At 74.9% G+C, this 230,686-nt stretch carries 187 protein-coding genes, 1 tRNA gene and 3 pseudogenes (1 of these 191 only partly in view); 104 read left to right on the forward strand and 87 right to left on the reverse strand.

Going from position 1 to position 230,686, the window contains the following annotated elements; genetic code table 11:
- Positions 1-87: 87 nt before the first annotated feature.
- Together ABT093_RS02700 and ABT093_RS02705 are read right to left on the reverse strand one after the other, a co-directional pair.
- The gene (locus tag ABT093_RS02700) at positions 88-1,095 is read right to left on the reverse strand and encodes a YdcF family protein (protein WP_350559382.1); all 1,008 of its coding nucleotides are present in this window, start codon (positions 1,093-1,095) and stop codon (positions 88-90) included.
- A complete protein-coding gene (locus ABT093_RS02705; RefSeq protein WP_350559385.1) occupies positions 1,092-2,393 on the reverse strand; it encodes an MFS transporter in 1,302 nt (433 codons plus the stop codon). Before ABT093_RS02705 ends, ABT093_RS02700 begins: the two co-directional genes overlap by 4 nt.
- A gap of 88 nt (positions 2,394-2,481) precedes the next feature.
- On the opposite strand from ABT093_RS02705, the gene ABT093_RS02710 reads away from it, so the two are divergent.
- Positions 2,482-3,054, forward strand: a complete 573-nt coding sequence (locus ABT093_RS02710; protein ID WP_350559388.1) for a MarR family winged helix-turn-helix transcriptional regulator — start codon at positions 2,482-2,484, stop codon at positions 3,052-3,054.
- Between the two features lie 3 nt (positions 3,055-3,057).
- Here ABT093_RS02710 and ABT093_RS02715 read toward each other — a convergent pair whose 3' ends face one another.
- The 3 genes from ABT093_RS02715 to ABT093_RS02725 form a co-directional block, all read right to left on the reverse strand.
- Entirely contained in the window at positions 3,058-4,605 is a 1,548-nt protein-coding gene (locus ABT093_RS02715) for an esterase/lipase family protein (protein WP_350559391.1), read from the reverse strand.
- A 146-nt stretch (positions 4,606-4,751) separates the two neighbouring features.
- Entirely contained in the window at positions 4,752-5,711 is a 960-nt protein-coding gene (gene pip, locus ABT093_RS02720) for a prolyl aminopeptidase (RefSeq protein WP_350559394.1), read from the reverse strand.
- Between the two features lie 95 nt (positions 5,712-5,806).
- Complete coding sequence (locus ABT093_RS02725; protein ID WP_350559397.1) at positions 5,807-6,490, reverse strand: TetR/AcrR family transcriptional regulator; 684 nt, start codon at positions 6,488-6,490, stop codon at positions 5,807-5,809.
- Between the two features lie 144 nt (positions 6,491-6,634).
- On the opposite strand from ABT093_RS02725, the gene ABT093_RS02730 reads away from it, so the two are divergent.
- Complete coding sequence (locus ABT093_RS02730) at positions 6,635-8,212, forward strand: MFS transporter (RefSeq protein WP_350559400.1); 1,578 nt, start codon at positions 6,635-6,637, stop codon at positions 8,210-8,212.
- A 27-nt stretch (positions 8,213-8,239) separates the two neighbouring features.
- Here the strand turns inward: ABT093_RS02730 and ABT093_RS02735 are convergent, their stop codons facing one another.
- Both ABT093_RS02735 and ABT093_RS02740 read right to left on the reverse strand, forming a co-directional pair.
- Positions 8,240-9,052, reverse strand: a complete 813-nt coding sequence (locus tag ABT093_RS02735; protein ID WP_350559403.1) for a lysophospholipid acyltransferase family protein — start codon at positions 9,050-9,052, stop codon at positions 8,240-8,242.
- A complete protein-coding gene (locus ABT093_RS02740) occupies positions 9,049-9,915 on the reverse strand; it encodes a GNAT family N-acetyltransferase (protein WP_350559406.1) in 867 nt (288 codons plus the stop codon). The genes ABT093_RS02735 and ABT093_RS02740 overlap by 4 nt, the downstream gene beginning before the upstream one ends.
- 293 nt (positions 9,916-10,208) lie before the next feature.
- On the opposite strand from ABT093_RS02740, the gene ABT093_RS02745 reads away from it, so the two are divergent.
- Positions 10,209-10,604 (forward strand): hypothetical protein, encoded by a 396-nt coding sequence (locus tag ABT093_RS02745; RefSeq protein ID WP_350559409.1) that lies wholly within the window; start codon positions 10,209-10,211, stop codon positions 10,602-10,604.
- 36 nt (positions 10,605-10,640) lie between these two features.
- Here the strand turns inward: ABT093_RS02745 and ABT093_RS02750 are convergent, their stop codons facing one another.
- On the reverse strand, positions 10,641-12,020 hold the full coding sequence (locus tag ABT093_RS02750) for a serine hydrolase domain-containing protein (protein WP_350559412.1): 1,380 nt from the start codon (positions 12,018-12,020) through the stop codon (positions 10,641-10,643).
- 246 nt (positions 12,021-12,266) lie between these two features.
- Between ABT093_RS02750 and ABT093_RS02755 the strand changes: the two genes are divergently transcribed.
- Together ABT093_RS02755 and ABT093_RS02760 are read left to right on the forward strand one after the other, a co-directional pair.
- The gene (locus ABT093_RS02755) at positions 12,267-13,940 is read left to right on the forward strand and encodes a carbohydrate binding domain-containing protein (RefSeq protein WP_502884108.1); all 1,674 of its coding nucleotides are present in this window, start codon (positions 12,267-12,269) and stop codon (positions 13,938-13,940) included.
- 154 nt (positions 13,941-14,094) lie between these two features.
- Positions 14,095-15,408, forward strand: a complete 1,314-nt coding sequence (locus ABT093_RS02760; protein WP_350559415.1) for a YhgE/Pip domain-containing protein — start codon at positions 14,095-14,097, stop codon at positions 15,406-15,408.
- Positions 15,409-15,443: 35 nt separating this feature from the next.
- Here the strand turns inward: ABT093_RS02760 and ABT093_RS02765 are convergent, their stop codons facing one another.
- The 5 genes from ABT093_RS02765 to ABT093_RS02785 form a co-directional block, all read right to left on the reverse strand.
- Positions 15,444-16,787: a M1 family metallopeptidase gene (locus tag ABT093_RS02765; protein WP_350559418.1), complete on the reverse strand. Its 1,344-nt coding sequence runs from the start codon at positions 16,785-16,787 to the stop codon at positions 15,444-15,446.
- 106 nt (positions 16,788-16,893) lie between these two features.
- A complete protein-coding gene (locus ABT093_RS02770) occupies positions 16,894-20,802 on the reverse strand; it encodes a Pls/PosA family non-ribosomal peptide synthetase (protein WP_350559421.1) in 3,909 nt (1,302 codons plus the stop codon).
- 370 nt (positions 20,803-21,172) lie between these two features.
- Positions 21,173-22,051: an NmrA family NAD(P)-binding protein gene (locus tag ABT093_RS02775; protein ID WP_350559424.1), complete on the reverse strand. Its 879-nt coding sequence runs from the start codon at positions 22,049-22,051 to the stop codon at positions 21,173-21,175.
- Between the two features lie 94 nt (positions 22,052-22,145).
- A complete protein-coding gene (locus tag ABT093_RS02780; protein WP_350559427.1) occupies positions 22,146-22,631 on the reverse strand; it encodes a hypothetical protein in 486 nt (161 codons plus the stop codon).
- A 128-nt stretch (positions 22,632-22,759) separates the two neighbouring features.
- A complete protein-coding gene (locus tag ABT093_RS02785) occupies positions 22,760-23,281 on the reverse strand; it encodes a MarR family winged helix-turn-helix transcriptional regulator (protein WP_350559430.1) in 522 nt (173 codons plus the stop codon).
- 368 nt (positions 23,282-23,649) lie between these two features.
- Between ABT093_RS02785 and ABT093_RS02790 the strand changes: the two genes are divergently transcribed.
- Genes ABT093_RS02790 through ABT093_RS02800 form a run of 3 tightly spaced genes read left to right on the forward strand, consistent with a single transcriptional unit; the run spans position 23,650 to position 26,226 of the window.
- Positions 23,650-24,312 (forward strand): DUF998 domain-containing protein, encoded by a 663-nt coding sequence (locus tag ABT093_RS02790; protein ID WP_350559433.1) that lies wholly within the window; start codon positions 23,650-23,652, stop codon positions 24,310-24,312.
- Positions 24,313-24,319: 7 nt separating this feature from the next.
- Positions 24,320-25,507 carry a sensor histidine kinase gene (locus ABT093_RS02795; protein WP_350559436.1) on the forward strand — a complete coding sequence of 396 codons (1,188 nt, stop codon included), beginning with the start codon at positions 24,320-24,322 and terminating at the stop codon, positions 25,505-25,507.
- Positions 25,504-26,226 carry a response regulator transcription factor gene (locus tag ABT093_RS02800; RefSeq protein WP_350559439.1) on the forward strand — a complete coding sequence of 241 codons (723 nt, stop codon included), beginning with the start codon at positions 25,504-25,506 and terminating at the stop codon, positions 26,224-26,226. Before ABT093_RS02795 ends, ABT093_RS02800 begins: the two co-directional genes overlap by 4 nt.
- 69 nt (positions 26,227-26,295) lie before the next feature.
- Here the strand turns inward: ABT093_RS02800 and ABT093_RS02805 are convergent, their stop codons facing one another.
- Together ABT093_RS02805 and vph are read right to left on the reverse strand one after the other, a co-directional pair.
- Positions 26,296-27,087 carry a hypothetical protein gene (locus ABT093_RS02805; protein ID WP_350559442.1) on the reverse strand — a complete coding sequence of 264 codons (792 nt, stop codon included), beginning with the start codon at positions 27,085-27,087 and terminating at the stop codon, positions 26,296-26,298.
- A 366-nt stretch (positions 27,088-27,453) separates the two neighbouring features.
- The gene (vph, locus tag ABT093_RS02810; protein WP_350559445.1) at positions 27,454-28,317 is read right to left on the reverse strand and encodes a viomycin phosphotransferase; all 864 of its coding nucleotides are present in this window, start codon (positions 28,315-28,317) and stop codon (positions 27,454-27,456) included.
- Positions 28,318-28,639: 322 nt separating this feature from the next.
- On the opposite strand from vph, the gene ABT093_RS02815 reads away from it, so the two are divergent.
- Positions 28,640-29,824, forward strand: a complete 1,185-nt coding sequence (locus tag ABT093_RS02815; protein ID WP_350559448.1) for a cytochrome P450 — start codon at positions 28,640-28,642, stop codon at positions 29,822-29,824.
- A 455-nt stretch (positions 29,825-30,279) separates the two neighbouring features.
- Positions 30,280-32,304: a transglycosylase domain-containing protein gene (locus ABT093_RS02820; RefSeq protein WP_350559451.1), complete on the forward strand. Its 2,025-nt coding sequence runs from the start codon at positions 30,280-30,282 to the stop codon at positions 32,302-32,304.
- Between the two features lie 41 nt (positions 32,305-32,345).
- Here the strand turns inward: ABT093_RS02820 and ABT093_RS02825 are convergent, their stop codons facing one another.
- Positions 32,346-33,590: a polysaccharide deacetylase family protein gene (locus ABT093_RS02825; RefSeq protein WP_502884111.1), complete on the reverse strand. Its 1,245-nt coding sequence runs from the start codon at positions 33,588-33,590 to the stop codon at positions 32,346-32,348.
- A 268-nt stretch (positions 33,591-33,858) separates the two neighbouring features.
- On the opposite strand from ABT093_RS02825, the gene ABT093_RS02830 reads away from it, so the two are divergent.
- Positions 33,859-35,103 carry a serine hydrolase domain-containing protein gene (locus tag ABT093_RS02830; protein ID WP_350559457.1) on the forward strand — a complete coding sequence of 415 codons (1,245 nt, stop codon included), beginning with the start codon at positions 33,859-33,861 and terminating at the stop codon, positions 35,101-35,103.
- Between the two features lie 232 nt (positions 35,104-35,335).
- Entirely contained in the window at positions 35,336-36,400 is a 1,065-nt protein-coding gene (locus ABT093_RS02835) for a prenyltransferase/squalene oxidase repeat-containing protein (RefSeq protein WP_350559460.1), read from the forward strand.
- A gap of 46 nt (positions 36,401-36,446) precedes the next feature.
- On the opposite strand, the gene ABT093_RS02840 is transcribed toward ABT093_RS02835, so the two are convergent.
- Entirely contained in the window at positions 36,447-37,301 is an 855-nt protein-coding gene (locus tag ABT093_RS02840; protein WP_350559463.1) for an alpha/beta fold hydrolase, read from the reverse strand.
- A gap of 78 nt (positions 37,302-37,379) precedes the next feature.
- On the opposite strand from ABT093_RS02840, the gene ABT093_RS02845 reads away from it, so the two are divergent.
- Together ABT093_RS02845 and ABT093_RS02850 are read left to right on the forward strand one after the other, a co-directional pair.
- The gene (locus ABT093_RS02845) at positions 37,380-38,345 is read left to right on the forward strand and encodes a DUF5937 family protein (RefSeq protein ID WP_350559466.1); all 966 of its coding nucleotides are present in this window, start codon (positions 37,380-37,382) and stop codon (positions 38,343-38,345) included.
- Positions 38,346-38,764: 419 nt separating this feature from the next.
- Positions 38,765-39,772, forward strand: coding sequence for a hypothetical protein (locus ABT093_RS02850; RefSeq protein WP_350559469.1), 1,008 nt, complete (start codon positions 38,765-38,767; stop codon positions 39,770-39,772).
- Positions 39,773-39,945: 173 nt separating this feature from the next.
- Here ABT093_RS02850 and ABT093_RS02855 read toward each other — a convergent pair whose 3' ends face one another.
- Entirely contained in the window at positions 39,946-42,006 is a 2,061-nt protein-coding gene (locus tag ABT093_RS02855) for a phosphocholine-specific phospholipase C (RefSeq protein WP_350559472.1), read from the reverse strand.
- A 191-nt stretch (positions 42,007-42,197) separates the two neighbouring features.
- Between ABT093_RS02855 and ABT093_RS02860 the strand changes: the two genes are divergently transcribed.
- Positions 42,198-43,181 carry an aldo/keto reductase gene (locus tag ABT093_RS02860; RefSeq protein WP_350559475.1) on the forward strand — a complete coding sequence of 328 codons (984 nt, stop codon included), beginning with the start codon at positions 42,198-42,200 and terminating at the stop codon, positions 43,179-43,181.
- 106 nt (positions 43,182-43,287) lie between these two features.
- Here the strand turns inward: ABT093_RS02860 and ABT093_RS02865 are convergent, their stop codons facing one another.
- On the reverse strand, positions 43,288-44,007 hold the full coding sequence (locus ABT093_RS02865) for a GntR family transcriptional regulator (RefSeq protein WP_350559478.1): 720 nt from the start codon (positions 44,005-44,007) through the stop codon (positions 43,288-43,290).
- Positions 44,008-44,234: 227 nt separating this feature from the next.
- On the opposite strand from ABT093_RS02865, the gene ABT093_RS02870 reads away from it, so the two are divergent.
- The 4 genes from ABT093_RS02870 to ABT093_RS02885 all read left to right on the forward strand — a co-directional run bounded on the left by ABT093_RS02870 (position 44,235) and on the right by ABT093_RS02885 (position 47,300).
- Positions 44,235-44,639, forward strand: a complete 405-nt coding sequence (locus ABT093_RS02870) for a hypothetical protein (protein ID WP_350559481.1) — start codon at positions 44,235-44,237, stop codon at positions 44,637-44,639.
- Positions 44,640-44,863: 224 nt separating this feature from the next.
- On the forward strand, positions 44,864-45,673 hold the full coding sequence (locus ABT093_RS02875; RefSeq protein WP_350559484.1) for a putative hydro-lyase: 810 nt from the start codon (positions 44,864-44,866) through the stop codon (positions 45,671-45,673).
- A 9-nt stretch (positions 45,674-45,682) separates the two neighbouring features.
- Complete coding sequence (locus ABT093_RS02880; protein WP_350559487.1) at positions 45,683-46,321, forward strand: 5-oxoprolinase subunit B family protein; 639 nt, start codon at positions 45,683-45,685, stop codon at positions 46,319-46,321.
- A gap of 100 nt (positions 46,322-46,421) precedes the next feature.
- Entirely contained in the window at positions 46,422-47,300 is an 879-nt protein-coding gene (locus ABT093_RS02885) for a 5-oxoprolinase subunit C family protein (RefSeq protein WP_350559490.1), read from the forward strand.
- A gap of 60 nt (positions 47,301-47,360) precedes the next feature.
- Here the strand turns inward: ABT093_RS02885 and ABT093_RS02890 are convergent, their stop codons facing one another.
- The 10 genes from ABT093_RS02890 to ABT093_RS02935 form a co-directional block, all read right to left on the reverse strand.
- Positions 47,361-49,805 carry a TOMM precursor leader peptide-binding protein gene (locus ABT093_RS02890; RefSeq protein WP_350559493.1) on the reverse strand — a complete coding sequence of 815 codons (2,445 nt, stop codon included), beginning with the start codon at positions 49,803-49,805 and terminating at the stop codon, positions 47,361-47,363.
- Positions 49,802-51,184, reverse strand: coding sequence for a radical SAM/SPASM domain-containing protein (locus ABT093_RS02895; RefSeq protein ID WP_350559496.1), 1,383 nt, complete (start codon positions 51,182-51,184; stop codon positions 49,802-49,804). Before ABT093_RS02895 ends, ABT093_RS02890 begins: the two co-directional genes overlap by 4 nt.
- Positions 51,185-51,279: 95 nt before the next feature.
- Positions 51,280-51,474 (reverse strand): hypothetical protein, encoded by a 195-nt coding sequence (locus ABT093_RS02900; protein WP_350559499.1) that lies wholly within the window; start codon positions 51,472-51,474, stop codon positions 51,280-51,282.
- Positions 51,475-51,546: 72 nt separating this feature from the next.
- A complete protein-coding gene (locus tag ABT093_RS02905) occupies positions 51,547-51,741 on the reverse strand; it encodes a hypothetical protein (RefSeq protein ID WP_350559502.1) in 195 nt (64 codons plus the stop codon).
- Positions 51,742-51,967: 226 nt separating this feature from the next.
- Positions 51,968-53,818: a hypothetical protein gene (locus ABT093_RS02910; protein WP_350559505.1), complete on the reverse strand. Its 1,851-nt coding sequence runs from the start codon at positions 53,816-53,818 to the stop codon at positions 51,968-51,970.
- The gene (locus tag ABT093_RS02915) at positions 53,811-59,066 is read right to left on the reverse strand and encodes a hypothetical protein (RefSeq protein ID WP_350559508.1); all 5,256 of its coding nucleotides are present in this window, start codon (positions 59,064-59,066) and stop codon (positions 53,811-53,813) included. Before ABT093_RS02915 ends, ABT093_RS02910 begins: the two co-directional genes overlap by 8 nt.
- On the reverse strand, positions 59,047-62,361 hold the full coding sequence (locus ABT093_RS02920) for a hypothetical protein (protein ID WP_350559511.1): 3,315 nt from the start codon (positions 62,359-62,361) through the stop codon (positions 59,047-59,049). The genes ABT093_RS02915 and ABT093_RS02920 overlap by 20 nt, the downstream gene beginning before the upstream one ends.
- Positions 62,358-63,578 (reverse strand): Kelch repeat-containing protein, encoded by a 1,221-nt coding sequence (locus ABT093_RS02925; protein ID WP_350559514.1) that lies wholly within the window; start codon positions 63,576-63,578, stop codon positions 62,358-62,360. The genes ABT093_RS02920 and ABT093_RS02925 overlap by 4 nt, the downstream gene beginning before the upstream one ends.
- Positions 63,579-63,608: 30 nt before the next feature.
- Positions 63,609-68,255 (reverse strand): DUF6603 domain-containing protein, encoded by a 4,647-nt coding sequence (locus ABT093_RS02930; protein ID WP_350559517.1) that lies wholly within the window; start codon positions 68,253-68,255, stop codon positions 63,609-63,611.
- A gap of 1 nt (position 68,256) precedes the next feature.
- On the reverse strand, positions 68,257-70,929 hold the full coding sequence (locus ABT093_RS02935) for a S8 family serine peptidase (RefSeq protein ID WP_350559520.1): 2,673 nt from the start codon (positions 70,927-70,929) through the stop codon (positions 68,257-68,259).
- A gap of 295 nt (positions 70,930-71,224) precedes the next feature.
- Here ABT093_RS02935 and ABT093_RS02940 point away from each other — a divergent pair, with 295 nt between their 5' ends.
- Positions 71,225-72,175: a DUF5996 family protein gene (locus ABT093_RS02940; protein ID WP_350559523.1), complete on the forward strand. Its 951-nt coding sequence runs from the start codon at positions 71,225-71,227 to the stop codon at positions 72,173-72,175.
- On the opposite strand, the gene ABT093_RS02945 is transcribed toward ABT093_RS02940, so the two are convergent.
- A complete protein-coding gene (locus ABT093_RS02945; protein WP_350559526.1) occupies positions 72,162-72,449 on the reverse strand; it encodes a hypothetical protein in 288 nt (95 codons plus the stop codon). The two genes, ABT093_RS02940 and ABT093_RS02945, sit on opposite strands and share 14 nt — an antisense overlap.
- Positions 72,450-72,690: 241 nt before the next feature.
- Positions 72,691-73,422 carry an ABC transporter ATP-binding protein gene (locus ABT093_RS02950; protein WP_350559529.1) on the reverse strand — a complete coding sequence of 244 codons (732 nt, stop codon included), beginning with the start codon at positions 73,420-73,422 and terminating at the stop codon, positions 72,691-72,693.
- Between the two features lie 291 nt (positions 73,423-73,713).
- Here ABT093_RS02950 and ABT093_RS02955 point away from each other — a divergent pair, with 291 nt between their 5' ends.
- From ABT093_RS02955 to ABT093_RS02970, 4 genes are all read left to right on the forward strand, one after another.
- Positions 73,714-77,106, forward strand: a complete 3,393-nt coding sequence (locus ABT093_RS02955) for an FtsX-like permease family protein (protein WP_350559532.1) — start codon at positions 73,714-73,716, stop codon at positions 77,104-77,106.
- Positions 77,103-79,919, forward strand: a complete 2,817-nt coding sequence (locus tag ABT093_RS02960; RefSeq protein ID WP_350559535.1) for an FtsX-like permease family protein — start codon at positions 77,103-77,105, stop codon at positions 79,917-79,919. The genes ABT093_RS02955 and ABT093_RS02960 overlap by 4 nt, the downstream gene beginning before the upstream one ends.
- 64 nt (positions 79,920-79,983) lie before the next feature.
- A complete protein-coding gene (locus tag ABT093_RS02965; RefSeq protein ID WP_350559538.1) occupies positions 79,984-80,979 on the forward strand; it encodes an ABC transporter ATP-binding protein in 996 nt (331 codons plus the stop codon).
- A gap of 72 nt (positions 80,980-81,051) precedes the next feature.
- A complete protein-coding gene (locus ABT093_RS02970; RefSeq protein WP_350559541.1) occupies positions 81,052-81,627 on the forward strand; it encodes a helix-turn-helix domain-containing protein in 576 nt (191 codons plus the stop codon).
- A gap of 50 nt (positions 81,628-81,677) precedes the next feature.
- Here the strand turns inward: ABT093_RS02970 and ABT093_RS02975 are convergent, their stop codons facing one another.
- The 4 genes from ABT093_RS02975 to ABT093_RS02990 form a co-directional block, all read right to left on the reverse strand.
- Entirely contained in the window at positions 81,678-82,622 is a 945-nt protein-coding gene (locus ABT093_RS02975) for a phytoene/squalene synthase family protein (protein ID WP_350559544.1), read from the reverse strand.
- Positions 82,623-82,684: 62 nt separating this feature from the next.
- A complete protein-coding gene (locus tag ABT093_RS02980; protein WP_350559547.1) occupies positions 82,685-83,575 on the reverse strand; it encodes a dihydrodipicolinate synthase family protein in 891 nt (296 codons plus the stop codon).
- A 1-nt stretch (position 83,576) separates the two neighbouring features.
- Positions 83,577-84,392 (reverse strand): aldolase, encoded by an 816-nt coding sequence (locus tag ABT093_RS02985; RefSeq protein ID WP_350559550.1) that lies wholly within the window; start codon positions 84,390-84,392, stop codon positions 83,577-83,579.
- 178 nt (positions 84,393-84,570) lie between these two features.
- Positions 84,571-84,756 (reverse strand): hypothetical protein, encoded by a 186-nt coding sequence (locus tag ABT093_RS02990; RefSeq protein WP_350559553.1) that lies wholly within the window; start codon positions 84,754-84,756, stop codon positions 84,571-84,573.
- 573 nt (positions 84,757-85,329) lie between these two features.
- Here ABT093_RS02990 and ABT093_RS02995 point away from each other — a divergent pair.
- Complete coding sequence (locus ABT093_RS02995) at positions 85,330-85,953, forward strand: AAA family ATPase (RefSeq protein ID WP_350559556.1); 624 nt, start codon at positions 85,330-85,332, stop codon at positions 85,951-85,953.
- A gap of 107 nt (positions 85,954-86,060) precedes the next feature.
- A complete protein-coding gene (locus ABT093_RS03000) occupies positions 86,061-86,816 on the forward strand; it encodes a thioesterase II family protein (RefSeq protein WP_350559559.1) in 756 nt (251 codons plus the stop codon).
- A 70-nt stretch (positions 86,817-86,886) separates the two neighbouring features.
- Here the strand turns inward: ABT093_RS03000 and ABT093_RS03005 are convergent, their stop codons facing one another.
- Complete coding sequence (locus ABT093_RS03005; RefSeq protein ID WP_350559562.1) at positions 86,887-87,411, reverse strand: MarR family winged helix-turn-helix transcriptional regulator; 525 nt, start codon at positions 87,409-87,411, stop codon at positions 86,887-86,889.
- A 195-nt stretch (positions 87,412-87,606) separates the two neighbouring features.
- Here ABT093_RS03005 and ABT093_RS03010 point away from each other — a divergent pair, with 195 nt between their 5' ends.
- The 3 genes from ABT093_RS03010 to ABT093_RS03020 all read left to right on the forward strand — a co-directional run bounded on the left by ABT093_RS03010 (position 87,607) and on the right by ABT093_RS03020 (position 92,766).
- Positions 87,607-89,430, forward strand: a complete 1,824-nt coding sequence (locus ABT093_RS03010; protein WP_502884112.1) for a S8 family peptidase — start codon at positions 87,607-87,609, stop codon at positions 89,428-89,430.
- Between the two features lie 193 nt (positions 89,431-89,623).
- Positions 89,624-91,612: a LodA/GoxA family CTQ-dependent oxidase gene (locus tag ABT093_RS03015; protein WP_350559565.1), complete on the forward strand. Its 1,989-nt coding sequence runs from the start codon at positions 89,624-89,626 to the stop codon at positions 91,610-91,612.
- Complete coding sequence (locus tag ABT093_RS03020) at positions 91,609-92,766, forward strand: tryptophan 7-halogenase (RefSeq protein WP_350559568.1); 1,158 nt, start codon at positions 91,609-91,611, stop codon at positions 92,764-92,766. Before ABT093_RS03015 ends, ABT093_RS03020 begins: the two co-directional genes overlap by 4 nt.
- Before the next feature lie 109 nt (positions 92,767-92,875).
- On the opposite strand, the gene ABT093_RS03025 is transcribed toward ABT093_RS03020, so the two are convergent.
- Positions 92,876-93,676, reverse strand: a complete 801-nt coding sequence (locus tag ABT093_RS03025; RefSeq protein ID WP_350559571.1) for a DUF4389 domain-containing protein — start codon at positions 93,674-93,676, stop codon at positions 92,876-92,878.
- A 445-nt stretch (positions 93,677-94,121) separates the two neighbouring features.
- Here ABT093_RS03025 and ABT093_RS03030 point away from each other — a divergent pair, with 445 nt between their 5' ends.
- The 9 genes from ABT093_RS03030 (at position 94,122) to ABT093_RS03070 (ending at position 104,110) form a co-directional block, all read left to right on the forward strand.
- The gene (locus tag ABT093_RS03030; RefSeq protein ID WP_350559574.1) at positions 94,122-94,502 is read left to right on the forward strand and encodes a hypothetical protein; all 381 of its coding nucleotides are present in this window, start codon (positions 94,122-94,124) and stop codon (positions 94,500-94,502) included.
- Positions 94,499-96,412 (forward strand): GMC family oxidoreductase, encoded by a 1,914-nt coding sequence (locus ABT093_RS03035; RefSeq protein ID WP_350559577.1) that lies wholly within the window; start codon positions 94,499-94,501, stop codon positions 96,410-96,412. The genes ABT093_RS03030 and ABT093_RS03035 overlap by 4 nt, the downstream gene beginning before the upstream one ends.
- Positions 96,409-97,284, forward strand: coding sequence for a hypothetical protein (locus ABT093_RS03040; RefSeq protein ID WP_350559580.1), 876 nt, complete (start codon positions 96,409-96,411; stop codon positions 97,282-97,284). Before ABT093_RS03035 ends, ABT093_RS03040 begins: the two co-directional genes overlap by 4 nt.
- A gap of 177 nt (positions 97,285-97,461) precedes the next feature.
- Complete coding sequence (locus ABT093_RS03045) at positions 97,462-97,995, forward strand: EF-hand domain-containing protein (protein WP_350559583.1); 534 nt, start codon at positions 97,462-97,464, stop codon at positions 97,993-97,995.
- Between the two features lie 60 nt (positions 97,996-98,055).
- Complete coding sequence (locus ABT093_RS03050) at positions 98,056-99,180, forward strand: isocitrate/isopropylmalate family dehydrogenase (protein WP_350559586.1); 1,125 nt, start codon at positions 98,056-98,058, stop codon at positions 99,178-99,180.
- A complete protein-coding gene (locus ABT093_RS03055) occupies positions 99,177-99,815 on the forward strand; it encodes a cysteine hydrolase family protein (RefSeq protein WP_350559589.1) in 639 nt (212 codons plus the stop codon). The genes ABT093_RS03050 and ABT093_RS03055 overlap by 4 nt, the downstream gene beginning before the upstream one ends.
- A complete protein-coding gene (locus ABT093_RS03060; protein WP_350559592.1) occupies positions 99,812-100,855 on the forward strand; it encodes an SAM-dependent methyltransferase in 1,044 nt (347 codons plus the stop codon). The genes ABT093_RS03055 and ABT093_RS03060 overlap by 4 nt, the downstream gene beginning before the upstream one ends.
- A gap of 294 nt (positions 100,856-101,149) precedes the next feature.
- Positions 101,150-101,851, forward strand: coding sequence for a type 1 glutamine amidotransferase domain-containing protein (locus tag ABT093_RS03065; protein WP_350559595.1), 702 nt, complete (start codon positions 101,150-101,152; stop codon positions 101,849-101,851).
- A gap of 300 nt (positions 101,852-102,151) precedes the next feature.
- The gene (locus tag ABT093_RS03070; RefSeq protein WP_350559598.1) at positions 102,152-104,110 is read left to right on the forward strand and encodes a glycerophosphodiester phosphodiesterase family protein; all 1,959 of its coding nucleotides are present in this window, start codon (positions 102,152-102,154) and stop codon (positions 104,108-104,110) included.
- Positions 104,111-104,267: 157 nt separating this feature from the next.
- Here ABT093_RS03070 and ABT093_RS03075 read toward each other — a convergent pair whose 3' ends face one another.
- Genes ABT093_RS03075 through ABT093_RS03085 form a run of 3 tightly spaced genes read right to left on the reverse strand, consistent with a single transcriptional unit; the run spans position 104,268 to position 106,593 of the window.
- A complete protein-coding gene (locus ABT093_RS03075; RefSeq protein ID WP_350559601.1) occupies positions 104,268-105,386 on the reverse strand; it encodes a bile acid:sodium symporter family protein in 1,119 nt (372 codons plus the stop codon).
- Entirely contained in the window at positions 105,383-105,712 is a 330-nt protein-coding gene (locus tag ABT093_RS03080; RefSeq protein ID WP_350559604.1) for a hypothetical protein, read from the reverse strand. The genes ABT093_RS03075 and ABT093_RS03080 overlap by 4 nt, the downstream gene beginning before the upstream one ends.
- Positions 105,709-106,593 (reverse strand): isocitrate lyase/PEP mutase family protein, encoded by an 885-nt coding sequence (locus ABT093_RS03085; RefSeq protein ID WP_350559607.1) that lies wholly within the window; start codon positions 106,591-106,593, stop codon positions 105,709-105,711. Before ABT093_RS03085 ends, ABT093_RS03080 begins: the two co-directional genes overlap by 4 nt.
- A gap of 426 nt (positions 106,594-107,019) precedes the next feature.
- On the opposite strand from ABT093_RS03085, the pseudogene ABT093_RS03090 reads away from it, so the two are divergent.
- Positions 107,020-107,106 (forward strand): annotated as a pseudogene (locus ABT093_RS03090) (hypothetical protein); the annotation flags it as partial.
- A 43-nt stretch (positions 107,107-107,149) separates the two neighbouring features.
- Positions 107,150-108,004, forward strand: a complete 855-nt coding sequence (locus ABT093_RS03095) for a hypothetical protein (RefSeq protein ID WP_350559610.1) — start codon at positions 107,150-107,152, stop codon at positions 108,002-108,004.
- 604 nt (positions 108,005-108,608) lie between these two features.
- On the opposite strand, the gene ABT093_RS03100 is transcribed toward ABT093_RS03095, so the two are convergent.
- Complete coding sequence (locus ABT093_RS03100) at positions 108,609-109,442, reverse strand: class I SAM-dependent methyltransferase (protein ID WP_502884113.1); 834 nt, start codon at positions 109,440-109,442, stop codon at positions 108,609-108,611.
- Between the two features lie 242 nt (positions 109,443-109,684).
- Positions 109,685-110,227, reverse strand: a complete 543-nt coding sequence (locus tag ABT093_RS03105) for a PadR family transcriptional regulator (protein WP_350559616.1) — start codon at positions 110,225-110,227, stop codon at positions 109,685-109,687.
- Positions 110,228-110,438: 211 nt separating this feature from the next.
- Between ABT093_RS03105 and ABT093_RS03110 the strand changes: the two genes are divergently transcribed.
- The 4 genes from ABT093_RS03110 to ABT093_RS03125 all read left to right on the forward strand — a co-directional run bounded on the left by ABT093_RS03110 (position 110,439) and on the right by ABT093_RS03125 (position 113,350).
- Positions 110,439-111,830 carry an MATE family efflux transporter gene (locus ABT093_RS03110; protein WP_350559619.1) on the forward strand — a complete coding sequence of 464 codons (1,392 nt, stop codon included), beginning with the start codon at positions 110,439-110,441 and terminating at the stop codon, positions 111,828-111,830.
- Positions 111,831-111,868: 38 nt separating this feature from the next.
- Positions 111,869-112,069, forward strand: coding sequence for a hypothetical protein (locus tag ABT093_RS03115; RefSeq protein ID WP_350559622.1), 201 nt, complete (start codon positions 111,869-111,871; stop codon positions 112,067-112,069).
- A 20-nt stretch (positions 112,070-112,089) separates the two neighbouring features.
- A complete protein-coding gene (locus tag ABT093_RS03120) occupies positions 112,090-112,887 on the forward strand; it encodes a class I SAM-dependent methyltransferase (protein WP_350559625.1) in 798 nt (265 codons plus the stop codon).
- A 142-nt stretch (positions 112,888-113,029) separates the two neighbouring features.
- A complete protein-coding gene (locus ABT093_RS03125; protein ID WP_350559628.1) occupies positions 113,030-113,350 on the forward strand; it encodes a hypothetical protein in 321 nt (106 codons plus the stop codon).
- A gap of 191 nt (positions 113,351-113,541) precedes the next feature.
- On the opposite strand, the gene ABT093_RS03130 is transcribed toward ABT093_RS03125, so the two are convergent.
- A complete protein-coding gene (locus tag ABT093_RS03130) occupies positions 113,542-114,210 on the reverse strand; it encodes a TetR/AcrR family transcriptional regulator (RefSeq protein WP_350559631.1) in 669 nt (222 codons plus the stop codon).
- Positions 114,211-114,298: 88 nt separating this feature from the next.
- Between ABT093_RS03130 and ABT093_RS03135 the strand changes: the two genes are divergently transcribed.
- Complete coding sequence (locus ABT093_RS03135) at positions 114,299-114,487, forward strand: hypothetical protein (RefSeq protein ID WP_350559634.1); 189 nt, start codon at positions 114,299-114,301, stop codon at positions 114,485-114,487.
- Positions 114,488-114,548: 61 nt separating this feature from the next.
- On the opposite strand, the gene ABT093_RS03140 is transcribed toward ABT093_RS03135, so the two are convergent.
- The 3 genes from ABT093_RS03140 to ABT093_RS03150 all read right to left on the reverse strand — a co-directional run bounded on the left by ABT093_RS03140 (position 114,549) and on the right by ABT093_RS03150 (position 116,796).
- A complete protein-coding gene (locus ABT093_RS03140; protein WP_350559637.1) occupies positions 114,549-115,886 on the reverse strand; it encodes a cation:proton antiporter in 1,338 nt (445 codons plus the stop codon).
- Between the two features lie 7 nt (positions 115,887-115,893).
- On the reverse strand, positions 115,894-116,379 hold the full coding sequence (locus tag ABT093_RS03145; protein WP_350559640.1) for a cation:proton antiporter regulatory subunit: 486 nt from the start codon (positions 116,377-116,379) through the stop codon (positions 115,894-115,896).
- Positions 116,380-116,616: 237 nt separating this feature from the next.
- Positions 116,617-116,796, reverse strand: coding sequence for an antitoxin (locus tag ABT093_RS03150; protein WP_350559643.1), 180 nt, complete (start codon positions 116,794-116,796; stop codon positions 116,617-116,619).
- A gap of 229 nt (positions 116,797-117,025) precedes the next feature.
- Between ABT093_RS03150 and ABT093_RS03155 the strand changes: the two genes are divergently transcribed.
- The 5 genes from ABT093_RS03155 to thrS all read left to right on the forward strand — a co-directional run bounded on the left by ABT093_RS03155 (position 117,026) and on the right by thrS (position 122,905).
- On the forward strand, positions 117,026-118,516 hold the full coding sequence (locus ABT093_RS03155; protein ID WP_502884114.1) for a M28 family metallopeptidase: 1,491 nt from the start codon (positions 117,026-117,028) through the stop codon (positions 118,514-118,516).
- A gap of 165 nt (positions 118,517-118,681) precedes the next feature.
- Positions 118,682-120,094 carry a dihydrolipoyl dehydrogenase gene (gene lpdA / locus ABT093_RS03160; protein ID WP_350559646.1) on the forward strand — a complete coding sequence of 471 codons (1,413 nt, stop codon included), beginning with the start codon at positions 118,682-118,684 and terminating at the stop codon, positions 120,092-120,094.
- A 240-nt stretch (positions 120,095-120,334) separates the two neighbouring features.
- On the forward strand, positions 120,335-120,541 hold the full coding sequence (locus ABT093_RS03165; protein ID WP_350559649.1) for a hypothetical protein: 207 nt from the start codon (positions 120,335-120,337) through the stop codon (positions 120,539-120,541).
- Positions 120,542-120,669: 128 nt separating this feature from the next.
- Complete coding sequence (locus ABT093_RS03170; RefSeq protein WP_350559652.1) at positions 120,670-121,401, forward strand: leucine-rich repeat domain-containing protein; 732 nt, start codon at positions 120,670-120,672, stop codon at positions 121,399-121,401.
- Positions 121,402-121,618: 217 nt separating this feature from the next.
- The gene (gene thrS, locus ABT093_RS03175) at positions 121,619-122,905 is read left to right on the forward strand and encodes a threonine--tRNA ligase (RefSeq protein ID WP_350559655.1); all 1,287 of its coding nucleotides are present in this window, start codon (positions 121,619-121,621) and stop codon (positions 122,903-122,905) included.
- A 36-nt stretch (positions 122,906-122,941) separates the two neighbouring features.
- Here the strand turns inward: thrS and ABT093_RS03180 are convergent, their stop codons facing one another.
- Positions 122,942-123,361, reverse strand: coding sequence for a VOC family protein (locus tag ABT093_RS03180; protein ID WP_502884109.1), 420 nt, complete (start codon positions 123,359-123,361; stop codon positions 122,942-122,944).
- 62 nt (positions 123,362-123,423) lie between these two features.
- Between ABT093_RS03180 and ABT093_RS03185 the strand changes: the two genes are divergently transcribed.
- On the forward strand, positions 123,424-123,930 hold the full coding sequence (locus tag ABT093_RS03185) for a MarR family winged helix-turn-helix transcriptional regulator (RefSeq protein WP_350559661.1): 507 nt from the start codon (positions 123,424-123,426) through the stop codon (positions 123,928-123,930).
- 22 nt (positions 123,931-123,952) lie between these two features.
- Here the strand turns inward: ABT093_RS03185 and ABT093_RS03190 are convergent, their stop codons facing one another.
- A complete protein-coding gene (locus ABT093_RS03190) occupies positions 123,953-124,558 on the reverse strand; it encodes a C40 family peptidase (RefSeq protein ID WP_350559664.1) in 606 nt (201 codons plus the stop codon).
- 193 nt (positions 124,559-124,751) lie between these two features.
- On the opposite strand from ABT093_RS03190, the gene ABT093_RS03195 reads away from it, so the two are divergent.
- Positions 124,752-125,156, forward strand: a complete 405-nt coding sequence (locus ABT093_RS03195) for a RidA family protein (RefSeq protein WP_350559667.1) — start codon at positions 124,752-124,754, stop codon at positions 125,154-125,156.
- A gap of 166 nt (positions 125,157-125,322) precedes the next feature.
- Positions 125,323-126,042 carry a ScbR family autoregulator-binding transcription factor gene (locus ABT093_RS03200; RefSeq protein WP_350559670.1) on the forward strand — a complete coding sequence of 240 codons (720 nt, stop codon included), beginning with the start codon at positions 125,323-125,325 and terminating at the stop codon, positions 126,040-126,042.
- Between the two features lie 111 nt (positions 126,043-126,153).
- Here ABT093_RS03200 and ABT093_RS03205 read toward each other — a convergent pair whose 3' ends face one another.
- The 3 genes from ABT093_RS03205 to ABT093_RS03215 form a co-directional block, all read right to left on the reverse strand.
- Positions 126,154-126,786 carry a maleylpyruvate isomerase N-terminal domain-containing protein gene (locus tag ABT093_RS03205; protein ID WP_350559673.1) on the reverse strand — a complete coding sequence of 211 codons (633 nt, stop codon included), beginning with the start codon at positions 126,784-126,786 and terminating at the stop codon, positions 126,154-126,156.
- A 76-nt stretch (positions 126,787-126,862) separates the two neighbouring features.
- Positions 126,863-127,930 carry a TIGR03617 family F420-dependent LLM class oxidoreductase gene (locus tag ABT093_RS03210; RefSeq protein WP_350559676.1) on the reverse strand — a complete coding sequence of 356 codons (1,068 nt, stop codon included), beginning with the start codon at positions 127,928-127,930 and terminating at the stop codon, positions 126,863-126,865.
- A 44-nt stretch (positions 127,931-127,974) separates the two neighbouring features.
- Complete coding sequence (locus ABT093_RS03215; RefSeq protein WP_350559679.1) at positions 127,975-128,430, reverse strand: MarR family winged helix-turn-helix transcriptional regulator; 456 nt, start codon at positions 128,428-128,430, stop codon at positions 127,975-127,977.
- A 157-nt stretch (positions 128,431-128,587) separates the two neighbouring features.
- Between ABT093_RS03215 and ABT093_RS03220 the strand changes: the two genes are divergently transcribed.
- Positions 128,588-130,054, forward strand: coding sequence for an MFS transporter (locus ABT093_RS03220; protein WP_350559682.1), 1,467 nt, complete (start codon positions 128,588-128,590; stop codon positions 130,052-130,054).
- Positions 130,055-130,220: 166 nt separating this feature from the next.
- The gene (locus ABT093_RS03225; RefSeq protein WP_350559685.1) at positions 130,221-131,879 is read left to right on the forward strand and encodes an AMP-binding protein; all 1,659 of its coding nucleotides are present in this window, start codon (positions 130,221-130,223) and stop codon (positions 131,877-131,879) included.
- A gap of 31 nt (positions 131,880-131,910) precedes the next feature.
- On the opposite strand, the gene ABT093_RS03230 is transcribed toward ABT093_RS03225, so the two are convergent.
- The 3 genes from ABT093_RS03230 to ABT093_RS03240 all read right to left on the reverse strand — a co-directional run bounded on the left by ABT093_RS03230 (position 131,911) and on the right by ABT093_RS03240 (position 137,362).
- On the reverse strand, positions 131,911-133,077 hold the full coding sequence (locus ABT093_RS03230; protein ID WP_350559688.1) for a peptidoglycan recognition protein family protein: 1,167 nt from the start codon (positions 133,075-133,077) through the stop codon (positions 131,911-131,913).
- A gap of 85 nt (positions 133,078-133,162) precedes the next feature.
- Positions 133,163-136,684, reverse strand: coding sequence for a tetratricopeptide repeat protein (locus ABT093_RS03235; protein ID WP_350559691.1), 3,522 nt, complete (start codon positions 136,682-136,684; stop codon positions 133,163-133,165).
- Between the two features lie 204 nt (positions 136,685-136,888).
- Positions 136,889-137,362, reverse strand: a complete 474-nt coding sequence (locus tag ABT093_RS03240; protein WP_350559694.1) for a hypothetical protein — start codon at positions 137,360-137,362, stop codon at positions 136,889-136,891.
- Positions 137,363-137,708: 346 nt separating this feature from the next.
- On the opposite strand from ABT093_RS03240, the gene ABT093_RS03245 reads away from it, so the two are divergent.
- Positions 137,709-137,918: a hypothetical protein gene (locus ABT093_RS03245; RefSeq protein WP_350559697.1), complete on the forward strand. Its 210-nt coding sequence runs from the start codon at positions 137,709-137,711 to the stop codon at positions 137,916-137,918.
- A gap of 103 nt (positions 137,919-138,021) precedes the next feature.
- Here the strand turns inward: ABT093_RS03245 and ABT093_RS03250 are convergent, their stop codons facing one another.
- Positions 138,022-140,244 (reverse strand): type 1 glutamine amidotransferase family protein, encoded by a 2,223-nt coding sequence (locus ABT093_RS03250; RefSeq protein ID WP_350559700.1) that lies wholly within the window; start codon positions 140,242-140,244, stop codon positions 138,022-138,024.
- A gap of 481 nt (positions 140,245-140,725) precedes the next feature.
- Between ABT093_RS03250 and ABT093_RS03255 the strand changes: the two genes are divergently transcribed.
- The gene (locus ABT093_RS03255; RefSeq protein ID WP_350559703.1) at positions 140,726-141,949 is read left to right on the forward strand and encodes a serine hydrolase domain-containing protein; all 1,224 of its coding nucleotides are present in this window, start codon (positions 140,726-140,728) and stop codon (positions 141,947-141,949) included.
- Between the two features lie 266 nt (positions 141,950-142,215).
- Here ABT093_RS03255 and ABT093_RS03260 read toward each other — a convergent pair whose 3' ends face one another.
- Positions 142,216-142,929 carry a 2OG-Fe(II) oxygenase gene (locus tag ABT093_RS03260; protein WP_350559706.1) on the reverse strand — a complete coding sequence of 238 codons (714 nt, stop codon included), beginning with the start codon at positions 142,927-142,929 and terminating at the stop codon, positions 142,216-142,218.
- 142 nt (positions 142,930-143,071) lie between these two features.
- On the opposite strand from ABT093_RS03260, the gene ABT093_RS03265 reads away from it, so the two are divergent.
- Together ABT093_RS03265 and ABT093_RS03270 are read left to right on the forward strand one after the other, a co-directional pair.
- Positions 143,072-143,455: a hypothetical protein gene (locus tag ABT093_RS03265; RefSeq protein WP_350559709.1), complete on the forward strand. Its 384-nt coding sequence runs from the start codon at positions 143,072-143,074 to the stop codon at positions 143,453-143,455.
- Positions 143,456-143,527: 72 nt separating this feature from the next.
- A complete protein-coding gene (locus ABT093_RS03270) occupies positions 143,528-143,881 on the forward strand; it encodes a VOC family protein (RefSeq protein ID WP_350559712.1) in 354 nt (117 codons plus the stop codon).
- Positions 143,882-143,936: 55 nt separating this feature from the next.
- Here the strand turns inward: ABT093_RS03270 and ABT093_RS03275 are convergent, their stop codons facing one another.
- The 5 genes from ABT093_RS03275 to ABT093_RS03295 all read right to left on the reverse strand — a co-directional run bounded on the left by ABT093_RS03275 (position 143,937) and on the right by ABT093_RS03295 (position 148,862).
- On the reverse strand, positions 143,937-144,584 hold the full coding sequence (locus tag ABT093_RS03275) for a 2'-5' RNA ligase family protein (protein ID WP_350559715.1): 648 nt from the start codon (positions 144,582-144,584) through the stop codon (positions 143,937-143,939).
- Positions 144,585-144,717: 133 nt separating this feature from the next.
- Positions 144,718-145,629: an ornithine cyclodeaminase family protein gene (locus ABT093_RS03280; protein ID WP_350559718.1), complete on the reverse strand. Its 912-nt coding sequence runs from the start codon at positions 145,627-145,629 to the stop codon at positions 144,718-144,720.
- Positions 145,630-145,724: 95 nt separating this feature from the next.
- Positions 145,725-145,793, reverse strand: a tRNA-Glu gene (locus ABT093_RS03285).
- 70 nt (positions 145,794-145,863) lie between these two features.
- Positions 145,864-148,536 carry a class IV lanthionine synthetase LanL gene (gene lanL / locus ABT093_RS03290; RefSeq protein ID WP_350559721.1) on the reverse strand — a complete coding sequence of 891 codons (2,673 nt, stop codon included), beginning with the start codon at positions 148,534-148,536 and terminating at the stop codon, positions 145,864-145,866.
- Positions 148,537-148,694: 158 nt separating this feature from the next.
- Positions 148,695-148,862, reverse strand: a complete 168-nt coding sequence (locus ABT093_RS03295) for an SflA family class IV lanthipeptide (RefSeq protein WP_350559724.1) — start codon at positions 148,860-148,862, stop codon at positions 148,695-148,697.
- 215 nt (positions 148,863-149,077) lie between these two features.
- Between ABT093_RS03295 and ABT093_RS03300 the strand changes: the two genes are divergently transcribed.
- The 3 genes from ABT093_RS03300 to ABT093_RS03310 all read left to right on the forward strand — a co-directional run bounded on the left by ABT093_RS03300 (position 149,078) and on the right by ABT093_RS03310 (position 150,486).
- Positions 149,078-149,476, forward strand: coding sequence for a nuclear transport factor 2 family protein (locus ABT093_RS03300; protein ID WP_350559727.1), 399 nt, complete (start codon positions 149,078-149,080; stop codon positions 149,474-149,476).
- Positions 149,477-149,540: 64 nt separating this feature from the next.
- Positions 149,541-150,014 carry a DUF3093 family protein gene (locus ABT093_RS03305; protein ID WP_350559730.1) on the forward strand — a complete coding sequence of 158 codons (474 nt, stop codon included), beginning with the start codon at positions 149,541-149,543 and terminating at the stop codon, positions 150,012-150,014.
- A gap of 115 nt (positions 150,015-150,129) precedes the next feature.
- Entirely contained in the window at positions 150,130-150,486 is a 357-nt protein-coding gene (locus ABT093_RS03310) for a hypothetical protein (RefSeq protein ID WP_350559733.1), read from the forward strand.
- Between the two features lie 78 nt (positions 150,487-150,564).
- Here the strand turns inward: ABT093_RS03310 and ABT093_RS03315 are convergent, their stop codons facing one another.
- Together ABT093_RS03315 and ABT093_RS03320 are read right to left on the reverse strand one after the other, a co-directional pair.
- Positions 150,565-150,687, reverse strand: coding sequence for a hypothetical protein (locus tag ABT093_RS03315; RefSeq protein ID WP_350560070.1), 123 nt, complete (start codon positions 150,685-150,687; stop codon positions 150,565-150,567).
- Positions 150,688-150,724: 37 nt separating this feature from the next.
- Positions 150,725-151,255: pseudogene (locus ABT093_RS03320) on the reverse strand (transposase); the annotation flags it as partial.
- A 110-nt stretch (positions 151,256-151,365) separates the two neighbouring features.
- On the opposite strand from ABT093_RS03320, the gene ABT093_RS03325 reads away from it, so the two are divergent.
- Positions 151,366-152,400 (forward strand): hypothetical protein, encoded by a 1,035-nt coding sequence (locus ABT093_RS03325; protein ID WP_350559736.1) that lies wholly within the window; start codon positions 151,366-151,368, stop codon positions 152,398-152,400.
- On the forward strand, positions 152,397-153,260 hold the full coding sequence (locus tag ABT093_RS03330; RefSeq protein WP_350559739.1) for an inositol monophosphatase family protein: 864 nt from the start codon (positions 152,397-152,399) through the stop codon (positions 153,258-153,260). Before ABT093_RS03325 ends, ABT093_RS03330 begins: the two co-directional genes overlap by 4 nt.
- 97 nt (positions 153,261-153,357) lie before the next feature.
- Here the strand turns inward: ABT093_RS03330 and ABT093_RS03335 are convergent, their stop codons facing one another.
- Positions 153,358-157,323: a tetratricopeptide repeat protein gene (locus tag ABT093_RS03335; protein ID WP_350559742.1), complete on the reverse strand. Its 3,966-nt coding sequence runs from the start codon at positions 157,321-157,323 to the stop codon at positions 153,358-153,360.
- A gap of 523 nt (positions 157,324-157,846) precedes the next feature.
- On the opposite strand from ABT093_RS03335, the gene ABT093_RS03340 reads away from it, so the two are divergent.
- The 4 genes from ABT093_RS03340 (at position 157,847) to ABT093_RS03355 (ending at position 161,378) form a co-directional block, all read left to right on the forward strand.
- Positions 157,847-157,924 (forward strand): tryptorubin family RiPP precursor, encoded by a 78-nt coding sequence (locus ABT093_RS03340; protein ID WP_350540985.1) that lies wholly within the window; start codon positions 157,847-157,849, stop codon positions 157,922-157,924.
- 117 nt (positions 157,925-158,041) lie between these two features.
- Positions 158,042-159,088: a cytochrome P450 gene (locus ABT093_RS03345; RefSeq protein ID WP_350559745.1), complete on the forward strand. Its 1,047-nt coding sequence runs from the start codon at positions 158,042-158,044 to the stop codon at positions 159,086-159,088.
- A gap of 139 nt (positions 159,089-159,227) precedes the next feature.
- The gene (locus ABT093_RS03350) at positions 159,228-160,124 is read left to right on the forward strand and encodes a glutaminase (RefSeq protein ID WP_350560058.1); all 897 of its coding nucleotides are present in this window, start codon (positions 159,228-159,230) and stop codon (positions 160,122-160,124) included.
- A 183-nt stretch (positions 160,125-160,307) separates the two neighbouring features.
- Positions 160,308-161,378 (forward strand): phosphatidylinositol-specific phospholipase C domain-containing protein, encoded by a 1,071-nt coding sequence (locus ABT093_RS03355; protein ID WP_350559748.1) that lies wholly within the window; start codon positions 160,308-160,310, stop codon positions 161,376-161,378.
- Positions 161,379-161,458: 80 nt separating this feature from the next.
- Here the strand turns inward: ABT093_RS03355 and ABT093_RS03360 are convergent, their stop codons facing one another.
- On the reverse strand, positions 161,459-162,022 hold the full coding sequence (locus ABT093_RS03360; protein ID WP_350559751.1) for a GNAT family N-acetyltransferase: 564 nt from the start codon (positions 162,020-162,022) through the stop codon (positions 161,459-161,461).
- A gap of 101 nt (positions 162,023-162,123) precedes the next feature.
- Here ABT093_RS03360 and ABT093_RS03365 point away from each other — a divergent pair, with 101 nt between their 5' ends.
- Positions 162,124-163,161 (forward strand): LLM class flavin-dependent oxidoreductase, encoded by a 1,038-nt coding sequence (locus tag ABT093_RS03365; RefSeq protein WP_502884115.1) that lies wholly within the window; start codon positions 162,124-162,126, stop codon positions 163,159-163,161.
- 43 nt (positions 163,162-163,204) lie between these two features.
- On the opposite strand, the pseudogene ABT093_RS03370 reads toward ABT093_RS03365, so the two are convergent.
- Positions 163,205-163,333: pseudogene (locus ABT093_RS03370) on the reverse strand (CGNR zinc finger domain-containing protein); the annotation flags it as partial.
- A gap of 80 nt (positions 163,334-163,413) precedes the next feature.
- Between ABT093_RS03370 and ABT093_RS03375 the strand changes: the two are divergent.
- Positions 163,414-163,743 carry an aromatic-ring hydroxylase C-terminal domain-containing protein gene (locus ABT093_RS03375; RefSeq protein WP_350559757.1) on the forward strand — a complete coding sequence of 110 codons (330 nt, stop codon included), beginning with the start codon at positions 163,414-163,416 and terminating at the stop codon, positions 163,741-163,743.
- 54 nt (positions 163,744-163,797) lie between these two features.
- Here ABT093_RS03375 and ABT093_RS03380 read toward each other — a convergent pair whose 3' ends face one another.
- Genes ABT093_RS03380 through ABT093_RS03395 form a run of 4 tightly spaced genes read right to left on the reverse strand, consistent with a single transcriptional unit; the run spans position 163,798 to position 167,231 of the window.
- Positions 163,798-164,769 (reverse strand): hypothetical protein, encoded by a 972-nt coding sequence (locus tag ABT093_RS03380; RefSeq protein WP_350559760.1) that lies wholly within the window; start codon positions 164,767-164,769, stop codon positions 163,798-163,800.
- The gene (locus ABT093_RS03385; RefSeq protein WP_350559763.1) at positions 164,766-165,614 is read right to left on the reverse strand and encodes a hypothetical protein; all 849 of its coding nucleotides are present in this window, start codon (positions 165,612-165,614) and stop codon (positions 164,766-164,768) included. The genes ABT093_RS03380 and ABT093_RS03385 overlap by 4 nt, the downstream gene beginning before the upstream one ends.
- Positions 165,611-166,393 (reverse strand): hypothetical protein, encoded by a 783-nt coding sequence (locus ABT093_RS03390; protein WP_350559766.1) that lies wholly within the window; start codon positions 166,391-166,393, stop codon positions 165,611-165,613. Before ABT093_RS03390 ends, ABT093_RS03385 begins: the two co-directional genes overlap by 4 nt.
- Positions 166,394-166,430: 37 nt before the next feature.
- A complete protein-coding gene (locus ABT093_RS03395) occupies positions 166,431-167,231 on the reverse strand; it encodes a hypothetical protein (RefSeq protein WP_350559769.1) in 801 nt (266 codons plus the stop codon).
- Positions 167,232-167,562: 331 nt separating this feature from the next.
- On the opposite strand from ABT093_RS03395, the gene ABT093_RS03400 reads away from it, so the two are divergent.
- Positions 167,563-167,730, forward strand: coding sequence for a DUF8730 family Cys-rich protein (locus tag ABT093_RS03400; protein WP_350559772.1), 168 nt, complete (start codon positions 167,563-167,565; stop codon positions 167,728-167,730).
- A 164-nt stretch (positions 167,731-167,894) separates the two neighbouring features.
- On the opposite strand, the gene ABT093_RS03405 is transcribed toward ABT093_RS03400, so the two are convergent.
- The 3 genes from ABT093_RS03405 to ABT093_RS03415 form a co-directional block, all read right to left on the reverse strand.
- A complete protein-coding gene (locus ABT093_RS03405; protein ID WP_350560060.1) occupies positions 167,895-170,087 on the reverse strand; it encodes an MMPL family transporter in 2,193 nt (730 codons plus the stop codon).
- A gap of 117 nt (positions 170,088-170,204) precedes the next feature.
- Entirely contained in the window at positions 170,205-170,603 is a 399-nt protein-coding gene (locus ABT093_RS03410) for a DUF302 domain-containing protein (protein WP_350559775.1), read from the reverse strand.
- A gap of 100 nt (positions 170,604-170,703) precedes the next feature.
- Entirely contained in the window at positions 170,704-172,089 is a 1,386-nt protein-coding gene (locus ABT093_RS03415) for an MBL fold metallo-hydrolase (protein WP_350559778.1), read from the reverse strand.
- A 289-nt stretch (positions 172,090-172,378) separates the two neighbouring features.
- Between ABT093_RS03415 and ABT093_RS03420 the strand changes: the two genes are divergently transcribed.
- From ABT093_RS03420 to ABT093_RS03430, 3 genes are read left to right on the forward strand one after another with little or no spacing between them, the layout of a single operon-like run.
- A complete protein-coding gene (locus ABT093_RS03420; protein WP_350559781.1) occupies positions 172,379-173,692 on the forward strand; it encodes a discoidin domain-containing protein in 1,314 nt (437 codons plus the stop codon).
- A gap of 2 nt (positions 173,693-173,694) precedes the next feature.
- Positions 173,695-174,927, forward strand: coding sequence for an MFS transporter (locus ABT093_RS03425; protein ID WP_350560062.1), 1,233 nt, complete (start codon positions 173,695-173,697; stop codon positions 174,925-174,927).
- Between the two features lie 38 nt (positions 174,928-174,965).
- Positions 174,966-175,934, forward strand: a complete 969-nt coding sequence (locus ABT093_RS03430; protein ID WP_350559784.1) for a TolB-like translocation protein — start codon at positions 174,966-174,968, stop codon at positions 175,932-175,934.
- 44 nt (positions 175,935-175,978) lie between these two features.
- On the opposite strand, the gene ABT093_RS03435 is transcribed toward ABT093_RS03430, so the two are convergent.
- The 4 genes from ABT093_RS03435 to ABT093_RS03450 all read right to left on the reverse strand — a co-directional run bounded on the left by ABT093_RS03435 (position 175,979) and on the right by ABT093_RS03450 (position 179,535).
- The gene (locus ABT093_RS03435) at positions 175,979-176,725 is read right to left on the reverse strand and encodes an SDR family oxidoreductase (RefSeq protein WP_350559787.1); all 747 of its coding nucleotides are present in this window, start codon (positions 176,723-176,725) and stop codon (positions 175,979-175,981) included.
- A gap of 144 nt (positions 176,726-176,869) precedes the next feature.
- Positions 176,870-177,766 carry an RNA polymerase sigma-70 factor gene (locus ABT093_RS03440; protein WP_350559790.1) on the reverse strand — a complete coding sequence of 299 codons (897 nt, stop codon included), beginning with the start codon at positions 177,764-177,766 and terminating at the stop codon, positions 176,870-176,872.
- 154 nt (positions 177,767-177,920) lie between these two features.
- The gene (locus tag ABT093_RS03445; protein ID WP_350559793.1) at positions 177,921-178,394 is read right to left on the reverse strand and encodes a carboxymuconolactone decarboxylase family protein; all 474 of its coding nucleotides are present in this window, start codon (positions 178,392-178,394) and stop codon (positions 177,921-177,923) included.
- 148 nt (positions 178,395-178,542) lie between these two features.
- Positions 178,543-179,535: a LacI family DNA-binding transcriptional regulator gene (locus ABT093_RS03450; RefSeq protein ID WP_350559796.1), complete on the reverse strand. Its 993-nt coding sequence runs from the start codon at positions 179,533-179,535 to the stop codon at positions 178,543-178,545.
- A 133-nt stretch (positions 179,536-179,668) separates the two neighbouring features.
- On the opposite strand from ABT093_RS03450, the gene ABT093_RS03455 reads away from it, so the two are divergent.
- The 5 genes from ABT093_RS03455 (at position 179,669) to ABT093_RS03475 (ending at position 183,880) form a co-directional block, all read left to right on the forward strand.
- Complete coding sequence (locus tag ABT093_RS03455; RefSeq protein WP_350559799.1) at positions 179,669-180,598, forward strand: ribokinase; 930 nt, start codon at positions 179,669-179,671, stop codon at positions 180,596-180,598.
- 64 nt (positions 180,599-180,662) lie between these two features.
- Complete coding sequence (locus tag ABT093_RS03460) at positions 180,663-182,009, forward strand: NtaA/DmoA family FMN-dependent monooxygenase (protein WP_350559802.1); 1,347 nt, start codon at positions 180,663-180,665, stop codon at positions 182,007-182,009.
- A 34-nt stretch (positions 182,010-182,043) separates the two neighbouring features.
- Entirely contained in the window at positions 182,044-182,568 is a 525-nt protein-coding gene (locus tag ABT093_RS03465; protein ID WP_350559805.1) for a flavin reductase family protein, read from the forward strand.
- Positions 182,561-183,022 carry a riboflavin kinase gene (locus tag ABT093_RS03470; protein WP_350559808.1) on the forward strand — a complete coding sequence of 154 codons (462 nt, stop codon included), beginning with the start codon at positions 182,561-182,563 and terminating at the stop codon, positions 183,020-183,022. The genes ABT093_RS03465 and ABT093_RS03470 overlap by 8 nt, the downstream gene beginning before the upstream one ends.
- 153 nt (positions 183,023-183,175) lie before the next feature.
- Positions 183,176-183,880: a nicotinamide mononucleotide transporter family protein gene (locus tag ABT093_RS03475; protein ID WP_350559811.1), complete on the forward strand. Its 705-nt coding sequence runs from the start codon at positions 183,176-183,178 to the stop codon at positions 183,878-183,880.
- Positions 183,881-184,154: 274 nt separating this feature from the next.
- Here ABT093_RS03475 and ABT093_RS03480 read toward each other — a convergent pair whose 3' ends face one another.
- A complete protein-coding gene (locus ABT093_RS03480) occupies positions 184,155-185,252 on the reverse strand; it encodes a PucR family transcriptional regulator (protein ID WP_350559814.1) in 1,098 nt (365 codons plus the stop codon).
- An 85-nt stretch (positions 185,253-185,337) separates the two neighbouring features.
- A complete protein-coding gene (locus ABT093_RS03485) occupies positions 185,338-186,306 on the reverse strand; it encodes an SMP-30/gluconolactonase/LRE family protein (RefSeq protein ID WP_350559817.1) in 969 nt (322 codons plus the stop codon).
- A gap of 226 nt (positions 186,307-186,532) precedes the next feature.
- On the opposite strand from ABT093_RS03485, the gene ABT093_RS03490 reads away from it, so the two are divergent.
- The 16 genes from ABT093_RS03490 (at position 186,533) to ABT093_RS03565 (ending at position 212,304) form a co-directional block, all read left to right on the forward strand.
- Positions 186,533-187,429, forward strand: coding sequence for an alpha/beta hydrolase (locus ABT093_RS03490; RefSeq protein WP_350559820.1), 897 nt, complete (start codon positions 186,533-186,535; stop codon positions 187,427-187,429).
- A gap of 304 nt (positions 187,430-187,733) precedes the next feature.
- The gene (locus ABT093_RS03495) at positions 187,734-188,513 is read left to right on the forward strand and encodes an AfsA-related hotdog domain-containing protein (RefSeq protein ID WP_350559823.1); all 780 of its coding nucleotides are present in this window, start codon (positions 187,734-187,736) and stop codon (positions 188,511-188,513) included.
- The gene (locus ABT093_RS03500) at positions 188,510-189,178 is read left to right on the forward strand and encodes a methyltransferase family protein (protein ID WP_350559826.1); all 669 of its coding nucleotides are present in this window, start codon (positions 188,510-188,512) and stop codon (positions 189,176-189,178) included. Before ABT093_RS03495 ends, ABT093_RS03500 begins: the two co-directional genes overlap by 4 nt.
- Positions 189,175-189,867 carry a nitroreductase family protein gene (locus tag ABT093_RS03505; RefSeq protein WP_350559829.1) on the forward strand — a complete coding sequence of 231 codons (693 nt, stop codon included), beginning with the start codon at positions 189,175-189,177 and terminating at the stop codon, positions 189,865-189,867. Before ABT093_RS03500 ends, ABT093_RS03505 begins: the two co-directional genes overlap by 4 nt.
- Positions 189,860-192,715, forward strand: a complete 2,856-nt coding sequence (locus tag ABT093_RS03510; protein WP_350559832.1) for a PEP/pyruvate-binding domain-containing protein — start codon at positions 189,860-189,862, stop codon at positions 192,713-192,715. Before ABT093_RS03505 ends, ABT093_RS03510 begins: the two co-directional genes overlap by 8 nt.
- A complete protein-coding gene (locus ABT093_RS03515) occupies positions 192,712-193,962 on the forward strand; it encodes a cytochrome P450 (RefSeq protein ID WP_350559835.1) in 1,251 nt (416 codons plus the stop codon). The genes ABT093_RS03510 and ABT093_RS03515 overlap by 4 nt, the downstream gene beginning before the upstream one ends.
- Entirely contained in the window at positions 193,959-194,930 is a 972-nt protein-coding gene (locus ABT093_RS03520) for a hypothetical protein (RefSeq protein ID WP_350559838.1), read from the forward strand. The genes ABT093_RS03515 and ABT093_RS03520 overlap by 4 nt, the downstream gene beginning before the upstream one ends.
- Positions 194,927-195,982, forward strand: coding sequence for a ketoacyl-ACP synthase III family protein (locus ABT093_RS03525; RefSeq protein WP_350559841.1), 1,056 nt, complete (start codon positions 194,927-194,929; stop codon positions 195,980-195,982). Before ABT093_RS03520 ends, ABT093_RS03525 begins: the two co-directional genes overlap by 4 nt.
- 342 nt (positions 195,983-196,324) lie before the next feature.
- Positions 196,325-202,378 carry a DNRLRE domain-containing protein gene (locus ABT093_RS03530; protein ID WP_350559844.1) on the forward strand — a complete coding sequence of 2,018 codons (6,054 nt, stop codon included), beginning with the start codon at positions 196,325-196,327 and terminating at the stop codon, positions 202,376-202,378.
- 191 nt (positions 202,379-202,569) lie between these two features.
- A complete protein-coding gene (locus tag ABT093_RS03535; RefSeq protein WP_350559847.1) occupies positions 202,570-203,757 on the forward strand; it encodes a 4-hydroxybenzoate 3-monooxygenase in 1,188 nt (395 codons plus the stop codon).
- Positions 203,758-203,799: 42 nt separating this feature from the next.
- The gene (locus tag ABT093_RS03540) at positions 203,800-205,605 is read left to right on the forward strand and encodes a methyltransferase (protein WP_350559850.1); all 1,806 of its coding nucleotides are present in this window, start codon (positions 203,800-203,802) and stop codon (positions 205,603-205,605) included.
- Positions 205,606-205,659: 54 nt separating this feature from the next.
- A complete protein-coding gene (locus ABT093_RS03545; RefSeq protein ID WP_350559853.1) occupies positions 205,660-207,078 on the forward strand; it encodes a uracil-xanthine permease family protein in 1,419 nt (472 codons plus the stop codon).
- Positions 207,079-207,245: 167 nt separating this feature from the next.
- Positions 207,246-207,974 carry a polysaccharide lyase family protein gene (locus ABT093_RS03550; protein WP_350559856.1) on the forward strand — a complete coding sequence of 243 codons (729 nt, stop codon included), beginning with the start codon at positions 207,246-207,248 and terminating at the stop codon, positions 207,972-207,974.
- A 28-nt stretch (positions 207,975-208,002) separates the two neighbouring features.
- Positions 208,003-208,563, forward strand: coding sequence for an OsmC family protein (locus ABT093_RS03555; protein ID WP_350559859.1), 561 nt, complete (start codon positions 208,003-208,005; stop codon positions 208,561-208,563).
- 95 nt (positions 208,564-208,658) lie between these two features.
- Positions 208,659-210,233 carry a phytoene desaturase family protein gene (locus ABT093_RS03560; RefSeq protein ID WP_350559862.1) on the forward strand — a complete coding sequence of 525 codons (1,575 nt, stop codon included), beginning with the start codon at positions 208,659-208,661 and terminating at the stop codon, positions 210,231-210,233.
- A gap of 109 nt (positions 210,234-210,342) precedes the next feature.
- Positions 210,343-212,304: an ATP-binding cassette domain-containing protein gene (locus ABT093_RS03565; protein WP_350559865.1), complete on the forward strand. Its 1,962-nt coding sequence runs from the start codon at positions 210,343-210,345 to the stop codon at positions 212,302-212,304.
- 67 nt (positions 212,305-212,371) lie between these two features.
- Here the strand turns inward: ABT093_RS03565 and ABT093_RS03570 are convergent, their stop codons facing one another.
- The 4 genes from ABT093_RS03570 to ABT093_RS03585 all read right to left on the reverse strand — a co-directional run bounded on the left by ABT093_RS03570 (position 212,372) and on the right by ABT093_RS03585 (position 217,872).
- Positions 212,372-213,076, reverse strand: coding sequence for a hypothetical protein (locus ABT093_RS03570; RefSeq protein ID WP_350559868.1), 705 nt, complete (start codon positions 213,074-213,076; stop codon positions 212,372-212,374).
- A gap of 142 nt (positions 213,077-213,218) precedes the next feature.
- The gene (locus ABT093_RS03575) at positions 213,219-213,551 is read right to left on the reverse strand and encodes a hypothetical protein (RefSeq protein ID WP_350559871.1); all 333 of its coding nucleotides are present in this window, start codon (positions 213,549-213,551) and stop codon (positions 213,219-213,221) included.
- Positions 213,552-213,759: 208 nt separating this feature from the next.
- Entirely contained in the window at positions 213,760-214,902 is a 1,143-nt protein-coding gene (locus ABT093_RS03580) for a hypothetical protein (protein WP_350559874.1), read from the reverse strand.
- A 498-nt stretch (positions 214,903-215,400) separates the two neighbouring features.
- The gene (locus ABT093_RS03585; RefSeq protein ID WP_350559877.1) at positions 215,401-217,872 is read right to left on the reverse strand and encodes an ATP-binding protein; all 2,472 of its coding nucleotides are present in this window, start codon (positions 217,870-217,872) and stop codon (positions 215,401-215,403) included.
- Positions 217,873-218,051: 179 nt separating this feature from the next.
- Here ABT093_RS03585 and ABT093_RS03590 point away from each other — a divergent pair, with 179 nt between their 5' ends.
- The 5 genes from ABT093_RS03590 (at position 218,052) to ABT093_RS03610 (ending at position 223,600) form a co-directional block, all read left to right on the forward strand.
- Positions 218,052-218,423 carry a peptidase inhibitor family I36 protein gene (locus ABT093_RS03590; protein WP_350559880.1) on the forward strand — a complete coding sequence of 124 codons (372 nt, stop codon included), beginning with the start codon at positions 218,052-218,054 and terminating at the stop codon, positions 218,421-218,423.
- Positions 218,424-218,836: 413 nt separating this feature from the next.
- Positions 218,837-220,396, forward strand: coding sequence for a hypothetical protein (locus ABT093_RS03595; RefSeq protein ID WP_350559883.1), 1,560 nt, complete (start codon positions 218,837-218,839; stop codon positions 220,394-220,396).
- Between the two features lie 325 nt (positions 220,397-220,721).
- On the forward strand, positions 220,722-221,927 hold the full coding sequence (locus ABT093_RS03600; protein WP_350559886.1) for a hypothetical protein: 1,206 nt from the start codon (positions 220,722-220,724) through the stop codon (positions 221,925-221,927).
- Positions 221,928-221,946: 19 nt separating this feature from the next.
- Complete coding sequence (locus tag ABT093_RS03605) at positions 221,947-222,132, forward strand: hypothetical protein (protein WP_350559889.1); 186 nt, start codon at positions 221,947-221,949, stop codon at positions 222,130-222,132.
- 103 nt (positions 222,133-222,235) lie between these two features.
- Entirely contained in the window at positions 222,236-223,600 is a 1,365-nt protein-coding gene (locus ABT093_RS03610; RefSeq protein ID WP_350559892.1) for a DUF6895 family protein, read from the forward strand.
- 231 nt (positions 223,601-223,831) lie between these two features.
- Here the strand turns inward: ABT093_RS03610 and ABT093_RS03615 are convergent, their stop codons facing one another.
- Entirely contained in the window at positions 223,832-224,341 is a 510-nt protein-coding gene (locus ABT093_RS03615; RefSeq protein ID WP_350559895.1) for an HAD domain-containing protein, read from the reverse strand.
- A gap of 40 nt (positions 224,342-224,381) precedes the next feature.
- Positions 224,382-225,272: a methyltransferase domain-containing protein gene (locus ABT093_RS03620; protein WP_350559898.1), complete on the reverse strand. Its 891-nt coding sequence runs from the start codon at positions 225,270-225,272 to the stop codon at positions 224,382-224,384.
- A gap of 367 nt (positions 225,273-225,639) precedes the next feature.
- Here ABT093_RS03620 and ABT093_RS03625 point away from each other — a divergent pair, with 367 nt between their 5' ends.
- Both ABT093_RS03625 and ABT093_RS03630 read left to right on the forward strand, forming a co-directional pair.
- Entirely contained in the window at positions 225,640-226,299 is a 660-nt protein-coding gene (locus tag ABT093_RS03625) for a hypothetical protein (protein WP_350559901.1), read from the forward strand.
- A gap of 150 nt (positions 226,300-226,449) precedes the next feature.
- Positions 226,450-226,977, forward strand: a complete 528-nt coding sequence (locus ABT093_RS03630; RefSeq protein ID WP_350559904.1) for a peptidylprolyl isomerase — start codon at positions 226,450-226,452, stop codon at positions 226,975-226,977.
- A gap of 126 nt (positions 226,978-227,103) precedes the next feature.
- Here the strand turns inward: ABT093_RS03630 and ABT093_RS03635 are convergent, their stop codons facing one another.
- Positions 227,104-228,054 (reverse strand): 5'-nucleotidase, encoded by a 951-nt coding sequence (locus ABT093_RS03635; RefSeq protein WP_350559907.1) that lies wholly within the window; start codon positions 228,052-228,054, stop codon positions 227,104-227,106.
- A gap of 574 nt (positions 228,055-228,628) precedes the next feature.
- On the opposite strand from ABT093_RS03635, the gene ABT093_RS03640 reads away from it, so the two are divergent.
- Complete coding sequence (locus tag ABT093_RS03640) at positions 228,629-229,045, forward strand: peptidoglycan-binding domain-containing protein (protein WP_350559910.1); 417 nt, start codon at positions 228,629-228,631, stop codon at positions 229,043-229,045.
- A gap of 456 nt (positions 229,046-229,501) precedes the next feature.
- A complete protein-coding gene (locus tag ABT093_RS03645) occupies positions 229,502-230,419 on the forward strand; it encodes a hypothetical protein (protein WP_350559913.1) in 918 nt (305 codons plus the stop codon).
- 65 nt (positions 230,420-230,484) lie between these two features.
- On the opposite strand, the gene ABT093_RS03650 is transcribed toward ABT093_RS03645, so the two are convergent.
- A protein-coding gene (locus tag ABT093_RS03650) for a response regulator (RefSeq protein ID WP_350560064.1) crosses the window boundary here: on the reverse strand, positions 230,485-230,686 show its 3' portion. Its footprint extends 986 nt past the window's final position; 202 of the gene's 1,188 nt are visible here — the last part of the coding sequence; the start codon falls outside the window, past its right edge; its stop codon occupies positions 230,485-230,487.

A 230,686-nucleotide genomic window follows, 5' to 3' on the forward strand; every position in this document is an offset into this window, starting at 1 on the left:
GCTGGCGCATACGCGCAGGCCCCGGTGGTCACGGCCGCGCGTCCGCGCGGGTGACCACCGGGGCCGTGGGCCGTACCGGCCTCCCGGTCAGCCGCCGGCCACCGCGGCGAACAGTCCGCAGGCGGCGAGGAAGCCGCAGATCCCGAGGTTGACCAGCTTGTGGGCGAGGAAGACGGCCGCGAATTCGCGGATCGTCGCGCTCGGCCAGTAGTAGCGGGCGGTGGGCGAGCCGAAGACCTGGCCGGTGACGCCGGTCTTCCGGGCCATCAGGGCGGCCCGGAAGGCGTGGAAGTTGTTGGTGACGATGACGCAGTGGTAGTCGGGCTTGGCCTGCTCCATGATCACCTTGCTGAACTGCAGGTTCTCCTCGGTGGTCCGCGAGCGGTCCTCGCGCACCAGGCGCTCGGCCGGGAAGCCGCGTTCGACCAGGTAGTCCGCCATCGCGTGGGACTCCGGGAGCTTCTCGTCCGGGCCCTGGCCGCCCGAGGTGATCAGCACCGGCGGGTTGCCGCGCGCGGCCTGCTTCTCGTAGACCTCGCGGCCGCGTTCCAGGCGGCTGGCGAGCAGCGGCGGCACCCGCTCGCCGCCGATCAGCCCGGAGCCCAGCACCACCACGAAGTCGACGTCGCCGCGCGGCCGGTGGCGCTGGTAGAGGAAGGCGTAGCCGACGAAGCAGACGAAGAGGAAGGAGACGTAGCCGACCACCAGCATCGCCGTCGCGGCGAGGATGCCGATGCGCCCGGAGCCGGTCACCACCGCCGCGGCGAACAGGGCGATCACCGCGAGGATGCCGAGACCGGCGAGCAGGGACAGCAGGTTCGCCGGCCGCATCCCCTCCTTGCGGATCATCGTCAGCCCGTTGGAGAGCAGGAACCAGACCAGGGCGACGGTGCCGACGGTCGGGAGCAGCGCGATCAGCGCCACCGCCAGCTCGGCCACCAGGGTCGGCGCCCGGCGCAGCTCGGCGAGCAGGGCGAGGGAGAGGAGCGAGACCGCGATGCCGAGCAGGACGGCATTGCTGAACCGGCGTCGGTCGCGAAGGACTCCGATCCCGCAGAGGAGGAGGAAGAAAGCCGCTGGGGCATAGGCGATCATGACCGTATCGTAGGGTTTCGCCCGACGGCCCCGGCGGGAGCCTCCCGGTCGGCGGGACGCCCCCCGGTGACCTCCGCGCTTGCCGTCGAGCCGGCCTCCGCCACCCGCCCGATCCGGCGGACGCCCGGCGCGGCCGCCGTGCCGGCGCAGGCGAGTGCGACCAGCACGGCGGTGACCAGCAGCGGCCCGGTGCTGCCCCAGGCGTCGGCGGCCAGCGGTGCCAGCGTGTACCCGAGCGGGGCGGCGGCCAGCGACAGCAGCCAGTCGTAGGACGTCACCCGGGCCAGCACCTGCGCCGGGAACTCCTGCTGCACCACCGTCTGCCACACCGGGTTGAGGAAGCCGAGCCCCGTCATCGCCAGCGCGTACGCGGCCACCGTGACCGGTGCCGGCGCCGTCACGGCGAGGGCGGCCAGCGGCAGGGCGTACAGCGCCAGGCCCAGGTTGGCCACCAGCACCGGCCGCCGCGGCCGGTAGCGTCCGGCGAGCAGCGAGCCGGCCAGCACGCCGCACGCGGCGGCCTGGGTCATGGCGATCCACACGCCGTCCCCGCCCAGCTGCCGGGTGGCGACCAGCGGGCCGAGGGTGAGCAGCACGGCGGCGGCGCCGTTCCAGACGCCGTGGCCGATCAGGCTCGTCCAGTACCAGTCGCGCGAGCGCACCTCGCTCCACCCGTGCAGCAGGTCGGTGCGCAGCGAGCGGCGCTCGCCGGGCGTGTGCTGGACCCGCAGCCGCGTCAGCAGTGCCGCGCTGACCAGGAAGGAGGCGCCGTCCAGCAGGAACGCCCAGCCGGGGCCGACCGTCCAGACCAGCAGCCCGGCGAGGGCCGGGCCGCCCAGCCGGGCGACGTTCGCGGCCGAGGCGAGCAGCGCGTTGGCCCGCATCCGCTGCGGCCCCGCCACGGTGGCGGCGACCAGCGGTGTCGCCGTCGGCATGGCGAACGCGGAGGCGATGCCGCCGACCGCCGAGGCGGCCGCTATCGGTGCCAGCCTGGGCTCGTCGGTGAGGAGTTCGAGGCCGACGGCCAGCTGGGCGGCGGCCCGGACGAGGTCGGTGACGAGCGCGACCAGCCGGGGGTCGACCCGGTCGCCGACGACGCCGCCCAGCGGGAGCAGCAGCAGCCGGGGGACCATCGCGCAGCCCAGGACGAGGGCGAGCGCGCCGGAGGAGCCGGTCGCCCGGGTGACGGCGATGGCGAGGGCGGCGGGGACGACGGCGTCGCCCAGGGTGGAGATCGAACGGCCGAGGAAGAGCAGGCGGAAGCCGCGCAGGCGCAGCGGGTGCTGGGTCGGTGTCACGGGCAGGACTGTATTTCGGTACCGAAATTTCGGCAACGAAATATCGGCGCCCGAATCCGCAGCTCACCGGGGCCCTAGACTCGGGGGCATGACACGCGCGACCCACCGGCCGGCCGCCGGCCGGCCCCGGGACTGGACCGACGGCCACGTCGAACGCTGGCAGCCGGTGCTGCCGCACCTCGACCCGGACGTCGAGGGCGCGGTCACCCGGATGAGCAAGCTCACCCGCCACCTCGGCCGGGTCCGCGAGCAGGGCGTGGCCGACTACGGCCTGCAGAAGCACGAGTTCGACACCCTGCACGGGCTGGCCGGCCGCGGCGGCCGGGCCACCCCCTCCGACCTGCGCGCCGACCTCAACCTGGCGCCGGCCTCGGTGACCGGCCGTCTGGAGGCGCTGGAACGGCGCGGGTTCGTCGTCCGCACCCCCTCCAGCGACGACCGCCGCCGGGTCGACGTCGAACTCACCGAGGCGGGCCGGCGGGCCTGGCGCCAGGCGCTGGACGTCGTCGGCCGCGAGGAGCAGCGCCTGCTCGGCGTCCTCACCCCGGTCGAGCGGCGCCAGCTCTCCGACCTGCTGCGCCGCGTCCTGCTGGCCGCCGAGCAGCCGGTGCCCGGGAGCGGGGCCGGTGGCGGCCACCCGGAGACCGGGTGGCACGCCTGAGGCTCAGCACCAGGGGTCGACCCTGAGCCGGATCCGGGCGTCGGGCCCGAGGATCGGGCGCGTGGTGGCCGGCAGCGGGATGGAGGACGCCCAGGAGCGCTCCGTCGGATCCTCGTCCCGCAGGGGCTCGCCCTCCGGGCTGAGGCCCCGGATCGCACCGGGCACCTCGGAGTTCCAGTTCGCCCAGGCGACCGGGGCCGACCCCGGCCCCGTCGGCCGCACGTCGATGATCAGGGTGTCCGTGAAGTCGGCGGTCTGCACGTGGTCGCGGAAGCGGAACAGCCCGTGCTGCTCGCGCAGCGAGAGCAGGTTGACGTCGAGGACGAACCGCAGCGGGTCGTCCTGCGCCGGGCGGGGGAGCCGCGTCGAGAGGAAGGTGGTCGCGAGCGGGACGGCGTCGTCCCCGGCCAGCGCGGCCCGGGTGCGCCGGCTCTCCGGGGTCGGGTCGGAGAGCTGGATCGGGCACCAGTGCTCGGCGACCCGTTCGTTCATCAGCACGGGCAGCCCGCGGACCGAGAGCCGGGCCTCCGCCTGCCAGACCACGCCGTCCTCCTCGGGCAGTGACACGCCGACGAGGTCGAGGCGGGCCCGCAGGTCGCCGAACAGGAAGCGGCGCAGGTTCTGGTACCCCTCCTCGGAGTTGACCAGCCCGTAGCGGCCGCTGTGGCTCCGGTAGGCGAAGGCCCGGTTCGCGCCGGTGACCTGGGCGTTCTCGATCTGCACCAGCCCGTCGCTGCGCGGGCCGACCGCTCCGGCCGAGATGCCGTGGGCGACGTCGTAGTCCTCGGCGTCGGTGCCGACCATGCAGAACACCCGGTCGAGGGGGAAGCCGCCGTCCGCCACCGGGGTGGCGCCGGCGCCGTCGTCGTCCGGCATGTCCACGGCCCGCCAGCCCTCCGGCGGCTCCGCGCCGGGGTTCGACGTCAGGTACTGGTACATCCGCCGGGGCCCGAAGATGTCGGCGCCGTTGAAGTTGAACAGGTCGCGCAGCGTCTCCGGGATCCCGAAGCCCACGGAGAAGGTGATGCCGCCGTGCGGCGTTCCGTACGTGAACAGCTTCGCCACGTAGTCGGAGGCGCGGACGCCGCGCTCCTCCGGGATGATCTTCTGGATCAGGCAGCGGCAGATCAGCCCGCCCATCGAGTGGGCGACCAGGTTGACCCTGGGCGCGCCGGTCCTCTCCCGGACCTGGTCGATCAGGGTCAGGAGGTCCCTGGCGGCCGTCTCCAGCTGGAACGGTTCGGCCGTGCCGCCGAAGGTGCCGGAGCAGACGTCGTAGAAGCGGTGGATCCAGATGCTCTCGGGGCGGGGCGCGTCCGGGAGCGGCTGACGCCCCTCCACGACGATGTCGTAGTCCTCGTCGAGGTGCAGGCGCAGTAAGGGGCTTTCGAACTGGTAGAAGACGGGGTTGTCCTCGCGGCCGACGCGGATGTGCGTCGAACCCTGGTTGAATCCGTAGAACGGATCCATCACGGCCTTCTCGATCCCGGGGCTGCCTCCGGCGTATCCCCGGACATAGACGATCGGGAGCCTGGCGGACGGCGTGCTCATGGCCGGCCTGCCCTCTCCGCGGCCGGTACCGGCCGGCACCGGCCGACCCGTTGACGTGGGAGCTTCTCCCCCCAGTGTCGGCGGCCGGCGCCGGCCTGTCACCCTCTGCTGCGGACCGTTGATGGCCCGTCACTGCGCGTGTGGGCCTATCGCTGCGCGAAGCGCTCCATCGCCGCCAGGACGGTCTCTCCGGTGGCGGGGGAGCCGGTGTGCCCGGCGCTCTGGATCACCGTCAGCTCGGCGTCCGGCCAGGCCTTGGCGAGCAGCCAGGCGGTGTCCAGCGGGCTGCCGAGGTCGAGCGCGCCGTGGATCAGCACACCGGGGATGCCGGCCAGCCGGTGCGCGTCGCGCAGCAGCCGGCCGGGCTCCAGGAAGGCCCGGCGGGAGAAGTAGTGCGCGGTGATCCGCACGAAGGCGGTCATCGCCTCGGCGGGCCGGGCGGTGTAGGCGTTCGGCGAGCCCTGCACCTCGTGGGCGATCACCGCGTCCTCCCAGGTCGCCCAGGCGAGGGTGGCGGCGTGGCGCACCTTCTCCTCCGGGTGGTTCAGCAGCCGGTCGTACGCGGCGAGCAGGTCGCCGTCGCGGTCCTCGGGCGGCAGCGCGTCGCGGAAGGCCTCCCAGGGGCCGGGCAGCAGCCGGCCGACCCCCCGGTAGAGCCAGTCGATCTCCTCCGGCCTGGTCGTCGTGACGGCGTTGAGCACGATCTCCGACACCCGCTCGGGGTGCTCCTGGGCGTAGGCGAGGATCAGCGTGGAGCCCCAGGAGCCGCCGAACATCAGCCACCGGTCTATGCCCAGGTGCTCGCGCAGCCGCTCCAGGTCGGCGACGAGGTGCGGGGTGGTGTTGTGCTCCAGGCTGGTCGCCGGGTCGGCGGCGTGCGGCTCGCTGCGGCCGCAGTTGCGCTGGGAGAAGAGCACGAGCCGGTAGCGCTCGGGGTCGAAGTACCTCCGGTTGCGGGGGCTGAGCCCGGAGCCCGGTCCGCCGTGCACCACGACGGCGGGCTTGCCGTCCGGGTTGCCGGACACCTCCCAGTGGATCCGCTGGCCGTCGCCGACGTCCAGCAGGCCTTCCGCGTAGGGCTCTCCGACGGGGTGGAACGCGGTCATGCGGGTGCCTCCTCGGTGCGCGGTTCATGCGGGCGCCCGTGAGACTAGCGGCCTGACGGACGGTGGTCGAACGATTTCGGCCGGTGCCCGGGCGGTCAGCGGCGTTCGGGCGGGAGCAGGGCCGCCAGCCCGTCGAGGATGCGTTCGAGGCCGAAGGCGAACCGGGTGTCGAGGTCCGGGCCGGTCAGGTCGTCGGCCATCGCGACCAGGTTGGGGAACTCGGCGGCGGGCAGCGCCCGGAACCGCTCGGCGGCGGCGTCGGCGAGCTCGCGCCGGCCGGTGCCGGTGGTCTCGGCCGCCGCCATCGGGGACTGCTCCTGGAGCACGAAGCCCTGGACGTAGGCGCCGAGCAGGTAGGAGACCATCGCCGCGTCGGCGGCGGAGAAGCCGGCCTCGCGCAGCCGGTCCAGCTGGTCCTCCATCAGGTGCAGCAGGTTCGGGCCGGGCGCGAGGCGGCCCGCCACCACCTTGGCCGCGTCCCGGCGGCCGAGCAGGTGGGCGCGGTAGCGCTCGCAGTAGCCGCGCAGCTGGACGCGCCAGTCGCCGGTCCGCGGCGGGGCCTCGACATCGGCCATCAGGGCGTCGTTGAGGAGGTCCAGCAGCTCCTCCTTGTCGCGCACGTGCCAGTACAGCGAGGCGGCCCTGACCCCGACCTCGGCGGCCACCTTGCGCATCGACAGGCCGGCCAGGCCGTCGCGCTCCAGCACCCGCAGCGCGGCCCGCGCGAGCGCCTCGCGGGTGAGCGCGGGCTGGACGGCGTCGTCCTCGTCGGCCGGCATGGGGGTCCTCGCTGTTCCTCGCGGTGCGTCGGGCGGGCTGCGGATCTCGCTTGCAATCTAACACCGTTAGGTGCACGCTGTCCTCCGTCGGAACGGCCCCTAACACTGTTAGGGGCTCGGAGGATCGAACCGGGAGGACCACCGATGGGGGAGACCGAGGGGACCGCGGCGCCGGGCGCCCGGCGCCGGCGGCTCGCGCTCGCGACGCTCTGTGTCACCATGTTCATGTCCATGCTGGACAACGTCATCGTCGGCAACGCCCTGCCCCGTATCGGCCGGGACCTCGACGCGGGCATCACCGGCCTCCAGTGGGTGGCCGAGGGCTACAGCCTGGTCTTCGCCGCCCTGCTGCTCACCGGCGGCGCGCTCGGCGACCGATACGGCCGCACCGCCGTCTTCCGGCTCGGGCTCGCGCTGTTCACGGCCGGCTCGGCCGCCGCCGCGCTCGCCGGGACCGTCGGCACGCTGGTCGCCGCGCGGATGCTCCAGGGCGTCGGCGCCGCGCTGCTGACCCCCGGCAGCCTCGCCATCCTGCGGCACGTGTTCACCGACGAGCGCGAGCGGACCAGGGCGATCGGGACGTGGTCCGGCGTCTCCGCGCTGGGCCTGTCGGTCGGCCCGGTGCTCGGCGGGCCCATGGTCGAGGCCTTCGGCTGGGCGAGCGTGTTCTGGATCAACGTGCCGATCGGCCTCGCCGCGCTCGTCCTCTCCGGCCGGGTGCTGCCCGCGATCCCGGCCCGCCCCCGCCGCGTCGACCTCGGCGGCCTCGTGCTCTCCGCGGCCGGCCTCGGCGCGGCCGTGCACACCCTGGTCGAGGGCCCCGGGCGCGGCTGGACGGACACCCGGGTGCTCGTCACGGCGGTGCTCGCGGTCCTGCTGCTGGCCGCCTTCCTCCTGCTCGAACTGCGGATCGCCGAGCCGATGCTGGACCTCGGGCTGTTCCGCGACGGTGTGCTCGGCGGCGCGCTGCTCGGCGGCTTCATGGTGAGCTTCGGGATGTTCGGCGCGCTGTTCTTCCTGCCGCTGCTGATGCAGGGCGTGCTGGACTGGTCGCCGACCGCCGCCGGTCTCGCCGGCCTGCCGATGACGGCGATGATCGTCGTGGCCGGCCCCCTCTCGGCCCGGCTGGCCGGCCGTCACGGGCCCCGGCCGCCCCTGGTGCTGGGCATCACCCTGTGCGCGCTCGGCCTCGCGGGCCTGTCCCTGTACGGCGAGCACGCCCGCTACCCGGAGTACCTGTGGACGCTGTTCGTGCTCGGCCTGGGCATGGGGATGACCTTCACCCCGGTCTCGGTCGCCGTCCTCCAGCGGGTCGCCCCCGAGCGGATGGGCACCGCCTCGGCCACCGTCAACACCCTGCGCGAACTCGGCGGCGTCCTCGGCATCGCCGTCCTCGGCGCCGTCCTGACCCACCGCCTGACGAGCACCCTGAGCGCCTCCCTGACCCGCCTCGGCCTGCCGTCCGACGCCCTCGGCCGCGCCGCCGACCCGCTGGCCGGCGCCACCGGCACCGCGGCGGACCCGCTCCCCGACCCGCTGCGGCAGGCCGTCGAGCACGCCTTCACCGACGGCATCCACCTCGCCCTGCGCTGCGGCTCGGCGGCCCTGGCGGTGGCCGCCGTCCTGGTCGCCCTCCTCCTGCGCCGCCCGGGCCGGGGCACTCCGACGGCCCCGGCCCCGGACCCCGCGGGGCAGTCACTCCCCGCCGGGGCCGGGGCGTAGGCCGGTGGCTGTTGGTCCGGCGGCCCCTCAGCGGATGCCCTCCACCACCGCCTGCGCCGTGCGGGCCAGGGCCCTGCGGGCCTCCCAGGGATGGGCCGGGTCGGTCGGCGGGGGCGGGATCGCCGGGCGGAAGGCCAGCTCGGCGACCAGGCCCCGGACGGCGACGACCCGGGCCAGCGAGGTGAGCAGGCCGTCCTCGCCGACGAAGGCGGGGGCGCTGGTGGGCCGGCCGTCGTCCAGCCGGTAGCGGATCGCGACCGGCTGGACGGGGGCTCCGGAGCGGACGGCGGCCTCGAAGAAGGCCGGCCGGAACCGGCCGCTCTCCCGTCCGCACCAGGTGGAGCCCTCGGGGAAGACGATCATCGGTCGGCCGGCCCGCAGCCCCGAGGCCACCTCGGCGACGGTCCTCGGCAGGGTGCGCAGCCGGTCGCGGTCGACGAAGACGGTGCCGCCCCAGGCGACCAGCCGGCCGAGCACCGGCCAGCGGCGGACCTCGGTCTTGGCCAGCGAGCGGCCCGGGCGGGCGGCGGCGATCAGCGGGATGTCCAGCCAGGAGACGTGGTTGGCCACCAGCAGCACCCCGCCCCCGGAGTCCGGACCCGGCCCGATCCGGACCGTGACGCCCAGCGAGCCGAGCAGGCCGCGCGCCCAGAACCGGGCGAGCCGGTCGCGCGCCCCTCGCGGCAGTGCCCGCGCCGGCAGGGTGAACGCGATCCCCGCCGCGAGCACGGCCAGGCAGGCGGCCAGCCGCAGCACCCGGCGGGGGAGGGCGACGGTGGGCGCCGGATCGGTCAGGCAGGCCTCCGGTGTGCAGGAGGCCGTCGGCAGCCAGACGCTCATGAGGCCTGTTCCTCGGCCGGTGCCGCCGCCGTGCCGACGCCGCCCACGCCGGAGAGGAAGTGCCGCAGGTAGCGCGGGTCGGTGCGCTCCAGCGACAGCAGCACGTACAGGTCGGCGCACTCGAAGTCCGGGTCGTACGCGGGCGCGCCGCAGACCCAGGCGCCGAGGCGCAGGTAGCCGCGGAGCAGGGCCGGCAGCGGCGCCTTCCCGGCGCGGGCCACGCCGGTGGCGCCCCACGGGCGGTGCGGGGTGACCCGGTACTGCTCGGGAGCGAGGTGCTTGGCGGCGACGGTGTCCCAGACCCGGGCGGCGACGGCGCCGCCGTCCTCCAGCGAGATCGAGCAGCAGCCGCCCACCCAGGTGTTGCCGGTGTCGGCGAGGTAGCGGGCGATGCCGCCCCACATCAGGTTGATGACGGCGCCGCTGCCGCGGTGCTCGGCGGCGATGCAGGAGCGGCCGAGCTCGACCAGCCCGTCGCGCAGCGGGGCGAGGCGGGCCAGGTCGAACTCGCCGTCGGAGTAGAGCCGGCCGGCCCGGCGGGCGGCCTCCGGGCGCAGCAGGCGGTAGGTGCCGACCACCGCGCCGTCCTCGCCCTCGCGGACGAGCAGGTGGTCGCAGAACTCGTCGAACGGGTCGGCGTCCAGCCCGGGGACGGTGCTGTGCAGGGTGGCGCCGAGCTCGTCGGCGAAGACCTGGTGGCGCAGCCGCTGGGCGGCGCGGACGTCGTCCTCGTCGCGGGCGAGCGCGACGGTGTAGACGGCCGAGGCGGAGCCGGACGCGCCGTCCTGGCGTGCCGCGGGCACCGCGGTGGCGGCCCGGCCGGGGGTGACCGCGGACGGAGTGTACGAGGGGACGGTGGTCATGGCGGACCCTCCAGGGCAGCACGGACGACGGCGGCCACGGGGTTTCCGTGGCACCGGCCCCGCCAGGCCCGTACGATCGACGGGGCTGTGAACCGGCACCCGCATGTCTCTCCAAGCCGGCTGGCGTCCACGTTGCCGTTCGGCGGAGCGCAGATGTGCACCTGCTGAATGCGGCCACCCGACGTGTGCGGGACACCTGTTGGGCACCGGGGCGCCGCCCTATCCTCCGCTGCATGGGGTGGATTCCGGGGGCGGGACTCTGGCGGACCTTCGCCAGGGACATGGCAGGGGTCATGGCGTGTCAGGCGACGGCGACGGCGGGGCTGGCCGTCGTGTACCTGCTGGCCAGAGCGGTCGGGCTGGCGCCCTCGCCGTGGTGGTGCCTGGTGGTGGCGATGGCGCTCGCCCTGCAGCTGGTCGGCGAGCGCTGCTGGGAGGACGACCGGCGCCCGAGGGCGGCGCTGGTGGCGCTGGCCGTGGCGCTGCCGGTCGCGATGGCGCCGTACCTGCTGCTCGGCGCGGCGGCCGGCTGGGCCGAGGCGCAGGCGGCGGACACCTACGCCTCGGGCGCGATGGCGGGCGGGCTGCTGCTCGCCGGGTACGTGGTGCGCGCCGTGCACGCGCTGCGCAGCGGCGCCTACCCGGCGCGGCCCGCCGCCGCCCCGGCACCGGAGCGGCGGCGGGCCTGAGTGACGGGCCCGGGCGGCGGCGGGCCCGAGGGGCGCTCAGTACGCCCGCCACCCCTGCGGGTCGACGCCGCCCGGGACGACCTCGGCCGGGCCGTAGGGCTCGCGGGTGAACACGAACGAGCCGATGTCCAGGTGGCTGACCGTGCCGTCGGCGGCCCGCACCACGCGCAGCGTCTCGCCCGCGTAGTAGTCGTCCAGGCCGGTCCAGGTGCCGTCGGCCTCGGCCCGGAACCGGGAGGCGCGGCCGCCGTGGCCGAGCATCGAGAGCTCCAGCGACCGCCCGGCCGCCAGCCGCAGGGTGTGCGGGGCGGCGCCCCAGTACCAGGGGCCGGTGAGGGCGAGGAGCTGCTGGTCGACCTCGGGCAGCGGGCGCCACGGCTCGGGGATCCGGGGCTCGTGCCGCGCGGTGATCGCGATCAGCTCGGCGGTGAGCTGTCCGGTGCGCGGGCCGTGGGTGGCGTTGGAGAAGGCGACCGCGGCCAGGCCGTCGGCCTCGCCGACCCACAGCCCGGCGGTGAAGCCGGGCATCGAGCCCGTGTGCCCGAACAGGGTGCGGCCGTCGTGCCGGATCAGCTGGAGGCCGAGGCCGTACGTCTCGGTCCACTCGTCGTCGTCCGGGGCGACGGCCGGGCGGCGCATCTCGGCCAGGGTGTCGGCGGACAGCACCTTCCCGTCGCCGCCGGCCAGGAAGGCGGCCCACCGGGCGAGGTCGGCGACGGTGGACCAGAGCTGGCCGGCCGGGGCCATCAGGCCGGTGTCGGTGAGCGGCTCGGGCAGCATCACGTCGGCCCAGGGGTGGACGGCGAAGCCGCCGGCGTGCGGCTGCTCGGGGAGCAGGGTGGTGCGGGTCATCCCGAGCGGTTCTAGGACCTCGCGGCGCAGCACCTCGCCCCAGGGCTCGCCGCGCAGCCGCTCGACCAGCGCGCCGAGCAGCGCGTAGGTGGGGTTGGAGTAGTGGTGCAGCCGCCCGGCGGGGTGGCGGCGGGGGCGCTCGTCCTCCAGGAGGTCGGCGAGGGCGGGGCGCAGCGCGCCGTCGGAGCGCTCCCACCACGGGCCCGGGGGCTCCGAGGTGAGGCCCGCGGAGTGCGAGAGCAACTGGGCGACGGTGGCACCGTCGGCGGCGGTGCCGGGCAGGTGGCGCTCGACGGGATCGCCGAGGTCGAGCAGGCCCTCGTCGCGCAGCCGCAGCACGAGCACGGCGACGAAGGTCTTGGTGATCGAGCCGATCCGGTACTGCACGTCCGTGGTGGGGGCGTGGTCGGCGACCATGCTGCGGGCGCCGCTCCACACCAGCCGCCCGTCGCGGACCACGGCGGCGACCATCGAGGGGGTGCGGCCCTCGGCCTGGGCGACGGCCAGGCGGTGCAGCAGCGCGCGGCGGGTGGCGGGGAGCAGTTCGTCGGACAGGTCGGTCATCTGGTCCTCTGGGGTGGTGCGGAGACGGTCGGTGCGCGGTGCCGGGGCACGGCGGCCACCAACCTAGTTCGTCCCCGTCAGGCCTTTCCACCCAATTTCGGCCCGTTCGTCGCCTCCGGCCCCGCGCGCCCGACACACCCTCAGCGTCCGTCCGGCGGACATCACTTGACATGACCAATTGGTCCAGTCCATTTTGGGGCCCTCCCCGCACCTCCACCCCCCCACATCCCCCACCGGAGGTCAACGGTGCACAAGCGCACCCGACTGCCCGCCGCCGGCGCCGCCGCGCTGCTCGCGGCCGCCGCGGCGTTCACCGCGCCCACCGCCGCCCACGCGGCCGACCAGCTCACCAACGGAGGCTTCGAGACCGGCACCCTGTCCGGCTGGAGCTGCTCCGGCGGCCTCGGCTCGGTCGTCAGCACCCCCGCGCACGGCGGCGGCAAGGCGCTGGCCGGCGCCGTCAGTGCGAGCGACACCGCCAAGTGCGTGCAGAGCGTCGCGGTCAAGCCCAACACCACCTACACGCTCTCCGGCTGGGTCCGCGGCAGCTACGTGTACCTCGGCGTCACCGGCGGCGGCTCCGCCTGGACCTCCGCCGCCGACTACAGCAGGCTGAGCGTCTCGTTCACCACCGGCGCCACCCAGACCACCGCCGAGGTCTACGTCAACGGCTGGTACGGCCAGGGCACCTACTACGCCGACGACATCGTGTTCGACGGCCCCGGCGGGGGCGGCACCCCGGCCGACACCCAGGCCCCCACCGTGCCCGGCAACCCGCGCGCCACCGGCAAGTCCGCGAACAGCGTCACCCTCGCCTGGGACGCCGCCACCGACAACGTCGGCGTCACCGGCTACGACGTCTACCAGGGCAGCGCCAAGGTCGCGACCGCCACCGGCACCACCGCCACCGTCCCCGGCCTGAGCGCGTCCACCGCCTACAGCTTCACCGTCAAGGCCCGCGACGCGGCCGGGAACACCTCGGCCGCCTCCGCCGCGGTGACCGTGACCACCGACGCCGGCGGCCCCGCCCCGAGCGGCTTCAAGCAGGGCGCCCCCTACCTCTACAACGGCTGGGGCAACCCGCCGGCCGCCACCACCGTCATGAACGCCACCGGCATCAAGTGGTTCACCCTGGCGTTCGTCCTGGCCCAGAACGGCTGCAACCCCACCTGGGACAGCCAGCGCCCGCTGCTGAACGGCGTCGACCAGGCCACCATCAACGCGGTGCGCGCGGCCGGCGGCGACGTCGTCCCGTCGATCGGCGGCTGGAGCGGCAACAAGCTCGGCCCCAACTGCGCCACCACCGCCGACCTCGCCGCCGCCTACCAGAAGGTGATCGACGCGTACGGCCTCAAGGCGATCGACGTCGACATCGAGAACACCGACGAGTTCGAGAACACCGCCGTCCAGGACCGCATCCTCGGCGCGCTCAAGATCGTCAAGCAGAACAACCCGGGCCTGCGCACCATCGTGACCTTCGGCACCGCCACCACCGGCCCGACCTACTACGGCAACCGGCTGATCGAGCAGGCCAAGGCGCTCGGCGCGGACATCGACGTCTTCACCATCATGCCGTTCGACTTCGGCAACGCGTCCACCGACATGTACGCCGCCACCGTCAGCGCCTCCGAGGGCCTGAAGAACAAGCTGAAGTCCGTGTTCGGCTGGGACGACGCCACCGCCTACGCGCACATGGGCATCTCCGGCATGAACGGCCTCAGCGACACCGGCGAGGTCACCTCCGTCCAGAACTGGACGGCGATCCGCGACTGGGCCAACAGCCACCACCTGGCCCGGATGGCCTTCTGGTCGGTCAACCGCGACCGGGGCTGCCCGGGCGGCGGCCAGCAGGAGACCTGCTCCGGCATCGCCCAGAACGACTGGCAGTTCACCTCCATCACGGCCGGCTTCACCGGCTGACGCACCCCGCACCACCGCGGCCCGGCCCCTCGGCGGAGGGGCCGGGCCGCACCACGGGTGCCGTACGGGCGGGTGACCCCGGCGGCGTGGCGCCGCCCCGGCCATCCGCCGCGCTCCTAGGGTCGTGCGATCACCGACCACCCTACGGAGCGTCATGCCCTCCCACCGCGAGCCGACCCTTCCCGAGCCGCGCCGGCCGGAGCCGCCCGCCGCCGTCCGGGCCGGCCGGGTGCTGCGCAACCCCCGGGTCTGGGCGGTCCCGGCGCTGCTGGTCGGCCTGCTCAGCCTGCTGATGTCGCTGCTCTACCTCGGCGGCATCCTCGACCCCCGCGGCGACCTGCACCACCTGCCGATCGCGCTGGTGAACACCGACCGCGGCGCCGACGTCGGCGGGCAGCGGCAGAACCTCGGCGAGCAGCTCGTCACCGGCATCGCCACCGCGCCCGGCCAGGGGGACGCCGTCTCCTGGCGGCTGCTCGACGAGGCGCAGGCGCAGGCACAGCTCTCCTCCGGCAAGCTCGCCGGCGCGCTCCAGGTACCGCCGGACTTCACCGCCACCGTCGCCGCCCTCGGCGGCGCGAGCGTCAAGCCCGCACGCCCCACCGTGCTCCAGTACACCAACCCGGGCGTCGGCAGCCTCGGCTCCTCGCTCGCCGCCCAGATCGGCCAGCAGGCCGTCCACCAGGCCTCGCTGACCCTCGGCGCCCGGCTCTCCGCCCTCCCGCAGTCCCAGGGCCTCGACGACGCGGCCCGGCTGCTGATCGCCGACCCGGTCGCCGTCAGCACCACCGTCGGCCATCCGATCGGCGACCGCAGCGGCCTCGGGCTCTCCGCCTTCTACTACACCCTGCTGCTCGTCCTGGCCGGCTTCTTCGGCGCCAACATCATCGGCAACGGCGTCGACGTCGCGCTCGGCTACGCCGACAACGAGATCGGCCCCTGGCGGGCCCGCCACCCGGCGGTGCCGATCGACCGCACCAGCACCCTCGCCGTCAAGTGCGTGATGTCGGTGGGCCTGTCGCTGCTCACCTCCTCGCTGATCATGCTCGCCGGAGCGGTGATCCTCGACATGGACGCCGCCCACCTGCCGCTGCTGTGGGTCTTCTCGGTCTGCGCCAGCAGCGCGGTCGGCCTCGGCGTCCAGGCGATCAACGCGGCCTTCGGCGGTCTCGGCCTGCTGGTCAGCATGTTCGTGTTCATCGTGCTCGGCCTGCCGTCCTCCGGCGCGACCGTGCCGCTGGACGCCCTGCCGTCGTTCTACCGGTTCCTCGCGCTGTTCGAGCCGATGCGCCAGCTCACCGACGGCGTGCGCGCCATCCTCTTCTTCGACGCGCGGGCCGACGCCGGCCTCGCCCGGGCCTGGCTCTGGATCGGCATCGGCACCGTCGCGGCCCTGATCTTCGGCTTCGCGATGACCCGCTACTACGACCGCAAGGGCCTGCACCGCGCCGTCCCCGAGCTCGCCTGAGCCGGGGGACGGCGCTCCGTCCGGGGGACGGCGGGTCAGCCGGCCGGCAGCGGCGGCAGCTCCGGCCGCCACAGCCAGGCCTCGAACAGCTCGTCCAGCGGCGCCCGCGCGTACCCGGCGGCGTGGGCGCGGAAGTCCGCGGTGGTCACCACCCCGTGCCGGTGGAACGCCGCCCAGTCCCGCAGCATCCGGAAGAAGGCGGTGTCCCCGAGCGCCAGCCGCAGGGCGTGCACCACCAGGCCCCCGCGCTGGTACAGCCGGTCGTCGAACATCAGCTTGCGACCCGGGTCGGCCAGCCGCAGGTCCTGCGGCAGCCCGGCCAGCAGCCGGTGCGCGTACGCGGCCCGGGCGCCCGCCGCCGGCCCGCCGGAGCGCTCCGACCAGAGCCACTCCGCGTACTTCGCCAGCCCCTCGTTCAGCCAGATCTGGCTCCAGTCGCCGACCGACACGCTGTTGCCGAACCACTGGTGCGCCAGCTCGTGGGCGATCAGCCGCTCCCGCTCCCAGCCGCCGGCCAGGTGGTTGGTGCCGAAGGTCGCCACCCCCTGCGCCTCCACCGGGACGTCCAGCTCCTCGTCGGCGACCACCACCGTGTACTCGCCGAACGGGTACGGGCCGAACACCTCCCCGAAGTAGGCCATCATCTTCGGCTGCCGCCCGAAGTCCGCGGCGAACGCGCCCGTCAGCCGCTCCGGCACGAACCCGGTCTGCGGCACCTGCGGGTGCTCGGCCAGCACCACCGGCCGGTACTGGCCGATCGAGACCGTCACCAGGTACGTGGAGGTCGGCGCGGACTGCTCGTACACCCAGGTGGTGCTGGACGAACCGGTGGTGCGGGTCAGCAGCCGCCCGCCCACCACCACCGTGTACGGGGAGGGCGTGGTGACCGCTATCTGGTACGTCGCCTTGTCCGCCGGCCGGTCGTTGCACGGGAACCAGGACGGCGCCCCGATGGGCTGGCTGGCCACCAGCGCGCCGTCGGTCAGCTCCTCCCAGCCCAGGCCGCCCCACGGGCTGCGCACCGGCCGGGGGTTGCCGGTGTAGTGCACGTCGACGGTGAACGCCGCGCCCGCCGCGAGCGCCTTCGGCGGGCGGATCCGCAGCTTGCCCGCCCGGTGGGTGTAGCGGGCCGGCTTGCCGTCCACCAGGACCCGGCCGATCCGGAACTCGGCGAGGTCCAGCGCGAACTCCGTCAGCGCGGTCACGGCGACGGCGCTCAGCCGCGCGGTGCCGCCCAGCCGGTTCGGACCGGGCCGGTAGTCCAGCGCCAGCTCGTACCGGTGGACCCGGTAGCGCGGATCACCGCTGTTCGGGAAGTAGGGGTCCGGCGGGGCGACGGGCTGCGGGGGCTGCGGGGACTGCGCCGGGCGGGGGTTCACCGGGTCGTACGCTCCTGGAAACACGGGACTGGGCAGGGGGACGGGGACGGGGGACGCCCGGAGGGCCGGACGGGGCGGACCCCGGCCGGCCCCCCGGGGACGGCGGTCAGGAGGTGGGCTGCCACACCTCGATCGGGTTGCCGAGCCACCGGCTGTCGGCGGGCACGGACTCGGCGCGCATCACCAGCGAGGCCGGGCCCAGCGTGCTGCGCGCACCCACCGTGCTGCCGGGCAGCACGATGCCGCCGGGCCCCAGGGTGGCGCCCTCGCGGAGGACGACAGTATCCATCCGCATGATCCGGTCGTGGAAGAGGTGGGTCTGCACCACGCAGCCGCGGTTGACCGTCACCCCGTCCCCGAGCGTCACCAGGTCCGCCTCCGGCAGCCAGTAGCTCTCGCACCACACGCCGCGGCCGACCCGCGCGCCGAGCGCGCGCAGCCACAGGTTCAGCACCGGCGTACCCGGCACCGCGCCCACCAGCCACGGCACCGCCAGCACCTCCACGAAGGTGTCGGCGAGCTCGTTGCGCCACACGAAGCCGCTCCACAGCGGGTGCTCCACCGCCCGGAACCGGCCGACCAGCAGCCACTTCGCGGCCACCGCCACCGCGCACGCCACCGTGCCGGCCGCCAGCAGCACCGCGCCGGACAGCGCCGCCGCCGCGAGCGGCGACCACGCGGACGACAGCCAGGACAGCGCCGCCAGCGTCAGCGCGCCCAGCGCCCCCGAGGCCAGCACCGGCAGCAGCCGGGCCACCTCGACCAGGCCGCGCGCCCACAGCAGCCGGGCCGGCGGCTCGTAGGTCAGGCTCTGGTCCGCCCGGTCGGCCGAGCGCGGCAGCCGCACCGGCGGCATGCCCAGGTACGAGCCGCCCTTCTTCGCCTTCTCCGGCGTCGCCGACAGCACGCCCACCAGGCCGCGCTTGGGCACCGCACGGCCCGGCGCGGTCATCCCCGAGTTGCCGAGGAACGCCCGCTCGCCGACCTTCGCCTCACCCAGGCGCACCCAGCCGCCGCCCAGCTCGTACGGCGCCATCAGGGTGTCGTCGGCCAGGAACGCGCCGTCGCCGACCGTGGTCAGGCTCGGCAGTGCCAGCACCGTCGACACCTCCGCGTGCCGTCCGACCCGCATGCCCAGCGCCCGCAGCCACAGCGGGGTCACCAGACCCGCGTACAGCGGGAAGAGGATCTCCCGGGCCTGGTCCATCAGCTGCATCACCGTCCAGGCCTGCCAGCCGACCCGGCCGTGCAGGGGATGCACCCCGGGCTCCAGACCGATCGACAGCAGCCGCACCGCCGCGACCAGCTGCCCCGCGTAGACCACGCCGAACGCCAGGGTGGCCGGCAGCAGGCCGAGCAGGGCGCCGCCGAGCGCGCCGCCCAGACCGTCCGCCGGGGCGACGAACGGGGCGAGCACCGCCAGGCCGGCCACCGCCGGCAGCACCGGCAGCAGGGTCAGCGCCGTGCCGCTCAGCCCGTACAGCGCGGACCAGCGGGCCCGGCGGGCCGGGCGCTCCTTGGGCCAGGTCCGCTCGGCGCGGCCCAGCTTGACGGCGGGCGCGCCGCCCCAGCGCTGGCCGGTCGGCACGTGGCCGGTGACGCTGGAGCCGGCCACCACCTGGGCCCGCTTGCCGACCCGGGCGCCCGGCAGCAGGATCGAGCGGGTGCCGACCACGGCGCCCGAACCGACCTTGAGCTGCCCCACCTCCAGCCGGTCGCCGTCCAGCCAGTAGCCGCTGAGGTCCACCTCGGCCTCCACCGCGCAGCCCCGGCCCAGCTTGAGCAGGCCGGTCACCGGCGGCAGCGAGTGCAGGTCCACCTCCTCGCCGACCTTGGCGCCCAGCGCCCGCGCGTAGCGGACCAGCCAGGCCCCGGAGAGCGAGGTCGCGCCGCTCACCTCGGCCAGCCGCTCGGCGGCCCACAGCCGCAGGTGCACGCCGCCGCCGCGCGGGTAGCTGCCCGGCCGCAGGCCGCGCAGCAGCAGCCGGGCGCCGCCGGCCGCCAGCGCCAGCCGGCCCGCCGGGGTGAACAGCACCGCCGCGCCGGCGCCGAGCGCCCACCAGGAGGCGGTCGGTGCCCAGGCGTAGCCGTCCAGGTGGGAGAGCAGGTTGCCGAGCGCCAGCAGGGCCACCGTCCAGCGCAGGCCGACCACGGTGAACAGCGGGATCAGCAGGAGCAGCTGCAGCAGCTTGGCGCGGGTCGGCACCGGCTCGATCGTCCGGGCCTCGCCGGTGTCCACCGCCGTGCGCTCCAGGTGGCGGGCGAGCTTGCGCAGCGTCGGCTGCTGGTAGACGTCCACCACCGCCGCGTTCGGGTAGCGGGTGCGCAGCAGGGTGGTCAGCCGGGCGGCGGCCAGGCTGCCGCCGCCGATCGCGAAGAAGTCCTCCCGGGGGCCGCTCACCGGCACACCGAGGATCTCGGTCCACTGCTCGGCCAGCCAGGCCTCGGTGCCGTAGAGCTGCTCGGTCGGCCCGGCCGACTCCAGGCCCTCCAGCGGCCAGGGCAGCGCGTTGCGGTCCACCTTGCCGGAGGTGCGGGTGGGCAGTGTGTCGACCGGCGCGAGCAGCGGCACGAGGGCGGCCGGCAGCTCGGCGCGCAGCCGGGCCACCGCCTGCTCGCGGTCCCAGCCCTCGCTGGTCACCAGGTAGCCGACCAGCAGCTGGTTGCCGCCGCGTGCGGTGCGCACGGCCGCGGCCGCGCCGGCGACGCCGGGCAGCGCCTGCAGCGCCGCGTCGACCTCGCCGAGCTCGATCCGCCGGCCGCCGAGCTTGATCTGCTCGTCGGCGCGGCCCAGGAAGAGCAGGCCCGCCGGGTCGGCCTGGACGAGGTCGCCGCTGCGGTAGGCGCGCTCCCAGCCCATCGAGGGCAGCGGCGCGTACTTCTCGGCGTCCTTCTCCGGGTCCAGGTAGCGGGCCAGGCCGACGCCGCCGATCACCAGCTGGCCGGTGCCGCCGGGGGCGACCGGCTCGCCGGCCTCGTCGACGACCACGAGGTCCCAGCCGTCCAGCGGCAGGCCGATCCGCACCGGGCCGTCGCCGGTCAGCAGCGCCGCGCAGGCGACCACGGTGGCCTCGGTGGGTCCGTAGGTGTTCCACACCTCGCGGCCCTCGGTGACCACGCGCTGCACCAGCTCGGGCGGGCAGGCCTCGCCGCCGAAGATCAGCAGCCGGACCTCGTTCAGCGCCTCGGCCGGCCAGAGCGCGGCCAGCGTCGGCACGGTGGAGACCACGGTGATCTCCTGCTCGGCCAGCCAGGGGCCGAGGTCGGCGCCGGAGCGCACCTGGGAGCGGGGGACCGGCACCAGGCAGGCGCCGTGCCGCCAGGCCAGCCACATCTCCTCGCAGGAGGCGTCGAAGGCCACCGACAGGCCGGCCATCACCCGGTCGCCGGGGCCGATCGGCTCGTCCTGGAGGAAGAGCGCGGCCTCGGCGTCGACGAAGGCGGCGGCGTTGCGGTGGGTGACGGCGACGCCCTTGGGGCGGCCGGTCGAGCCGGAGGTGAAGATGATCCAGGCGTCGTCCGCCGGGATGGGGCGCTGGGCGGCGGGGGTCTGGTCGGCCAGCGGCTCGCGGGGCGCGCCGACCGGGGTGAGCGCGCGCTCGGCGCCGAGGACGGCGGCGACGGCGGCCTCCTCGAAGACCAGCTGGGCGCGCTCGTCCGGGTCCTCGGCGTCCACCGGGACGTAGGCGGCGCCGGCGGCGAGCACGGCGAGGACGCTGACGTAGAGGTCGTTGGTGCCGGAGGGGACGCGCACGCCGACCCGGTCGCCGCGGCCGATGCCGGCGGCGGCGAGGCGGCGGCGCAGCTGCTCGACCTCGGCGGCCAGCGCCCGGTAGGTGAGCACGGTGCGGCCGTCGTCGAGGGCGGGCTCGGCGGGGTACCGGCGGGCGGTCTCGTCGAGGAGGTCGACCAGGGTGCGCGGGGCGGCGGCGGGGCGGCCCGGGTAGCGGGCCTGCTTCTCGGCCTGCCCGGTGGCGGGGGTCGGGCCCGGATCCCGGCTGGGTTCGGCTGTCATGGCTGCCGTGCGCTCCTTGTCCTCGCCCCGTCCCGATCGATGTCCGACCCTTGGGGGCGGTGGGAGCACTCGCCTGTCCGGGTGACCCCACTCCGGGGCCGGAGCGGACAACCCGACCGATGGTAGCCCCGGGCGGTGAACGGCGATCGGCCGACACTCCGCCCAACTGGCCCGACAGTGGCCGAATCTGACGGAGCATCAGCTCGCAACTGAGGCTCCGTGGGTCGTATGTGACGACCTGTCAGTCGTTTTGACGGATCGTCAGGTCGATTTTCCGATCGTGACCCATGCCACACCGATTGCTGCTCCCTCGGGGTGACGGGCCCGCCGCACGGGGGTGCGGCGGGCCCTCGGGGGCTGTGCGGGGGGATCAGCGGGAGGGGTGGCGGAAGGCGTCGAGGTGCTCCTGGAGGAATGCCTCCAGCGTACGCGGGGGCCGTCCGGTCAGCCGGGTGGCGGCGACGTCCGGGGCCTCCGGGCGCTCGACGGCGAGCCGCTGGATCTCCACCACGTGGGCGGCCAGCCAGTCCGGCATCCCGGCCCGGGCGACCAGGTGGGCGTGCATCTGCGCGGGCGGCAGGTCGACGTACCGCACCGGCCGGCCCAGCAGTGTGCTCAGCAGTCCGGCGAGCTCCGGGTGGCTGTAGGCGCGCCCGCCGGTCAGGGCGATGCTGCCGCCCGCGGCGCCCGGGCGGACGAGCGCGGCGGCCGCGACGTCGCCGATGTCGCGGCAGTCGACGTAGTTGCAGCGGGCCGAGCCCATCGCGCCGTGGATCAGCCCGGCCGCCGCGATGCCCGGTGCGAGCAGCAGCAGCTTCTGCATGAACGCGTACGGACGCAGCACGGTGGTGGGGATGCCCGAGGCGCGCAGGCGCTCCTCGATGACGTGGTGGCCCCGGGAGACCGCCACCGGGGAGTCCGGCTCGGCGGCCGGCGCGGAGACCTTGACGATGTGCTCCACGCTCTCCAGGGCGGCGAGGTCGACGGTGCGCAGCTCGTACTCGACCTGGCGGGGGCCGTTCTCCATGGTGAGGAAGAGCTGTCGGGTGCCGCGGAGGGCGGCGCGCATCGAGTCGGGGTCGGCGGCGTCGGCGGCGACGGCCTGGACCATCCGGCGGACGGGCGCGTCGAGGCCGTCCAGCAGGCGCTCGGGGTCGCGGCTCAGTGCGCGGACCGGGATGCCGAGCGCGGTCAGGCTGCGCAGCGTGGCGCCGCCGGTGGCGCCGGACGCGCCCATGACGGTGATCATGCGGGGTTCTCTCCTGGGTTCGGTCGTGTTCGGTCGGTGGTCGGTGGGTGGTCGGTCGGTGTTCGCGGGTGCCCGGTGGGCGGGCGCCGGCGGGTCAGTGCGCCCGGTGCCGGCGGGGGAGGGAGGCGCGCCAGCGCCAGGTGGTCATGGTCGCCGCGATCGCGGCGGACACGGGCAGGTCGAAGCGCAGCCGGCCCGGCCACGGACTGTCGGCGAGCGCCGGCAGGTGCGGCAGCCACGCGGCCCCGGCCGAGCCGACGGCGAAGGCGAGGGCGGCGGAGCCGAGGCCGAACCCGAGCGCGAGGAGCGGGACGGGCCCGCGGGCGGCCCAGGAGTCGGCCGGGCGCCGCCGGTGCCGGGCGCCGACCAGGGCGGCGACCAGGGCCGAGGTGCCGGCGATGGTGGTGAGAGCGGCGATCCTGAGCTCGGACTGGCCGGTCGCGAAGCCGCCGATTCCGGCCATGAGGGCGGGTGCCGCGTAGGCGACCAGCACCTCGCGCCACAGCACGAAGCGCGGCGGGGCGGCGGTGTCGGGGGTGGTGTCGGGAGCGGTCGGCCGCTGCTGGGTTCGGCTGGGCATGGGCGGTCCTAGTGATTAGGGGGCTAACTATAAATGATCAGGTGGCTAACTACACGGGCGTGAAGGAGTCGGCGGGCCGGCCCGGTGGCCCGGGGTGGCGGTGGCCGCGGTGGTGGTGGCGCGTCGGGTCAGTCGTCGGTCAGGGCGGACATGCCCTCGACCAGTCGGGCCAGCAGGTCGAGGAAGAGCGTGCGCTCCTCGACCGAGAGCCCGCCGACCATCGCCTGCATCCGCGCGAAGTGCTCGGGCGCCATCTCGCGCAGGCGCTGGGCGCCGCGCGCGGTCAGCACCACGACGTTGCCGCGCCCGTCCTCGGTGGACGGGCGGCGGGCGACCAGGCCGTCCCGCTCCAGTCCGTCGACCAGTCCGGTCACGGTGGCGCGGGAGACTCCGAGCGCGCTCGCCAGCTGCGAGGGCGACTTCTCGCCGCCGTGGTCCTCCAGTTCGGCCAGCAGCCGGTAGCGGCCGGTGGACAGCCCGAAGCGCGCGAAGTGCGCCTCGCCGGCCTGGCCGAGCCTGGATCCGGCGGCCATCAGCCGCGCCGCGACCAGGACCGCCTGCGGGTCGGCCGACAGGCCGTACCGGGAAAGCTGCCGCCGGGCCTGGTCGAGCGTGGGTGCGCCGGTGCCGGCGTCGTGCTGCTGAGCCATGGAAGTAATATGGCGGCTAACCAGATCCCGGGTCAAGTGGGCCCGGGGCGCGTGTCCGCCGGCCCCGTCGCCTCGTGCCCGGGCGTGGGGGCGTACGGCCTGTGCTGCGCGGACGGCGTTCACAGCCTCACCAGGGCGTACCCGGCGGCGGAGGTCACGGAGCCACGGCCGATCTCCATGGTGGTCCTGGTCTCGTGTCGGTGGTGCTGGCGGAGGCCCGGCCGCACCGGCACGTACACCGAACGGTGCAGCCGGGCCGGGCGACGACACCGGCCGGTGTACAACGGGCTGTCCGCATCGGGACGACGCGACCGCCCCCGCCCCCTCCGTAGGTTCTGGATCACAAGAACGACACCGAGGAGGACGGCATGACGGCGACGAACACGGCTCCGGCCGCGGGGGTGCGGGCTCCGCTCACCCTGATCGGCAGCGGGGCCCTGGCGATGGCCGCGGTGGAGACGCTCAACCCGGAGTACGACCTGGTGAGCGAGACCCTCAGCCGGTACGTACACGGCACGGCCGGCTGGCTGGTCCCGGCGGCGCTGCTGGCCGTCGCCGCCGCCTCCGCCGTCCTCGTGGTACGGCTGGGGGCCGGGACCCGGCGGGCGGGTCGGGCCGCGCTCGCGGTGTGGACGGCGGGCATCCTGGTCGCGGCTCTCTTCCCGGCGGACCCGCCCGGCGACTGGAGCCGCCCCTCCCCCTCCGAACTTGTCCACGGCAACGCCGCCTTCCTGGCCTTCGCGGCCCTGCCGACCGCCGCCGTGCTGCTCCGCGGGACGCTCGTGGCCCGGCGGCCCGGCCTGCGAACGGCCCTGAACACCCTGACCGTGGCCTCGGCCACGGCCACGGCGGCGCTCGCGGTCTTCCTGGTCGACGTGATGGACGGTGGCCCGTCGCTCGGGCTGGGGGGTGCCCCCACGCTCGTCGGCCTCGCCGAACGCCTGGTGATCGCCGTGGACTTCGGGTGGGTCGCGCTCGCGCTGGCGGTGACGGGCACCCGCCGTGAGCGGGGGCGGGACCGTCGTGCATGATCGGCGCATGGAACGACCCGCCGTCCGTGCTCCTGCCGCCCCCCGCACGGCCCGGTTCGTCGACGGGCTCCTCGCGGCCGGCACCGTCGTCGCCGTCCTGGCCGTCACCGTCCGGCTCGGCGGCCGGCTGGACGCCGCGGGAACCCTGCCGCTCGCCCTGTGGCTGGGCGCGCTGCTCCTGACGCGCCGCCGGTGGCCGCTCGCCGTGCTGCTGCTCGGCGTGCAGGCCGTCGTCGTGTTCCGCACCGCCGGACTCACCGACGTGGGCTGGGTGTGGCCGGTGTCCGCCGCGTACGCCACTCTGGCCTCGGACGACCGGCCCGGCCGGCCCGGCCTGCCGTGGGCGGCCGGCGTGGGCCTGGCCGAACTGGCCTTCGCCGGAGCCTGGGAGACGAGCGCCGGTGGCGCCACGGCGCGCGAGGCCCTCGGCTCCCTGGGGGCCGAGGCCCTCTGGCTCGCGGTGCTCCTCGCCTCCGCCGCCGCCTACCGCAACCGGCTCCGCTGGCGCGCCGAACTCGACGAGCGCCTTCTGCGGGCCGCACGGGAACGGGACCTGGAGGCCGGCCGGCGGATCGCGGAGGCCCGCCTGGACATCGCCCGAGAACTGCACGATGTCGTCGGGCACACCCTCACCGTCGTCGGGCTCCAGCTCCGGGTCGCGGCCGAGGCCCTGGACGACTCCCCGGAAGAGGCGCGCAACGCCCTCGCCACCGCGCAGCGGGTCCGCACGGTGGCCCTGCGGGACCTCCGCGCGCTCGTCCACGTGCTGCGCGCGCCGGGGGAGGCCCCGGAGGACCCCGCGGCCGGGGTCCTTGAGATCGCGGCGCTCGTCGACCGGATGCGGTCGACGGAGTTGGACATCCGGCTGGAGGCGGCAGGCGACCTCGCCGCCCTCCCCGCACCGGTCTCCCTCGCCGTCCACCGGATCGTCCAGGAGGCCCTCACCAATACGGTCCGTCATGCAGAGGCGTCACGGGCCGAGGTCGGCATCCGGTGCGGCGACGGACGGGTGGAGGTGAGCGTCACCGACGACGGCCGGACCTCGGCACAGCCACCGTGGACGGCCGGGCACGGGATGCGCGGGATGGATGAACGGGTCCGGGCGCTCGGCGGAGACTTCTCCGCCGGACCGCACGGAAAGGGCGGCGGATGGCTCGTGCGAGCCGCCATACCTGTGCCAGGCTTCCGCCCATGACGATCAAGGTGCTCCTCGCCGACGACCAGGCCCTGGTACGGGCGGGATTCAGCAGCCTCCTCGCCCGCGCCGAGGACATCCGGGTCGTCGGCGAGGCGGGCACGGGCGACGAGGCAGTCCGTACGGCCCGCGCCGTCCGGCCCGACGTCGTCCTCATGGACATCCGCATGCCCGGCACGGACGGCCTCACCGCCACCCGGACGATCGTCGAGAATCCCGAACTGGCGGACTGCCGCGTCATCGTCCTCACCACCTTCGAGACCGACGAGTACGTCTTCGCGGCCCTGCGCGCGGGCGCGAGCGGATTCCTCACCAAGGAGACCGAACCGGACGACCTGCGCCAGGCCGTCCGGGCCGTGGCGGCAGGCGACGCGCTGCTCTCACCGGGCGCGACCCGACGGGTGATCGAGCAGTTCGCGCACCGCCCGGCAGTCCCCACCGACACCGCCGATCAGCTCGCCGTGCTCACCGCGCGGGAACGCGAGGTGACCCGTTTGATCGCGACCGGCCTGTCCAACGACCAGATCGCCTCACAGCTCTTCATCAGCCCGCTCACCGCCAAGACCCACGTCACCCGCGCGATCGCCAAGCTCGGTGTCCGCGACCGAGCCCAACTGGTCATCCTCGCCTACGAGACGGGCCTGGTCCTCGCCGGCGGCCTGCGCCGCCCGGAGCAGGGACCATCGAACGGGACCGGACCGAGGCGCGTCCCGAAGTGAGGTTCTGGCTCGACTTCTGTGATTCAGCTACGCTCAGTAATCAGCCGGGATGGGGCCTGCCGCCTTGAGTCAGAACGGCGGTTCTTCGGCGTATCCACCCGCCCAGGAAGCGCGTTCGGCTATGCGACGGGCGCGCAGTTCGCGGGCGCTCAGGTCGTCCGCGTTCTCCAGGCCGCTCGTGTCATGTCCCCACGCCTTCAGGGCGTCGAAGACACGGTCGCGCTTGTAGCGGTCCGCGCTGGTGGACAGCAGATCGCGCGCTCGGTCGGCCAACTCTCCTCGGTGCGGGACGAGAGCAGGGTGCTCCACCAACGGGATGGCGGCAACGACGGCTGCGGCACGTACCTCCGCGTCGTCGTTGCCGAGGAGAGGCTGGACGGCGGAGTAGAACACTGGACGCAGGTCGCGAAACGCGCGCATCTCCTGATAGTCGTCGAGGAACTCTTTCCCGCAGTGGCGTTCGCCGGCGGCCACGTTCTCGTCGTCGGCGTCGTAGGCGGTGCTGCTGAGCCAGTCCAGGAGTGCCGCGCGGGTGGGACGATGCGGCGCCCGATCCGCATCCCGGCCGCGGTTGCCCATGGCGGTGGCCGGATGATTGAGAATGGCTGCCACATACAGGGCTACCGGAACGGTGGCTTCGTAGATGCTGTTCTGGTGGGTCACCGCCCCGAGGGCGTCGAAGACGGCCGCAGCTCTGGTGCCCGGATCGGGATCGAGGAGGCGTGCCAGCGCCGCCGGAAGGATTTCGCCTGTCCCGCACGGGGTGGCCAGTGACGCCCAGTCCGTCTCGTCCAGGAGCGTCCGGTAATGCGGGAGCACGTTCGGCAGGGCAGCGTCGGTTTGGCTGGGCGCGTCGGTCACAGGCTGAAGCTATAGCGTTTCCGAGCGAGCGGTGTACTTCTGCTGTCGCAGCCCGCGCCGGATGCCGGACCCCACTCGGGTCCGCGTGCGACTGTGGTCACGCCAACAGCACACGCTTGCGTAGAAGTTGGAACCCTGCGCGGCCGAGCATCTGGCGTTTGAGCATCTTGATCCGGTTCACATGACGAATTCCGGGGCAGGGTGAGGCCGGCGATGACCGCGTCCCGGTCGCGGTCGATGCCGGCGGCGAGGGTGTGGAGGCTGGGCAGGTCGTCCTGGCGGACGGCGTTGAGCCATTGCGGTGAACGGAGCCGGCAGCCCGCCGACACGGTCTCACGCGGACGAAGCCGAGGTCACGTGCTTCAGTCAGCGGTAGTCCGCCAGGCCGTCCGCGAGTTCGTCTTCGTCTCCGTCGCGGATGGCGTAGAGGGCTTGTTGCAGAGCGAACGTGCCGCGGATCGCTGCCACGCGGGTGGTGAGTCCGTGGTCTGACAAGCCGCCCAGGGCACGCACCCGTTCCAGGAGTTCGACACCGTAGCCGGCGACGACGGCCGGGAGGTCCTCGGCCTGATCGCCGAGTTCGACATCGTCCCAGTCGAGTACTCCGGCAAGGTGGGGCAGGCCGTGCGTCCACTCCCACAGGACGTTCTCGGCACCGAGGTCGCCATGGACCACTGCGCGGGTGAGGTGGGGGAGGCTGTCGAGTGCCGCGAGCTCCTGCTCGGCCCGTAGGCGCCCGCTGTCGGACATGAGGCGGAACAGCTCCGCGCGCACGCTCTCCGCGAAGCGGCTCCACCGGTCGGCCGGCGCCTGGGGCAGCACTGCTCGTACCGCCCCGTCGATGCCGGCACGGGCCAGACCGCCCAGCAGCGTTGCGTACTGCGCCGCCACGGTGTCGGCCACCCGGGGATCGTTGAGCGCGTCGGCTCGGAGGGGTTCACCGGGGATGCGGGTGAGGACCAGGAACGGGACCTCACCGGCGCCGTGGGCCCCGCCCTGGAACAGCGGTCCGGGTGTGCGGAAGCCGAGGTCGAGTCCGGCGAGTACGCGGAGTGCGGCAGCGCGCTCGGGCAGCCGGGCGGCCGCCGCCCGGGTGCGGGGCAGGCACACAACGCGGTCCGAACCGATGACCACGTTGTGGAACTGTCCCTGTCGCACCGTGAGCTTGCCTGGTTCGTCGTCAGGCAGCAGTCGGCTCAGCAGAGCGCCATGCGTCGTGAGGATGTTCACCCGGGTGACCTCTGGATCCTTCGATGGGGCGGAGCCGAGGTGAATCTACCGTCGGGCCGCGTCGGGGAGCGGACGTCCGCCCCGGCGGACGCACGACGTGGTTCCGGTGGCTCGCGTTCGCGATCGTGCACGGCCGCAGCGGGCCGAGATGCGCTTCCACCGGGTTGGCCCAGGAGGCGCTGGGGGCGGCTCCGGCGCGGGGGAGGGGGTGCGGGCGGGGGTTCCGCACCCCCGTGCGCTGCGGAGGATCGGGACCGGAGTGCGCAGCGGCGTGAGCGCCTGGGTATCGGGAGATCGGTACCGGGTGGTCAGGGGAGGGCCCATGAGCGAGCAGGAAGCACCGCCGATCTCGATCTTCTACCGCCGCGACGGGCTCGGCCCGGGGGCGGCGCTGGGGGAGGCCCAGCGGGGGGATCCGGTGCGGCGGGTGCGGGACTTCTGGCTGCACCGGGTCGGTGAGTACTGGCTCGTCACCCGGCACACCGATGTGCGGCGGGTGCTGGCCGACCAGGAGACCTTCGCGATGTACGACGCGGAGCGCGCCCCGGTCCTGCCGAACGAGCTCCTCAACATGGACCCGCCGGAGCACACCCGGCTGCGCCGCGTCCTGACGCCGGAGTTCACCGGGAAGCGGATCCGCGCGCTGGAGCCGATGATCCGCGCCCGGGCCGGCGAGCTGATCGACGCCATGGAGTCGCGCGGTCCCGCGGCGGACCTGATGGCGGATTTCGCCCTGCCGCTGCCGCTCGGGGTGATCTGCGCGCTGCTCGGCGTTCCCGATCCCGATCAGGGGGAGTTCCACCGCTGGTCGCGGACCACGCTGGATCTCGGGCTGCCGATGGAGGAGCGGCTCGCGGCCGGCCGGGAGTCGCGCGCGTACACGGCCTCGCTGGTGGCGGCGAAGCGGCGCAGCCCGGACGACGGGATGATCGGCATGCTCGTCCGGGAGCACGGCGACGCGGTGTCGGACGCCGAACTGGTCGGCGTCTGCGAGCTGTTGCTGCTCGCCGGCCACGTCACGGTGTCCAACACGATCGGCCTGGGGGTGCTCGCCCTGCTGGCGCACCCGGAACAGGCCGGCCGGTTGCGCGCCGCCGCGGAGAGCGACCCCGTGATCGACACCGCCGTGGAGGAGTTGCTGCGGTTCCTGTCGGTGTCCAGCACCGCGCTGGCCCGGACCGCGCGGTACGACACGGAGCTCGGCGGCGTGCCGATCACGGCCGGTGACCAGGTCGTCTGCCAGCTGCCGGTGGCCAACCGCGACCCGGCGCTCGGCGCCGGGATGGACCGCCTCGACATCGGGCGCAGGCCCGTGTCGCACCTGGCCTTCGGGCACGGTCCGCACCACTGCCTCGGCGCGCCGCTGGCCCGCGCCGAGCTGCGGATCGCGCTGCCCGCGCTGCTGCGGCGGCTGCCCGGTCTCGCACTCGCGTGTCCTGCCGAGGAGGTGTCCTACCGGGTGAACAACGAGGTCTACGGTGTGCACGCACTGCCGGTCACCTGGTGACCGGCGACGTCGACCCCCACTCCTTCTGCCGGACCAGCTCGGGGCCGTCGCGACTGCCCCCACGGCGGTGGCCACCCCGGTAACCGGGCCGGTGGCCGTCAGGACGGTGCCCAGGCCCGGATGACTGGTGCTGGGCGAGGTGGACGCCTACCGCTTCCTCGGCTTCTGCCTGGGCGAGACCGGCGCCGACTTCGACCACTTCGGCATCGACGACTGACACCCCGCCCGGCCCTCCGGCATCCCGGGGGCCGGGCCGTCGTCAAGCGCCATCGCCGCCGGCGATCACCCCCGGGACCCGACGGGACGTCAGATCCACTGTGCTCCAGGCCCGGTGATCGTCAGGGGCATGCGATATGACCATGATCACACCGACCGTCCGCTGTCGTGCTCCGACCCTCACGGCGTCTATCCGTTCGACGGGGTGCTGCACCCACGAGCGAAGCGGAGATCGGACTGTGCGTGCACAACGAGGTGGCGGGGTCGAGGAGGAGAAGCCCGGACGCCGACGGTGGCGGTGGCCGCGGTGGCGGCCCCTGCGGTGGATCGACTACCCGCGCAGGGGGCGGCGCGGAGTCCGGCGCTGGCTCCCCTCCTGGCGGCAGCTGCTCCTGGTGGCGTTACTGGGCGTCCTCGGACCGACCGGGTGGCTGGCCTGGTTCTACACCGTCACGCAGGTGCCCGAGGACCTCAACGCCTTCGCCACCCAGCAGAACAACGTCTACTACTGGGCGGACGGCACCGAGATGGCCCGCATCGGCGAGACCAACCGGCAGGAGGTGCCGCTCGACGGCGTCCCCGAACCGGTGCGGTGGGCCGTGCTCGTCGCCGAGAACGAGACCTTCTACTCGGACCCCGGGATCTCGGCCAAGGGCATCGGCCGTGCGCTCTGGAAGCTGGTCTCCGGCGGCGAGACCCAGGGCGGCTCCACCATCACCCAGCAGTACGTCAAGAACATCTACCTCAACCAGCGGCAGGACTTCTCGCGCAAGCTCAGCGAGGCCGTCATCGCCCTCAAGCTCGACGACCGGATGAGCAAGGACGACATCCTCGCGGGCTACCTCAACAGCAGCTGGTTCGGCCGCGGCAGCTACGGCATCCAGCGCGCCGCCGCGGCCTACTACGGCAAGGACGTCTCCCAGCTCGACGTCAGCGAGGGCGCCTTCCTCGCCGCCCTGCTCAAGGGAGCCGGGCGGTACGATCCGGCGCTGGGCGCGGCCAACCACGATCGGGCCGAGGAGCGGTGGTCCTGGATCCTGGACCGGATGGTCGACACCGGAAGGCTCTCCCGCGCGGACCGCGCCCGGTACACCGTGTTCCCCGAACCCGAGCCGCGGCCGAAGTCCGCCGGCCTCGGCGGCCAGGTCGGCTACCTGGTCGACATCGCCAAGTCCTACATGGAGAGCCACACCGACATCACCCCCGCCGAGTTCGACCTCGGCGGCTACCAGATCCACACCACTTTCGAAAAGTCCAGGGTCACCGCCCTGGCCGTCGCCGTCCAGGAAGCCACGAAGGGCATCGACCCCGGCGCCCGGGACGCCGACAAGTTCCTCAAGGTCGGCGCGGCTTCCGTCGCCCCCGACGGCCGGATCGTCGCCCTCTACGGCGGCCCCGACTACCTCAAACAGGGATTCAACAACGCCAACACCTCCACCGTGCCGGTCGGTTCGGCCTTCGCCCCGCTGGTGTACGCCGCCGGACTCGACCAGGGCGTGCAACGCACGCGGGGCGCCACCCGTACCCCGGTCACCCCCGGCACCACCTACAACGGGGACAACGGGGTGAACGTGATGACCCCGGAAGGCCCGTACTGGGGGCGCGACGGCAAGATCGCCAAGACCGCCAACGACGGCAAGCGCGACTGGGGCCAGGTCACCCTGCGCGCAGCCGTCGAGCAGTCCGTCAACGGGCCGATCATGCAGCTCGGACTGGACATCGGCCTCGAACGGGTACAGAAGACCGCCGCCGCCCTCGGCCTCCTTCCCAGCGTCATGGGCGAACTCAGCCCCGGCTTCGCCGTCGGCAACTCCACCCCCAGCGCCATCCGCACCGCCGACGCCTACACCGCCTTCGCCGCCGGCGGCAGCCGCACCGACCCGTACTCCGTCCTGCGCATCACCCGCAACGGCGAGCCGCTCACGCTGCGCCTGCCCGCCGCCGTCCAGGCACTGTCACCGGCCGTCGCCGCCGAGGTCGACGCGGCCCTCAAGGGCGCCGTCCGCGGCGGCAGCGCCGGCTGGGCGGCCGAAGCGGGGCCCGACCTGGCGGCGAAGCCCGGCACCACCGCGGACCGCACGGCGGGGTGGGCGGTCGGCTACAGCGGACAGCTCGCCACGGCGGTCACGGTCTTCCGCGCCGACCTGCGGGACATGAAGCCGCTGTCCCTCGAAGGGGTGGGCGGGGCCGGCCCGGACACCCCGGACTCGGCGCTGCCCGGCCGGATCTGGAGCACGTACATGAAGGCGGTGGGCGGGCGGTAGGAGGACCGGGCGGCTGCGGTCCCGCAGCCGCCCGGCGGTCGTCATTTCACCAGCCGCGACCAGTCCGCCGGCTGTGCCGGGTCCAGCCGGCGCAGCTGGTCCAGCACCTTCGGGTCCTGGGCGTCCAGCCAGTCGGCGACCTGGCGGAACGAGGCGCAGCGAACGTTCTCACGCTTGCAGACGCTCTTCATCACGTCCTCGATCGCCTGCATGTAGATGCCGCCGTTCCAGTCCTCGAAGTGGTTGCCGATGAAGAGCGGGGCCCGGCTGCCGTTGTAGACCCGCTCGAAGCCGGCCAGGTAGCTGTCCCGGGTCGCCTTCTCCCAGGCGTCGAACTTCTTCGGGTCGCCGTTCGTGGTGGTGCCGGACTGGCCGGCCAGGTAGTTGAAGTCCATCGAGAGGTTCTGGGAGGACGTGCCGGGGTTCGGCAGCAACTGCAGCGGGAAGTTCCAGACGCCTTCCTTCTTCACCGGCCACACCTGGAACTCGCCGGGCGAACTGGCGTCGTAGCGGAAGCCCTTGGCCTTCGCGACGGGCAGCAGGTTCTTCTGGCCCTCCAAGCAGGGGGCGCGGCCGCCCACCAGCTCCTTGGTGTAGTCGAAGGGGAGCGGCGGGAGGTCCTTGTAGCCGGTGTTGGTGCGCCAGTTGGTGACGAAGGATATCGCCTGGTCGAGCTCGGACGCCCACTCCTCGCCGGACCAGTCACCGCCCCCGCCGGGCTGCGGGCCGCAGAAGTGGCCGTTGAAGTGGGTGCCGATCTCGTTGCCGTCCAGCCAGGCCAGGCGGAGCTGCTCCAGGGTGTCCTTGATGTGGGCGTTGGTGGCGAAGTCGATCGATGCCGAGCCCGGGTCGTGCTTCGGGGGGCGGTAGAGCGTGCGTTTCGATTTGGGAAGGAGGTAGAGGCCGGAGAGGAAGAACGTCATCTGGGCGTTGTTCTCCACGCCCAGCTTCCGGAAGCGGGAGAAGAGGCGGTCGTCGCCTTCCAGGGCGCCGTCCCAGGAGAAGACCACGAACTGCGGCGGCTGCTCCCCGGGCTTCAGCCGCTCGGGCTTGGGCTGCCTGGGCTGCGGGCCGGTGTCGGAGGTGGAGCCGTCGCCGAGCAGCTTGACCTGGCCGTCCCTGGTCGGCGTCGGCGTGGGCGTGGGGGGCGGGGTGGGGACCGGGGTCTCGGCGGAGGCCGAGGGCGTGGGACTCGCGGGCATGGTGCCGGTGGAGGCGGGTCTGCTCCTGGGGGCGGAACCTCCCGTGTTCAGGACAAGCGCCGACACGACCCCCACCGCCAGCATCCCGGTCACTCCGCGAGCAGTCCGCACCGTACCTCCGTCAAATCGTCCGACAGTTCGATCACTGCACGGTTTGACGTGATGGACCATCACGGAGGTTGTACGGACTGTGGATTGAGAGGCAGCGGGGCGGAACCGTCGAGCTTCTGCGCGTCAAGGAGTCGCCGGGACGCCGCACCGTGGGAACTGACGCATAGTCAGGTCATAGAGTGTCAGTTCATCGCATTTTTCGGGTGTTACGAGAGCCGTCGGCACGGACACAGGAGGACGCATGAGTGTGGCGGAGCAGCGGAACGGGGCGCGGACGGCGCCGGGCGTGCAGGCCCGTGCCGGACGGCGCGGAACGGCCGTGCGGGTCCTCGCGCTGGCACTGGCGGGCGCGGGCCTGGTGGGTGTGACCGCCCCGACGGCCGGCGCCCTCGGCACAGGCCCGCACCGGGGCGCGGTGGACGCCCGGGCGCTGGACGAGGCGCTGGAGGGCGTGGTCGGGATCGGCGGGGCCTCCAGCTCCCTCGCCCGGCTGACCGAGTACGGGCGCACGGTGTGGAAGGGCGCGGAGGGCGTGGGCGACTTCTCGACCGGCGCCGAGCCCGCGGCGAACGGCCGGTTCCGGATCGCCAGCGTGACCAAGACCTTCGTGGCGACGGTCGTCCTCCAGCTGGTCGGCGAGGGGCGGTTCGGGCTGGACGACAGTGTGGAGAGCCTGCTGCCGGGTGCCGTCCCGAACGGCGGCTCCATCACCGTGCGCCAGCTGCTCGACCACACCAGCGGGCTGTTCGACTACACCGAGGACCCGGCCATCGGTGTCGACCACGAGACCTGGCTCCGCGACGGGCGCTGGCGGAGCTGGACGCCGCAGCAGCTCCTCGCGGTGGCCAACAGCCACCCGCCGTACTCCGCGCCCGGCACGGACTGGCGCTACGCGAACACCAACTACCTGCTGGCCGGCCTGATCGTCGAGCGGGTCACCGGACACGACTGGCGCCGGGAGGTGGAGCGCCGGATCATCGACCGGCTGGGGCTGACCGGGACCTCGATGCCGGCCCACGCGACGGGGATCCGCGGCCCGCACGCGCACACCTACCTCGATCTGCCCGGCGGCCCGGTGGACGTCACCGAGATGGAGCCGAGCGAGATGGACGCGGCGGGCGTCGGCATCTCGACCACCGCGGACCTCGGCACCTTCCTGCGGGCCCTGCTCGGCGGGCGGCTGCTCCCCGCGCCGCTGCTCGCCGAGATGCTGACGGTCGCCCCGGCGAGCGGCGACGCCCAGTACGGCCTGGGGATCAGCCGGCTGGCCACGCCCTGCGGCGAGGTCTGGGGCAACAACGGCAGCACCGGCCGCGGGCACAACAGCGCCCTCTACGCCACCCTGGACGGCCGCCGGCTGGTGGCGATCTCGACCAACGGCTACCGCGACACCGGCCAGGGCTGGAAGGCCTCGCAGAAGCTGCTGGCGACCGCCTTCTGCGGCCGTCAGCCGGCCACCGCGGCCACCGCCGCCCCGACCGGCTGACCGCACTCCCGCCGCCCGGCCGGACGCCGGACCACCGGACCGGCCGGGCGGCGTTCGTCGCGCCCGACGCGGTGGTGGCCGGTGCCGGCCCGGGCCGGGGAGTCTTGACCCCCTTGCCGCGACATGAACATGATGGATCGTCACATGACGATTCCGCCGACGGGGGAGTCCGGTCCGAACCGGGCCGTCTCGCCCGGCGGACCTCCCGTGCCCGGGCCCGGAAAGGCACCCCATGCCCCTGCGCCACCGGCTCGTCCGCCTGCTCGCGATACCGGCGCTGGCCGCCGCCGTCCTGCCTCTCCCGACCGCCCCCGCAACCGCCGCGGTCAGGGGTTCGGTGGCCCCGGTCACGACCCTCCTGCCGCGGGAGGCCTCGGCCGGCTGGCTGGCCCGGCAACTCGTGGACGGCGACCACTTCGAGAAGGTCGTCGACGGCACCGTCCGCCCCGACCAGGACCTCACCGTCGACGCCGTGCTCGCCTTCGCGGCCGCGGCCACCGCGGACGAGGCCGGCGCCCGGGCCACCGCCTGGCTGGCCCGCCCCGACATCCTCGCCGACTACCTCGGCGACGGCACCACCGAGGCCTACGCGGGCCCCACCGCGAAGCTGCTGCTGCTCGCCCAGGTCCGCGGGCTGGACCCGACGGACTTCGGCGGCGTCGACCTCGTCGCCCGGCTCCTCTCGCTGCTGGGCACGAACGGCCGCTTCGCCGACCGTTCCCCGTCGGGCGACCGCAGCGACATCGCCGGCCAGTCGTTCGCCCTGATCGCCCTCTCGCGCACCGCGGCGGGTGTCCCGCAGAAGGCCCGCAGCTTCCTGAGCGCGAGCCAGTGCCCGACCGGCGGCTACCCCGTCGCCTTCGGCCCGACCACCTGCACCGGCGACCCCGACGCCACCGCGCTCGGCATCCAGGGCTACAACGCCGGCAACCCCGCCGGCTCCTCCGGGCACGCCATGGGCTGGCTGGTCAACCAGCAGCGCCCGGACGGCGGTTTCGTGTCCCCCGGCGCCACCGATCCCAACGCCGTGACCACCGGCCGGGCCGCCCACACCCTCTTCACCGTCGGCTCCAGCGGCGGCTACCGGGCCCACAAGTGGCTGGAGCCGCGCCAGCTGCGCTGCGCCGCCGCTCCGGAGCGGCGCGGCGCCGTCCCGTACGACTCGGCCGGCTTCGACCGGACCACCGCCCTGCGGGCCACCGTCCAGGCCACCCTGGCGTTCTCCCCCAGCCTGAAGGGCTTCGCCGGGCTGAGCGCGGCCGGCGCGAAGCCGGAGTCGCCCGTCCTGTCCTGCTGAGGCCTGTCCGAGGCGGGGGTCGGCGGCGCTTGCTCGGCTCCGGGGGTCAGCCGACCCTGGAGAGGAAGCCTTCCACCCTCGCCGTGAACGCCTGCGGGTCGTCCAGCCACGGATAGTGGCCGGCACCCGGCTGGACGGCGAGCGTCACCTCGGGGAAGAGCGCCGCGGCACCGGCGGCGGACTCGGCGGTGGGCCACAGGTCCACCTCGCCCGCGAGGAGCAGCACCGGGCAGGGCAGGGCGCCCAGGCGGCCCCGGAGTTCCCGGGTGTCGGGCGTGTAGCCCCGGTAGTAGTGCTCGCTCACGGGGAGCGCGCGCTGGGCGGGGTCGGCGGCGGCGTGGGCGCGGGCGGCCTCGTCCCAGCGGCCGTACATCAGCGGTTCGAAGGCGAACCGGTACGGCGCGGCCTCGGCGAAGGTCTTCGCGGCCGTCACGTGCCGGTGCGCCGTGACGGCCTCGGTGTGCCAGGGCTCGGCCGCGCGGGCGGCGATCACCGCCTCCACGCCGCTGTCGGAGGGCAGTCCGACGGCGGCGAGCGAGGGGGTGACCAGGGTCAGGCTGTCGAGTCGGTCGGGGTGGGCGGCGGCGTAGAGCATGGCCAGGCTGCCGCCGGCGGAGTGGCCGAGCAGGTCGACGCGGTCCAGACCGAGGTGGCGCCGCAGCGCCTCGACGTCGGCCACCAGGCGGTCGACCCGGCAGGTGGCCAGGTCGGCGGGCATCGCGGAGGCCCCGGTGCCGCGTGTGTCGGGCAGGATCAGGGTGCGGTGGGCGGACAGGCCGCCCAGGTCGCCCAGGTATGCGGCGGCGCGCCCGGGGCCGCCGGGGAGGCAGAGCAGCGGCGGGCCGTCGCCGAGCGTGCGGAAGGCGAGCGCGGTTCCGTCGTACGAGGTGAAGAACTCCATGTCGGACAGCCTGTGGGGTGGTGGCCGGGTCCGGCTATCGTTCAGCCTCGGCTAAACGATCGGACGGTGGGGCGGGACATGGCGGTGGAGATCCGGCTCTCGGCGGCCGAGGTGGCACGGGTGCGGCTCGCGGTGTCGCCGCTGGCCGAGACGGTGCTCGGGGTGCGGGCGGCGCTCGGTGTCGGCGGGCACGAGGTGCACCGGCCGTGGGCGCGCGAGGCGCGGCCGGTGCTGGCGGAGGAGCCGGAGCTGCCGTTGCTGCGGATGCTGGTCGAAGGCTGCCTGCCGTCGTTCCTGTTCCCGGTGCCACAGGAGCGCCTGCCGGCGTTCGGGGCCGAGCTGGCGGACCTGCGGGCGACGGACCCGGCGTACGTCACGGCGGAGTGCGTCGCCGCGCTCGGTGCCCGGGCCGGGAAGCTGCCGGGGCCGGCGGTGCTGCTGGAACGGGCCGCCGATGCGCTGACGCGCTGCCACGCCCGGCTGGTGGCCCCGCACTGGGGGCGGATGCGGACGGTGCTGGAGGCGGACCTGGGCCGGCGCGCGCTGGCGCTGGTGGACGGCGGAGTGGCGGGGCTCCTCGCGCAGCTGCACGACGACGTGGTGTGGCGGGAGGGCGAGTTGGTGGTGCACGGGCGCCGCCGCCCGGGGGCGGTGTGGACGGTCGACGCGGGCGGACACGGGCTGGTGCTGATGCCGTCCGTCTTCGGCTGGCCGGAGGTGATCGTCGACCACTCCCCGCGTGCCGCCGCCTCCATCCGCTACCCGGTGTCCGGCGTCGGGCTGCTCTGGGAACAGCCCCGCCCGACGTCCGCCGGGCTCACCGCCGTCCTCGGCCGGACCCGCGCCGCACTGCTCGCCGAGCTCGGCGAACCGCTGAGCACCCCCGAACTCGCCGCCCGCCTGGGCGTCACCGCCGGCGCCGTCTCCCAGCACCTCGGCGCTCTGCGTGCCGCGGGGCTGGTGACGACCTGCCGCACGGGCCGCACGGCCGTGCACCTGCGCACCCGGACAGGCACGGCGCTCACGGCCCAGCCGTTGCGCTGACCCGGGCGGGGCAGCCCGCGGCGGGAGTCGCCGACCGGAGGTCGAACCGGCCGAGCAGAGAGTCCGGCTGAGGATCCGTCAGATCCCGCGTGCAGGAGCCCGGCGGGGGCGGCGCGCGCCGGGCATTCACTCGTCCGGCCTATTGGGCAAGGTGGTTCGGACCCGATACATTTCTGTACGGAACGCTCCCCGCGAACCCGCAGCGTGCGGGGTTCTGCATGCGTCACCTCATCGCGGCATTCGAAACGGGCCTTCGCGCCGCCCCGACGACCACCGGACCGTCCGCCCCCGGCGCGGACGCCGACACACGTCCCCCTGCGAGGCCTTCCGCGACCCTCGTACCTCCGCCGAGGAAGCACGCACCTCCGAGGCCGGGCCCGTCGTGCCCGCCGGCACCCACCATCCACTCGGGAGGAACCATGAACGCCGCCACCTGGAACGACATCCTGGTCCGCGACAACTTCCCGGACACGGGGCAGACCCCGACGGCCGACCCCGTCTGGGAGTCCCCGGACATCATCCCCTTCGGCAGCGACGTCCTCGACTTCGGTCTGCTGGAGTCCAGCTACAACGGCCCCGACCTCGGACTGAGTCACCCCATCGTGCAAGGGCAGCTCAACCGCATCTACGTCCGGGGAAGGAACCTGAGGAGCGGTTGCCCCGCCTCCGGCGACGTCAGGCTCTACTACGCTCCGGGAGGGCTGCTCCTGGACCCGCGGGCCTGGACCCCGCTCACCGCCGAGGGCGGCGGCACCAGCGTGCCGTTCACCGTCCGCGGCGGCGGCAGGGAGATCCCTCCCGGACAGATCTGTGTCAGCAGGTCCGCCTTCCTCTGGCCGAGCCAGAACCCGCCGGGCCACTACTGCACGATCGCCACCGTGGACACGCCCGCCCACCCCATGCCCGCCGCGCTGCCCGCGTTCGGATCGCTCGTCGACTACCTGAACTGGGTCAGGTACAGCCCCAACGTCGGCTGGCGCAACATCGACGTCATCCCCTGCCGGCGGACGCGGTACGTCCTCTCCAGCCTGGCCGTCTGCAACCTGAACGACACCCCGACCCGATTCGTCTTCGGGATCTCCGGCACCGACCTGCCCGCCGGCACCGCGACCTTCTCCAACACCGACCAGCAGGCCCCGTTCAGCCTGACGGCGCAGATCTACGAGCCCGGCACCGACGAGGGGTACACGCGCTCCGTCGTCCTGCCCGCCCACTACTCCGGCACGGTCACGGTCGTGGTCCAGCTGGAGCGTCCCCTCCCGTGCGATGCCCGGATCGTGCTGCGGGCCTACAACCCGGTGACCGCCAGGGCCGGAGAACGCGAACGGCGACTCGCCGTCCCCCTCGTCGGCGTCCCGGGGCTCCAGGACGCCCTGTTCCTCGAACTCGGCGCCTACACCTTCGTCGCCGCACCGGACAGCCCGTGACCCGGCGGCGGCCGGTGGAGGGCCGCGTGCCACCCGGACCGGCACGCGCTCCCACCGCCCCCGATGTCGATCATCCGGCCGGGATCGGCTCACGCGGGGGTGTCGTCCCCGGTGGACGGGCGGGGGCTCCGTTCCCCGGTGGCGGGGAACGGAGCCCTGGACGCCGGCGCCGGTCAGTAGGTGGTGATGCCCGGGTCGGAGAGACCGGGGGCGCCGGTCTCGACGTGGCCGGCCAGGCGGCGGACGAAGTCGGCCGTCGCGGTGGAGGTGACGGTCACGTCGTACCAGTGGCGGCAGCCACTCAGGTCGACCGTGTGCCCGACGGTCGCGCCCTTGCGGACGGTGACGCTCCGCGGGGCGCCGCCGTAGGCGTTGGTGACGGTGAGGACGGCGTCCGCGGTGCCCGCGTTGGTGAGGGTGAGGTCGAGGTTGCCGGTGGCCGCGTCGTGGCGGGCGGTGACCTCGGGGCCGGCGGTCCTGCCGGGGTTGCGGAAGCGGCGCAGGAAGCCGTTGGGGCCGTGCACCGTCAGGTCGGTGACGCCCTTGGAGTAGGTGGTGTTCCAGGCGTCCGCGACGCTCTTGCCCGCCTCCGCCGTGTACGTCCACGGGCCGTCGGTGCGGTTCGGCGAGGTCACCAGGAACTGCGCGCCGGCCGCCGCGCCGCCGCTGAACGAGAGGCGGTACCTGCCGGTCGCGATGTCGGCCGAACCGTCCACGTACGGCGCGTACGTGAGCGGCCGGGTGGGCTTGGCGCCGGCCTCCTGGCGCGGCATGGTGCCGGTGGCGGGCGGGGCGGGCACGTAGTCCGGATGCCGGTTGCCGTCCTGCGGGCGGTAGGCGGTGGTGGACGGGAGCGCCACCGGCGCCGGGTCGGCGGACGCGAAGTCGAAGGCGGCGGTCAGATCGCCGCAGACGGCGCGCCGCCAGGGCGAGATGTTGGGCTCCAGCACCCCGAACCGGCGCTCCATGAACCGGATGATCGAGGTGTGGTCGAAGGTCTCCGAACAGGTGTAGCCGCCGGTGCTCCAGGGCGAGACGACCAGCATCGGCACCCGCTGGCCGAGGCCGTAGGCGCCGGCCGCGTAGCCGATGCCGCCGCCGTAGTAGTCCGCGCCGGTGGCGACGGTCGACAGCCCCTGGGAGGCGGAGGACGGCGGGAACGGCGGCACGACGTGGTCGAAGAAGCCGTCGTTCTCGTCGTAGGTGATGAACAGCGCCGTCCGCGCCCACACCGCGGGGTTGGAGGTGAGCGCGTCCAGCACCTGGGAGATGTACCAGGCACCGTAGTTCGCGGGCCAGTTGGGGTGCTCGGTGAAGGCCTCGGGCGCGGCGATCCAGGAGATCTGCGGGAGGGCGCCGGCCTGCACGTCGCGCCGCAGGATGTCGAAGAGGCCGTCGCCCGCCTTGGCGTCGGTGCCGGTGCGGGCCTTGTCGTACAGCGGGCTGCCCGGCTTGGCGTTGCGGTAGTTGTTGAAGTAGAGCAGCGAGTTGTCGCCGTAGTTGCCGCGGTAGGGGTCGTTGATCCAGCCCCACGAGCCGGCCGCGTCCAGGCCGTCGCCGATGTCCTGGTAGACCTTCCAGGAGACGCCGGCCTTCTCCAGCCGCTCGGGGTAGGTGGTCCAGCCGTACCCGGCCTCCTGGTTGCCCAGCACCGGTCCGCCGCCGGTGCCGTCGTTGCCGGTGAAGCCCGTCCACATGTAGTAGCGGTTCGGGTCGGTGGAGCCGATGAACGAGCAGTGGTAGGCGTCGCAGATGGTGAACGCGTCGGCGAGCGCGTAGTGGAAGGGGATGTCCTCGCGGGTCAGGTACGCCATCGTGGTGGCCGTCTTGGCCGGGACCCACTGGTCGTACTTGCCGTTGTTGAAGGCCCGGTGGCCGCCGGCCCAGTCGTGGTTGAGGTCCTGGACGAACTGCATGCCCAGGTTGTTCACCTGGGGGCGGAACGGCAGCACCTCCTTCTTGCCGGAGTCCGTCTGGTACCAGACCGGCTTGCCGCTCGGGAGCGTCACCGGCCGGGGGTCGCCGAAGCCGCGGACGCCCTTCAACGCGCCGAAGTAGTGGTCGAAAGAACGGTTCTCCTGCATCAGCACGACGATGTGGCCGACGTCCTGGACGGTCCCGGTGGTGCCCGCCGGGGCGATCGCGGCGGCTCGCGCGATGCTCTGCGAAAGCGATGAGAACGCGGCAGTGGCGCCCGCGAGTTGGAGGAAACGACGCCGGTTCAGCTCTGCCATGGGTGGGAGACCTCTGCCTGTCGTGGGGGAGTGGTGGACGGTGCTCCAAGAGGACAGCGGCCACGGGGTACCGGCGGGCCGACCGCCGGTGTCCGGTTGCTGTACGTAGGACGAACGCCTTGAGTTGTACGAACATGCGGCGGGCGGCGGGCCCTCGTCCGGCCCGGCGGGTGCTGTGAGAGGGTCGACGCATGGAACAGCGCGTTGTGGGCCGCACCGGCCGGCCCGTCTCGGTGGTAGGACTCGGCACCTGGCAGCTCGGTGCGGACTGGGGCGACGTCCGGGAGGAGGACGCCCTGGCGGTCCTGGACGCCTCCGTCGAGGCGGGCGTCACCCTCTTCGACACCGCCGACGTCTACGGCGACGGTCGCAGCGAGCAGCTCATCGGCCGCTACCTGAAGGGCCGGCCGGACGCGGAGGTGTTCGTCGCCACCAAGTTCGGCCGCCGGGTCGAGCAGCGTCCGGAGCACTACACGCTCGCGAACTTCCGGGCCTGGGCGGACCGTTCGTGTGCCAATCTGGGGGTGGACCGGCTCGACCTGGTGCAGCTGCACTGCCCGCCCACCCCGGTGTACTCCGACGACGAGGTGTACGACGCGCTCGACACCCTGGTCGCGGAGCAGCGGATCGCCGCGTACGGCGTCAGCGTGGAGACCTGCGCCGAGGCGCTGACCGCGATCGCCCGGCCCGGGGTGGCCTCCGTCCAGATCATCCTGAACGCGTTCCGGCTGAAGCCGCTGGAGCGGGTGCTGCCGGCGGCGGCCGCGGCCGGGGTCGGCATCCTGGCCCGGGTGCCGCTGGCCTCCGGCCTGCTCTCGGGCCGGTACACCGCCCGGACCCGGTTCGCCGCGGACGACCACCGCACCTACAACCGCCACGGCGAGGCGTTCGACCAGGGCGAGACGTTCTCCGGGGTCGACTTCGCGACCGGCGTCGAGGCGGCGGCCGCGTTCGCCGCGCTCGTTCCCGGCGGTGCGACGGCCGCGCAGACGGCCCTGCGCTGGATCGTCCAGCAGCCGGGCGTCACCACCGTCATCCCGGGCGCCCGCAATCCCGGCCAGGCCGTCGCCAACGCCGCCGCCGCCGACCTCCCCCCGCTCCCGGAGCGCACGCTGGCCGCGATCCGCGAGCTCTACGACGAGCGCATCCGGCCGTCGGTCCACGACCGCTGGTGACGCCCTGACGCCCTGAGGCCCCGACACCCTGAGGCCCCGACACCCTGACGCCCCGGGCCGGGACCGTGTGACGATCGGCGGGAGCGTCCTCCCGGTGGGCCGGCCGTCACCGGGCCGCGGCGTACCGCTCGACCAGATCGCGCTCCGCATCCCGCAGATAGGCGCTCATCTCGTTGGCCGCCTTGGCGAGCGCCCCCGCGTCGATCAGTTCGAGGATCCTCCTGTTGCGCGTGCCGTACGCGACGTGGAACTCGCGCAGGTCGGACACCGCGTGGAAGACGAGGCGCAGCTCGGCCAGGACCCGGCTCATCAGCGCGTCCAGGCGGCGGCTGCCGGCCAGCGCCGTGAGCGCCAGATGGAAGCGGAGGTTGGCGGTGCCCAGGACCCGCCAGTCGGCCTCCGTCCCGGCCGCCTCGAACTCCTCGACGGCCGCCCGGACCTGAGCGAGGTCGACGGCCCGGCTCTTGAGGTCCCTGATGACCGCCGGCTGCACCACCCGGCGCAGCCGGTACAGGTCGACCACGTCGGCCACGCTCAGCCGGCGGACGAACACGCCCTGGCCGTGCCGGTGTTCGACGACCCCTTCGTGGGCCAGCAAGCGGAACGCCTCGCGCAGGGTGTTGCGGGAGACCTTCAGTCCCTTGCTGATCGTGTCCTCGGGCAGCCTGACGTCGGGCAGGTGCTTGCCCTCGGCGATCCGTCGGCGCAGGATCGCCGCGATGTGCTCCGCCTTGCTGCTCCAGCCCGCCTGAGCGAGTTCCTCGGCCCAGTCCTCGGCCCCGCCGCCCGTTCCGTTGCCCGCTCCACTGCCCGCTCGGCTGTCCACGGCGCCCCTCCCGGCTCGTCACTCGTTCCGCACCTTCGTACCACCCGTCGCGGCGTCCCGTCAGGTGGTCGGCGGCACAATGCGATTGTTCAACAATCCTCCTGGTGAGTTGTCCACTTTCCGACGAAAGTGGATCGGGTGCCGACGGTGCCTTGCGGGCCGGTTCGGGGGGCTGCCACTGTCGATGGCGAAAGGGCTTTCACCGCAACGCAGTTGGGGGAACGACCATGCCACGACCGTCTCAGGGCTTCCGGGGCCGCAGCCGCGTCCGCCGCCCCGCGCGCACCACCGGCGGCGACCGCTCGCCGGTCGCGGCCGCGCTGTCCACCGTACTGATCGACGCGGGGCTGGACCTCCACCCCCTCCTGCGACTGGCCGTCGCCGCCGGTGTTCTGGGGCTCGCCCTGGGCGGCCGGCTGATCCTGACGGGCCCGCTCTCGCTGTTCGCCGGGCGCTACCGCACCGCCGGCGCCCGCGGTCTGAGCCTGTCGGTCAGCCGCGGGGAGGGGCCGGCCCGCCACCTGGCGGTGGGAGTGCGGTTCGGTGTCCACGGCTTCGGCCTGGCCGCGGCTCTCGGCCCGCTGTCGCCGATGACCACACTGGCCGCCCTGCTGGACTCCTCTCCCCGCTAGGGCCCGTCCGGCCGGTCCCGCCGACCACGCCCGCCGGGCGATGCCCGTACCCACGGGGGCGCCGCCCGGCCACCGGACCGGGGAGCCGCCCGGTGATCCGACGCCAATCGCCGGACGCGCCCTCACTCTCACGCTCCCGTCCCGCCCCCTCCCCACCGGTCCGCCCCGCGCCGGCATCCCCCTGCCGCGAGACCCCGACCCGCCGACGAAGGAGATCCCTCCCGATGACCGAGACCCACGCCGCCCTCGCGCCCTCCCGTGCCCGGGAGCTGTTCCGGGCCGGCACCGCGGCGCCCACCGCCGGATGGTGCCTGGGCCGCACCCAGGCCAACATGATCAGCGTGCCGGCGGACTGGGCCGCCGACGTCGCCCGCTTCGCCGAACTCAACCCCGCGCCCTGCCCCGTCCTCGAACAGACCGCTCCCGGCGCCCGCACCAGCGTCCTGGCCCCCGGCGCGGACCTCGCCACCGATCTGCCGCGCTACCGGGTCTGGCACGACGGCCGGTGGCAGGAACACTCCGACGTCACCGCCCACTGGCGCGAGGACCTCGTCACCTTCCTCATCGGTTGCTCCTTCACGTTCGAGTCCGCGCTGCTGGAGGCCGGCATCCCGCTGCGCCACGTCGCCGAAGGCCGCAACGTCGCGATATACCGCACGGCCCGGCCCTGCGTTCCCGCCGGACGGCTGCACGGCCCGATGGTGGTCTCGATGCGCCCGATCCCCCGGCACCTGGTCGCCGCCGCGCGGGCGATCACCGCCCGGATGCCGGCCGTGCACGGCGCCCCGGTGGCCGTCGGCGAGCCCGGGGAGCGCTCCAGCGCCGAGCTCGGCATAGCGGACCTGGGGCGGCCCGACTTCGGCGACCCGGCCGTGATCGGCCCCGACGACGTCCCGGTGTTCTGGGCCTGCGGCGTCACCCCGCAGTCGGCCCTGATGGCCTCCCGTCCGCCCTTCGCGATCACGCACTCGCCGGGGCACATGTTCGTGACCGACAGGTTCGACCGTGACTACCTCGTCGCCGAGAAGGGCTGACCGGCCGCCATGGAGATTCTCCGGTACGGCAGCCGGGCGCTGCTGGTCGAGGTCGAGGACCTCGACCAGGCGGCCCGGCTGCACACCGCGCTGCTGGGCGACCCGCTGCCCGGCACGCTGGAACTCGTTCCCGCCGCCCGCACCGTCCTGGTGCGCTACGACCCCGGGGCCACCGGCCCCGACCGCCTCGCCGCCGCCCTGCGCGCCATCGACCTTCCGGCCGCCGCCACCGGAGCCGCCGCCACCACCGGGGCCGGGACCGTCGAGATCCCGGTCCGCTACGACGGTGCGGACCTCGCGGAAGTGGCCCGTCTGTGCGGCCTGACGGTCCCCGATGTCATCGCCCGTCACTGCGCCGCCACCTACCGGGTGGCGTTCTGCGGGTTCGCTCCCGGATTCGCCTACCTGACCGGGGCCGACCCCACGCTACGGGTACCGCGCCGCGCCGTCCCGCGCACCCGCGTGCCCGCGGGCGCCGTCGCCCTCGCCGACGAGTTCACCGGCGTCTACCCCCGCGAGTCGCCCGGCGGCTGGCACCTGCTCGGCACCACCGGCATGTCCCTGTGGAACCCCGAGGCCGACCCGCCGACACCGCTCGTACCCGGCACGGCCGTCCGCTTCACTCCGGCCGGCCCGCCGCGCCCCTGAGGCAAGCCCGCCGCGGCACCCCGGCCGGGCCGCCCGCCCGGGCCCGGCCCCACCCACCGTCGACGACGCCGCACCCGACCACCACCCCACGGAGATCCCGATGACCGGCGACCCCGCGCCCCCGACCCGCCGCGTACGAGTGATCCACCCCGGCTTCGGCGCCACCGTCCAGGACCTGGGCCGCCCCGGCCGCGCCGCGCTCGGTGTCGGCCGCTCCGGCGCGGCCGACCGCCGCAGCCTGCGCCTGGCCAACCGGCTCGTCGGCAACCGGGAGGAGGCCGCGGCCATCGAGGCGCCCCTGGGCGGGCTCGTCCTGGAGGTCGGCCACCACGCCACCATCGCCCTGACCGGTGCGCCCTGCCACGCCCACGCCGACGGTCGCGCCGTGGATCTGAACGCCCCCGTCAGGCTGGCCCCCGGCAGCCGTCTGACCATCGGCGTCCCGTCCGAGGGCCTGCGGGTCTACCTCGCCGTTCGCGGCGGCGTGGACCTTCCGCCCGTCCTCGGCTCCCGATCGACCGACACGCTCTCCGGGATCGGTCCCGCCCGGCTCGCGGCCGGCGACCTCCTGCCGGTCGGCGACCTCACCGCCGGCTGGCCCGCGGCGGACTTCGCCCCCCAGCGCGCGCTGCCCGCCGAGCCCGTCCTGCGGATCCTGCCCGGCCCCCGGGACGCCTGGTTCACCCCCGAGTCCCTCGGCGCGCTGTGTTCCGGGCCCTACCGCGTCACCGACCACAGCGACCGCGTCGGCATGCGGCTGACCGGGCCGGGGCTGCACCGTGCCCGCACCGGCGAACTGCCCTCCGAGGCCGCGGTCCCCGGCGCCCTGCAGGTACCGCCGGACGGGCAGCCGATCCTCTTCCTCGCCGACCACCCGGTCACCGGCGGCTACCCCGTCATCGCGACGGTCCACGAGGACGACCTCCCGCTCGCCGCCCAGACCCGCCCCGGCCAGGCCCTGCGCTTCCGCCCCGGGTGACCGGCCGTGCGGCCACGCCGAGCCGGTCACCCCGCCGTCCCGACCGGCTCCGCCGGGCACTCAGCACATCGGGTGCGGGGCGGTGTGCGGGGCCCGGGCGCCGTAGCGCCGGCGGGCGTCGGCCAGGCGTTCCAGCCCGGCGCCGCAGTGCAGGGGCTGGAGGCCCGGGGCCAGGGCCCGGGCCACCCGCAGGCCGGTGGCGGTGAGGTCGGCGGAGGTCACGTCGGCGATGGCCACGGGCGTGCCGAGGCGGGCGGCCAGCCGGGCGGTCGTCTGTTCCGCCGGCGGTGGGTCGGGGAGGTTCCGCAGGTCGACCACATCGGTGCCGGCCGTGAGGAAGGAGAGGCGGCGACGGGCGCCGGGCCGGGCGTAGCGCAGGGCGTGGTCGACGAAGGTCACCACCTCCGCGTCGCGGGTCGGCGGCCGGCGGCCGGCTTCGAGTTCGGCGCGCAGGGCGAGGACGGTCTGCGCCTGCTCCAGCGCCGCCTTCACGACGGCCGTGCGGCCACTGGGATGCGCCGCGGACGTGACGGTCACGGCGGGCCAGCGGCGGCCGTCGCCGAGTCCGACGCAGAGCACCACGGGCACGCCGCCCGCGGCGGGCAGCAGATGGAAGCGGACGTTGAGCCCATGGGCTCCGAGGTCCTGGACGAGCCGGGCGACCTGGCCGCCCGCCCCCTGCGAACCGGGGCCGAGGTCGAGGGCGGGCGGCGGGGTGCGGGTGAACCACGCCCTCAGCAGCGCGTCGCGTTCGACGAGTTCCAGCGTGGCCCGGTGTGCGGCGTCCGCGTGGCCGCGTCCGGCGGCGAGTCCGTTGGTCGTCACCTGGGCGAGCACACCGCCCCCGGCCAGGTAGTGGGTCTGGTCGGCGGGCAGCCACACCTCGCCGGTGCCGTCCAGCCAGGCGCCCCGCACCCAGGTGTACGGCGTCCGCGGGTCGTAGGGGCGGTAGGGGAAGCCGGGCGAGGCGTACTGCCGGGGCGAGTACAGGCCCAGGCGGCGCGGGTCGAGCACCTCGCCGTCCAGCTCGCCGGCCCGGGCCGTGCGGGCGGCGGCGGGCGGCACGGCCGCGCAGTAGCGTTCGACGGCCTCGCCGAGCGCGCCGGTCAGCGCCTCGTCCTCGGTGAACGCCCGGCCGCCGCACCACTCGTTCGCGCCGGGGCTGGTGACCTGCCCGTCCCGGAGGTCCGCGTCCTCCGTGTAGCAGCCGAGGACGGCGTACGCGCGGACCAGCGTGGGGCAGACGTCGCTGCGCAGCGTGCCCGCTCGGCGCACCACGCCCACGCGCGGATCCACCAGGTGCTCGCGCAACTCGTGCACCGTCATCGGGGCGGTCCGGCGGGTGAGGGTGCGGGCGTGGGTGCGGGGGCGGGTCGTCGCCGGGGCCGCGGCGCGGGGCGGGGTGCCGCACACCTCGCAGCGTGGCATCCGGAGCACCCGGTGCTCGCGCGTCCCGCCCGTCAGGCTGTTGTGCACCCGCAGCACCCCGGCGGGCGCGGTGTCCGGTGCCGTCAGGAACCGCAGGGCCACGAGCGCGAGTTCGGCGCCGAGGGCGGCGGACCGGGGGTCGGTGTCGGCCGCGACGGCCGAGGGCAGCACGCGGCCGGCGCGGGCCGCCTGGACCGTCCGTTCGGCCCAGGGGACGGCCGAACAGGCCGTCTCGCGGAGCCGGCAGCAGTTCCAGCAGGCCGAGGCATCCGGCACGACCAGCGGACCGACGATCCGCTCCGGGCCCTTGAGCGTCGCGTACAGCTGCGGCGTCGCGGTCGCCCCGGCGAGGCGCGCGATGCCGAGGTGGCGCCGGACGTCCGAGCTCCGCAGAGCGATCAGCAGCAGGCCCGGGGTCGGCGGGACACCGGCGAGCTGTGATCCCAGCCGGTCCACCGGGATCGAACGGACCTCGCAGTGCGGCGCCTCGGCCGTCAGGAGCCGCTGGAGTTCGGCGCGTTCGCGCGGCTGGTGGTCGCGGTGGGCCGGGTCGACGGGGCGTGCGCGCTGGTTCCCGCCCTCCCCGCCCCCGTCCTCCTCCCCGTGCCCGTCCTCGCCCCCGTCCTCGTCCGTGTCCTCCTCGTCGGCCAGGACGATCCGTCCCGCGCCCGCCCGCGCGAGGTGGCGCACGGCCTCGGAGCCCCACGGCCCGCGGCCGTACAGCGTGACGGTGGCCGCCGCCAGACGGCGCTCGGCGTCCGGAGCCGCGCCCGGGAGGAACGGCGGCCGCGGCCCGGCCGACCCGGTGGGGCCCTGCGGGGCACCCTCGTGGAGCAGGCCCCGGGCGTCGAGCAGCTCCAGGAACTGCGTGGCGTGCGCCGCGAGTCCGCCGCCGGCCGACCTGGCGATCTCGTCCCGCCGGCGGGTGCCGTCGAGGAGGGGCAGCAGCCCGGCCGCGAACCTCCCCAGGTCGCGGTCGCCGAGCAGGTGGGTGCCCAGGTCGTCGCCGATGACGAGCCCGCGGTCCGTGCCCCGGACGATCGCGTCCTCGGCCAGCCGCACCCCGCCCCGGGTCAAGACGCCGTCGTGGTCGTGGCCGTGGTCGTGCCCGCGCCCGTCGGCGTCGTCCGTTCCGCGTTGATCCGGTGGGACGCCAGGACCAGGAGGAGCCGCTCCGGCATGTTGAGAAGTGTGCTGGGACACGGGGGGATTCCCTCCTTCCAGAGCTTCGGGCACGCCCCTCCGCACACCGGGAGCAGCGCGCAGGAGGAGCAGTTGTAGGCGCCCGCCCGGACCTCGTCGTTGAACAGCGAGAGCGCGGTGCGGCGCTCCGGGTCCTCGCCCGCGTCGACGGTGCCGATGGCCATCGCGTCGGGCTCGCCGTAGCCGGGCACGTAGGGCGCCTCCGTGCAGTGGAACAGCGTGCCGTTCGCATCGACGAGGACGCCGTCCTTCTGCACCGCCAGACACACGATCCGTCGGCGCCCCGGCACCAGTCGGCCGGGGAAGCCGGCGAGGACGAGTTCCGCGTGCCACTGCACTTCGAGGTCCGCGAACTGCCGGGCCGACAGGGCCTTCTTGTGGGCGTCGTTGCCCCAGGAGTGGATCGGGGCGAAGTAGCAGGCGACCCGGTGCTGGAGCCCGGCCCGGGCCAGCATGTCGATCAGGGGGGAGACCCCCTGCCAGTTGGACTCGTCCACGTTGATCCGGAGGTTGATCCGGACCGCGAGGTCCGACTCGGCCAGCGCCACCAGGTTGGCGAAGATCCGCCGGAAGGTGGGGCTGCCGCTCTTCGTCCCCCGGCGGGCGTCGTGGTACTCGGGCGTCCCGTCGAGCGTGATGTCGATGGAGGCCACACCGTGCCGTTCCACCAGCTCACGTGCGATCCGCTTGCCGAGGGCGAGGCCGTTGGTGATGATCCGGGCCCCGAAGGAGCACCCCCGCTCCTCCGCGAGCGCCCGCAGACGTGGCGTCAGCTCGCGGATCACCGTCATGCCGACCAGCGGTTCGGCGCCGAACCAGCACAGGTCCACCTCCCGGTAGGGGGAGGCGTCCAGCTTCCGGGCCACCTGGCGGACGAAGGCGTCCTGGTGGTGCGGCGAGAGCCAGCGCGCCGAGTGTTCCTGGCCGCAGTACCCACAGCCGAGCTGGCACTGGGCGGTCGGGGTGACGACCAGGGACAGGCAGTCCAGGGCGTCGATGGCATCCCGGTTCTCGTCCACCACGCTGCGGAGTTCGTCCTCGCCGTCGTCCACGAGGAGGTGGATCCCGGTCAGGTCCTCGACGACGTCACCGGGCAGTCGCTCGGGCTCGGCGGTGAGCAGTTGCCAGGCCGCCTCGTCCAGCACCCGCAGTTCGGCACTGCGGGTGGCGAACACCACGCGCCGGGTGCGGCCGCTCAGCTCGTCGAAGACCGGAGGGCTGGCGAAGTGGTACCGGGAGAGTTTCCTGGCCATGAAGAGGCTCCCATTTCCGCTAGGAGGTGCGGACCGCAGACGCTCTGCGGCCCGCACCGGCACGGCGCTGTTCACCTGTCAGCGGCGGGCGGAGGCTACTGCTCCTCGAGAGCCTTGCCGCATCCGGTGTTGATGTGACATCCGGTGTTGCCGCCGCCCTTGGCTTCGAGCGCGTCCACCGGCTCGTTGCCGAGGGCGCCGGAGTTCTGCAGGTCGGTGAGTGCCGAGTCGACGCTCAGGCGGGCCTTGTTGAGGGTGTCCGCGAGCTTCTTCGGGTCGAAATCTGCCATGGTGTGCTCCTGGCTTCTCTGCCGGTCACCCGTGTCACGGGGGCGTGCCTCCGCAGGGTGACCCGGCTCTTCCTACTGTTCCTCGGCGGCCTTGCCGCACCCCGTGTTGATGGTGCAGGACGAGTTGCCGCCGCCCTTGGCTTCGAGCGGCTCCACCGGCTCGTTGCCGAGGGCGCCGGAGTCCCGCAGGTTGGTGAGCGCGGAGTCGACGCTCAGGCGGGCCTTGTTGAGGGTGTCCGCGAGTTTCCTGGGGTCGAAATCTGCCATGGTGTGCTCCTGGCTTCTCTGCCGGTCACCCGTGTCACGGGTGAGTGGCCCCGCAGGAGCCGTGGATGACCCTGGCGAAGGCCGAGACCGCCACCGAATCCTCCGTCGTGGCGCAGGTCCATGCGACCACGGGGCCGGTGGCACCGCCAGCGGGGCCGTGGATCCGTACCCGAACGGAGCCTGCGGGGGCGGGCCCCGGGCCTGACCGGCCCGCCCCCGTGCGGTCTCAGCCGGCGGTGCCCGGCGGGGGCGCGGTGTCCTCCAGGAAGTCGAAGGCCAGCCCGCTGGACGCCTCGCCCCGGCCGGTGCGGCGGTGGGTGGCGAGCCAGAGGGAGACCCGGCCGTCGCTCCAGCGGGTGCGGTTGAAGGAGGAGGTGATCCCGGTTCCGGTCTGCGGCACCTCCTCCTCGTGGACGAAGTAGGCGCGGCCCTGGTCGAAGCCTTCGCGCAGCAGGGCCGTGCGGGCCGGCACCGGCTCGCCGTCGACGACGCCGAGCATGGCCGCACGCTGCAGGCGGATCTGGCGGTTCTGCCCGGGGACGTGCACCGGGATGAACGGGATCCAGTTCTCCGGGACGGTGTTCATCGCCTCGTAGCGGACCGCCGCAGCGGCCGGCGGGGGCACCGCCGGCGGGTGCAGGGCCAGCCGGTGGGCGAGGATCTCGGCGGCCACCTCGCTGCCGCGCCGGGGCTCGCCGGTGGCCAGCCGGACGGTCTGCTCGACGCCCCACACCATGTTGGCGCTCTCGTCGCGCACCAGCGTGACCTCCTCCAGGACCGGCCCCTCGGCGACCTTGGGCACGCTCGCCGGCAGCAGCAGGTCGGTGTCCGCCGGGACGGACGCGTCGCCGATGGTGTCGAGGGTGAACATCGACCAGCGCTGCCAGGCGGCGTCGTCACCCGCGCCGGCGGGCGTGATCCAGAGCTTGCGGCCGAAGACGTCGGTCACCGCCAGCCCGCGGATCGAGGCCACCGTCCCGGCGGGCAGGTCACAGGGCACCTGGAACCAGTCGTTGCTGTAGACCAGCGCGAACTCCAGGAAGACCAGCCGCGCCAGGTCGGTGCTGTCCGGCCGTACGGCGGCGAAGTTGGTGCGCCCGTCCTCGACCGCCCACCAGCGCGGCAGCGGCATGCCGGAGAACCGGACCGGCGCCGGGAACACGGTGCGGTTCAGCGGCGCGGGGGGCGGGGCGGCCCCGCCGAGCGGACCGGCCGGGTCGACGGAGAACGCGTGCCACTCCAGCGTGCCGCCCGGGTACTCCTGCGCGGTGAGGACCTTCTCCGCCCCGCCGCCCGCACCGGCCGCGACCGAGAAGCGGTGCTCCAGGCGCGCCGGATCCCAGGCGGTGTTCCCGGTGTGGGTGGCCGGGTCCTCGGCCGGCTGGTCGATCAGCGCGTCGAACCAGGCGGTCAGCCGCCGGGCCAGCTTGGCCAGCTCCTCGCGCTGCAGGCCCAGCAGCCCGGTGATCCCGTCGTGCGCGGGCCGTCCCTGTGCGAGGGCGAGGTAGAACTCGTAGCCGTCCATCCGGCGGCCGGCCACCGTCTGCAGGGCGGACCAGACCTCGGGGTGCGCCACCCTCGGGGAGTCCGTGTCCGCCCGGGGATCGGGCAGCGCGATGGGATAGCGGTCGACGTACTTCTGGCGGATGCCCAGGCCGAGCAGGATCGGGGTGCTGCCGACCAGCTTCATCCACCGGCGCCCGATCGCCAGCCGCAGGTCGAAGGAGATCCGGTCGGCGGCGAAGGCGAACGGCAGCGGACGCCGCTCCGCCACCGCCTCCAGCGGCCGGTCGGCGGGCAGCGCCTCCACCGCGCCGTCGGCGGGCCGGAACCTGCTCGGCGGGGTGGCGACCACCGAATAGGTCGCGGTGACCGGCGAACCGCCGTCCGTGCCGCGGAACTCGCCCATCTGCCACTGCCGGGTGAGCATCCACAGCGGATCGCGCACCTCGGCGCGCAGCGCCCGCGCGAAGTCGGTGGTGCGCGGCCTGCCCTCGACGCGGTTCCACAGGCCGACGGTGGGCGCGCGGCGGTTGTCCAGCGCCTCGCGGAGGTTCTCGATTCGGGGCTCAGCCACGGGCCTTCCCTCGCAGGTTGGCGATCGCGAGATCGGTGCTGATGGTGATCGGCTGCCGGGTGGCCGACAGGACGGTGGCCGGCAGGAACTGGGCGTAGGCGGTGCCGTCGAGGTGGCCGGGTTCCACGGCCCGGACCCCGGCCAGGTCGAAGGTCTCCTGGACGGCGGCGACCAGGTCGTCCCAGACCCAGGCGCCGGTGCGGGCCGGCGGGACGACCAGCAGCATGGCCTGCGGGGGTTCGGAGTCCGGGCCGTCGTAGTGCACCGCGATCCCGGTGGTCTCCTGTTCGGCCGGCACCACCTCGGTCCACTCGTCGAACAGCACCCCGCACCGCCGGGCCGGGCCGAGCAGCGGCTCGGAGGCGTAGTGGGCGGTGAACAGCAGCCGGTCCTCCTCGATCCGGGTGCCCGCCCGGAACTCCATCGCCAGCCAGTGGTCACCCTCCCGGTGGGGGAACTGGACCGGGGTCAGCTGCGGCTCCTGCCAGCCGGGGATGTTGCCCAGCAGCCCGCCGGGCCCGCGCAGCGCGTCGCCCAGGGCGACGGCCTTCTCCCACAGCCGCGGCTTCTCCCGGATCCGGGCCATGCCGTGGACCCAGTCGTCCACCGGGAAGTCCCGGCCGAAGTCGTCCGTCAGGTGCTTCACCAGCCCGGGGCTGTCGGCGCGGGCCCGTTTCCACTCCTGGGCCAGCTGGTCGGAGGGCGCGAACTCGGGCACCACCAGGACGTCCTCGCCGAGCATCGCCACCAGCGCCGCGGTGGCGGCCCGGACCCGGTCGGGGTCGGTGGCCGCCGCGTCGTGCTCGGCGAGCGCCGTGTCGGCGGCGGCGAGCCGGCCGGTGACGTCCGCCCGCAGCGCCTGCGCCCGGGCGAGCAGGTCGCGGCCCAGCTCGACGACCCGGTCCTCGTACGGCGTCAGATCCAGGCCGACCGGGTCGAAGGCGGTCAGCGGCAGCTGCGCCCGCACGTCGGCGAGCAGGGCGGCGAGCGTCGTGCGGGTGGTCCGGGCGAGCCTCCGCAGCCCCTGCAACCGGGAGTCGAACGCGGACCTCCGGCCGGCGACGACGACGCGCAGTTTGGCCGGGGCCGACGGGCGCGGGCTGGTCGGCGTGGTGGTGAGCAGCCGTTCGGCCTGCTCCAGCAGCCGGTACCGCTCCTCGGCCGGGGTGGACGCCGGCAGCGCGTCGTACCGGGCGATGAGCGCGTCCGCCTCGGCGAGCGAGCGCGCCATCCGCGCGGCCGCCACGGCGACCGCCGCCAGGACGTCGGCGAACACCGCCCGGCGCCACTCGACCAGCTCGGCCCAGCCGCTCCGCAGCAGACCGAACAGCCCGGCCGTGCCGGCGAGCTGGCTGTGGGTGGCGATCAGCGTGTCGATCCGTTCGAGCACCTCGTCGCGCCGCACGGGAGCCGGTGCGGGCGGACAGAGCCGCGTCAGCACGGTGAGGTGGTCGGCCACCCGGGCGCGCAGGGCGTCCAGGCCCGCGCGGACGGCCGCGGGCCGCTCGCGGGGCACCGTGACCGCCTCGTCGGCCGAGCGGTCGACCCCGGCCGGCCCCGAGGCCGGGACCAGGTCCGTGGGCCGCAGCGGCCGGGAGGTGGTCAGCAGCGAACGCAGCGCCTCGACCAGCGGCGACACCTCGAACAGGGTGACCTTGCGGTCCACCCGGGTGGTGTACTCGATGGTCAGCGGGACGTCCGGGCGCGGCTTGTCGCGCGCGACGACGACGCCGAGGATCCGGTCGTCCAGATCGGTCATCGCCGTCTCGCGCGCCGGCCGCAGGGTCCACAGCAGGTCGAGGGGTTGCAGTTCGAGGTCGAACTGGGTGACGTCGCTGTGGCGCGGCTGCCCGTCCAGCGGATCGGTCCAGGTGACCCGGACCGCCACGTCGTGCTGCGCCGGCAGCAGGCCGGGCAGCCAGTCGTTGACGGCGGGTTCGGCCTTGGCCCGCGGGCCGTCGCCGCGGAACCGGGCGGCCCCGGCGTTCGGATTGAGCCCCGCGGTGAGCTGGACGGCGAACCGGTGGGTCAGGGTGACGCCGCTGCGCGGGGTCCGCACGACGGCGGGGTCCGGCGGGAAGCCCTCCTTGGCGTAGGCGTCCAGCGTCGCGGTGGCGCGCTCGGCGTTGCCGAGCAGCACCTGGTGGGTGCTCTCGGCGACGGCGAGGTCGGCCAGCGCGTCGTGGATGTCGAGCAGCCGCCGCAGCTCGGCGTCGATCGCGTCCTGCTCGCGGGGGGAGGCCTCCGGCATGTCCGGGGCGCCGAAGGGGTAGGTGGGGGCGGCCGGCGGGCGGGTGGCGCGGCGGACGAGTTCGAGCCCGTCGACGACGTTGCGGGCCTCGATCAGGTCGATGTCCGCCCGGCCCTGCGGCGTCACCTCGGAGAGCTTGCCCGCGCGCAGCGGGAACGCGCGCCGCAGCGCCGGGAGGAAGCGGTCCAGCTCGACGCCGGGGTGCTGGTCGTGCAGCCCGCGCTCGAACCGCCGCCCGAGCAGCGCCCCGAGCGAGTGGCCCGCGCGCAGCCCGTCGAGCAGTTCCAGGGCGATCCGGACCCGCCCGGAGCTCAGGTTCACCGCGAACGAGCCGGGGTCGGCCTCCGTCCCGTTGGCGAGGTAGCCGGCGCGCAGGACGGCGGCCGTGGTGGCGTGGCTCGGCGACGGGGCGTGGACGTAGCCGCCGTTGGCCGGGTCGTACGGGATCTCGGCCGCCCCGAACACCGTCGCGAGCTGCGCGTCCAGCGTGACCGACCCGAGCGGGTACTCGCGCGGGCGGACGTCCTCCAGCAGCCCGTAGCAGCCGAGGTGCACGCCCGGGCGCGGCGCGGCGGTGCCGTCGGGCCCGAAGCGCAGCTCGGCCAGCCGCTCGTTGGCCAGCCCGAGCAGCCAGGCGTCGAGCCGGTAGGTCGCGCAGTCGAGGTGCTCGGCGAGCACCCGCTCCAGCCGGGCGGTGGGCAGGTCGGCGAGCAGTTCGACGGCGCGCAGCTGGCCGGCGAGCGCCGCGGTCGCCGGGCTCGATTCGAGTACGCCGGGGACGAACCGGTGCACCAGGAGGTCCGGGTCCTCGCTGTGGGTGATCGCGGGGTCGGGGGCGTACAGCTGCCGGTACCGGCTCTCGCTCGCCGGCGCCGCCGGCTCCCCGGGCCGCTGGGTGCGGACGTGCACGAAGAGCGGGTCGGCGAGGGAGGGGGCCGGGCGTCCGGCGGCGACCGCGAGGCGCCGCCCGGCGTCCTCCCAGCCGAGCAGGACGGCGTGCCGCAGCAGCAGGTACAGCAGCGCGGCCGGCGGGCGGTTCCCGGCGAAGCCGTTCTCCAGCCGCACCGTGTCCAGGTCGGTGCGTCCGTACCGGACCAGCCAGTGCAGGTAGTTCACGGGGTCGGGACCGGCCGTGGAGGCGTGCACCGGGTCGGTCTCGGAGAGCGGGAGGTCGTCCACCAGCGGGGCGAGCAGCGGGTGCTGCGTCCCGGCGAACAGCCGGCGGATCAGCGCCGGGTCGGGGCGCTCCGGCGGGTTCACCTGGTAGCCGAGCCGGGCGAGGAGCGCGCGGATCGGCTGCGGCATGTGCAGCCGGTCCGCCAGCGCGGGCAGCACGGTGTCCCCGAGGCCGCCGAGGTTCTCCCGGTTGAAGACGTCCTCGACGCTCTGTGCGTAGCGCTGGTGGTACTCGGCCGAGGTGGGGTGCAGCGCCAGGATGTCCAGCAGCCGCTGGTGCGGGTCGGGGTCGCCGCCGTCGAGGCGCGCGACCTTCCCGGCCGCGGTCCGCCAGTCGGCCAGTGCAGCGCTCAGCAGCCGGTGCAGGGCGGTGCGGTGGGCCGACGCCGCCGGCCAGGCCAGCTTGCTGAAGGCGGTGGTCGGCAGGATGCCGTAGGGCTGCCGGCCGACCCGGACGGCCGGGACGGGGCCGCGTCCGCTGACGTGGCGGAGGAAGAAGTCGCGGGTGGCGGCCACCGCCTGCGGCGGCACGATCGGGTGCAGGGTGGTCTGCAGGAAGGTGCCCCAGGTCGCCGGCCACAGGGCGGTGTTGGCGGCGCGGGCGTCGCGCTGGTCGGTCCGGTCGGCGTTCGGCACCCCGGCCAGGACGGCGGGGTCGATGCCGAGCAGTTCGGCGAGGCACTGGCCGTCGGTCCTGGTGGTCCAGTCGCCGGGCGCGGCCGCCGCGGTGAACCCGGCCGCCGTGCGCAGACCGGCGTCCGCCTCCTCGCGGGTGTCCTGGCCGGCCGGTGCCTGCTCGGAGTTGTTGGTGGGGGTGCCCTGCGGCAGCAGCGCGTACCCGGCCGGACTGCGCAGCTGGCGGGTGACCAGCCGGCCCAGTTCGAGGGCGGACTGCTGCGGGTCGGCGCGTTCGCGCAGACCCAGCACGACCAGCCGGTCCACGCCCTCGCGGTTCAGGGCGTCGAGCGGGACGCGGATGCCCATGCCGACCTCGACGGCCTCCTCGAAGTCGGTCAGCCAGCGCAGCGGCGCGGGCACCCGGAGGGCGCCGGTCCGCTCGTCCACCTTGAGCTGCTCGTCGCGCGGGGTGCTGGGATCGGGGCCGACCGCCAGCTCGTCGGGCACCGGCTTGCCGGGGACGGCGAAGACCTGGGCGCCGCCGACGTACCCGAGCGCCGTGAACCTGTCGGGCAGCAGCGCGGCCTTGGGGGCCCTGGTCCAGGAGTCCCGGGCCACCTGGGCCGGGCGCGGCAGCACCAGGAAGGCGACCAGGACGCCGTCGCGCGGGTCGGTGGGCGCGGCGTCGATCCCGGCCGGCCGCCGGCCGCGGACGACCCGGGCCCGCTGGGGGCCGACGGCGGCCAGCAGCGCCGCGTCGGCGGCGCGCAGCCGGGCGCGGTCGCCGTGCGCCCGCCAGACCGCCGTCCAGTAGGCGGTGATCGGCTGCCGGTCGGCGGCGGCGGGCGCGGTGGGGCCGGTGAGGACCAGCACGACGGTGTCCCGCGGCAGGTTCGCCGGCTGCTCGGACGGGTTGGCGGGCGGATGTTCCGCGCGCAGCCAGGCCGCCCGGCCGACCGGGACCCGGCCGGTGAACTCGTGCCACGCCACCTGTTCGGCGGCGCCGTCACCGGCCGCCCGCCACACCGCCGTCCAGTAGGCGCCGAGCGCGGTGAACTCGGCCTCGCCGGGCAGGGGCTCGAACTTGTCGACCGCCCACTCGTCCGGGAAGATCCGGATCAGCAGCTCGGTCTCGGTGAAGCAGGTCTCCAGCCGGACGGGGCCGAGCAGGACCGGCAGGTCGTCACTGAGCGGGGCGGGCATCGGGCAACATCTCCTGTGCGTGGACGGCGATCAGTACCGGTGCCTGGAAGAGCATGTAGGCGATGTCCGCGGAGCTGAGCCGGGAGTGCCAGAGCGGAAGCGCGGCGTCCTCGCGGCGCTGCTCGCGCTTCTCCTGGTCGTCCTCGGAGCCGTCGAACCGGACGAGCGGGACCTGCACCCCCGGGTCGAGGCTGATGAAGCGCCGGTCGAGCGGGTCGATGTCCCGCCAGGACAGGTCGTTCCACACCTCGATGGCGGTGCCCGCGCCGTCGTCGGCCCCGAACCGGGGGTCGCCCGGGCGCTCCTTGATCACGAAGAACCAGCCGGGGTCCAGCGGCGGCTGCCCCCGTGCCTGGTCCGCCGTCAGGTCGAAGCCGAGCAGGGTGATGTCCGGCTCCACCCCGGCCTCGTAGACCGGCAGCTTGACCAGGTCCGGGGACGGGTGCTCGCCGTCCGGCACGTCGGCGAGGACCCGCTCCAGGCTCGGGTCCACCACGCCGTCCTCGTTCGTCGCCCAGGCGGCGCGGTGCGCGTAGACGGCGGCCGTCGGGTACTTCTTGAGCAGCTCGCCGCGGATCACCAGGACGAGTTCCTCCTCCTGGACGAGGTCGCGGTTGTCGTGCGCGCCGAGCGCGGTGTCCGTGGTCCAGCCGTCCATCCGGGTGATGTCGTACAGCCGCTCCCGGCGCTCCGCGGCCGTCTCGCCGGGCTGGGGCGGCTCCACCCGGGGATCCCAGAACTGGCGGAACGAGGTGCCGCGCTGATCGGTCGGGAACTCCCGCCACAGCAGCTCGCGGGCGAGCTCGTGGTTGAGCCCGGCCATGAACGCCTCGATGAACTCCTGGTCGGTCGCCAGGAGCGTGATCGTGTTCGGCGGAACCAGTCCGAGGTTGGGCACGAAGGTGTCCACCGACATGTCCAGCAGCGACCGGTACATCGGCAGGTCGATGACCGGGTACGCCATCGCCTCCAGGAACCGCTCGGCGAAGGGCTGGAGCCGTTCCGGGAGCCGCACCCCGCTCAGCAGCTGCCGGGGCACGGTCTCGTCGGCGCTCAGCCCGGCGAGCATGGTGCCGGTGACCGGCGTGATGCCGAGCGGGAGGCGTTCCGGCGTCCGCCCGCCGACCACGGCGGTGTCCAGGCCGTCGTGGAGGTCGCGCAGCGCCAGCTTGAACAGCCGCGCCTCGGCGGAGTCCTCGCCGCCCGGATGGGGCACGACCCCGTCCCCGGGCAGGCTGAGCACGAAGTCCGAGCTGTTCGGCAGCCCGCCCACCGGATCGGACGGCCCGGCCGCCCGCGCTCCGGCCGCCGGCGGCCCGGACGGGTGCAGGACGTCGGCGAGCTGGTCCGGGGTGACGATCGCCGCCGGCGCGGTCTTGGGCGGAGCGGCGGCGATCCCGGTGGCCGGGTCGTCCATCCGGGGCAGCAGCGCGTCCGGCGGCTGGTTCGCCGCGGCGAACGGCAGTCCGCGCATGAGCCGCGAGCGCGGCCGGGTGATCCGCCGCATCGGGGGCGACACCGGCGCGGCCGCGATCCGGCTGCGGGCCACCTCGAAGCCGACGGCCACCAGTTCGGCCGGCTCCGTACCGGCGAGGCCGGCGGCCCGGGCGGCCGGCGACGATCCGGTCGTCACCCGGGAGCCGGCCGGCGCCGTCAGCCGCAGGGACCGGCCGGACGGCGGCGGGGGAGCGGCGGCGGCCGGCGCGCCTCCCGCCGCGGGCACCGGCGGCACCGGCGGCGGGACCGGCGACGCCAGGTGCTTGCCGTGCAGCACATGCCCGACCTCGCGGGCGAGCTGCGCGGCGCGGATCCGGTCGTTGGCCGCGAGCACCTCGCCGACCTGCTCCCAGGCGGCGGCCATGAACTCCTCCTGCCGCGCCCGGATCACCTGGGTACCGAAGTTGGCCGCGATCCGGAAGCGCGGGTCGAGGTTGAGCCGGTGCACCCAGTTGCGGTTCTCGGGCGCCGGGACGGGCGAGCCGTCCCGGCGCGACAGCAGCCGGGAGGTGCGGGCGTGCCAGCGTCCGTACAGCGGCGGGGTGATCACCGGATCGGCCGCACCGGGCCCCGGCGGCGCGGCCGGGCCCGCCGGACCGAGCGACTCGGCCAGCCGGGCGTGCGCGACCGGGGGCGGGTGTTCGAGGTAGTCGTCGGCCAGGTTGATCCGCCCGGCGAGGGCCTCCTGGAAGGGGTGCGGGTACGGCAGCGGAACGGGCGGCGGCGGGGCCGGCGGTGGCGGTGGCGGAGGCGTGGGGAAGCGGCCGTCCCAGTTGTCCCACAGGTCCTGCTCGCGGTCGGGCACCCGCAGCGCCCCGCCGAGCTTGAGCACCCCGCCGAGCGCGGCGGGCTCGGTGATCCCGGGCAGGCCCGGTCCGGGCGAGCGCTGGACGTCGACATCGCGCCGGCCCACCCGGGAGTCGGGCCGAGCGGGCCGCAGCAGCCGGACCAGGTACTCGAAGTCGCCCGCGGTGCCGGTGCCGAAGAACCAGCGGTGGTAGTAGGGGAGCTGACCGGGGGCCTGCCGGTTGGGGTAGTTCGGCCCCCAGGCGGAGTGCGCGGCGCTCGGCGCGGCGCCCGGGTCGAAGCCGAGGCCGGCCAGCCGCCCGGTCTCGAAGGCGGGCACCAGGAAGGCGTGGTAGCCGGTGTTCGGCCGCAGGTGCCGCGGGCAGATCAGCCGGGAGCAGGCCCGGTCGGGGTTGGCGCGCAGCACCTGACGCAGCGCGGCCAGCGCGGCGGGCATGTTCTCCGAGACGATCGGGGCGTCGAGTTCCCCGTCGACGTGCACGTGCGCCCAGGCGCCGAGCTGCTCCGGCGGCGGCAGCGTGCCGGCCGGGTCGGTGACGGTGATGAACGGCAGCGGCCGCCCGGGCGCCGCGCCCTCGGTGAACTCGCCGGGCTCGCCGGTCTGCTTCGGCCCCTCCAGCACGATCAGGGCCAGCCACGGCCGCAGCCGTCCGGTGTCCGCCTCGGGTGCCAGCGGGCTGTACTGCCAGGGGAGGTCCTCGTCGTAGAACTCGATGTGCGCCAGGTAGTTGGGCTCGGCGTTGGTGACCCAGGCCCGCGGCTCGGTCCGCGAGACCACCCGCGGATCGATGCCGACGATGTCGCCGGGGCCGTAGAGCTGGACCTTCTGCTCGACGTACTGCTCCGGCGGCGGGCCGGTGACGGCCTCGCCGGTCAGGTGCAGGCGGACCGGGATCTCGGCGCGGGTGACCGGGCCGGCCGGATCGGCGGCGATCTTGGTGGCGATGCCGCCGCGCAGCCACGGCAGGAAGGAGTAGGCGTTGGACGTCACGAGGCGGCCCCGAACACCTCGGTGGTGGCGGTGAGTTCGTGAACCGCCGGATCGGCGGCGGCGAGCCCGGCGCGGACCGTCCCGCCGGTGATCAGCACCCGGCCGTCCGCCAGCGCGGTGGCGGCGAACGCCCAGCGGCCGACGGTCGTACCGGGCGCGGCCGTCCACGCCCTCGTGGTGTCGTCGAAGACCAGCGCGCTCCGGTAGCCGACGCCGTCGCGCGGCTCGGCCGTGCCGCCGGCCAGCAGGAACCTCCCGCCGCCCAGGGGGACCACCCGGTGGAGGCCGCGGCCCCCGGGCGAGGCCGGCATCGCCGTCCAGGCCCCGGTGGCCAGGTCGTAGCGCTCGGCGGTCAGCTCGGCGAAGGGGTCGAACGTGCCGTCGCCCGGGGCACCCGGGGTGGCACCGCCGAACACCAGCGCGGCGGTGTCGGAGGCGGCCACCGCCTGGTGTCGGCTCCTGGGCCGCAGGAGGCTGCCGGTCGGGGTCCAGGCCTTGGTGGCGGGGTTGTACAGCTCGCAGAACGCGAGCGAGGCGTCGTCGTGCCCGGAGATCGGCGCGGTACCGCCGCACACCAGCACCTGACCGCCCTTGAACAGGACGGCACAGTGCCCGGTCCGGGCGTCGGTCATCGTCCCGGCGTCGCTCCAGGTGTCGGTGGCCGGATCGTAGATCTCCGCCGACCGCAGGGCCCTGACGGAGTCGCCGGAGCGCACCGCGACGCCGCCCGCCACCAGCACCCGCTTGTCCGCCAGGAGCACCGCACTGTGCCCCCAGCGCGCCTCGCGCATGTCGGCGGCGGTCTTCCAGCTGCCGTCGGCCGGGTCGTAGAGCTCGGCGCCGGCGAGGCCGGGCGACAACGGCGACGCGCCGCTCGTCCCCCCGGCGATCAGCACCCGGCCGTCGTCGAGCCGGGTCACGGTGTGCAGCCGGCGCGGGAAGCGCAGCGGGACGCCCGCCGTCCAGGTCGCGGCGGCCGGGTCGTAGACGGCGGTGCGGGTCAGGACCGCCGAGGCGGCGTCGGAGCCGCCGACCAGCAGCACCTTGCCGCTCTTCAGCAGGACGGCGCCGTCGTACTGCCCGTACCAGGAGGCCGGTGACGGCAGGTCACCGGACTTCGTCCAGGCGCCGCCGGCCGCGACCGCCGTACTCGTGGTGGCAGCGGTCATGGCGCCGGTCATGGCGCCGGTCGCGGTGTCGGTCATGGCGTCGGTCATGGCTCGTCGAACCCTTCGGGCTGGCCGTGGTCACGGCGTGAGGATCTCGGTGCCGGCGGTGATGACGGCGGCCTCCCCGGGTGCCGCCGGGCCGGAGAGCGTGACGCCCCCCGCGACCAGCACCCGGCCGTCGGCCAGCTCGGTGGCGGCGAAGTCGGTACGGCCGTCGGCCAGACCGCCGGTGGTGGTCCAGCCGTGGTCGGCCGGGTCGTAGCGCGTCGCGTTGCGAAAGCCCCCGGCGAAGGCGGGTCCGGCGGTGCCCCCGATCACCAGGACCCGGCCCGAGCGCAGCGGCAGCGCCCGGTGCCCGCTGCGGCCACCGGGCATGTCCGGCAGCCGGCTCCAGGTGTTGGTGCCCGGGTCGTAGCGTTCCGCCGACGCCAGGGGCGCGAGGGTGAACCGCCCGCCGGCCGGGATTCCGGTCGCCTCGCCGCCGGTGACCAGGACCGAGCCGTCGGCCAGCACGGTCGCCTGGTGGCCCCGGCGCGGGGTGGTGAGGCTCCCGGCGGCGGACCAGGTGCCCGCGGCCGGGTCGTACAGCTCGCAGAAGGCGAGCGGGGCCGGGCGGCCACCGGTGGCCAGTGCCCCGCCGACGACCAGGACCCGGCCGCCGGGCAGCACGGCCGCGCGGTGCCCGGACCGGGCGTCGGTCATCGGCTTCGCGGGGGACCAGCCTCCGGTGCGCGGGTCGAACAGCTCGGCCGAGTCCAGCGTGCCCTCGCCGCCGCCCCGTGCCCCGGTGCCGCCGGCCACCAGGACCGCGCCGGTGCTCAGCAGCGTCGCCGAGTGCCCGGCCCGGGGCGTCCTCAGCGCGGCCGCCCGGCTCCAGGTGGCGGCGACCGGGTCGAAGACCTCGCTGGAGCCGAGCGGCTTCCCGTCCGCGCCGTAGCCCCCGGTCACCAGGACCCGCCCGTCGTCGAGCACCGTGGTGGAGTGCCCGCGGCGCGCGGTGGCGAGGCCCGGGACGGCCGACCAGGTGTTGGCCGCCGGATCGAACCGGGCCGCGGAGCCGATCGCCCGGCCGGTGCCGTCGGCGCCGCCGGCGACGAGCACGGTGCCGCCGACCAGCCGGACCGCCTCCAGCCCGGCGGCCGCCACCGGCAGCGGAGCGGCGGCGGACCACGCCCCGGGCACGGAGAGCGGGGCGGCGACCTCCGAGAGCGGGATGACGTGCAGCGCGTCGGCCAGGCCCGGGTCCGCGGCGACCCAGTCGGCCAGCGCGTCGGCCGCCGTGGCGTAGCTGCGGAAGGTGGTCGCGCCCCGGTCGACGTCCGAGGTCGGCGGGAAAGCCTGCAGGTTGTTGCGCCGGTAGGCGACGGCGAACCGCTGTCCGGTGAGCTGCACGGTGTCCCCGCCCGTGAACGGCCGGCGGCGCTCGGCGTCCCGCCGCGACAGGGTGGAGCGGCTGGTACTGCTGCCCTCCAGCAACTGCTCGTAGACGGCGGCGGGGACGTCGTGGAACCGGGCGCGGCGGGTCCCCGCCGGGGCGGTGACAGCTCGGGTCGCCTTCGTCACCCCCGCCGCCCGGGCCGGCCGCACGGCAGCGCCCGCGGGGGTACCGGCACTGCGGCGGGAGTCGATGATGTGCAGCTCGTAGCGGGTGCTGCGGCGGACCACCCGCGCGGAGGCGAGCGCCTCCCGTTCCGCGCTCAGCTCCAGCCCGGCGTCCTGGTCCTGGTAGGGCGCGGCGGACAGCTTGGCCGCGTCGTCCATGTCCTGGAACTGGGCCATCGCGAACTTGTCGTCCGGGGTGGAGAGCTGGACCAGGCCGCTGTCCGAGGCCGGAGCCACGCCGAAGCGCCGGCCGTCGCTCGGCCGCTGCGCGCCCACGCGGTCGATCCGGACGTTGAGCGGGATCGCCCGCTGCTGCACGTACAGGGTGCCGAGCGGATGCAGCACGAGCTTGTCGGTCTCCGGCAGCGCGCGCAGCGTCACCCGGGGGTCGCCGCCGCCGGGGGGCAGCTTGGTGCGCCAGCCCTCGACCTTGCTGATCTCGCCCGCGAGCAGCGGCAGCACCGCGATCGGCGGCAGTGTGGTGTCGTGCTCCTCGCCCCAGCTGATGTCGAAGTCGGCGGAGATCTCCAGGAAGAGCAGCGAGATGGAGCCGCGCCCGCGCGCCCGCCACGGCGACACGCCCTCCAGCCGGAACCGCAGGTCGATGGAGAACAGCCCCACCCCGAACGCCTTGAGCGAGATGTCGGCGGCGATCTCGATGACGAAGGAGAACGGGGAGAAGCGGAACAGCGCGTCGAAGGAGAGATGGCCCTCGACCCCGAAGTCCTCGAAGCCCAGCCGGAGTTCCGCCGCCGCCCCGAACTGCACGGTGTTGCTGGTGAGGGCGAAGTACCCGGACACCCGGATCAGCGCCCCGGGCCGGTTCAGGATGTCGACGGCCAGCCGGTCGGGCACCGGGAACGGCAGCGGCGGGGGCCGGAACGACGGATGGAACCCGCCGACCGAGAGCACTAGGTTGGGGTTGTCACCCCAGTCCACGAGCAGACCCATGCCGCCGTCGATGGTCATGGTGAGGACCCGCGACTCGAAGAGCTGGGCGAAGAACCACAGCCGCGACTTGTCGAACTCGACCGCGCCGATGAAGGCGACCTTCAGGACCAGCAGCGCGAGCTCCTCGGTGGGCAGCGCGCACGTCAGCACCCCGAGGATCGCCAGGTTGCCCGGGATCTCGATCACGACGCCCAGCGAGACGCTCACCAGCGTCGGCGTGCCCCAGCCGATCCTGGCCATCGGCCCGATCAGGAACTTCCCCTGCTCGGGCGGGAAGAAGGCCCGCAGATCGCTGAGGATCCGCGGGGCGTTGGCGACGACGTCCTGCGGGAACATCACCGACTCGATCCGGCCGGTGCGCACCCCCTCGACGAGCGCCCGCAGGTTCATCCCGCGGTTGAGGCCGATCAGGCCGCCGACGGCGAGCAGGGTGAAGCCGTATCCCAGCTGCAGGCCGAGGCCGCCGAACTCGGTGGTGATCACGATCAGCATTGAGAAGCCGTCGGTGCCGTCCGGCATCCGGGTGCTGATCAGGCCGATCGCCTTGAGATCGACGAAACCGGCGAACTTCAGCTCCAGCGCGCCGGAGTACTCGCCGCGCGCCGGGTCGGCCGACAGGAAGCCCCCGCCGGAGATCACCCCGGTGTCGACCGAGAGCCCGACGCCGGTGGGCGGCTTGAACTCGAAGCCGATGTCCAGCGGGCCGAGGTTGCCGCCCTCGCGGAACCGTGACCTGACGATCACTCCGACCCGGTCGACCGCCGCCTTGACCGGACCCAGCTCGGCGTCGAAGGCGGCGGAGAGCTCCAGCGGCACGGAGCCGTCCGCGCCGACCCCCACGCTCAGGTAGAGCGTGGTGACCTCGACCGGGCCCAGCTCCAGGTGGGTCGGGATCGCCAGGTCGAGCGAGCCGCTGCCCTCCAGGCGCAGCCCGCCCGACGGCGACCAGAGGGCCCGCAGCTCGAAGTCGGACTCGATCCGCCCGCCGCCGGTGATCCTGCTGATGAAGCCGTCGCCCTGGGAGAGGTCGATCAGGACGTGGCCGCCCGCGAGGTCGAGGCGGGCGGTGGGCTCGGCCGTGGCGCTGCCGCCCGGCCCGGCCTGCGCCGTCAGCCCGAGGGCCGCGGTGAAGCGGTGGATCTCCACCCGGGATCCGCCGGCCTTGCCCAGCAGCACGATCGGTGTGCCGTCGGCCTTCTCGGCGGTCAGCCCGAGTGCGGCGCCGAGCTGCAGGGAGCCGGTGGTGGGGTGGAGTTCGATGCTCAGCGGCGGCTGGACCCGGGCCTCCAGCCCCGGGGCGAACCTGCTCCGCGCCTCGAAGGAGATCTTCCAGAGCGGACCGGGACGGTACTCGCGGACCAGGTCCGCGGCGGCCACCACGTCGGCCCGGGCGAGCAGCGAGGGCAGCGGGCCGGCCGGGTCGACGGTCAGCCGCAGGAGGAAGGCGTCGAGCACGCGCGGGCCGCCGGCGGGTGCCTCGAGGTCGAAGTACCGGCCGTGCGCGTGGAGGTGCTCGGCGAGCCGCCGGAACAGCTCGGCGCCGTCGAACCCGGGCGTGCCGAAGCCGAAGGCGTCGCGGAACAGGTCGCCGGGTGCGGTGAACAGGGTGGGCAGCCGGTCGAGGTGGAGCGTACGGCGCCGGCCCGGCACCACCGTCTGGTCCGCCGGGTCGGAGGCGCGCCCGGCATCGGTGAGGATCCCGAGCAGCGACAGCACGCCGAGCGCGTTGCGGCTCCGGCCCTCGATGTGGGTGAGCAGCGCCCAGTCGAGGATCCGCCGGGGCAGCTCCCTGGCCTCGGCCCGGATCCTGGCCCGCTGGGCGTCGGTCAGACCGGGCGCGCCGCTCACCGCGGTGTCCAGGGCGGGACCCAGGGCGTCGAGTGCGCCGAACACCTGCCCCAGGGCGCCCACCAGGGACACCCCCTCCAGGGTGATGCGCTCGGCGACGTCGTCCCCGATCGCCGCGTCCAGCCGCAGCACGATCGGGCCCAGGCCTCCGGCCTGCGTGGCGATCGTGCCGAGCGGGCCGTCGGCGGCGCCGAGCCCGCCCGGCAGCCACAGGCCCAGCTCCGTGAGGAACGACTGCCGCTGCTCGGCGCTCAGCAGCTGCTCCAGCGGCCGCAGGGCGTTGGCGAGCTCCCGGGCGAGCAGTTCCAGGGTTCCGGCGGCCATCTCAGCTCAACTCCGCTCGGTCGTCGAGGTCGGACAGTCGCGCACCGGGCAGTCGGAGCAGGAAGTCGCGGTGCGTGGTGACGGCCTCGCGCAGTGCCGGGCTCCCGGCGGCGGCGAGTTCGTCGAGCAGACGGGCCAGCCCGTCGGCCACCGGGCGGCCGCCGAGCGTGCGCGGGACGGGTTCGTCGTGGGCGAGCTCGCTGAGCAGCAGCCGCCGGACGATCAGCGGGCCGTGCATCCGGTGCCAGGCGACGGTGACACGCCGTTCGGTGTCCACCAGGCGCCGTACCTCGTCGAGGTGCGCGGTGCAGAGCTCGGCGGCCCGGCGTCCGGTCGTGCTCCCGGCGAGGCGGTCGAGGACCTGGCGGGTCCGGACGGTCGGCGGGACGTGCGCGGCGGGGTAGGCGGCGGTCGGCAGGATCAGCGGCTCCCCGCCGGCGGCGAAGGACTCCGCGAGCGGGGCCGGCATCGAGGCGAGGACGGCGGGTTCGGGGTTCACCCGGCCGAAGCCCCAGCCGCTGTCCAGCTGGGTCGGCGGGACCGGCGGGACCGGGGGCAGGCAGGTGGAGGTGAGGTGGCCGACGATCGTGGTGTGGTCGAGGTCGTTGTTCGCCTGGAACATCAGGGCGATGACCCCGGCGACGTACGGCGCGGCCTGGCTGGTCCCGCTCATCGCGACCAGCAGGTCCGGGTGGAGGCCGCCGGACTTCGCCGAGTAGATCCGCCTGCCGGGTGCGCAGACTTCGGGCTTGAGCCGGAAGTCCGCGGTGGGGCCGCGGCCGGAGAAGGGGGCGAGCTTCCCGCTGGCCGGGTCGTAGGCACCCACCGTGAGGGGGAGACGGGCGGTGCCGGGGGAGCCGACGGTCCGGGTCGGCTCCTGGTCCGCGAGGACGAAGCGGGCGGGCTGCTCCGTCAGGCTGGGGTTGGTCCAGCAGTCGAACGGTGTGGCGGTGCCCTGGGTCTCGGTGAGTGTGACGGTCCACACCCCGGGGGCGATCTGGGGCGTGAGGGGGGCGACGGCCCTGGCCGGGTTGAGCTGGGCGACGATCCGGTTCTTGCGGTTCGGCTCGACCCCGACGTGCGAGGTGACGAACAGGACGTGCTCGGTCGGTCCCTGACCGACGGTCCGTCGCACGGACGGCGCGTTCGGGTTCGTGCTGGGGGTGACCGGGGCCATGGCCGGCCCGCCGACCGGTTGCGGTGGGGTGAGGGTGAAGTTCAGCCGCCCGGGCCCCGGGTACCAGAGGACCAGGAAGTCGGCCGCGGTGTCGCCGGACAGGATGTCCACCCCCCGAGTGACGCTGCCGCGCGCGGGAACGGTGCCGGACGTGTGCTGGCCCTCGGAGAACTGCGCGAGCTGGTTGGGCGGGGCCAGCCCGCCGGTGTTTCCCGCGATGAGCACGATCGACCGGCGGGTCGCCCCGATCAGCAGGTCGTCCAGCCCCTGCTCCTCGGGGGCCGTGCCGTCGTGCGCCGTTCCGGTCCCGAAGAGGCTCATGTTCAGCACGACGGGGGGCTTCGGAGTACCGGCCGGAACCCAGGGCTGTTCGAGGACGTACTTGGCCGCCCGGAGATCCTCGACGGTGTCGAACAGCGAGCGGACGATGGCGAGATCCGCCTCGTGGGCGATGCCGGTGATCCGGTCGGGGGAGCAGCAGCCCGGCAGGCCGATTCCCGCGGCGACCCCCGCGACGTGGCTGCCGTGGCCGTCCGGGTCGCGCGAGATGAAGGCCTGGGGCGGCGTGGGCGGCGGCGGTGCCGCGGCCAGGGCGGCGTTGATCTCGTTCGGGGTGATGACCCGCCCGCGGATGACGCTGACGGTGGCTCCGGTGCCCCCGGTGAGGGTGACGTCGGTCAGCCGGATCGGGTTGATCTGCGCGGTGTCGAACGGCGCCTTGATGAACTGCCCCTCGAAGTCGATCACCAGCGGCTGCGCCGGCAGCGGGCCGCCGGTGACGACCACGTCGCCCGGTCTCATTCCGCCGAGCGCGCTCAGCACCGACTGCGCGGTGGCGGCGGTCAGCGGGAGCGCCAGGGGGCCGGTCGCCTGGTCGGGCACCTGGCCCGGGGGCTTCCAGCGCAGGGTGATCGAGCCCCCGGTCGGATTGCCGGTGGGCGTGATCGTCTGGCGCAGCGTCATGTCGAGGAGCGACACGATCCGGGTGGTCCCGTCGAGCTTGCGGAACGCCGGGTGGAAGATGTCGATTCCGGTGTCGATCACGCCGACCACCACGCCGCGCCCCGTGAATCCGGGGGGAACGGTGGGGTCGTCCGAGGCGAACGGCGCACCGGGCGCACCGCCCCCGGCGCCGGTTGCCTCGGCGCCCGTGGCCTCGGCGCCCGTGGCCTCGGCGCCCGTGGGTTCGGGAGGCGGTGCCGCCGGTCCTCCGGGCCGGGTCGGTCGGCTGCCGTGGACGGTGATCACGTTGTCGAGCGCGCAGACCCGTTCGAGGTCCTCGGCGGCGACGGTGCCGGCCGCGACCCGGGCGGTGCGGAACTCGGTCCAGAAACCGGCCTCCTCCACCACCGCGAGGTCGCCGGTGAACTGGAGCAGGACCTTGATCCGTTCGGTCCGGTCCATCCTCGCACCGTCGTCCTCGTCCTCGCGGAGGGCGGCCTGCTTCAGTGCGTGCACGCGCGCGATCAGCGATTCGTCGAGCTTCGTGTACGTCATCCGCCACCTCGCAGCCGATCGTCGGACGGCGTTTATCATGAGCCCGGGAAAATCCACTGTCAATCAGTATTCTGCCCTGTTCATCTTGCTCGAAGGCGCGGTTCACCTGCGGCAATCGGCTCCGTATGCGAATCGATGGCAAAGATTCCGCTATTGAGTTCACTCGTTCGAGTCAATGGAATGATCGTCGATTCGAATAATCGAATGAATTATCAGGTGGTCGGTTTCCGCGGATTGCGCCCCGTCCGGTCCGGGCGCGGATGCGGGAGCGCGCCCGCGGGCCTAGCGTGGCCCCATGGAGCTGTTCCCCCCGATCCCGCTGTCGTCCTGGCAGGACTCCAAGGCGACGGTGCACCGGTTCGCCCAGGTCGTCGGCAAGGTCCGCCTGGCGTACAGCGTTCGGCGCAACCACTGGTGGAACGTCCCCTACTACCTCACCGGGCGCGGCATCACCACGCGCCCGATGGCCACGGCCGACGGGAGCGGGACCTTCTGCGTCGACTTCGACTTCGTCGACCACCGGCTGCTGGTCTGCTCGTCGGACGGCCGCCGGGTCTCGTTCCCGCTCGCCGGGCAGTCCGTGGCGTCGTTCTACCGCCAGACGCTCGACGCCCTCGCCACGGTCGGCGTGCCGGCGTCCCTCCCGAACCCGCACCCGTTCGACCTGCCCGACGCCGGCCGGCCCTTCACCGAGGACACCGAGCACGCCGCCTACGACCCGTTCTGGGTCAACCGGTACTGGCAGGTGCTCGGCCAGGTCAACCTGGTCCTGGAGGAGTTCGCCGCCCGCTTCTGCGGGAAGACCAGCCCGGTGCACCACTTCTGGCACACCTTCGACATCGCCGTCACCCGCTTCTCCGGCCGCCAGACCGACCAGCCCGAGAGCGTCGACCCGGTGACCCGCGAGGCCTACTCCCGCGAGGTCATCAGCTCCGGGTTCTGGTTCGGCGACGACGCCTTCCCCCGGCCGGCCTTCTACTCCTACGCGGCGCCCGAACCCGCCGCTCTGGCCGACCGCCCGCTGCGTCCCGACACCGCCCGCTGGGTCGAGCGCGGCGGCAGCCACCTGGCCGTCCTGGAGTACGACGACGTCCGCGGCGGCGGTGACCCGCGGGCCGCGGTCCTCGACTTCTACGAGTCCGTGTACCAGTCCGCGGCCCACCTCGCCGACTGGAACATCGGCGGCGAGGCCTCGCCCGGAGGCATCACCGACCCGCTGCTCGCCCCGGGGCCTACCGCGCGGTGAGGCGCCGGCCGAGATCCTCCAGGTAGGGCGTGCCGTAGGCGTCCGCGAGGTCGTCGAGGTCGATCATCGGGGGGATGTCGATCACGGGCTGGCGTTCGACGAGGAAGGCCACCGTCTCGTGGACGATCCTGGTCTCGTCGGCGCCGGTGATCTGCGGCTGGTCGAGGACGCCGTCGGTGACCCGGATCCGGGTCTCGGCCTCGGCCGCGCCCTCGCGGACCCGGACCAGGTGCTTGTGGTCGCCCAGGGGTTCGACCTGGATCTCGACTGCCATGGCGGTCTCCGCCTCTCCACGTGTCCGGGGCCGTGCGGCCCCGACTGCAGGGATGCCAACGCCCGATCGGCGCTGCGCCGGTGCCGGCTGCACGCACGCCCGGTCGGCGCGTCGGCGGCGGCGGTGCGCGCGGGCGGGGCGTCCACGCGCTGCCGACCGGTTGCCGACACCCTGCTGGTCTCCTGCTCGCGCTCGCCGGGCCGGCTGGGCGGGGGCGCGGGCGAGGGCCCCGACGGCGCCGTCACCCGGCGGCGGCCTCCTCGGCGGCGGCCTCCTCGACGATCCGCCCGTCGCGCAGCTCGACCACCCGGTCCGCGAGCTCCATGAGGTTCGGGTCGTGCGTGGCGACCAGCACGGTGACGCCCTCGCTGCGCACCACCGCGCGCAGCAGCTCCATGATCGACCGGCCGGTCTCCGAGTCCAGCTGGCCGGTCGGCTCGTCGGCGATGATCAGGTCCGGCTCGTTGGCCAGCGCCCGGGCGATGGCCACCCGCTGCTGCTGGCCGCCGGACAGCTCGCCGGGGCGCTGGTTGGCGTGGTCGGCCAGTCCGACCAGCGCCAGCAGCGTCCGGGCGCGCTCCTCGCGCTGGGCGGCCGGCACCTTGCGCAGCCGCATCGGGACACCGACGTTCTCGGCGGCGGTGAGCACCGGGAGCAGACCGAAGGACTGGAAGACGAAGCCCAGCCGGTCCCGGCGCAGGGCCAGCCGGCCGTCCTCGTCCAGGCCGCCGAGGTCGGTGCCGTCCAGGGTGATGGTGCCGCCGGTCGGGCTGTCCAGGCCGCCGACCAGGTTGAGCAGGGTGGTCTTGCCGGAGCCGGACCGGCCCTTGAGGGCGGTGAGCTCGCCCCGGCCGATGGTGAAGGAGACGCCGCGCAGGGCGTGCACGGCCCGTTCGCCGGTCCCGAAGCTGCGGTGGACGTCGGTGACGGCCACCATGGGAGCGGTCACGGTGGCGGCCGGGTGCTGCGTCATTCGGCGTCCCCCCTGGGTATTCCATTGAAGTGTTCATGGCTTGGCGCGACCACGTCTGACGTGCCGTCAGGCATGGTCCGGCAGTGGTTCGGAGCATTTGTTCACTACTTTCATCCTTCGCGCAAGTCCCTTCCTTTCCTTGACCGGATCTGACAGCATCGTCCGCTATCCGGTGATCAAGCGCCGGTGATCATCATGCGGCGCCACCACGGGCGCCCAGCCGCGCAGGGAGGCGTGCGCCCGGTACGGGCGACGCGGCGCGGACACCAGGAGGACCGGGGGAGGAACGGGATGCTCGGCTTCGTCGTGCGCCGTCTGCGCGGGCGACTGCCCCTGGCCGCCGCAGCGCTGCTCACCGTACTGATCACGACGGCGGTGCTCACGGCGCTGGTCGCCTTCCAGCGCACCGTCGGCGAGGTCGGACAGCGCCAGGCCCTCCAGGGCCGGGGCCACCCGAGGACCACCGTGGTGGTCAACTCGGAGCACGGGCTGGGCCAGCGGGCCAAGGACGACGCGGCGGTGGGCGACTACGCCCGCGCCCTCTTCGGCGACCTGCCGACCGAGACCCGCGGCCTGTCCCGCAGCCGCTCCTACGGCCTGCCGGGCGCCCCGGGGGCTGCCCCGACGGGCAAGCCGGCGGGCACACCCGCTGCCCCCCAGTCCGCCGCCGCCCCCGCGAGCCCCGCCCCGGCGGCCGGCAACCAGCCCGGAGCCCAGCCCGGAGCCCAGCCCGGCACTCAGCCCGGCCCGGCCAAGGACGACGACCTCACCCTCCTCGCCGCCCTCGACCGCCAGTACACCCAGCTGCTCGCCGGCAACTGGCCCGTCCCCGCCGCCTCCGGCACCCCCGGCCCCGTCCAGGCCGCCGCCCCGCAGGCCGCGCTCACCCGCCTCGGCCTCACCGCCGACGCCCTCCCCGCCGAGGTCCGGCTCACCGACCGCTACGGCGGCGCCCCGCTCACCGTCCGGATCACCGGCGTCTACCGCGCCACCGACCCCGCCGACCTCTACTGGCGGCTCGACCCGCTGCAGGGCCGCGAGGTCCTGGTCGGCGGATTCACCACCTACGGCCCGCTGCTCGTCGACGACACCGCCTTCACCGCCGCCGGCATCCCGCAGAACGGCCGCAGCTGGCTGCTCGACGCCGACTTCACCGGCGCCGGCGCCTCCGCCGTGGACGCCCTGCGCGGCCGGATCACCCCGGCCGGCGACGACCTCAACAAGAACGGCGGGCTGATCGCCCGCACCGACCTCGCCGACCTGCTGCGCGAGCTGGACTCCAGCGCCATGGTCGCCCGCTCCACCCTGCTCATCGGCGCCCTCCAGCTGATCGTGCTGGCCGCCGCCGCCCTGCTGCTCGTCGTCCACCTCATCGCCACCCGCCAGCAGGCCGAGAACGCCCTGCTCGCCGCCCGCGGCGCCTCCGGCCTGCGCCTCGGCGCCTTCAGCGCCACCGAGGCCCTGCTGCTCGCGCTGCCCGCCGCCCTGCTCGCCCCGCTGCTCACCCCGCCGCTGCTGAGCGTCCTCGGCGGCTTCGGCCCGCTGCGCCACGTGCCGCTGGACACCTCGCTGCGCTGGACCCTGTGGCCGGTCGCCGTCGCCTGCGCCCTCGGCTGCGTCCTGCTCGCCGCCGTGCCCGCCCTGCTGCGCGGCGCCGGCGCCGCCGTGCTGCGCCGGGCCGGCAACCGCCAGGCCCTGGCCGCGGGCGCCGCCCGTTCCGGCGCCGACCTCGCCCTGCTCGCCCTGGCCGTCCTCGCCTACCAGCAGCTCTCCCAGTACAGCGGCGGGCTGTCGCCGGACGCCGACGGCCGCCTCGGACTGGACCCGGTCCTGGTCGCCACCCCCACCCTCGCCCTCGGCGCCGGCACCCTGCTCGCGCTGCGCCTGCTGCCGCTCGCCGCGCGCCTCGGCGCCCGGATCGCCGCCCGGGGCCGCGGTCTCGGGCCCGCCCTGGTCGGCTGGCAGCTCGCCCGCCGCCCCGGCCAGGCGGGCGGACCGGTCCTGCTGCTGGTGCTCGGCGTCTCCACCGGCGTCCTCGCCCTCGGCCAGCACGACACCTGGAACACCTCCCAGCAGGACCAGGCCTCCTTCGCCACCGCCGGCGGCCTGCGCATCCACAGCATCCACACCGACCCGCTCGGCCAGGGCAGCCGGTTCGCCGCCCTGCCCGGCGGCGACCGGATCGTCCCCGTCAGCCGCCAGGAGCAGTCACTGCCCGACAACGGCCACGGACAGATCCTCGCCCTGGACGCCGCCGCCTTCGCCGAGCGCGTCCCGGTCCGCTCCGACCTGCTCGACGGACAGGACCCGAAGCGGCTGTTCGCCCCGCTCGCCGAGAACGCGCCCACCGGCGCCGCGGCCGGAATCCCGCTGCCCGGCCGTCCGCAGCGCATCGAGGCCGAGGTCACCTTCACGCCGGACGCGCGGCGGCCGTCCCCCGGCGAGGCCCTGCCGCCGCCGGTCAGGGCCCCGGACGTCTGGCTGCTGCTGCGCGACCGCCACGACATCTCCTTCGTCGTCCCGCTCAACGGCATCCCCGCCTCCGGCGAGGGCCGGGCCACCGCGAACCTCGCCGGGCTCACCGACGGCGGACGCAGCTCGGTGTCCGCGCCGCTGACCGTCGTCGGCGTGACCCTCTCCTTCGGCCCCACCGACGGCGGCACGCTGACCGTCCGCCGGCTCGCCGCCGCCGACGACGCGACGTCCCCCGCCGTGCCGGCCACCGTCCCCGCCGGCTTCGACTGGGCCACCACCGGCGACGGCACCGACCACGACGCCCACGTGGAGATCCTCCCCGGCGGGGCCGGCGACCGGCCGCTGCTGGGCGCGCGCTACTGGTCCGTCACCGGCAACCGCGGCACGCAGCGCGCCGCCATCACCCCGGCCGGCGCCAAGCCGCCGACCGAGATCACCGGCGTCGCCACCCGCGGCTACCTGGCCGCCACCGGCTCCGGCGTCGGCTCGACCCTGCGGGTGCCGTTCGGCCTCGCCACCGTGCAGGTGCGGATCACCGGCGAGGTCGAGTCGCTGCCCGTCGCGGGCGGCACCGCCCTGCTGGTCGACCTGGGCACCGTCGGCCGGGCGCTCGCCGCCACCGGCCGGGAGACCCCCATCCCCACCGAGTGGTGGCTGCCCGCCGCCGGCCCGGACGACCAGGCCCCCGCCCAGGCGGCCGCCGCCCTGCGCGCGGCCCCCAGCGCACCCGGGCTCCAGCTCCGCGACGAGGTCGCCGCCGATCTGCTCGGCGACCCGCTGAGCGCGGCCCCGCAGAACGCGCTCGCCGCCATCGCCCTCGTCACCACGGTGCTCGCCGCGATCGGCTTCGGCGCCGCCTCGGCGGCCGCCGCGGGCGAGCGCTCCCGCGACTCCGCGCTGCTGCTGGCCCTCGGCGCCCCCAGGCGCCGCCTGATCCGCACGGCCACCGCCGAGCAGGCCGTCCTGGTCGGCCTCGGCACGGTCGTCGGCCTCGCCCTCGGCGCTCTGATCGTGCGGCTGATCGTGCCGCTCGTGGTGCTCACCCCGACGGCCCGCCGCCCCGTCCCGGACGCCGTTGTCGACCTGCCGCTCGGCACCGCCGTGCTGCTGGCCGCCGCGATCGCCGCCGTCCCCCTGCTCTCGGCCCTGCTCGGCGGACGCCGCCGGCGCGACGTGGCCCAACGCCTGCGGCACCTGGAGGAGATGTGACCAGCCCGGCCGGATCCGAGGCCCCCCGGCCCGCCGACGCCGGACCGGAGAGCGCCCACCGCCCCGCGGCGTGGGTGCGCACCCGGCTGCGCGCGACCCCGCTCGCCGCGCTGCTCACCGCCGTGCTCGCGTTCGGCACCGTCTTCCTCGCGGCGGCCTTCCCGCGCCTGCTGGACCGCACCGCCGACCAGGGCCTGCGCGAGTTCCTCCGCGACCGGGGTCCGGCGGCCACCAGCATCTTCGCCACCGCCGACCTGCGCGGGGACGCCAAGGGCCTCGACGAGGCCGCCGCCCTGCTCACCGCGCACACCGGCGACACCTTCCGCGTCGCGCCCGGCGGACCGGTCTACGGCAGCCGCACCGGCAAGCCGCGCTCCCTCACCAACCCGGGCCTGGCCAGGCCCGAAAAGGCCGACCCGGTGATGGACCTGTTCTACCTGCAGGGCCTGCGTGACCACGTGACGCTCGCCGAGGGCAGCTGGCCGGGCGCCCCCTCGCCGGACCAGCCGGTCCAGATCGCGATCAGCCGCGACGTCGCCGAGACCGTCCGCATCCACCTCGGCGACATCCTGGAGACCTCCTCGGCCACCAGCGACGACGAGGCGCCCCGGGCCCTGGTGGTCGGCATCGTCGACGTCGCCGACCAGAGCGACCCCTACTGGAGCGACCTGTCCTGCCTCAGCCGGGCCTGCCTCAACTACACCACCGGCAAGGAGCCCGCCGCCTACTGGCGCACCGCCGGACTCGTCGACGGCTCCGCCCTCGAACGGGTGCGGACCTGGCAGACCGGCGCGCAGGACTTCTGGCGGCTGCCCGTCGACATCGACGCCCTGCGGGCCGACCGGCTCGCCGAGACCGACCGGGAGGTCGCCTCCTACCTCACCGGACACACCGCCAACGCGCTGGCGAACGCCACCCAGCGCCCCGGCCTGCACATCACCTCCCCGCTGCCCACGCTGTTCCGCCAGGCCGGCGAGCGGCAGGAGGCCGCCGCGCCGCTCGCCGCGATCGGCCCGGCCGGCCTCGCCGGCGTCGGGGTGGTCGTGCTCTGTCTGGCCGCCGCGCTCACCGGCGACCGGCGCGCCGCCGAACTGCGGCTGCTCCAGGCCCGCGGCGGCTCGCGCTCCGGCGTCCTGCTGCGGCTGCTCGGCGAGGGCGCGGTGACCGTCCTGCCGGCCTCCGCCCTCGCGACCGCGCTCGCCCTGTGGCTGCTGCCCACCCCGCGCTGGGGCAGCGCCCTGCTCGCCGCCACGGCCGTCACCCTGTTCACCCTGCTCGCCGTCCCGCTGCGCGCCGCCCGGCTCTGGTCCCGCCCCCGGCCCGGCGTGGGCCGGCGCCGTCTGGTCGGCGAACTCGCCGTCCTGGCCCTGACCGTCGCCGCCGTGGCGGAGGTCCGCCGGCGCGGCGTCGCCACCGGCGGCGAGGGCGCCGACCCGCTGCTGGTCGTCGCCCCGCTGCTGCTCGCCCTCACCGGGGGACTCCTGCTCGCCCGCCTCCAGCCGCTGCTGGTCGGCGCGCTCACCCGGGTCGCCGCCCGGCGCCCGGGCGCCGTCGGGTTCCTCGGCCTGACCCGCGCCGCCCGCGGCACCGGCGAACGCAGGGGGTCCTCCGTGCTGCCGCTGCTCGCGCTGCTGCTCGCCGTCACCACCGCCGGCTTCGGCGCCACCGTCCTGGGCGCCGTCGACACCGGGCGCACCCGCGCGGCCCGGCTGAGCGTCGGCGGCGACGCCTCCGTGGTCGTCCCGGTCGGCGTCACCATCCCGCCCGCCTTCGCCGAGGCCGCCGCCGCGCTGCCCGGTATCCGGGCCTCCGCCCCGGTCTGGGCCGACACCGAGGTGTTCGTGCTCGGCGCCAACGGCACCACCCGGGTGTTCGCCGTCGTCGCCGACCCCGCCTCCTACGCCGAGATCTCCCGCTCGCTCGGCCGCGGCGCCTTCGACCCCGCGTTGCTGGCCGGCGGCACCGGCGGACCGGACACCCCCGTGCCCGTCCTGGTCTCCGCCGCGCTCGCCAAGCAGCTCGGCAATGGAGACACCCACCGCCTGCGCCTGCCGAACGGCGGCGAACTGCTCACCGCCACCGCCGGCACCGTCGACGCCACCCCCGCCCTCCAGGGCGAGGACCGCCTGTTCGTCGTCCTGCCGGCCGCCCCGGCCGTCGCCGTCGCCCCCGAACTCGGCCGCGCCAACCTCTGGCTGGCCACCGGCTCCGTCGACCAGGACGCCCTGCGGAGCCTGGTGCGCGAACGCATCGCCAGCGACGCCGAACGCGCCACCCGCGCCACGATCGCCGGGTCCGGGGCCCAGGGGGACGCCCTGCCGACCGGCTACACCGTGCGCACCAGCGCGGCCGTCGTCACCGAACTCGCCGACGACCCCCTCCAGGACTCCGCCGCCCGGCTGTTCTGGGCCGCCGTCCTCGGCTCCGGCGCGCTCGCCCTGCTCGCCGTCCTGCTCACCCTGGTCCGCGCCGCCCCCGAACGCACCGCCCTGCTCGCCCGGCTGCGCACCATGGGCCTGCGCCCCCGGCAGGGCCTGGCCCTCATCCTGGTCGAGACCCTGCCGCAGACCCTGGTCGCGGCGGTCGGCGGCGGCCTCGTCGCGCTCGCCGCGGTCGCCCTGCTCGGCCCGTCCTTCGACCTGTCGATCCTGGTCGGCGCGCAGATCGCGCGCGGCCTGCCGGTCGACGTGCCACCGGTCGCGCTGCAGACCGCCGGCCTCGCCGCCCTGGTCGCGGCCGGCGTCGTCGCCGAGGCGCTGATCGCCGGCCGGCGCCAGATCGCCACCGAACTACGGGCGGGGGACCAGCGATGACGCCCCCGCGCCCGGCCGAATCCGACACCACCACCACACCAGCTCCGACGAGAGGAGAGCCGCGGTGAACGGCAGCGCCCAGGACCAGCAGACCGCCCCGGTCCCCACCTTCCAGGAACTCCAGGAGCGGGCGCGCGCCGCCGCGGCCGGGCCCAGGAGCGCCCACGGCGCGGACGCCGCCATCGTCTGCGACCGGCTGGTGCGCATCTTCAGCGCCCAGGGCGTCGAGGTGCAGGCCCTGCAGGGCCTCGAACTGACCATCCGCCAGGGTGACCTGGTGGCCCTGGTCGGCGCCTCCGGCAGCGGCAAGTCCACCCTGCTGACCATCCTCGCCGGACTGGACGTGCCGACCGCCGGCACCGCGACCGTGGCCGGCTGCGACCTGCTGGAGATGTCGCCCCGCGAGCGGCTGCGCTACCGCCGTGAGGTGGTGGGCTTCATCTGGCAGCAGACCGCCCGCAACCTGCTGCCCTTCCTCACCGCCGCCGAGAACGTCGCGCTGCCGATGCAGCTGCGCGGCGGCCGGCGGACCAGCGGCGGCGGGCGCCGGCAGGCCGCCCGGGTCGCCGAGCTGCTGGAGGCCCTGGAGATCGGCGAACTCGCCCGCCGCCGGCCGAGCGAGATGTCCGGCGGCCAGCAGCAGCGGGTCGCGATCGCGGTCGCCATGGCCAACAACCCGCCGGTGCTGCTCGCCGACGAGCCCACCGGCGAGCTGGACTCGGAGACCGGGGCGAGCATCTTCGAGGCCTTCCGCACCGTCAACCGCGACCTCGGCGCCACCGTCGTCATCGTCACCCACGACCCGATGGTGGCCGGCGAGGTCCGCCGCACCGTGGCCATCCGCGACGGCCGCACCAGCAGCGAGGTGCTCCGCCGCACCCTCACCGACGAGCACGGCGAGGAGTCGGTGAACGAGACCGAGTACGTGATGCTGGACCGCACCGGCCGCGTCCAGCTGCCGGCCAAGTTCCTGGAGGCCCTCGGCATGGAGCACCGCGTCGCCGTCGAACTCGCCCCCGACCACATCGCGGTGCGCCCCGACGACCTCGAAGGGCACTGACGGCGGCCCGCTCCGGTGCTGGAATACTGGACCGCAACGTTCCGCGGTGGCGACAGGTGGTGAGGGCGGCCGATGAGCAGCCGGGTGAGGGTGCTGAGGAAGCAGAACCGGCTCAGCCTGGAGGCGTTGGCGGCGCAGGTCGGCGTCACCAAGAGCTACCTCTCCAAGGTGGAGCGCGGCCTGAGCGACCCGTCGATCTCCACCGCGCTCAAGCTCGCCCACGCCCTGAACGTGGACGTGGGGCGGCTCTTCTCGGACGAGGTCGAGCCCGAGCTGGTCACCGTGGTGCGGGCCGGTGAGCGGACCCCGATGGCCGCGGGGACCGGCCCGGGGAGCACGCGCTACGAGGGCATCGCCACCGGGCTGGCCGGCAAGCAGATGGTGCCCTTCATGATGCACCCGCCCCTGGAGCCCGCCGGGGCGCCGTTCAAGTCCCACGCGGGCGAGGAGTTCCTCTTCGTCCACGAGGGCACCGCCGAACTGGAGTTCCCGGAGCGGACCGTCGCGCTCGCGCCGGGCGACAGCGTCTACTTCAACGCCGCCCTGCCGCACCGCTGCCGCTCCACCGGGGAGCGGCCGGCCGCGATCCTCGTGGTGATCCACGACGACCCGGCCGGCCCCGGCGAGCGCGTCCCGACCCTGCCCTGACGCCGCCCGCCCTCGACCGCCGCCCCCGCCCTCGACCGCCGCCCCCGTCCTCAGCGGCGGTGGCGGCGGGCCCGCAGGTACTCGCGGGCCAGCAGCCGCAGCGCGGCGGGCTTGGCGGGGCCCGCGGAGCGGTGCAGGAGCGCGCCGAGGTCGGCGCGCGCGGCGGCACTGGTGAGCGTCTCCACCTCGACGACGCAGCGGACCATCGGCCGGTGCGCGGCCGGGGCCAGCCCGATGACCGCGCGGCCCTCGGCCAGGGTGCGCTCGGCGGTGTCGAGCAGTTCGCCGAGCAGGGCCCGGACGGCGGGCCGGTCACGGGCCTGCTCCAGATCGGCCCGGGTCACGCCGTGCCGCTCCAGGGTCCGCGCGGGGATCGTCAGCCGGCCCTCCGCGAGGTCCTCGGCGAGGTCGTTGACGAAGTCGAGCCGCTGGCTGCCGTCGATGAAGGTCCGGCAGGCGGCCCGGTAGGCGCGCTGGTCGCCGGGCGGGCCGAGCAGCGCGGCGACGACCATGAAGCCCGGCAGCGAGTAGCCGTCCACGTAGCGCTGGTAGTCCTCCTCGGTGTCGAACCCGGTGAAGTCGAGGTCGGCGTCCGCCGCCGCGAGGTACTCCAGGACCCGCTCGCGCAGTACGGGGTGGGCCGCCGCGCTGTGCAGCAGGGGCCGCAGCCCGGGGTCGTCGGTGCGGCCGTCGGCGAGGCCGTCGGTGACCTCCCGCCGCCACCGGGCGGCCGCCTCCCGGCGGCCGGCCTCCGGCCCGCTGTCGAGCAGGGTGTCCGTGCGGTGCATGAAGGCGGCCGCGGCGATCACGTGCGGGACGGTGCGCTCGGGCAGCAGCAGTCCGGCCGCCACCGCGACCTCCCGGCGGTACCGGGTCACCTGCTCGCGCTGCCGCCCGTACTCCGCCCGCAACCCGGGCTCCCGGACCCCCGCCGCGTCCAGCGCCCGCTCCCACCTGCCCACCTGGCCCACCGTTCCCTTCGTGTCGGAAGGCACGAGCCTAGACAGTGCGCCGCCCGGACACCCATTCGGAGTCCGGGCGGCGCGCGGGGCGGGGCTCAGGCCGTGGTGGCGAGCAGTTCGGCGAGGCGGGCGGTGCCGGGCTCGTCGAGGGGCAGCAGCGGGCGGCGCGGGGCGCCCGCGTCGAGGCCGAGCAGGGCCAGGCCGGCCTTGACGGTGGTGGGCAGGCCGCCGCGGAGGATGAACTCCAGGACGGGCAGCTGGCGGTAGAAGACGTCCCGGGCGGTGTCCAGGTCGCCGGCGCGGACCGCGCGGTGGAGCGCGAGCACCGGACCGGGGATCAGGCACGGGGCGGCGGTGCACCAGCCGGCCGCGCCGGCGGCGAAGGCCTCCAGCGCGAGCGGGTTGCTGCCGTTGTAGAACGGCAGCTCGCCGTCGGTGAGCTGGGCGAGCCGGTGCATCCGCTGCACGTCGCCGCTGCTCTCCTTCACCATGGTGATGTTCTCCACCCGCCGGACCAGCGAGACCATCAGCTCGGGGGAGAGGTCGATGCCGCTGGTGGCCGGGTTGTTGTAGATCATCACCGGGACGGAGACGGCGTCGGCGACCTCGGTGAAGTGCCGGACCACCTCGCGTTCGTCGAGCTTCCAGTAGGACTGCGGCAGCACCATCACCGCGTCCGCGCCCGCCTGTTCGGCGAACCGGGCGCGCCGCACGGCGTTGCGCGTGGTGAGGTCGGCGACGCCGACCACGGCGGGCACCCGGCCGGCGACCGCGGCGAGCGCGGTCTCGGCGGTGGTGTACCACTCCTGATCGTCCAGGTAGGCGCTCTCGCCGGTGGAGCCGAGCGGGGCGACGGCGTGGCAGCCGGCGTCGATCAGCCGCTCGACGAGGGCGGTGAGGGCGGCGGTGTCGACCCCGCCCGCCTCACCGGGGGCGAACGGGGTCACCGGGTAGGCGATGATCCCCTCCAGGACGCGTCCGGCCATCTCAGGCACCTCCCTCGGTGCGGGCGCCGGTGGCGGTGAGCGCGTCGCCGTGGCCGGCCCGCAGGGCCCGGCGGGCGTAGTAGGCGAAGTTGGCCTGGCTGCGCTTGGGGGTGGAGGTCCAGTCGTGGGCCTCGCGGGCGAGCGCCGCGGGTATCTCCTGGATCCGGCCGGCCGCCGAGGCGAGCAGCTGGAGCCGGGCGGCCCGCTCGAAGAGCACGGCGAGGGTGCAGGACTCCTCGACGCCGCCGGTGGCCACCAGCATCCCGTGGTGGGCGAGCAGCAGGGCGCGCTTGTCGCCGAGCGCGGCGGAGATCAGTTCGCCCTCCTCGTTGCCGACCGGGATGCCGGGCCAGCTGTCCAGGAAGGCGCAGTCGTCGTACAGCGGGGTGAGGTCCATGTGCGAGACGACCAGGGGCGTCTCCAGCATGGAGAGCGCCGAGATGTGCGGCGGGTGGGTGTGGATGATGCACGAGACGTCGGGCCGGGCCCGGTAGACCCAGCTGTGGAAGCGGTTGGCGGGGTTCGCCATCCCCTCGCCCTCCAGCACCTCCAGGTCCTCGTCGACCAGCAGCAGGTTGTCCTCGGTGATCTCGTCGAAGCCGAGTCCGAGCCGCTGGGTGTAGTAGGTGCCGGGGCGTTCGGCGCGGGCGGTGATCTGCCCGGCCAGTCCGGAGTCGTGGCCGGCGTCGAACAGGATCCGGCAGGTGAGGGCGAGTTTCTGGCGGATGGTCCAGCCGTTGTCGGGGATGGCGGTGCGCATCCTGCGGTGCGCGAGGTCGACCAGGTCCGCCTTGGCGGTGGCCATGGTGTCGGCCATGACGGGTTCTCCTTCGTCCGGGTGGACGGCGTGCCGCGAGGCCCGGGGGCGGGCGGCACACCGGTGTCCGGCGGCCGGGGGACCGGTCGACGAACACGTTGTTCACCATAGGACACCTTGTGTCCTGCTGTCGACGGCGGAGCCCCGGCCGGGTGCCCCCGGGCGGCGTGGGGGCCCGTCAGCTCCCGCCGCCCGTGCGGCGGATCAGCCCGGAGCGCTCGGCGTCCGAGCGCAGGTCGCCGCCGGGGGCGTCCTGGTCGCCGCGGTCGCCGCGGGCCGCGGCCGTGCAGAGGGCGAAGACGAGCAGGGCGCTCGCCGCCGCGGCGAGGATGCCCAGGGCGGTCAGGACGCGGAGCCAGGTCACGGAAGGTGCCTCCAGGGGGACGGCGCGAGGAAGTTCCGCCGGTGATATCGGCAGACCGGCCCGGTGGGTCGAGTGCCCACGGGCGGTTCCGGCGGGCGGCCGCCGCGCGGACGGTCGCGTGCGCGGGCGGTCGAAGCGCGAACGGCGTGCGCTAGAGCGGGGCGCGCGCCGGCCCCGCCGGCACCAGCCCGGTGTGCGTCGCCGCCCCGGCCCCCGCCGCCTCCGTCACGCCCAGCCCTCCACCCGCCGCGCCGCACCCGGTCCACCCGATCCGCGCGGGTCCACCGGGAACTGACGGCCTCTCCCTCTCACGAACCGGCGACCACCCTAGGGCGCCGGGACCGGCGGGGGGATTCGGAGGGTCTCGTTCGGGTGAGGTCCGGGAGGGCGGCACGGGGCACGCGGGTCCGCGCGGCGTCCGGTGCCGGGGAACCGCGCGGGGGCCGGGCGGCGTGGGTTGTTATCGTTCCGGGTCGGACACGGACGGGACGAGAGGGCAGCATGGACAGGTCGGCCGTCGCGGACGGGGCGGGGGCGGCCCCACCGGGTGCGGGCCCGACGGCGGGAGCGGGGATGGAACCGCGGGGCCTGGTGGACCTGCGCGGCGAGCACGGCGCGCCGTTCGCCGTCCACTACCCGGCCGACGCGGTCGTGGTGGTCTCCGGACTGCCCGGCAGCGGCAAGAGCACCCTGCTGCACCGCTGGTCCGCCCGCGCCCCGCACGCCGCCACCGTCGACCCGCGGGCGGTGCACGAGGCCTGCGCCGCCGTGATGCCGGACCGCCTGCCCTACGCGGTCTACCGGCCCTGGGCGCGGCTGGAGCACTTCCGGCTGCTGCGCCGCTCGGTGCACCGGGGCGGCCCGCTGCTGGTGCACGACTGCGGCAGCCGGGCGTGGATGCGCCGCTGGCTCGCCCGCGAGGCGGGCCTGCGGGGGCGGGAGCTGCACCTCGTCCTGCTCGACGTGGGCGAGGCCACCGCCCTGGCCGGTCAGCGGGCGCGCGGCCGCTGGGCCTCGCGGCGGGCCTTCGCCCGGCACCGGCGGGGCCTCGGCCGGCTGCTCACCGCGCTCACCGCGCACGCGCGCGGCGCCGCCGCGACGCCGGTTCCGGAGGCGGTGTCCGTCCTGCTGCTGGACGGCGCCTCCCGTTCGCGGGCGGCCGAGGCGAGGTTCGGCGCCGGCGCGGCGGGCGGCTGAGCGGGCAGGCCGGACGGCGCGCGGTTGACGCGGATGCGGGTCGGCCGGGGAGACTGGGCCCGGAAACGACCCTGCCGACCCGTCAGCCACGAGGGAGTACCCCCGTTATGTCCGGCCGCACCGCCGTCACCGACAGTCTCTGGTTCCGCCGATTCCACCCCTTCGACGCGGCGCCGGCCCGGGTCGTGATGTTCCCGCACGCCGGTGGCTCGGCCGGGTTCTTCCGGGACTGGTCGGCCGCGCTCTCGCCGTACGCGGACGTGCTCGCCGTCCAGTACCCCGGCCGGCTGGACCGGATCGGCGAGCCGGCCGTCGACGTGCTGCCCGAACTCGCCGAGCGCGTCTACGCGGCGCTGCGGGCGTGGGCCGACCGGCCGCTGGTCCTGTTCGGGCACAGCATGGGCGCCTCGGTCGCCTTCGAGGTGGCGCGGCGCTTCGAGCGCGACGGCGTGAGCGGCCCGGTGCGGCTGTGCGTCTCGGGCAGCCGGGCGCCGTCCGAGCCCCGCGACTCCGCGGTCCACCTGCTGCCCGACGAGGGGCTGCTCGCCGAACTGGCCCGGCTCGGCGGCACCGACGCGCGGCTGCTGGCCGACCCGGAGCTGCGGGCGCTGATCCTGCCGTCGCTGCGCGGGGACTACACGGCGATCGAGACCTACCTCGCCGGGCGGGGGGAGACCGTCGCGGTACCGGTCACCGCGCTGACCGGCGACGCCGACCCGCGGGTGACGGTGGAGCAGGCGCGCGACTGGGCCGGGCACACCACCGCCGCCTTCGACCTGCACGTCTTCCCGGGCGGCCACTTCTACCTGACCCACGAGCGCGCGGGCGTCCTGGAGGTCGTGACGTCCCACCTGCGCGCCTGACGGCGCCGGACCCCGGCGGTCGGCCGCCGGGGTCCGGCCGCGACGGCCCGGCGTGATCCGAAACGAGGAGTCAGGGCGCGTCCGGCGTCGCGTCCCCGGCCTCGGGCCGGCAGTCGGGCGGGGGCCAGGAGAGGCCGGGATCCATGGCCTGCAGCATCCGGAGGCAGATGCGGCGGAGCTGGTCGAGCTGCTCCGGGTCCAGGGGGTCGACGACGAGTGAGCGCACCTGCTCCACGTGGCCGGGGGCGCTGCTCACGAGCTTGTGGAAGCCGTCCTCGGTGAGGAAGGCGTTGGTGGCGCGGCCGTCGCCCGGGCAGCGCTCGCGGCGCACGTAGCCCTGCGCTTCGAGCCGCTTGACCACGTGGGACAGGCGGGAGAGCGAGCCGTTGGCGAGGACGGCGAGATCGCTCATGCGCAGCATGCGGCCGGGGGCGTCGGAGAGGCCGGCCAGGACGAGGTATTCGAACTGGTTCAGGCCGGAGTCGACCCGCAGTTGGGCGTCCAAGGCGGCGGGCAGCTTGATGATCATCGCACTGAACGCCTTCCAGGCCTCCAGTTCGGGCGCGGTGAGCCAGCGCGGTTCGTCCCTGTCCATGGCGACCACTCTAGAACCCGATCATTCACACGATCGAATCGGTAGAAAGCGATCTAAAGAAGCCAAATATTGGCACGTTTGTGACAACGGGTCATGCGTAAAGCCTTCCCCAAGCGCTCGCCGTTCTGGCATGTTGCGTTCAATCCCGTGTGATCCCCTCCCGCACGGGTCGATCGGAGGACGCACGTGTCACCCCTGATATCCCGGCGAGTCGGCCGCCCCACCGCCGCGCTCGCCCTCCTCGCCGCCGCGGCCCTGGCCGCTCCCGCGACCCTGGCCACCGCGGCGCCCGCCGCCCCGGCCGGTACCGCCCCGGTCGCGGCCGCCCCCGCCGCGCAGGCCCCGGCCGCGGCGAGCGCCCCGCAGGCCCCGGCCGCCTGGGCCGCCGGGACCCGCGCCTACCTGGTGATCAGCGCCCCCGCCGACGTCGCCGCCGCCAAGGCCGCGGTGACCGCCAACGGCGGTACGGTCTTCGCGAGTTACGACGCGATCGGCGTCGTCGTCGCCCACGCGACCGCCGGCACCTTCGCCGCCGCGGTGCGCGCCGTGCCCGGCGTCCAGCAGGTCGGTGCCACCCGCACCTCGGACGTCCCGGCCGACGCCTATAACCCGGCGCTGCCGGCCAATCCCGCGCAGTCGGCCACCACCCTCACCGAGACCAACCGCTGGGACATGACCCAGATCAAGGCCGACCAGGCCTGGGCGGTCTCCACCGGCTCGTCCACCGTCAAGGTCGGCGTGCTGGACACCGGCGTCGACGACCAGCACCAGGACCTCGCGCCCAACTTCGACGCCGCCGACTCGGTCTCCTGCGCCTACGGCAAGCCCGACACCCGCGCCGGCGCCTGGCGCGACGTCGACACCCACGGCACCCACGTCGCCGGCACCATCGCCGCGGCGAAGAACGGCAAGGGCGTCGTCGGCGTGGCCCCCGGCGTCCGGATCGCCTCGGTCCGGATCGCCGAGCCGAGCAGCACGCTGTTCTTCGCCGAGAACACCGTCTGCGGCTTCGTCTGGGCGGGCGACCACGGCTTCAAGGTGACCAACAACAGCTACTACACCGATCCCTGGCAGTTCAACTGCCCGGACAACCTGGACCAGGCGGCCATCATCGAGGGCGTCCGCCGCGCCCAGGAGTACGCCGAGGGCAAGGGCTCGCTGCAGGTCGCCGCGGCCGGCAACTCCACCTACGACCTCGCCAACAAGACCACCGACAGCGACAGCCCCAACGACTCGACCAAGGTCACCCGGACCATCACCAACGCCTGCCTGGACATCCCGACCGAGCTGCCGGGCGTGGTGACCGTCTCCGCGATGGCCAGCGGCTCCGCCAAGGCCTCCTACTCCAACTACGGCCGGGGCGTCATCGACGTCGCCGCGCCCGGCGGGGACGGTGCCACCGGCGTCTACTCCACGCTGCCCGGCGGCAGGTACGGCACCAAGAGCGGCACGTCGATGGCCTCCCCGCACGTGACCGGCGTCGCGGCGCTGCTCGCGAGCGCCAACCCCTCGGCCACCCCGGCCGACCTGCGGGCCAAGCTCGCCGCCCAGGCCAACGACGTGGCCTGCCCCGCGTCCGACAGCCGCTGCACCGGCACCACCGCCGTCAACGGCTTCTTCGGCGAGGGCCAGGTCGACGCGCTCAAGGCGGTGGGCGGCGGCACCCCGCCGACCGGCAAGTACTTCGAGAACCAGACCGACGTGGCGATCACCGACAACGCCACCGTGGAGAGCCCGATCGCCGTCACCGGCGTCGGCGGCAACGCCCCCACCGCCCTCAAGGTCGGCGTCGCCGTCAAGCACACCTACCGCGGCGACCTGGTCCTCTCCCTGGTCGCCCCGAACGGCACCGTGTACCTGCTGGAGGACTTCGCGAACAGCGACAGCGCCGACGACGTCAGCAAGACGTACACGGTGAACGCCTCGGCGAGCCCGGCCGACGGCACCTGGAAGCTGCGGGTCAAGGACGGCGCCTCCGGCGACACCGGCACCGTCGACGCCTGGAACCTCACCTTCTGATCCCCTTCTGATCCCCGGACGGCCGCCCCTGCGACGGGCAGTGCGGAGGGGCGGCGCGGACGGCCCCGGCGCGGCGCGCGCTTCACCCGAGTGCGCCCTCCACTGCCCTGGTTCGTCTACCGATGAACCAGGGCAGTGGGGCGTTCCGGCGGTGCCGACCCTCGCGCCCCCCGGCCGCAGAGAGGACCGTCCGTTGACCGACGACATCGCCTACGCCAGGATCCACCCCGCCATCGGCATCGCCCGGGTCGGCAACAGCACCCGCGACGACGGCTGGTTCTACGGGCCGGAGGTCCCGGACCCGCCCGCCGGGCAGCCCGGCTTCTACAAGGACGAGCAGGGCGCGATCAAGCGGCAGGCCGCCCGCTTCCGGATCTACGGCTACACCGCGGACGGCCGGGCCGTGCGCGAGCTCACCCTCGCCGACCCGAAGGTGACGATCGAGTGGTCGGTCCACGTGGCCAACAAGAAGGCCGCCTGGTACGAGTTCAGCCTTCCGCTGGACATCCCCGACATGAAGGACAAGCCCGAGCCCCGCCGCAACGCCACGATCAAGGACGCCGACCGGGCGACCCTGGTCATCGACCCCGGCCCCAAGACGCTGGTGGCGGGAAGCAAGACGGTCGTGGAGTTCACCGGCGGCTCCTTCCTCGGCACGCCCGTCCCGCTCGGCCGGATGCACACCGACGAGGCCGGCCGCCTGGTCGTCCTCGGCGGCGTCGGGAAGTCCCGCAACCCCAGGGGCGGGGGACTCCACAACTACGGCAACAACGACGGCTGGTGCGACGACACCTCCGACGGCCCGGTCGGCGCCACCGTCACCGTCGACGGCAAGGCGCTGCGCGTGGACCCGGCCTGGGTGGTGGTCGCCCCGCCCAACTACGCGCCCGACGTCAAGACCGTGCGGACGCTGTACGACGTGCTGTACGACCTCTTCGTCGCCGGGGGCCAGCTGGAGCCGCCCAAGACCGTCAACTTCGACCGGGACGTCAAGCCGATCCTGCACCGGTTCTGCGAGCTCCAGTGGGTGAACAAGGGCTTCGCCACCCACTTCGGCTTCGGCGGACCGGAGCACTTCCTCGCCCCCGACCACCTCGCCAGGCTCGGCAACCCCTCCGAGGCCTACCAGGAGCTGCGCCGCCAGGTCTACACCTCGCTGCGCGACCCGAAGCGCGACGGCATCTCCCCGGTGCCCTGGCCCTGGATCTACGGCGACGGCATGCGGAGCACGCCCGCCCCCACCGCACTGCTCCAGTACCTGACGCTGTCCCCGACCCAGGACAAGATCCTGCTCTCCTGGATGCAGGGCACGTTCGAGACCACGCCCTGGCCGGGCTTCCCGCAGCACCTGCCGGACGCGCCGGTCGCCGACCAGCCCGGCCTGCTGGACCGCGCCGCCCTCGACTTCTGCCTCGGCGACGCCTTCCATCCCGGCTGCGAGGTCACCTGGCCGATCCGCTACCGCTCGATGTACAGCGAGCCGCTGCGCATCCGGGTGCGCCCCGCCGGGACCCTCGAACCGGACTACGGCGACCACCTCACCCAGGCGCGGGCGCTCGGCGCCGACGGCCCCCTGCACCAGTCCGGCCCCGGCGACCTGACCCGCTGGATGGCCGTGCCCTGGCAGACCGACACCGCCAGCTGCCGCTCCGGCTACGAGTCCGTCCACAACCTCGGCCCGCGCTACGACCCGTACCTGCCGACCTTCTGGCCCGCGCGGGTGCCCAACCACGTCCTCAAGGAGAGCGACTTCCGGATCGTCAACAAGGAGATCACCCAGACCGACGAGGACGGCCGCGAGGCGGCGTTCGCGCGACGGGCCTCCTGGCTGCGCGGGCTGAAGGGCACCCCCGACGAGCAGCTGGCGCAGGCCGCCGCCGAGTGGGACAGGTTCGGCGTCGTCGAGGTCCGCAAGTACACCGTGGGCGACGGCCGCTTCCCGGAGCGGATCCAGGTCGAGTCCGTCCCCGGGTTCCCGCTCGAAGGCGTCTCCGACAACCGCAACCTGGTCGCCATCCACGTGCCCGCCGCGACCGCCGCCGAGGAGGTCCTGGTCGCCCAGACGGCGAGCGCGGTCCTGGAGCACACCGGCCTGTCGGGCGAGGACGTCCTCATCGGCTACTTCGACAAGATCGACCCCTTCGGCCACGACGCCGGGGAGCCGGCCGAGGGCGGCTCGTGACACCGGCGTACGACGTGGTCGTGGTGGGCGGCGGTCCGGCCGGTGCGGCCGCCGCCCTCGCGCTGGCCGGCCGGGGGCGCGGCGTCCTGCTCGCCGACGCCCCCGGCGGGCCGCCGGCCGTCGGCGAGGCGCTGCCCGCCGCCGCCCGGATGCTGCTGCGCGACCTCGGCGCCGCCGGCAGCGTCCCCGGCGACGGGCACCTGCCCTGCTACGGCAACCGCTCGGTGTGGGGGTCGGCGGAGCCCGCCTCGGTCGACGGCATCCTCGACCCCCACGGGACCGGCTGGCACCTCGACCGGCCGCTGTTCGACCGGCGGCTGCGCGAGGCCGCCGAGGCCGCCGGGGCGCACCTCCGCCCGGTGACGGCGCGCCCCGCCGGGCGGCACGCCGACGGCGGCTGGACGCTCGCCCTGCACGGCGCGGACCCCGCCACCGAGGTCCGCTGCCGCTGGGTCGTCGACGCCACCGGCCGCCGGGCCGCCGTCGCCACCCCCCACGGCGCCCGCCGGATCCTCAGCGACCGGCTGGTCGCGCTGCACCTCGTGCTCGCCCCGGGGGACGGCCCCGCGGACACCACCACGCTCGTCGAGGCCGTTCCGGACGGCTGGTGGTACACCGCGCCGCTGCCGGGCGGGCGGCTGCTGCTCGCCGCCTTCACCGACGCCGACCTGCCGGGCGCCCGCCCCGACCCGGCCCTGTTCCGGCGCCGGCTCGCCGCGACCGGACCGACCGCGGCCCGCGCCGCCGCCCACCCGTTCCCGCCGCACGCCTCGCCCGTCCGCGCGCCGGCCCACACCGCCCGCCTCGACCGTGTCCACGGTGACGGCTGGACGGCCGCCGGGGACGCCGCGGCCGCCTTCGACCCGCTGTCCTCCCAGGGCATCCTCACCGCCCTGTGGAGCGGCCGCGCCGCCGGCCTCGCGGTGGACGCCCACCTCGCCGGCGACCCGCACGCCCTCGGCCGCTACACCGCCGGCGTCACCGGAGTCGTCGCCGCCTACCGGCGCAACCGCACTACCTACTACGGCCTCGAACAACGCTGGCCCGCCCACCCCTTCTGGCACCGCCGCCGGTCGCCCGGGCCCCGTCCGCCGCGCACGCCGGTCCCCGTCCGGGAGCGGGCGGAACGGGGAGGCAACCCGTCCGGCGGATGAGGCGTCCCGTCGGCCGGACGGCCCGCGCACCGCCGCGCCCCTCGGCCGGTGCCCGACCGAGGGGGCCTCGTCCTCGTCCGCACCGGCCGGCCCCGGCTCCGCGGGGCGCTCAGTCCCGTGACGGCCCCGGCAGCAGCGGGCCGGTGACGTGCTCGGCCTCGTCGTCGTCCGAGGTGACGCTCGCGGTGATCGAGCTGGTCGCCCCCGACAGCAGGCCGAGCAGCAGGAAGGCCACCAGCAGGCCGCGGCCCGCGCCGCCGAGGACCAGCGGGCGGGTCGCCGACACCGGGCCGCCCGGCTCGGAGCCCGGCTCGTCGCCGAACAGCCGCTTCGGGTAGGCCGAGGTCAGCATCATCAGGTACGCCATGTACCGCATGCGGTAGCGCAGGACCGCCGCGGTCGCCTCGAACAGCGGCTGCGGCATCCGTCCGAGGATCAGCACCACCAGCCAGCTGATCCAGCCGACCACCCACCAGCCGGCGAAGAGCAGCCCCTGGACGACGGCCGCCGGGATGACCAGGATCAGCCGGAACAGCACCGCGAGGCGGTTGAGGCCGTCCGGCCGCAGCCCCACCTGGAGCGGGTGGTCGGGGGCGCGGAACGCGAACGGCGGATAGCGGTCGTGCGTCAGCAGGAGGTAGCCGCTCACCCGGGTCTCGTAGGGCACGTACGCCGAGAGGTAGTCGGCGGCGAAGCCGGGCAGGCGGCCCAGGGCCAGCGCGCCGAACCAGCCGACGACCGTGACGAAGAAGGCCACCACCGACAGCACCCAGACCACGACGAACTGCGGGATCAGCAGGAGGATCCGCAGCAGCACGGTCCACCGGTTCTGCGGTCCGGGGGCGGGCAGGTCGAGCGCGGGCAGCCACTCGTCCGGGTGGGGGGTGGCTGCGGGGGGAGCCTGCCACATCGGGGGCCTCCAGGTCTCGGCACCGGGCGGACGGCGCGACGAAGCCGCGTGTGCTCCGAACATGGCAGCCCCGCCGGGCGCCCGCGCGCTGCGCTGCGCCGTTCGGGCGAGGGGGTCCGGGCGGTCCGGAAGTCCATAGGGCCCGGACGGTATGGCCCGGACGGTATGGCCCGGACGGTATGGCCCGGACGGTCCGGAGCGATCATTTCGACATCCGATCTGACGAATGCCCGGTTGTCTTTCGGCGCCACCTCGGGCAAGGGACGGGCAGCTTCGAACGATTGCGGTCGAAACACCTCCGGCGGCGGCCGGCGGGGCAGCATCGCTCCCAGCCGATCGGGCCCCGCCCGACCGGCTGTCATGTTCGGGGCGCACACACCATGGGGGTGCCGGTTTGCCGGGGATCGACGACCACGACCAGCTGCCCGTGGGGTCCGTGGGGTCCGTGGGGGCTGCCGGCGGGGACGGCCCGCCCGCCCCGGCCGGCCCCACGGACCCCGCCGACCTCGCGGACCTCGCGGACCTCACCGACTTCGACGCCTTCCTGCGGATCTCCGCCGAACTCACCGGCTTCGACGAGACGGAACTGCGCGACACCGGCATGGCCCACGAGCACCACCGCACCCTCCTCGCCCACCGCGTCCGCGACGAACACGCCCTCCTCCACCTCTGGTACGTCGGCGCCTGGCCGGACGAACCGCCCGCCTCCCCCCGGGCCCACGACCGGGGCCTGATGTGGCGCACCTTCCACGGCGCCGCCCCCGGCAGCACCGCCCCCGGACACGGCAGCTGGGCCGAGGCCCCGCGCGGCGGAGGCGAGCGGTGAGCCGCCCGCCGCACCACCGGGACGCGGACGGCGACCGGCCCTGGGACGTGATCGTGGTCGGCGCGGGCTTCGCTGGCTCCCTGGTAGCCCACCGCCTCGGCGCGCACGGCCACCGCGTCCTCGTCCTGGAAGCCGGCCACGCCGTCCCCGGCGCCACCGCGACCGGCGCCGCGTACCGGGGAGCCGGCGGCGGCACCCCCACCTCGCCGTACCCCCGCAGCGCCGACGCGCCCTCCCCGGACGTCGACGACCTGAGCGGCCTACCGGGCGGCGGCTTCACCGCCACCGGGTACCTCGTCCAGCACGGCCCGCTGCCCTACGCCAGCGGCTACCTGCGGGCCAACGGCGGCACCGGACTGCTCTGGACCGGCCTCACCCCCCGCATGCACCCCGAGGACTTCCGCACCGCCGACCTCGGCCACGGCCGCAACTGGCCGATCGGCTACCACGACCTCGAACCGTACTACCGCCAGGCCGAACAGGAACTCGGCGTCGCCGCCGACGCCGCGCAGCAGCGCCGCGACGTCGGCCTGCCCATCCCCGACGACTACGCCTTCCCGATGCTCGCCGTCCCGGGCAGCCACCTCGACCGGACGCTCGCCCGCGCCCTCGACGGCCGCACCGTCCGCGACCCGGCCGCCGACGAGGACGCCCACCTCACCGTCAGCACCACCCCGCACGCCCGCAACGCCCCGCCCACCCCGGCCGCACAAGGCGCCCGCGCCGCCGCCCCCGGCAGCCCGGCCCTCCCCGCCCACCCGGTCGGCCCGCTCTGCCAGGGCGCCGCCGCCTGCGTCCCGGTCTGTCCCACCGGCGCCAAGTACACCCCGCTGCGCACCCAGGCCCGCTGGGCGCCCGGCGTACGGCTGCGCACCGACGCCGTGGTGAGCCGGGTCCTCGTCGACGCCACCGGGCGCGCCACCGGCGTCGAGTACCACGCCGCGGGCACCACCCGCCGGGCCCGCGCCGACCTGGTCGTGCTCGCCGCCCACGCGATCGAGAACGCCCGGCTGCTGCTCCTCTCCGGCCTCGCCGACCGCAGCGACCAGGTCGGCCGCAACCTGATGGACCACCCGGCGCTGCTCACCTGGGGTCTGCTGCCGCAGCCGACCGGCCCTTACCGGGGGCCCGGCTCCACCAGTGGCCTGGAGGCCTTCCGGTTCGGCGCCGTCCGGACCCGCCGGGCACCCTTCCGGATCGAGATCGGCAACTGGGGCTGGTCCTGGGCCGGCCGGCCGCCGCAGGCCGAGACCGCGGACCTGCTGCGCGCCGGACCGCGCGGCAAGGAGCTCCGCGAACGCCTCGGCGACCGGCTCGGCCGCCAGTTCTCGCTCCAGTTCGAGCTGGAGCAGCCCGCCGACCCGGCCAACCGGGTCACCCTCGACCACACCCGCCGCGACCGGCTCGGACTGCCGCGCCCCGCCCTCCACTACGACCTCTCCGGCTACGTCCGGCACGGCATGGCCTCCGCCCGGACCGTCTCCGACCAGCTGTTCGCCCTGCTCGGCGCCGAGGACCACACCCGCTACGACGCCGGCCCCGGCTGGCCCGGGCACCTCGAACACGAGGGCCGCGCCTACGGCTACCGGGGCGCCGGCCACGCCGGCGGCACCCACGTCATGGGCGACGCACCCGGCACCTCCGTGGTGGACCAGTGGCAGCGGTGCTGGGACCATCCCAACCTCTACGCCGTCGGCTGCGGTTCGATGCCCTCGCTCGGCACCTCCAACCCCTCGCTCACCATGGCCGCGCTCGCGCTGCGCAGCGCCGACCGGATCCACCGGGACCTCACGGCGCTGCGCCGCCCGGTCCCGCTCACCGCCACCGCCCCGTCCTCGTCCCCGGATCCGTCCCCGGATCCGTCCCCGAGGCCGTCCTCGACCCCGACCCCGCCCAGGGAGCCCTCATGACCGGCCTGCCGCTGCCGCCCGTACCGGAGCCGTACTACCTGCCCTTCCACTACGGCGCGCTGCACAACATCGGCGTGGACTTCCTGGTCGCCCCCGGACCGGTGCGCGAGCTGCTCGCCGAACACCACCCCGCGCTGGCCGCCGCCGACTTCGACGGCCGGGCCTGCGTCTCGCTCAACTACCAGCTGTACTTCGCCCAGTACCCGACCGGCGGCGGGATCACCGAGGAGGTGGAGATCAACGTCATCGCCCACCCGAGGTCCGCCGCCGACCGGCTCCCGGCGGTGGACTACGGCCAGTACGCCCGAGGGCACGACCAGACCAGGCTGCTCGGCATCGCCCGTCTCCACGTGCTCTGCGACAACCCGCTCGCCATCGACGCGGGCAGCCGCCTGTACGCCGAGCCCAAGCACCCGGGCTGGTTCACCGCCGTGCTGCCCTCCCTGAACGCGGCCGCCGTGCACGACCGCTGGTCCTTCGTCTGCCACCGCGCGGGCCTCGGGCCGGACGGCCTGCGGCGGTACGAGGAGGCGCTCTTCGCCGTCGAGGCGGACCTCGCCGGCCTCGACGGCGAGCCGGTCGTCAACACCCCGGTCACCGGCTACGGCACCGACGCCGACGGCCGGCTGCTGGCCGGCCCGCTGACCGTCCACCAGCCGTACCGCTTCCACCCGCTGGACACCCGCACCGCCGACCGGATCCGGCTCACCCTCGGGCGGCCGGGCCCGGAGCGGGAACCGGCACCGCAGGACCGCACCCGGCAGGCCGCGGCCGACCTCGCGCGGCTGGTCGGCGACGCGCCCGCCGCCGGTGTGTGGACGTACCAGTCCGCCCCGGTCGCGGCCCACCACCGCCCCTATTACGTCCGCTGATCCGGCGGAGGTTCCCCAACTGCCGCACGAGTCCCAGAACTTCACTCCATCAGGTGAAGCAGGTGGCGGTGGCTCGTCGGCCCCGCCGCCACTCGCCGATAGTGGGAGACCGATCGGGGCGGAGCGGCCCCGGCGCCGCCGGGACCGGCGCGCGCGTACGGAGAGAAGGAGCAGCACATGCGGACCGAGGCCACCCAGCGGGTCGAGCTCGTCTTCGGCCTGTTCGACGCCAACGGCAACGGCGTCATCGACATCGGTGACTTCGACCTGATGTCCAAGCGGGTGGTGGCGGCCGCGGCAGACTCGGACGAGGCCGCCAAGGAGGCCATTCGCGCGGCCTTCCGGCGCTACTGGGTGACCCTGGAGACGGAGCTGGACACCAACGGGGACGGCGTGGTCACCCGGGAGGAGTTCCGCGGCTTCGTGCTGTCGCCCGAGCGCTTCGGGCCGACGATCGGGCAGTTCGCCGACGCCCTCGCCGCGCTCGGCGACCCGGACGGCGACGGCCTGGTCGAACGCAAGCGGTTCGTCGCACTGATGATCGCGATCGGCTTCGGGCACGCCAACGTCGACGCCCTGTTCGACGCCTTCGGGCCTACCACCGACGACCGGATCCCGGTCGCCACCTGGGCGGAGGGCATCCGCGACTACTACGCGCCGGACAAGGCCGGCATCCCGGGAGACCACCTGGTGGGCGACCCGACCACCTGATCCGTCCGGCCACGGCACCCCGCCCGTACCGGACCAGTCGACGACCAGCCGAGGAGCAGTGTGAAACCAGCAGTCGGACTCGCCGTGGGCCGCGGTACGGGCGCGGAGCTCGCGGCCGTCTTCGAACGGGCTCTGCACCGGATAGCGGCCGTGCACGGCGCCGGGGTGGAGATCGTCAGGTCCCCCCGGACCTACCACTCGTACGTCTCGCTCCGCGAGGAGGTGGGCGGCACCGAGCGGATCCGCCGGCTCACCGAGGAGGACGCCCGCCACTACGAGCGGTTCTGCCGCGAGCGGGCGCGGCTCGGCACGACGGCCGTCTTCCGCACGGCCGTCAACGCCCAGTCGCTCTACCTGGTCCGTCAGCGTCTGCAGGCCGTGAAGGTCGAGCCGATCACCGCGGGCGGCGCCTCGCTGCTGCTGGTCCGCGACGAGGCCCAGGGTTTCTACACCGGTGAGAACCGGCACACCCCCGGCGTGGTCACCCGCACCATGGAGTTCAGCCGGGAGATCACCGGCAAGGTGCTGGAGTTCGCCGTGCGGCGCGCCCGGCGGCAGTGGCCGGACGACGGACCCGCCCAGGTGGTGATGGCCTACAAGTTCCACCTGCTGGACGGCGCTCTGGACGACTGGGTGGGCGAGCTCGGCCGTGATCTCGGGGTCGAGGTGCGGCTGTTCCAGCCCGACACGGTCAACCGCAACCTGATCGCGCACGGCCTCGCCGACCGCACGGTCCTCGTGGCGGGCAACGAGTGGGCCGACATCATGCACGTCGTTCTGCTCGACCGCTTCGGCGGTGAGCGGCAGGAGAGCCGCTGCACGGAGAACGTGCACCTCCACCCGGAACTGGCGGAGCTGGTCGAGTACCAGACGGTGCACGGCTCCGCCGACGACCTCGCGGGCAAGGACACCGTCAACCCCGTCGCCACCCTGCGCGCCGCGGCGGCGATCGCCGAACGGCACGCGGGCTGTCCGGACGCCGTGGCCGCCGTCGAGGCCGCCCTGGCCGTCTCCGAGGAGTACGGCGTGCGGACGCCCGACGTCGGCGGACGGCACTCCACCACCGACGTGGTCGACGCCGTGCTCGGCGCCCTGACGGCGGGGGCGGCGGCCGGGCCGCCGCGGGTCGCCGGCCCCCGCGCCGGTGACGCGCTGCCCGCCGGCACCCCCGCGGAGCGGCCGTGAGCTCCGGGGCGGCCGTGACCCCCGGGGCCGACCGGAGCGCGCTGGTCGTGGTCGATCTGCAGAACGACTTCTGTGCCGGCCCCGTCGCCGCGGCCCGCTACCCCGGGGACCCGGAGCGGCTGGCCACGGTGGCGGCCAACTCCGCGCTGGCCGTCGCGGCCGCGCGCGAGCACGGCACCGAGGTGCTCTTCGTCCGGTTCCTGGGCGACCGGGCGCACCAGAACACCGCCTGGCGCCACCGGGACGCCACGCAGGGCAAGCGCCCCAAGTGCCTCGACGGGAGCTGGGGCGCCGAGTTCCACGCCGTGGCGCCGGAACCGGGCGAGGCGGTGTTCACCAAGTACGCGTACTTCGACGCCTTCCTCGGCGAGGACTTCGGCTCCTACCTCACCGGGCGGGGGATCGGGCACCTGGTGTTCGCGGGCGTGTTCGCCGACGTCTGCGTGGACAGCACCGCGCGCACCGCCTTCCAGAAGGGCTTCCACGTGACGGTGCTCCGCGACTGCACGGCCGCGCTGCACTACCCGGACGAGGACGTGCTGCGCTTCATGAGCCGCGTGTACGGCGCCCGGGTCACCACCCATGACCGATCCGCCGTCTGGACACGGCTTCCCGACCACCTGGAGGGCGCATGACCACCACAGCGGCCCGGCGCGGCGGCGCCCACGTCACGACCGGTGCCTCGGCGGGTGCCGGCGCCCGCGGCGCCGCCTGCACCACCGCGGGCGCCGCGTCGGGCACCGTCCCGGCCGTCCCCGCCTCCGGAGCCACCGCGGGCGTCGACGAGGGCGTCGGGCGGACCGCCCTGCTGGTCGCCGCCGCCCGCGCCATCGAGAGCCGGCGCCCCGACGCCCTGGCCCGCGACCCCTTCGCCGAGCACTTCGTGCGCGCCGCCCGCGCGTCCGCGCACTGGCCGATCCACCCCGGGGACGTCCCGGAGGGCGAGGGCGGCGCGGACGACCCGTTGTGGGGGCGGCTCGGCGGCTACTTCGCGCTGCGGACCAGGGCCCTGGACGACCACCTGCTGCGGGCCGCCCAGCTCGGCGCCCGCCAGGTGGTGCTGCTCGGTGCCGGGCTGGACACGCGGGCCCACCGGCTGGACTGGCCGTCCGGCACGACCGTTTACGAACTCGACCGGGCCCAGGTGCTGGCGTTCAAGCAGCAGGTCCTGGACGGGATCGGCGCGCGGCCCACGGCGCGGCGGGTGCCGCTGGCCTGCGATCTGCGCCTCGACTGGGCCGCCGCCCTGGCCGCCGCCGGATTCCGTTCCGGGGAACCGACCGCCTGGCTCGCCGAGGGCCTGCTGCTCTACCTGCCGGCCGCCGCGGAGCGGCGCCTGGTCGCCACTGTGGACCGGTCGAGCGCGCCGGGGAGCAGCCTGGCCTACGAGGTGAAGCTGGGGCTGGAGCCCGCGGCCGTGCGCCGCAACCCCGTGTACCTCGCGGCCCGCGACCGGCTCGGCATCGACCTGCTCGCGCTGTTCGACGACGAGCCGCGGCCCGACACCGCCGCCGACCTGGCGGAGCGGGGCTGGTCCACCGTCAGCCACACGCCCTTCGAGTTCACCCGCCACTACGGCCGCGGGCCGCTCCCGGAACCCGACGACGCGCTCGCGGCCAACCGCTGGGCCTTCGCCTCGCGCGGTCCGCTGCCCGCCGCCCGCCGGGAGGAGTGAGCGCGGCGGTGGTCCCCCGGGCGGTCGAGGGGCTCGGCCGACCGGGCGGCGAGCTCCTCCGCGCGGGGGAGCGGGACGGCGCCCCGGGTGCGGCGTTCGCGCAGCTCCCGGCCGGGTGCTCCTCCGGGGGCCGGTGCGTCCGGTGTCGGCGTTCCGATTGGTGCGCACCGGCGGGCGGCCATAACGTCGAGGTCACCGGCCGCGTCGACGGTCGGGACGAGTGGCCGAGCGGCCGACCAGCTGGTCGGACGGCGGTCCGAGGAGCCGACGACCCGGAGACCCGGAGACCCCACCATGTCGAAGAAGATCCTTTTTGTGATGACCGGAGCCGACCACTGGACGCTCGCCGACGGCACCGAGCACCCGACCGGCTTCTGGGCCGAGGAGGCGGCCGCGCCGTACGAGGCGTTCAAGGCCGCGGGCTACGCCGTGACCGTGGCCACCCCGGGCGGCGTGGTGCCGACCGTCGACGCGGGCAGCCTCGCCCCCGAGTTCAACGGCGGGGAGGAGGGCGCGCGGAGGGTCGCCGAGGTGCTGGCCGCCGCCGAGGAGCTCAAGTCCCCGATCGGGCTGGAGGACGTGCGGCTGGACGACTACGACGCCGTCTTCTACCCCGGCGGCCACGGCCCGATGGAGGATCTGGCGGTCGACGCCGACTCCGGCCGCCTGCTGGTCCGCGCCCTGAAGTCCGGCAAGCCGCTCGGCGTCGTCTGCCACGGGCCGGCCGCGCTGCTGGCCGCGGTGGGGGAGGACGGCGGCAACGCCTTCGCGGGCTACCGGGTCGCCGCTTTCACCAACGACGAGGAGGCCCAGGCCGGCTTCGCGGAGAAGGCCAAGTGGCTGCTGGAGACCCGTCTCGTCGAGGCCGGTGTCGACGTGCGGGTCGGCGAGTCCTGGGCGCCGCACGTGGTGGTCGACCGCAACCTGGTCACCGGTCAGAATCCGGCCTCCGCCGCTCCGCTCGCCGCCGAGCTGCTCAGGAAGCTGTCCGCCTGAGTCTTCCCGTCTCTCCGTCGCTCCGTCCTTCCGTCCTTCCGTCCTTCCGCCGTTCCGCCGTTCCGCCGTTCGGTCAGGGGCCGTCCCGCCGGCCACCGTGTTGCACGGAGCGCAACGTCACAGGTCGGTGGGGCGCTCCGGCTTCGGGCCTTCCAGGAGGGCATCCGGGGTGCGGTGCGGAAGCGAACCGGCCATTCAGCGCAAGGAATCCGCCACCGCCACGAACCGCACGCGCAATGGTCACGAGCGGTTTTCGGAGTGGTGGCTTCCGGTTCGGCCGCCGTCCCTAGCGTGCCGCCCATGACACAGAGTCACCGCCCCCACCGGGCACGTCGGACCGGTCTGCTGGCCGCCGCCGTCGCCTCCGCACTGAGCCTCACCACCGTCGCGCTGACCTCCCCGAGCGCGGCCTCAGCCGAGCCCGCCGCCCCCGCCGAGGCCGCCCCCGTTGCGGCGCCCGGCGGCCCGGCCGCCGGCGAGATCGTCGTCGACGAGCGCTTCGCGGGGTCCTCGCTGCCCGTCGGCTGGAGCGCCATCGAGGGCGACTGGAAGGTCGAGAACGGCCGACTGGTCGGCACCTCCGCCAACTCCGGACAGCAGAGCCGGATCACCTTCGGCCGCCACCTCAATGACTTCCGCATCGAGGCCACCGCCCGCTTCGAGAGCGTCCAGGACGCCGCCCGCTGGACGGCCCTCGGCCTGGACGTCCCGGCGAGCGGCGCCACCCCGTGGTCGATCGCCACCATGCGCTCGGGCACCACCGCCGCCAACGGCCTGGAGTTCGCCCAGCGCACCCCCGCCAACAGCTGGAACGTCACCAACACGGCCGCCGCCCCGACCGCCGCCGGCACCGGCCGCGACGTCCGCGTCGCCGTCGAGGTGCACGGCACCACCGCCCGCTGGATCTTCGACGGCAAGGAGGTGACGCGCACCACCCAGGTCGCCCGCAGCGCCGACGGCGGACAGGCCCTGCTGGTCAACGGCTCCAAGGTCTCCTTCGACGACCTCAAGGTGACCGCGCTCGCCCCCGGCGGGTGGCTGCGCCCCACCGGCTCGCCGCTCACCGTGTTCGCCCACCGCGGCGCCTCCTCCGCCGCCCCGGAGAACACCCTGGACGCGGACGAGGTCGCCCGCCGCGGCGGCGCCGAGTGGATCGAGAACGACGTCCAGCCCAGCAAGGACGGCGTCCCCTATGTGCTGCACGACGACACCGTCGACCGCACCACCAACGGCAAGGGGCGCATCCGCGACCTGACGGCCGCCCAGCTGGACGCGCTGGACGCCGGCTCCTGGTTCGGCCCGACGTACGCGGGTGCCCGGGTGCCGAGCCTGGCCGCCCAGCTGGAGGACCTGCGCACCCGCGGCGGCAGCCTGCTGCTGGAGATCAAGGGCGCGCACAGCCGCGACGAGGTCGCCCGGATCGTCAAGGAGATCCGCGACCACGGCATGACCGGTCGGGTCTTCGTGCAGAGCTTCGAGGTCGACGCCCTGCGCCACACCCGTGAGCTGGCCCCCGAACTCCCGCTCGGCCTGCTGCGCGGCAGCCTCGACGCCGACCCGGTGGCCATCTCCAAGGAGCTCGGCCTTTCCGCCTACAACCCGGCCGACGGCGCCCTCGCGGCCCGCCTCGGCGTGGTGAAGGACCTGCACGCGGCCGGTGTCGCGGTCAACGTCTGGACCGTCGACTCGGCCACCCGCTGGAAGGCCCTGGAGGCCGCCGGCGTCGACGGCATCATCACCAACCGTCCGGCCGAGCTGTCCGGCTGGAACGCCGCGTGGCTGCAGGGCGGCACCGTCACCACTCCGCCGGCCGTACCCACCGTGGCGATCACCTCGCCGGCCTCCGGCGCGACCCTGGACCGTGCCCAGCAGCCGGTGACCGCCGTACAGGCGAGCGGCGCCGACACCGTCCGGCTCACCCTGGACGGCAAGGAGTTGCCGGCCGGCTCGGCCCTCGACACCACCGCGCTCGCGCTCGGCACGCACACCCTGCGCGCCGAGGCCACCGGCCCCGGCGGCCGGGCCGAGACGACCACCGAGTTCACCGTCACGGCCACCCCGACCGGCCTGGCCTCGCTGGTGCTCACCTCGGGCGCCGACCGCAACGCCGTCGCCACCCTGACCGTGATGCTCGGCCAGGGCCAGTACCAGCCGCTCGCCCACTGGGCCGAGAACCAGGCCGGCCGCAGCGTCCCGGCCGACCGCGCCCGCCTGATCGCCGGTGACGCCCGCGCCCTCGACGCCGCCCCGCGGAGCTGACCCCAAACCCGCTCCTCCTCCCCGGGGACCTCGCGCCGCCCTCCGCGGTGCGAGGTCCCCGCCGTCCCTGAGGCCCCGACCTCCTCAGGCACACCACCGGATGCTGTGGCCTCCACGGCCGGGAGGGCATGAACCGCCGCTTCCCCCGCGGCGCCGGTCACCGATGGAGTCCCCGGCCCGTGACCTCCCGGTCGGCAGCGGCAGGACCACAGGCGGTATCGCCCCCTCTCCCACGGTCGGTGCCGCCCGGTGCACTGCCCGCCGCCCGGGCCCAGCGGCCGGCGAGCACGGCTCCCGCGACCAGCTGGAGCTGGTGGTAGACCATCAGCGGCAGGACCACGAGCCCGGCCTGCGGTCCGAAGAGAACGGCGGCCATCGGCAGACCGCCGGCCAGGCTCTTCTGCGAGCCGCAGAGCACGGCCGCGATCCCGGACGCCCGGTCGAGGCGCAGCAGGCGCGCGCCGAGCCGGGCGGCGAGCAGGGTGGCCGTCAGCAGGAGCAGGAGGACCGCCCCCAGGGCGAGCAGGGCCGCCGGGGTGACGGCGGACCAGATGCCCTGCGCCACCGCGCCGCTGAACGCGGTGTAGACGACCAGCAGGATCGACGCCCGGTCGACCGGGGCGAGCACCCGGCGGTGCCGGCCGAGGAAGCCGCCGATCCACGGCCGCAGCAGCTGCCCGAGCACGAACGGTGCCAGCAGCTGGGCACAGATCCGCAGCAGGCCGTCGGCCGACAGCGCCGTCCGGGCCCCGAGCAGCCAGGCCGCGAGCAGCGGCGTCAGCACCAGGCCCACCAGGCTGGAGTAGGTGCCGGCACAGATCGCGGCCGGGACGTTCCCCCGCGCGGCCCCGGTGAGCGCCACGGAGGACTGCACCGTGGACGGAACCAGACACAGGAACAGCACGCCCGTCCGCAGCTGCTCGGTGAGCGGTCCGGGGGCGAGCGCCGTCACGGCCGACCCGAGCACCGGGAACAGCACGAAGGTGCAGACCAGGACGAGCCCGTGCAGCCGCGGGTGGCGCAGCCCGGCGAGCGTCTCACGGGTGGAGAGCCGGGCGCCGTACAGAAAGAAGAGCAGCCCCACCGCGAGATCGCAGGCCAGTTCCGCGCCGCGCGCCGCCCGCCCGCTGGCGGGCAGCACCGCGGCCAGCGCCACCGCCCCGGCCAGTGCCGCCACATACGGGTCGAGCACGCGCCACCACGGCCGTCGCTCGCCGTCGCCCGCCGGGCGGCCTCGCGCTGCCGGCGGTGCCCGGTGCTGACGAGCCGTGCTCATTCCCCGCCCCCCTCCTCCGGCCCCGGGAGCGTGGGCCCGGGGCCCAGCAGGCCGCTCACCAGGGCGGTGGCCCCGTCGTGGTCGCTGCCGGCCGAGCCGCGCCCGATCTGCAGGTCGGCCGTCCGGTCGACCTCGACGATCGAATCCGCCTGGGAGTTGTCGATCACCGTGATCAGGCTGCGCTCGGCGGAGGCCGCCGCCGGCGCGGTGGCGCAGCCCAGCACCGCCCAGGCCCCCGCCAGCCCGGCCACCGCGGCCCGGTGGCCCCGCCGGCCCGGGCGCTGCGCGGCGGTCGGTGGCGGAGCTCCCGGCAGGCGGAGCGTCACACGCCCACCTCCTCACGGGCCTGCGGGCGCGGGATGTTGCGCTCCAGCAGCTCGGTGGACTCGCGCACGCCGATCTCCTGCCGCTCCCCGGCGGCGGCCGGCAGCCGTCCGTCCGCCACCTTGAGCCCGGCCAGCGCCTCGTCCATCGCCTGGTGGGCGGCGAACAGACAGGGCGTGCTGTAGATGGCGACGTCCACCCCGAGCGAGCCGAGCTCGGAGAGCGACAGCCGGGGCGACTTGCCGCCGGCGATCTGGTTGAACAGCAGCGGCTTGTCGCCCACCACCCGGCGGATCCGGCGGATCCACTCCTCGCTGCGCACCCCGTCGACCAGCACCACGTCCGCGTCGGTGGCGGCGAGGGCCTCGGCCCGGCGCAGGATGTCGGCCTCCTCGGTGGCGTCCGTGCGGGCCACCACGACGAGGTCGCTGCGGGCGGCGAGGACCTGGTCCAGCTTCTCCAGGTACTCGTCCAGGGGCAGGACCTGCTTGCCGTCGGCATGGCCGCAGCGGCGCGGCCGCTTCTGGTCCTCGAGGATGATGCCCGAGGCGCCGATCCGTTCCAGCCGCCGCACCACGTGGCAGGCCACCTCGGGATCGACGTAGCCGTCGTCGATGTCGACCAGCAGGTGGTGCCGGGGGAAGGCGCCGCGCAGTCGCTCGACGAAGGCGACCATGTCCGGCCAGGCGATGAAGCCGATGTCGGGCAGGCCGTAGTAGGAGGCCGCGAAGCCGAAGCCGGAGACGAACATGCCGTCGTAGTGCGCGGCCGCGATGGAGGCGGAGTACATGTCGTAGACACCGATGAGCGGGGTCGTTCCCGGGGCGGCGATCCGCTCGCGCAGCCGCTGCCCGTAGCCGTCGTGAAGGTTCCCGTGACGCAACGCCATCTCCTCGTCTGCCAGGGACCCGTGCGGGACATGCACGGTCCTTTGCCATAAGTTGGCCATTCCCAGGGCCAACTGAGACGCCATCACTATGCGCTCTTTAACGTTCCGTGGGCAAATCTTTAAAGGAAGTTCCCTCGCCAGGGTGAATGCGGTCATATGGTTCTGATTAATCAGATGAATTCTTGACCGCGCCGAGAGGCCTCAGTGCCCCGGGGCGTCGCCCGTGGTCCTGGGCGGTGTCCTGGCGGTCCCGTGATGGGCATGGGCATGAAGGATGATGGGACTGCTCCTGCCGGTGGGCGGGAGGGCCGTGAGCTGCACCGTCGGCGGCGTCGAGAGGAGCGGGTGTGATGTCCGGAGAGGTGGGGACCCCCGTGCCGAGGGGGGTGGGCGCTGGTCGGGCGTTCCTCGGAACTGGCGGTGCTGCGGGCCTGCGCCGAGCAGAGCCGTGCCGGGGAGGCGCGCTGTGTGGTGGTGCGCGGGAGCGCCGGGACCGGGAAGACGGCGCTGCTCGACGGATTCCGGCGCGGGCGGCCCGGACGGCGCCACCGTGCTGTCCGCGGCCGGCTCTTCGGAAACCTGCGGGAGGGCGTGCCGCCTCGCCGGGAGCGGCTGGTCCCGGCGGCTCCGTCGGCGGGACCCCTGGTGCTCGTCGTCGACGGCGCCCAGTGGTGCGACCAGCGTCCCCTGCGCCGGCCCCGGTGCCGTCGACAAGGTCGACGAGGTCGACGAGGTCGACGCCGCACGGCGCCGGATCCACGCCGCCGCGGGCCCGGAGGCCCTGCACGTGGCGGTCCTGGAGGCCACCCCGGCCGCGGAACTGGTCCGGCTGCGCACCGGCGCGGCCCGGCTGCTCAACGACGAGGGCTTCCCGGCCATGGAGGTGGCGGCCCACCTGCTGTCGTTGCCCCGGCTCGACGAGGGGTGGATGCGCGGCGTGCTGCGCGACGCGGCCGGGCGGGCACGGCGGCACGACGACCGGTCCGAAGCGGCCCCGTACCTGCGACGGCTGCTGACGGACGAGAGCGACGAGCGCGGTCGCGTGCGCACCGGGCTGGAACTGGCCGGCGCACTGGCCGCCACCGACCCCGAGGCCGCGCTGGACACCTTACGGAGCCTGCTGGACCGCACCGCGGACGCCCGGCCGCGGGCCTCGGTCGCGCTGCAGTTCGGGATGACCGCGCAGGCCGTCGGCCGCCCGGCGCTCACCGTGCTCTCGCGCGCCCGCGACACGCTGCGCGCCGCCCTGGGCCCCGACGGCGACGAGGCCGGATGTGACCTGTACCGGCGGATCGAGTCGGCCGTCCTGTCCGCCGACTGCACGAGAAGCCCGCGTCCGCCGCCGTGGCGCGGGAGCCCGCCGGGACCGCCGAGGGCGGCAGCCTGCTCGTGCGGGCCCGGCTGAGCGCCGTGGAGGGCGCGTCCGCCCGCGAGGTCGTCGACCTCGCGGCCCGGGCCATGGGCGCCGCGGGCCCCGGTGTCCCGGACTGGACGCGGGTCCAGGCGGCCGTGCTGTTCCACCTGGCCGACGAGCCCGGCCGGGCGCTGGAGACGCTGGAAGCGGCGATGGCGGACGGCAGCGGATGCCTGCCCCGGTGGTGGCCACTGGCGGAGCGGTCGACGGTGCGTCACCGGCTCCGCGACATCCCCGCGTCAGCGTGCCGTGCCGCACCCCGGGTGCGACGGCACCGAGCGGCACCACCCCGCAGAACAGCGCTGCCAGAAGCCCCCGGCCGCCCCCGGCCCGGCCGCCCGCGGAGTGCGCGCCGACGACCAGCGGCAGGGCGGTCACCGGGGGACGGGCGCCGGCGCCTCGCTGATGACGCGCGTCGCCCGTCTCGCGTGGCGAGGGGGCGGCGGAGGGCGGGGCCCGGGCGGAACGGAGGCGCTCACCGGAGGCCGCGGAACGGCCGGTGCCCGAGAGCGGTGGCGGGTCGGTGCACGGCCGACCGACGACCGGGCGCCGACCGCCCGCCCCGTCCGAGCCGGGCCGGGCGCGAAGCCCCAGGTCAGCGCGGTGCGGTGGCCCCGTCCGACCGGGCGCCCCGCCGTTCCCGGACCGCCCGCAGCCCCCGGCGCACGGCCCGGGTGGCCGCCGGGGGCAGCAGGTCCAGCAGCACACGGCGCGGACCCGAGCGCGGCGGCGCCGGCCGCACGGCGTTGTTCAGCCGCAGTACCCGGTACCCCGCGATCGCGTCCTCGTCGACCGTGAACCCCTCGGCCCGCCAGTCCCGGGCCAGCAGGGCCTCGCGGACCGGCTCCGGATCGCCCCACGTCCCGTAGAACTTCATCGGCGTCAGCAGCACCGGCCGCAGTCCGCCGGTGAACACCGCCTGCCAGACCGCCGCCGACACGCCCGGGGTGTGCTCCGAGCGGTAGTCGTCCAGCACCACCAGCCCGTCCTCGGCCAGGGCCTGCCGCGCGACCTCGATGTCCCCGGTCACGTGCTCGTAGAGGTGGGAGGCGTCGACGTGGACGAAGCGGCAGCTGCCGGCCGGGATCCGGCCGTCGGCCAGCACGGAGGTCGGCGCCTGCACGATGGTCGGCAGCTCCGGGTGGAACGCCAGGTAGTTGGCCTCGAACCCGCGTCTGGTCAGCGTCGACCGGTAGGACATCGTCATCTCGGCGTCGTTGTCGGCGTCGCCCGCCTCGGAGTCGAACAGGTCGCAGACCGTCAGGCGCTCGTCCGGCCGCAGGTGGTCGCCGAGCAGGACGGCGCTGCGCCCCAGGTAGCTGCCGAGTTCGAGGATGTCGCCGCTGAGCCCGGCCGCGCTCTGGGCGGTGAGCAGGTGGCGGAACGCCTCCTGGTCGAGCTCGAAGAACCAGCCGGGAATGTCCGTCACACGGGTGACGGGAACGGGCGCGTCGGCGGCGGGCCGGGTGGATGCGGGCCGGTCGGCGGCGGCGGTCTCGGCACTGGGCACGGCGGTCTCCCTCGGGACGGGACGGAGTTCGCGGGTGGGCCCGCGACCTGGTCACGCGCGGCGGTGCCGTGGTACCGGACGGATCGGCCGTGGTGTGTGGCGGCTCATCATAGCCACGCCGCACCGGTTCGGAACCCCGGCGGAGCAGGGGTTTTCCCCGCTCAGGCGTTCGGTGCCGCGCGCTCCAGTTCGGCGATGGTCTCCGTCAGCCACGCCCGCTCGGCCGCCCCGGAGGCGCGGGCGACCAGCAGCATGCCCCGCCGGAACGGGTTGGGCTCGCGCTCGGCGGTGACCGGCCGGCCCTCGGCGTCGTAGAAGAAGCTGCTCGGTGCCTCCAGGAAGGCGAGCCGGCGCCGCAGCACCGCGGCCTGCCGGGCCGGGTCGGCCAGTCGGTCCAGGAAGGCCGCGACGGTGAAGAAACGAATCTGGTCGGAGATCTCGACCTCCTCCGGATCGGTCAGCCGGCGTTCCAGCTCGGCCCGCCCCTCGGCGGTCGGCTCCAGGACCTGGCGGGGGACGGCCCCGCTGCCCGGCTCGCTGCGCCGCCGCAGCAGGCCGGCCTTCTCCAGGCGGGCGATGGCGGGGTAGAGGGCGCCGTCGCTGACCGGCCGGACGTGGCCGGTCAGGCCGGTGATCCGGGACTTCAGCTGATAGCCGTGCAGCGGTTCGTCGTACAGGAATCCGAGGATCGCGAGCGTCAGCACCGTCGAGGCCCTCCCGTCGTCGTGGCGTTTCCGTCCGATCCGGCGAGCGCGCCCCGTGCACCGCGCGCCCTCGTGCGGAGGAATCCTACCTCTTGTCGAGGTGCATCGATTCGAGGTATCTCTATTCGAGGCGCAGCGCCGGATCCGGCGCTGCGCGGGGACCGCGGCGCCAGCGGGCGGGACCACGGGGACGGACAACGGGGGAGGAACCATGCGGGGGCATCTGCCACGGCTCGTCGCACTGGCGGGACCGGTCTACGGCGAGCTGCTGTCGGGGGTGGTCGCGTCGGTCGTCGGCACCTTCTGGGTGGCCGGGCTGGGCGGACCGGCGGTCGCGGCCGTCACCCTGGCCGGCACCGTGGAGAACGTCCTGCTCGGCCTGGTCCTGGTGGTCTCCTCGGGGGTGACCGTGCGACTCGCGCGGGCCCACGGCGCCGGGGACCGGGACGGGGCCGGGCGCGTCGCCCGCGCCGCCTGGCGGCTCTGCGCCCTGGGCGGCCTCGCCCTCGCCGTCCCCGGCTTCCTGCTCCGTCAGCGGCTCGCCGAAGCCTTCCTGGACGGCGAGGCCGCCGCGCTCGCCGCCGACTGGTTCTCCGTGGCCTTCCCGGCCTTCGTGCTGTTCTTCGGCCAGCGCGTCGCCGACGAGCTGTTCAAGGGCGTCGGCGACACCCGGACCCCGATGCGGGCCGCGCTGCTCTCCAACGCCCTGCTGCTCGTCCTGGACCCGCTGTTGATCCTCGGACCCGGTCCGTTCCCCGCGCTCGGCGTCACCGGCGCCGCGCTCGCACTGGCCGCCTCCCGGGCGGCCGCCCTCGCGGTCACCCTGCTGCTCCGGCGACGCCGCCGGCTGCCTGCTCCGGCGGGCGGGCTGTGGTCCGAGGCGCGGGCGATCACCGCCACCGGAGCGCCGTTCGGCCTGGACTTCACCGCGCGGATGGGCGTCGGGGCGGCGCAGCTCGCGCTGGTCTCCTCCTTCGGCGTGTCCGCCGTGGCCGGGTACGGGGTCGGCTACCGCGTCCTGCTGGTCGTCACCATGGCCTTCTACGCCGTGCGGCAGGCCGCCGCGATCGAGGCCGCCCGGCTGACCGGGGCCGCCCGCCCGGCGGGGACCGGCTCCGCCGAGGCCGTGCGCTCCCTCGGGCGTGACGTCGCCCGGCTGGCCGCCGCCCTCGGCACGGGCGCCGCGGTGCTCTGCGCGACGGCCGCGGTGCCGGTCGCCGCCCTGTTCACCGACGACCCGGCGGTGGCCGGCCAGGCGGTCGGCTTCCTGCGGATGGCCGGCCTCTACCTGCTGCCCTACGCGCTGGTGGTCGCCCTCGGGGGCGTCCACCAGGCGACCGGCGCCGGCCGGCCGCTGGTGCTCGCGGTGCTGTTCGGCCTCGCCGCCCAGCTCGGCTGCGGCGCCGCGCTGTCGGCTCCGCTCGGCGTCCACGGCCTCTGGGCCGGAATGGCGCTCGGGGCCGTTGTCCAGCTCGCCCTGCTCCGTCTCCTGCTGCCCCGCCCCCGACCGGCGGCCGCGACCGCCGTGGCCGCCGGAGCCGCCCACGGCCTTCCTGAACGGGCGTCAGAAATTCGCTTGAGCGATCGAAAGGCACCCGCCTGACCTGCACACGATCGATCTCCGAAACCGAAGGTGGAGCCATGGAGCTGGGCAGTCGTCACACCGCCCTGATCGGTGCCGCCACCGCCGCGCTCGCGGCCGCCGCGGTGGTGAGCGGCATCAGCGCGGTCCAGGAGTCCGCCACCGCGCCCGGCATCGTCGTCGAGGCGGACATGGCCATGCTCGGCCAGGCCGGCGACGGCCCGGACGGGCTCGCCGTCCAGGACCACATGGCGCTCTGACCCGCCACCGGACACCGCCCGTGACCGAGACGAGGGTGCGGCCCGAACGTCCCGGCGACCCCACCGCCCTGATGGTCGCCGGAACGGCCGAGCGGCTGATCCGCCTCTGGGCGGGCCGCACCGAGCTGTACCACCCCGGCTGGGGCCGGCCCGTCCGGCAACTCGGCGACCTGCTGCCCGCGCAGGACGTCGAGTTCGCCGCGCACAACCCGCAGATGGTGCCGTTGCTGTGGTATCCCGCGCTGCGCCACGGCAGCCGGGCGCGGCCGGTGGTCGAGGTGTTCGACCACCTCCCCGCCGAACGCGGCCCGCCGCTGCCCCGGCGCCAGGAGCTGTCCCGGGTCTACAGTTGGGCCCTGGCCTCCCGCACCGCCGTGGAATGGATCGCCGACCGCCTCGACGGCCGCGGCCTGCTGGAGGTCGGCGCGGGCAGCGGCTACTGGGCCTGGCTGCTGCGGGCCCGTGGCCTCGACGTGCTGGCCACCGACGTCGAGGCCCGTACCGAGCGCAACGGGTTCACCGACAGTTTCCGGTACACCGAGGTCCGCCCCGGCCGGGCCGCCGAGGACGCCGCCGCCCACCCCGGCCGGGTGCTCGCCCTGCTCTGGCCTCCGCACCGCGACCCGATGGCCGCCGAGACCCTGCGCGCCGACCGGGGCCCGGGCCTGCTCTACCTCGGCGACCGCCCCGGCGGCATGTGCGCCGATCCGGCGTTCTTCGCCGAAATCGCCGCCCACTGGCGGCCCGTGTCCCACTGCCCCCTCACCCTCCGCTGGCTCGGCAACCGCGACACCGCCACCTTCTGCACCCGCCGCTGAACCACCGCGCGGGCGCACGGCGCGGGTCCTCCGGAGGGTGGTGGAGGTCCTGGCCTGACGTGTTCCTGCGAATGGCCGGTTACCGGGGTGGATCGTACGGGAACCGTTGGCGGAGTCCCAACCCCATCGAGGAGGTCCTCCCATGAGACGACTGCTGTGCGTGGCCGGTGCCGTTGCCACGGTCCTGTGCCTGACCGGCGTCGGTGCCGCCGCCGCTCTCGACACGGATGCGAACTGGCCCGCCGCCGCTGCGGACGCCACCTGGCCCACCGCCGGAACGGACGGCAAATGGCCGGCCCCCGCCACGGATTCGAACTGGTCCGCCGCCGCCCCGAATCCGAACTGGTCCGCCGCCGCGGATCCGAGCTGGCTCGCCTTCGGCAAGGGCGCGGGCTGGCCCGTTGTCGGCACGGACGCTCAAGGGCCGGCGGCCGACGCGCCCGACGGCGGATCGGCGGGGTGATCCGGGGCGACGAGCCGGACGGGGACGCGTCGAACGTGCTCGCCCGTTCCTGCGACGGCGCCACCCGGGGCCGCTGACCGGCGTGGCCCCCGCTCGGCCCGGCTGCGCAACCGCGGCCGGGCCGGGCCGTTCCGCGGCCGACGGGGCCCGGCCGCCGGCGGCGGCACCTGGCGGCTCCGGGTCGGCCCGGCTCAGCGGGGCGCCGGGCCGAGGTGGGCGTCGAGGGTGGCCCGCAGGACGGGTTCGAGGTCGTCGCTCCCGGTCGCGAGACCGAGGCTGCCCCAGGCGCGGAGCTGGGCGAGGCCGTGCAGGTTGGCCCAGAGGGCGGCCGCGACCGCCGTCGGCGAAGGGGCGTCGCCGTCGGTGGGCGGGTGGACGGCGGCGACCAGTCGGGTGAGCGCCTCGAACAGGGGGAGCGAGGTGCTCCGCAGCTCGGTGCCGCTGCCCTCCAGGACGTCGTGGCGGAACATCAGCTCGAACATCCCCGGCCGGTCGGCCGCGAAGGCGAGGTAGCCGCGGGCGAGCCGTTCGAGCCGGTCGCGCGCCTCGGCGGGCCCGTGGACGGCGAGCGCCTCCCGTGCACCGCGTTCCCGTGCACCGCCCTCCCGTGTGCCGTTGTCCCGCGCGCCGCCGCCCCGGAGGCCGAGGGCCTCGGCCAGTTCGCCGAAGCCGTGCCCGGCGATGGCCGCGAGCAACTCGGCGTGGCTGGCGAAGTGGCGGCGCGGCGCGCCGTGCGAGACGCCGGCCTGGCGGGCGATCTCGCGCAGGGTGAGCGCGTGCACGCCCTCCCGGGCGAGCAGCTCGACCCCGGCCGCGACCAGGCGGGCGCGCAGGCCGGTGGTGGTGTCCCGTGAGGTCATGGAACGTGTCTATCAAGATCGAGTAGACACTGTCTACTCGTGTCCGCGCCTCTCGCGCCGGTGGCCGTCCGGCGGGCACAATCGCGGCATGGACGAGGGCGGCGAACCGGCCTGCTGGCTGGACCGGGTCTGCGACGAGTGCGGGCGGCTGCGCGAGCGGTCCGGCCCCGGCCCCTGCGAGCACTGCGGCAGCGGCGCGCCCGCCGTCGGGGTGCCGGCGGCGGACGGCGGGCGGGCCGAGGACGGACGAAGCCCCCAGGGGGACCACCCGAGGTGACCCGCCCGGGGGCAGGGTGTCCGGCCGGCGCGCGGGCGCGCCGTTCAGGAACCGCTCGGCATCAGCGCGACAGGCCGTCGACCGGCTGGCCGGACTCGTCGTCCAGCGGGTCCTCCACCGGCTCCGCGCCGTCCGCGCTCGCGCCGTCGGCCCCGGCGTCCGTGCCGGTGCCCACGTCCGTGCCCGCGCCCGTGCTCTGCGCGGGAATGCGCGCTTCGGGCGTCCAGGGACGGCGGCGCCGGGCGAGGACGGCGCCCAGGCGCTCCACCGCCGGCTGGGTGTAGCGGGCGGCCAGCGGGCCGGTGACCACCAGGATCAGCACGTACGCCGTGGCCAGCGGGCCGAGGCCGGGCTCGATCCCGGCGGTGACGGCGAGCCCGGCGATGACGATGGAGAATTCGCCGCGTGACACCAGCGCCCCGCCGGCCCGCCACCGGCCGCGGGTGGCGATCCCGGCGCGGCGGGCCGCCCAGTAGCCGGTCGCGACCTTGGTGAGCGCGGTGACCACGGCGAGCAGCAGGGCCGGGAGCAGCACCGGCGGGATGCTGGTCGGGTCGGTGCTGAGGCCGAAGAAGACGAAGAACACCGCGGCGAAGAGGTCCCGCAGCGGGCTGAGCAGGGTGTGCGCTCCCTCGGCGGCCTCGCCGGAGAGCGCGATGCCCACCAGGAACGCGCCGACCGCCGCCGACACCTGGAGCTGCTGCGCGATGCCCGCGACTAGCAGGGTCAGCCCGAGCACCACCAGCAGCAGCTTCTCCGGGTCGTCGTGGGAGACGAACCGCGAGATCAGCCGGCCGTAGCGGAGCGCGACGAAGAGCACCGCGCCGGCGGTGGCGAGCGCGATGGCCAGGGTGACGGAACCCGCGACCAGGCCGGCCCCGGCCAGCAGGGCGGTGAGGATCGGCAGGTAGACGGCCATCGCGAGGTCCTCCAGCACCAGGATGCTGAGGATCACCGGGGTCTCCCGGTTGCCGAGCCGGCCGAGGTCGCCGAGCACCTTGGCGATCACGCCGGACGAGGAGATCCAGGTGACGCCGGCCAGCACCACGGCGGCCACCGGGCCCCAGCCGAGCAGCAGCGCGGCGACCGCGCCGGGTATCGCGTTCAGCAGGAAGTCGACCGCGCCGGCCGGGTACTGGGCCTTGAGGTTGGTGACCAGGTCGGCGGCGGTGTACTCCAGACCCAGCATCAGCAGCAGCAGGACGACGCCGATCTCGGCGCCGGTGGCCACGAACTCCTCGCTGGCGCTCAGCGGCAGCAGGCCGCCGGTGCCGAAGGCGAGGCCGCCGAGCAGGTAGAGCGGGATCGGTGAGAAGCCGTAGCGGCCGGCGATCCGGCCGAGCAGGCCGAGGACGAGGATGACCGAGCCGAGCTCGATGAAGACGGTGGCGGTGTGCACCCCCCGATCACCCCCGCTCCAGGATCGCCGCCGCCGCGTCCACACCCTCGCGGGTGCCGATCACGATGAGCGTGTCGCCGCCCGCCAGCCGGAAGTCCGGGGCGGGGGAGGGGACGGCGCCGGTGCGCCGCAGCACGGCGACGATCGAGGCGCCGGTCTCGGTGCGCATCCGGGTCTCGCCGAGCAGCCGCCCGTTCCAGTACGAGGCGCCGTCCACCGGGAGCCGCTCGGCGACCAGGCCGAGGTCGGTGGTGTGCAGCATGGCCGGGTTGTGGTGGGCCGGGGTCAGGGCGTCGACCAGGGCGGCGGACTCCTCGGCGGTGAGCCGGAAGGCCTGCGAGCAGGCGTCCGGGTCGTCCGAGCGGTAGACGTTGAGACTGCGTGAGCCGTCCCGGTGGGCGATCACGGACAGGTGCCGCTGTTCTCGGGTGGTGAGGTCGTACTGGACGCCGACACCGGGAAGCGGGGTGGTCCGGACACGGGCGATCGACACGGCGGCTGTCCTCTCGTCAGGGGGCTCCCAGGAGGCTGCGCGCGACGCGGGCGCGCAGGAGCACGGGGACGCCGGCGCCTGACCGCGTGTGAGACGCGAACGCGCAACCGGACTAATAGTAATGAGTGTGTAAAGTCTGAAAATAGAGCCCCGGCCCGTGGGCGCACGGGAAGCGCGCACACGAACCGGGGCGGCGGGCCGGACTGCGTGACGGCCCGCGTGAGGGAAGGGGGCGGGCTACTGCGGCGGGCGGTCGTCGCGCAGCTGGTCCTTGAGCTTCTCCTGGCCCGTGTCGACCTGGCCGCTGTACTTGCCCTGCGTACGTTCGTCGACCATGTCGCCGGTCTTGTCGACGCCCTTCTCGGCCTGGTCCTCATGGCCCTTGAGCATGTTCTTGAGCTTATCCAGCATGGACATGTGGTCACACTCCCGGATGAGACGGCCCCACCTCTCCCAGCATCGCCGCACCGGGGGGTGTCCGCATCCGGTCAGCTTGGGCACCGGGGTTGGCAAGGGATCGGGGAGCATGTCAAATCGGGAGTCCCACGGACCGTCGGAAGGACAAGCCTTGAACGCTCGGACCGGTCGCCCGGCCGCCATCCTCCGCCCCCACGCCGCCCCCACCCGCCGCACCGCGGGCGCCGCGCTGGCGGTGGCGGCGCTGGTGACCCCGCTGCTGCTGGTCGGCACCGGCAGCGCCGCCGCCGACCCGGACCCGGCCCGCAAGGGCGCCAGGCTGGCCACCCGTTTGGCGCAGGAGAGCAGCGCGGAGGACGCCCACGAGACCCTCCAGGCGCTCCAGCGGATCGCCCGCCGCAACGGCGGCAACCGGGTGGCCGGCTCGGCCGGCCACGACCAGTCCGCGCGCTACGTGTACGAGCAGGCCCGCCGGGCCGGGCTCAAGGTCTCCAAGCAGGAGTTCGAGTACACGTTCTTCCAGGAGCTGTCCGAGCGGCTCTCGGTGGTCTCCCCGCAGGCCGAGGACATCGCGATCAAGGCGATGACCTACTCGGCCGGCGGACCGGAGGGCGGCCTGACCGCCGCCCTCGCGGTCGTCCCGGTCGACGCCACCACCGGCTGCGAGGCCGCCGACTACGCCCCCGGCGCGTTCACCGGCCGGATCGCGCTGATCCGGCGCGGCGGCTGCGGCTTCGCGGTCAAGCAGGCCGCGGCGGCGGACGCGGGCGCCCTCGGCGCGGTGATCTACAACAATGTCGAGGGCGACCTCAACGGCACCCTCGGCGAGCCCGGACTCGGGCGGATCCCGACCGGCGGCGTCTCCCAGGCCGCCGGGCAGGCGCTCGCGGCGAAGGCGGCGGCCGGCCCGGTCACCGTCGCCCTGGACATCCGCACCTTCATGGAGAAGCGCACGACCTGGAACGTCATCGCCGAGACCCGCGGCGGCGACCCCGCCAACACCGTCCTGATCGGCTCGCACCTCGACTCGGTGCTGGCCGGCCCCGGCATCAACGACAACGGCTCCGGCTCGGCCGGCATCCTGGAGGTCGCCAGGAACCTCGCCGACCACCCGGTGAAGAACAAGGTCCGGTTCGCCTGGTGGTCCGCCGAGGAGTTCGGCCTGCGCGGATCCGCGGCCTACGTGAAGTCGCTCTCCGAGGCCGACCGGAAGAAGATCAAGCTCTACCTGAACTTCGACATGATCGCCTCGCCCAACTCCGCGCAGTTCGTCTACGACGGCGACGACTCCGACCACGTGGGATCCGGCCCCGGCCCGGACGGCTCCGCGCAGCTGGAGCGGCACATCACCGACTACCTCGACCGGCGCGGCCTGCCGCACGAGGGCACCGACTTCACCGGCCGCTCCGACTACGGTCCGTTCATCGACGCGGGCATCCCGGCCGGCGGCACCGACACCGGCGCCGAGGTGATCAAGACCCCCGCCCAGGCCGCGAAGTACGGCGGGACGGCCGGCCAGGCCTTCGACCCCTGCTACCACAAAGCCTGCGACGACCTGAGGAACCTGGACATGACCGCCTTCGACGTCAACATCGACGTCATCGCGGACTCGGTGGGCACCTACGCCTGGGACCTCTCCTCGCTGCGCGCCCCCGTCACCCCGCAACGCACCGAGGGCGGCGGCCTCCAGGAGGGCCACGCGCACGAGGTCGACGCCTGACCCGGCCCGGCCCGGCCCCCCGCCCCCGCACGGTGGGCGCGGGGGGCCGGGCCGGCAACCCGGTCGGACCTGCGACGGCGGGGGTCCGATGGGTGCGCGGGGCAGTGGCCTGACACCATGGCACCGAGATCACGACACCGTGACACCCTCGGAGGAGTCAGCACCATGAGCAGCACGCACTACGACGTCGTCGTCCTCGGCGCCGGCCCCGGAGGCTACACCGCGGCCGTCCGCTCCGCCCAGCTCGGCCTGAAGGTCGCCGTCGTCGAGTCGAAGTACTGGGGCGGGGTCTGCCTGAACGTCGGTTGCATCCCCTCCAAGGCTCTGTTGCGCAACGCGGAACTCGCGCACATCGTCACCAAGGAGGCCAAGACCTTCGGCATCAAGGTCGAGGGCCAGGTGACCTTCGACTACAGCGAGGCCTTCAAGCGCAGCCGCACCGTCGCCGACGGCCGCGTCAAGGGCGTCCACTACCTGATGAAGAAGAACGGCATCACCGAGTACGACGGCCGCGGCACCTTCGTCGACGATCACACCCTGCAGGTCGCCCTCAACGGCGGCGGCTTCGAGGTCGTCACCTTCGATCACTGCGTCATCGCCGCCGGTGCCACCACCCGGCTGCTGCCCGGCACCAGTCTGAGCGAGCGCGTGGTCACCTACGAGGAGCAGATCCTCACCGAGGACCTGCCCGGCAGCATCATCATCGCCGGCGCCGGCGCGATCGGCGTCGAGTTCGCCTACGTGCTGCACAACTACGGCGTGCAGGTCACCATCGTCGAGTTCCTCGACCGGATGGTCCCGCTGGAGGACGCCGAGGTCTCCGCCGAGCTGGCCAAGCAGTACCGCAAGCTCGGCATCCAGGTGCTCACCTCGACCCGGGTCGACTCCATCGACGACAAGGACCCGGCCGCCAAGGTCAAGGTCACCGTCACCGCCAAGGACGGCCAGCAGCAGGTGCTGGAGGCCGACAAGGTGCTCCAGGCGATCGGCTTCGCCCCGCGCGTGCACGGCTACGGCCTGGAGAACACCGGGGTCAAGCTGACCGAGCGCGGCGCGATCGCGGTCGACGGCCGCGGCCGGACCAACGTCCCGCACATCTTCGCCATCGGCGACGTCACCGCCAAGCTGATGCTGGCGCACGCCGCCGAGGCGATGGCCGTGATCGCCGCCGAGACCATCGGCGACGCGCAGACCATGGAGGTGGACTTCGCCATGATCCCGCGCGCCACCTACTGCCAGCCGCAGATCGCGAGCTTCGGCTACACCGAGGCGCAGGCCCGTGACCTGGGCCACGACGTCAAGGTCGCCAAGTTCCCGTTCACCGCCAACGGCAAGGCGCACGGCCTCGGCCACCCGACCGGCTTCGTCAAGGTCATCTGCGACAACACCCACGGCGAGCTGCTCGGCGCCCACCTGATCGGGCCCGAGGTCACCGAGCTGCTGCCGGAGCTGACGCTGGCCCAGCAGTGGGACCTCACCGTGCACGAGGTCGCCCGCAACGTGCACGCCCACCCGACCCTCGGCGAGGCGGTCAAGGAGGCCATCCACGGACTGGCCGGCCACATGATCAACATGTGATCGCACCTTCCGGTGCCGGGCCCGTCCGGCGGGGGACCACCCCCGCCGGACGGGCCCCTCGCGTTTCCCCTCCCGCTCCCACCCGCCCGGTGACACGGTTCGTCAAGGTGCCGTCAAAGCGGGCCGGATCCGCGTAGCCCGTGCGTCAAGAGCCGGTGCCTTCGGCCGTCGGCGGGGATGGACTGGAGCAGCGGGCGGGACCGTCCGAGGCCCCCGCCGCGACCGGAAGGACACCACACCATGCCCGAGGACCGGACGCTCACCGACGACACCCGCCACGACCGGCCGTCCGACGCCGCGCGGGAGACCGTGCTCCGCCGCCCGCCGGGCGTCACCCTCCTCGCCCCCCGGCCCTGCGCCGGTACAACGGCGGGCCCGGAGCCCGTGGCCCAGGAGCGCCGCCCGGCCCCCGCGCACTGCCGCTACGCCGTGTCCTACGAGGACTGACCGCCCGCCGGCCCGCCCCCGCGCACCCCCTCCCGCCCTGTTCCGACCAGGAGCACCGTGTGACGACCACCCTGACCCCCCCCGCCGGTGCCGGCCGGCGGGACGGAGCCGTGCGGCAGGATGACCGGGTGACCGACACCATCCTCAACCTCTGGCGCCAGCACCTCGGGACCGTGCCCGACGGGGTCTGGGACCGCACCGACCTCACGGTGCTGGTCCTCGCGGACACCGGCATCACCGAAGTCCCGCCCGCGGTCGGCCGGTTGCACCGGCTGCGCACCCTCGACCTCGGGCACAACCGGATCACCGCCGTCCCGGAGGAGATCGGCGACCTCGGCGGCCTCACCGACTTCCTCTACCTGCACGACAACGCGCTCACCGCGCTCCCGGCGGCCCTCGGCCGGCTCGCCGCGCTGCGCTACCTCAACATCGGCGAGAACCGCCTCGCCGAACTCCCCGACGCCCTCGGCGCGATGGCCGGCCTGGTGGAACTCCGCGCCCAGCACAACCGGCTGACCGCGCTGCCCGGATCGCTCGGGGGCCTGCGCGCGCTGCACGAACTCTGGCTGCGCGGCAACGCGCTGACGGCCCTGCCGGACTCCTTCGCCGGCCTCGCCGAACTGCGCGAGCTCGAACTGCGCGAGAACGCGTTCACCGAGGTGCCGCCGGTGCTGGCCGGCCTTCCGCTGCTGCGCCGGCTCGACCTGCGCGGCAACCGGATCTCCGCCCTGCCGGACTGGCTCGCGGACCCGGTGGCGCTGCCCGCGCTGGAGAAGCTGGACCTGCGCTGGAATCCGGTCGAGCCGCCCCCCGCGCTGCTCGCGGCCCTGGTGGCGCGCGGCGTCCGGGTCCTGCACTGAGGGCGCCCGGGGCGGCCCGCGGGGAAAGCCGCTCGCCCGCGCGGGCGCCGGGCTGCTAACGTCGTTCCCATGAAGCGCGCCGCAGCCGTCCTCACGACGACGCCGGAGAGAGTCCCGGCGCGCTGACTGCTGATCTAGTCCGAAGCCCCGGGGCGAGTGCCCCGGGGCTTCGCCGTACCGGTCCACTCGCCCGCCGACCCGAGTGGAGACCACCGCCATGAGCAGCAACCCCGTCGCGGCCGGGGCCGCGCCCGCACCGGCCCCCGACCACCGCCGGCTCGGCCGGGAACTCGAACTCTTCGACACCGACCCGCTGATCGGATCCGGCCTCCCGTACTGGCTGCCCGACGGCGCGGCGATCCGGCACGCCCTGGAGGAGTTCATCCGCGGCCGCGAGCGCCGCGCCGGCTACCGCCACGTCTACTCGCCGGTCCTCGGCAAACGCGAGCTGTACGAGATCTCCGGCCACTGGCAGCACTACCGCGACGACATGTTCCCGCCGATGGACCTGGGCGCCGAGCAGGTCGTGCTGCGCCCCAGCCTCTGCCCGCACCACGCCCTGATCTACCGCTCGCGCGCCCGCAGCCACCGCGAACTCCCGCTGCGGATCGCCGAGCTGGGCGGCATGTACCGCTCCGAGCTGTCCGGCGTGCTCGGCGGGCTGACCCGGGTGCGGGCCATCCAGCTGAACGACGCACACGTCTTCTGCACCCCCGAGCAGGCCGCCGACGAGGCGGTGGCCGCCCTGGAGCTGATCGGCGAGGCGCACCGCGCCCTGGGCATCCGGCCGGTGCGCCACCGGCTCTCGCTGCCGGGCGCGGGCGGCAAGTACGTGGCCGACCCGGCGCTCTGGGAGCGGGCCACCGCGCTGCTGACCGAGGTGCTGCGGCGCTCCGGGGTGCCGTTCGAGGCGGTGGAGGGGGAGGCGGCCTTCTACGGCCCGAAGATCGACGTCCAGATCGCCGACGCGGCCGGACGCGAGTCCACCCTCTCCACCGTGCAGATCGACTTCCACCAGCCGGAGCGGTTCGGCCTGCGCTACACCGGGCCGGACGGTGCCAAGCACCGGCCGGTGATGGTCCACCGCAGCGTCATCGGCAGCGTCGAACGGGTGGTCGCCCACCTGATCGAGCTGTACCGCGGAGCCTTCCCGGCCTGGCTGGCGCCGACCCAGCTGGTGCTGCTGCCGCTGTCCGAGGGGGAGCGGGAGCAGGCCGAGCGGGTGCGCGGGCACTGCCTGGACCTCGGGCTGCGGGTCGAGGTCGCCGGACCCGAGCGGGGCAGCCTCGGCGCCCGGATCCGGGAGTCGCGGCTGGTCCCGTACCAGGCGGTCATCGGGCCCCGGGAGGCCGTCGGCGGCCTGCTCGCGCTGCGCCTGCGCGACGGCCGCCGGCTCGACCCGCTGCCGGTGGGGGAGGCCCTGGCCCGGATCGGCGCGCTGGTCGGCGCCTGCGCGCCGGACCTGTGGGACGGGCCGGAGGCCGCCGGCGGCGAGCGGGGGTGACGGCGGCCGGGGTCCGCGCGGGCGGCCGGCCGGGCATCAGTACGACTGGAGCTCGACCAGCCGGCCCTCCGGGTCGCGCAGATGGGCGGTGCGCAGGCCCGGGCCCCACTGCGGGCGGTCGGCGGGGCCGGTGACCGGCGCGCCGCCGTGCCGCAGGCAGCGGGCGAAGGCCCGGTCGACGTCGTCGACGCGCAGGACCAGTACCGTGTCGTCCTGCGCGCCGGCGCCCGGCCCCGAGGGCGGCGCGGCGGTGCCGACGGCGGCGGCCAGCCGCCCGCGGTCGAACAGCGAGAGCAGGGCCTGGCCGCCGAGGTCCCAGGTGGCGTACGGGCCCTCGGGGGAGCCCTTGACCAGGGCCGCGCCGGTCAGCGGTGGCAGGACGGCGTCGTAGAAGCCGAAGCAGGCGGGGAAGTCGGCGACGAGCAGGCGGGGGTACAGGGCGTCCAAGGCGGGCATCCTCGACTCGACGACAATAGTGGGTCGGCACCCACTATAGGGGCAGACCCTAGACTCGTCCCATGCCCTCCGAGGAATCCACCGTCACCGCCCCGGCGCCGGACGGCGCACCGCCCGCCCCGTCGGCCCTGGCGACCCCACCGACCCTGCTGGAGTTCAGCACCTACCTGCTCTCCCGCACCGGCAAGGCGGTCCGCGGCCGGCTGGCCGAGCGGCTCGCCCGCCGGGGGCTGCGGCTGTGGGACATGGCGGTGCTCGCCGTGCTGGCCGACTTCGGTCCGCACGCGCAGCGCGAACTGGTCCGCCGGCTGCGGGTGGACCCCAGCGACATGGCCAAGGTCGCCGACCGACTGGCCGCCGACGGCTACGTCGAACGGGCCCGCGACACCGCGGACCGCCGCCGCGTCGTGGTCACCGTCACCGACGCCGGCCGGGCGCTGCTCGCCGAGCTGTGCGCCGAGGCACGGGACGTGCAGGACGAGGTGCTGGCCCCGCTGAGCGCGGCCGAACGGCAGGTCCTGCACGACCTGCTCGGCCGCGTCCACGCGCACCTGCCGGGAGCCCCCTGAGAGCGCGGCGCCGCCCGGCCGCTCAGTCGAGCGGCAGCGGGCGCCGGGCGCCGGCGAACTCGCGGGACCAGCGGGGGACGTCGAACACGCCCTCCAGGCGGGCGACCAGGGTGCCGGTGTGCTCGGCGTGGATCATCGCGCCGTCGCCGGCCCACAGGCCCACGTGGTGCAGCGGCGCGTCGGGGCGGGAGAAGAACAGCAGGTCCCCGGGGAGCAGCGCGGACCGCTCCACCGGGGCCGAGCGGTGGTACTGGGCGACGGTGTAGTGCGCGAGCTCGACGGCGCCGGCGCTCGCCCGGTACCAGCAGTACAGCGACAGCCCGCTGCAGTCGTAGCCGACCGTGCTCTCGCCCAGGCACTGGCCGTCCAGGTAGCCGTTCTCCTCGTCGCAGAAGCCGAGGCTCGCGCCGAGGCGGTCCCCGCCGCCCCAGGCGTACGGCACCCCGATCTGCGCGGCGGCCACGGCGGCCACCCGGCGGCCGAGCGCGAGGTGCTGCTCCGGGCCCCCGGCGGCGTCCGCGGCCGAGGCGGCGGGCCCGGCGCCCAGGGCGGGGGCGAGTCCCGCGCCCAGCGCGAGCCCCAGCAACCGGCGGCGGCCCCAGGTCCTGGTGAGGTGCGGGAACGGCACGTGAGCCCCCTCGGTCGTCGGCGAACCACCAGGATCCCGGCCGGGGCGGGCACCCGCCATCACCCGCACCGGTGAATTCGGCGGCGGCGGGCCCCGGGCCGCCGGGGCCGGCGCCCGGAAATGGATTGACGGTCCGGCGGGCGATCCCAACGATGGGGCGCGGTACGACCGAACGACCATCCGGGAGGGACCCATGAGCACTGCCGTCCGACTGATCCGCAACCACCGGCTCACCCAGGCCGTCGACTACGCCTACGCGGCCTCCGTCGAGGCGCCGGTCCGCTCGCTCTGGCTGGCCGGAGCCTGCCCGCTGGACGCCGAGGGGCGCACCGTGGCGGTGGGCGACTACGCCGGCCAGGCCCACCAGGTGATGCGGAACCTGATCGCCGTCCTGGAGGACGAGGGCGCCGCGCTCACCGACCTGGTGCGCACCACGGTGTACGTCGCCTCCTCCCGGCAGGCGGACCTGGTGGCCGTCTGGGACGTCTACCGCGCGTACCTCGGCGAGCACGACGTGCCGAGCACCCTGCTCGGCGTCTCCGTGCTCGGGTACACCGACCAGCTCGTCGAGGTCGAGGCGGTCGCCGTGCTGGGCTGACGCCCGGGGCCGGGGCGCCGGTCCGCTCCCCGGACGGCACGATCGGTATTCTGTGACGCCTCGTGTGCGGGCTGGGCCGGGGAGCGCCCCCGGCCGGACCGGCCGCCCCGGGTAAGATACGGGCTGTTTGGTTTTGTTTCGGTGTGTGTGGGTGGGGGTGGTCGTGGTGGCGCGACAGGAGCGGGCGCTGCGGACGCGGCGGCTGATTCTGGAGGCCGCGGCCTCGGTGTTCGACGAGTGCGGATACGAGCGGGCGACCATCGGCGAGGTGGTCGCCCGGGCCGGCGTCACCCGGGGCGCCGTCTACTTCCACTTCGCGTCCAAGCGGGACCTGGCCCAGGGCGTCATCGAGGAGCAGTTCGAGGCCGAGGCCGTGCCGGAGCGCCCCTGCAAGCTGCAGGAGTTCGTGGACACCGGGATGGTGGTCACCCACCTGGCGCCGATCGACCCGCTGGTCAGCGCCGGGGTGCGGCTCTCGGTCGACCAGGCCGCGGAGGGCCACCTGGGCTTCGACGCCGCGCCGGGGTGGATCGCCCGGCTGGAGCGGCTGCTGATCGCCGCGGGCGAGCGGGGCGAGCTCCTGCCGCACGTGGTCCCGGCCGACACGGCCGGGCTGATGACGGCGTCGTGGGTGGGCGTGCAGCTCCAGTCCCAGCGCTTCACCGGCCGCGCCGACCTCGCCGAGCGGGTCGCCACGCTCTACCGGCACCTGATGCCGAGCATCGCCGTCCCCGGGGTGCTCGCCTGCCTCGACCTCGCCCCGGACCGCGGCGCGCGGGTCCACGCCGAGATGACGGCCGCGCGCCGCGAGGCCGAGGCGCAGGAGACGGACGAGGCGGACGGGACGGCCGCCCCCGACGGCGGGGCCGGAGCGAGCGCCGAATGATGCGGCGCGTCCGGTTTCCCCGGACACCCGGCCCGTCGCGCCGCGACTACGCGGCGTAGTCGCCGCCGTCCGGTCCGTCGGAAAGACGGTTCCCCGGCCCCCGGCGGACCGTCAGCGGATCACCGGCAGCACGGCATTGCCGGTCCTCCCGGCCGCCGCCTCGATGAACTCCACCGGATCGGCCACCTCCGCCAGCAGGGCGCGGGTGGCGTCCAGCGCCGCCGGCGGGGGCGGCGGACCACCGACCGCCGCCGTCAGGTCGAGCAGGTGGACGGTCGCCTCCATCACCGCCACCTCGGTCAGCGCGCCGAGCGTCACGGTGTCCAGCAGGGGGTGGGCGATCACCGTCTCCGGCGACCGGTCGGCGATCCAGGCCAGTACCTGCGAACCGTCCTCGGCGAACCGGGCGACCAGGGCTCGCGGACCGAGCGCCGCCGCCACCTCCCGGGCGCCGTCCGCGATCGTCCCGGCCGCCGTGTGCGCGACCCCGCCGGGCCGGTTGTAGGCGCGCAGCACGGCGGAGCCGCGGTCCACCGCCGCCGGGCGGTCGTCGACCACGGCCCCGTTCAGCTGGGCGAACAGGTCCGGCGTGGCGGCCACGTGCGCGTACAGGTCGCGCACCGCCCAGCCGGGCAGCCGGGTGCTCCGCCCCCACTGCTCGGCGTCGAAGGCCGCACCGCGCTCCGCCCAGCTCGTCCACAGGTCGGCCAACACCCGGTGCGGCTCGGTCTCCTGTCGTCCCATCAGCAGGCTCCTCCCTCAACGGTGTACGGATGTCCGTCCACGGTAGGACACGGCCGCCGGGAACCCGTGGCCAGGGTCAGCGGGACGCGGGCCGGTCCAGCGCGCGCAGCGCGTCCAGCACGTCCAGCCCGAGGTCCGGCGCGGCGTCCTCCGGCAGGCTGACCGAGACCCGGGTGGCCAGACCCGCGTACCGGCGGTGGATCTCCCGGGCGGCCTCCTCGACCGTGCCCGTGACGGCGAAGGTGTCGAGCACCCGGTCGTCGATCAGTGCCGCCATCTCGGGCCAGCGGCCGCGCACCGACAGGCGGTGCAGCTCCTCGTGCAGTTCCTCCCAGCCGTGCAGGGCCAGCACCGGACGGTAGGCGGGCGTGGAGGCGTAGAAGGCGAGCCGTTCGCGGACGGCCGCCAGAGCGGCGCGCAGCTCCTCCTCGGTGCGCCCGGTGGCGGTGAGCACGCTGCCGACGACCTCGAACGGCCGCCCGGTCCAGGCCGCGCCCCCGGCCTCGGCCCGCCCGCGCTCCTCGGCGAGCGCCGGCAGCACCTGCCGGGTCAGGTAGTCGACCGAGGTGAACGGGTGGCTGAGGAAGCCGTCCGCCACCGCGCCCGCGGTGCGCACCATCAGCGGGCCGACGCCCGCCAGCAGGATCCGCGGCACTCCGGCGGGGACCGGGTCGGGGGAGAAGACCGGCGTCATCACCGTGTGGGTGTAGAAGTCGCCCCGGAAGCGCAGCCGTTCACCGGTCTGCCAGCTGTGCCAGATCGCCCGGACCGCGTGCACGTACTCGCGCATCCGGGCGGCGGGCCGGTCCCAGGGCATCCCGAAGCGCTTCTCGATGTGCGGCTTGACCTGCGAGCCGAGTCCGATCACGGCCCGCCCGCCGGAGGCCGCGTGCAGTCCCCAGGCCTGGTAGGCGAGGGTCATCGGGGTCCGGGCGAGGGCCACCGCGACCCCGGTGGCCAGTTCGATGGAGCTGGTGCGGTCGGCGGCGCGGGCCAGCTGCAGGAACGGGTCGTAGGCGGTCTCGGAGACCACCAGCCGGTCCGCGCCGCGCCGTTCGGCCCGTTCGGCGGCGTCCAGGATGCGAGCCGGGTGGGCGGGGGCGAGCGCGTCGAGGAGGAGGGCGGGGGCCTGGGGGCGGTCCATGGGGCGGGCTCCTGGTGGGCGGCGGGTCCGACGGGGGCGTGGTGTCAGGGGCGGGGCCAGGGCCGCCCGTCGAGCCGCTCGATCCCGGTGTTGAAGCGCCGCAGGTACGCGGCGAAGGCCTGGACGTCCTCGGCGGGCCAGTCGTCCATCACCTGGCCGAGGGCGTGGGCGTGCGCCGCGCGGTCCTCGTCGAGCCGCCGGTCGCCCTCCTCGGTGATCCGGAACTTGCGGGCCAGCCCGCCCTCCGGGTCGGGGATCCGCTCGACCAGCCCGGCCCGGGTCATCGCGGCGGTCTGCCGGTTGAGGGTGGACGCGTCGAGCCCGAAGGCGTCGCTGAGCTCGCCGATCGACATCGGGCCCTGCACCCGGATCCGGCTGAGCAGGATGTACGCGCTGCGGTCGAGCCGGCTGCCGTGCGGCCGGGCGCCGGCCGGACTCAGATAGTGGTGCCGGCTGAGCACCATGTACTCGAACGCCACCTCGTCCGTGGGTCCGCTCATGACGTCGTCCTTCCCGTCCCTGGCTCCGGCGCCCTGACCTGCGGTGTTTGCGCACAGTATGGCAGGGGTGCGCGCACCGGAGCCTATGTGCATCGTACATATCGTGTGTACTATGCATATCTGTTGCCCGCCGCACGGACCCGAGGAGCCCCCGCTTATGGCCGCCCCCCAGACCACCGCCCCCGACCGGACCAGGGGTGTCGTCGCCACGCTCGCCCTCACCGGTACGGTGGCCGCGATCATGCAGACCCTGGTCACCCCGCTGATCGGCGAGCTGCCGAAGATCCTGAACACCTCCGCTTCCAACGCCTCCTGGGTGATCACCGCGACCCTGCTGTCGGCCGCCGTGTTTGTGCCGATCAGCGGCCGGCTCGGCGACCTCCTCGGCAAGCGCCGGATGCTGCTGGCCTGCTGCGCCCCGCTCCTGGTCGGCTCGGTGATCTGCGCGCTGACCTCCTCCGTCCTGCCGATGATCGTCGGGCGCGGGCTGCAGGGCATGGGCATGGGCGTGGTCCCGCTCGGCATCAGCCTGCTCCGCGAGGTGCTGCCGCCCGAACGGCTCGGCTCGGCGATCGCGCTGGTCAGCGCCTCGATGGGGATCGGCGGCGGCCTCGGCCTGCCCATCTCGGCGGCGGTCGCCCAGTACACCAGCTGGCGCGCGCTGTTCTGGGGCGCGGCCGTCCTCACCGTGGCGATCGCCGCGATGATCCGCTTCCTGGTGCCCGCCCCCGCGGCTCCGCCGGCCGGCGGACGCTTCGACGCCGTCGGCGCGCTCGGCCTGGGCGCGGGCCTGGTCTGCCTGCTGCTGCCGGTCTCCAAGGGCGGCGACTGGGGCTGGACCGACGGGACGACGCTCGGCCTGTTCGCGGCCGCCGTCGTGCTGCTGCTGGCCTGGGGCGCCTGGGAGCTGCGGATCGCCGAACCGCTGGTCGACCTGCGGGTGACCGCCCGTCCGCGGGTGCTGCTGACCAACGCGGCGTCGGTGCTGGTCGGCTTCGGGATGTACGCGCAGGCGCTGATCATCCCTCAGCTGCTCCAGCTGCCCGAGGCCACCGGCTACGGCCTGGGCCAGTCGATGCTCGGCATGGGCCTGTGGATGGCACCCTCCGGCCTGATGATGATGGTCGTCTCGCCGCTCGGCGGCAGGCTCTCGGCGGTGCGCGGTCCGAAGTTCACCCTGGTCGTCGGTGCCCTGGCGATCGCCGCCGGGTACGGGCTGTCGATGCTGCTGATCGGCTCCACCTGGGGCGTGCTGGTCGTGACGCTGGTCTGCAACGCCGGCGTGGGCCTCGCCTACGGCGCGATGCCGGCGCTGATCATGAGCGCCGTGCCGCTCTCCGAGACGGCCTCGGCGAACAGCTTCAACACCCTGATGCGCTCGCTCGGCACCTCGGTCTCCGCCGCCGTGGTCGGTGTGGTGCTCGCCCAGCTGACCACCACCACGGGCGGTCATGTGCTGCCCTCCGAGACCGGCTTCCGGGTCGGCCTGCTGATCGGCTGCGGGGTGGCCCTGGTCGCCGCGGCGGTGGCCGCCACCATCCCGGTGCCGCCCGTCGGGGCCGACCGGAAGGGCGCCGCCGGCGCCGCGCGGGGCGCGGCCGTGCGCGACGCCGCCTCCGCCTGACCGGAGGGTGCGCCTGACCGGAGGGGTGCGGCGGGCCCGTCCCGCCGCACCCCTCCACCGCCCGTGCCGCGCACCTGCGACGGAGCGGTGCGCAGGTGGGTGACGGGGCGGGACGTGCTGCGTAGACTCGGTCGCCCTGTGCCGGACGAGTCCAGGAGCCCTCGCCATGACCTCGCCCTCCCTGTCCCCCAGCATCAGCGCCGGCAGCACCGCGGTACCGCTGCTGGACCGCACCATCGGCGCCGCGCTCGACCGCGCCGTCGCCGCGTTCCCCGACCGGGAGGCGCTGGTGGACGTCCCGAGCGGCCGGCGGTGGACGTACCGCGAACTGGAGCGGGAGGTGGACCGGGTCGCGCTCGGACTGCTCGGGCTCGGCGTGCGGACCGGCGACCGGGTCGGGATCTGGGCGCCCAACTGCCCCGAGTGGGTGTTCACCCAGTACGCCACCGCGCGGATCGGCGCGATCCTGGTGACCGTCAACCCCGGCTACCGCACCCACGAGGTCGAGTACGTGCTGCGGCAGTCGGGGATCCGCACGGTCGTCGCGGTGCCGGGCTTCAAGACCTCCGACTACGCGGCCATGCTCGCCGAGGCGGGCCCGCGCTGTCCCGGGCTGCGGGACGTGCTGCTGATCGGCTCGCCCGGGTGGGACGACCTGCTCGCGGCGGGGGAGCGCGGCGACCGCGAGCGGCCGGCCGCGATCGGCGCGGGGCTGAGCCCGGACGATCCGATCAACATCCAGTACACCTCGGGCACCACCGGCTTCCCCAAGGGGGCCACCCTCTCGCACCGCAACATCCTCAACAACGGCTACTTCGTCGGCGAGCTGTGCGGCTACACGCAGGAGGACCGGATCTGCGTGCCCGTCCCCTTCTACCACTGCTTCGGCATGGTGATGGGCAACCTGGCGGCGCTCTCGCACGGGGCCTGCGTGGTGATCCCCGCCCAGGCCTTCGAGCCCGTCGCCACCCTGCGCGCGGTGGCCGCCGAGCGCTGCACCTCGCTCTACGGCGTGCCGACCATGTTCATCGCCGAGCTCAACGACCCGGGCTTCGCGGAGCACGACCTGTCCACCCTGCGCACCGGGATCATGGCCGGCTCGCCGTGCCCGACCGAGGTGATGAAGCAGGTCGTCGACCGGATGGGCATGCGGGACGTCTCCATCTGCTACGGCATGACCGAGACCTCCCCGGTCTCCACCCAGACCCGCGCCGAGGACCCGCTGGAGCGGCGGGTCTCCACCGTCGGCCGGGTCGGCCCGCACCTGGAGGTCAAGGTGGCCGATCCGCAGACCGGCGCGACCGTCCCGCGCGGCACGCCCGGCGAGCTGTGCACCCGGGGCTACTCGGTGATGCTCGGCTACTGGGACCAGCCGGACCGCACCGCCGAGGCCGTCGACGCGGACGGCTGGATGCACACCGGCGACCTCGCGGTGATGGACGAGGAGGGCTACCTCACCATCACCGGCCGGCTCAAGGACATGGTGATCCGCGGCGGAGAGAACATCTACCCGCGCGAGATCGAGGAGTTCCTGCACACCCACCCGGACGTCCTGGACGTCCAGGTCATCGGCGTGCCCGACGCCAAGTACGGCGAGGAGCTGATGGCCTGGGTCCGGCTGCGGCCGGGCGCGCCCGAGCTGACCGCCGAGGCGGTGCGCGCGTACTGCGCGGGCCGGATCGCGCACTACAAGGTGCCGCGCTACGTGCACCTGGTGGACGAGTTCCCGATGACGGTCACCGGGAAGATCCGCAAGGTGGAGATGCGGGAGCGGGCCGTCGGCCTGCTGGGCCTGGACGCGGGGCCCGGCGCCGGGCGGGCCTGACGGCCGGCCGCCGGACCCCGCGCGCGCCGGCTCACAGCGCGGCGACCCCGGCCCGCAGGGCGGGCAGCGTGGCGTACATCGTGCCGCCGGGGCAGTCGGTGGCCAGCCAGTCGCGGTGGCCGCTGATCAGGTCGACCGGCTTGGTGACACCGTTGACCGGGTTGACGAAGGTGACGTGGGCCTGCGGGTCGAGCCCGTGGGTGCGGGTCAGCAGGGCGAGCACCAGGGTCAGCGAGCGGCGGGCCGCGGCGGTGGGCTCCTGGCCGGTCAGGGTGCCGAGCAGGGCGATGCCGAGGTTGCCGGAGTTGAAGCCGGAGGTGTGGAAGGCGGTCACCACCTTGCCGTCGGCGTCGTGCGCCGGGAGGCCGTCGTCGCCGGACCAGCGGCCCTCGTAGATCCGGCCGGCCTCGTCGATGAGGAAGTGGTAGCCGATGTCGCCCCAGTCCTGGGTGACGGCGTGGTACTCGTATATCGCCCGCACGGTGGCGGCCGGGTCGGCGTCCGCGTTCGGGGTGTCGGTGTGGTGCACCGTCAGGGTCTGCAGCGGGTAGTACTTGGCGGGGGAGTTCTCCGCGCCGTTCTTGAAGCGCTTGGACTCGTCGGCGCCCCACGCGGCGCGGCTGAGGTACTGGACGCCGCAGAAGGTGACCGGCGCGGTCGGGGAGAGCGTGGCGGTGCGGGCCGGCCCCGCGGTGGTGTCGAGGGCGGCGGAGCGCGGGTTGACGGCGCCGTCGGGCAGTCGCAGGTCGTAGCCGACGGCCCCGCCGGCCGGGACGAGCACGGTCGCGCCCTGGACGGCGCCGTCGGCCGCGTCCGGGCGGTCGGGACCGCCCGCGCAGCCCGCGGTGAGCGGCTGCCAGGCGCCGGGGCCGGTGCCCTCGTGGTGCAGCCGGATCGCGCCGCCGCGCCGGGGGCCGTCCCAGCTGACGCCGACGTAGTGGATCGGGAAGTCGGTGCGCGCCGCGGCGGCCGCGCGCCCGGCCGCGGAGCGGGCCCGGGTGGCGGGCACGGTGACGGTGCGGGCGGCCGGGCCGGCCGGGGTGGCCGGTGCCGGGGCGGTCGGTGCCGGGGCGGTCGGAGCGGCGGTGGCGGTCGGGCCCGCGGCGTGGGCGGCCGGCGCGGCGGCGAGCGCCGCGGCGGTGGCGCCGATGGCGGTCACCAGGGTGCGGCGGCTGACGGCGGAGCTGGGGTTGGGCATGGGGATCCTGTCTCGGAGCCTGAGGGGAGGGGTGCGACCGGTCGAAAGGCGATCATGAATGTATCCAAGTGATCGTTTCTGATCGTCATTCCGACAGATCCCCTGCCCGAACGGGCACCCCCAGGAACCGCAGCGCCGCCGCCGCCCGCGGGCCCACCGGTGCCCCGGCCCGCGCGAGTTCCCCGAGGTACAGGCAGACGTCCGCCCGCGCCGCCCGCACCCCGGGCACCGCCAGGAAGGCCCGCGCCAGCTCCTGCGGCTCGCCGTCCCCGGCGACCAGGCCGTGCAGCAGCTTGCGCACCCCCGGCTCGAACTGGTCCTGCGGATCCTCGTACGGGCAGTCGGCGAACGCCTCCCAGGCCCGCGCCGAAGCCTCCGGACCCTCCGTCAGCAACCGCAGCACCGCCACCTCGACCAACACCGTCGAGGACGCCGCCACCTCCGGAGCCAGCCCCTCCAACAGCTCCCGGGCCTCCTCGAACCGCCCGCCGTGCCGGTACGCCGCCGCGAGCGCGCAGCGCACCGCCACGTCCGCCGGATCCCGGGCCAGCACGGCGGAGAGGTCCGCCACCGCCGCCTCCGGGCACCCGGCCTGCCGGTGCGCCTGGCCGCGCTCGGCGCGTGCCCACGCGTACTCCGGGTTCCGGTCGAGGGCGGCCGTGAGGTCCGCGATCGCCTCCTCCACCTCGCCCGCCTGCCGGCGCGCCTGGCCCCGGGAGCCGAGCGCCCAGGCGTCGTCCGGTTCGAGCGCGAGCGCGGCCGTCAGATCGGCGACCGCCTCCTCCAGGTCCCCCGCCAGCCGGTGCGCCTCGCCCCGCAGCGCCAGCGCCCAGGCGTAGTCCGGGTCGATCGCGAGGACGGCGGTGAGGTCCGCGATCGCGTCGTCCAGCCGCCCGGCCTGCCGGTGCGCCTGGCCGCGCGCCCGCAGCGCCCACACGTCCGACGGATCGAGCAGCAGCGCGTCCGACAGGTCCGCCACCGCCTCCTCCAGCCGTCCGGCCTGCCGGTGCGCCTCGCCCCGCTCGGCGAGCGCCCAGGCGTAGTCCGGGTCCAGCGCGAGCGCCGCCGTGAGGTCGGCGATCGCCTCGTCCAGCCGCCCGGCCTGCCGGTGCGCCTCGCCGCGCTCGCCGACGGCCCAGGCGTACTCGGGGTTCAGCACCAGCGCGGCGGTGAAGTCCGCGACGGCCTCGTCCAGCCGTCCGGCCTGCCGGTGCGCCTGCGCCCGCGAGCCGAGCGCCCACGCGTTCTCGGGGTTGAGCGCGACCGCGGCCGTGAAGTCGGCGACCGCCTCCTCCGGCCGGCCCGCCTGCCGGTGCGCCTCGCCGCGTTCGGCGAGCGCCCAGGCGTTGTCCGGACCGAGCGCCAGCGCGGCGGTCAGGTCGGCGATCGCCTCGTCCAGCCGGCCCGCCTGCCGGTACGCCTGGCCCCGGGAGCTCAGCGCCCAGGCGTCGTCCGGGTCCAGCGCGAGCGCCGCGGTGAAGTCGGCGACCGCCTCGGCGAGCCGGCCCGCCGTCCGGAACGCCTCGCCGCGCTGGGTGAGCGCCCAGGCGTACTCGGGGTCGAGCAGGACGGCCGCGGTGAGGTCGGCGACCGCCTCGTCCAGCCGCCCGGCCAGCCGGTGCGCCTGGCCGCGCGAACCCAGCGCCCAGGCGTCGTCGGGGTCCAGCGCGAGCGCCGCGGTGAAGTCGCTCATCGCCTCCTCGACCAGCCCCGCCAGTTGCCGGGCCTCGCCGCGCCGGGACAGCGCCCAGGCGTACTCCGGGTCGAGGACGAGCGCGGCGGTGAAGTCGGCCAGGGCGCGCTCGTGGTGGCCGTGCCAGTTGAGCACGCGCCCGCGGTAGGCGAGGGCCTGCGGCAGGTCGGGGGCGATCGCGACGGCCTGGTCGAGATCGGCGAGCGCGTCGTCGTCCCGGTCCTCGACGAAGTACTGGTAGCCGCGGTGGGTGAGCGCCCAGGCCCGCACCCGGGTGGGCAGGCCCGGTCCGGCGAGCGCGCCGAGCGCCTCCAGGACGGGCTGCTCGCCGCCGGCCGCCGCGTGGATCCGGCGGGCCCAGCGGACCAGCTCGGCGTCGTCGCTGTCCTGCGCGGCCTGGTTGAGCATCTCCGCCCACGGCGCCAGCGCGTCCGGCGCCTCCCCGGCGGTGCGCGCGGTGTGCTCCAGCGCCAGGGCGAGATGGGCCAGCGGGTCCGCGCAGAGCAGGTGGTAGAGCTCGTTCAGCAGGTGGCGGCGCCAGCGCGGATCGGCGCCGCGCCGGGCCGCCGGCAGGTACCGCTCGACCGCCGTCCGCCCGGCGGCGTGGTGCTCGGCGAGCCGGGTGTGCGCGGCCGTCCACTCCCGGGGGGTGTGGATCCGGCGCCGGCGCAGCATGCTGGTGCGGACCACGGCGTGGTACTGCAGGAAGTCGCCGCGGCCGGTCACGAACGGCTGTGCCGACAGCCAGTCCCAGGCCGCCGGCTCGGCGTCCGGCACGGCGCAGGCGAACAGGTCCCGGTTGAGCTGGAGCGGGAGCGCCGCCGCCAGCACGGTCTCCCGGCGCTCCTGCTCGGGGATCCACTGCAGGAAGCGCACCACCGCCTGGTCGACCATGTCCGCGCCGACGACGGCGACCTCCTCGACCGCGCCGGGGTCGGCGGTGGCCAGCAGCGCGACCAGCAGCGGCAGTCGCATCGACATCCGCAGCACGGCGTCGACCACCCCGGGATCGGTCACCCCGCGGGCGGCCAGCAGGCCGCGGGCCTCCTGCTCGGTGAACACCTCCAGCGGCACGTCCACCAGGACCGGCCGCCACGGCGCCCACTCGCGCTCCGCGAGCTCGTCCCGCCCGGCCAGCACGAAGACCACCTCCAGCGGCAGCGGGCCGAACGCGTCGTCGAGGATCTCCCGCAGCCAGCCGTCGAGGTAGCGGCCGGTCAGCTCCCAGGTGTCCAGGAACAGCACGACCCACGGCCGCCGCCCGCGGTCCCGGTCGCGGTCGCAGAGCCGGGCGAGTTCGGCGACGAAGGCGCGGCTGAGCGCCGACTCCTCGACGTCGCCGGTCCGCCGGCGCTGGCGCACCCCGGCGATGAGGCGCTCGGCGCCCTGGGCCACGGCGTCCGGGTTGGCCATCGCCGCGACCACGCCGGTGCCCGGCAGCACCGAGGCCGCCCCGAACGCCGCCTGGGTCACCAGCCGGGTCGGCAGCGAGGCGCCGTCGCCGCCGGGCGGCTGCTCCGGCTCGCGGTCCGCCGCGGCCTGCAGCGAACGCCGGTACTGCTCCACCGCCTTGTCGAACTCCCGCAGCGGGCCCGCCTGTTCGGCGAGCTGGCGGGCGAGCGCGGTGAGCGCCGTCCCGACGCCGTGCACGTCGGTCTCGTCGACCAGCGCGGTGATCGCCCCGGCCCGCCGGGCCGCCTCGCGCCACTGGGCGAGCAGGGTGGACTTGCCGACCCCGCCCACCCCGCGCACGTGGAACAGGAAGTCCGCCGGGTCCGGCCCGGAGTCGGGGTCGGGGTCGCGGGCGAGGTTGTCGACGAACAGCGCCACCTGGGCTCTGCGGCCGATGAACTGTGCTCCGGTGCGCTGGCGCACCGCCTCCGCACGCGACAGACGCCTCCGTGCCTGTGCCATGCCACCCCCTGCCGCCCACCCGGCGGGCCCCGCCGACCACGAGTCCGGTACCGCCGGTGCCGCTGTCGTGAGGACGACCGTAGTGAATCGGCCCCGGGGTTGTCCTGCTTTCGGCCATCTGTCGTGTGCAGGACGGGGACGGCGGTCGTGCGGCGCGGGGGCCCGGCCCCCGGTGGGGCGGGCCGGGCCCCGGGCGGGGCGGGGTCAGAGGACGACGATGGCGAAGGCGGCGGTGTTGTCGCCCGGGGTCGGGTCGCCCGGGAGGTCGGCCTCGGCGGTGCCCTGCAGCACCCCGGGCCCCAGACCGGAGGAGAGGCGGATCCGCACCTCCGCGGTGGCCGTGGCGCCCGGCGCCAGCCCGGCGGGGAAGTCGCAGGCCACGGTGTGGCCGAACGGCAGCGTGTGACAGCTGCCGGTGGGCGAGGTCCCGGAACCGACCACCCCGGGCGGCAGGTGGACCAAGAGGGTGAACGGCTCGGCGGTGGCGCCGCCCCCGGTGTTGACCACCACGGGGTGCAGCAGGGTGGTGCCGCCGTCGGGCGCCGGGGCGGGGTTCGCGGCCGCCACCGCGAGGTCCGCGCCGGCGGGGCCGGTCCCGGCGGCCGCCGGTGCGGCGGCCAGCAGCACCGCCGCGCACGCCGCTCGAAGGGCCCTGGAGAACAGTGGTCGTCGGGACATCGCGTTCACCCGTCTCGTCCGGTGGGCCGGCCTCCTTGCCGGGGCCGGCGGCAGGCCGGCTGCGGCCGTGCCGGGGCCAGCATCGGTGCGCCACCGGTCCGCGGCGGCGGGGACACGGCGGTGGAGCACCCGGACGGGTGGCGGGCTCGCGGCCGGGCTGACCGGGCGTCAGCCGGTCGGCGTCCGGCCGGATTCACCCGTCAGGCGTAACTTCGCACCCGCCCGCCCGCGTCGGGGTTGCGAAATGGCCCGGCTCCGCGCGTTCGTATGCAAGCGTGAGTGCCGCCCGGCCGTCCCGTGCGGCGGCCGGTGCAGGCTACTGACCATCCATCAAGGAGTACCTGAGATGTCGGTTCGTGGAAAGCTCCGCAAGTTCGCCGTGATCGCCACCGTCGCCGCCGCCGCGGCCGTGATCGCGCCGACCGCCGCGGTGGCGCACGGTGGGGACCACCAGCCCTCCTCCTCGTCGTCGGGCCTCGCGGCCGGCAACGCGGCCGTGGGTCTGGTCGGCCCGCGCATCAGCTGGCTGGAGTGGTTCGAGCAGACCAACGGCTGATCCCGTCGCCCGAACGCCCCGGAGCCCTCGGCGCCGGGGCGTTCGCGTGTCCGGAACCCGGCGGTGGCTCGGCGGTGGGCCGGGCCGGCCGGAGCCCGGGGGATCAGCTCACGGTGATGCCGACGACCGAGTACTGCGCGACCGTCAGCGGCACGCTCGCCACCGCCGCGGTCACCGTGAACGGCACCGGGCGCGGCGCCGGGTCGGTCCCGTCCGGGGTGGCCACGGTGACCGCCGTGACGGTGCGCCCGGCCGGGACGGCGTAGGTCAGGGTGCAGGAGGCGGGAGTGGTGCGGAACGCCGCCGGCGCGTCCCCGAAGTTGGTGAAGTTCACCAGGTGGACGACGGTCTCCTCGCCCAGCCGGCGCGCCTCCAGGTGGATCCGCCGGTCGCCGGACAGGCCGAGCGACGGCGGCGCCGCCGCGCGGACCGGGGCCAGCAGCCGGTCGCCCGCGGCCTGGTCGGCGGTGCGCAGGTAGGCGAGCCCCGGCAGGTCGCCGCCGAGGTACCAGCAGACGCCCGCGCCGAAGACGTTGCGCCGGCTCGCCGGCAGCGGGTCGGCCCGGCGCAGCCCCAGGACGTCGGCCAGCGCGTACTCGGCGCGGCGCGTGCCGTACTCGTCCAGGCCGGTGGGCGCGGGCCCGGTGAGCACGACGGTGCCGCCGCCCGCGACGTAGCCGCGCAGGACGGCCGCCTCGGCGTCGGAGACCGCCTGGAGGTTGGGCAGCAGCACCACCTTGAACCGGGCCAGGTCCCCGGCCGCGAGCCCGGGGCTGGTCACGGTGTCGAACGGGACGTGCGCGTAGACCAGGGCCTTGACGGTGCCGCGGAACTCGCCCAGCCACGGCATCGTGGTGCAGCTCATCTCCGGGTCGTCGCCGCCCCACCAGTCGGCGATCCCGGCGGGCGCGGTCGCGTTGGCGTACATGCCGTTGCCCTCGCCCGGGCTCACGTAGTCGCGCGAGGCGCTGGAGTGGTAGACGCCGACCTCGGCCGCCGACACGGCGTCGTAGAGCCGCTGCTGGTTGGCCTTCACGAAGCCGAACATCCGGGTGCGCGTCGCGGCGTCGGTGGTGTCGTTCTTGTACGGCGTCTTCACCTCGTACGGGTTGCAGCCCGAGGCGATCAGCTCGGACATCACCAGCGAGGCGTCGTCGGCCTTCCAGCCGTAGGAGAACGCCCAGGCCGGCTTGGTGCCGCTGGCCGCCCGCGCGTACTTGTACATCGAGATCAGGCAGGTCCAGTCGGTGGCGGTGGCGTGCCGCATGCCGTCCTCGTTGGCGAGGATGTCGACCTCCCAGACCTGGCTGACGTTGCCCGCGGCCTGCCGCAGGTAGGCGCCGTCCAGGCCGATCGAGGTGGCGTAGCGGTAGTCCATCGAGACGGTCTCGACGAAGGTGACCAGGTCGGGGTTGACGCTTCGACCGGCGGCGGCGATGTCGAGCTGGAAGCGGAGCAGATTGCGGTGGCGCCACTCGACGTAGCGGCGGAAGACCGGGTCGTTGTGGTCGGCGGCCTTAGGCAGGGCCGCCAGTCCGGTGTCCGCCGTGAAGGCGGCGGCGCCCCAGGTCGAGGCGTCGCACCAGGAGAGCGCCCCGTCGAAGTAGATCGGCACGTCCGGCCAGATCCCGTCCACGCCGGTGGCGGCGAGCTGCTTGATCCGGTTCAGGTAGTAGTCCCGCCAGGGGGAGTTGGGGCTCACCCAGCAGCTCTCGTCACCCGGGTCGACCCAGACCACCAGGCTGCCGTAGAAGACGTTGGGCTTGCCGTCGAGGGAGCGCTGGACCCAGGTGCGGCCCTGGTCGTTCTTGTAGAAGGAGCGGCCCTTCTCGCCGCCGGGGGAGATGACCTCCAGGGACGGGTAGTACATGACGACCTTCAGGCCGGCCGCGTGCGCCTTGCCGGTGAAGGTCCTGACCAGGGCCGCGTGGGCGGTGAACTCGGCGTCGGTGAGCCAGTCGGACAGCACGGTGTCGAGCTCGATCACGCTGACGTTCTGGGCCTTCAGCTGGTTGATCCGGCCCTGCATGTCGGCGACCTCGTCGAAGGTGCCGTCGGCCAGCCGGGCGAACCGCGCCCAGTCCGGCCACGCGGCCACGGTGGGGGAGGCGGCGCTCGCCGGTGTGAACCCCGCGGCGGGCGGGCGGACGGCGACGGTGGGCGCGGCCGAGGCCGGCGTCGCGGGCAGCAGCCGGACGGCGGCCAAAGCGCCGCCGGTGGCCAGCCCGGCGCGCAGCAGGCGCCGCCGGCCGATCCGGGAGACGGGCAGCGGGTTGCCGCGGTCGGTGGGCGAGGGGTCGGGGTGTGCGGATGTGTACTCGGACATGACAATCCCTTCGGCGTGCTGCGGTGCGTCGCGCGGGACGGGTGGACGGTGGCCGCCACGGCGCTCCGGCACCCGGGCGGACGCGGCGCCGCGCGGTGTCGGCGCCGCCGCGCGGCGGGGACCGGAACGTCGGTGGACCAGGAGCAACGGTGAGCGGCGTGGGCGCCGGTGAACACCCGTGAGCGACGGTGAACCACGGTGCCCGGGGCGGCCGTACCGTGACCGGTCGCGAGAACGACGGCCGCACCGGGGACGGCGCCGGCGCGAACCCCCACCCGCGCGGCCGTCCCGGGGCCGACCCTACGTCACGACCCCCGCCCGCCGACCGCCGCGAATCGGCCGACTGTGCCGCCCGGCCCGGTGCGACCGCCCGGCGGCGGGGGCGGCGCCCCGTCCGTCCCGCCCGGGCGGCTGCGCCCCTCGGGGGACGCCGCGGAGTGTTGCGCCCGCCGGCCGCCCGGTCGTCCGCGGATAGTGCGTCATGACCTTCTCCCGCACCCGGATGTTCACCGCCGCCGTCCTGGCGGCCGCGGCCCTGAGCGCCGTCGCGCTCCCCGCGGGCCCGCCCGCCGCCGCCCTCGCCAGGACCCCCTCGCCCTCGCACACGTGCGCCCGCTCGGACCCCGACGCCGACCCCCGCGCCCGCGAGGTCCTCGACATCGCCCGCCGGGTCCAGGAGGAACTCGACCTGAACGCGGTGATCCTGCGCGTCTCCGTGGACGGCCGGGAGATCGTCACCGGCGCCCTCGGCGAGTCGATGACCGGCGTCGCCGCCGAACCGGCGATGCACTTCCGGGCCGGCTCGATGGCCTTCCCGTTCTTCGGCATCGTGTTGCTCCAGCTCGCCGAGGAGGGGCTGATCGGCCTGGACGATCCGATCGCCCGCTGGCTGCCGGGCGTGCCGCGCGCCGACGAGATCACCCTGCGGATGCTCGGCGACACCACCTCGGGGCTCGCCGACTACGTCACCGACCAGGGCTTCCTGGACGCGCTCGGCGCCGACCCGTTCCGCCGGTGGACCCCGGAGGAGCTCGTCGGGATCTCCACCAGCCACCCCTTCTGGTACCGGCCGGGGACCAACTGGAGCTACTCGCACGCCAACTTCGTCCTGCTGGGCGCGGCGCTGGAGAGGATCACCGGCACCCGCCTGGACCACCTGCTGGAGCAGCGGATCTTCGAGCCGCTCGGCCTGCGGCAGACCGTCAACGGCTTCACCCCCGACCTGCCCTCCCCGGTGCTGCACGCCTTCACCACCGGGCGCGGCAGCTACGAGGAGTCGACGTTCTGGAACCCGTCCTGGACCACCGCCCCCGGCGCCGTCCTGGCCACCGACATCTGCGACTTCGGGCGCTCCATCGAGGCCGTCGGCACGGGGGCGCTGCTCACCGCGGAGTCCTTCCGCACCCAGCTGGACCCCGGCACCGTCGGCCTGCCCGGGCCGGCCGACGGCTGCCCGGCCGACGTCTGCCTGCTCCAGACCGAGGCCCGGCACTTCGGCCTGGGGGTCATCGTGAGCGACGGCTGGATCCTGTCCAACCCGTCGTTCTCCGGGTACGCCGCGATCGAGGCCTACCAGCCGGACACCCGTCTGGCGGTCGCCGTCAGCACCACCACGGGGTGCGGGAGCCCGGACGGGAACACCGCGCAGGAGGTCGCGGCGCGGATCGTCGAGCGCCTCGCGCCGGACCACCCGCTGCACGTCTGAGCGTCGTCCGCGCGGCCGGGCCCGGAGCGGTCCGCCGACATCGCGGCATCACCCGATCGGGTGTCGGCCGGTGGCGGCCGGTTCCCGCGTCGATCCGGGTGAAGGGAGGTGCGGCGGCCGGTACCGCCGCACCTCGGGGTTCGATCCGGGAGGTGGTGGCCGTGGGGTTCGAGGAGATGGTCTCTGTGCGGTGCGTGGCCGGTGGCATCGAGGGCCCCGGCTGGCCGTCCCGCCGCTCCCGTCCCACCTGGCCGGAGCCGGGTGCGTCAGGCGGCGTCGTGGAACACCAGGCCGAGCGTGTGGCGCAGGCCCGAGCGCACGGTGCTGACGCCGTGCCGGACGGGCGCCGCCGACCAGCCGCGCGCGGAGCGCACCGGGCGGTCCCGGGTGGTGAAGACCAGGCCGTGGCCCTGGGGGAGGGTGACGGAGGTCCCGCGCGACTGCGCCCGGGGCCGCTGCTCAACGGTGAGGAACTCGCCGCCCGTGTAGTCGGCTCCGGGCAGGTCCAGGCCGATGACCACCTGGAGCGGGAACACCAGGTCGCCGTACAGGTCGCGGTGCAGGGCGTTCCAGTCGCCGGCGCGGTAGCGCAGCAGGATCGGCGTGGGCCTGCTCTGCCCGGCGGCGTGGCACTGCTCCAGCCACTCGGCGAGGCTGTCCGGCCACGGCGCGGGGCGGCGGAGCCTGGCCGCCCAGTCCCGGGCGACCGGCAGCAGCCGGGGGTAGAGGGCCTCCCGAAGGGCGGCGACCGGCGCGGGGAACGGCTCCCGGAAGTAGCGGTACTGCCCGGAGCCGAACCGGTGGCGCGCCATGTCGACGGTGCTCCGGAAGCGGGCCACGTCGTCGTACAGCGCGGCCGTCTCGGCGCACTCGGCGGGGTCGAGCAGCATCGGCGTCAGCGCGCTCCCGTACTCCCCGACCTCCTCGGCGATCGCCGCCCAGTCGGCCGCGCCGACCCGCTGCACAGGGGTCTCGATCATCGTCTGCACGCTCACGTCCGGTCTCCGGTCCTTCGTCCGAGCTGTCCCACGCCTCCCACTCTGCATCTGCCGCCCCGGCCCGGGCTGGCGGGAATCGGCCCTCGCGTTCCGTCCCGCAGGCGGCTGTGGGATGGTCGTGGCCGTGATCGAGTCATGGGTGATGGACGACGACAGCGGCGCCCCGGTACCGGCCCTGCCCGGAGCGGTGCCCGGGATCCTCCGGTCGCGGATCGACGCCGAGTGTCTGGAGACATGGCTGAGCAGCTCGGCCGGCCGCTCGCTGGGCTTCGTCACCAACGGCGAACAGGCGATGGTGCTCCTGCTGGAGGGCGAGGGCGACCCGGGCGAGCACGCCGTGGACCCCTCGGCGGATGGGGAGAGCGACGGATTCCTGCTCGCCAACGGTCAGTGCGACGAGTACCCCGACCGGGACACGGTCCCGCTCCCCGGGGCGCTGCGGATCGTCGACCACATCGTCACCACCGGCTCCTGGCCGTCCGACGCCCCCTGGGTGGCCGACCGCTGACGGGCGGCGCGGCGGCGGCGCGGGCCGGACGGTGCCGGGCCGGGCCGCCGCCGTCCTGGCAGGATGGCGGGCATGGAACGTGTGCTGGGAATTGGTGGGTACTTCCTGCGCGCCGCCGACCCGGCGGCCCTGAGCGCCTGGTACCGCGACGGCCTCGGCCTGGACGCCGACGAGCACGGTCTGTGGCAGCAGGAGCCCGGGCCGACGGTGTTCGCGGCCTTCGACTCCGGGACCGACTACTTCGGCTCGCGCGAGCAGCGGACCATGCTCAACTTCCGGGTCCGCGACCTCGACGCGATGCTCGCGCAACTGCGGGCCAAGGGCGCGCAGGTGGACGAGCGGACGCAGGACATGGCGGGGGTCGGCCGGTTCGGCTGGGTCACCGACCCCGAGGGCAACCGGATCGAACTCTGGCAGCCCGCCTGATCACGACGCGGTCGGTGCGTCCGTCCTCGCCGGTGTACCGGGCGCGGGCGGTGGGTCAGCCACGGGTGAGCGGGACGGTCGCCACCGGGGTCCAGGAGATCTCCCAGGCGGAGGCGTCGCCGGGACGGGGCTGTTGCCGGAAGCGGACGTCGAGCAGGCGGACGTCGCGGATGCGGACCGGGGTGTGGCCGGGGACGATCCGGCGCAGCGCCGTGCGCAGGGCGTCGGAGGAGGCCTCGGCCCAGGCGTAGCCGAGCGAGATGTGGGGGCGGCCGCCGTCGTGCAGCAGGGCGCCGGGGCCGCGGGTGCGGCGGATGGCGTCACGGACGCGTTCGCGCAGGTCGAGCACGGCCTGCTCGGGGTCGAGGTGCAGGACGGCCCCGGCCCGGTTGGCGACCGGGGAGCCGGCCGCGACCTCGAACGGTCCGGTTCCGGCGAGGCGTTCGCGCAGGGCCGCGACGAGGTCGGCGCGCTCCCCGGCCGTGATCCGGTCGGCGGTGGTGTCGGCGATCATGTCGAGGGTGCAGTGCAGGGTGTCGTCGCCCAGCGGGGTGATCGGGAAGGGGCGCATCGCCTTCCGGCAGTCGCCGACCAGGCTCGCCAGTTCGGCGTCGGTGCCCAGATCGGGAACGGCGTAGACGTGCAGGACGCGGGCGCCGTCGGGCCACGGCGCGCCCTGGAACTTCGGAACGAACTTCTCCACGGTCGTCTCCTCCGTCGCACAGCGGGCGGGATCGGCGTGTCGGGTTCGGGGCCGTCGGTGCCCTGGAAACGGTAGCCGCAGGGGAGGCGCCCGCAGAAGAACGCCTCCCGGGCAGGAGGAAGGAGAGGGTGGGTCAGTGGAAGTCGAAGGAGGACACGCCGGGGGCGGAGCGCGCGGCGAGGTAGACGGGCCAGGCGAGGGCGAGGTCCTGCCAGGGGAGGCCGATCGGGGCGTAGACGGTGGCGCGGTCGTCCGGGCGGGCCGGCGCGGCGCCGCGCAGGACGTCGGCGAGCGGGGTGGCGTGGGCCGGGTCCAGGCCGGAGCTGTGCAGGACGCCGGAGACGGAGGCGAGGGCGGGATCGTCCACGACCAGGCGGGCGGCACGCAGCAGGGCGGGGGAGAGTTCGGTCTTGCCGGGTTCGTCGAAGCCGAGGCTGGTGAGGTGGAGGCCCGGCCGCAGCACGTCGGCGTCGAGAAGTGGCTCGCGCGACCAAGTCGCGGTGAGGACGATGTCGGCGGCCTCGACGGCCGCCCGTGCGGTGGGCACGGCCTCGCCGACGGCGGCGGCGCGCCGCGGGTCCAGGTCGTAGGCGTACACCTGGTCGACCGGCCGGAGGGTGCGCAGCGCCCGCAGCGCGGTCCGGTTCTGGGCGCCCGCGCCGATGACGGCGACCGTCCTCGCCTCTTGCGGCGCGAGCGCGTGGGTGGCCAGCGCGGCGGCCAGTCCGGTCCGCCACGCGGTGACGGAGGCGGAGTCGAGCAGCGCGAGCAGCTCGCCGTCGGCCAGGGCGTGCAGGCAGACGATGCCGCGCAGCGCGGGGGTGGCGGCCGGGAACTTGGCGTTGACCTTCACGGTGTACGCGGGTACGTCGGGGAGCAGCCCGGGGACGAGGCACATGGCGGTTCCGGGGCCGGGCAGCCGGGCGCCCACCCGTTGGGCCGCCGGGAGCCGGTCGGCCGTGCGGAATCCGGCGTCGAGCGCCGCCAGCACGGCCGGGATGTCCAGGGCGGCCTCGACGTCCGCGCGCGAGAGCAGCAGGGTCACGGGAGTGGCCTCCTTCCGACGCCGGGGACGGCGGGCATGGCGGGCACGGCAACGGGGGCGGCACCCGTCATACGGTTGCCGCCCCCGGAGGATCGAGCGCCGGGCCCGAATCGAACGAACTCTTCCCGCTGAAAGCGGGCGTGCTGCCAATGCACCACCGACGCCTGGCCGACCGGGCTTTCCGCCGCCTGCGCGGCCCGCCCTTCCGACGGGGAAGAACTTACCAACGGATGATCAGAAATCGAAATCGGCGGGTCCGGCCGGGAACGGCAGGCCCGGGCGCGCTCCGCCCCGGCGGTGCAGGCGGCGCAGGAAGGCGAGCACGCCGGGCGTGCCGACGGCCCAGGCGCGGGACTCGGTGGCGGGGTCGCCACCGGGCAGGAGCGGGCGGCCCCAGGGGCCGCCGCCGCGGGCCAGGATCAGGCCCGCGACCTCCTCGGCGGCGTGCCAGTGGCGATCGTCCCCGGTGGCCTCGGCGAGGTCGACCAGCAGTTCGCCGACCCCGGCGAGGCCGCAGCACCGGCCGGTCGTGCCCATCCTCGGGGCGAGCGCGCGGCAGGCGGCCGCGGCCTCGGCGGCACGGGCGAGCAGCGCCGGGTCGCGGTCCTGGCGGGCGGCCTGGACCAGCACCGTGCCGATGCCGGCGAGCCCCCGGCACCAGGAGCCGTAGCGCCGGGTCGCGCCGGGGGCACGCGCGGCAGCCGCGAGCCGGGGGACGTCTGCGGCGAGGCCGTCGACGAGGCGCCGGGCGGCCTCCGGGCGGGCGCCGGGCAGGGCGAGCAGGAAGTGGGCGATACCGGCGCGGCCGTGGGCGAAGCCCTCCACCAGGGCCGCCGTCCCCGGATTGGGCGTCTCGCGGGGGTCGACGGCCCGGCCGTCGGTCAGCCGCCGGGCGCACTCGGCGGCGACGGCCAGGTGCCGGCCGGCCTCCTCCGCCCGGCCGTCGGCGCGGGCCGAGCGGGCCAGCAGCAGCCGGGCGGTGCCGATCCCGGCGGCGCCGGAGATCTGGTCGGCCGGGAGGTCGTCGTGGAGCGGCAGGTCTGCGGCGGTGGGACCCGCGGCGGCGGGCCGTTCGGTGCCGAGCAGGTGGGCCGCCCGGGCGAGGAACAGCTCGACGCCGGCCCGGCCGTCGTACAGCCCCGGGGTGAGCCGGCCGAGGGCGGGGTGGGCGGCGGTCCACCGGGCGAGGGCGCGGGCGGCCGTGCGGACCTCCGGCCGGTCCGGGTGCTGGAGCAGTTCGAGGCCGAGACCGGCGGCGCCGTCGTAGAGCGACAGGAGGGTGCGCGGCCGACCGTCCCGGGGATCCGTGCCGACCAGCTCGTGGGCCATCCGGACACAGCGGTCGAGGGTGTGGCGGACGGCCTCGCCCAGCAGGTCGCCGGTCACCGGCGGCGGCCGGTGGGCCGGACGGGCGGGCCGCACGGGGGCGCCGCGGCGCAGCCCGGCGGCGGCCGAGGTCCGCTCCTCGGGGTCGAGGCTCAGCAGGCCGGCCACCACCGCCAGCACCGCGTCCGCCTCCCGCGCGCCCGGACCGTCCGCGGTCAGCGCGCCGGCCAGGCCGGCGAGGGTGCGCTCGCGGTTGACGGCCGGGTCCGGGTCGATCACCACGGGGTCCAGCCCGGTGGCGGCCCAGTGCAGGGTGGCGCCGAGCGCGTAGTAGTCGTCGGCGGCCCGCGTCCCGCCGGCGCCGGGCAGGCCGTAGCCCCGGGTGGCGCCCTCGGGCCGCTCACCGGCGAGGGCGCTGACGCCGAAGTCGACGAGGGAGCAGCCGCCCCGGTCGTCGAGCACGACGTTGGCGGGTTTGAGGTCGCACACGACCACGCCGCGCGCGTGCACGGCGTCCAGGACGGTCAGCAGTCCGCGCGCCAGGGCCCACCAGCTCCGGCCGGCCCTCTCGCCGCCCCCGCCCCCGCCCCGGTTCCGACCGCCCGGCCGTTCGCCGCCCGGCGGGTAGGGGCCCGCCGCGAGGACCTCGCGGCGCAGGTCGCGCGGTCCGCGGGCGGTGCTGACCAGGTACTCGTCCTCGCCGTGCCGGAAGTAGTCGACCAGCTGCGGCACCCCGGCCACGCCGTCGAGCGCGGCGAGCACCCGCCGTTCGTGCCGCAGCCGGCCGCGCGCGTCGGTGCCGGACGGGTCCTCGGCGACGAAGGCGCGGGCCTGCTTGACCACCACCGCCCGCCCGGTGGCGAGCTCGACCGCGCGGTAGACGTGTCCGTTCGGCGAGCGGGTGATCCCGGCGGTGATCCGGTAGCGGCCGTCGCCGACGCTGGTGGTCGCCCGCCGCCGCGGGGCGCGGGCGGCGAACGGGTCCGTCGCCCACGGCGGCCGGCGGTAGGAGCCGTCGGCGAGGCCGGCGAAGGTCTCCCCGGCGGGGCCGGTCATCACGAGGTCGGGGTCGTCGCCGGTGACCCGGAAGGGCCCGTACCGGTAGTAGACCGGGGCGTCCGCCCGCAGCTGCCGGTCGCTGACCACCCGGGGACCGGGGCGGCCCGCCAGCACCTCGGCCAGCTCGGCCGCCAGGGCCTCGATCCCGCCCGGTGACGGGTAGACGGTGACCGCCTTGCCGACGGCGCCGGCGCCGCGCAGCCCGGAGTTGAGCCGGCCCAGCACGGCGGCGCCGGCGGCGAACTTGGCGTCGCAGCGGTGCCGGAGCAGCACGGGGAGCACCAGGTCGACCAGGTCCGCGAACTGCTCGGGCCGGGCGGAGAGGTGGAGCTTCCAGCCGTGGGCGAGGGCGGGCATCCGGGGATCGTGCAGATACAGCCAGCCGTCGCCGGCGTGCAGGCGTCGGCCCGTGGCGCCCGGCGCGGTCAGGTGGGCGGCGATCCGGGCCCGCAGGTCCTCGGCCGTCGCGCGCTCCGCCGTCCGCCGCTCGGGCCCCCGGCCCGGTGGTGCCGCTGCCACCATCGCTGTGCCACCCCTCCCGGGATCCGCGTGCCAGGCCGTGCCGTTCCGTGCCGTGTGCCGTTCCGGGCCGGGAACCGTCCTCCCGGTCCGGAAGCGGCGTGACCGCCGGGCGGGCGCCCGCCCGGGGTCACCGTGCTACGCGGGCCGACCGGCCGAGGTCAGAAGTCGATTCCGCACTCGAAACGCGTGGGGACGTAGGTGACCCAGGGGTCGGCGAGACACGCCGCCGGGGCGAGGTCCGCGTCGTACTCGTCCTCGAAGACGACGGTCTCCTCGTCGATGTCCAGCAGGCCGGCGTCGCGGATCTCCAGGACCTGTGCGCTCATGATGGGCTCCTCCCGTAGAGGGTTTGCGGGATTTCCTTGAGACGGCATGCTCATGCTAGTCAGCGCGCCGCGTTCACCATAGGGGCGTGACATCGTCACATCCGGGACACCTGGAAGCGGGCCCATCGATTGACGGTCCGTCACCTGTCACCTGTCACCTGCCATCTGTCGTCGGACGGCGGACCGGCGGAACGCGCGGTGCTACGGTCGGGCACATGTCCAAGACCGAGATCGACCAGCTGACCGCCGAGTTCTTCGGCGCGTTCGACAACCGCGGCGGCCAGGGCGCCGACGTGGCCCGGATCCGGCGGCTGATGCTCCCGCAGGGGGTCATCGTCAGCACCGCCCCGACGTTCACGGTCTACTCCGTCGAGGAGTTCGTCGCACCGCGCGAGCGGCTGCTGAGCGACGGCCGGCTGGTCGGCTTCTCGGAGTGGGAGACCTCCGAGCGGACCGAGATCGCCGGGGACGTCGCCTCGCGCATCGGCGGGTACCGCAAGTCCGGCACCCTGGAGGGCAAGCCGTACGAGGGGGGCGGGACCAAGACCTTCCAGTTCGTCCGCACCCCCGAGGGCTGGCGGATCGCCGCCTTCTCCTGGCACGACGAGTCCTGAGCCCCGGCGGGTCCGGACCGGCCCGGCTGCGGGGACCGGGCGTCGGCGTGGCAGCATCCCGGATGTGGTGATCTACGACGAACGACTCTCCGTCCCGCTGCGCTGGTGGCTGGCCGCCCTGACCGCCGCCGCCGCGCTCACGGCCGCGCTGCTCCCGCTCGGCCCGTTGCCCGCGCTGTCCGGCGGCGCCCTGCTGCTGGCGGTGACGGCCCCGGCGCTGCGCGGCTACGGCGGCGTCCGGATCCGGGTCTGCGACGGCGTCCTGGTGGCCGGGCCGATCGTGCTGCGCGGCGAACACGCGGGCGCCGTCGAAGTCCTCGACCAGGCCGCCGCCTTCGCCTGGCGCACCCGGCTGGCCGGCCCCCGGGCCCGCCTGCTCATCCGCAGCTACCTCCCGCGCGCCGTCCGCGTCGAGGTCGCCGAACGCTCCCTCCTCTGCCCCTACGTCTACCTCTCCACCCGCCGGCCCGAGGCCCTCGCCGCCGCCCTGGCCGAAGCCCGCGACCACTGCGCGCTCCCCGCCGGCACCGGCCGCTGACGCCCCCGGTGCGGTGGCGGCGCGGGTGTGTCCGGCTGGCCGGGGGATGGCGCATACTGCCGACGGCGCCGTTCCGGAAGGGGCGGGGCATACGAGGCACAGGGGGAGAGTTGCCATGGTCTACGAAACCACCGAGAGCACCGCCGTACCGGCCTGGGCCGCCGCCCGGATCGGCTGGGGCGTGCTCGGTGTCGGGCTGCTCGTCTGGACGATGTTCGAGGCGGTGAAGCACACCGGCCCCACTGTTCCGCTCGCCGTCCTCGGCCTTGTCCTGCCGTGGTCGGCCGGGCTCGTCCGGGGAGTGCCGGCCGTGCGGCGGATCCTGCTGAGCGTCCGGGTACCGCTCGCCGTCATGGTGCTCTGCTCGCTCGTCCCCGGCCCGGCGGAGAACACCGCCGCGCCGTTCACCTTCGGCATGGCGTGGCTGGCCCACCTCGCGCTGCGCCGGGCCGCGGACCACGACCCGCGCTGACCGCGTCCGGCCGCCACGGGGCCCCGGCAACGGCGCGCCGCGCCGGAGCGCCTGAGAAAGTGTTGGGCAATCGGGCGATCACTCGTTCTTGGGGTCGTCGGCGAGGCGGCGGGCTGCTCCGGTCTCGATGGGGCCGCGCGGTTCGATCTCCTCGCCGGCGAGGCGGGCGGCCATGAGGCGGATCATGGCGACCTTGATCATCGCTTCGGCGTGCGCGGTCTTGCGCCCGTGCCCGTGCCAACCGTCTGCACCGTCCCAGCCAGGAGAATGTCCGCTCGACCACCCACCTGCGGGGCAGCACCCGGAAGCCTTTCACATCCGCGTTGCGGGGCACCGCGACGATCTCCACGCCCTCCCGCCCCGCCGCCCACCCGACCAGCCCCGCATCGACCACGTTGACATAGCCGCCGTCGACCCAGACCAGCCCGACCTGCGGAAACTCCTCCCGGACACCGGAGAGGACCAGCTTCGCGCCCGCCCGGTCCCGCTCGCGCAGCGCGCCGTGCACCTGAGTCCATGTGCCGTCCGCCGTCCAGGCGCGGAACCAGCGGCAGGCCGCGTCCCACGGGGCGAGATCATGCGGCACGAGCCGCCAGGCACACCCGCTGACCAGCACGTACAACACGGTGTCCACGACCAGCCGGCGCGGGAACTTCAGCGGCCGGCCACCTCTGCGCGGGTCCCGCTCCGCCAGCAGCGGCTCGATCACGGCCCACTGGGCATCCGTCAACGACGAGGCATAGCACGGCTTGCACGAACAGACACACATGACGGTGATCTTCGCGGGCGCATTGACCGCGAAGATCACCACCAGCGCATCACAAGACGCAGCTGATCAGTTACCCAATCTGACGCCTCGGCGCTCCGACGCGCCGCGCCGTGCCTCCGTACGCCGTGCGGGAGGAGGCGGTCCGGCGCCCGGCGGAGGGCATCATCGTCCTCGGACGGCAGCGCGATCGATGGGGGCCGGTGTCGGTGATGCGGGCGCGGGGGCAGGTGCTGCCGGGGTTCGCCGCGTTCGGGGTGTTCTGGGGTGCCTGGGGTGCGCTGGTCCCGGAGATCCAGCGGCGGGCGCGGGCGGCCGTGGACCGCTTCGGCCGCTCCGCCGTCGCGGCGCTCCTGCTGCTGACGGCCGCGCTCGCCGCCCTGGGCGCTGCGTCCGGGGCCGTCGACATGGGCGTCGACGGGGTGGCGAGCACCAAGGAGAGCCGCTCCGGTCCGCTGATGAACGCCGTCCACACCTGCTTCTCGGCCTGCGTGGTCGGCGGCGCCCTCGCGACGGGTCCGGCACGCGGCCGGGGCCTGTCCGCCGTCGCGGGGCTCCCGCTGCCGGTGGCCGTGCTCCTCGCCGGGGCCGCGAGCCGGCCGCTGCTGATGCTCGGGCCGCTGTGCGCGCTCGCGTTCCTGGTCGGGAACGCCTGGCAGAGCTGGAACGCGGTGGTGCCGCGCTCGGTCCTCCACACCGGCTCCGGCTCCGGCTCCGGCACGGCCGGTGGGTCCGGTGGTGTTCGCGGCCTCCGCCGCCGGCCGGCCGGGCGGACGCGGGCCCGCCGACCGGCTGTCGCAGCGTCACCTGCTTGCCCTGGGGACGGGGGTGGCGGCCAGCGGCACCCTGAGCGCCGCCCCGGCGCCGGGCGTGGGGGCGATGCTCGCGGGGCTCGTCGTGGCCGGTTTCGGCACCTCCGTGTGCGCCCCGACGGTCCTCTCGCCGGCCGGGGCAACGGGCCGCCCCGAGGCGCGTTGCTGCGCCGTGGCCGTCGTCGCCTCGGTCGGCCACGCGGGCTTCCTGGTCGGGCCCGCCGCCGTCGGCCGGACCGCCGCCACTCCGGCACGGCGGACGGCCGGGCCTCCCCGCCCGCCCGGCTGTTCGGTCGGGACCTGGAGAATCGAAGCTGTGATGTGATGGGCAGATGATCGACGAACGATTCGCCGCGGAGTTCCTGGGCCCGGTGGAGGAGGCGGTCCGGCGGGCGGCGGCCGCCGAGATCATGCCGCGCTTCCGCGCGCTGACCGCCGACGAGGTGTCCGAGAAGAACGGTCCGCACGACCTGGTCACCGTCGCCGACCGGGGCGCCGAGGCGCACCTGACGGCCGCTCTGACGGCGCTGCTCCCCGGCTCGGTCGTGGTGGGGGAGGAGGCGGTCGCCGCCGACCCGGACCTGTACACGGAACTCGCCGGTGACCGGCCGGTCTGGATCGTCGACCCGATCGACGGCACCCGCACCTTCGTCCGCGGCGGCGAGGGGTTCTGCACGCTGGTCGCCCTCGCCCACCACGGCGAGCTGCTGGCGTCCTGGACGTACGCCCCGGCCCGTGACCGGATGGCGACGGCCCTGCGGGGCGGCGGCGCGCGGCTGGACGGCGTCCCGCTCAGGGCGGGCTCACCGGCCGACGGCGCGCCGCTGGAGATCGCCGCCTCGTACCCCTTCCACGCCACGCCCGCCACCAGGCGCGCGCTGCTCCGCCTGCGCGCCGAGGGCATGCGCACCCAGGGCGTGCGCATCCGCCCGTGCGCGGGCTCGGCCGGACTGGAGTACGTCGAGATCGCCCGCGGTGCCCTCGACGCGACCGTGTTCGGCTGGGAGAACGCCTGGGACCACGCGGCCGGTCTGCTCCTGGTCGCCGAGGCGGGCGGCGCCCACGCCACGCTCGCCGGCACGCCGTTCCGCCTCGCCGGAGGCAACACCCTGCCGTTCGTCACGGCACGCGACGCGACCACCACCGCCCGGGTCCGCCGCCTGCTCCTCGGCGAGGAACCGGGCGCCCGGCCGTAGACCCGGAAGCCGTGAACCCGAAGCCGTGAGCCCCAAGCCGTGAGCCCCAAGCCGTGAGCCCCAAGCCGTGAGCCCTGACCGACCGCGCCCCGGCCGGTCAGCCGCCGACGTGGTCCCGGAGGGCGTCGGGCAGGCGCCGGCCGGTGACCGAGCGCCAGGCCCGCTCGACGGCCCGCGGGCCGAGGTCGCGCGCCAGGAGCCCGAGGTTGACCACGCTCGGCCAGGTCAGGGGATGCGGGAACTCCTCGAACGCGGTGATGCTGCGGACCAGCCACTCCATCGCCTCACGGGGGCGCCCCTGCTCCGCGGCGAACAGCCCGAACTGGCCGAAGGTCCGGGCCAGCCCGGGGGCGTCGCCGATCCGGTGCGAGACGTCCAGCGCCTTGCGGTAGCGGGCCTCGGCCTCCGCCGCCCGGCCGTCCGTCTGGGCGGTCAGCCCGAGCTGGTGGAGGCCGGCCGCGACCCCCGCCTGGTCGCCCAGCTCCTCCCGCACCGCCAGGGCCCGCGCGTGCCAGGTCTCCGCCTCGGCCAGGTCGCCGCGCCGGGCGGCGACCACGCCGAGCTGGTGCTGGCTGGCGGCCGTACCGTGCCGGTCGTCGAGGTCCTGCCGGATTCCCAGCGCCTTGCGGTGCCAGGACTCCGCCTGGTCGAACCGCTCCTGCGCCGCCGCCAGGACGCCGAGCTGGTGGTAGCCGCGGGCGGTGTCGGGCAGGCTGCCCGACTCCTCGGCGAGGGCCAGCGCCTCCGTGCACCACTTCTCGGCCGCGGTGAGGCGTCCCAGTTCGGCGGCGACGGCGGCGAGCCGGTGGTGGAGGGCGGTCGCGAACGGCAGTTCGGCCGGCTGCTCGACGGAGGCCAGCGCACGCCCGAAGCACACGTAGGCCTCCTCGAAGCGGCCCTGTTCCTGGGCCAGGATGCCGAGCTGGTGCCGGCAGGCGGCCGCCCTCCGGGACTCGCCCAGGCGCTCGAAGGCCTCCAGCGCCTCCCGGGTCCGCTGCTCGGCGTCGGCGGGCCGGCCGAGGCGATGGGCGATCACCCCCAGCTGGTGGTGGCCGAGCGCGATGCCGTCGGCGTCGCCGATCCGCTCCAGGACGGCGAGCGAGTGCAGGTACCACTGCTCGGCGTCGGCGAACTCGTCCCGGTCCACCGCGATCCGGCCGAGCTGCTGGTAGCCGTCCGCGAGGTCGTCGAGCTGGTCGGGGTCCGGCAGCTGCCGGCCGACGGCGTGGTGGATCTCCCGGAAGGACCGCTCGGCCTCCTCCGTGCGGCCCGCCCGCACCAGGCGCCGGGCCTCGGCGCCGACCACGGACAGCCAGAGCGCGCCGGCCGGGGTGTCGGCCCCGGGCGGGCCGCCGTCGGGCGCCTCCAGGGCGGCCCGCACCCGGTCGGTCCAGCCGCGCGCCTCGGCGTCCAGCCCGTGGGCGCTCCAGTAGGCGTGGAGCGGGCGGACCAGCGCCAGCGCCTGCAGCCACCCGTCCTGCTCGACGGCCCGGCCGAGCAGGACGCCGATGGTCCGCCGCTGGAGGTGGAGCGCGGTCATGGCGAACTCGGCGCTGCCGCCGCTCAGTTCACGGCTGAGCAGCAGGCAGAAGTTGACCTGGGCGCCGAGCAGCGCCTGCGCCGCGGCCGCGTGCTCCTCGGCGAACCCGGGCTCCTCGGCGCGCCACCGGGCGGTCAGGACGGCCGCGATCGCCGGGGGGACCAGGAAGGCACCGCCCTGCACGGCGGTGAGCAGGCCGAGGCCCGCCGCCCGCTCCAGCAGCCGCTGCCAGTCCTCGGTGCCGCGGTCCCGGAAGCGCGCGGGCACCTCCGGCTGGCGGGACAGCAGGGCGAGCACCGTGGCGTCGACGGTCCCGTCCAGGAGGGTGACGGCCGTCAGCGCCCGCAGGTCGGCGGTGGTGAGCCGGTCCAGCGCGAAGGCGGTGGTCACCGCGAGCGCCGCGAACCCGGCCTCCTCCTGCTCCTCGCCCGCAGGGGCGCCGGGCGCGGCGGCCCCGCTCCGCACCAGGGTGTCCAGGGCGTGCCACGGTTCGTGCCCGTCGAGGGAGGACAGCACGAGCCGCATGCGCAGCGGGTGCCCGCCGAGCCACTCCAGCAGCTGGCCGAACACCCGCAGCCCGCGCTTGCGGACGGTGTCGGGGTCCGGGGCGAGCAGGTGGTCGGCGTACTCGACGGCCTCGTCCGGGTCCAGGCCCGGCACCGGGATCCGCAGCGGCTCCGGGCCCAGCCAGTCCTCGGAGGTCCGGCTGGTGAGGACGACCGCGCCGCGACCGCGCCGGGCCACGCGGTCGAGGAACGCCCTCAGTTCGGCGCGTTCCCGCTCGCCCGCGGCCGGGGCGGCCCCGGCCGGGCCGGGCGCCGGGCGCAGCGACTCGACGCCGTCCCAGATCAGCAGCACGTCCCTGGTGGCGAGCGTCTGCTCCACGGCCTCCAGGCGGTCGGCCGGTGCGAGCGGGTCGAACTCCTCGGGGGCGAACAGCCGGCGGCCGATCCGGTCGACCAGCCCGGCCAGGCCGAACGAGGCGGCCCCCGGAGCGAAGGAGTGCAGCACCACCGCGTCCGGTCCGTCCACGGCGCCGGTGTCCCGGCACCAGCGGCCGAAGGCCTTCGCCAGCTCCGTCTTGCCGGTCCCCGCCGGGCCGTGGAGGACGACCACGCGGTGGTGCCGGGCGCCCGCGTCGAGGGCGAGCAGCAGCCCGTCCCGCCCGACGAACTCCCCGACGGGGGCGAGGTCCTCCGGAGCGTCCGGACCCTCCGGGAAGTCCGGGTGCCCCGGATCCTCCTGGACGTCCCGCGCCGCCGCGGCCCCGGGGACGGGGACGCCGGGCGCGGCTGCGGCGGTGTCGGGCAACCCGGCCTGCCCGCTCCGCAGCCCGGGGAGGACCAGCTCGCTCCGGCGGTGGAGCACCGGGACCGTCCAGTCGGCCAGCGGCAGCGGGCCCTTGGGGGAGACGCGCCGGTCCCGGTCGGCCAGGTGCCGGCGGCCGGCCGCCACCGCCCGGGCGAGCGGGTCGCCGCAGCGGAGCCGCTCGTAGACGGTGGCGAGGAACCCGGCGGCGGCCGTCGCGTCGAGTCCGTACGGCAGCGCGAGCACGGCGGCGGCGCCCTCCCGCAGCAGCCGGCCGGCCGCCGCGGCCTCGCGTCGCCCGGCCGGGTCCCCCGACCGGCGGGCGCTCAGGACCACCAGCGGGACCTCGGCCGCGGCCAGCAGCCGGGCGACGCGCCGGACCGGGACCGGCTCCGCGCCGCCGTCCGGCTGCTCGAACACCAGCACGCCCTCGGGGTCGTGCTCCCGGAGGGTCCGCGGCCGGCGGTCCGGGCCGGACCACCCGCGGTCGGGCGTGTCCCCGGCGGTGCCACCGGCCCCGTCCTCGGGGAGCACGCCGGCGCCGTCGACGTGCACGACCTGGAACGGCCGGCCCTCCTCGCGCGCCTCGCGCAGCGCCTCGCCGAGCCCGGCGAGGGTCGGCGGGCGCAGCACCCGCAGGTCGACCGCGCCGGTCCCCGGCCCGAGCCGTCGCAGCAGGGGGAGGGCGCCGGTCCGCGGAGCGGTGGCGGGCGCGCCGTCCGGCCGGGTGAGCACCAGGAGCACCCGCAGCCGGGACCCGTCCGCCTCGGTGACCGTGCCGAGGGGGTCGGCGGCCGACGGGCACCGGGTCACCAGCACGTCGTCCAGGACCAGCGGCCACGGGCGCCCCGGCTCCGTCATCAGCTCCCACGGCAGGCCGAGCAGCGGCGCGGAGTCCGAGCGCAGCACGATCTCCAGGCCGCCGCCGCGGGTCCGTGCCCGCAGGTAGGCGTCGCGGCCGGGGCCGTCGCCGAACAGCGCGGTGAACATCCGCGCCCCCCAGTCCGGGAGCTGACGGGCGATGTGCGGGCCCCGCTCGCCGTACGCCCCGAACGGGGTCCGGAGGTACTCCTCCAAGTACCAGCGCAGGTTCTCCAGGGCCGTGTCGTCCAAGGGCCTGCGCAGCCATCCGGCGTCGACGGCGACCGCCGGGACCCCTGCTCCCGGCGGCCACTCCGTCACGGACATCCGGCCGTCGGCGTGGAGATCCAGCACCAGACGTTCGACCACAATCGCCCCCAACAAGAGCGGGGCGGCCGGGCGGCCGTTCCGCTGCGGAGCACAGGGTAGCGGCGTCGCCACCGCGCCCGGGCGCCCGGGTGCGAAGTCGCGGTAACGATCCGTCAAAGGCCCACCGGTCGGGGAGCGAAACGGAAGGGGCAGCCGCTCTGCCCCAAAGGGCAGACCGAACGTTCCGTCGGGGCTCTGCGGCCTCCGCTCCACCCCTGTGCGGAACGTCCCGTTCACCTGGCGGTCCCCGGCGCGTCGCGGCCCTGACCAGCGCTGTCGCGCTCGCGTCAAGCGCGGCGCGGCGGGTGGCGGCGGCGCCAAACCCGCGGCGGCGCGGTTCGTCCGGGTGAGCTGCGTCACTTGACCGTGTTTTCGCGCTGGGATTCACTTTTTGCGGCGACGGAAAGCGAAGATCCGAATTCTGCGGGGCCCACCCGGAGTTCGCCCCCGCGGACCGTCCGTCGAAGAGTTGTTCGTCATCGTTCCCTGTCGAGATGGAGGTGCTGTCATGAAGCTCGTTCACTTCGTGAAGAAGGTCATGCCGGAGAAGAGCCTGAAGGCCTACGCCTGGTACGGCTGGATCTAGGTCCCGGCGGTCCTTCCGCTGTCGGACACGTGCCCGGCGAGTGCCACCCGCACTCGCCGGGCACGGGGCCGCTCACCGCGAGCCGGCCGCCACAGCCGCTCACCCTTGGAGTCACGGATGGCCATGTCCAGCACCGGGCGCACCGCCCGCGTCACCCTCTTCGCGCCGCGGATCGACGAACTCCTGCGCAGGTACCGAGGTCAGGACCTGTTCCGCCTGGAGGCGGACACCGTCGGGGTGGCCGGCCCCGACCTGATGGACGGGCTGCTGCGCAGCAGGCCGGCCAACGCCGAGGAGCGCCCGACCTTCAAGCCCGTCCAGGGGCGGCTCGTCACCCGGGCCGACGCCTCCGCGCTCATGCAGGCCGTCTCCGCCGACGTCCGGACGGCGCTGAAAAAGCCGCTGGGCGACCGGACGGACCTGTCCGGGAAATGGCCGCACACCCCGCACGTGTATCTCCGGGACCTGGTCTTCGGCCGGGAGAGTTTCCGCTTCCGGGTCCTCGTCGACCGCCGTCTGGAACTCACCCCGAAATTGACCTGGATGGCGGTTGCGGCCGGAACGGCGATGCTCGGAAAACCGGGCACCGAAATTCCGCTGTCGAATCTGGCGGCCCGCGTGCTGGACGCCGAGACGTACGACGACCGTCGCTACGCGATGTACCTCTACCGGCGGGTGGCGGCGCCGATCTGTTTCACCGTGGCCGCGCTGGTGACCAACGCGGTCTGGCTCGGGGCGCCCTTCGACGACGACGTGCCCAACCGGGACGTGCTGCTGGAGGCCCTGCGGCTGCTGCCGCCGTCCTGGAACATCCTGCGGGTCGCCTCCCCGGAGTTCGGCGCCGTCGACGGCCGGATCGGCCGCCGCGACGACATCCTCATGCTTCCGCTGCTGAGCCACCGCGACCCCCGGCTGTGGGACGACCCGGACGCCTTCCGTCCCGAGCGCTGGAAGGACCTCGACCCCGACACCCACCCCGGCTACCTGCCGTTCGGGCACGCCAACGAACGCTGCTGGGGGCGGCACATGGTCATGCCGCTGGCCGAGCGGATCCTCGACCTGGTGCGCCGCGACGGCCTGGTGGTGAGCCCGGAGCAGCGGGTCGGCCGGGTCGAGCTGGACGGCCTGCTGGAGGTCTCGGGCGTCCGCATGGTCCGCCGCTGACCGGGCCGGTGCCCGACACCCCGGGCGTGCCCCCGCCCGCGGCCCGCCGGCCGGCGGCGACGACAATGGCGCGGTGACCGACGCGAACGACCCGAACAGCCCGCACGACCCCCACGACACCGGGGCGGACCTCCAGGCCCTGGTGCACGACGCCATGGCGGCCGCCGTCCGCTCGCCGCTGCGCGGCCGGGTCGCCGACTACATCCCGGCGCTCGCCGAGGCCGACCCGGCGGCGTTCGGCATGGCGATCGCGACCGTGGACGGCCGGGTGGCCGGGGCGGGGGACTGGCGCCGGCCGTTCTCCGTCCAGTCGGTGTCGAAGCTGTTCACCCTCGCCCTGGCGCTCGCCGAGGGCGGTGACGGCCTGTGGGGCGGCGTCGGCCGGGAGCCCTCCGGCAACCCGTTCAACTCGCTGGTCCAGCTGGAGTCCGAGCACGGCATTCCGCGCAACCCCTTCATCAACGCCGGCGCCCTGGTGGTGACCGACCGCCTGCTGGAGCTCACCGGCGACGCGGCCGGTGCCGTCCTGGACCTGCTGCGCGCCGAGTCCGGCGATCCGACCGTCGACGTCAACCGCGCGGTCGCCGCCTCCGAGGCCGAGCACGGCCACCGCAACGCCGCCATGGCGCACTTCATGGCCAGTTACGGCAACCTGCGCAACCCCGTCGAGGACGTCCTCGCCCACTACTACGCGCACTGCGCGATCGAGGCCGACTGCCGCGACCTGGCGCTGGCCGGTCTCTTCCTGGCCCGCCACGGCGTGCGCGCCGACGGCTCGCGCCTGCTGTCGCGCAGTGAGGCCAAGCGGATCAACGCCGTGCTGCTCACCTGCGGCACCTACGACGCGGCGGGCGAGTTCGCCTACCGGGTCGGCCTGCCCGGCAAGAGCGGTGTCGGCGGCGGCGTCCTCGCGGTGCTGCCCGGGCGGGGCGCGGTCTGCACCTGGAGCCCCGGCCTGGACGCCGCGGGCAACTCGGTGCTCGGCGTCGCGGCCCTGGACGCCCTGACCACGGCCACCGGCTGGTCCGTGTTCTGACGGCGGCACGGCCGGCGGTCGCCCCGAACGGTTCCGGCTGGTGACGGACCGGAAGCCGACGGTCACGAAGTTGTTATGTCCTCTTCACCGGGCTGACGGCCGGCCGGGTCATGCTCTGCACCGGCGGTAGCCACCGCCGAAGGCGCGCCGGCCGGCCGGCGCACTGACAAGGGGACTGACACCGTGACCGTCCGCCGTACCCTCATCGGCACCCTCACCGCCGGCCTGCTCGTCGCGGCCGCCGCCGTCCTGCCCGTCGGCGGCGCCGCGCAGGCCGCCGGCACCGGCGCCCCGGGCGAGCTCCCGTTCGCCTCCGCGACCACCGTCGGCCTGCACAACACCTACGACCCGGCCGCCTTCGGCTACCTCGCCCAGGGCCTGGACACCGGCACCGGCATGATCGAGCTGGACGCCTGGCCGAACGCCATCACCAAGGAGTGGAAGGTCAGCCACTCCAACCCGCTGGGCAACGCCAACAACTGCGTCAGCGCCACCACGCCCGCCCAGCTCTACTCGGGCGGCGGCAACAAGAACCTGGAGACCTGTCTGGACGACGTGCGGCTCTGGCTCGGTGCCCACCCGGGCGCCGGGCCGCTGGTGATCAAGCTGGAGCTCAAGCCGGGCTTCTCCGGGAACCTCGGCATGGGGCCCGCCCAGCTCGACGCGCTGATCGCCGCCCACCTCGGCTCCGCCGCGCTGCGCCCGGCCGACCTGCTCGCCAAGCCGGGCGGCGGCTCCTACGCCACCCTCGACGACGCCGTCCGGGCCGGCAACTGGCCGACCAGGTCGGCGCTCGCCGGCCGCGCCCTGGTGTACGTCATCCCCGGCACCGTCGAGCTGGACAACCCGTTCGACACCCTGCACACCGACGTCGAGTACGGGCGCCACCTGCGCGACCTGGCGGCGGCCGGCCGGATCGGCGAGGCCCGGATGTTCCCCACCGCGCTCGGCGCGGCGGCCGGCGACCCGCGCGCCCGGTACGGCGAGACCTCGATCCGGCCGTGGTTCGTGGTCTTCGACGGGGACGCCGCCACCTACCTGAACGGCATCGACACCGCCTGGTACGACAGCAACCACTACCTGCTGACGATGACCGACGCCCACAACGTCGCCCCCGCGATCAGCAACACCGACCCCACGGCCGACCAGGCCCGCGCGCGCACCGAGCAGCTCGCCCGCGCCCACGCCACCGTCGTCTCCAGCGACTGGCGCAAGCTCCCCGCCGTCCAGTCCCTCGTCCTGGCGCGCGGCTGACCCCGCCCGCCGTTCCCCCTCCCGGGGCCGCCGCCCGCCGGGCCCTCCCGGTGGGCGGCGGCATCGTGCCGGACGCGCCGTCAGGCCCGGTCGGCGGCGGTCGGCGGCTCCGGCTCGTCGGTCCACTCCGGGGCCAGCAGCCCGAGCACGACCTCGTCCACGAAGGCCCCGCACGCCCAGGCGGCCTGACGCAGCGTGCCCTCGAGCACGAACCCCGCCCCCGTGGCGGCCTTGATCATCGGCAGGTTGTCGGCCAGCGTCTCGATCTGCAGCCGCTGCATCCCGCGCACCGTGAACCCGTAGCGGCAGAGCAGCCGCACGATGTCGCCGGACAGGCCGCGGCCGCGGAACGCGGGCCGCAGCGCCAGGCCGAGGTGGGCCCGCCGCTGGTGGGCGTCGACGCCCCACAGCAGCGCCTCCCCGGCCAGCTCGCCCGAGGACCGCTCCACCACGGAGAAGCAGGCGGCCGTGTCGTCGCCCGCCCCCACCACGAACGGGGACTCCGGGGAGCCGGGCGGGATCGGCCGCCAGGGCCGGGAGTCGCCCCGTGAACGGGTGGCCACGTCGTCGTAGAGCTCGGCGTGGAGCACCGGGACGTCACCGTCGTGACGGGCGCGGAGCGTGATGCGGGAGGTTTGTAGCATGTCACATGGTTTACCGCGGGCCGATGGCGCCCGGCAATCGGTTTTCCGCCCGCCCCGCTGCCGGCGTGGCCGTGTTCGCCGCACCGCCCGCCGCGCCGGGAATGACGGCGCGGCGGTCGGCCGTTGGCACCGGGGTGACCGCCGCGCCCGCCCTCCGCCTCTCCGTACTGGACCGTTCCCGGACGCGCCGGGGGGAGGAGCCGGCCCGCGCGCTGCGCGACACCGTCGCGTTCGCGGTGGAGGCCGAACGGCTCGGCTACCACCGGTTCTGGGTCTCCGAGCACCACGGCGTGCCGGGGGTGGCCGGTTCGGCGCCGACGGTGCTGGCCGCCGCCGTCGCCGCCGCGACGTCCCGGATCCGGATCGGCACCGGCGGCGTGATGCTCCCCAACCACCAGCCGCTCGTCGTCGCCGAGCAGTTCGGCGTCCTCGCGGCGCTCTTCCCGGACCGGATCGACATGGGGCTGGGCCGGTCGGTGGGCTTCACCGACGGCGTCCGCCGGGCCCTGGGCCGGGAGAAGGACGCCGCGGACCGCTTCCCCGAGCAGCTCGCCGAACTGCTCTCCTGGTTCGACCCCGGCGCGCGCGGCCCGGGTGGCGTGCACGCCCGCCCCGCCGAGGGCCTGGACGTCCCCGCGTTCGTGCTGGCCACCGGTGCGGGCGCGGACGTGGCCGCCGAGGCGGGGCTGCCGCTGGTGATCGCGGCGGTGCGCGGGGAGGAGGCGATGCTGGCGGCGATCGAGCGCTACCGGCAGCGCTTCCGCCCCTCCGCCCGGGCCGGGCGGCCCTACGTCGTCGTCTCCGGGACGGTGGCCGTCGCCGCGACCGAGGAGCGGGCCCGCGCGCTGCTCGTCCCGGAGGCCTGGTCGAGCGCCCACAGCCGCACCCACGGGGAGTTCTCCCCGCTCGAACCCGCCGAGGAGATCCTGGCCCGGTCGATGGCCCCGCGCGAGCGCACCGCCTTCGAACAGGCCCTCACCGGCCACCTCGCGGGCACGCCCGAGCGCGCGCTCGCCGATCTCACGGCGCTCATGGAGCGCACCGGCGCCGACGAGTTCCTGCTGACCACCAGTACGTACGACCGGGCGGAGCTGCTGGACTCCTACCGCCTGCTCGCCGAGGCCGCCGGGCTGGCCTGAGCACCGGCGGGCGCGCGACGGCGCCCCGTCGGCCGCCGGGCCGTCAGTCATCGGCCCGCTGCGCCTGGGCCCGGTGCACCGCGACCCGGACCCGGGTGGCGCAGCGCGGGGTGCAGTAGCGCTGCGGCGTGCGCCGGCCGGTGTCGACGAAGAAGCGCTCGCAGCCGGGCGCCGCGCACCGCCCCCGCGACCCCCGCCCCCGCGTCGCTCGACCCCGCGCCGCTCGCCCCGGACCGCGGCCTCGGGGACGGCGTGCCCGGCGGCCGCCTGCCGCACCTGCGCCTGGCCGAGGGTCCGGGCGCGGCCTCCACCCTGGACCTGGTCGGCTCCGGCTTCACCCTGCTGACGCCCGCCCCCGACGCCGCCGCGGCCGCCGGCCTGCCGGTCATCCCGCGCCCCGTGCCGGTCGACGCGCCCCGGTGGGCGCGCCTGTCCGGCGTCCCCGCCACCGGCGCCGTCCTGGTCCGCCCGGACGGCCACCTCGCCTGGCGCGCCCCGCACCCGCCCGCCGACGCCGCCGCCCTGCTCGGCGTGCTGCGCCGGATCCTCTCGGCGGACGGGGCCGCGCCGCCCCGGCGGTGACCCCGGCCGCCGCGGAAGCCACGGGAGGAAGGCCGGATCCGGCCGGTTGCCGTCTCAGGCCAGCAGGTCCGACTGGAGGGTCACCACCTGCCGGAACGCGGCGGCGGGCACGCCGTCGGGGTTGGTCATGGTGACGACGCCGACGATGTCGCCCGCCGCCACGTACGCCAGCCGGGCGGTCGGCGCGTCACCGGGTCCGGAGACCTGGGTCTTGACGGTGACTCCGTAGACTTCGTCCCAGTCCTGGGGCGTGGCGCTCCCGATCGTGGCGCCGGTCTTCGGACCCTTGCCGTCCCGCAGTCCGGCGAAGGCGGACCACGCCTCGCCGGAGGAGCCGAACGAGAGCAGCCGGATCTGCGTACGGGTGCCGTCGAAGGTGGTCCACTCGCGGACGGCGGCGGCCCGGCAGGCGTACTGCAGCAGCAGGGCGCGGACCGCGGCCGGGTCCTGTTGCTCGTCGGCGAGGGAGTTGCAGTCGACCAGGCCAGCAGGGCGGGCCGTCGGCGAAGCGCTGGGGGACGTCGTCGCGGGGGACTCCGAGGGCGTGGCCGACGCGGACGCACCCGTGGGTCCGCCGCCGGTCACGGATGGTGCCGGAACGAGCTGCCCGTCGACCTCCTTGGGAACGGGGAGCAGCAGCTGCCGCAGGTCCGCGGCGTGCCGGTTCTTGTTGTCCTTCGGGGCGGCCTTGCCGGAGGGCAGCGGCGGCAGCACCAGAGCGGGGAAGGTGTAGCGTCCGTCGCTCTTGGTCGCCAGCCCCGGGAGATCGGTGCGCTCGGGCGCAGTCACGGCGATCGCACTCCCCGTCCCGGCCAGCGCGCACACCACGGCGGCGGCGCTCCAGCGCACCGCGGCCCTGCGGCGGCGGCTCCGGCCGGCGGCCCGCTCCTCGTCGGCCGGCGCTCCGGCCGCGGGCGCCGCGACCGGGAGGTCCGCGCCAGGAACGTGCGCCTTCGGGAGTTCCGTCCCGGGGACTTCCCGCCCCGGAACGTCCGGCACGGCGGGGGTGTCGCTGCTGTCGGTCATACGGAGGCTCCCGGGCGGGCGAGGCGGTCGAGCTGCTGGGTCAGGAGGGCGACGATCTTGTCCTTGGGCAGGGGTGCCACACCTTCGGCGTCCAGCACCACCAGGAGGTCCCCCTCGGCGGCCGAGCACTCCATACGGTCGATCGGCGCGGCAGGCGGCGCGGGCATCAGGTAGCAGTGTGCCTCCGGATGGCCGGGTACCACCGGGCCGCGGCGGAACAGCCCGGTGTCGCCGGTGAAGATGGCGGTGTACTCGTTCATCCGCTGCACCTCCTGCTGGTTGAACTGGCGCAGTTTGATCCCGATGACGAGTTCACCGAGGCGGGCCTTGTAGGTCCGCACTCCGGCGGCCTTGACGTGCAGGTCCTTCCAGTACTGGCGGAGCTTGTCCTGTTGCTCCTTGGGAACCGGCCCGAGGTCCTCGTCGAACACGGTGGCCAGCTGATCGGCCGTCAGCTCGGTGTCGTTGCCGTCGGCGCCGTCGTCCGGCCCGAGGAGGAAGCCACCGGGGACCGGCAGGAGCAGGTCGCGGAGCGACCCGAAGTGGTTGCCGTTGGCCTTCGCGCCGAACGGTGTCGCGGTCGCCGTCGGGGCGGCCGCGGCGATGGCGGCCGCGGCGGGCGCCGGATCGTCGTACCGCACCTCGATGATCCCGACGCCGATCACCACGCCGGTCAGGGCGGCCGCGACGATCGCGCCGCCGGCGCGCAGGACGCGGCGGGACGTGGCGGAGCCCGTCGGCGCGGCGGCGTCCGGCGCCGCGACACCGCTGTCTGCGGTACCGGTGTCGGCGGGTACGGCCTGCGGCTCCGGGGCCGTGGAGTCGGTCACGCTGCTGTCGGTCATACCAGCCGCTCCCACTGTTGCTTGGCGAGATTCTTCACAACCTCGGCGTCCACCGGCTGTGTCCCGAACACCTCGATATTCATCTTCACGGTGCCGCGCTGCGCGGCCGCGGTGCCGAGGTAGTACTTCTCGGTGGTCTCGGCCCAGAACGAGGGCCTGTCCTCGACCTGGTAGCCGCCGTTGGCCTCGTCGGCGAACGGCTTCAGCTCGGACCCGTTCCGCCCGCCGGGCTCGGCATGGGCGACGTCGTCGGCCGTGTATTGGAGCAGCGTGACTCGGACCTTCAGCCCGCCCTGTTCCCAGCCGACCTCGACGGCCCGCCGGAAGCCGCTGGTGTTGAGGTTCTTGAAAGCGTTTCCGCTGTCCCCACGCTGCTCGGCGAGCTCACCGACCGTGATCCAGCTCGGCTTGTCCGGGCTGTCGTCCCACGCCTTGCTGCCGCTCGGCGCGGTGATCAGCAGCTTCCGCAGGTCGCCGTCGATGGCGAGCGGTGAGGGCGCGGCCGCGGCGGCGACCGCCGGGTTCAGTACCTCGGCCGGGTACGTCGGCAGTGCCACCTGGAGGGGCGGCAGCGGCGTCGGTGGCCGGCCCGCCTGGACGGCGTAGCCGATGCCGCCGCCGGCCGCGGTCCCGAGCACCAGCCCGGAGACCAGCAGCAGGACCGGACGCGGGCGGCGCGGGCGCCGGGCGGGTGCCGGAGCGGCGTCCGGCTCGGTGGCGGACCCGGCGGCGGGCGGCGGCGCGTCGGCGGGCGACGGCGCCACGGGGTCGGTGGTCACGCGAGGACTCCAGAGGAAGGGGAAGGGGCCGGAGGGTTCAGCGGCCGGAGATCAGCCAGTCGCGCTGGCGCTTCATCAGCTCGCTGAGCAGTGCCTTGTCCGGGGCGCCCTTCACCTCGACGTCGACCGTGTACTGCACGTCGCCCTGGCTGGAGATGCCGCTCATCGAGCCGGTGTAGGCCGCTTGCTCGGGCTTGCTGATGTACCCGTGGGCGGCGGGGTCGCCGGCGATCTCGATGGCGGGGAGGTCGCGGACGTCGTTCTTGGCGAAGAAATCCGCCTGCGCGGGGCTCCCGAAGCGCAACAGGGTGACGGTGACCTCGGCCTTGCCGTCCGCCGTGCGGTACGTCCGGGTGACGGCGTCCCTGTAGCCGATCGAGCGGAGGGCACGCATGATGTCCGCCCCGTCGTCGAACTCCTCGATGAGTTGCTCGTCGGAGAGCGGTATGCCGTCGGCCGGGCCGTAGGGTTCGCCGCCCTCGGGGAGGGGGAGCAGGAAGTACCGCAGGTCGCCGTCGTGCCGGCCGTCCTTGACGGTGCCCTTCACGGTGCTCGTCGGAACGGGTACGGGCGTGGGCGGTGCGGTGGTCGCCGAAGCGGAGACCGAGGCGGTCGCGGAGGGCGAGGCGGTCGGGCTCGCGGAAGTCGGCGCGGCCGCAGCCGCGGTGACGGTGGGTCGGCTCTCGGGCCTGCCGACGGCCACCGTCACCGTGGCACTGGCCGCCGTGACGGCGAGCAGGCCGGTGACGGCCAGTGCCACGGCGGCGGCGCGCGGCAGTTTCCGTCCGGTGGCGGGCACGGGAGCGGCGGTGGGCGGCACGTGATCGTGCGCGGACAAAAGGATTCCCCCAGGGAAGATCAGGAAGGGTCGCGCGCGCGGGCCTCTCATGGGCACCCACGGCGGCTCTCGCGGCCGCCCGTCGCGCGTCTGGCTGGAATTATGGGAGTGCGCCGGTCGAGCCGCCAACAAGATCAATCACCGCACTCCCGCCCAAGGCCCGACCAATGGGACACGCCGTGATCGAACCGAAATCGTTTCGGCCCGGACGCCGCCGGCCTCCGGTCCCCCGGCCCCTCGTGGCAGGTCGTTTCGGTCGGAAAAATACCCCCACCGGTATAGTGGAAGAACGGGTGAACACTCGCCCTTCCCCGATGTGAGGAGTCCCGAGATGTGTCGACGTATCACCTGCCGCACCTGCGGCAAGGCCGGCTACGCGGGGTGCGGCATGCACGTCGACCAGGTGCTGGCCGGTGTCCCCAGGGCCGACCGCTGCGGCTGCGACCGCGAGGCGCGGAAGGGCGGGGGCTTCCTCGCGAGGATCTTCGGCCGCCGCTGAGCGCGCCGGGGAACACCATCGGGCCGTGCCGGGAATCCCCGGCACGGCCCGATCCGTGTCCGCACACCGCGCACGCCGATTCGCCCCCCGCGCACCGATCGGCCTCCGCACGCCGGTGGCCCGGACCGCCGCGGGGCGGACCGGGCCACCGGGGGCCGGGCGGCTCAGTCGTGCGAGAAGGAGATCCTCGGCAGCACGCGGTCGAGCCAGGCCGGGGTGCGCCAGGCGGCGGCCCCGGTGAGGCGGAGCAGGACCGGCAGGAGCACCAGGCGGACCAGGGCGGCGTCCAGCAGGACGGCGACGCCGAGGACGATGCCCATCTCCTTGGGCGGCAGCGGCCCGGACAGGGCGAAGGTGAAGAACACCGCGACCATCACGCCCGCCGCCGCGAAGATCACCCGGCCGGAGTGGGCCAGGGCGCCGACCATGGCCTCGCGCGGGTCGCCGGTGCGCTCGTAGTGCTCCTTGGCGGAGGCGAGCAGGAAGACCGTGTAGTCCATCGCGATGGCGAAGATCATCGCGAAGAAGAACACCGGCGCCCAGCCGTCCAGGAAGCCCTGTGGGGTGAAGCCGAGCAGTCCTGCTCCGTGCCCGTCCTGGAAGACCAGCCGGGCGACGCCGAAGGCCGCGCCGGTGGACAGCAGGCTGGCGGCCGTGCCGAGCGCGGCGATCAGCGGGGCCCGCAGGGCGACCAGCAGGAGCAGGAAGCCCAGGGCCATCACCACGCCGATGACCAGCGGGGTCTTCTCGCCGAGCAGGTGCTGGAGGTCCAGGTTCTCCACCGCGGCGCCGCCGACCAGGGTGTCCGGGGGCAGCTCGGCGCGCAGCACGTCGACGGTGTGCGCCAGGTCGGGGCTGGACGGGTCCACGGTGGGGACGGCCTGGACCATCGACCAGGCGGAGCCGTCGGCGGCCGGCTGCGCGGGCATCACGCCGGCGATCCCGGGCGTGCCGGCGACGGCGGCGGCGACGTCCCCGGCTCCCTGGGCCGGGGTGAGGATCTGCAGGGTGCCGGGCGCTCCGGGGCCGAAGGCCTGCTGGACGGCGGTGTAGCCGGCCCGGGCGCTGGCGTCGCCGGGCAGCACGGTGATGGAGGGCATGGCGGTGCGCAGTCCGACGACGGGTGCGGCGAGCGCGACCAGCGCGGCGAGCGCCAGGGCGCCGTAGCGCAGCGGGTGCTTCCACAGCCGCTCGCCCCAGGCGGCGAAGCGCGGCGAGCGGTGCTCGCCGGTCCGCACCCACGGCAGGGCGAGGGCGTCCACCCGGTGGCCGAGCCGGCCGAGCACGGCGGGCAGCAGGGTGAGGGTGGCCGCGAGGACGAACAGGACGGCGAGCATGATGCCGCCGGCCATCGAGCGGAACGCGGGGGACGGCACCAGCATGACGGCCGAGAGGCTGACCAGGACGGTCGCGCCGGACAGCAGGACGGCCTTGCCGGCGGTGTCCATGGTCTCGGCGACCGCCGCGGTGCTCGCGGCCCGGTCGTCCCGCGCGGGGCCGCGGCGGGAAGCGGCGGCCCGGGCGCTGCGGAAGCGCACCACCAGGAAGAGCGCGTAGTCGATGCCGAGGGCGAGGGCGAACATCATGGCGAAGTTCATCGCCCACACGGAGACCGGGAACAGGTGGCTGATCAGCACGAGCGAGCCGGCGGAGGCGGCGAGTCCGGCCATGGTGAGCAGCAGCGGCAGTCCGGCGGCGACCAGCGAGCCGAAGGCGAGCACCAGGATCGCCAGGGTGACCGGCCAGGACATGAACTCGGACTTCATCATGGCGTCGTGGTTGGCCTTGTTGAAGTCGCTCCACAGCACCGACGCGCCGGTGGCGTGGACGTCGACGCCGTTGCCGGAGAGGGCGTTCAGCGGGCCCTTGAGGTCGTCGGCCGCGCGGACCATGTCGTCGGGGGAGGCGTCGGCGCCGGCGAGCAGGACGGCGGTCCGGCCGTCCGGGGAGAGGGTCGCGCCCGGCTGGGGCGCCACCACGGTGGAGATCCGGGGGTCGGCCGCGGCGAGCTCTCCCGCCCGGGTGATCACCTGCTGGACGTCCGGCTCGCTGACCGGCCGGTCGGCGGCGACCACGATCTGCAGCGCGCTGGAGGCGTTGCCCGCGAAGTGCTCCTCGGCGAGCTGGCGGACCGTGACCGACTCGGATCCGTCGGCCTGCCAGCCGGCCCCGGAGAGCGCGGTGGTCACCTGCGGCGCGAACGCGCCCAGGGCGACGACGACCAGCAGCCAGCCGGCCAGCACGGCCTTGAAGTGGCGGACCGACCAGGTGCCGAGCCGGCCGAGCAGGCCCGGGGGCGGGGCCGGCTCGGGAGGTGGGGCGGTGGCCGGCCGGCCGAGGGCGGTGTCCGGGTGCATCACGGGGGTGCTCCGTTCCTGGGGGCGCCCGAGGACGCCCGAAAATACGGGTGGGGGTATATGGGAGGTCAAGAGGAAGGGGCCCGCTCCGGCGGGCCCCGCGGGTCGGGCGGCCGGTCAGGCGGCGGGACCGCTCAGCGCGGCCAGCGCGGCGCGCAGCCGGGCGGCGGCCTCGTCGGCGACGGCCTGCAGCGCGGGCTGCCCGGTGACCCCGACCATCAGCTGCGGGTCCATCGCCTCGACGACCGTGCCCGCGCCGTCCGCGCGGACCACGACGTTGCACGGCAGCAGCAGCCCGATGTGCCGGTCGGCCTGGAGGGCGCGGTGGGCCAGCGGCGGGTTGCAGGCGCCGAGGATCAGGTAGTCCTCGATCTCCTCGCCGATCTTGGCCCGCAGAGTGGCGCGGACGTCGATCTCGGTGAGGATGCCGAAACCCTGCTCGGCGAGCGCGGCGCGGACCCGTTCGACGGTCTCGGCGAAGGGCAGGTCGACGGTGACGGGGATGCCGTAGTCCATGGGGTGCTCCGTTCGTGGTGGGGGTTCGCGGATCGGGCGGCGGCGGGGGCCGCCTTCCCGGTGAGGGTCAGCTTCTCGCGCCGGCGCCGCCCGGCCCGGCTCAGACGGCCGCGGGCCGGTGCGCGTCGGCCCAGGCGGCGTAGCCGCCGAGCAGGTCGGCGACCTGCTCGCGGCCGTGGTGGCGCAGCAGGCTGGCGGCGATCGAGGAGCGGTGGCCGCCGGCGCAGTGGACGACCAGCGGTTGGTCCTGCGGGAGCTCCGCGAGGCGTCCGGGGAGCTCGTTGAGGGGGATGTGCAGGGAGCCCTCGACGGAGCCCTCCGCGCGCTCGCCGCAGGTGCGGACGTCGAGCACCAGCGGGGGGCGCTCGGCGGCGAGGGCGGAGCGCAGCTCGTCGACGGTGAGGCGCGCGGCCGGGGTGAGCGGGCCGGCGAGCGCGGTCGGGCTCGTCACCGGCTCGGCCAGGTGACCGACGATGCGGTCGAAGCCGATGCGGGCGAGACGGGTGACGATCTCGCCCGCGCGGCCGTCCGGCGCGACGACGAGCAGCGCGGAGTCCGGCTCCAGCACGGCGCCGGCCTGTTCGGCGAAGCGGCCGTCGGCGGGCACGTTGACGGCGCCGGGCAGGTGCCCCGCGGCGAACTCCTCCGGGCTGCGGGCGTCCACCACCACCGCCCCGTCGCGCCGGTGGGCCGCGAACTCCGCTGCGGTCAGCGGGTGGTGGGCGAGCGCGGGGTCGAACAGGCCCCGGTCCTGGCGGTTGAGGGCGGCGTCGTGGCCGAAGTAGCCGGGGGCGGCGGACTGGCCGGCCGTGACGATCGCGACGAAGTCCTCCTCGCTCATCGGCGCGCAGGCGTAGTTGGTGGCGCGCTGCTCGCCGATGGTGGACTGGCGCTCGGTGGACAGGTTCTTGCCACAGGACGAGCCGGCGCCGTGGGCGGGGAAGACCCGGACCCCGTCGGGCAGCGCCATCAGCTTGTGCTGGACGCTGTGGTGGAGCATCCGGCCGAGCTCCTCGGCGGTGGTGCCCGCCGAGGCCAGCAGGTCGGGGCGGCCGACGTCGCCGACGAACAGCGCGTCGCCGGTCAGCACGCCGTAGGGAACGGCGTCCCCGGCCCGCTCGAACACCAGGACGCTGATCGACTCGGGGGTGTGCCCGGGGGTCTCCATGATCTCCAGCGTGACCTCGCCCAGGGTGATCCGCTCCCCGTCGGCGAGCTCCCGGATCGGGTACTCGGTCACCGCGTGGCGCCCGTAGCCGATCCACGCGCCGGTGCGGGCCGCCAGCTCCAGGTGGCCGGCCAGGAAGTCGGCGTGGAAGTGGGTGTTGATGACCGCCTCGACGGTGAAGCCGTGCGCCTCGGCGTCGGCGACGTACTCGTCGATGTCCCGGCGCGGGTCGATCACCACCGCGCGGCCGGTGGTCTCGTCGGCGACCAGGTAGGAGGCCTGGGAGAGGCAGTCGAGGTAGTACTGGGCGAAGAACACGTGGATCGCTCCTGCATCCGCTTCCGAAATACCCGGCGGGGTATCCGTCCGCCATCCACCATACCCCCGGGGGTAAATTTCGGCGAGGAGGGGCGCCCGGAGGGGGAAGGCGGAATCGGACGGGAGTTCGGCGTGAAGCCACTATTGTCAGGAAACTTTACTTTCTACTACGCTCCCCTCGCCGGTAGGCGCGTGCGTGGTGCTCACCGGTGCGCAGCTCTCACCGTTTCTCGAGGTCAGGGAGTCCAGGATGCGTCCGGGTGTCTCGGTAAGGCCTGTTCATGTCGGTGTGTTCACCGCCGTCCTCGTGCTGATCGGCGGCCTGTTGCTCGGCTGGTCCGGGCGGGCGGGAGCGGCGGGCGATCCGCTGATCTCGCGGGGGAAGGCCGCGACGGCCTCCTCCACGGAGGGGTCGTCGTACGCGGCGGGCAAGGCGTTCGACGGCAGCACCTCCACGCGGTGGGCGAGCGAGGAGGGCAAGGACCCGCAGTGGCTGCGGGTGGACCTCGGGGGAGAGGCCTCCGTCTCCCGGGTGAAGCTGAGCTGGGAGGCCGCCTACGCGAAGGCGTACCGGCTGGAGGTGTCGGCGGACGGGGTGACCTGGACGGCGATCGCGGAGGAGAAGGCCGGCAACGGCGGGACCGACGACTGGACGGGCCTGGCCGGCAAGGGCCGCTACCTGCGGATGTACGGCACGGCGCGCGGTACCTCCTACGGGTACTCGCTGTTCGAGCTGGAGGTGTACGGGGTCGCGGGCGGCGGGCCGTCGCCGACCGGACCCACGCCCACCGGCCCGTCGGGCGGGGCGTTCACCGTGGTCGCGGCCGGTGACATCGCCGCCCAGTGCACCGCCTCGGACAGCGGCTGCGCGCACCCGAAGACCGCCGCGCTGGCGCAGCGGATCGACCCGCGCTTCTACCTGACGATGGGTGACAACCAGTACGACGACGCCCGGCTGGCGGACTTCAGGAACTACTACGACAAGACCTGGGGCGCCTTCAAGGCCAAGACCCACCCGGTCCCGGGCAACCACGAGACCTACGACCCGGCCGGCTCGCTGGCGGGCTACAAGGCGTACTTCGGCAGCATCGCCTACCCGCAGGGCAAGAGCTGGTACAGCTTCGACGAGGGCAACTGGCACTTCGTCGCGCTGGACTCCAACGCCTTCGACCAGAGCGCCCAGATCGACTGGCTGAAGGCCGATCTGGCGGCCAACGCGAAGAAGTGCGTCGCCGCCTACTGGCACCACCCGCTGTACTCCTCGGGCGGGCACGGCAACGACCCGGTCTCCCGGCCGGTGTGGCGGATCCTGTACGACGCCAGGGCCGACCTGGTGCTGAACGGGCACGACCACCACTACGAGCGGTTCGCCCCCCAGGACCCGGACGGCAGGGCCACCGCGGACGGCATCGTCGAGATCGTCGGCGGGATGGGCGGCGCCGAGCCCTACCCGATCGAGCAGGTCCAGCCGAACAGCCAGAAGCGGATCAGCGGTGACTACGGCGTGCTGAAGCTGGACCTCACCGACTCCGGGTACGGCTGGAGCTACGTCGGCACGGACGGCCAGGTCAAGGACACCGGCCCGACCTACAACTGCCACTGATGATGTACCTGGCCTCCACCGGCCGCCGCCCGGACGCGCCGCCCCGCCCCGCCGGGGTGGGGCGGCGCGTCCCCGGTACGGTCGTCGCGCTCGGAGCGGTCAGCCTGGTCACCGACGTCTCCTCGGAGATGGTCACCGCCGTGCTCCCGCTCTACCTGGTGCTGGGCCTCGGCCTCTCACCGCTCCAGTTCGGCTTCCTCGACGGACTGTTCAACGGCGCCACCGCGCTGGTCCGGCTGCTCGGCGGCCGGCTCGCCGACCGTGGCGGCGGCCGCCACCGGACGGTCGCCGGCGCGGGCTACCTGCTCTCCGCGCTCTCCCGGCTCGGCCTGCTGCTGGCCGGCGGAGCGGCCGGCGGGATCGCCGCCGCGCTGGCCGCCGACCGGCTCGGCAAGGGCGTGCGGACCGCCCCCCGGGACGCGATGATCACGCTCAGCGCACCCCCCGGGGCACTCGGCCGGGCCTTCGGCGTGCACCGGGCGATGGACACCACGGGGGCGCTGCTCGGGCCGCTGGTCGCCTTCGCCGTGCTGTGGGCGACCGCCGACGCGTACGACGCCGTCTTCGTGGTCAGCTTCGCCACCGGCCTGCTCGGCGTCCTGGTCCTGGTCCTCTTCGTCCCGGCCGGCGCGCCGGCCGGGGCCGCACCGAAACCGGCCAGGACGCGGCACCGGGCGCTGCGCGACCCGGTGTTCCGGCGGGTGACCGCGGCGGCCGCGCTCCTGGGCGCCGCGACGATCGGGGACTCCTTCCTCTACCTGCTCCTCCAGCGGGGTCTTGACCTGTCGCCCGTGCTCTTCCCGCTGCTGCCGCTCGGCGCCGCGGCGTGCTACCTGCTGCTGGCCGTCCCCGCCGGGCGGATCGCGGACCGGACCGGCCGGCGGACCCCGTTCCTGCTCGGGCACGGCGCCCTGCTCGCCGCCTACCTCACCCTGCTGGCGCCGCTCGGCCCGACGACGGCGGTGCTCGTCCTCGTCCTGCTCGGTGTCTTCTACGCCGCCACCGACGGCGTGCTGATGGCGCTGGCCGGGCCGGTGCTGCCGGCCCGGGGCCGGGCGGGCGGGCTCGCGGTGCTGCAGACCGCGCAGGCGCTGGCCCGGCTGGTCGGGGCGGCCGGGTTCGGCGTCGCCTGGACGTGGTGGGGCCCGCGCCCGGCCCTGGGGGCGGCCGCCCTCGTACTGGCCGCCGCCCTCGCCGCCGCCTGGCGGATCCTGCCCGGAAGGAGGGAGGCGTGAAGGCGCAGGAGAAACGCGCGAAGGCGAAGGAGGGGCCCATGAAGGCGCGCTCGACCGTGCTGGTCCTCGCCGTTCTCGTCCTGATCGGCGGCTCGCTCGGCTACGTCCTGCACGCCCGCCAGCGCGGCGGCGGGCACCGGCTGGTGGCGGCGGAGGTGTCGTTCACCCTGAACGAGCCCGGCCTCTACTACCGCGACACCGCCACCGGGCGGGTCGCCCGCGCCCCGGGCACCCCGGACGGGCCGTCCTGCGCGCGGTTCCACGCGGCGGGGGAGCGGGCGCTGTGCCTGCGGGCGCTGCCCGGCACCCCGGCCCGCACCCAGGCGGTGGTCTACGACCGGGGGTTCACCGAGCTGCGGACGGTGACCGTGCCCGGCATCCCGAACCGGGCCCGGGTGTCGCCCTCCGGACAGGTGCTCGCCTGGACCGCCTTCGCGGTCGGCGACTCCTACGCGGCGAGCGGCTTCTCCACCCGCACCTCGATCCTGGACCTGCGCACCGGCTACCTGGTCAAGTCGATCGAGGAGATCCCGCTGACCCTCGGCGGCTCCCGCTACCACGCCGCCGACGTCAACTACTGGGGCGTCACCTTCGCCGCCGACGACAACCGCTTCTACGCCACCGTCGCGACCGGCGGCCGCACCCACCTGGTCGAGGGCGACCTCGGGGCGTGGTCGGCCCGCACCCTGCGGGAGAACGTCGAGTGCCCCTCGCTCTCCCCGGACGGCACCCGGATCGCCTTCAAGAAGAAGGTCTCCGACGACCCGGCCGCCCTCTGGCGGCTGTACGTCCTCGACCTGGCCGACCTGCGCGAGCACCCGGTGGCCGAGTCGCACGGCGTCGACGACCAGGCGGCCTGGCTGGACGACGCCACGCTCGCCTACGCCCTCCCGGCCCGCGAGGGCAAGGGCACCGACGTCTGGTCGGTCCCCGCGGACGGCAGCGGCGCCCCGCGGCTGCTGGTCCCCGGCGGCTCCTCACCGGTCGCGGTGGCGGCGCCGCGCTGACCCGGGCGGCCCGCACGTCCGCGTGCGGGCCGCCGCGGGCCGGTTCAGCGCTGCCCGGCGAGCCAGTCGGCGAACCGGTGCCCGGCGAGGTGCGCGCCGGGCCCGGGCAGCAGGGTGTCCTCCCGCAGCCCGGCGCCGAAGTAGCGGGCGTGCGGGTCCGTCACGACGGTGCGCGGGTCGCCGGCCGCGGCCAGCGCCGTGCGGACGAGTTCGTCCAGCCCGAAGACCTCGGGACCGGCCACCTCCACCACCCCGTTGACGGGGGCGCCGACCGCCGTGCGGCCCACGGCGGCGGCCACGTCGTCGGCGTGCACGGGCCGGATTCCCGCGGCGGCCAGCCGCACGGTGTCCCCGTCGGTGGCCGCCGCCGCGATGCCCTTCACGAACTCGAAGAACTGCGTGGCGTGGACGATCGACCAGGGCAGCCCGGAGGCCTTGATCAGCTCCTCCTGCGCCTGCTTGGCACGGAAGTAGCCGCTCTCCTGGAGGCGCTCGGTGCCGACCACCGAGAGCGCCACGTGGTGGCCCACCCCGGCCTCCGCCTCGGCCTTGAGCAGGTTGGCGGTCGAGGTGCGGAAGAACTCCAGGACGGCCCCGTCCTCGAACGAGGGGGAGTTCGACACGTCGACCACCACCGAGGCGCCCTCCAGCGCCTCGGCCAGGCCCTCGCCCGTCAGCGTGTCGACTCCGGTGCTCGGCGCCGCCGGCACCGCCTCGTGGCCCTGCTCGCGCAGCCCGGCGACGAGCTTCGAGCCGATGAGTCCGGTGCCACCGATCACGACGACCTTCATAAGGGGATCCTCTCTGCGACTGTTGCGGTTCCCGCGGGGCGGGACGGGGCGGTGCGCTCGGCCCCGCCCGCACCAGTAGGACAGGGCGGGCACCGGATCCGTGACAACCGGACCGGGGCGGACCGGGTGAACGGGGTCCGCCTGTCAGCCGTCCAGGGAGGCCACGAAGGGCGCCAGCTTGGCCGGGTTCATCACCCACATGAGGCGCTCGATCCCCTGGGTGGAGACGTCCAGGCACAGCAGGGCCACCGCCGCGCCGTCGGACGAGACGAGCACGGCCGGCCGTCCGTTGGCCTCGACCCACCGCAGCTCCGTGCCGGGCCAGAAGCGCGGAGCGAAGGCCGCCACGTACCTGGCCACCACGGCGCGGCCCACGACCGGGATCCGGGAGGCGCCGCGGGTCCCCCCGCCGTCGGAGTGGCTGACCACGTCCGCCGCGAGCAACTCCTCCAGCACCGCCAGGTCGCCGGTCCGCGCGGCGGCGACGAACACCTCCAGGAGCCGCCGGTGCTCGGCGCGGTCCACCCGCTCCCGGCGCGCGGCGGCCAGGTGTTTGCGCGCCCGGCTCACCAGCTGGCGCGCGTTGGCCTCACCGGTCTCCAGGATCTCCGCGATCCGCCGGTACGGGTAGTCGAAGGCCTCCCGGAGCACGTAGGCCGCCCGCTCCACGGGATTGAGCTTCTCCAGGAGCAGCAGGACGGCCAGCCCGACCGCCTCGGCGCGCTCGGCGCCCAGCTGCGGATCCGCCCGGGTGTCGACCGGCTCGGGGAGCCACGGCCCGACGTACGACTCCCGCCGGACCCGGGCGGACTGGGCGACGTTGATGGCCAGCCGGGTGGTGACGGTGGCCAGGAAGGCGGCCGGTTCGAGGACGTCCGCGCGGTCGGTGCGCTGCCAGCGCAGCCAGGTCTCCTGGACGACGTCCTCGGCCTCCGCGGTGCTGCCGAGCACCCGGTAGGCGATCCCGAAAAGCCGTGGGCGGGTCGCGAGGAACTCGCGGGTGGCCGGGTCGAGCGGGTCGGTGTCCGCGCCGGGCTGCATGGGCCGTTGTCCTCCTGTGTCCTGCGGTTCCTGCGGTGCGTGCGGTTCACGGGGTCGTACGACGGGCGGTCCGGACCGGGGCCGAACGCCAGAAGACCGGCCGCGTCCCCCTCCTCGGGGGCCGCGGCCGGTGGGTTCGCCGGACCTGCGCCGGTCAGCCGAACTGGCCGGGCTGGTAGGAGCCGGCGGGCTGCCGGTTGATGACGTTGATCCGGTTGTAGGCGTTGATCACGGCGATGAGCGAGATCAGCGCGGCCAGCTGCTCCTCGTCGTAGTGCTTGGCGGCGTTCGCCCACGCCTCGTCGGTGACGCCGCCGGCGGCGTCCGCGATCCTGGTGCCCTGCTCCGTCAGCTCCAGCGCGGCCCGCTCGGCCTCGGTGAAGACGGTGGCCTCCCGCCAGGTCGCCACCAGGTTGAGCCGCAGGGCGCTCTCGCCCGCGTGCGCGGCGTCCTTGGTGTGCATGTCGGTGCAGAAGCCGCAGCCGTTGATCTGGCTGGCGCGGATCTTCACCAGCTCCTGCGTCGCGTGCGGCACCGCCGAGTCCGCCAGCACCTTGCCGGCCGAGTTGAAGTGCCGCAGGACCTTGGCCCCGACGCCGGTGCCGAAGTAGTCGAGACGGGCATCCATGGTGTGCTCCTCCTGTCGTGGGGTGACACCCTCTTGACCGGATGGCCGCGCGGATTGTGACGCCTGCGCGACGTGGCCTGCGTCACACCCCGGGGCCGGGGCCCGACATCGCCGGCCGCCCCGCTCCCACCACCGGATTGACGCCGGGTCAGAAGGAGACGTCGGTCGAGGCGCGGACGACGAGCTGGGGCTGGAAACGCTCGACCCGTTCGGCCCGTTCGCGGCTCGGCGCCTGAAGCAGGGTCAGCGCGCGTTCGGCCATGGCGGACAGCGGGTGGCGGATGGAGGTGATCGGCGGGTCGAAGAGCTCGAGTATCTCGGTGTCGTCGAAGCCGGTGACGGCGATCTCCCCGGGGACGCTGACCGCCGAACGGTGCAGCGTGCTCACCAGGCCGACGGCGAGGACGTCCGCCCCGCAGACCACGGCGTCGATCCGGTCGCGCTGCTCGACGACGCGCCGCCCCGCCGTGCGGCCGGCGTCGGTGGTGAAGTTGGGCAGCAGGACGGTGGTGGCGCCGTCGCCCTGCAGCTCGGTGAAGGCGGCGAGCCGCTCCGCGCCCGAGGAGGAGGCCTGGTCCGCGGCGACCAGCGCGATCCGGTGACGGCCCGTCTGTTCCAGGTGCTCGACCAGGAGTCGGACGGCGGCCGCGTTGTCGAGGGTCACGGCGACGGTGCCGGAGTCCTCGGTCCACCGGTCGAACAGCACGACCGGGCGCCGGGCGGCGGCGTTGCGGACGGCCGCCCCGGACTCGCGGGCCGACACCGGGACGACGAACAGCCCGTCCACCCGGCCCGCGAGCAGGGTGTCGATCTGCTCGGCCTCGATCGCGGGGTCGTTCGCCGCGTCGGAGACCATCAGCGTGCCGCCGGCGGCCCGCACGTGCTGGGCGATGGCGTCGGCGAGCTGGACGAAGTACGGGTTGGCGAGCGTGGGGACGACGACGCCGACGGTGCCGGTGGTGCCGGTGCGCAGGGCCCGGGCGGAGTGGTTGGCCTGGTAGCCGAGCCGGAGGGCGGCCTCCTCGACGCGGCGGGCGAGCTCGGGGTCGACATTGCGCGGAGTGCCGGCGAGGACCCGTGATGCCGTCGCGCGGGAGACGCCGGCGGCCTCGGCCACGTCGAGGAGTCGGGGCGCAGTCACGTGGGTGTCCTTCGGGGGTGGGGGACGGTGGGGCCACGACGTCGGGGCGTTCCTTCTTTTCATGAGGAGGCTACTTGACGGCCGGGGGGTGCTGGTACAGCATGTCGGAAATCGATCTCCCAAAGGAGCGTCAATGCCGTCCATCACCGTCGTCGGTTCGGTGAACCGCGACCTCGTGCTGAGCGTCGAGGGCCTGCCGCACCCCGGCGAGACCGTGCTCGCGCGGCACTTCGCCGAGGGGGCCGGCGGCAAGGGCGCCAACCAGGCGGTCGCCGCCGCGCGCCTCGGATCGCGGGTGCGCCTGGTGGCCCGGGTCGGCGCGGACGCGGCCGGCCTGCTGGCCGCGCTGGCCGCCGAGGGCGTGGACGTCACCGAGGTGCGTTCGGACGAGCGGCACCCGACCGGACTGGCCGCGGTGGTCGTCGACGGCGCGGGCGAGAACACCATCGTGGTGAACCCGGGGGCCAACGCGGCCCTGGCCGCCGGGGACCTGCCCGCCCGGCTGGTCCGCGAGCCGGGCGAGGTCCTCCTGGTGCAGAACGAGATCGCCCCCGAGGTGGTCGACCTGGCGGTCCTGCGGGCCCGCGAGCAGGGCGGGACGGTCGTCTTCAACCCCGCGCCGGCCCGCCCGGTCGACCCGCGGGTACTGGCGGCGGTCGACGTCCTGGTCCCCAACCTCGGCGAACTCGCCTCCCTGCTCGGGGCCGCCCGGCCCGCCACCCTGCCGGAGGCGCGGGAGCTGCTGGAGCGTGCCGCGCTCCCGTGCCGGGCCGTCGTGGTGACCCTCGGTGCCGACGGCGCCCTCCTCGCCGAGGCCGGGCGCCCCGGTCTCACCCACGTCCCCGCGCCGCGCGTGGACGCGGTCGACACCGTCGGCGCCGGCGACACCTTCTGCGGCGCCCTCGCCGACTCCCTCGGCCGCGGCGCCGCCCTTCCGGCCGCCGTCGAACGCGCCGTGCGCGCCGCGTCGCACGCCGTGACCGGGCTCGGTGCGCAGTCCTCCATGCCCTACGCGGCCCAGCTCGACGCCCCCACCCTCCCCCCGCTCCCCTCCGCCTTCTGATCCCTCCCCCCACGGGTCCCTCCCCTCCCCACGGGTCCCTCACCAGCACAACGGAGAACCACCCATGAAGAACCTCAAGATCGGCCTGTTCGAGAACGCCCAGACCAACGCGAGCGGCACCGCCACCTGGCGCCACCCCGACAGCCGGCGGCACCTCTTCGACACCCTCGGGTACTGGCGCGAGCTCGCCGCCGTCTGTGAGGACGCCAAGCTGGACTTCCTGTTCCTGGCCGACGCCTGGGGCTGGTCGGAGATCGACGGCACCCGCCCGCCGATCGCCACCGAGGAGACCCTCGACCTGCCCCGGCTCGACCCGGTGGTCGTGGCGTCCGCGCTGCTGTCGACGACCACCAACCTGGGCCTCGTGATGACCGGCTCCGTCCTCGTCGAGCCGCCGTACGCCTTCGCCCGCCGGATGGCCACCCTGGACCAGCTCTCCGGCGGCCGGATCGGCTGGAACGTGGTGACGACGGGCACCGCCGACACCGCCGTCAAGGCCTTCGGCATGGAGATGGTGGCGCACGACGACCGCTACCGGATGGCCGAGGACTTCCTCGACCTCGTCTACAAGTACTGGGAGGGCGCCTGGGAGCCGGACGCGCTGGAGAAGGACAAGGAGGGCCGTTTCGCCGACCCCGCCAAGGTCCACCTGGTCAGCCACGAGGGACCGTTCTTCCGCTCGCACGGCTACGGCAACACCGCGCGCTCCCCGCAGGGCACGCCGGTGCTCTTCCAGGCCGGGGCCTCGCCCGCCGGCCGCCGCGTCGGCGGACGGCACGGCGAGTGCATGTTCGTCGGCAGCGGCTCGGTCGAGCAGCTCGCCGGGCACACCGCGTCCATCCGCGAGGAGGCCGTCAAGGCGGGCCGCCGGGCCGACGAGGTGAAGGTGATGTCGGCCTTCTCCTGTGTCGTCGGCGCCACCACCTCCGACGCCGAGCGCCGCTACCAGCGGATCCTCGACGCCCAGCGGCCCGAGGTCACCGTCGCCAGCTACGCCATGTTCACCGGGCTCGACCTCTCCTCCTACGCACCCGACACCCCGATGACCGAGCTGTCCACCGAGATGTCGCAGACCCAGGTGGCCCGCTTCGCCGGCAAGACCGTGGGCGACGTCCTCGCCGACTGGCACACCCACGGCGTGGGCGCGCGGCCGGTCGTCGGCACGGCCGAGGAGATCGCCGACGAGATCTGCGCGCTCGCCGAAGGCGCCGACCTCGACGGGTTCCTGCTGTCCCCGGCGGTCCAGCCGGCCTCGACCACCGAGTTCGTCGAGTCGGTGCTGCCGATCCTGCGGGCCCGTGGCGTCTTCCGCGGCGAGTACACGGAGGGCGAGAGCCTGCGCGAGCGCCTCACCGGGTCGGGCGACCGCGCGCTGCCGGCCAGCCACCCGGCGGCCCGGTACCGGCACTGAGACCAGCACCCGCGACGAGAGGAACCCGATGACCATGGCCACCCTTGCCCCCGACCCGGCCGGGACGTCCACGCCGCCCGAGCTGGATGCGGCGACCCTGCGACAGGCCTTCGGCGCCTACCCCACCGGCGTGGTCGCGATCAGCGCGCTGCGCGGGGACGAGCCGGTCGGGTTCGCCGCGAGCTCCTTCGTCTCGATCTCGCTCGAACCGCCCATGGTCGCCGTCAGCGTCGCCCGCACCTCCACCACCTGGCCGAGGCTGGCCGAGGCGCCCGTGGTGGGACTGAGCGTGCTCAGCCACGGCCAGGGCGCGCTCTGCCGGCGGCTGGCCTCCCGCGGGGCCGACCGCTTCGAGGGCGTCGCGTGGTCGGCGACGCCCGGGGGCGCCGTCCTCATCGAGGACGCCGCGCTGTGGCTGACGGCCCGGGTGGGCGCGACGTACGACGGCGGCGACCACGAGATCGTGCTCCTGGAGCTCCTGAGCGCCGAACTCTTCGCCGGTGTGGAGCCGCTGGTCTTCCACACCAGCCAGTTCCGCGAACTGCTGCCGCATGCGTGACCACCCGGCCCCCTGCCCGCACCTCACCGGCACGGTGGTGCACGGCGCCGGCCGCGGTCACGGGCTCGGGTTCCCCACCGCCAACATCGCGGCCGGCCCGGACTCCCCGGTCCCGCCGGCCGCGGTGTACAGCGGCTGGGTGGTGCGCCACCGCACCGGCGCCGTCCACCCCGCGACGATCAGCGTCGGATCCAACCCCACCTTCTGCGACACCGCCGACGTCCACGTCGAGGCGTACTGCCACGACCTGGCGCAGGACGTCTACGGCGAGCGGGTCACCGTCTGGTTCGCCGAACGGATCCGCGACACCGTGAAGTTCCCCTCTCCCGCCGCCCTGGTGCGGGCCGTGCGGGAGGACGTCCTGCGGTCCGAGGCCGTCCTCGCCTCGGACCGGGGGCGGCGGGTGCGCGACGAGGCGCTCGCCGCGTACCGCGGCACCGTCACCTCCCCCTGAGACACCCCCCACGCGCGACACCCCCGCGCGCGACACCCTCCCCAGGCACGGCGCTGCCCCCCACCGCCGTGCTCCACGGCTCCTCCAGCGGCCCCGCTCCCGGGCCGCAGCTCACACCCAGGCTTGTTCCCCCAGCAAACAAAGGTGTAGGTCATGAGCGCTCTCGAATGGCTGAACGAGCAGTTCAGCTTCTTCGGCATCCCCGTCTACTGGTCCGACTTCCTCGGCAACATCCTGGCGCTCGCGACCGTCTGGCTCGCCCTGCGCCGCTCCCTCGTCGCCTGGCCGGTGCAGATCCTCGGCTCGGTCCTGCTGCTGATCGCGAGCCTGAACGTCCACCTCGGCGGCAACGCCGCCCGGCAGGTCGTCATCATCGCCTCGGCGTCCTGGGGCTGGGCCACCTGGCGGCGCAGCCGGCAGCAGGAGGGCACGATCAACGTCCGCTGGGCCTCCTGGCGGGAGCGCGCGGTCCTGATCGCGGTCATGGCCGTCGGCACCTTCGCGTTCGCCACGCTGCTCAAGGCGACCGACGCCTCCTTCTACCCGGGCGCGCCCTGGTGGATGGTCCTCGCGGACGCCTGGATCTTCGTCGGCTCGATCCTGGCGATGTACACCCAGGCCCGCCGGTACGTGGAGTTCTGGTTCGTCTGGCTGGCCGTCGACCTGGTCGGCGTGCCGCTCGCGATCCACTCCGAGCTGTACTTCTCCGGCATCGTCTACGGCATCTTCTTCGTCATGGTCCTGGTCGGCATCCGCGACTGGGCCTCCCACAGCAAGGGCCAGGAGATCGCCTCCCCGCTGGAGCCGGCCGTCGTGGTGGAGGGCCGCAACGACGCCTCCCCGGCCACCAGGCCGTAACCCGTCCCCGGCGATCCGGCACCGGCCACGTCCTGCGAGCATCCCCCGGGCTCGCGGGACGTGGCGTTGACGCGTTGTCAACAGCCGCCGTCCAGCGCCCGTCCCCCGGGGCGGGACGGACCGGACGGGCCGCTTCGAGGTCTACTGGGTCAACTGGGACCTCGGCGGGCACCGGGTCAACCTGGCGTTCGTCCTCCCGGGCGGCGGTCCGGAGCCCTGGCGGCGGCTGGGACCCACCCCCTGACCCGGGACCGCGGTGCTCCGTGGACCGTCCTCAGCCGTTCGCGGGGGCCGGCGGGTCGTCGAGCAGGCGCCAGGCGGTGAGGGCCACCGCGGCGCGCAGCAGGCCGGCGGGCTCGGTGAGGTCCAGGCCGAGGGTCCGGCCGATCTGCTCGATCCGACGGGCGATGCTGCTGTGGTGACGGTGGAGCAGCTCGGCGGCGCGCCGCAGGGAGCCGGTCGCGCAGTAGGCGTCGAGCGTCTCCAGGTCCTCCGGGGCGGCGGCGAGCCTGCCGATCGCGGCCACGTCGGGGTTCTCCCGGACGGCGTCCGGCGGCACCCGGTCCAGCAGGGCCAGCGCGCCGAGGTCCTCGTGCCGCACCACGGGCCGGCGGGCGGTGGCGAAGCGCAGGGCGGTGCGGGCCTGCCGCCAGGACACCTCCGGGTTCCCGGGGCCGCCGATCCCGGCCCGGGCCGGGGCCGGGAACCGGTCCGCGGCGATCGCCGGGGCCAGCAGGACGCCGACGTCCGGGAGCCGGGCCGCCTTCACCGGCGGGTCGGGGCAGACCAGCGCGCCGATCCGGTCGAGCGGCAGGGCCGAGCGGACGGCGGCGACCCGCACCGGCCGGTCGGGCGCGAAGCCCAGCCGGCGCAGCGCCCGGGCCCGGGAGGCCTCGTCGGTGCCGGCGCCGATGACCAGTTCGACCAGGGCGGGGTCGGCCATCGTGGTCGGTGCCGGGCCGTGCCGTTCGACGGCCGCCGCGACGGCGAGCGCGAACCGGTCCAGCAGCACCGGGTCGAGTGCCCCGGGCGGGCCGGGCCGTTCCAGCCAGACCGTGCCGATCTCCTCCTCGTCCAGCAGGATCGGCGCCGTCGCGGACACCGCCCTCCCGCCGTCCGCCGCACGCGGCCCACCCGCTCCGGCCGCCCCACCCGCCCCGGCCGCGGGCCGGCCGTCGGGCGTCATCCGGACCACCCGTGCCGTCCCGTGCAGGCGGACCCCGGCCACGCACTCCGCCAGCCCCGCCGAGGCCCGGGCGAGCGCCGGAAGGTCCACCCGCCGGCGCATCAGCGTGTCGTAGAAGGCGACGACGCGGATCGCGCCGTGCACGTGCGAGTCCAGATGTGACAGCCGATCGGCCAGTGCCTCCATCCCCGGCATCCTACGGGCCGGGGCCCCGGCCGCACCGGGGTCCGGCACGGCGGGTGTCCCGGCCCGCGCGGCGCCGGGCCGGGGCTCAGTGCGAGGCGTTCCGCCGCAGCCGGCTCGTCAGGAGGTTGGGGTCCTGCTGGGTCAGGTACGCGGCGTCGGCGATCCAGACGCGGTTGCCGCGGACGGCGACGGAGGTGGGGTTCTGCAGGCCGTCCGTGCGGTCGAGCACGACGGTGTGGCTCCCGTCGTCGGCGACCAGGGCGACCTGGCTGCTCGCGTTGAGGGCCGCCAGGACCTGGTTGCCGCGGCCGGTGAAGGAGAAGTCGTCGATGCCGGTCAGACCGGTGGCGGCGACCCGGGCCGCTCCCGCGCCGCCGTCGGGCCGGACCGGGATCCGCAGCAGGGTGCCGCGGTCGAGGTTGCTCACCCAGACGGCCCTGTCGTGGACCTTGATGCCGTTGGCACCGAGGAAGCCGTCCGCGTCCAGGGCGGCGCCGCTCGCCCACCGGACGGCGGTTCCGCCGCCGGCCGGGATCCGCCAGACCGTGCCGAGGACCGAGTCCGCGGCGTAGAGCGTGCCGGTGCGGGCGTCCCGCGCCAGGCCGTTGGGCAGGGCGTCCGCGGGCAGCGCGGCGACGCGCTCGGGGGTACCGCCGGGGGCCAGCCGCCAGACGCCGGTGAGCTCGGCGGTCCCGGTCGCGTAGACGAAGTGGAGGACGCCGTCGTCGGCGCGCACGACGCCGCCGAGGAACGGGGAGGCCAGCACCGGGGTGGCCGCACCCGGGGCCGGGGCGGGCAGGGTGGCGAGGACGCGGACGGCGCCGTGGCGGTCGATCTCGGCCACCTGGCGGGAGAAGGCGAAGGTCACCACGGTGCCGCCGTCCGGCAGCGGGGTGAGGTTCTCCGGCTGCTGCCCCCGGGCGAGGTCGAGGTGGGCGACCGCCGTCGGCGCGGTGAGCGGGGGAGCCGACGCCCGGGCGGGCGTGACGGCGAGGGCCGAGGCCGCCGCGGCGAGAACCACCGCGGCGACCCGGAGCAGGGGGGTGAAACGCATGGTGCGGTCCCTTTGCGCTTGGACAGGTGCGTGATCGGCGCCGGATGCGGCGTCACCTCACGGTAGGAACGGCGCACTTCCCGCGTTCGCGGACCAGCGCACGGCCGCTGGCCTCTCCCGGCACGGTGGAGCGCGCCGTTCGAAGCGCCGGTCGTCGCGTCCGCCGCCCCGACCGCGCGACGGACGGCGGCTGAACGCGGGCCCCCGGGGGCCGAGGATGGCGGTCATGGATCCCGAACTCGAAGCCTTCGTCCCGCTGCTCCCGTCGATCGACCTCGCCGACCCGGCCGCCGCCCGCGAGCAGGTGTCCCGTCTGCTGGCCGGCCGGCCCGCCCCCGACACCTCCGGCCTGCTGATCGAGGACCGCCTGGTGCCCGCCGACCCGGCCGTGGCGGTGCGGGTCTACCGGCCGCGCGAGCCGCTGGGCGCCCTCGTCTGGCTGCACGGCGGCGGGTTCGTCTTCGGAGACCTGGAGACCGAGCACCCCTGGGCCGCCGGGATCGCCGGCCGCTCCGACGCGGTGGTGATCTCGGTCGACTACCGCCGCTCGCCCGAACACCGGTTCCCGGCCGCCCTCGACGACGCCTGGGCCGTGCTGGAGTGGACCGCCGCGCACGCCGCCGAACTCGGCGTCGACCCCGGGCGGATCGCGGTCGGCGGCCACAGCGCGGGCGCGGGCCTCGCGGCCGCGGTGGCGCTGCGGGCGCGCGACGAGCAGGGGCCGCGGATCCGCTTCCAGCTGCTGAACGAAGCCGGGCTCGACGACCGGCAGGACACCTGGTCGCAGCGGAACTTCACCGACACCCCCTGGCAGGACCGCGCGAAGATCGCCCAGGCCTGGCAGCACTACCTGGGCGGCCGGCCCGCCACGCCGTACGCCGCCCCGGCACGCGCCGCCGACCTGGCGGGGCTGCCGCCGGCCTATGTCGCCACCGCCGAGTTCGACCCGCTGCGCGACGAGGACATCGTGTACGCGCTGCGGCTGATGCAGGCGGGGGTGCCGGTCGAACTCCACCAGTGGCCCGGTACCTTCCACGGCTCGCTGGCCATCCAGTCCGCCCAGGTGTCGCAGCGTCAGCTCGCGACCCTCACGGACGCTCTGCGCCGAGCCCTGGCGTGCTGAGCCAACTCCGGGATTACCGAAAAGGGAAGAGGAGATGTGGTTTCGGTCAACGGGAGGGGCGGTTTTCGGTCGGTGGTGCCGGGAGGTGCGGGTGTTGTCGGGAGTCGGTTGCCCGGACAGGTGATCGATGGTTACCTCGGTCCTCGTGAAATCGTTGGCACCAGGGGTCTCATTAGAATCTGACGCTTCATTAGCCCATGAGGCGACGTCAGGAAACGCGGAAGAACGGGGAGTCGGGCGGGTCGATGGCGATCCGTCGGGCTCCCCGTCCGGCACCGGGCCGAGCCCGGGAGCCGCCGTCCCGGTGGTGGTGGACGAGGGCGACCGGTGCTTCTTCGACCACCCGCTCGACCACGTACCGGGAATGGTGCTGGTGGCGGCGGTCCTGGACCTGGTCCGCGACCGGGCGGGCGCGGCCGACGGCCGGCTCCGGCTGTCGCTGACCTTCGACCGGATGTGCGAGCTGGGCCCGCAGGTCTGGCTGCACGGCGAGCCGGCCGAGGGCGACGACGGGCCGGTGTGGCAGCTGCTGGCCGTGCAGGACGGCGAGACCGTCTGCCGTGCCTCGGTCGGCCTCAGCGACGCCGGCGGGCCGGTCGTGCCGCCCGCCGCCGCCCGGGCCGTGCTGTCCGGCGGCGGCCGGGAGCACGCCACGCCCGCGGACCCCGCCCTGGTGCACCGCCACCTGCCGGAGAACGTCCTGGTGGGCGGGCCGTCGCGGGTCGAGCGGGCGGCCGTGCTCGCGCCCCCGCCGGGACACCGGCTGGCGGGCGCCGGGGTGCACGCCCCGGTCGCCCTGATCGAGTCGGCCCGGCAGTTCGCGACGATGCTGGGCCACACGGCCCACGGCCGGGACGCGGACGCGCAGATGCTCTGGCTGTCGCTGGAGGCGGACCTGCCGACCGGCCTGCCGGCGGCGGTGCCGCTGGAGCTGTGGTGGGAGTTCGCACCGCCGCGCGGGGCGCGGGCGGTGTACCGGATGACGGTGGTGGACGCGGAGAGCGGCGAGCGGCACGGACGGCTGGACATCGGGGTCCACACCGTCAGCCGCGCCGGATACCTGAAGCGGAGGGCGACCCGATGAGTACGGTGAAACCTGTGGCGGGCGAGGGCCGGTCCTGGGCGGTGCAGGCGCCGCGGCTGTTGTTCGTCGTCGCGGTCCTCGCGGTCGGCACCGGCCTGGTGGTCCACCTGCGCCACGCCGGTGACCCGGTGGACCTGGTCGCCGCCGTCCTGGCCGCCTGCTACCTGGCCTGGCTGGCGGTCGAGATCCCGGTGACCTTCCGCAGCTCCGGCGCCGCGCCGCGCGAGTCCGCGTCGCTGCTGCTCTACGCGGCGGCCCGGATCGCGACGGTGTCCGCCGGCGTGCTCGGCCCGCTGCCCTGGGACCGCTGGTCCCCGCTGCTGCTGCTCCCGGCGGCGGTGTTCGTCGGCGGGGTCGTGCTGCGCCAGGTGGCGATCCACACGCTGGGCAGGTTCTACTCCCACCACGTCGCCCGCCAGACCGACCACCAGGTCGTCACCTGGGGCGTCTACCGCTTCATCCGGCACCCCGCCTACGCGGGGATGCTCTCGGCGCACCTGGGCTTCGTCGTGTTCTTCCTCAACCCGCTGAGCGCCGTCCTGATGGTCGCGCTCGCCGCCGCGATCGCCTTCCGGATCCGCACCGAGGAGCGGATGCTGGTGAACATCCCCGGCTACCGCGCCTACGCGGACGGCCACGCCCGCCTCGTGCCGGGGCTGTGGTGAGCGCGCCCGCCCGCCCCGCGCGGGTCCGCGTCCCGGCGACCCCGGACGAACTGCTGACGACCACCCGCTCGGTGCGCCTGCGGCTGGACCTCACGCGCCCGGTGGAGCTCGACCAGGTGCGCGAGTGCCTGGAGATCGCGCTGCAGGCGCCCAACGGCGGCAACACCCAGCGCTGGCACTGGCTGGTGGTGGCCGACGACGTCCTGCGCAAGCAGATCGCGGAGGTCTACCGGCGGGCCTTCGAGGCCCGCTACCCGCCGGCCACCGGCGCCGGACCGGCGACCGACGGCGGGGTGTCCGACCGCATGCTGGCCGGCGGCCGGTACCTGGCGGAGCACCTCCAGCAGGTGCCGGTCCTGGTGATCCCCTGCCTCGACCTCGCCGGCCGTCCGCTGCCGCGGGACAACCAGGCGGGCGTGTGGGGATCGCTGCTGCCGGCCGCCTGGAGCTACATGCTCGCCGCGCGCGCCCGCGGCCTCGGAACGGCGTGGACCACGGTGCACCTGGACGCGGAGCGGGAGGTCGCCGACATCCTCGGACTGCCGCGCGACGTCCGCCAGGGGGCGCTGATCCCCACCGCGCACGTGCTGGGGGACGGATTCGGACCGGCGCCGCGCCGGTCCGTGGACAGGGTGCTGCACCTGGACGGCTGGGGCGGCGGGGCGGGGAGCAGTGGGTCGGATGACTGAGTTCGTGGTGACCGCGGCGGGCGACGGCGGTGCGCTGGCGGACGCCGCGCAGGTGGGGAACAAGTTCGCCCGTCAGGAGGTGCTGCGGCGCGCCGGGTTCCGGGTACCGGAGTTCTTCTGCCTGCCCGCCGCCGCCTTCGACGCGGCCCTGGACGCGCTGCGCCCCGCGCTGGCGCCGCTGCCGGCCGGCGACGCCGGACAGGACGCCGTCGAGGCCTGGTGCGCGGCCGCCCGCGAGGCGCTCGCCTCCTCGGTCCTGCCCCCGGAGCCGGCCGAGCGGATCCGCAAGGAGTTCGCCGCGCTCGCCGGGCCGGACGGCCTGGTCGCGGTCCGGGCCTGCGTCGTGCCCGCCACCACGCCGGACACCCCCGACGCGGCGGAGGCGGTGGGGGAGGACAGCGCCGTCGACCCCTTCGCGGGCATGAGCGACAGCTTCCTCTACGTCGACGAGGAGGGCCTGGCCGACGCGGTGGTGCGCTGCTGGGCGTCCGCGTTCAACCCCCAGGCGGTCCGCTACCGCCTGCTGCGCGGCCTCGACCCGCGCCGGGCCCGGGTCGCGGTCGGCGTGCAGCGGATGGTGCTCGGCACCCGCTCGTTCGTGGCGTTCACCCGCGACCCCCGGGACGGCTCGCCGCGCCGCGTGGTCGCCGCCGCGTACGGCATCGGCGAGGGTGTCGTCCAGGAGAAGGCGGACGTCGACCACTTCTTCCACGACCCGGCCACCGGGGAGGTGAGCGCCCGGACCGTGCACAAGCGGTGGTCGATGGGCCTGCCCGAGGGCGCCGCCAGCGGAGCGCCGGTGCTGCTGCCGGTCGCCGAGGAACTGGCCGGTGTGCCGGTCCTGGACGACGACCAGGTGCGCGCGGTGGCGGAACTGGCCGGCCGGGTGGAGGAAGTGTTCGGCGTCCCGCAGGACATCGAGGGCGCCCTCACCGAGGACGGCACCGTCCACCTGGTCCAGGCCCGCCCGATGGTCGCCGGGCCCGCCGTTACGGCCGCGCCCGCCGCCGCGCCCGAGGCCGACGAGCCCGCGCGCGTCCACTGGGGCAACCACAACATCACCGAGAGCTTCCCCGGTGTCTCGGGCGCCCTCACCTACTCCCAGTCCCGCGAGTTCTACCGGCGCTCCTTCGCCGACCTCTACCGGCGGATGGGCGTGCCCGAGTCCTGGGTGCGGGACAACGCGCACCGCCTCGCCCGGATGGTCGGCTACCTGGAGGGCCAGGTCTACTACCGGCTGGACGACTGGCACGCCCTGCACGGGCAGATGCCGATGTTCGAACTGGTCCGGCGCGGCTGGGAACAGGCGATGGGCATCACCGGCCCCGCCCGCGGCGAGCGCCGCTGGGCCGCCCCGGCGGTCGCCCGCGCGCTGCCGCGCCTCGCCTGGCGCAGCGCCCTGCACCCCTGGCAGGTCAGGAGCTTCCTGCGCTGGTGGGACCGGCAGATGGCCGAGGCGCGGACGGTCGGGGACTCGCCCGAGGAACTGATCGCCTTCTACCGCCGGCTGTGGGAGCGCGCCGGCGAGCGCTGGGGCGTCACCCTGGTCAACGCCTTCATCGCCCTGGTGGTGCTCGGCGCGGGCGGCGCGCTGCTGCGCCGCTGGACCGGCGAGGGCCCGCAGGTGCTGGTCGGGCTGATGGCCGGCGGGCGCGAGAACCGCTCCCTGGAGGCGGTCCGCGCCGCCATGAGCCTGGCCGAACTCGTCGGGACCGTCCCCGAGTTGCGCGCCGCGGTGCTCGACGACGGCACCGACCCCGAGCAGCTGTGGCGGCAGATCGTCGCCGGCCGGTACGGCGCGGCCCTCGCCGCCGCCGCCCGCGGCTACCTCGCCCGCTACGGCGACCGCGCGCTGCACGACCTCAAGCTGGAGGAACCCACTCCCCGCCAGCGCCCGTGGACGGTGATCGCCCTGATCCGCCCGCTGGTGCGCCAGGGGGCGACCGTCGCGGCCAACCGCGCCGACGAGCAGGCCGCCGCCCGGCGCGCCCGCGAGCGGCTGCGCGAGGTGTGCCCCAACCCGGCGCAGCGCGCCGTCCTGCTCGGCCTCACCACGCTGGCCCGGGACCTCGCCCGGATCCGCGAGGACACCCGGTTCTGCCGCACCCAGCTGTTCGGCCTCTCCCGCGACGTCATGTGGAAGCTCGGCGCGGAACTCGCCCGCACCGGCGTCCTGGACGACCCGCTCGACGTCGCCGACCTGACCGTCGAGGAGGTCATCGGCGCCTTCGACGGCACCGGGACGGTCACCGACCTGCGCGCCCTGGTCACGCTGCGCCGCGCCCAGCGCACGGAGTGGGCCGCCAACCCGCAGCGCCCCGCCCTGCTGGGCACCCCCGCCGGCCTGCCGCTCGCCCGGGCGCTGCCGCGGGCGACGGCGGTGGGCGCGGGCGCCGCCGCGAGCGACGGCCTGCTGCGCGGGATCGGCTCCAGCGGCGGCGTGGTCCGCGGCCGGGCGAAGGTGGTGCTCGACCCGTCCACCGACCCCGACCTCGCCTCCGGGCGCATCCTCGTCGCCCGGGAGACCGACCCGGGCTGGCTGTTCCTCATGATGTCCGCCACGGGCATGGTCGTGGAGCGCGGCACCCTGCTGTCGCACACCGCGATCACCGGGCGGCTGCTGGGTGTGCCCACCGTGGTCGCCGTCCCGCGGGCCACCACCGCGATCCCCGACGGCGCCTGGATCGAGATCGACGGCACCGCCGGGACCGTGCGCCTGCTCCCGCCGTCCGAACAGCCCGCCGAGTCCGCGGAGTCCGCCGAGCCCGCCGACTCCGCCGAGCCCGCGTCCGGCCCCACCGGGCCCGCCGACGGGACCGTCACCACCGAGAAGGGCGACACGCCATGACCGACCCGGCCCGCTTCCCCTTCCCGCCCGCCGGTGACGTCCGCCCGCCCGACGGCTACCACGCCGTGCTGCGCACCGGCGCCCCGCACCCGGTCCAGCTGTCCAGCGGACAGCCCGCCCTGCTGGTCACCCGCCACGAGGACGTCACCGCCGTCCTCGGCGACGACCGCTTCAGCCGCGCCGGCTACACCGAACTGGCCCGCCCGCTGTTCGCCCGCAAGACCGAGTCCGTCCTGCTGGCCACCGCCGACGCGCCGGACCACACCCGGCGCCGCCGCGCGATCCTGCCCGCCTTCACCGCGCGCCAGGTCCGCCTGCTGCGCCCCCGCCTGGAGGCGCTCGCCGAGCGCCTGCTCGACGACCTGACCGCCGGCGCCACCGCCGGCGAGGCCGACCTGGTCGGCGGCTTCACCGTGCCCTTCCCGATGCAGGTCATCTGCGAGGTGCTCGGCGTCCCCCCGGAGGACGGCGCGATGCTGCGCGCCGAGGTCGACATCCTGATGTCCACCTCCGGGCACACCCGCGAGGAGGTCGCCGCCACCCAGGCCCGGATGGACGACTACTTCGCCGCCCTGGTCGCCGGCAAGCGGCGCGCCGCCGAGGCCGGCACCCCGGCCGACGACCTGCTCACCAGGCTGGCGCTGCGCCCCGACGACGACCCCGCGCAGCGGCTGTCCGACCGGGAGGTGGTGGCCCTCGGCTCCGGGATGCTGATGGCCGGCTACGAGACCACCGGCAACTCCTTCGGCATGTGCGTCGTGCTGCTCCTGCGGCACCCCGGCCTGGCCAGGACCCTGCGCGAGCGGCCCGGGCGGATCCCGGCCGCGGTCGAGGAGATGCTCCGCTTCAGCTCCCTCAACAACACCGGCGGCGCGCCCCACCTGGTGACCGCCGACACCGAACTGGGCGGCTGCCCCGTCGCGGCCGGTCGGATCGTCGTCCCGCTCACCGACGCCGCCAACCGCGACCCGGCGGTCTTCACCGACCCGGACGCCTTCGACCCCGACCGCCCGGACGTCGCCTCCCACCTCGCCTTCGGCCACGGCCGCCACCTCTGCCTGGGCGCCGAACTCGCCCGCGCCGAACTGCAGATCGGCATCGGCGCGCTGCTGCGCCGCTTCGACGAGCTGGAACTCGCCGTCCCCGAGGAGGCGCTGGAGTGGCGCCGGACGATGTTCATCAACGGAGTCTGGCGGCTGCCGGTCCGCTGGAGCGTCGCCGCGGCCCCCGCGAAGCGGCCGGCATGACCCGGCGCCCCACGCTCCCGGCCCCGCCCGCCGCCCCCGCCGGGCCGGGCCCGCTCGCCGCCCGCCTCGGCGCGTTCGTCCGCGGCAGCTTCCCGCTGCCGCTGTCCCTGGTGTTCGCCGCGGCCTGGGCGCTGGGCGCCACCGGCCTGTTCGCCGCCGCCGACGGCCGCGTCGCGCACTGGCGCCCCGGCTGGGGCACGGCGGTGGCCGCGCTGACCGTCCTGGTCGACCTGCTCCTGCTGCGCGCCGCCGACGACCTGCGCGACCTGCCCTACGACCGGCGCCACAACCCGAACCGCCCGCTGGCCCGGGGCGCCGTGCTGCCCCGCGACCTGTACGCGCTCGCCGCCGCCGGAGCCGCGCTGCTGCTCCTGCTCAACGCCGGCAACCGCGCCGCCCTGCTGCTGCTCGCCGCCCAGTTCGCCTACACCACCGTCCTGATCGGCGCGGAGCTGCGCCTCGGGTGGCCGCGCGGGGACGCGGTGGTCACCGGCGTCCTGCTGAGCTCCCCGGTGCAGATCCTGCTCAACCTCTACCTCTACGCCGTCTTCCTGCACGACACCGGCGTGGACACCGGCCCGCCGGGCTCCGAGGGCCGCCGCGCGCTCCCGCTGCTGGTGGTGATCATGCTGGCGGCCACCCACCACGAGCTGGCCCGCAAGATCGTGCGCGCGCCGGGCCCGCACGAGCGCACCTATGTGCGGGTCTTCGGCCTGCGCACCACCGTCGCCCTGGCCGTCGGCTTCGCCGCCGCCTCCGCCGGGGCGTCCCTGGCGCTGCTGCGCCCCTGGGCGGGCGGGACGGCCGGGTGGGGCTGGCTGGCCCTGCTGCCGGCCGTCCTCGCGGCCCTGGCCGCCCGGACCTTCACCCGCACCGGGGCGGCGCGCTGGCCGGTCGCGGCGGTGGTCGGCTACCTGCCGGCCGTCTTCGTCTGCCATCTGCTGATCGGCCTGGGGGGCACCTCGTGAGGACGGACCGCCTGTACATCGCCGGGCTCGCCGCCCACGTGCCCCGGCTCTGGCCGATCGACGACGCCGTCGCCGCGGGCCGCCCCGGTGCGGAACAGGCCCGGGCCGACGGCTGGACGAGCGTGTCGGTCGCGGACGACACCCCGGCGCCGGAACTCGCCGTCGAGGCCGGCCGGCTCGCGCTCAAGCGCTCCGGCCTGCGCGCCGAGGACGTCCGTCTGGTCCTGCACGCGGGCACCTTCCACCAGGGACCGGACGGCTGGTACCCCGCGAACCACGTGCAGCACCACGTCCTCGGCACCTCGGCCCCGGCGATCGGCCTGGACCAGGGCTGCACCGCGATGCTGGACGCCGCCCGCCTGGCGCACGGTCAGCTGGCGCACGCCCCGGCGCACTCCGCCGTCCTGGTCTCGGCGGCCGACAACTTCGGCACCCCGGCGCTCGACCGCTTCACCTACGCCCACGGCTTCGGCGCCGGGCGCGGCTCGATCCTCGGCGACGCCGGCTGCGCCGTGCTGCTGTCCGCCACCGCCGGACCGCTGCGGATCCGCTCCCTCGTCCAGTCCTCGCTCTCCTCCTGGGAGCGGCTCTACCGGGGGACGGAGGAGTTGTTCCCGCCCGGCCCGGCCGGCGGCACCCGCGTGCCGATCGGCCTGCGGATGGGCGCCTACGCGGACCTGGTCCCCGACCGCGACCTGCGCCGGAGCATGGCCCGCGAGCTCACCGAGGCCCGCACCGCCCTCAACCGCCGGGCGATCGAGGAGGCGGGCGTCACCGCGGCCGACATCACCCGGGTCACCCACGTCTTCTCCGGCCACCCGCGGTACGCGGAGGGCCTGCTGCGCCCGCTGGGCATCGACCCCGGGCGCGGCATGCTCGACCTCGGCCGCACCCTGGGCCACCTGGGCGCCTGCGACCAGTTCCTCTCCCTCGCCCACCTGGTGGACACCGGCGCCGTCGGCCCGGGCGACCACGTCCTGCTCACCGGCAACGGCGCCGGCATCTCGCTGGCCGCCGCCGTCGTCGAGGTCCTGGAGCACCCCGCCTGGTGACCCGGGGCGCGCCCGCCCCGCCCAAGCCCGGTCCAGCCCCCGCCCCGTGCCGCGCCCGTCGCGTCGCGGGGCGGGGCGCTTTCCCGGGCGCGGAACCGGCCGTTCGGCGGCGGGAATCGGCCGTGACTCCGAACACGGACCGTTCGGCGCCCGACGATGGCGTACGCATGTACACGTCGCCCGATCGGGCGGCCTTCCCGGCACGGCCCCGCGCCCGGACACCGAGTCCGGCAAGAGCCCCGCGGCGCGGCCCGTCGCCCGAGCGCACGTGCGTACCCGAGGACCGTCTCCCGTTCCGGCGATCACCCCTGGAGTGTGCCTGTGTCATCGTTCCCGCCGGCCATGGGGGGCCTGCCTCCCTCCCGGACCCGCGCACCACGCCGCCGATGGACGGCGGCCACCCTCTGCGCCACCCTGCTGGCAGGACTCCTGCTCGGCGTCCAGGACGCCGCGGCCGGACCCCCGGCCGAGGCCCCGCACGGGGCCCGGCCGCCCGCCGCGGCCCAGGAGCCGGCCCGCGACCGGGCCTCCGCCCGGCTCGCGGCCCGGCTCGGCGGCAAGCCCGTCGAAGTGCCCTCCGAACGCACCGAGTCCGCGACGACCTGGGCGAACCCGGACGGCACGCTCACCCTGGAGGTCGCGGCCGGGCCGGTGCGGATGCGCCGCCCCGACGGCGCCTGGACCGACGTCGACGTCACCTTCGCCGAACGCCCCGACGGCTCCGTCGCCTCCAAGGCCCACCCGCGCGGGCTGGCCCTGGCCGGCGTACCGAGGGGCAAGCGCGCCGGCTCCTTCGCCGAGGCCGCCGCCACCCCGGCCCAGGACCTGCTCACCCTCAGCGCCGGGGGCAGGGGCGTCGCGGTGCAGTGGCGGGGCGGCCTGCCGGCACCCCGCCTGGACGGCGCCAAGGCCACCTACCAGGACGTCCTGCCCGACGCGGACCTCGTCATCGACGCCACCCGCACCGGCTACGAGCAGTCCGTGGTCCTCAAGAAGCGCCCCGACGGCACCGCCGACTACACACTGCCGCTGAAGGCGCCCGGGATCGACGCGCGGCAGAACGAGGACGGCGGCGTGACGTTCACCGAGACCGCCACCGGGCGCGAACTCGCCACCATGCCGGCCCCGGTCATGTGGGACGCCACCGTCGACGAGAAGTCCGGCGAGCACACCCGCCGGGCCCCGGTGGGCCTGAAGGTCACGCGCTCCGGTGACACCATCGAACTGCGCCTCAGCCCCGACGCCGCCTTCCTCGCCGATCCGGCGACCACCTACCCCGTGACGGTCGATCCGTCCGACAGCGTCCTGTCCGACGTGTTCGACACCTGGGTCCAGCAGGGCGAGACCGCCGACGCGTCGAGCGCCACCGAACTGAAGATCGGCTGGCCGGGGGACTGGGCGGACACCGCCCACACCAAGCCCCGGATCGCCCGCTCCTTCATCAGCTGGGACATGGCGCCCATCAAGGACGCCCTGGTCTCCCGGGCCACCCTGTCCCTCTACAACTTCCACTCCTGGGACTGCACGAAGCCCGCCGCCTGGGAGGTCTGGGACACCAACAACGCGACGACCGCCAGCCGCTGGACCAACCAGCCGGCCTGGCTGCAGAAGTACACGACCTCCACCGAGACCCGCGGACAGAACTGCTCCACCGGCGGCTACGTGAACGCCGACGTCACCCCGCTGCTGCAGTACTGGGCGGGCCGGACCACGGTCGCCCGCCAGGGCCTGGGCCTGCGCGCCGCCAACGAGGCCGACACCGGATCGTGGAAGAAGTTCTACTCCGGCAACGCCGCCGCCGGGCAGATCCCCAAGCTCTCGGTCACCTTCAACTACCGCCCCCGCACCGGCACCGACCAGCAGGCCGGCCCGCCGTTCTTCGCGGACAACGGCGTCTACACCGTCAACACCCTGACCCCCGTCCTGCGCGACACCTTCGCCGACTCCAACAACGACCGGATCAACGGCACCTTCCAGATCGTCGACGCGGCCACCGACCAGCCGGTCGGCGACCTACTGGTGTCCCCCTGGGGCGCCAGCGGGGAGCCGGTGTCCGTCACCGTCCCGCCGGGCGTGCTCCAGAACGGCCGGACCTACCGGTTCCGCAGCAACCCGTACGACGGCACCCACTACAACCTCGGCTGGTCGCCCTGGCGCACCTTCACGGTGGACACCGCCGCGCCCTCCGCGCCGACCGCCGTCACCTCCACCGACTACCCCTCGGCCGCCTGGGTGAAGGGCGTCGGCCAGAGCGGCACCTTCACCGTCACACCCCCGCCGGGGGACCACCGGTGGCTGGAGTGGACCCTGGACGGCAGCACCTGGACGCGGATCGCCACCGACGGCACCGCCGCGCCGGTCAGCCTGCTGGCGACGCCGTCCCACGGCGGCACCAACACCCTGCGGGTGCGCAGCGTGGACCGGGCCGACAACCGCTCCGAAGCCCTCGCCTACGACTTCCACGTCGGGGCCGGCGGCATCACCAGGCCCTCCGACAGCCGGCGCACCGCGGCCCGGCTGCCGCTCCAGGCCGAGGCCGACGGCTCGCGCTACGACGCGGTGACCTTCTCCTGGCGGCGCTCGGACGCCGACGCCTGGGCCCCCGTCCCGCCCGGCCACGTCAGCGCGGCGGGCGCCCCGCTCGGCGGCTGGCCGGTGGCGCTCACCGCGGGCCGCAGCCCGGAGCTCGCCTGGGACGCCGCCACCACCGTCAGCCCCGACGGCGCGGTGCAGCTGCGGGCCGACTTCACCGGCCCGGCCGGCGCCACCGCCTCCAGCGACCCGCTCAAGGCGATCGTAGACCGCACCGCCGACAACGCCGCCACCGTCACCGTCGGCCCCGGCACCGTCAACCTGCTGACCGGCGACTACGACCTCGGCCGCACCGACGCCGCCTTCCACGGGACGGCGATCACCCGGACCGCCTCCTCCCGCACCCCGCAGGAGGGAGCGGCCCAGAGCGGACAGGCCGCGATCTTCGGCAAGGAGTGGCTCTCCGGCACCGCCACCGGCCGCAAGGACTCCGGCTACACCGCCGTCAACCGCACCTCCGCCACCTCGCTGGACGTCCTGCGCACCGACGGCACCGCCCTGCACTTCACCGCCGACGCGACGGCCACCGGCTGGATCCCCGAACCCGGCGCGGCGCACCTCGCCCTGACCGGTTCCTTCGCCGACGGTTTCACCCTCACCGACAGCAACGGCGACACGGCCGAGTTCGCCCGGACCGATCCCGCCGCGGCCGCCTGGGCCCTCATCCGCTCGTCCACCCGGGGCCTCGACAACACGACCAGCACCATCGTCTCGCAGAACGTCACCGGCCCCGACGGGCGGATCCTCACCCGTCCGCACCGGGTGGTCAGCCCGACCAGCGCCGTCGCCGCGTCCGTCTGCGCGGCCGACCCGGCCGTGCGCGGCTGCCGCGTCCTGGAGTTCGGCTACGCCCAGTCCACCACCGCGACCGCCGGTGCCCTCGGGGACGTCGCCGGCCAGGTCAGCGCGATCCGGCTGTGGTCCACCGAACCCGGCGCGGCCGCCGCGACCGCGGTCGACGTCAGCCGCTACGCCTACGACGTGAACGGCCGGCTCCGGGAGACCTGGGACCCCAGGACCACCCCCGCCCTGAAGACCGCGTACGACTACGACGCGGCGGGCCGCGTCACCACCCTCACCCCGCCCGGTGAACTGCCCTGGACCTTCGGCTACGGGCGGGCCGGCAACTCGCCGGCCGCCGGCGACGGCATGCTGCTCACGGCCTCGCGCCCGACCCTGGCCCCCGGCTCCGCCGACCAGGTCGACGGCACCGCCACCACGACGCTGGTCTACGACGTCCCGGTCACCGGCGGCGGCGCGCCGTACGACCTGGGCCGGGCCGCCACCGCCGGGTGGGGCCAGCGGGAGACCCCCACCGACGCCACCGCCGTCTTCCCGCCCGACCAGACACCCGCCTCCAGCAGCGGGGCGCAGCTCCCCGCGAACGGCTACGGCCGCGCCGACCTGCACTACCTGGACGCCTCCGGCCTGGAGACCGACACCGCCCGGCCCGGAGGGGCCGTCAGCGCCACCGACCACGACGCCTCCGGCAACACCGTGCGCCACCTGACCGCGGCCAACCGCGCGCTGGCCCTGGCCACCACCGACCAGGACCGCGCGACCCTGGCCGCCCTCGGGATCGCCGCCCTCGGCAGCGCCGAACGGGCCGACCTGCTCTCCACCGCGACCACCTACAGCGCCGACGGCAACCGCGAGCTGGAGGTCCTCGGCCCGCTGCACTACGCCACCCTGGCCCAGCGGCTGACGGCCGGACAGACGGTGGTCGCCGAGGCGGGCACCCAGCTGCCCCTGCGGCAGCGGACCGTGAAGGAGTACGACGCCGGCCGGCCCACCGACGGCAGCGCCACCGTGCGCGACCAGGTCACCAGGGAGACCGTCGGCGGACAGCCCCGCATCGACACCGCGCTGCTCGCCGACGCCCGCACCACCGCCATCGGCTACGACTGGGCCAGGGGCCGGCCCACCACCAGCGTCCAGGACCCCGACGGCGCCCGGCTCACCACCACCACCGGCTACGACGCCCAGGGGCGGGTGACCAGCACGAGCCAGCCGGCCTCCACCGGCGCCGACGCGGGCACCACGACCACCGCCTACTACACCGGGGACGGCAGCGGACCCTGCGCCGGCCGGCCCGAATGGGCGGACCAGGTCTGCTCCGTCGGTCCCGCCGCCGACATCACCGGCGGCGGCGCCAACCCGGCCCAACTGCCCCGCCGGACGCTCGAGTACGACCGCTGGGGCCAGACCACGCGCACCGTCGAGACGGCCGCCGGCGTCCAGCGGACCACGACCACCGGCTACGACGCCGCCGGCCGCCGGACCAGCTCCACCGTCAGCGGCCCGGGCCAGGAGGTCCCGGTCGTGACCACCGGCTACGACGGCGCCACCGGCCGCCCGGTCACCACGGCCGCCGCCGGCACGGGCACCATCACCACCGCCTACGACCGCCTCGGGCGCCCGATCGCCTATACCGACGCCGACGGCGGCACCACCACGACCCGGTACGACCGCCTCGACCGGCCGGTCCTGGTCACCGACTCCGCGCCGTCGACGCTCAGCTACACCTACGACACCGCCGTCGAACCGCGCGGCCTGGTCACCGCGGTCGGCGACTCGGTGGCCGGCATCTTCACCGCCCGCTACGACGCGGACGGCACCGTGGTCGGCACCGGGCTGCCCGGCGGCTACACCATGCGCCAGCTCACCAGCCCGACCGGCACCCTGGTCAGCCGCACCTACACCCGTGACAGCGACGGCACGACCGTCCTGGGCGACGGGATCAGCACCACCGTCCACGGCCAGTGGGCCACCCACACCGCCACCTTCGCCTCGGCCTCCCAGCAGGCCTTCGGCTACGACAGCGTCGGACGCCTCACCCGGACGACCTCGGTCGCCGACGGCGTCTGCACCACCAGGACCTACACCTTCGACCGCAACACCAACCGCACCGCCCGCAGCTCCGTCAACGCCGCGCCCGGTGCCGACTGCGCCGCCTCGGGCGGCACCCCGGAACAGCACGGCTACGACACCGCCGACCGGCTGACCGACCCCGGCTACGTCTACGACGCCTTCGGCCGGACCACGGCCCAGCCCGGCGCCACCACCTCCTACTTCGCCAACGACCTCGTCCGGCAGCAGAGCACCGCCACCGACCGGCAGACCTGGAGCCTGGACCCGGCGCTGCGCCTGCGCGCCTGGAGCACCGAGGTCAACGCCGGCGGTGGCTGGACCCCCTCGCGCAGCCGGATCAACCACTACGGGTGCGCCTGCGACAGTCCCGGCTGGACCGTCGAGGACACCGCCACCGGCGAGCTGACCCGCCAGGTCGCGACGCCCGCCGGCGGACTCGGCGCCACCACCGCGAAGACCGGCGGGGTGCAGCTCCAACTCGCCAACCTGCACGGCGACATCGTGGTCTCCCTGCCGCTCGACGCGGGCCGGTCCCCGGTCGCGGTGACCTTCGACGAGTACGGCAACCGCACACCGGGGACCGCCCCCGTGCGGTACGGCTGGCTCGGCTCCCAGCAGCGCTCGGCCGAGACGCCGACCGGGGCCTACCTGATGGGCGTGCGGCTGTACGACCCGGCGCTCGGCCGGTTCCTGAGCACCGACCCGGTCCCGGGCGGCAACGCCACCGCCTACGACTACGTGTTCCAGGACCCGAACACCCACTTCGACCTCGACGGCCAGTGGGGGTGGGGCTGGGCCCGCAGGGCCTGGACCTGGGTCAGGCCGTTCCTGATCAAGTGCGGCCGAGGGGCCTGGGCCTCGCGCAGCTACGGCTACACCTGGCAGCAGAAGGCCGCCGCGATGGCCATGGGCTGCTTCGTCTACCAGATCTGACGCTCCCGCGCCGTGCGGCCGGTGCCCGTCCCTCCGGGGGCGGGCACCGGCCCGTTTTGAAAGACCGATCGTCATTCCATTCACACCTGAGAGTGATTTGCCCCGATTTCCGTATCCGCCGCTCGTTACCCTTGACGTCGTATGAGTGACCGTCAGAACGGCGACGTCGCACCAGCAACGGGGGAGCGGACATGGTCGAAGAATCGGCCGAGGTGGTGATCCTCGGCGCCGGTCCGGCGGGGCTCGTCCTCGGCAACCTCCTGCACCGGGCCGGCATCGACTGCGTCGTCCTGGAACGCGCCGACCGCGCGCACCTGCACGCCCGCGCCCGGGCCGGCTTCCTCGCCGAGAACACCGTCCGCGTCCTGGACCGCCACGGTCTCGCCGACGGCCTGCACCGCCGTGGCCAACCCCACTCCACCTGCGAGTTCCGCACCGCCGACGGCCGCTTCCGCCTCGACTACGCGCACCTCGGCCGCGGCGAGCGCCACACCGTCTACCCGCAGCAGTACCTCGTCGCCGACCTGCTCGCCGCCTTCGAGGCCGCCGGCGGGAGGCTGCACTTCGCCACCGAGGCCCACCGGGTGCTCCACACCGACGGCGGGCGCCCGGCCGTCGAGGCCACCGGGCCCGACGGACGCCCGGTCCGCTGGCGGGCCCGCTACGTCGCCGGCTGCGACGGCCGGCACGGCGCCGCCCGCCGCTCGCTGCCGCCCGGCGCCGTCGTCCACCGCCACGACCACGGCCTGTCCTGGCTCGGCCTGATCGCCGAGGCGCCGCCCAGCCTGGACGCCGTCGGCTACGCCGCGCACGAGCGCGGCTTCGCCGGCCACATGGCCCGCACCCCGCAGATGACCCGCTACTACCTGCAGTGCGAGCGCGGCACCCCGCCCGAGGCCTGGTCCGAGGAGCACATCTGGCACGAACTCGACGTCCGGATGCGCGCGGCCGACCACGGCCCGCTGCACCGGGGGAGCATCGTCCAGCGGACCGTCGTCGACCTGGAGTGCGATGTCGTCGAACCGCTGCGCCACGGCGCGCTCCTGCTCGCGGGCGACGCCGCCGGCCTCGTCACGCCCTCGGCCGCCAAGGGCGCCAACCTCGCGGTGCTGGAGGCGGAGCTGCTCGCCGCAGCCCTCGTCGGCGACCTCGCGCACGGCGACGGCCGCGCCCTGGCCGGCTACTCGGACCGCTGCCTGGAGTACATCTGGCGCGCCCAGGAGTTCTCCCACTGGATGGTCCGGCTGCTGCACGCCGTGCCCACCCCGCACGGCGGCCCGTCGTCCTTCGACGAGGGCCTGCGCCGCGCCCGCCTGAACACCCTGCGCACCTCGCGCACCCAGCAGGACTGGTTCGCCGAGCACTACGTCGGCCTCTGAACCTTCCGGCACCCCCGACACCCGCACCGAGGACGCACCACGATGACCACCGAGGACGACACGTTCCGCCTGCGCGCGACGGCCGACTTCGTCCGCCGCCACGACGCCGCCACCCTGCTCCCCCTGCTCCTGCCCGACCTCGACGACGCCGCACTGCGCACCCTCACCCGCCACCTGGGCTTCGCCCACGCCGCGCTGCTGGTCTTCCCGCCCGACGCGCGGGCGCTGCGCGCGGAGCTGGCCGCCTGCGGCCTGGCCGCCGACACCCCGTCCGGCCCCAGCACCGTCGTCCGCCGGCGGCTGGCCGAGCGCCACCACCGCGCGGCGGAGGCGCTCGACGTCACCATCCTGCGCCCCGCCGCCCACGGCCCGGACGGCACCGCCCGCACGGTCGAGGTGTTCGCGCTGACGGTGCCGCCGGGCTCCGACCTGCAGGCGCTCGCCGACCACGAACGCGCCCACCAGCACGAAGCACACATCGCCTTCGAGGTCGCCGACCCGGAACCGCTGCTCCTGCGCGGCCTGTGCACCCTGCTCGCCGAGCACGGCGCGGGCCCCGACGGCGGCGGCCACAACCCGCACGAGGACGTCACCGTCCTCTACTTCACCGCCCCCGCCGCCGCCCGGGCCGGCTACCGGCGCCTGGAGCTGTGCGCGCCGGGCGAGCACCGCGCCGTCCTCACCGCCCACCTGGCCGCCACTGAAGCCACTGCCGCCACCGCCACCACTGCCACCACTGCCGCCCGTCCGGCCGTCACCGCCCGCCCGCCGGCCGAGACCCTCCTGCACCTGCTGACCGGTGCCTGGACCACCCAGGCCCTCGCCGCCTGCGCCCGGCTGCGCCTGCCCGAGGCCCTGTCCACGGCCGAGGCCGTCCCCACCGACGCCCTCGCCCGCCGCACCGGCACCCATTCCCGCGCTCTGGCCACCCTGCTGCGCTACCTCGCGATGCTCGGCGTCGTCGCCCCCGAGGGCGACGGCCACCGCCTCACCGCGGTCGGCGACCTGCTGCGCGAGGACGCCCCGGGCTCGATGCGCCCGCTGGCCCTGCTGTACGGCGGCCCCTTCTACCGCTCCTTCGGCGAGCTGGACCACACCCTGCGGACCGGCGAGGCCGCCTTCGACCACCTGTTCGGCGAGAACCACTTCGACCACTTCGCCCGCGACCCCGAACTCGCCGACCTCTTCGACCGCTCCATGGCGGCGAGCGCCCGGATGTTCGACCCCGTCCCCGACCACCCGGTCCTCACCGCCGCGGCCCGGTCGCCGGCGGGCGCCACCGTCGTCGACGTCGCCGGCGGCAACGGCGAACTCCTCGCCCGCGTCCTCACCGCCCACCCGCGGCTGCGCGGCGTCCTGCTGGAACGCCCGCACGCCGTGGAGGCCGCCCGCCGCACCATGGCGCGGGCGGGCTGCGCCGACCGCTGCGGCTACCGCGCCGGCGACTTCGCCGACGTTCCCGGGGGCGGCGACGTCTACCTGCTCTCCCGGGTGCTGCACGACTGGGACGACGACCGCTGCCGCGAGATCCTGCGCCACTGCGCCCGGGCGATGCCCGCCCACGCCGACCTGCTCGTCCTCGAACGCCTGCTGCCCGCGGACGGCTCCCCCTCCCTGGCCACCGCCTGGGACCTCCACATGATGTGCAACGTCGGCGGCCGTGAACGCGAAGCCGGCCACTACGCCGCCCTGTTCGCCGACGCCGGCCTCGCCCTCGTCGACCGCACCCCCCTCCCGCTCGGCGCCGCCCTGCTGCGCGCCCGCCGGCCCACCGCGGCCCCCGGGACCGGCGCATCGGGCGAGCGCGCAGGTCAGCAGGGGGGTGGTGGCCTCCGTACGGCCGGGTGACCGGGAGAATGGTGCGGTCAGTCCCCCGGAAGTACAGAGAAAGCGAACCCCCACATGGATCTCGGCGTGCGCTGGAAGCTGCACGGTGACGGGCGCACGCCCGCACCGGGAGCGGTCGTCCGCCCCGACGAACGGCTCTCCTGGCCCCGGACGGCAGGGCTCGGCGCCCAGCACGTGGTGGCCATGTTCGGCGCGAGTTTCGTGGCGCCGGTGCTGATGGGGCTGGACCCCAACCTGGCGATCATGATGTCCGGCGTCGCGACCGTCATCTTCCTGCTGGCCACCCGCGGCCGGGTGCCCAGCTACCTCGGCTGCTCGCTCTCCTTCGTCGGCGTGGCCGCGGTGATCCGGGCGCAGGGCGGCACCAGCGCGACCGTCACCGGCGCGGTGTTCGTGGTGGGCGCGGCGCTGTTCCTGGTGGGCCTGGCGGTCCAGCGGTTCGGCGCGCGGATCATCCACGCCGCGATGCCGCCGATCGTCACCGGCGCCGTCGTCATGCTGATCGGCTTCAACCTCGCACCCGTCACCGCCACGACCTACTGGCCGCAGGACCAGTGGACGGCGCTGCTGGTCATGCTGTTCACCGGCCTGGCCGTGGTCTGCCTGCGCGGCTTCTGGTCGCGGGTGGCGATCTTCCTCGGCCTGCTCTTCGGCTACGGGATCTCCTGGCTGTTCGACCGGGTCTTCGGCAAGATCCACGCGGCGGACGGCAGCGGGCAGATCACCGACCACTGGCGCCTCGACCTGTCGGGCGTCGGCAAGGCGGACTGGATCGGCCTGCCGGACTTCCACGGCCCCTCCTTCCAGTGGTCCGCGATCCTGGTCGCGCTGCCCGTGGTGATCGCGCTCGTCGCCGAGAACGCCGGGCACGTCAAGGCCGTGGGGGAGATGACCGGCGACAACCTCGACGACAGGCTCGGCACCGCGATCTCCGCGGACGGCGTCGGCTCCATGCTCTCCACCGCGCTCGGCGGCCCGCCGAACACCACCTACTCCGAGAACATCGGCGTCATGGCCGCCACCCGCGTCTACTCCACCGCCGCCTACTGGGCCGCGGCCGGCTTCGCGCTGCTGTTCGGCATCTGCCCGAAGTTCGGCGCGGTGGTGGCCGCGATCCCCGGCGGCGTGCTCGGCGGCATCACCGTCATCCTGTACGGCATGATCGGCCTGCTCGGCGCGCAGATCTGGATCAAGTCCGGCGTGGACCTGCGCAACCCGCTGAACCTGGTGCCGGCCGCCGCGGGCATCATCATCGGCATCGGCAACGTCACCCTCACGTTCACCGACACCTTCAGCCTCAGCGGCATCGCGCTGGGCACCCTGGTCGTCATCACCGGCTACCACGTACTGCGGGCGCTGGCCCCCGCGCACCTCAAGACGCAGGAGCCGCTGCTGGACGCCGGCACCTCCTCCTACGACACGGACGCCGAGGACTCCGGGGAGCCGGGCGGGGCGCAGCGGCCCACCCCGTAGCCGCCCCGCGGCGCCGCACCGAACGGGCCGGCCGGAGGAACTGCCCGAAAGGGCCGCCTCCGGCCGGCCCGCTTGGCCTGACGGGATGTCAGGTGGTCGAATCGGTTCCTGCGTCCGGGCCCGGCCCGGACGGCGTCCCCGTCCACCACGCGCCCACCGGGAGAGACATGTCCGTTCCGTCCCAGCACCGCCAGACCGCCGTCGGCCTCGTGGGCGTGACCGCGCTCGCGCTCTCCTGCGTCGCGGCCACCGCCGGCAGCTCCGCCGCCGCCGGCACCGTCCTGTGGACCCCGAGCACCAGCAAGGGCCCGTCCTCCTTCACCGCCGTCCAGTGCGCCGCGGGCGACTTCGGCGTCGTCAAGGACGCCGTCAAGGGCAGCGTCTGGCGGGCCTACCAGGCCGCGGGCGAGGAGCGCTGCGAGACGCTCGGCCCCGACCTCAAGCAGGGGGACACCTTCTACCTCGGCTGGTCGTCCAAGGTGGACATCAAGGACAGCAACAGCCGCTACGTCTTCCAGCTGAAGTGTTCGCCGAGCACCGGCACGGCCAACCACCCGATCGAGATCGACGCGACGAGCGGACGCATCCGCCTCCAGGAGTGGGACACCGACCACGTCGCGCACACGCTGTGGACCGCGCCGACCGCCAACAACCAGTGGCACTCCTACGCGCTGAAGATCCGCCTCGGCCGCACCGACGGCACCATCGACTTCTGGTTCGACGGCGTGAAGCAGACCTTCACCACCGGCTCCGGCACCTTCAAGGGCACCACCTGGGACGGCGACCGCAACTACCTGAAGTGGGGCTCCTACCACCTCTCCACGGGCGACGCGACGAACACCTTCACCAGCCCCGTGATGGCCACCACCCTGGAAGCCGCCACCACCGGCTCCTGAGCCGGGCGCGCCCCGTACGCTACGGGCCATGACGCAGCAACCAGCGATACCCCGGCCGGGACTGGCCGAGCACCTGCGCGACAAGGGCGCGGCCATGCGCGACGCCGCCCGGCGCCGGCCGAAGAGCGCGGACTGGGAGGAGGAGGTCGGCGCGGTCTGCGTGGCCGACGACGCCACCGGGGTCCGCAAGGTCCGGGTCGGGGACTGGTCGTTCCTCGGCGACGGCGGCCCCGACATCGGCGGGTTCGGCCTCGGCCCGACCTCGCCGGAGCTGTTCTGCGCGGTGGTCAGCACCTGCCTGACGCACACGATCCTGTGTGTCGCGGCACTGGAGGACGTCCCGCTGGACCGGGTCGAGGTCCGGGTGAACGCCCGCAACAACGACGCCCGGTTCTTCGGCGTGCCGACCGAGGCGCCCGCCGTGCCGTACGACCTGACCGCGGAGGTCGAACTGCGCGGCCCGGCCTCCCCGCAGGCCCTGGCGGACCTGCTGGCCACCGCGGACGCGCGCTGCCCCATGCTGCGCCTGGTCCGCTCCGAGCACACCGTCGACGTCCGGCTCTCCCACGACCCGTCCACCGGGGCCTGACCGCCCCCGGGTCCGCCCCGCCGCCCGCCCGCGCGCCTCCGCGTCCCCCGGGCGCCGTGTTCCCCGGGCCGCCCGGGTGCCGTAGCGTGCCGGGCATGGCGAACTCGTCCTCCCGGCACGACGCCGTGATCGTCGGCGGCGGCCACAACGGCCTGGTGGCGGCGGCGTACCTGGCCCGCGCCGGGTACCGGGTGCTGCTGCTCGAACGGCTCCCGCGGGTCGGCGGCGCGGCGGTGTCGGCGCCGGCGTTCACCGGCGTGGACGCCCGGCTGTCGCGCTACGCGTACCTGGTGAGCCTGCTGCCGCGCACCGTGGTGCGCGAGCTCGGGCTGCGCCTGGAACTGCGGCGGCGCCGGATCGCCTCGTACACCCCGGCCGTCCGCGCCGGGAAGCCCACCGGACTGCTGGTGGACGCGGCCGACGCCGGCCGCACCCGGGCGTCCTTCCGGGCGCTGACCGGCGCGGACCGCGAGTGGGAGGCCTGGCGGCGCTTCTACGCGATGACCGGAAGCCTCGCCGAACGGGTCTTCCCGACGCTCACCGAACCACTGCCCACCCGGGCGGAACTGCGCCGGCGGGTCGGCGACGACGCGGCCTGGGCGGCCCTGTTCGAGCGGCCACTGGGCGAGACGATCGAGGAGACCTTCGCCGACGACCTGGTGCGCGGCGTGGTCCTGACCGACGCGCTGATCGGCACCTTCACCCACGCCCACGACCCGTCGCTGCGGCAGAACCGCTGCTTCCTCTACCACGTGATCGGCAACGGCACCGGCGACTGGGACGTCCCCGTCGGCGGCATGGGCGCGGTGACCGACGCCCTCGCGGACGCCGCCCGGGCGGCCGGCGCCGAACTGCGCACCGGCTGCGAGGTCACCGCCGTGGCCACCGACGGCGCCGGCGAAGCCGAGGTGACCTACCGCCACCGGGACGGCGAGGCGACCGCGGCCGCCCGCCGGGTCCTGGTCAACGCCGCCCCGGCGACCCTGGCCCGGCTGCTGGGCGAGGACCCCGGGCCCGCGCCGGAAGGCGCCCAGCTCAAGGTCAACATGGTGCTGCGCCGGCTGCCGCGCCTGCGGGACCCCGCCGCCGACCCGCGCGAGGCGTTCGCCGGCACCTTCCACATCGCCGAGGGCTACCGCCAGCTGGAGACCGCGTACACCGAGGCGGCGGCCGGCCGGATCCCCTCGGCGCCGCCGTCGGAGATCTACTGCCACTCCCTCACCGACCCGTCGATCCTGGGGCCCGAGGCCGTCCGGCAGGGGCGGCAGACCCTCACCCTGTTCGGCCTGCACATGCCCGCCCGGCTGTTCGCCGACCCGGCCGCCAGGGAACGCGCCCTGGCGGCGAGCCTGGCCCGGCTCGACGAGGCGCTGGCCGAGCCGATCGCCGACTGCCTGGCCACCGACGCCGACGGGCGGCCCTGTGTGGAGGCGAAGACCCCGCCCGACCTGGAGCGGGAACTCGGCCTGCCGGGCGGCCACATCTTCCACCGCGACCTGGCGTTCCCCTACGCGACGCATCAGCCGGAGGGCGCCGCCGCCCGCTGGGGCGTGGCGACGGCGCACCCGAACGTCCTGCTGTGCGGCGCGGGCGCGGTCCGCGGCGGTGGCGTCAGCGGCATCCCGGGCCACAACGCGGCCCGCGCCGTCCTGGAGGACTTCGCCCGGTAGGGCCTCACTTTCGGCGCCCGCCTGGCGTGACCCGAAGGAGAGGCCCCTGGTCGCCCGGCCCGGCCACGGGCCGATCGTTTCCGTGCCACGCGTTCGAGGAGGCCCCCGCTTGAGCTCTCCCGCCCCCACCACCGGCAGATCCACCGGAGCCGACGGATCGCACGACGCCGACGACGCCGTGATGATGGAGTGGCAGCCCCCGGGCAGCGACGCCGAGATCATCGACGGCAGCAAGACCACCCTGCGGGCCACCGCCCGCGCCCTGCCCCGCCTGCTCGCCCTCGCCCTGAGCCTCGGCCGCCGTGCCGACCGCCCCGCCCTGGTCGTCCTCCTCACCTGTGCGGCGGCCTCCGCCACCGCGCAGGCCTGCGGTCTGCTGGCCACCACCGGCATGATCACCCACCTGGTCGCCGGTACCGGCTCCATCGCCGAGCGCCTGACCCGCTCGCTCCCGTCCGTGGCCTTCCTCGCCGCCATGGCCGGCACCTCCGCCCTGCTGCGCATCACCGGCGAGTGGGCCGCCGAGCGGATCGGGCCGAAGATCGCCCGGGCCGCCGAGCTGGAACTGATCGACGCCGCCACCCACGCCGAGCTGACCGCCTACGACAACCCCCGCTTCCAGGCCGCCTGGGACGCCGGCGACCGAGGCGCGAGCGCCACCCGGGACCTGCTCTCCCAGGCCCGCGACGTCATCGGCCACACCGCCGGCCTCGCCGCGGCCGGGATCGTGATCGCCACCATCCACCCCGCGCTGCTCCCGCTGCTCGTCCTCGCGGTGATCCCGCAGGCCCTGGCGCGCACGGCCGCCGCCAACGCCTTCTACCGGGCGATGATGGCCACCTTCGGCGCGACCCGCGCGGCCAACGTGCTGCGCTGGTTCCTGTGCGACCGCCGGCTGGCCGCCGAGGTCCGTTCGAACACCATCGCGCCGTTCCTGCTGCGGATCTACGGCCGGGCCGCCGCCAAGGTCACCGACGCCACCGACGCGGCCGCCCGACGCGGCGCCGTGCTCGCCCTGTACGGGGCGGTCGCCTCCGGTGTGGGCGCGTGCCTGGTCTGGGGCGGCCTCGCGTGGCTGCTCGCGGACGGCCGGGTCACCCTGGCCTCGGCCGGCACGGCGGTCATCGCGCTGCGCGCCGCCGCCTCCGACCTGCACGCCGCCGCCGACTACAGCGCCGCCGTCCACCGCACCGGACTCTACGTCGGGGACTGGCAGACGTTCATCACGATGGCCCGCGCCCAGCGCCTGGACCGCGGCACCCTCGCCCCGCCGGCCGGCACGTCGGTGATCGAGGCACGGGGCGTCACCTTCAGCTACCCGGGATCGGACCGGGTCGCCCTCAAGGGCGTGGACTTCCGGGTCCGCCGGGGCGAGATCGTCGCCGTGGTCGGGGTCAACGGGGCGGCGAAGTCCACCCTGATGAAGCTGCTGTGCGGCCTCACCCTGCCCGACACCGGAACGGTGACCTGGGACGGCGTCGCCACCCGCGACCTCGACCCGGACCTGCTGTGGCGCCAGACCGCCCTGGTGCAGCAGGACTTCGCGCACTGGCCGCTCACCGTGCGGCAGAACATCACCCTGGGCCAGCCGCACGAGCCCGGCGACGCGGCCGTGCTGGAGGCCGCCGCGGCCACCGGCGCGGACGAGGTGGTCGCCGAACTGGCGGGCGGCCTGGACACCCTGCTGGCCAAGGAGTTCTGGGGCGGCGCCGAGATCAGCGAGGGGCAGTGGCAGCGGGTGGTCACCGCGGCCGCCTTCCACCGGTCGCGCTCCGGCACGCTGCTGATCCTCGACGAGCCGACCAGCGCGATGGACCCGCGGGCCGAGCACCGGATCTTCACCGGTCTCGCGCGGGTCGCCCGGGACTGCGCGACGGTGCTGGTCACCCACAACCTGGAGAACACCAGGGTGGCGCACCGGATCGTGGTGCTCGACCACGGCCGGGTGATCCAGGAGGGCACCTTCGATCGGCTGGCCGCCGAACCGGGGATGTTCGCCGACCTGCGGGCCCTGCAGCACGACCGGGCCGCGAGCGTGCCCGCCCAGCGGACCGACCCGGCCCGGTCCTGAGGACGCCCACGCCCCGGTGGAGGCGGTCCGCCAGGGGGGCGTGCGCGGGCCGGCCGGCCCCCGGCGGTCAGACGTGCAGCTGCGCGGCGAGCTTCTCGGCCAGGGCGCGCAGCGGCTCCCCGGTGAGCGCCGCGTCCGGGGAGGCCGCCTCGGTGCCCTGGCTGACCAGCAGGGCCAGATCGCCCTTGTCCGCGACCGGGAGCCGGGCGATGCCGACCGACCCGCGCCCGGGAGTGGTGCCGGCCCGGCCGGGGGAGGGCTGGTCGCGCGAGACGGTGACCAGCTGGTCGGCCGAGAGAGCGCCGGCCCGCTGGATGTAGGGCAGGGCCAGGTTGACCGCGACCCCCTCGGCCGGGGCGGCGAGCACCCCGATCTCCACCGGGGTCGTTCCGGCGGTGTAGGAGCACCACACCTGGACGCTCTCCGGTCGCGCGGGCAGCGTGGCCGGAGTCCGGCCGGGCGCGCTGCCGGCCGGGAGCGGCCGGGCGTCCTCGGACGGGACGACCTCCGCCCGCACCGGCCCGTCCGTTCCCCCGGCCGGGGTGACGCCGCGCTCGATCCCGGCCGCCTTCAGCGCGCCGGCCAGGTCCAGGCCGAACGGGCAGGAGGGCTGCGGACCGAGACCCTGCACCGTCGACTTCAGCTCGGCGAAGGAGAGCGCCGCACCGCCGGACGGGGCGGCGCCGCCTCCGGACGACGAGCAGGCGGCCGTCCCGAGCAGGAGCCCGGCCAGGACCACCGCGGCGAGCGCGGTCTTGCGGTCAGTTGTCATCCGGTCAGCCTACGGTGCCCGCCCGGCCCCACCCGGCCGTCCCCGCCCCGGCGGTCCCCGCCCCGGCCGTGAACGGGCCGTGAACGGGCCGGGGACGGGCGCGGGACGGGCCGTGGCACGGCCGGGGGCCGGCGCCGGTGGTTCACCCGGCCGGGTCCTCCCCCGGGAGCGTGCCGGCGGTAGCGGCGCCGGGCGGGCCGGGGATGACGCCCTGTCCGGCGTTGCGGCAGATGCTGCAGGTGTGCCAGTGCGGTCGCAGGAGTGGTCGGTCGGGATAGTCGGAGTGGTGCGGCGCGAGGGTCATGTCGGAGGTGTCCAGACCGCACAGGGTGCGGGGACCGCAGGCCCCCGAGGCCTCCGTGGGAGCCGTGTGCGCCCGGCGCACCGGGATCTCGGGCTCGGCGGGTCGGTGGTCGGCTCCGAGGAGCCGGATGCTGGTCGGTGTGTCAGGTTCCAGTACGACGACGATGTCCATCTCCTCAACGTGGCCGCAGCGCCGCCCCGCCGCACCCGCACGGTGGCATCCGGACCAATCGGACACCGGCGGGGGACGCCGCACCACCTGACGGAGTACCAGGCGCCCCCGCCGGGGACGCGGCGCCGCCGTCCGTCGCCGTCCGTCGTCGCACCGGAACCCGGAGGGGCCCGGACGCTCGCGGCGTCCGGGCCCCTCCGTCGGCGGATCAGAACGCCGAGGTGTACGCGGTGAGGAAGCGGGACGCGACCGGCGAGCCGGAGGAGCCGTTGAAGCACAGCGGGTAGAGGTTCGCCGTGCCGGCGCTGCGGGCCCAGGGCGTGGCCAGGCCGCAGTAGTCCGGGCCGCCGCCGAAGGCGGTGACCTGCGCGGTGTCCGAGGGCACGGCGATGTTCGGCAGGTTGACGTTGTAGGGGACGGAGCCGGCGAGCGTGTTGACCCCGCCGGAGGAGTTGAAGTTGGTCCCGGCCGGCACGCCGCCGTTGAACCACAGGTAGCCGTAGGACTTCGGCGGCAGCGCAGCCCCGTGCACGGCCCGCTTCTCCGCGTAGCTCAGCGTCCACCGGGTGTCGTACGGCGCGCCGAACGCGTTGAAGCAGGTGACGACCACGGTCTGGCCGCCCGCGGAGGGCGCCCATTCGGCGACCTTGCAGCGCGCGCCGTTGACCGCGTCGACGGCGGTGACCTCGATGTTCCCGGCGGGCGTCGGCTGGCCCAGGCCGGGCAGCCAGGCCTTCCAGGTGCCGGTGCCGCCGTAGCCGACGGTGTTGGTGCCGCCGGCGGAGTTGTACTGGCCGATCACCGCGCCGGTGGAGTTCGCGTAGACGTAGCCGTAGCCGCCGACGGCCGGGGACGGCACGCCGCTGCTGGTGGTGTAGAGCACGGTGAACCGGGTGTCCTCGGGAGCGCCGCCCGGCCGGTGGCAGCCCACCGAGACGTCCTGCCCGGTGCCGGCGGTCGACCAGCCGCGGACCTGGCACCAGCTGCCGGTGCGGCCGACGGCCGTCACGTGCGCGATGCCGCCGGGGCCGGCGATCAGCGGGAAGTGCACCACGTAGGACCCGGTGCCGATCTGGTCCACCTTCACCGGGTTGGCGGCCGGCGAGGGCCAACTGCCCCACTGGCGGGTGGTGTCCGGGACGTAGCCCGGCGGCGGGGTCGGGTTGTCGAGGTACGCGAAGCCCCAGCGGTCGGGCACGGCGGCGTGCGCCGCGCCGGCCGCCGGGAGGCTGACACCCACCAGGGCGGCCAGCATGGCGAGGACGAGCAGCAGGGACCGGACGGCGCGCTGCGCGCGGCCGGCGGGGACGGGTCTGACCGGTGGTACGGCGGTGCCGGCGTGCATGGGCATACCCCTTGGGTGTGAGGAGATCACGGGCGGCCTGCGCGGTGCTGCCCGCCCTGCCGGTGCGCCCGTGCCGGGGTGAGCCGGTGGGCTTGGGCCGACGGGGAATGCCGGTCCGTCAGGGAGGGGACCGGCGCTGCCCGGCGTCGGCCGGCAGTGACGGGGTCGGGGGTCAGGCCCGACGGCGCTCACATCGTAGGGGCGTGCCGGACGGCGGCACAGTCCCGCGGCACGCGCCGCCCGGCCCTTCGCGCGACGGCCGGAGGCCGCCCCTCCGGGTGCCTCCCGCCCCGGCCGCCCCGCCCGCCGCCGCACCGGCACCACCGGTTCCGCCGCGCCCGCCCCGCCCCGCCGGCGCGCTGACCGGAAACCGTCGTTCCGGCCGGTCGTCCGGCGCGCCGCCCCCGGGGCGGCCGATCCGGTCAAGGCACCGGCCGGGCCGTCGACCCGGCCCGTCCCCGCCGCCCGCGACCGGCCTCCCGCGCCTGCGCGCCTCCGCCGCCCTTAGGCGCGCACCGGGGCCGGGAGGCGGTCGTCCTCCGGCCCCGGCGGCGGGGTGCCCGGCACGGGTGCGGCGAGGGCGAGCGCGACGGCACCCTCGGCGTCGAGGGTGCGGCCGTGGGCGAGGGCCCGGGCCAGGCGGTCGGGGCCGAGCACGGCCCGGAGCCGGTGGTGGTTGCGGTCGCCGGCGGCGAGAAGGTCCGCGAAGCCGAAGAGCCGGCGGCCGGGTTCGGGCCAGATCGAGGCGGCGGCACCGACGAGGTGGGCGGCCGCCTCGGGATTGCCGAGATCGGCGAGGACCCAGGCCGTGGTCTCCAGGACCGTGGCGGTGCCCCGGGTGTCCTGGAAGAGGCGCTTGACCGTCAGGCTGCGGCGGAAGCCGGCCAGCGCCTGCGCGGTGCGCCCCTGGGCGTGCCGGACCATGCCGATTCCCCAGAGCACGTACGACAGGTGCCACTGCTCGCCGTGCGCGTGGGCCACCGCCGCGGCCCGCCGGAAGGTGGCGAGCGCGGGGCCGGTGTCGCCCAGGAGGAGGTGGGCCATGGCGGCCTGCGACACCGCCTGCTGGACGCCGAAGGCGTCATCCCGGGCGAGGAACCCCTGTTCGGCGAGCTGGGAGAGCCGTAGCGCGTCGGCCGCCCGGCTGCTCCGGAGCGCGGCCAGGCCCTGCACCAGCCGGGGCCCGGCCGCCGGGCCGGGCGTGTCGCCGACGAGCCGCAGCGAGCGTTCGGCGTAGCGCAGGGCCCGGCCGTTGTCGCCGCACATCGCGGCGAGGTAGGCGCCGGTCCACAGCGCCTCGGCCCGTACCGCGGCCGGGCCGCCGCGGCGGGCGAGGGCGGCGTCCAGCCAGTGGCAGCCCTCGTCGACGGCCTCGGTGTGCCAGTAGAACCACAGGGCGGTGGCCATGCGCTGGGCGGTGGCTCCGCCGTCCGGCAGGGTGAGCGCCGAGGACAGCGCGGCGCGGAGGTTCGGGTATTCGGCGCGCGTCCGGGCCAGCGCGGTGCGCTGGTCGGGCCCGTGGGCGGCGGAGGCGACGCGCTCGGCGAAGCGCGCGTACCACGCGCGGTGCCGGGCGCGGGCCGCGTCCTCGGCGCCGGCGGCCCGCAGCCGGGCGAGGCCGTACTCGCGGACGCTCTCCAGCATCCGCAGCCGCACCGCCGTCCGGTCGCCGTCAGAGGTGAGGACGGAGCGCTCGACCAGCGCGGTGACGACGTCGAGCGCCCCGGCGTCCGCGGCCCCGCTGTCTGAGGCCCCGGTGTCCGCCGCGCCGTCCGCGCCCATCTCCTCGGCGGCCTCCAGCGAGACGTCGCCGGCGAAGACCGACAGCCGGCACCACAGGGCCCGTTCCGCGGGGTCGCACAGCTCGTAGCTCCAGTCCAGCAGCGCCTGCAGGGAGCGGTGGCGGGGGTGGACGGTGCGGTCGCCGTTGCTGAGCAGGGCGTGCCGGTCGCCGAGCCGGCGGGAGAGCTGGTGCAGCGACATCACCCGCAGCCGGCGGGCGGCCAGTTCGATGGCCAGCGGCAGCCCTTCGAGCTGGGCGCAGACCTCCTCGGCGAGGGCCAGCTGTTCGGGCGGCCAGCCGAGACCGGGGGCGGCGGTCTCGGCGCGGTCGACGAGCAGCCGCACGGCCGGGCTCGGCCCGTCACCGCGGTCGGCCGGGAACGGGGCGACGGACCCGGCGGAACGGAACGACAGCGGGCCGATCGGTACCACCGTCTCCTCCGGCAGGCCCAGGCACTGCCGGCTGGTGGCCAGGACGGCGACGGCGGAGGTCCCGCCGAGCAGGGTGCGGACCGCGCGGGCGCAGGCGTCCACCAGGTGCTCGCAGTTGTCCAGGACGAGCAGCGCGCGGCGGTCGGCGAGGGCCTCGACGAGCCGGACCGAGGGGGCCCCGGTGGAGTCGGACGGAACGCCGAGCGCGCGGAGCAGCGTGTGCGCGAGCACCTGCGGATCGGTGGTGTCCGCGAGCTCGATCCACCACACGCCGTCCGGATAGGAGTCCCGGTTGAGTGCCGCCGCACGCAGCGCCAGCCGGCTCTTGCCGACCCCGCCGGTCCCGGTCAGCACGACCAGCCGGGAGCGGAGTAAATGGCGGGTGACATCGTCGAGTTCGGGTTGACGGCCGACGAAGGAGGTCGTCTCGCCGGGCAGCCGCCCCACCGCCGCCGCGGGCCGCTCGGCGCGGGCGCCGGCGGTGGTGCCCGCCGCCGCGCCGCCGGCCACCGCGCGCCACCGGGCCCGCCACGGCTCGACCTCGGTGACCCCGCAGGCGCGCAGATAGCCCGCGACCACCGGCCAGCTGGCGAGGCGGTGTCCGGCCGCGGCCGAGGACAGGCTGGAGGGGGAGTAGTTGGCCCGCGCCGCCATCGCGCGGTAGGTCGGCGAACCGGCCGCCGCCCGCGCCTGCCGCAATGCTGCGGCGAACGCCTCGACCGGTCCACTGTCCGGGGCGAGGGGCCCTTCACGGCGTCCCATCCCACGGCCTCCCTCTGTCGCGCCGAGTGCTCGTCGATCGACCGAGCGTTGATGACCAATTGTTCAACGCTCGCGCGGTGATGGTGACCAACGCCCGGGGCGGACAGCCTGGTTGGCACCGGTCCCGGCCCGTGCCGGGGAACCCCGTGATCAGTAGTACCGATCCGAGGAGGGTCACCATGCGACGCGCACTCCTGTCCGCCCTGTCCACCGCCGTCATGGCCGCCGCGCTGGCGGTCGGCCCGGTCCCCGGCGCGCACGCCGCCGGGACGGCCGACTGCCCGCGCGGCTGGCTCTGCGTCTGGGACCAGACGGACTACCAGGGCCACATGTTCAAGTTCAAGGACGCCAACGCCACCTGGCCGGCGGCCATCGAGAACCACGACGCGTCCTGGTTCAACAACGGCACCTCCGGCCTCACCGCCTGCATCTGGCAGGGCGGGGCCTACACGGGCACCGTGAAGGCGGTCAAGGCCGGCGCGTCCTCCCCGCGCGACTCCGCGCACGCCCACCGGGGCAGCTCCAACGACTGGCGCAGCACCTGCGAGTGACCGCCGTCCGTGGTGCTCGACGCCCTGTCAGGGCGCGTGCCGCAGCCAGGCGTCGAGCACCGCGTCGTCCGCGTCGGTCGGCCCGGTGCGCGGACCGACCCGGTGGAGCAGGGGCGGGTTCCGGGATCGCGCGGACGGGCTGGTAAGTGAGCGGGTGGTTCCTGGATCACCTTCCTTCGCAAAGGCTCGATGGTGCTGCTACGTGGTTCTGGTCAGGCAGGGGCCAATTCGGGACAGAGCCCGGGGACAGCAGGGTTCGGACAACAGGGGTTGCCTACTGTCGGTGGGGCTGCTGGCATTCCCCAGCGGGACTTTTGACCTTCGTAGGACCTCGGTGGCACCCGGCAACAGCCCGAGTGAACGCGCGTCTTCTGCCCGTATCCCGTGAAAGCCAAGGTAGGGAGTCCATACCCGTGCCCTCCGTGCTGCACTACGAGATCGTCACGGATCCGACACCGCTTCAAGTCTCGCGTCCCGGCGCGCCGTCCGTAGGGGCGGTGTATGTGGTCGTCTCCAACACGAGCCTGTCCGAGGTGAAGATCGAGCACATTGACGTGCTGATTCCGATCGGCACCGGGAGCGCTGACCTGACGGACAACGTGTCGGCGATCAAGGCGAGTGTCACCGGGACCTACGACAAGCCGTCAGGTGCGGAGCCGAGCTTCGTCTGGCACAGCGGGGGCCGCTTCCGATTCGCCTTCACCTCAGGGAAGCGGGTGAGGCTGCCCGGACAGGAGTCCTTCGTCCTGAAGCTGGAGAACATCCCGGTGTCCGACCAGGCAGGGCTGGTTGTCATCGGGATGAACGAGAAGGCGGCCAATGGCGGCACGTCCATCAATCGCTACCCCTTCGTCACCAACCTCGCGTTGGTGAAGCAGACGCCACTGGTCCCGCAGAACCTCCGCGCGGAGGTCGCCTTGGTGGACGCCGGCGATGACGTCGTCCTGTACTGGGACGGTCCGGACAGCCTCAAGTACTGGATCCGTTATCCGGATGGGACTTTGGAGCCCGTCGACCCGCCGGCGCGTCCCGTTCCCGTACCGTTCGGGCCGCACCGGCACACTCCCGCCCTCGCCCTGACACGGGGCACCACCTACACCCTCGTAGCCGGGACGACCGACGGCAACGGAGAGGTTCAGGAGGGGTACTTCCTCACCACCACCGTCCATGCGAGCATCCCCGAGTTCGAGAGCGGCGTGCGTGCCCCTTGGGCCGAAGGAACGGACGAGCAGGGCCGGGTCACCTTCACCACGGGCGGCGTGAGGGTCGACAACGACAACGGCGCCCTGGGGGCGGTCCTGGCCGGGACCGCCGACATCCACGAGGTGAGGACCGAACAGGTCAGGGGGAGGGGCGCGAACGCCGGCCGGATCGAACTCCCCGACGCCGGCATCACCGTCCATCATGGCCCTGGTCCGGAACTCGGCGCCGTCGTCGCCAAGCGCATCGACGCCGAGGGTGTCAACACCACATGGGCCGGCGACCGCACCGCGGGCAAGGGCTGGATCGAGTTCCCGTCGGCGGGCATCAGCATCCGCAGGGACGGCGGCCAGGAGTCGGGCGCCGTCGCCGCCGACAGGGCGGACCTGAACAGTGTGACTACGCAGTGGGCCGAGGGCCCCAGCGGTACGAAGAGCCGTCTCGCCTTCACCGACACGGGCGTGAAGATCACCGACCCTGACGGCCACCGCGGCACCATCGTGGCGGGCGAGACCAACGTCCGCAGCGTCGTCACCCCCTGGGTCTCGGGGCCCCAGCCCGGCGCGGGATGGATCGCCTTCCGGGTGGAAGGGGTGGACGTGATGCGGGACAGCGAGGTGTCCTTCGGTACCATCCGGGCCGCCTCGTTCGAGGAGAAGGACGGCGGGACCGGACGGCCCCTGCACCGGAGGCTCCCCCCGTACGCGTGGCCCCCGAAGCCGGACAAGCAGAAGCCCTCCACCTCCAGCAACCTGCGTGAGGATCCCGAATAGGCGATTGGCCTCGTTCGGTCGTCCGTTGGGCCCGCGCCTCCAGCTCGCACGCGAGTGGAGCCCTGGTGGGATCTGGCCTCGATGAACGCCGGCAGCGGCTTGGGCACACCGCTGCCCCGGCTTGTAGCAGGCCGATCCCACGAGGAACGCTCCGTATTCGCGGCGCCGTTTGCGGGAGGCGCGGTACCCGTCGACAGCTGTCACCGTGCGTACAACCTTGTGGATCCAGCCCCGCGAGATGCGCCTTCCGCATCGGCGAGTAGGATTGTACGTAATCGAATCGACGCATCATCAGGTCTTCAGTGACTGGACAGGCCGGTCAGTCATGAACCAAAACGACTTGTGGGCGCCCTTCAAGTTGCTGGGTGACAGCATCGCGTCCGAGTGGCGCGCACACGACTATGCGGAAGACGCGTTCGGTGACATCTCCGCGAGGCTTCTGACCGAAGGCGCCTTCCTCTCTGAGGCGGACGCGCTGGAGCTGGCCTCCCGAGCCGCGGTCGAGCCCGAGTTCCCCGTTCAGGTTGATCTGGATGCACTCTTCGGCCAGCCGCCGCTCACGCTCTACAGCACGAGCCGCTTCCACATCAGCCTGCTGTACGGGCTCGACGCCACGACGTCCATTCACGAGCACGCGTTCCAGGGCGCCTTCCAGGTCGTCTGCGGCTCCAGCCTTCACAGCACGTGGCGCTTCGACGAGCGGACGCGGGTCTGCGGCCGGCTCCGCGTCGGCAGCGCCACCCGGCAAGGGAGCGAAGTCCTCACCGTGGGCGACGTTCGCCCCGTCCTTCCGGGTGCCCGAGGCGCCCATGCCCTCTTCCACCTCGACGAGCCCTCGGCGACACTGGTCGTCCGGACGAGGTCCGACCCGTCCGCGCAGCCCCAGTGCGACTACTACCCGCCGTCACTGTCGGTCGCTTCCTTCGCCGACGACGCTTCGCTGACCCGCCGCCTGCAGTTGCTGCACCTCCTGAGACGGACCGACGAGGGCAGACTGCGGGAAGCCGTCCGAACCGCCCTCTGCCTCGACGATCTCGGCTCCGCGGTCACCGTGCTGCTCACGGCGTGCCGGATGGAACTCGGCGACGCCTTCACCGAAGAGGCGGCGGGCATGCTGGCGGACCGGGACGAACGACTGGGCAAGTCACTCCGGGGGGTCGCCGCGAGAGTGGTGCGCGACCACCGCCTCATGGCACTGCGCCGGCGGGTGACCGCTGCCGAGCCGCGCCTGGTCCTCGCACTCGCGCTGAACGGCCTGGACCGCCGGAGCGCACTGGGAGCGTTCGCCGAGAGGTACCGGACCGATCCGGTGGACCGACTGGCAGGAGCTGTCGGGGAGTTGCTCGCCCGGACCGACGGGATGGAGCCCTGCGAGCCTCTCCTCGAAATCCTCCGCGGCCTGCTCGGCGGGCTCCCCCCGGAATCCCTCGTCCGCGATCTCGGTCGGCGCCCGGAATACCGGCCCCGACTCATCGAGAAGATTGTGAGTGCGCTCCTGCAGTCTCCGTCCCTGGGTCAGCTATTCCAGTAGTGGAAAGGAGGTGAGAGCAATGGAACAACGCCCGGTGAACCTGGAGAAGCTCGCCGACGAGCTGTCGAGCAGCGAACTCATCCGCCTGGTGGAAAACCTCCGGAGCCAGTTGTCGCCCGAGGTCATCGGCAGCGAGAGGGAGGCCGCGGCGCACACGATCTGCAATAACAACTACTGCATCGTGGTCCGCCCGCTTGAGAAGTAGGAACCGCCGCGGGGCCGCAGGGGCCGGGCTCGTACCTGAATTCGACTCCTGCAACCGCCCCGCGCGCCTCGGAACGAATCATCCACCGCGAAGGTATGCCGCCATGGCCAGCCGCCACAGTCACCTGACGGCGCCGCCCGAGAACAGGCCCCGGGCGGACCAGCTGCGCACCCGGATCAATGAAGTACTGGAGTTCGCCCTCGGGAACCTCCGGCTGATCGACGACTATTCAGAGCACTGGAAGGACGAGGCCGACGCCATCGTCCGCACCGAGGACAAGATCGCCATCGAGACCTCGATGCTCCTGCTGGTGGTGGACCGAGCCGGGGGAGGCCAGGATCGTGCGGTGTGGGACGGGCTCGTGGAGTTCTGTGAGAGCAGGTGCCGGAGCCCGCGCGTCCGATGTGCGATCGCCCGCCATCCCCGGGCGGTTTCAAGCCTGGGTCTGGGACACTACTTCCTTTCCGCGCTGGGCCGCCCCGACGAGGGCATGGACGAACTGGTCCGCAACGCGGTCGCGACCGGCCACGCGGGAACCGAGGAACTCGTTCCCTTCCGTCGCCTCGAATTCCGCTGGGCCCAGCGGAAGGCCGGAGGCGGATCCTCCGAGCAGCTCGGCCAGGTGTCACCGGCGTGGCAGGCCGGGGCGTCGGCCATCGCGTCCGACCACGACGGCCTCTACACCACCCGGGAGGACTGCTACGCGCTGACGCACACGCTCATGTACGCCACCGACTTCGGATCGGACCGGATCCCCGGGGCCGACGAGGACCGGCTCAGGTCCTCGATCGGATCCGCTCTCTGCTTCGCGGTCGCGATCCGTGACTTCGACCTGCTGGGCGAACTGCTGCTCGCCGACGCGGTGCTGCCGGGAAGCGCGTCCGCGTTCGCCTGCTGCGGATGGGCGCTGAGAACCCGGGTACTGAACAGCGGGGGCTCTCTCCCCGGCCCCGCGTTCCGCGCGGACGAATACCGGCACCGGGGAGCCCCCGGCCGGGCCTCGTACGCGTTCCAGCACTCGTACCATCCCGCCTACGTCGATGCGCTGCTCTGCGCGACACTCCTCCGTCGCCAGGACGAGTGGCCCGAATCCGATCCGCACGGCGGGGCGGCGCCTGACCCGGGGACGCTCCGCCGGATCGTCGACCTCGCCTGGCCCGATCCGTCCTCACCGGGGAAGGAAACCGCCCTGGAGCTGTGCGCCCTCCCGATCCCGCTCGCGGCCCGCGTCGAAACCCTCGTCGAGGTCGCGGCCATCGAGACCGTCCGACGCTACGACCTGCTGGCACTGCGCCAACTGCTTCGCGCGGTGCACGGAAGTCCGCTGGAGCGGAGCAGGGGAATGCAGGTCACGGCTCGGTTCCTCGCGAACCAGATCGCCCTTTCCAGGCAGTTGGAACCGCCACCCGCCCGTCCGGGCATCAACGAGCCGGTACGGTCAGCGGGATCCTCCGTAAGCCGCGTCTGACCGTCCGCACGAGGTGGTCCGGATCGGCGAAGGCCGCATTGGCCGGGAAGCCGCGTCGCAGCAGCGACCAGCGAGGCATCACCACCCGGTAGGACGGGACCCCGGAAAGCTCCCTCGCCGGCCTCCGCCTCCGTGGCGCGATGTTCTGGATCAAGGACCTCACCCGGCCCCACTGATCACGGCCGAACACGTGCCCCGGGATCCTGACGAGCCGCGGTGCTCGGCGCTCCGTCAGAGTGCCTGCCGCAGCCAGGCGTCGAGCACCGCGTAGTCCGCGTCGGTCAGCCCGGTGCGCGGATCGACCCGGTGGAGCAGGGCGGGCCCCGGGTGGTGGGCGGCGACCCAGGCCCGGTCGGCGGCGCCGATCTCGTCGTCGACCCAGGCGAACGGGCGCCCGCCCGCCCACGCGACGAGCGCGCGGGTCTTCCAGTGCAACCCCGCGCGCACGTCCGGTTCCTCGTCGCCGGACGGACCGGGCCAGTCCACGACGGCCAGCTGCGGCAGGCCGAGCAGGGGAGCGACGTACGCGTTCGCGTCGTCCAGCCACGTGGTGGCCCACACGGCCTCGCACGGCAGTGCGGCCAGCCGCGGCCCGTGCCGCGGGTCGAGCCTGGCGAGCAGCGGGTTCCCGCCGGCGTCCGCCGCCCTCCCGTACACCGGGTACGGCGTCGCACCGCCGAACGGGATGAGCGGGCCGTCGACGTCCAGGAACAGCAGCGGACGCCGCGTGGATCCGGTCACCCCCGCACCCTACCGGGCGCCCGCCGTCGCCCGCCGTCGGTCAGTGGGCGGTTTTGCGGGCGCTGACCATCACGTAGCCCAGCTTGTCCCGGCACAGGTCGAGGATGAGGGGGTACGCGGTGTCGAGCTGCCCGGCCGCCTCTGCGCCGAGCCGGCGGGCGAGCTGCTCACGACGGCCCGCGTACACCAGGGGGATGAGGTCGTAGGTGGGGGCGAAGTCGGCGCTCCTGTCCAGGACGCGTTCGATCGCGAAGCCCGCCCCGCGGACGAGGGCGGGATAGTCGTCGAGGGACCGGGGCAGCGGGGCGAGCGCGAAGCCGCCGCGGAACAGCCGCGCCTCCTGCTCGGTGAACGGCACGGCCTCCAGACAGTCCGCGAGGACGAGACGGCCGCCGGGCCGCAGGACCCGCCATGCCTGCCGCAGGGCGCGCGGCCGGTCGGAGAAGTGCGCGAACGACTCGATCGCCCAGAGGGCGTCGAAGGACTCGTCCTCGAACGGCAGGTCCATCGCGTCACCGTGTACGAACTCCGCCTTCCCGGGCGGCTGTTCCCGCTCGGCGCGGGCGGTGGCCTGCTCGGCCTGGCTGCGGCTGGCGGTGATGCCGATGACGTGCCCGCCCGACGCGGCGGCCAGCCGGACGGTCGGCCGGCCGGTGCCGCAGCCGATGTCCAGCGCCCGCTGGTGCGGGGCGAGGCCGAGTTCGGCGATCAGGTCGTCGGTCCACCGGTCCTGGGCCGCGGTGAGTTCCTGCCACGCCTCGTCGGCCGACAGCACGCGCCCGGGATCGGGGCGCCGACCGCCCTCCCACATGCCCATGTGCATGTTGTCGCCCATCGTCAGGCTGTACAGACCGCCCAGCCGGTCGTACCAGGCGCCGACCTCCTGCGCGGACGGCCCCTGACCGCTCTCCTGCTCCACGGCGTCCTCCACGTTCGCTGCGTATCCGGCGGCACGGCGCGCCCCGGTGTCCCACGCTTCGCCCCTCATCCTGCGAGCCCGCCACCCCCGCCGGAAGGGAGCGCCACCCGGCGACCGGAAGCACAGCGCTCCCCACCCGGCGCGCGCCCGCCGCTTCACGACCTCGTCCCGGTCGGCGCCACGCAACGCCAGGAGCACACCGGACCCGCGGCACCGCACGCCATGGCCGCCACCACATCGGCGCACTCACCTGGAACCGAGGCCCGGCCCGACCCCTGCCCGGCAGTGCTCTCGCAGGGCATGCGAGCATGCCGGATCAGGAGCGGCGGCCGGGGCACGAAACGGATGCCGCCGACGACGCGGCGAAGGGCTGGAACACATGCGGGACCTCTCGGCGGAGCGACAGCGCGTACGGCAGTCGCCGCCGCCCGAACTCGTCGCCGAGGCGGCGGCCAACCCGGGCGGATCGGTCGCCGCGATCGACCCGGAGTACATCGGTGATCCCAACGGCTACGTTCCGGCCGAGGCGATCCAGGGCGCCTGGGTCGTCGGTCCGGACGGGAAGCTGACCGGCGAGTTCAGGGAGAACCCGAACTACGGTCCTCCCAAGGACGACTTCGCCGAGCTCACCGGGTCCGACCACTGGCTCGACTGGCTCGGCGAGCCCGCCCGGGCCATCCGCGACTCCATCGCGCACTGCCTGAGCGACCAGGTCCAGGGAGCGGAGCTGGAGTGGGTCAAGATCCTCGACGAACCCCGCTATCTCACGGGCGGTCGGCGCAGCCCCGGTCACGAGGACCGGATCATCGTCACCAGGGCCGGACTCGCCGTCTCCTTCGCACTGTCCGTGACGGCGCCCGGACACAAGCGCGAGATCCTCACCGGCGTCTTCACCTGGGTCGCGGCCCGGCTCGACCAGCCGGACGGCAGGAAGGACCAGGTCTGGCTGGACCTCTGGAGCGACCTCGACCGGGCGGAGGCCGAACTCCGGGAGCGGATCTACCTCGTGGGACAGCCGGCCCCGACCCCGGAACCGTGACGCGTTCCGCACCCCGTCGATCCGCCCGGGCCGGACGTCCGTTCGGCCGGCGCCACCCGTCCGGGTGAGATGCCGTGTCGCCGCCTTCGGAACGCGCCGCTCGACCCGAAGACTGTCCGGGTCACAGGACCCGACGACCTGAGGATCGAGATGGCGCAAGAGCTGTACGCGACGCTGAAGACCAGCCTGGGAGACATCGTGGTCCGGCTGCTGCCGGACCACGCCCCGAAGACCGTCCGGAACTTCGTGGAGCTCGCCACGGGGGAGCGGCAGTGGGTCGACCCGAAGACGGGACAGCCGACCACGGAGAAGCTCTACGACGGCACGGTCTTCCACCGGGTCATCGAGGGCTTCATGATCCAGGGCGGCGACCCGCTGGGCAACGGCACCGGCGGGCCGGGCTACAAGTTCGCGGACGAGTTCCACCCCGACCTGGCGTTCACCAAGCCGTACCTGCTCGCCATGGCCAACGCCGGGCCCGGCACCAACGGCTCCCAGTTCTTCATCACCGTCGGCCCGACCACCTGGCTCACCGGCAAGCACACCATCTTCGGCGAGGTCGCCGACGAGGCCGGCCAGAAGGTCGTCGACGCCATCGCCACCACGGAGGTCAACCCCCGCAACGACCGCCCGGTCCAGGACGTGGTGCTCGAACAGGTCGTCATCGAGACCCGCTGACGAACGGCCCGCCCCGGCCCCCGTGTTCCCGGCCTCCGTGTTCCCGGCCCTCGTGTTCCCGTCCCCCCGTGTTCCTGGCCCCGGGCCGGGAACACGGGGGGACGGAGGACCGAGGGACGTCCCGCATCAGGGAGCGGGCGCGTCCGAGGCCGGCTGGTTGAGCAGGCCGAAGGGCACGTGGACGCTGGGAGTCGTCAGAGCGGTACTGGTCAGATGGCCGGCCTGGTCGTCGAAGAAGATGTGCGGCCGCAGCACGGACATGATGCGGCCCTTGTCGATCCCGCCGAGGAAGAACGCGTCGTTCACGCGCAGGCCCCAGTGGTTCAGGCTCAGCACGGCGCGCTCGTGAGCCGGGGCGTTGCGGGCGGTGACGATGGACACGTGCACGCGCATCCGGTACGCCGGGTTCGCGCGCTGCTCCTCCTCCTCGCGCCGCTGGATGCGGTTGACCGCGGCGAGGAAGTCCTTGAGCGGTCCGGGGGCGTGGGCGACGCGCGCGTTCGCGACCTCGTGGGTGCGGAACTCCTCGATGCCGCCGCTCTTGTAGAGCCGTTCGGCGGCGTCGTCCGCGAGCACGCCGTCGAAGTCGAAGGCGATCCGCAGGTCGGTGTCGTCGTGGTCGTCGGCGGCGGCCGGGCCCAGGACGGTCCCGGCGGGCAGGCCGAGCGCGACGGCCTCGCGCACGTCCTCCTGGTCCGCGGAGAGGAACAGCGACATGCTCAGCGCCGGCATGAACCGGTAGGGCGAGCGGCCCTGCATGAACACCGCCCGGCTGATGCTCAACGTGTGGGACTCGATGGAGCGCATCACCCGCAGACCGGTGTCCGGGTCGTTGCGGGACAGCACGATCACCTCGACCAACGGGTCCGCGGCCGGGGCGAGGTCGTTCAGGGAGAGCAGGCGCCGGATGAAGGAGAACGCCACCCCCGGATCCAACGTGTCGTCGAGGTGCTTGCGCTGGTAGGCGCGGTACGCGTCCTCGCCCTGCTCGAGAAAGACCCGGTCGCTCTCGGTGAGATCGAACAGGGCGCTGGAAGCGATGCCGACGACGAGCCGGTCCGCGAGTTCGTACGGCACACCGGCCTCTTTCCTCACATTGGCAAAGGATCATCACATCATCGCATCGACGAGAGGTGCCTGGCCCTCGCTCCGTGCACGGTCCCGCGGAAGCCGCCGATCGCCAGGCCGACGTCGAAGGGTGCTGCCGTCGAGGCGCCCACGGCGGTGAGCGAGGACAGCTCGCCGTCCGCAGGGTGCGGGAGGCGGAGCGCGTCATGGTGGTGCTCGCTCTGCTGAAGCCGAAGCGCAGCCCTGCCCTGCCAATCCCACCAGGGGGGGCGAAAGCGACATCGCGGGCAAGCGATAAACCGGCGCCGGTGGTGAACGATCGAGGCCGGGTCTTCCGCCGTGGAGGGTGGGGCGCTGAAACATGGGCGAATCAGGGGGAAGAAAACCTGGCAAGACAATCTGGATCTTTCGCGCAATTGCCACCGATTTATAGGTCCATGACCTGTGTCTTTGCGTAATCGTCTCGCGATGCGGACGCTCTGGCTCTTTTCCTGAAGCGGTGGCAGCATCTCGGAGGACGGCGCGAGCCTCGCCCGAAAAGGCGACGGCTCCCTGCGCCAACGGGGCAATGGGAGGGAATTCAATGCGAGCAACACGGCGGGCAAAGCTGGCGGCGCTGGCGGTGGCGGCACTCGCCGTCCCGACGGGGCTGGTGGTCGGCCCCGCGGGAACGGCGTCCGCGGCGGGGGTGACGTGCAACAGCTTCAAGTCGTACTACGGCGCCGATGTCCCGTACTACACGGGGACGGGCTCGGTCGACTGCTACATGGGCCAGGGCGCCAGTAGCGATGCCGTGTGGGGGCTGCAGTTCACGATGAACTACTGCTACGGCGAGCACCTGACCGTGGACGGGAACTTCGGTGCGCTCACCAGGGCCGCGCTCATCCGGACCCAGCAGAAGGCCGGCACGCCCGCGGACGGCGAGTACGGGCCGAACACCCGCAAGGCCATCCTCCACGACGTTACGTCACCGGGCACGGGCTGCATCCGGGTTCCTTAGTTCCTGCTTCGAACCCCGACCGGGGGGTCAAGAGCCCTCGGCCGGGGATAAGAGCTCTGCGTAGGCGATCGGGGAGCGGTCACGGTGACCGCTCCCCGAACGCCTACCCGCCGGCCGGCCCCGGGCGGACGAGATCGTCGCCGCGTTCCGCCGACTGTGGGCCCTTCCCCGTCTGGCCTGATCATCGCGACCCTCCCGACCGGCACCGGAAGGAGGAATCCCGCCGTCACCGGCCCGGTGGAAGCCGGCGCCCCCGCAGCGACCTGCGACGCCGACGCGCACGTCTACCGGGCGAAGCCCGGCGGGGAGGACGGAAGAGGCACCACGGGCACAGGAACAACCGGCAGCTGTCGCTACCGGTACACCGGGCGTTCGGCGGCCTGTCGGAAACACCTTCGAAGATGTCAGTGGTTCGTGAAAGTGTTCTCCCTGCTCACCCCATCTGACGGAGAACCTGTGACGATCCGCCGCACCACCCTGATCACCACCGCCACGCTGCTTGCCCTGTCCGCCGTGGCCGCCTGCAACGACGGCGACACGCAGTCGGCCCCGACAGCCGCTGCCAGTTCGCCGGCCACGGCGAGTGCGACCGCGACCGCGAGTGCGAGCAGCACCCCGAGCGCGACCGCGACCACGCAGGCCCCCACGCCCACCGCGACCGCCACGCCCACCGCCACGCCGACGCCGACCGCTACGCCGACCGCCACGGGCGCGCCGGTCGACGCGTCCGGCGCGTTCGACCCCGCGGTGGCCCTGGCCAACGCCGACCGGACGCCGTACGCCGCCACCGAGACCCTGAAGACGACCGCGACGGCGGACGGCCAGGGGTCCGTGATCGCCGGTACTGGCCGGGTCAACTTCAACACCCCGACCCGTGAAGGCCGGAGCGAGACGAAGATGACGCTCGGCGACAGCGACGAGCCTCTGCTGTGGATGGAGGTGATCAACACGGGTACGGCCATCTACACGCGTGACAAGACGAAGCCCGGAAGCGCCTGGAGTCCGACGGACACCGACAGCGACGCCCGGGTCGACGACGCCACCGTCTACGCCAAGGCGCTCGTCGAGGCCGGCCCCGCCGCCCGCAAGGGGATGGAACAGAAGAACGGCATCCCGGCGTACCACCTCGCCGCTCGCCTGACGGCCGCCCAGATCAAGAACATCGACCCCAAGGGCTACCAGAAGATGGTCGACAAGGGCGTCGACGCGAGGGACTACGACATCTGGATCGACCGGGCCGGCCGCGTCCTGGCCCACACGATGTCCATGAAGGTGCCCCGTGGCGGCACGACCGTCACATCCGTGAGCACCGTGACCTACACCGACTTCGGACCCCGCGAGACCTTCACCGCGCCGACCGCCGCCGCCAGCTGACCGGCCGGCACCCCATGAGCTGTCCGGCCCGTACCCGCTCCGGCACCCGGGCGGGCGGCAGGTGGTCAGGAGGGCTGACGGGGCCGGAGGGCGGTGAACAGGAGCTGGTCGGCGGCGTTCCCGGGTTGCCGAGTCGGCATCGTGCGTGGTGTGCCGCGGTAGTTGAGGTACATGCCGGTCAGGACGGTGACCTTGGCGCGCAGGACCCAGGGGTCGAGCGGCTTGACGATGAAGTCGACGGCCCCGGCGCCGTAGCCGCGCAGCGAG

Origin of the sequence: Kitasatospora sp. NPDC002551 (assembly GCF_040296005.1) — a bacterium.
Classification (GTDB): Bacteria; Actinomycetota; Actinomycetes; order Streptomycetales; family Streptomycetaceae; genus Kitasatospora.

Bases quoted from the DNA above. Each gene is read 5' to 3' on its own strand.
- ABT093_RS02700 (WP_350559382.1), bottom strand. From the start codon at position 1,095: ATGATCGCCTATGCCCCAGCGGCTTTCTTCCTCCTCCTCTGCGGGATC.
- ABT093_RS02710 (WP_350559388.1), top strand. From the start codon at position 2,482: ATGACACGCGCGACCCACCGGCCGGCCGCCGGCCGGCCCCGGGACTGG.
- ABT093_RS02715 (WP_350559391.1), bottom strand. From the start codon at position 4,605: ATGAGCACGCCGTCCGCCAGGCTCCCGATCGTCTATGTCCGGGGATAC.
- pip (WP_350559394.1), bottom strand. From the start codon at position 5,711: ATGACCGCGTTCCACCCCGTCGGAGAGCCCTACGCGGAAGGCCTGCTG.
- ABT093_RS02725 (WP_350559397.1), bottom strand. From the start codon at position 6,490: ATGCCGGCCGACGAGGACGACGCCGTCCAGCCCGCGCTCACCCGCGAG.
- ABT093_RS02730 (WP_350559400.1), top strand. From the start codon at position 6,635: ATGGGGGAGACCGAGGGGACCGCGGCGCCGGGCGCCCGGCGCCGGCGG.
- ABT093_RS02735 (WP_350559403.1), bottom strand. From the start codon at position 9,052: ATGAGCGTCTGGCTGCCGACGGCCTCCTGCACACCGGAGGCCTGCCTG.
- ABT093_RS02740 (WP_350559406.1), bottom strand. From the start codon at position 9,915: ATGACCACCGTCCCCTCGTACACTCCGTCCGCGGTCACCCCCGGCCGG.
- ABT093_RS02745 (WP_350559409.1), top strand. From the start codon at position 10,209: ATGGCGTGTCAGGCGACGGCGACGGCGGGGCTGGCCGTCGTGTACCTG.
- ABT093_RS02750 (WP_350559412.1), bottom strand. From the start codon at position 12,020: ATGACCGACCTGTCCGACGAACTGCTCCCCGCCACCCGCCGCGCGCTG.
- ABT093_RS02760 (WP_350559415.1), top strand. From the start codon at position 14,095: ATGCCCTCCCACCGCGAGCCGACCCTTCCCGAGCCGCGCCGGCCGGAG.
- ABT093_RS02770 (WP_350559421.1), bottom strand. From the start codon at position 20,802: ATGACAGCCGAACCCAGCCGGGATCCGGGCCCGACCCCCGCCACCGGG.
- ABT093_RS02775 (WP_350559424.1), bottom strand. From the start codon at position 22,051: ATGATCACCGTCATGGGCGCGTCCGGCGCCACCGGCGGCGCCACGCTG.
- ABT093_RS02780 (WP_350559427.1), bottom strand. From the start codon at position 22,631: ATGCCCAGCCGAACCCAGCAGCGGCCGACCGCTCCCGACACCACCCCC.
- ABT093_RS02785 (WP_350559430.1), bottom strand. From the start codon at position 23,281: ATGGCTCAGCAGCACGACGCCGGCACCGGCGCACCCACGCTCGACCAG.
- ABT093_RS02790 (WP_350559433.1), top strand. From the start codon at position 23,650: ATGACGGCGACGAACACGGCTCCGGCCGCGGGGGTGCGGGCTCCGCTC.
- ABT093_RS02795 (WP_350559436.1), top strand. From the start codon at position 24,320: ATGGAACGACCCGCCGTCCGTGCTCCTGCCGCCCCCCGCACGGCCCGG.
- ABT093_RS02800 (WP_350559439.1), top strand. From the start codon at position 25,504: ATGACGATCAAGGTGCTCCTCGCCGACGACCAGGCCCTGGTACGGGCG.
- ABT093_RS02815 (WP_350559448.1), top strand. From the start codon at position 28,640: ATGAGCGAGCAGGAAGCACCGCCGATCTCGATCTTCTACCGCCGCGAC.
- ABT093_RS02825 (WP_502884111.1), bottom strand. From the start codon at position 33,590: ATGCTGGCGGTGGGGGTCGTGTCGGCGCTTGTCCTGAACACGGGAGGT.
- ABT093_RS02830 (WP_350559457.1), top strand. From the start codon at position 33,859: ATGAGTGTGGCGGAGCAGCGGAACGGGGCGCGGACGGCGCCGGGCGTG.
- ABT093_RS02835 (WP_350559460.1), top strand. From the start codon at position 35,336: ATGCCCCTGCGCCACCGGCTCGTCCGCCTGCTCGCGATACCGGCGCTG.
- ABT093_RS02840 (WP_350559463.1), bottom strand. From the start codon at position 37,301: ATGGAGTTCTTCACCTCGTACGACGGAACCGCGCTCGCCTTCCGCACG.
- ABT093_RS02845 (WP_350559466.1), top strand. From the start codon at position 37,380: ATGGCGGTGGAGATCCGGCTCTCGGCGGCCGAGGTGGCACGGGTGCGG.
- ABT093_RS02850 (WP_350559469.1), top strand. From the start codon at position 38,765: ATGAACGCCGCCACCTGGAACGACATCCTGGTCCGCGACAACTTCCCG.
- ABT093_RS02855 (WP_350559472.1), bottom strand. From the start codon at position 42,006: ATGGCAGAGCTGAACCGGCGTCGTTTCCTCCAACTCGCGGGCGCCACT.
- ABT093_RS02860 (WP_350559475.1), top strand. From the start codon at position 42,198: ATGGAACAGCGCGTTGTGGGCCGCACCGGCCGGCCCGTCTCGGTGGTA.
- ABT093_RS02870 (WP_350559481.1), top strand. From the start codon at position 44,235: ATGCCACGACCGTCTCAGGGCTTCCGGGGCCGCAGCCGCGTCCGCCGC.
- ABT093_RS02875 (WP_350559484.1), top strand. From the start codon at position 44,864: ATGACCGAGACCCACGCCGCCCTCGCGCCCTCCCGTGCCCGGGAGCTG.
- ABT093_RS02880 (WP_350559487.1), top strand. From the start codon at position 45,683: ATGGAGATTCTCCGGTACGGCAGCCGGGCGCTGCTGGTCGAGGTCGAG.
- ABT093_RS02885 (WP_350559490.1), top strand. From the start codon at position 46,422: ATGACCGGCGACCCCGCGCCCCCGACCCGCCGCGTACGAGTGATCCAC.
- ABT093_RS02895 (WP_350559496.1), bottom strand. From the start codon at position 51,184: ATGGCCAGGAAACTCTCCCGGTACCACTTCGCCAGCCCTCCGGTCTTC.
- ABT093_RS02900 (WP_350559499.1), bottom strand. From the start codon at position 51,474: ATGGCAGATTTCGACCCGAAGAAGCTCGCGGACACCCTCAACAAGGCC.
- ABT093_RS02905 (WP_350559502.1), bottom strand. From the start codon at position 51,741: ATGGCAGATTTCGACCCCAGGAAACTCGCGGACACCCTCAACAAGGCC.
- ABT093_RS02915 (WP_350559508.1), bottom strand. From the start codon at position 59,066: ATGCCCGCCCCGCTCAGTGACGACCTGCCGGTCCTGCTCGGCCCCGTC.
- ABT093_RS02925 (WP_350559514.1), bottom strand. From the start codon at position 63,578: ATGACCGACGCCATGACCGACACCGCGACCGGCGCCATGACCGGCGCC.
- ABT093_RS02930 (WP_350559517.1), bottom strand. From the start codon at position 68,255: ATGGCCGCCGGAACCCTGGAACTGCTCGCCCGGGAGCTCGCCAACGCC.
- ABT093_RS02935 (WP_350559520.1), bottom strand. From the start codon at position 70,929: ATGACGTACACGAAGCTCGACGAATCGCTGATCGCGCGCGTGCACGCA.
- ABT093_RS02940 (WP_350559523.1), top strand. From the start codon at position 71,225: ATGGAGCTGTTCCCCCCGATCCCGCTGTCGTCCTGGCAGGACTCCAAG.
- ABT093_RS02945 (WP_350559526.1), bottom strand. From the start codon at position 72,449: ATGGCAGTCGAGATCCAGGTCGAACCCCTGGGCGACCACAAGCACCTG.
- ABT093_RS02950 (WP_350559529.1), bottom strand. From the start codon at position 73,422: ATGACGCAGCACCCGGCCGCCACCGTGACCGCTCCCATGGTGGCCGTC.
- ABT093_RS02955 (WP_350559532.1), top strand. From the start codon at position 73,714: ATGCTCGGCTTCGTCGTGCGCCGTCTGCGCGGGCGACTGCCCCTGGCC.
- ABT093_RS02970 (WP_350559541.1), top strand. From the start codon at position 81,052: ATGAGCAGCCGGGTGAGGGTGCTGAGGAAGCAGAACCGGCTCAGCCTG.
- ABT093_RS02980 (WP_350559547.1), bottom strand. From the start codon at position 83,575: ATGGCCGGACGCGTCCTGGAGGGGATCATCGCCTACCCGGTGACCCCG.
- ABT093_RS02985 (WP_350559550.1), bottom strand. From the start codon at position 84,392: ATGGCCGACACCATGGCCACCGCCAAGGCGGACCTGGTCGACCTCGCG.
- ABT093_RS02995 (WP_350559556.1), top strand. From the start codon at position 85,330: ATGGAACCGCGGGGCCTGGTGGACCTGCGCGGCGAGCACGGCGCGCCG.
- ABT093_RS03000 (WP_350559559.1), top strand. From the start codon at position 86,061: ATGTCCGGCCGCACCGCCGTCACCGACAGTCTCTGGTTCCGCCGATTC.
- ABT093_RS03005 (WP_350559562.1), bottom strand. From the start codon at position 87,411: ATGGACAGGGACGAACCGCGCTGGCTCACCGCGCCCGAACTGGAGGCC.
- ABT093_RS03025 (WP_350559571.1), bottom strand. From the start codon at position 93,676: ATGTGGCAGGCTCCCCCCGCAGCCACCCCCCACCCGGACGAGTGGCTG.
- ABT093_RS03040 (WP_350559580.1), top strand. From the start codon at position 96,409: ATGACCGGCCTGCCGCTGCCGCCCGTACCGGAGCCGTACTACCTGCCC.
- ABT093_RS03045 (WP_350559583.1), top strand. From the start codon at position 97,462: ATGCGGACCGAGGCCACCCAGCGGGTCGAGCTCGTCTTCGGCCTGTTC.
- ABT093_RS03060 (WP_350559592.1), top strand. From the start codon at position 99,812: ATGACCACCACAGCGGCCCGGCGCGGCGGCGCCCACGTCACGACCGGT.
- ABT093_RS03065 (WP_350559595.1), top strand. From the start codon at position 101,150: ATGTCGAAGAAGATCCTTTTTGTGATGACCGGAGCCGACCACTGGACG.
- ABT093_RS03070 (WP_350559598.1), top strand. From the start codon at position 102,152: ATGACACAGAGTCACCGCCCCCACCGGGCACGTCGGACCGGTCTGCTG.
- ABT093_RS03075 (WP_350559601.1), bottom strand. From the start codon at position 105,386: ATGAGCACGGCTCGTCAGCACCGGGCACCGCCGGCAGCGCGAGGCCGC.
- ABT093_RS03110 (WP_350559619.1), top strand. From the start codon at position 110,439: ATGCGGGGGCATCTGCCACGGCTCGTCGCACTGGCGGGACCGGTCTAC.
- ABT093_RS03115 (WP_350559622.1), top strand. From the start codon at position 111,869: ATGGAGCTGGGCAGTCGTCACACCGCCCTGATCGGTGCCGCCACCGCC.
- ABT093_RS03125 (WP_350559628.1), top strand. From the start codon at position 113,030: ATGAGACGACTGCTGTGCGTGGCCGGTGCCGTTGCCACGGTCCTGTGC.
- ABT093_RS03130 (WP_350559631.1), bottom strand. From the start codon at position 114,210: ATGACCTCACGGGACACCACCACCGGCCTGCGCGCCCGCCTGGTCGCG.
- ABT093_RS03135 (WP_350559634.1), top strand. From the start codon at position 114,299: ATGGACGAGGGCGGCGAACCGGCCTGCTGGCTGGACCGGGTCTGCGAC.
- ABT093_RS03150 (WP_350559643.1), bottom strand. From the start codon at position 116,796: ATGTCCATGCTGGATAAGCTCAAGAACATGCTCAAGGGCCATGAGGAC.
- lpdA (WP_350559646.1), top strand. From the start codon at position 118,682: ATGAGCAGCACGCACTACGACGTCGTCGTCCTCGGCGCCGGCCCCGGA.
- ABT093_RS03165 (WP_350559649.1), top strand. From the start codon at position 120,335: ATGCCCGAGGACCGGACGCTCACCGACGACACCCGCCACGACCGGCCG.
- thrS (WP_350559655.1), top strand. From the start codon at position 121,619: ATGAGCAGCAACCCCGTCGCGGCCGGGGCCGCGCCCGCACCGGCCCCC.
- ABT093_RS03180 (WP_502884109.1), bottom strand. From the start codon at position 123,361: ATGCCCGCCTTGGACGCCCTGTACCCCCGCCTGCTCGTCGCCGACTTC.
- ABT093_RS03185 (WP_350559661.1), top strand. From the start codon at position 123,424: ATGCCCTCCGAGGAATCCACCGTCACCGCCCCGGCGCCGGACGGCGCA.
- ABT093_RS03195 (WP_350559667.1), top strand. From the start codon at position 124,752: ATGAGCACTGCCGTCCGACTGATCCGCAACCACCGGCTCACCCAGGCC.
- ABT093_RS03205 (WP_350559673.1), bottom strand. From the start codon at position 126,786: ATGGGACGACAGGAGACCGAGCCGCACCGGGTGTTGGCCGACCTGTGG.
- ABT093_RS03210 (WP_350559676.1), bottom strand. From the start codon at position 127,930: ATGGACCGCCCCCAGGCCCCCGCCCTCCTCCTCGACGCGCTCGCCCCC.
- ABT093_RS03215 (WP_350559679.1), bottom strand. From the start codon at position 128,430: ATGAGCGGACCCACGGACGAGGTGGCGTTCGAGTACATGGTGCTCAGC.
- ABT093_RS03220 (WP_350559682.1), top strand. From the start codon at position 128,588: ATGGCCGCCCCCCAGACCACCGCCCCCGACCGGACCAGGGGTGTCGTC.
- ABT093_RS03225 (WP_350559685.1), top strand. From the start codon at position 130,221: ATGACCTCGCCCTCCCTGTCCCCCAGCATCAGCGCCGGCAGCACCGCG.
- ABT093_RS03230 (WP_350559688.1), bottom strand. From the start codon at position 133,077: ATGCCCAACCCCAGCTCCGCCGTCAGCCGCCGCACCCTGGTGACCGCC.
- ABT093_RS03235 (WP_350559691.1), bottom strand. From the start codon at position 136,684: ATGGCACAGGCACGGAGGCGTCTGTCGCGTGCGGAGGCGGTGCGCCAG.
- ABT093_RS03240 (WP_350559694.1), bottom strand. From the start codon at position 137,362: ATGTCCCGACGACCACTGTTCTCCAGGGCCCTTCGAGCGGCGTGCGCG.
- ABT093_RS03245 (WP_350559697.1), top strand. From the start codon at position 137,709: ATGTCGGTTCGTGGAAAGCTCCGCAAGTTCGCCGTGATCGCCACCGTC.
- ABT093_RS03250 (WP_350559700.1), bottom strand. From the start codon at position 140,244: ATGTCCGAGTACACATCCGCACACCCCGACCCCTCGCCCACCGACCGC.
- ABT093_RS03255 (WP_350559703.1), top strand. From the start codon at position 140,726: ATGACCTTCTCCCGCACCCGGATGTTCACCGCCGCCGTCCTGGCGGCC.
- ABT093_RS03260 (WP_350559706.1), bottom strand. From the start codon at position 142,929: ATGATCGAGACCCCTGTGCAGCGGGTCGGCGCGGCCGACTGGGCGGCG.
- ABT093_RS03270 (WP_350559712.1), top strand. From the start codon at position 143,528: ATGGAACGTGTGCTGGGAATTGGTGGGTACTTCCTGCGCGCCGCCGAC.
- lanL (WP_350559721.1), bottom strand. From the start codon at position 148,536: ATGGTGGCAGCGGCACCACCGGGCCGGGGGCCCGAGCGGCGGACGGCG.
- ABT093_RS03295 (WP_350559724.1), bottom strand. From the start codon at position 148,862: ATGAGCGCACAGGTCCTGGAGATCCGCGACGCCGGCCTGCTGGACATC.
- ABT093_RS03300 (WP_350559727.1), top strand. From the start codon at position 149,078: ATGTCCAAGACCGAGATCGACCAGCTGACCGCCGAGTTCTTCGGCGCG.
- ABT093_RS03310 (WP_350559733.1), top strand. From the start codon at position 150,130: ATGGTCTACGAAACCACCGAGAGCACCGCCGTACCGGCCTGGGCCGCC.
- ABT093_RS03315 (WP_350560070.1), bottom strand. From the start codon at position 150,687: ATGATCAAGGTCGCCATGATCCGCCTCATGGCCGCCCGCCTCGCCGGC.
- ABT093_RS03330 (WP_350559739.1), top strand. From the start codon at position 152,397: ATGATCGACGAACGATTCGCCGCGGAGTTCCTGGGCCCGGTGGAGGAG.
- ABT093_RS03340 (WP_350540985.1), top strand. From the start codon at position 157,847: ATGAAGCTCGTTCACTTCGTGAAGAAGGTCATGCCGGAGAAGAGCCTG.
- ABT093_RS03345 (WP_350559745.1), top strand. From the start codon at position 158,042: ATGGCCATGTCCAGCACCGGGCGCACCGCCCGCGTCACCCTCTTCGCG.
- ABT093_RS03360 (WP_350559751.1), bottom strand. From the start codon at position 162,022: ATGCTACAAACCTCCCGCATCACGCTCCGCGCCCGTCACGACGGTGAC.
- ABT093_RS03365 (WP_502884115.1), top strand. From the start codon at position 162,124: ATGACGGCGCGGCGGTCGGCCGTTGGCACCGGGGTGACCGCCGCGCCC.
- ABT093_RS03380 (WP_350559760.1), bottom strand. From the start codon at position 164,769: ATGACCGACAGCAGCGACACCCCCGCCGTGCCGGACGTTCCGGGGCGG.
- ABT093_RS03385 (WP_350559763.1), bottom strand. From the start codon at position 165,614: ATGACCGACAGCAGCGTGACCGACTCCACGGCCCCGGAGCCGCAGGCC.
- ABT093_RS03400 (WP_350559772.1), top strand. From the start codon at position 167,563: ATGTGTCGACGTATCACCTGCCGCACCTGCGGCAAGGCCGGCTACGCG.
- ABT093_RS03405 (WP_350560060.1), bottom strand. From the start codon at position 170,087: ATGCACCCGGACACCGCCCTCGGCCGGCCGGCCACCGCCCCACCTCCC.
- ABT093_RS03410 (WP_350559775.1), bottom strand. From the start codon at position 170,603: ATGGACTACGGCATCCCCGTCACCGTCGACCTGCCCTTCGCCGAGACC.
- ABT093_RS03425 (WP_350560062.1), top strand. From the start codon at position 173,695: ATGTACCTGGCCTCCACCGGCCGCCGCCCGGACGCGCCGCCCCGCCCC.
- ABT093_RS03430 (WP_350559784.1), top strand. From the start codon at position 174,966: ATGAAGGCGCGCTCGACCGTGCTGGTCCTCGCCGTTCTCGTCCTGATC.
- ABT093_RS03435 (WP_350559787.1), bottom strand. From the start codon at position 176,725: ATGAAGGTCGTCGTGATCGGTGGCACCGGACTCATCGGCTCGAAGCTC.
- ABT093_RS03440 (WP_350559790.1), bottom strand. From the start codon at position 177,766: ATGCAGCCCGGCGCGGACACCGACCCGCTCGACCCGGCCACCCGCGAG.
- ABT093_RS03445 (WP_350559793.1), bottom strand. From the start codon at position 178,394: ATGGATGCCCGTCTCGACTACTTCGGCACCGGCGTCGGGGCCAAGGTC.
- ABT093_RS03455 (WP_350559799.1), top strand. From the start codon at position 179,669: ATGCCGTCCATCACCGTCGTCGGTTCGGTGAACCGCGACCTCGTGCTG.
- ABT093_RS03460 (WP_350559802.1), top strand. From the start codon at position 180,663: ATGAAGAACCTCAAGATCGGCCTGTTCGAGAACGCCCAGACCAACGCG.
- ABT093_RS03465 (WP_350559805.1), top strand. From the start codon at position 182,044: ATGGCCACCCTTGCCCCCGACCCGGCCGGGACGTCCACGCCGCCCGAG.
- ABT093_RS03470 (WP_350559808.1), top strand. From the start codon at position 182,561: ATGCGTGACCACCCGGCCCCCTGCCCGCACCTCACCGGCACGGTGGTG.
- ABT093_RS03475 (WP_350559811.1), top strand. From the start codon at position 183,176: ATGAGCGCTCTCGAATGGCTGAACGAGCAGTTCAGCTTCTTCGGCATC.
- ABT093_RS03480 (WP_350559814.1), bottom strand. From the start codon at position 185,252: ATGGAGGCACTGGCCGATCGGCTGTCACATCTGGACTCGCACGTGCAC.
- ABT093_RS03485 (WP_350559817.1), bottom strand. From the start codon at position 186,306: ATGCGTTTCACCCCCCTGCTCCGGGTCGCCGCGGTGGTTCTCGCCGCG.
- ABT093_RS03490 (WP_350559820.1), top strand. From the start codon at position 186,533: ATGGATCCCGAACTCGAAGCCTTCGTCCCGCTGCTCCCGTCGATCGAC.
- ABT093_RS03500 (WP_350559826.1), top strand. From the start codon at position 188,510: ATGAGTACGGTGAAACCTGTGGCGGGCGAGGGCCGGTCCTGGGCGGTG.
- ABT093_RS03510 (WP_350559832.1), top strand. From the start codon at position 189,860: ATGACTGAGTTCGTGGTGACCGCGGCGGGCGACGGCGGTGCGCTGGCG.
- ABT093_RS03515 (WP_350559835.1), top strand. From the start codon at position 192,712: ATGACCGACCCGGCCCGCTTCCCCTTCCCGCCCGCCGGTGACGTCCGC.
- ABT093_RS03520 (WP_350559838.1), top strand. From the start codon at position 193,959: ATGACCCGGCGCCCCACGCTCCCGGCCCCGCCCGCCGCCCCCGCCGGG.
- ABT093_RS03530 (WP_350559844.1), top strand. From the start codon at position 196,325: ATGGGGGGCCTGCCTCCCTCCCGGACCCGCGCACCACGCCGCCGATGG.
- ABT093_RS03535 (WP_350559847.1), top strand. From the start codon at position 202,570: ATGGTCGAAGAATCGGCCGAGGTGGTGATCCTCGGCGCCGGTCCGGCG.
- ABT093_RS03540 (WP_350559850.1), top strand. From the start codon at position 203,800: ATGACCACCGAGGACGACACGTTCCGCCTGCGCGCGACGGCCGACTTC.
- ABT093_RS03545 (WP_350559853.1), top strand. From the start codon at position 205,660: ATGGATCTCGGCGTGCGCTGGAAGCTGCACGGTGACGGGCGCACGCCC.
- ABT093_RS03550 (WP_350559856.1), top strand. From the start codon at position 207,246: ATGTCCGTTCCGTCCCAGCACCGCCAGACCGCCGTCGGCCTCGTGGGC.
- ABT093_RS03555 (WP_350559859.1), top strand. From the start codon at position 208,003: ATGACGCAGCAACCAGCGATACCCCGGCCGGGACTGGCCGAGCACCTG.
- ABT093_RS03560 (WP_350559862.1), top strand. From the start codon at position 208,659: ATGGCGAACTCGTCCTCCCGGCACGACGCCGTGATCGTCGGCGGCGGC.
- ABT093_RS03570 (WP_350559868.1), bottom strand. From the start codon at position 213,076: ATGACAACTGACCGCAAGACCGCGCTCGCCGCGGTGGTCCTGGCCGGG.
- ABT093_RS03575 (WP_350559871.1), bottom strand. From the start codon at position 213,551: ATGGACATCGTCGTCGTACTGGAACCTGACACACCGACCAGCATCCGG.
- ABT093_RS03580 (WP_350559874.1), bottom strand. From the start codon at position 214,902: ATGCCCATGCACGCCGGCACCGCCGTACCACCGGTCAGACCCGTCCCC.
- ABT093_RS03585 (WP_350559877.1), bottom strand. From the start codon at position 217,872: ATGGGACGCCGTGAAGGGCCCCTCGCCCCGGACAGTGGACCGGTCGAG.
- ABT093_RS03590 (WP_350559880.1), top strand. From the start codon at position 218,052: ATGCGACGCGCACTCCTGTCCGCCCTGTCCACCGCCGTCATGGCCGCC.
- ABT093_RS03600 (WP_350559886.1), top strand. From the start codon at position 220,722: ATGAACCAAAACGACTTGTGGGCGCCCTTCAAGTTGCTGGGTGACAGC.
- ABT093_RS03605 (WP_350559889.1), top strand. From the start codon at position 221,947: ATGGAACAACGCCCGGTGAACCTGGAGAAGCTCGCCGACGAGCTGTCG.
- ABT093_RS03610 (WP_350559892.1), top strand. From the start codon at position 222,236: ATGGCCAGCCGCCACAGTCACCTGACGGCGCCGCCCGAGAACAGGCCC.
- ABT093_RS03625 (WP_350559901.1), top strand. From the start codon at position 225,640: ATGCGGGACCTCTCGGCGGAGCGACAGCGCGTACGGCAGTCGCCGCCG.
- ABT093_RS03630 (WP_350559904.1), top strand. From the start codon at position 226,450: ATGGCGCAAGAGCTGTACGCGACGCTGAAGACCAGCCTGGGAGACATC.
- ABT093_RS03640 (WP_350559910.1), top strand. From the start codon at position 228,629: ATGCGAGCAACACGGCGGGCAAAGCTGGCGGCGCTGGCGGTGGCGGCA.